The 227,613-nt window shown below is 75.1% G+C and carries 198 protein-coding genes, 2 pseudogenes and 1 riboswitch (1 of these 201 only partly in view); of the genes and pseudogenes, 78 read left to right on the forward strand and 122 right to left on the reverse strand.

Annotated elements, in window-relative coordinates; genetic code table 11:
• The first annotated feature begins 101 nt into the window (after positions 1-101).
• On the forward strand, positions 102-1,163 hold the full coding sequence (locus tag IE98_RS0105585) for a right-handed parallel beta-helix repeat-containing protein (RefSeq protein ID WP_030265067.1): 1,062 nt from the start codon (positions 102-104) through the stop codon (positions 1,161-1,163).
• Positions 1,164-1,243: 80 nt separating this feature from the next.
• The gene (locus IE98_RS0105590; RefSeq protein WP_030265070.1) at positions 1,244-2,281 is read left to right on the forward strand and encodes a methyltransferase; all 1,038 of its coding nucleotides are present in this window, start codon (positions 1,244-1,246) and stop codon (positions 2,279-2,281) included.
• Positions 2,282-2,462: 181 nt separating this feature from the next.
• On the opposite strand, the gene IE98_RS0105595 is transcribed toward IE98_RS0105590, so the two are convergent.
• The 7 genes from IE98_RS0105595 to IE98_RS0105625 form a co-directional block, all read right to left on the reverse strand.
• The gene (locus IE98_RS0105595; RefSeq protein WP_267882318.1) at positions 2,463-2,801 is read right to left on the reverse strand and encodes a TcmI family type II polyketide cyclase; all 339 of its coding nucleotides are present in this window, start codon (positions 2,799-2,801) and stop codon (positions 2,463-2,465) included.
• On the reverse strand, positions 2,798-3,253 hold the full coding sequence (locus tag IE98_RS0105600; protein WP_030265075.1) for an SRPBCC family protein: 456 nt from the start codon (positions 3,251-3,253) through the stop codon (positions 2,798-2,800). Before IE98_RS0105600 ends, IE98_RS0105595 begins: the two co-directional genes overlap by 4 nt.
• A 4-nt stretch (positions 3,254-3,257) precedes the next feature.
• Complete coding sequence (locus IE98_RS0105605; protein WP_030265077.1) at positions 3,258-3,512, reverse strand: acyl carrier protein; 255 nt, start codon at positions 3,510-3,512, stop codon at positions 3,258-3,260.
• Positions 3,513-3,549: 37 nt separating this feature from the next.
• Positions 3,550-4,791, reverse strand: coding sequence for a beta-ketoacyl synthase N-terminal-like domain-containing protein (locus tag IE98_RS0105610; protein ID WP_030265080.1), 1,242 nt, complete (start codon positions 4,789-4,791; stop codon positions 3,550-3,552).
• Positions 4,788-6,053 carry a beta-ketoacyl-[acyl-carrier-protein] synthase family protein gene (locus IE98_RS0105615; protein WP_030265083.1) on the reverse strand — a complete coding sequence of 422 codons (1,266 nt, stop codon included), beginning with the start codon at positions 6,051-6,053 and terminating at the stop codon, positions 4,788-4,790. Before IE98_RS0105615 ends, IE98_RS0105610 begins: the two co-directional genes overlap by 4 nt.
• Positions 6,050-6,469 carry a cupin domain-containing protein gene (locus IE98_RS0105620; protein WP_030265086.1) on the reverse strand — a complete coding sequence of 140 codons (420 nt, stop codon included), beginning with the start codon at positions 6,467-6,469 and terminating at the stop codon, positions 6,050-6,052. The genes IE98_RS0105615 and IE98_RS0105620 overlap by 4 nt, the downstream gene beginning before the upstream one ends.
• 73 nt (positions 6,470-6,542) lie before the next feature.
• The gene (locus IE98_RS0105625; RefSeq protein WP_030265089.1) at positions 6,543-7,640 is read right to left on the reverse strand and encodes a SchA/CurD-like domain-containing protein; all 1,098 of its coding nucleotides are present in this window, start codon (positions 7,638-7,640) and stop codon (positions 6,543-6,545) included.
• A 326-nt stretch (positions 7,641-7,966) separates the two neighbouring features.
• Here IE98_RS0105625 and IE98_RS0105630 point away from each other — a divergent pair, with 326 nt between their 5' ends.
• Complete coding sequence (locus tag IE98_RS0105630) at positions 7,967-9,592, forward strand: FAD-dependent oxidoreductase (protein WP_030265092.1); 1,626 nt, start codon at positions 7,967-7,969, stop codon at positions 9,590-9,592.
• A gap of 91 nt (positions 9,593-9,683) precedes the next feature.
• On the opposite strand, the gene IE98_RS0105635 is transcribed toward IE98_RS0105630, so the two are convergent.
• Positions 9,684-11,798, reverse strand: coding sequence for an MMPL family transporter (locus IE98_RS0105635; RefSeq protein ID WP_030265096.1), 2,115 nt, complete (start codon positions 11,796-11,798; stop codon positions 9,684-9,686).
• A gap of 167 nt (positions 11,799-11,965) precedes the next feature.
• Between IE98_RS0105635 and lpdA the strand changes: the two genes are divergently transcribed.
• A complete protein-coding gene (lpdA, locus tag IE98_RS0105640; protein WP_030265099.1) occupies positions 11,966-13,372 on the forward strand; it encodes a dihydrolipoyl dehydrogenase in 1,407 nt (468 codons plus the stop codon).
• Positions 13,373-13,503: 131 nt separating this feature from the next.
• Positions 13,504-15,009, forward strand: a complete 1,506-nt coding sequence (locus tag IE98_RS0105645; protein ID WP_106976528.1) for a carboxyl transferase domain-containing protein — start codon at positions 13,504-13,506, stop codon at positions 15,007-15,009.
• Positions 15,010-15,035: 26 nt separating this feature from the next.
• Here IE98_RS0105645 and IE98_RS0105650 read toward each other — a convergent pair whose 3' ends face one another.
• The 5 genes and pseudogenes from IE98_RS0105650 to IE98_RS0105675 form a co-directional block, all read right to left on the reverse strand.
• The gene (locus tag IE98_RS0105650; RefSeq protein ID WP_030265105.1) at positions 15,036-15,305 is read right to left on the reverse strand and encodes a hypothetical protein; all 270 of its coding nucleotides are present in this window, start codon (positions 15,303-15,305) and stop codon (positions 15,036-15,038) included.
• 43 nt (positions 15,306-15,348) lie between these two features.
• Positions 15,349-16,044 carry an ABC transporter ATP-binding protein gene (locus tag IE98_RS0105655; protein WP_324605753.1) on the reverse strand — a complete coding sequence of 232 codons (696 nt, stop codon included), beginning with the start codon at positions 16,042-16,044 and terminating at the stop codon, positions 15,349-15,351.
• Positions 16,014-16,808: an ABC transporter ATP-binding protein gene (locus IE98_RS50540; protein ID WP_052390168.1), complete on the reverse strand. Its 795-nt coding sequence runs from the start codon at positions 16,806-16,808 to the stop codon at positions 16,014-16,016. Before IE98_RS50540 ends, IE98_RS0105655 begins: the two co-directional genes overlap by 31 nt.
• Before the next feature lie 331 nt (positions 16,809-17,139).
• Positions 17,140-18,825, reverse strand: a pseudogene (locus IE98_RS46020) (ABC transporter permease subunit); the annotation flags it as partial.
• Positions 18,822-19,367 carry a hypothetical protein gene (locus IE98_RS0105675; RefSeq protein ID WP_052390169.1) on the reverse strand — a complete coding sequence of 182 codons (546 nt, stop codon included), beginning with the start codon at positions 19,365-19,367 and terminating at the stop codon, positions 18,822-18,824. The gene IE98_RS0105675 and the pseudogene IE98_RS46020, both read right to left, overlap by 4 nt.
• Positions 19,368-19,582: 215 nt before the next feature.
• Here IE98_RS0105675 and IE98_RS0105680 point away from each other — a divergent pair, with 215 nt between their 5' ends.
• The 4 genes from IE98_RS0105680 to cobM all read left to right on the forward strand — a co-directional run bounded on the left by IE98_RS0105680 (position 19,583) and on the right by cobM (position 23,735).
• Positions 19,583-20,221 carry a hypothetical protein gene (locus tag IE98_RS0105680; protein ID WP_234443418.1) on the forward strand — a complete coding sequence of 213 codons (639 nt, stop codon included), beginning with the start codon at positions 19,583-19,585 and terminating at the stop codon, positions 20,219-20,221.
• Positions 20,212-21,585 (forward strand): ABC transporter substrate-binding protein, encoded by a 1,374-nt coding sequence (locus IE98_RS0105685; RefSeq protein ID WP_078660793.1) that lies wholly within the window; start codon positions 20,212-20,214, stop codon positions 21,583-21,585. The genes IE98_RS0105680 and IE98_RS0105685 overlap by 10 nt, the downstream gene beginning before the upstream one ends.
• A gap of 141 nt (positions 21,586-21,726) precedes the next feature.
• Positions 21,727-22,977, forward strand: a complete 1,251-nt coding sequence (locus IE98_RS0105690) for a bifunctional cobalt-precorrin-7 (C(5))-methyltransferase/cobalt-precorrin-6B (C(15))-methyltransferase (protein WP_030265127.1) — start codon at positions 21,727-21,729, stop codon at positions 22,975-22,977.
• Positions 22,974-23,735 (forward strand): precorrin-4 C(11)-methyltransferase, encoded by a 762-nt coding sequence (cobM, locus tag IE98_RS0105695; RefSeq protein WP_030265130.1) that lies wholly within the window; start codon positions 22,974-22,976, stop codon positions 23,733-23,735. Before IE98_RS0105690 ends, cobM begins: the two co-directional genes overlap by 4 nt.
• A gap of 12 nt (positions 23,736-23,747) precedes the next feature.
• On the opposite strand, the gene IE98_RS47735 is transcribed toward cobM, so the two are convergent.
• Both IE98_RS47735 and IE98_RS47745 read right to left on the reverse strand, forming a co-directional pair.
• On the reverse strand, positions 23,748-24,437 hold the full coding sequence (locus IE98_RS47735; RefSeq protein WP_234443419.1) for a bifunctional 4-hydroxy-2-oxoglutarate aldolase/2-dehydro-3-deoxy-phosphogluconate aldolase: 690 nt from the start codon (positions 24,435-24,437) through the stop codon (positions 23,748-23,750).
• A 50-nt stretch (positions 24,438-24,487) separates the two neighbouring features.
• Complete coding sequence (locus tag IE98_RS47745) at positions 24,488-26,098, reverse strand: N-acyl-D-amino-acid deacylase family protein (protein ID WP_030265138.1); 1,611 nt, start codon at positions 26,096-26,098, stop codon at positions 24,488-24,490.
• 141 nt (positions 26,099-26,239) lie between these two features.
• On the opposite strand from IE98_RS47745, the gene IE98_RS0105710 reads away from it, so the two are divergent.
• The 3 genes from IE98_RS0105710 to IE98_RS0105720 are packed head-to-tail and all read left to right on the forward strand — an operon-like array spanning position 26,240 to position 28,517.
• Entirely contained in the window at positions 26,240-27,310 is a 1,071-nt protein-coding gene (locus IE98_RS0105710) for a sugar kinase (RefSeq protein WP_030265147.1), read from the forward strand.
• Positions 27,307-28,050 (forward strand): IclR family transcriptional regulator, encoded by a 744-nt coding sequence (locus IE98_RS0105715; protein ID WP_030265148.1) that lies wholly within the window; start codon positions 27,307-27,309, stop codon positions 28,048-28,050. The genes IE98_RS0105710 and IE98_RS0105715 overlap by 4 nt, the downstream gene beginning before the upstream one ends.
• A 59-nt stretch (positions 28,051-28,109) precedes the next feature.
• On the forward strand, positions 28,110-28,517 hold the full coding sequence (locus IE98_RS0105720) for a RidA family protein (protein ID WP_030265150.1): 408 nt from the start codon (positions 28,110-28,112) through the stop codon (positions 28,515-28,517).
• A gap of 10 nt (positions 28,518-28,527) precedes the next feature.
• On the opposite strand, the gene IE98_RS0105725 is transcribed toward IE98_RS0105720, so the two are convergent.
• The gene (locus tag IE98_RS0105725; protein WP_030265153.1) at positions 28,528-29,658 is read right to left on the reverse strand and encodes a cobalt-precorrin-5B (C(1))-methyltransferase; all 1,131 of its coding nucleotides are present in this window, start codon (positions 29,656-29,658) and stop codon (positions 28,528-28,530) included.
• Between the two features lie 20 nt (positions 29,659-29,678).
• Here IE98_RS0105725 and IE98_RS0105730 point away from each other — a divergent pair, with 20 nt between their 5' ends.
• A complete protein-coding gene (locus tag IE98_RS0105730) occupies positions 29,679-30,431 on the forward strand; it encodes a cobalt-precorrin-6A reductase (RefSeq protein WP_030265156.1) in 753 nt (250 codons plus the stop codon).
• Between the two features lie 9 nt (positions 30,432-30,440).
• Here the strand turns inward: IE98_RS0105730 and polX are convergent, their stop codons facing one another.
• Positions 30,441-32,165, reverse strand: coding sequence for a DNA polymerase/3'-5' exonuclease PolX (gene polX / locus IE98_RS0105735; protein ID WP_030265159.1), 1,725 nt, complete (start codon positions 32,163-32,165; stop codon positions 30,441-30,443).
• 57 nt (positions 32,166-32,222) lie between these two features.
• On the opposite strand from polX, the gene IE98_RS0105740 reads away from it, so the two are divergent.
• Both IE98_RS0105740 and IE98_RS0105745 read left to right on the forward strand, forming a co-directional pair.
• Positions 32,223-32,816: a TetR/AcrR family transcriptional regulator gene (locus tag IE98_RS0105740; protein WP_030265162.1), complete on the forward strand. Its 594-nt coding sequence runs from the start codon at positions 32,223-32,225 to the stop codon at positions 32,814-32,816.
• Between the two features lie 55 nt (positions 32,817-32,871).
• Complete coding sequence (locus tag IE98_RS0105745) at positions 32,872-33,711, forward strand: SDR family NAD(P)-dependent oxidoreductase (protein ID WP_030265165.1); 840 nt, start codon at positions 32,872-32,874, stop codon at positions 33,709-33,711.
• 301 nt (positions 33,712-34,012) lie between these two features.
• Here the strand turns inward: IE98_RS0105745 and IE98_RS0105750 are convergent, their stop codons facing one another.
• From IE98_RS0105750 to IE98_RS0105760, 3 genes are read right to left on the reverse strand one after another with little or no spacing between them, the layout of a single operon-like run.
• Positions 34,013-35,518: a precorrin-2 C(20)-methyltransferase gene (locus IE98_RS0105750; protein ID WP_030265167.1), complete on the reverse strand. Its 1,506-nt coding sequence runs from the start codon at positions 35,516-35,518 to the stop codon at positions 34,013-34,015.
• On the reverse strand, positions 35,515-36,141 hold the full coding sequence (locus tag IE98_RS0105755; RefSeq protein WP_030265169.1) for a precorrin-8X methylmutase: 627 nt from the start codon (positions 36,139-36,141) through the stop codon (positions 35,515-35,517). Before IE98_RS0105755 ends, IE98_RS0105750 begins: the two co-directional genes overlap by 4 nt.
• Entirely contained in the window at positions 36,138-37,364 is a 1,227-nt protein-coding gene (locus IE98_RS0105760; protein ID WP_234443420.1) for a cobalamin biosynthesis protein CobG, read from the reverse strand. Before IE98_RS0105760 ends, IE98_RS0105755 begins: the two co-directional genes overlap by 4 nt.
• Positions 37,365-37,448: 84 nt before the next feature.
• Positions 37,449-37,600, forward strand: a riboswitch (cobalamin riboswitch).
• A 27-nt stretch (positions 37,601-37,627) separates the two neighbouring features.
• Here IE98_RS0105760 and IE98_RS0105765 point away from each other — a divergent pair.
• From IE98_RS0105765 to lnt, 3 genes are all read left to right on the forward strand, one after another.
• Complete coding sequence (locus tag IE98_RS0105765; RefSeq protein WP_030265174.1) at positions 37,628-37,888, forward strand: hypothetical protein; 261 nt, start codon at positions 37,628-37,630, stop codon at positions 37,886-37,888.
• On the forward strand, positions 37,885-41,493 hold the full coding sequence (gene cobN / locus IE98_RS0105770; protein ID WP_030265177.1) for a cobaltochelatase subunit CobN: 3,609 nt from the start codon (positions 37,885-37,887) through the stop codon (positions 41,491-41,493). The genes IE98_RS0105765 and cobN overlap by 4 nt, the downstream gene beginning before the upstream one ends.
• 103 nt (positions 41,494-41,596) lie before the next feature.
• Complete coding sequence (lnt, locus tag IE98_RS0105775; RefSeq protein ID WP_063748868.1) at positions 41,597-43,165, forward strand: apolipoprotein N-acyltransferase; 1,569 nt, start codon at positions 41,597-41,599, stop codon at positions 43,163-43,165.
• A 34-nt stretch (positions 43,166-43,199) separates the two neighbouring features.
• Here the strand turns inward: lnt and IE98_RS0105780 are convergent, their stop codons facing one another.
• Complete coding sequence (locus tag IE98_RS0105780) at positions 43,200-43,970, reverse strand: VOC family protein (protein ID WP_030265180.1); 771 nt, start codon at positions 43,968-43,970, stop codon at positions 43,200-43,202.
• 1 nt (position 43,971) lies between these two features.
• Positions 43,972-44,880, reverse strand: coding sequence for an NADP-dependent oxidoreductase (locus IE98_RS0105785; protein ID WP_030265184.1), 909 nt, complete (start codon positions 44,878-44,880; stop codon positions 43,972-43,974).
• A 195-nt stretch (positions 44,881-45,075) separates the two neighbouring features.
• On the opposite strand from IE98_RS0105785, the gene IE98_RS0105790 reads away from it, so the two are divergent.
• From IE98_RS0105790 to IE98_RS0105805, 4 genes are all read left to right on the forward strand, one after another.
• Entirely contained in the window at positions 45,076-45,735 is a 660-nt protein-coding gene (locus IE98_RS0105790; protein WP_030265187.1) for a GTP cyclohydrolase II, read from the forward strand.
• A gap of 150 nt (positions 45,736-45,885) precedes the next feature.
• The gene (locus IE98_RS0105795) at positions 45,886-47,001 is read left to right on the forward strand and encodes a hypothetical protein (protein WP_030265190.1); all 1,116 of its coding nucleotides are present in this window, start codon (positions 45,886-45,888) and stop codon (positions 46,999-47,001) included.
• Positions 47,002-47,186: 185 nt separating this feature from the next.
• Positions 47,187-47,864 carry an FxLYD domain-containing protein gene (locus tag IE98_RS0105800; protein WP_030265192.1) on the forward strand — a complete coding sequence of 226 codons (678 nt, stop codon included), beginning with the start codon at positions 47,187-47,189 and terminating at the stop codon, positions 47,862-47,864.
• A 73-nt stretch (positions 47,865-47,937) separates the two neighbouring features.
• Entirely contained in the window at positions 47,938-49,158 is a 1,221-nt protein-coding gene (locus IE98_RS0105805) for an NAD(P)-binding domain-containing protein (protein WP_030265195.1), read from the forward strand.
• A 57-nt stretch (positions 49,159-49,215) separates the two neighbouring features.
• Here the strand turns inward: IE98_RS0105805 and IE98_RS0105810 are convergent, their stop codons facing one another.
• From IE98_RS0105810 to IE98_RS0105860, 11 genes are all read right to left on the reverse strand, one after another.
• Positions 49,216-50,436, reverse strand: coding sequence for a hypothetical protein (locus IE98_RS0105810; protein ID WP_030265199.1), 1,221 nt, complete (start codon positions 50,434-50,436; stop codon positions 49,216-49,218).
• Between the two features lie 23 nt (positions 50,437-50,459).
• Complete coding sequence (locus IE98_RS0105815) at positions 50,460-51,743, reverse strand: glycoside hydrolase family 16 protein (protein ID WP_030265201.1); 1,284 nt, start codon at positions 51,741-51,743, stop codon at positions 50,460-50,462.
• A complete protein-coding gene (locus IE98_RS0105820; RefSeq protein ID WP_052390171.1) occupies positions 51,740-53,650 on the reverse strand; it encodes a hypothetical protein in 1,911 nt (636 codons plus the stop codon). The genes IE98_RS0105815 and IE98_RS0105820 overlap by 4 nt, the downstream gene beginning before the upstream one ends.
• A gap of 56 nt (positions 53,651-53,706) precedes the next feature.
• Entirely contained in the window at positions 53,707-54,519 is an 813-nt protein-coding gene (locus IE98_RS0105825) for a polysaccharide deacetylase family protein (protein ID WP_052390172.1), read from the reverse strand.
• Positions 54,516-55,487 carry a glycosyltransferase family 2 protein gene (locus tag IE98_RS0105830; protein WP_052390173.1) on the reverse strand — a complete coding sequence of 324 codons (972 nt, stop codon included), beginning with the start codon at positions 55,485-55,487 and terminating at the stop codon, positions 54,516-54,518. Before IE98_RS0105830 ends, IE98_RS0105825 begins: the two co-directional genes overlap by 4 nt.
• Positions 55,484-56,860, reverse strand: a complete 1,377-nt coding sequence (locus IE98_RS0105835) for a lipopolysaccharide biosynthesis protein (protein WP_052390174.1) — start codon at positions 56,858-56,860, stop codon at positions 55,484-55,486. Before IE98_RS0105835 ends, IE98_RS0105830 begins: the two co-directional genes overlap by 4 nt.
• Positions 56,857-58,080 (reverse strand): glycosyltransferase family 2 protein, encoded by a 1,224-nt coding sequence (locus IE98_RS0105840; protein WP_030265210.1) that lies wholly within the window; start codon positions 58,078-58,080, stop codon positions 56,857-56,859. Before IE98_RS0105840 ends, IE98_RS0105835 begins: the two co-directional genes overlap by 4 nt.
• A 5-nt stretch (positions 58,081-58,085) precedes the next feature.
• Positions 58,086-59,396 carry a glycosyltransferase gene (locus IE98_RS0105845; RefSeq protein WP_052390175.1) on the reverse strand — a complete coding sequence of 437 codons (1,311 nt, stop codon included), beginning with the start codon at positions 59,394-59,396 and terminating at the stop codon, positions 58,086-58,088.
• Positions 59,396-60,226, reverse strand: coding sequence for a glycosyltransferase family 2 protein (locus tag IE98_RS0105850; protein ID WP_043173538.1), 831 nt, complete (start codon positions 60,224-60,226; stop codon positions 59,396-59,398). Before IE98_RS0105850 ends, IE98_RS0105845 begins: the two co-directional genes overlap by 1 nt.
• A 299-nt stretch (positions 60,227-60,525) precedes the next feature.
• Entirely contained in the window at positions 60,526-62,652 is a 2,127-nt protein-coding gene (locus IE98_RS0105855) for a putative bifunctional diguanylate cyclase/phosphodiesterase (protein ID WP_052390176.1), read from the reverse strand.
• A complete protein-coding gene (locus IE98_RS0105860) occupies positions 62,649-63,455 on the reverse strand; it encodes an SAM-dependent methyltransferase (protein ID WP_030265218.1) in 807 nt (268 codons plus the stop codon). Before IE98_RS0105860 ends, IE98_RS0105855 begins: the two co-directional genes overlap by 4 nt.
• A gap of 163 nt (positions 63,456-63,618) precedes the next feature.
• Here IE98_RS0105860 and IE98_RS0105865 point away from each other — a divergent pair, with 163 nt between their 5' ends.
• Positions 63,619-65,385, forward strand: coding sequence for a glycoside hydrolase family 15 protein (locus IE98_RS0105865; RefSeq protein WP_030265220.1), 1,767 nt, complete (start codon positions 63,619-63,621; stop codon positions 65,383-65,385).
• Between the two features lie 128 nt (positions 65,386-65,513).
• On the opposite strand, the gene IE98_RS50010 is transcribed toward IE98_RS0105865, so the two are convergent.
• Positions 65,514-65,930 carry a cellulose binding domain-containing protein gene (locus tag IE98_RS50010; protein ID WP_078660826.1) on the reverse strand — a complete coding sequence of 139 codons (417 nt, stop codon included), beginning with the start codon at positions 65,928-65,930 and terminating at the stop codon, positions 65,514-65,516.
• Positions 65,931-65,941: 11 nt separating this feature from the next.
• Positions 65,942-67,540 (reverse strand): annotated as a pseudogene (locus IE98_RS0105880) (glycoside hydrolase family 6 protein); the annotation flags it as partial.
• A gap of 368 nt (positions 67,541-67,908) precedes the next feature.
• On the opposite strand from IE98_RS0105880, the gene IE98_RS0105885 reads away from it, so the two are divergent.
• The 8 genes from IE98_RS0105885 (at position 67,909) to IE98_RS0105920 (ending at position 77,850) form a co-directional block, all read left to right on the forward strand.
• Complete coding sequence (locus IE98_RS0105885; RefSeq protein ID WP_030265229.1) at positions 67,909-69,039, forward strand: aminotransferase class I/II-fold pyridoxal phosphate-dependent enzyme; 1,131 nt, start codon at positions 67,909-67,911, stop codon at positions 69,037-69,039.
• A 143-nt stretch (positions 69,040-69,182) separates the two neighbouring features.
• The gene (gene egtA, locus IE98_RS0105890) at positions 69,183-70,457 is read left to right on the forward strand and encodes an ergothioneine biosynthesis glutamate--cysteine ligase EgtA (protein WP_063748869.1); all 1,275 of its coding nucleotides are present in this window, start codon (positions 69,183-69,185) and stop codon (positions 70,455-70,457) included.
• Positions 70,451-71,791 (forward strand): ergothioneine biosynthesis protein EgtB, encoded by a 1,341-nt coding sequence (gene egtB, locus IE98_RS0105895; RefSeq protein ID WP_030265236.1) that lies wholly within the window; start codon positions 70,451-70,453, stop codon positions 71,789-71,791. Before egtA ends, egtB begins: the two co-directional genes overlap by 7 nt.
• Positions 71,791-72,639, forward strand: coding sequence for an ergothioneine biosynthesis protein EgtC (gene egtC, locus IE98_RS0105900; protein WP_052390177.1), 849 nt, complete (start codon positions 71,791-71,793; stop codon positions 72,637-72,639). Before egtB ends, egtC begins: the two co-directional genes overlap by 1 nt.
• On the forward strand, positions 72,636-73,607 hold the full coding sequence (gene egtD / locus IE98_RS0105905; RefSeq protein WP_030265242.1) for an L-histidine N(alpha)-methyltransferase: 972 nt from the start codon (positions 72,636-72,638) through the stop codon (positions 73,605-73,607). The genes egtC and egtD overlap by 4 nt, the downstream gene beginning before the upstream one ends.
• A gap of 121 nt (positions 73,608-73,728) precedes the next feature.
• The gene (locus IE98_RS0105910) at positions 73,729-75,177 is read left to right on the forward strand and encodes a sugar porter family MFS transporter (protein ID WP_078660797.1); all 1,449 of its coding nucleotides are present in this window, start codon (positions 73,729-73,731) and stop codon (positions 75,175-75,177) included.
• A gap of 188 nt (positions 75,178-75,365) precedes the next feature.
• Positions 75,366-76,571 carry a nitric oxide synthase oxygenase gene (locus tag IE98_RS0105915; protein WP_106976522.1) on the forward strand — a complete coding sequence of 402 codons (1,206 nt, stop codon included), beginning with the start codon at positions 75,366-75,368 and terminating at the stop codon, positions 76,569-76,571.
• 52 nt (positions 76,572-76,623) lie between these two features.
• The gene (locus IE98_RS0105920) at positions 76,624-77,850 is read left to right on the forward strand and encodes an aminoglycoside phosphotransferase family protein (protein ID WP_234443422.1); all 1,227 of its coding nucleotides are present in this window, start codon (positions 76,624-76,626) and stop codon (positions 77,848-77,850) included.
• Here IE98_RS0105920 and IE98_RS0105925 read toward each other — a convergent pair.
• Together IE98_RS0105925 and IE98_RS0105930 are read right to left on the reverse strand one after the other, a co-directional pair.
• Positions 77,831-79,027, reverse strand: coding sequence for a serine hydrolase domain-containing protein (locus IE98_RS0105925; RefSeq protein ID WP_234443423.1), 1,197 nt, complete (start codon positions 79,025-79,027; stop codon positions 77,831-77,833). The genes IE98_RS0105920 and IE98_RS0105925 overlap by 20 nt on opposite strands.
• Positions 79,028-79,151: 124 nt before the next feature.
• Positions 79,152-79,790 (reverse strand): TetR/AcrR family transcriptional regulator, encoded by a 639-nt coding sequence (locus tag IE98_RS0105930; protein ID WP_030265258.1) that lies wholly within the window; start codon positions 79,788-79,790, stop codon positions 79,152-79,154.
• A gap of 124 nt (positions 79,791-79,914) precedes the next feature.
• Here IE98_RS0105930 and IE98_RS0105935 point away from each other — a divergent pair, with 124 nt between their 5' ends.
• The 4 genes from IE98_RS0105935 (at position 79,915) to IE98_RS0105950 (ending at position 84,631) form a co-directional block, all read left to right on the forward strand.
• Positions 79,915-81,063 carry an acyl-CoA dehydrogenase family protein gene (locus IE98_RS0105935; protein ID WP_030265260.1) on the forward strand — a complete coding sequence of 383 codons (1,149 nt, stop codon included), beginning with the start codon at positions 79,915-79,917 and terminating at the stop codon, positions 81,061-81,063.
• 27 nt (positions 81,064-81,090) lie between these two features.
• Entirely contained in the window at positions 81,091-82,278 is a 1,188-nt protein-coding gene (locus tag IE98_RS0105940; RefSeq protein ID WP_030265261.1) for a thiolase family protein, read from the forward strand.
• 11 nt (positions 82,279-82,289) lie between these two features.
• On the forward strand, positions 82,290-83,048 hold the full coding sequence (gene fabG / locus IE98_RS0105945) for a 3-oxoacyl-ACP reductase FabG (protein WP_030265263.1): 759 nt from the start codon (positions 82,290-82,292) through the stop codon (positions 83,046-83,048).
• Positions 83,049-83,254: 206 nt separating this feature from the next.
• Positions 83,255-84,631, forward strand: coding sequence for a S53 family peptidase (locus IE98_RS0105950; protein ID WP_030265266.1), 1,377 nt, complete (start codon positions 83,255-83,257; stop codon positions 84,629-84,631).
• A 113-nt stretch (positions 84,632-84,744) separates the two neighbouring features.
• Here IE98_RS0105950 and IE98_RS0105955 read toward each other — a convergent pair whose 3' ends face one another.
• From IE98_RS0105955 to IE98_RS0106040, 18 genes are all read right to left on the reverse strand, one after another.
• Positions 84,745-86,238: a hypothetical protein gene (locus IE98_RS0105955; RefSeq protein WP_159400838.1), complete on the reverse strand. Its 1,494-nt coding sequence runs from the start codon at positions 86,236-86,238 to the stop codon at positions 84,745-84,747.
• 620 nt (positions 86,239-86,858) lie between these two features.
• Positions 86,859-87,902, reverse strand: coding sequence for a S66 family peptidase (locus tag IE98_RS0105960; RefSeq protein ID WP_030265277.1), 1,044 nt, complete (start codon positions 87,900-87,902; stop codon positions 86,859-86,861).
• An 84-nt stretch (positions 87,903-87,986) separates the two neighbouring features.
• Positions 87,987-88,958 (reverse strand): zinc-binding dehydrogenase, encoded by a 972-nt coding sequence (locus tag IE98_RS0105965; protein ID WP_030265289.1) that lies wholly within the window; start codon positions 88,956-88,958, stop codon positions 87,987-87,989.
• A gap of 95 nt (positions 88,959-89,053) precedes the next feature.
• Positions 89,054-89,761 (reverse strand): hypothetical protein, encoded by a 708-nt coding sequence (locus tag IE98_RS0105970; protein WP_106976523.1) that lies wholly within the window; start codon positions 89,759-89,761, stop codon positions 89,054-89,056.
• A gap of 90 nt (positions 89,762-89,851) precedes the next feature.
• The gene (locus IE98_RS0105975) at positions 89,852-90,226 is read right to left on the reverse strand and encodes a GatB/YqeY domain-containing protein (RefSeq protein WP_030265293.1); all 375 of its coding nucleotides are present in this window, start codon (positions 90,224-90,226) and stop codon (positions 89,852-89,854) included.
• A 253-nt stretch (positions 90,227-90,479) separates the two neighbouring features.
• Positions 90,480-94,247, reverse strand: a complete 3,768-nt coding sequence (locus IE98_RS51865; RefSeq protein ID WP_052390179.1) for a LysM peptidoglycan-binding domain-containing protein — start codon at positions 94,245-94,247, stop codon at positions 90,480-90,482.
• Positions 94,247-94,705, reverse strand: coding sequence for a hypothetical protein (locus tag IE98_RS0105985; protein ID WP_052390180.1), 459 nt, complete (start codon positions 94,703-94,705; stop codon positions 94,247-94,249). The genes IE98_RS51865 and IE98_RS0105985 overlap by 1 nt, the downstream gene beginning before the upstream one ends.
• Positions 94,706-94,752: 47 nt before the next feature.
• Positions 94,753-95,199 (reverse strand): TadE family protein, encoded by a 447-nt coding sequence (locus tag IE98_RS0105990; RefSeq protein WP_030265302.1) that lies wholly within the window; start codon positions 95,197-95,199, stop codon positions 94,753-94,755.
• A complete protein-coding gene (locus tag IE98_RS0105995; protein ID WP_052390181.1) occupies positions 95,196-95,624 on the reverse strand; it encodes a TadE/TadG family type IV pilus assembly protein in 429 nt (142 codons plus the stop codon). Before IE98_RS0105995 ends, IE98_RS0105990 begins: the two co-directional genes overlap by 4 nt.
• Positions 95,621-95,896, reverse strand: coding sequence for a hypothetical protein (locus IE98_RS0106000; protein ID WP_030265308.1), 276 nt, complete (start codon positions 95,894-95,896; stop codon positions 95,621-95,623). Before IE98_RS0106000 ends, IE98_RS0105995 begins: the two co-directional genes overlap by 4 nt.
• 42 nt (positions 95,897-95,938) lie before the next feature.
• A complete protein-coding gene (locus IE98_RS0106005; protein WP_030265311.1) occupies positions 95,939-96,820 on the reverse strand; it encodes a type II secretion system F family protein in 882 nt (293 codons plus the stop codon).
• Positions 96,817-97,776, reverse strand: coding sequence for a type II secretion system F family protein (locus IE98_RS0106010; RefSeq protein ID WP_030265314.1), 960 nt, complete (start codon positions 97,774-97,776; stop codon positions 96,817-96,819). The genes IE98_RS0106005 and IE98_RS0106010 overlap by 4 nt, the downstream gene beginning before the upstream one ends.
• Positions 97,776-99,314, reverse strand: a complete 1,539-nt coding sequence (locus IE98_RS0106015; protein ID WP_078660798.1) for a CpaF family protein — start codon at positions 99,312-99,314, stop codon at positions 97,776-97,778. The genes IE98_RS0106010 and IE98_RS0106015 overlap by 1 nt, the downstream gene beginning before the upstream one ends.
• Complete coding sequence (locus IE98_RS51870; RefSeq protein ID WP_063748870.1) at positions 99,304-100,410, reverse strand: hypothetical protein; 1,107 nt, start codon at positions 100,408-100,410, stop codon at positions 99,304-99,306. Before IE98_RS51870 ends, IE98_RS0106015 begins: the two co-directional genes overlap by 11 nt.
• A complete protein-coding gene (locus IE98_RS0106025; protein ID WP_063748871.1) occupies positions 100,410-101,252 on the reverse strand; it encodes an SAF domain-containing protein in 843 nt (280 codons plus the stop codon). The genes IE98_RS51870 and IE98_RS0106025 overlap by 1 nt, the downstream gene beginning before the upstream one ends.
• Positions 101,253-101,311: 59 nt before the next feature.
• Positions 101,312-102,226 (reverse strand): hypothetical protein, encoded by a 915-nt coding sequence (locus tag IE98_RS44290; RefSeq protein WP_052390182.1) that lies wholly within the window; start codon positions 102,224-102,226, stop codon positions 101,312-101,314.
• 14 nt (positions 102,227-102,240) lie between these two features.
• The gene (locus IE98_RS48920) at positions 102,241-102,813 is read right to left on the reverse strand and encodes a hypothetical protein (RefSeq protein WP_159400839.1); all 573 of its coding nucleotides are present in this window, start codon (positions 102,811-102,813) and stop codon (positions 102,241-102,243) included.
• Between the two features lie 185 nt (positions 102,814-102,998).
• Entirely contained in the window at positions 102,999-103,841 is an 843-nt protein-coding gene (locus tag IE98_RS0106040) for a hypothetical protein (protein ID WP_030265331.1), read from the reverse strand.
• A 114-nt stretch (positions 103,842-103,955) separates the two neighbouring features.
• Between IE98_RS0106040 and IE98_RS0106045 the strand changes: the two genes are divergently transcribed.
• The 3 genes from IE98_RS0106045 to IE98_RS0106055 all read left to right on the forward strand — a co-directional run bounded on the left by IE98_RS0106045 (position 103,956) and on the right by IE98_RS0106055 (position 106,474).
• A complete protein-coding gene (locus tag IE98_RS0106045) occupies positions 103,956-104,402 on the forward strand; it encodes a pyridoxamine 5'-phosphate oxidase family protein (RefSeq protein WP_030265334.1) in 447 nt (148 codons plus the stop codon).
• An 82-nt stretch (positions 104,403-104,484) separates the two neighbouring features.
• Positions 104,485-104,940 carry a MaoC family dehydratase gene (locus IE98_RS0106050; protein WP_030265336.1) on the forward strand — a complete coding sequence of 152 codons (456 nt, stop codon included), beginning with the start codon at positions 104,485-104,487 and terminating at the stop codon, positions 104,938-104,940.
• Positions 104,941-105,283: 343 nt separating this feature from the next.
• Positions 105,284-106,474, forward strand: coding sequence for an MBL fold metallo-hydrolase (locus IE98_RS0106055; protein ID WP_052390240.1), 1,191 nt, complete (start codon positions 105,284-105,286; stop codon positions 106,472-106,474).
• 66 nt (positions 106,475-106,540) lie between these two features.
• Here IE98_RS0106055 and IE98_RS0106060 read toward each other — a convergent pair whose 3' ends face one another.
• The 4 genes from IE98_RS0106060 to IE98_RS0106075 all read right to left on the reverse strand — a co-directional run bounded on the left by IE98_RS0106060 (position 106,541) and on the right by IE98_RS0106075 (position 111,555).
• Positions 106,541-106,921, reverse strand: coding sequence for a hypothetical protein (locus IE98_RS0106060; protein ID WP_030265343.1), 381 nt, complete (start codon positions 106,919-106,921; stop codon positions 106,541-106,543).
• 52 nt (positions 106,922-106,973) lie between these two features.
• The gene (locus IE98_RS0106065; protein WP_030265346.1) at positions 106,974-107,507 is read right to left on the reverse strand and encodes a TetR/AcrR family transcriptional regulator; all 534 of its coding nucleotides are present in this window, start codon (positions 107,505-107,507) and stop codon (positions 106,974-106,976) included.
• 71 nt (positions 107,508-107,578) lie between these two features.
• The gene (locus tag IE98_RS0106070) at positions 107,579-110,182 is read right to left on the reverse strand and encodes a DUF6493 family protein (RefSeq protein ID WP_043173542.1); all 2,604 of its coding nucleotides are present in this window, start codon (positions 110,180-110,182) and stop codon (positions 107,579-107,581) included.
• On the reverse strand, positions 110,179-111,555 hold the full coding sequence (locus tag IE98_RS0106075) for an SWIM zinc finger family protein (protein WP_030265351.1): 1,377 nt from the start codon (positions 111,553-111,555) through the stop codon (positions 110,179-110,181). The genes IE98_RS0106070 and IE98_RS0106075 overlap by 4 nt, the downstream gene beginning before the upstream one ends.
• A gap of 135 nt (positions 111,556-111,690) precedes the next feature.
• On the opposite strand from IE98_RS0106075, the gene IE98_RS0106080 reads away from it, so the two are divergent.
• From IE98_RS0106080 to IE98_RS0106090, 3 genes are all read left to right on the forward strand, one after another.
• A complete protein-coding gene (locus tag IE98_RS0106080; protein ID WP_030265354.1) occupies positions 111,691-112,590 on the forward strand; it encodes an acyl-CoA thioesterase in 900 nt (299 codons plus the stop codon).
• Positions 112,591-112,638: 48 nt separating this feature from the next.
• Entirely contained in the window at positions 112,639-113,268 is a 630-nt protein-coding gene (locus IE98_RS0106085) for a TetR family transcriptional regulator (protein WP_030265356.1), read from the forward strand.
• Positions 113,269-113,410: 142 nt separating this feature from the next.
• Positions 113,411-114,598 carry a carbohydrate-binding protein gene (locus IE98_RS0106090; protein WP_063748873.1) on the forward strand — a complete coding sequence of 396 codons (1,188 nt, stop codon included), beginning with the start codon at positions 113,411-113,413 and terminating at the stop codon, positions 114,596-114,598.
• A gap of 11 nt (positions 114,599-114,609) precedes the next feature.
• On the opposite strand, the gene IE98_RS0106095 is transcribed toward IE98_RS0106090, so the two are convergent.
• Entirely contained in the window at positions 114,610-115,692 is a 1,083-nt protein-coding gene (locus IE98_RS0106095; protein WP_030265359.1) for a molybdopterin-dependent oxidoreductase, read from the reverse strand.
• A 45-nt stretch (positions 115,693-115,737) separates the two neighbouring features.
• Here IE98_RS0106095 and IE98_RS0106100 point away from each other — a divergent pair, with 45 nt between their 5' ends.
• Both IE98_RS0106100 and IE98_RS0106105 read left to right on the forward strand, forming a co-directional pair.
• On the forward strand, positions 115,738-115,923 hold the full coding sequence (locus IE98_RS0106100; RefSeq protein ID WP_030265362.1) for a hypothetical protein: 186 nt from the start codon (positions 115,738-115,740) through the stop codon (positions 115,921-115,923).
• A gap of 79 nt (positions 115,924-116,002) precedes the next feature.
• Positions 116,003-116,209: a cold-shock protein gene (locus tag IE98_RS0106105; protein ID WP_030265365.1), complete on the forward strand. Its 207-nt coding sequence runs from the start codon at positions 116,003-116,005 to the stop codon at positions 116,207-116,209.
• Between the two features lie 31 nt (positions 116,210-116,240).
• Here IE98_RS0106105 and IE98_RS0106110 read toward each other — a convergent pair whose 3' ends face one another.
• Complete coding sequence (locus IE98_RS0106110; protein WP_052390184.1) at positions 116,241-117,632, reverse strand: DUF2398 family protein; 1,392 nt, start codon at positions 117,630-117,632, stop codon at positions 116,241-116,243.
• 127 nt (positions 117,633-117,759) lie between these two features.
• Here IE98_RS0106110 and IE98_RS0106115 point away from each other — a divergent pair, with 127 nt between their 5' ends.
• Together IE98_RS0106115 and IE98_RS0106120 are read left to right on the forward strand one after the other, a co-directional pair.
• The gene (locus IE98_RS0106115) at positions 117,760-118,128 is read left to right on the forward strand and encodes a hypothetical protein (RefSeq protein ID WP_030265370.1); all 369 of its coding nucleotides are present in this window, start codon (positions 117,760-117,762) and stop codon (positions 118,126-118,128) included.
• Positions 118,125-118,832 (forward strand): lysoplasmalogenase, encoded by a 708-nt coding sequence (locus IE98_RS0106120; protein ID WP_043173543.1) that lies wholly within the window; start codon positions 118,125-118,127, stop codon positions 118,830-118,832. Before IE98_RS0106115 ends, IE98_RS0106120 begins: the two co-directional genes overlap by 4 nt.
• A 37-nt stretch (positions 118,833-118,869) precedes the next feature.
• Here the strand turns inward: IE98_RS0106120 and IE98_RS44295 are convergent, their stop codons facing one another.
• From IE98_RS44295 to ggt, 3 genes are all read right to left on the reverse strand, one after another.
• The gene (locus IE98_RS44295) at positions 118,870-119,445 is read right to left on the reverse strand and encodes a hypothetical protein (RefSeq protein WP_052390185.1); all 576 of its coding nucleotides are present in this window, start codon (positions 119,443-119,445) and stop codon (positions 118,870-118,872) included.
• Between the two features lie 158 nt (positions 119,446-119,603).
• The gene (locus IE98_RS0106130) at positions 119,604-120,458 is read right to left on the reverse strand and encodes an exodeoxyribonuclease III (protein ID WP_052390186.1); all 855 of its coding nucleotides are present in this window, start codon (positions 120,456-120,458) and stop codon (positions 119,604-119,606) included.
• A 98-nt stretch (positions 120,459-120,556) separates the two neighbouring features.
• Complete coding sequence (gene ggt / locus IE98_RS0106135) at positions 120,557-122,353, reverse strand: gamma-glutamyltransferase (RefSeq protein WP_030265393.1); 1,797 nt, start codon at positions 122,351-122,353, stop codon at positions 120,557-120,559.
• A gap of 216 nt (positions 122,354-122,569) precedes the next feature.
• Between ggt and IE98_RS0106140 the strand changes: the two genes are divergently transcribed.
• Positions 122,570-124,210, forward strand: a complete 1,641-nt coding sequence (locus IE98_RS0106140; protein WP_030265396.1) for a CocE/NonD family hydrolase — start codon at positions 122,570-122,572, stop codon at positions 124,208-124,210.
• A 168-nt stretch (positions 124,211-124,378) separates the two neighbouring features.
• On the opposite strand, the gene IE98_RS0106145 is transcribed toward IE98_RS0106140, so the two are convergent.
• Positions 124,379-125,479, reverse strand: a complete 1,101-nt coding sequence (locus IE98_RS0106145; RefSeq protein WP_030265399.1) for an ROK family glucokinase — start codon at positions 125,477-125,479, stop codon at positions 124,379-124,381.
• 345 nt (positions 125,480-125,824) lie between these two features.
• Here IE98_RS0106145 and IE98_RS0106150 point away from each other — a divergent pair, with 345 nt between their 5' ends.
• The gene (locus IE98_RS0106150) at positions 125,825-126,937 is read left to right on the forward strand and encodes an alpha/beta hydrolase (RefSeq protein WP_030265402.1); all 1,113 of its coding nucleotides are present in this window, start codon (positions 125,825-125,827) and stop codon (positions 126,935-126,937) included.
• 94 nt (positions 126,938-127,031) lie between these two features.
• Here the strand turns inward: IE98_RS0106150 and IE98_RS0106155 are convergent, their stop codons facing one another.
• Positions 127,032-128,615 (reverse strand): PucR family transcriptional regulator, encoded by a 1,584-nt coding sequence (locus IE98_RS0106155; RefSeq protein WP_030265404.1) that lies wholly within the window; start codon positions 128,613-128,615, stop codon positions 127,032-127,034.
• A 413-nt stretch (positions 128,616-129,028) separates the two neighbouring features.
• On the opposite strand from IE98_RS0106155, the gene IE98_RS0106160 reads away from it, so the two are divergent.
• From IE98_RS0106160 to IE98_RS0106185, 6 genes are all read left to right on the forward strand, one after another.
• Entirely contained in the window at positions 129,029-129,916 is an 888-nt protein-coding gene (locus tag IE98_RS0106160) for an FAD binding domain-containing protein (protein WP_030265406.1), read from the forward strand.
• A complete protein-coding gene (locus IE98_RS0106165; protein ID WP_030265408.1) occupies positions 129,913-130,398 on the forward strand; it encodes a (2Fe-2S)-binding protein in 486 nt (161 codons plus the stop codon). The genes IE98_RS0106160 and IE98_RS0106165 overlap by 4 nt, the downstream gene beginning before the upstream one ends.
• Positions 130,395-132,758 carry a xanthine dehydrogenase subunit D gene (gene pucD, locus IE98_RS0106170; RefSeq protein WP_052390187.1) on the forward strand — a complete coding sequence of 788 codons (2,364 nt, stop codon included), beginning with the start codon at positions 130,395-130,397 and terminating at the stop codon, positions 132,756-132,758. Before IE98_RS0106165 ends, pucD begins: the two co-directional genes overlap by 4 nt.
• Positions 132,759-133,018: 260 nt before the next feature.
• Entirely contained in the window at positions 133,019-134,497 is a 1,479-nt protein-coding gene (locus tag IE98_RS0106175) for an NCS2 family permease (RefSeq protein ID WP_030265414.1), read from the forward strand.
• Between the two features lie 86 nt (positions 134,498-134,583).
• On the forward strand, positions 134,584-135,795 hold the full coding sequence (locus IE98_RS0106180; protein ID WP_052390188.1) for an XdhC family protein: 1,212 nt from the start codon (positions 134,584-134,586) through the stop codon (positions 135,793-135,795).
• A gap of 146 nt (positions 135,796-135,941) precedes the next feature.
• Positions 135,942-136,241, forward strand: a complete 300-nt coding sequence (locus IE98_RS0106185; protein WP_030265419.1) for a DUF3303 family protein — start codon at positions 135,942-135,944, stop codon at positions 136,239-136,241.
• 18 nt (positions 136,242-136,259) lie between these two features.
• Here IE98_RS0106185 and IE98_RS0106190 read toward each other — a convergent pair whose 3' ends face one another.
• From IE98_RS0106190 to IE98_RS0106260, 15 genes are all read right to left on the reverse strand, one after another.
• Positions 136,260-136,676, reverse strand: a complete 417-nt coding sequence (locus IE98_RS0106190) for a PIN domain nuclease (RefSeq protein ID WP_030265421.1) — start codon at positions 136,674-136,676, stop codon at positions 136,260-136,262.
• On the reverse strand, positions 136,673-136,885 hold the full coding sequence (locus IE98_RS0106195; protein ID WP_030265425.1) for a type II toxin-antitoxin system VapB family antitoxin: 213 nt from the start codon (positions 136,883-136,885) through the stop codon (positions 136,673-136,675). Before IE98_RS0106195 ends, IE98_RS0106190 begins: the two co-directional genes overlap by 4 nt.
• 63 nt (positions 136,886-136,948) lie before the next feature.
• A complete protein-coding gene (locus tag IE98_RS0106200; RefSeq protein WP_030265427.1) occupies positions 136,949-138,667 on the reverse strand; it encodes an SDR family oxidoreductase in 1,719 nt (572 codons plus the stop codon).
• Positions 138,664-139,494, reverse strand: a complete 831-nt coding sequence (locus IE98_RS0106205; RefSeq protein ID WP_030265430.1) for a M24 family metallopeptidase — start codon at positions 139,492-139,494, stop codon at positions 138,664-138,666. Before IE98_RS0106205 ends, IE98_RS0106200 begins: the two co-directional genes overlap by 4 nt.
• 11 nt (positions 139,495-139,505) lie before the next feature.
• Positions 139,506-140,591, reverse strand: a complete 1,086-nt coding sequence (locus IE98_RS0106210; RefSeq protein WP_030265432.1) for a PDR/VanB family oxidoreductase — start codon at positions 140,589-140,591, stop codon at positions 139,506-139,508.
• Between the two features lie 122 nt (positions 140,592-140,713).
• Positions 140,714-141,607, reverse strand: coding sequence for a metal-dependent hydrolase (locus IE98_RS0106215; RefSeq protein ID WP_030265435.1), 894 nt, complete (start codon positions 141,605-141,607; stop codon positions 140,714-140,716).
• A gap of 147 nt (positions 141,608-141,754) precedes the next feature.
• On the reverse strand, positions 141,755-142,072 hold the full coding sequence (locus IE98_RS0106220; RefSeq protein WP_030265439.1) for a hypothetical protein: 318 nt from the start codon (positions 142,070-142,072) through the stop codon (positions 141,755-141,757).
• Positions 142,069-142,389 carry a hypothetical protein gene (locus IE98_RS0106225; protein ID WP_030265442.1) on the reverse strand — a complete coding sequence of 107 codons (321 nt, stop codon included), beginning with the start codon at positions 142,387-142,389 and terminating at the stop codon, positions 142,069-142,071. The genes IE98_RS0106220 and IE98_RS0106225 overlap by 4 nt, the downstream gene beginning before the upstream one ends.
• Before the next feature lie 70 nt (positions 142,390-142,459).
• Positions 142,460-143,245, reverse strand: coding sequence for an IclR family transcriptional regulator (locus tag IE98_RS0106230; RefSeq protein ID WP_052390189.1), 786 nt, complete (start codon positions 143,243-143,245; stop codon positions 142,460-142,462).
• 197 nt (positions 143,246-143,442) lie between these two features.
• The gene (locus IE98_RS0106235) at positions 143,443-144,903 is read right to left on the reverse strand and encodes a catalase (protein ID WP_030265448.1); all 1,461 of its coding nucleotides are present in this window, start codon (positions 144,901-144,903) and stop codon (positions 143,443-143,445) included.
• A 42-nt stretch (positions 144,904-144,945) separates the two neighbouring features.
• Positions 144,946-146,211 carry an allantoicase gene (gene alc / locus IE98_RS0106240; RefSeq protein WP_078660801.1) on the reverse strand — a complete coding sequence of 422 codons (1,266 nt, stop codon included), beginning with the start codon at positions 146,209-146,211 and terminating at the stop codon, positions 144,946-144,948.
• Positions 146,212-146,222: 11 nt separating this feature from the next.
• Complete coding sequence (gene allB, locus IE98_RS0106245; protein ID WP_030265454.1) at positions 146,223-147,590, reverse strand: allantoinase AllB; 1,368 nt, start codon at positions 147,588-147,590, stop codon at positions 146,223-146,225.
• Between the two features lie 150 nt (positions 147,591-147,740).
• Positions 147,741-148,883, reverse strand: coding sequence for a glycerate kinase (locus tag IE98_RS0106250; RefSeq protein WP_030265456.1), 1,143 nt, complete (start codon positions 148,881-148,883; stop codon positions 147,741-147,743).
• Positions 148,884-149,228: 345 nt separating this feature from the next.
• Positions 149,229-150,113, reverse strand: a complete 885-nt coding sequence (locus IE98_RS0106255) for a 2-hydroxy-3-oxopropionate reductase (protein WP_030265458.1) — start codon at positions 150,111-150,113, stop codon at positions 149,229-149,231.
• Positions 150,114-150,154: 41 nt separating this feature from the next.
• Positions 150,155-150,988: a TIM barrel protein gene (locus IE98_RS0106260; RefSeq protein WP_030265460.1), complete on the reverse strand. Its 834-nt coding sequence runs from the start codon at positions 150,986-150,988 to the stop codon at positions 150,155-150,157.
• A 228-nt stretch (positions 150,989-151,216) separates the two neighbouring features.
• Between IE98_RS0106260 and IE98_RS0106265 the strand changes: the two genes are divergently transcribed.
• From IE98_RS0106265 to IE98_RS0106290, 6 genes are all read left to right on the forward strand, one after another.
• Positions 151,217-151,486 (forward strand): thiamine-binding protein, encoded by a 270-nt coding sequence (locus tag IE98_RS0106265; RefSeq protein ID WP_199922872.1) that lies wholly within the window; start codon positions 151,217-151,219, stop codon positions 151,484-151,486.
• Complete coding sequence (locus tag IE98_RS0106270; protein ID WP_030265471.1) at positions 151,483-151,863, forward strand: helix-turn-helix domain-containing protein; 381 nt, start codon at positions 151,483-151,485, stop codon at positions 151,861-151,863. The genes IE98_RS0106265 and IE98_RS0106270 overlap by 4 nt, the downstream gene beginning before the upstream one ends.
• Positions 151,864-152,045: 182 nt before the next feature.
• Positions 152,046-152,570, forward strand: coding sequence for a 2-oxo-4-hydroxy-4-carboxy-5-ureidoimidazoline decarboxylase (uraD, locus tag IE98_RS0106275; RefSeq protein ID WP_234443425.1), 525 nt, complete (start codon positions 152,046-152,048; stop codon positions 152,568-152,570).
• A gap of 47 nt (positions 152,571-152,617) precedes the next feature.
• Complete coding sequence (gene uraH / locus IE98_RS0106280; RefSeq protein ID WP_030265477.1) at positions 152,618-152,953, forward strand: hydroxyisourate hydrolase; 336 nt, start codon at positions 152,618-152,620, stop codon at positions 152,951-152,953.
• Positions 152,954-152,984: 31 nt separating this feature from the next.
• Positions 152,985-153,905, forward strand: a complete 921-nt coding sequence (gene pucL / locus IE98_RS0106285) for a factor-independent urate hydroxylase (RefSeq protein ID WP_030265482.1) — start codon at positions 152,985-152,987, stop codon at positions 153,903-153,905.
• Positions 153,906-154,054: 149 nt separating this feature from the next.
• Positions 154,055-155,437: an 8-oxoguanine deaminase gene (locus IE98_RS0106290; protein ID WP_030265485.1), complete on the forward strand. Its 1,383-nt coding sequence runs from the start codon at positions 154,055-154,057 to the stop codon at positions 155,435-155,437.
• 219 nt (positions 155,438-155,656) lie between these two features.
• On the opposite strand, the gene IE98_RS0106295 is transcribed toward IE98_RS0106290, so the two are convergent.
• Positions 155,657-156,043: a gamma-glutamylcyclotransferase gene (locus IE98_RS0106295; RefSeq protein ID WP_030265488.1), complete on the reverse strand. Its 387-nt coding sequence runs from the start codon at positions 156,041-156,043 to the stop codon at positions 155,657-155,659.
• 142 nt (positions 156,044-156,185) lie between these two features.
• Positions 156,186-157,838, reverse strand: coding sequence for a malate synthase A (gene aceB, locus IE98_RS0106300; RefSeq protein WP_030265491.1), 1,653 nt, complete (start codon positions 157,836-157,838; stop codon positions 156,186-156,188).
• Between the two features lie 189 nt (positions 157,839-158,027).
• Here aceB and IE98_RS0106305 point away from each other — a divergent pair, with 189 nt between their 5' ends.
• Positions 158,028-158,819, forward strand: a complete 792-nt coding sequence (locus IE98_RS0106305; protein WP_030265494.1) for an IclR family transcriptional regulator — start codon at positions 158,028-158,030, stop codon at positions 158,817-158,819.
• Positions 158,820-158,852: 33 nt separating this feature from the next.
• On the opposite strand, the gene IE98_RS0106310 is transcribed toward IE98_RS0106305, so the two are convergent.
• Both IE98_RS0106310 and IE98_RS52210 read right to left on the reverse strand, forming a co-directional pair.
• On the reverse strand, positions 158,853-159,164 hold the full coding sequence (locus IE98_RS0106310; protein WP_030265498.1) for an antibiotic biosynthesis monooxygenase: 312 nt from the start codon (positions 159,162-159,164) through the stop codon (positions 158,853-158,855).
• A gap of 134 nt (positions 159,165-159,298) precedes the next feature.
• Entirely contained in the window at positions 159,299-160,447 is a 1,149-nt protein-coding gene (locus tag IE98_RS52210) for a hypothetical protein (protein WP_324605747.1), read from the reverse strand.
• A gap of 868 nt (positions 160,448-161,315) precedes the next feature.
• Between IE98_RS52210 and IE98_RS0106320 the strand changes: the two genes are divergently transcribed.
• Positions 161,316-161,645, forward strand: a complete 330-nt coding sequence (locus tag IE98_RS0106320; protein WP_030265504.1) for a MoaF-related domain-containing protein — start codon at positions 161,316-161,318, stop codon at positions 161,643-161,645.
• 54 nt (positions 161,646-161,699) lie between these two features.
• Here IE98_RS0106320 and IE98_RS0106325 read toward each other — a convergent pair whose 3' ends face one another.
• The 8 genes from IE98_RS0106325 to IE98_RS0106360 form a co-directional block, all read right to left on the reverse strand.
• Positions 161,700-162,839, reverse strand: coding sequence for an alpha/beta hydrolase (locus IE98_RS0106325; protein ID WP_030265506.1), 1,140 nt, complete (start codon positions 162,837-162,839; stop codon positions 161,700-161,702).
• A 302-nt stretch (positions 162,840-163,141) separates the two neighbouring features.
• Positions 163,142-164,008, reverse strand: a complete 867-nt coding sequence (locus IE98_RS0106330; protein WP_030265511.1) for a universal stress protein — start codon at positions 164,006-164,008, stop codon at positions 163,142-163,144.
• 114 nt (positions 164,009-164,122) lie between these two features.
• On the reverse strand, positions 164,123-164,992 hold the full coding sequence (locus tag IE98_RS0106335; RefSeq protein WP_030265514.1) for a phosphotriesterase family protein: 870 nt from the start codon (positions 164,990-164,992) through the stop codon (positions 164,123-164,125).
• Between the two features lie 3 nt (positions 164,993-164,995).
• Positions 164,996-165,574 carry a DUF4865 family protein gene (locus IE98_RS0106340; RefSeq protein ID WP_030265517.1) on the reverse strand — a complete coding sequence of 193 codons (579 nt, stop codon included), beginning with the start codon at positions 165,572-165,574 and terminating at the stop codon, positions 164,996-164,998.
• Between the two features lie 73 nt (positions 165,575-165,647).
• A complete protein-coding gene (locus IE98_RS0106345) occupies positions 165,648-166,220 on the reverse strand; it encodes a TetR/AcrR family transcriptional regulator (protein WP_030265520.1) in 573 nt (190 codons plus the stop codon).
• A gap of 94 nt (positions 166,221-166,314) precedes the next feature.
• Positions 166,315-168,441: an MMPL family transporter gene (locus IE98_RS0106350; protein ID WP_052390190.1), complete on the reverse strand. Its 2,127-nt coding sequence runs from the start codon at positions 168,439-168,441 to the stop codon at positions 166,315-166,317.
• 38 nt (positions 168,442-168,479) lie between these two features.
• The gene (locus IE98_RS0106355) at positions 168,480-171,899 is read right to left on the reverse strand and encodes an AfsR/SARP family transcriptional regulator (RefSeq protein WP_078660803.1); all 3,420 of its coding nucleotides are present in this window, start codon (positions 171,897-171,899) and stop codon (positions 168,480-168,482) included.
• A gap of 101 nt (positions 171,900-172,000) precedes the next feature.
• Positions 172,001-172,435, reverse strand: a complete 435-nt coding sequence (locus IE98_RS0106360) for a group III truncated hemoglobin (RefSeq protein WP_030265527.1) — start codon at positions 172,433-172,435, stop codon at positions 172,001-172,003.
• Positions 172,436-172,562: 127 nt separating this feature from the next.
• On the opposite strand from IE98_RS0106360, the gene IE98_RS0106365 reads away from it, so the two are divergent.
• A complete protein-coding gene (locus IE98_RS0106365) occupies positions 172,563-173,552 on the forward strand; it encodes an aldo/keto reductase (protein WP_030265529.1) in 990 nt (329 codons plus the stop codon).
• Positions 173,553-173,645: 93 nt separating this feature from the next.
• Here IE98_RS0106365 and IE98_RS0106370 read toward each other — a convergent pair whose 3' ends face one another.
• The 5 genes from IE98_RS0106370 to IE98_RS0106400 form a co-directional block, all read right to left on the reverse strand.
• On the reverse strand, positions 173,646-174,365 hold the full coding sequence (locus IE98_RS0106370) for a winged helix-turn-helix domain-containing protein (protein WP_078660804.1): 720 nt from the start codon (positions 174,363-174,365) through the stop codon (positions 173,646-173,648).
• 613 nt (positions 174,366-174,978) lie between these two features.
• A complete protein-coding gene (locus IE98_RS0106385) occupies positions 174,979-175,599 on the reverse strand; it encodes a GTP-binding protein (RefSeq protein ID WP_030265533.1) in 621 nt (206 codons plus the stop codon).
• Complete coding sequence (locus tag IE98_RS0106390) at positions 175,580-176,077, reverse strand: DUF742 domain-containing protein (RefSeq protein WP_234443426.1); 498 nt, start codon at positions 176,075-176,077, stop codon at positions 175,580-175,582. Before IE98_RS0106390 ends, IE98_RS0106385 begins: the two co-directional genes overlap by 20 nt.
• On the reverse strand, positions 176,074-176,493 hold the full coding sequence (locus IE98_RS0106395; RefSeq protein ID WP_030265537.1) for a roadblock/LC7 domain-containing protein: 420 nt from the start codon (positions 176,491-176,493) through the stop codon (positions 176,074-176,076). The genes IE98_RS0106390 and IE98_RS0106395 overlap by 4 nt, the downstream gene beginning before the upstream one ends.
• The gene (locus IE98_RS0106400; protein ID WP_052390191.1) at positions 176,490-179,192 is read right to left on the reverse strand and encodes a nitrate- and nitrite sensing domain-containing protein; all 2,703 of its coding nucleotides are present in this window, start codon (positions 179,190-179,192) and stop codon (positions 176,490-176,492) included. Before IE98_RS0106400 ends, IE98_RS0106395 begins: the two co-directional genes overlap by 4 nt.
• A 367-nt stretch (positions 179,193-179,559) precedes the next feature.
• Between IE98_RS0106400 and IE98_RS0106405 the strand changes: the two genes are divergently transcribed.
• On the forward strand, positions 179,560-181,380 hold the full coding sequence (locus IE98_RS0106405; RefSeq protein WP_030265540.1) for an AMP-dependent synthetase/ligase: 1,821 nt from the start codon (positions 179,560-179,562) through the stop codon (positions 181,378-181,380).
• Positions 181,381-181,428: 48 nt separating this feature from the next.
• On the opposite strand, the gene IE98_RS0106410 is transcribed toward IE98_RS0106405, so the two are convergent.
• On the reverse strand, positions 181,429-182,226 hold the full coding sequence (locus IE98_RS0106410; RefSeq protein ID WP_030265543.1) for an SGNH/GDSL hydrolase family protein: 798 nt from the start codon (positions 182,224-182,226) through the stop codon (positions 181,429-181,431).
• Positions 182,227-182,448: 222 nt separating this feature from the next.
• A complete protein-coding gene (locus tag IE98_RS42095) occupies positions 182,449-183,048 on the reverse strand; it encodes a hypothetical protein (RefSeq protein ID WP_199922873.1) in 600 nt (199 codons plus the stop codon).
• A 282-nt stretch (positions 183,049-183,330) separates the two neighbouring features.
• Between IE98_RS42095 and IE98_RS0106420 the strand changes: the two genes are divergently transcribed.
• Both IE98_RS0106420 and IE98_RS0106425 read left to right on the forward strand, forming a co-directional pair.
• Positions 183,331-184,503 carry a metallophosphoesterase family protein gene (locus tag IE98_RS0106420; RefSeq protein ID WP_030265548.1) on the forward strand — a complete coding sequence of 391 codons (1,173 nt, stop codon included), beginning with the start codon at positions 183,331-183,333 and terminating at the stop codon, positions 184,501-184,503.
• A complete protein-coding gene (locus IE98_RS0106425) occupies positions 184,500-187,637 on the forward strand; it encodes an AAA family ATPase (protein WP_030265552.1) in 3,138 nt (1,045 codons plus the stop codon). Before IE98_RS0106420 ends, IE98_RS0106425 begins: the two co-directional genes overlap by 4 nt.
• Positions 187,638-187,758: 121 nt before the next feature.
• On the opposite strand, the gene IE98_RS42100 is transcribed toward IE98_RS0106425, so the two are convergent.
• The 3 genes from IE98_RS42100 to IE98_RS0106440 all read right to left on the reverse strand — a co-directional run bounded on the left by IE98_RS42100 (position 187,759) and on the right by IE98_RS0106440 (position 188,945).
• On the reverse strand, positions 187,759-187,986 hold the full coding sequence (locus IE98_RS42100) for a hypothetical protein (RefSeq protein WP_043173548.1): 228 nt from the start codon (positions 187,984-187,986) through the stop codon (positions 187,759-187,761).
• A 100-nt stretch (positions 187,987-188,086) separates the two neighbouring features.
• Positions 188,087-188,509, reverse strand: coding sequence for a YjbQ family protein (locus IE98_RS0106435; protein WP_030265554.1), 423 nt, complete (start codon positions 188,507-188,509; stop codon positions 188,087-188,089).
• A 160-nt stretch (positions 188,510-188,669) separates the two neighbouring features.
• The gene (locus IE98_RS0106440) at positions 188,670-188,945 is read right to left on the reverse strand and encodes a hypothetical protein (RefSeq protein WP_030265557.1); all 276 of its coding nucleotides are present in this window, start codon (positions 188,943-188,945) and stop codon (positions 188,670-188,672) included.
• Positions 188,946-189,910: 965 nt separating this feature from the next.
• Between IE98_RS0106440 and IE98_RS51875 the strand changes: the two genes are divergently transcribed.
• Together IE98_RS51875 and IE98_RS0106450 are read left to right on the forward strand one after the other, a co-directional pair.
• Positions 189,911-192,133: a bifunctional glycosyltransferase/CDP-glycerol:glycerophosphate glycerophosphotransferase gene (locus IE98_RS51875; protein WP_052390192.1), complete on the forward strand. Its 2,223-nt coding sequence runs from the start codon at positions 189,911-189,913 to the stop codon at positions 192,131-192,133.
• Between the two features lie 197 nt (positions 192,134-192,330).
• Positions 192,331-193,002, forward strand: coding sequence for a lysophospholipid acyltransferase family protein (locus IE98_RS0106450; protein WP_030265561.1), 672 nt, complete (start codon positions 192,331-192,333; stop codon positions 193,000-193,002).
• Here the strand turns inward: IE98_RS0106450 and IE98_RS0106455 are convergent.
• Positions 192,975-193,856, reverse strand: coding sequence for an alpha/beta fold hydrolase (locus IE98_RS0106455; protein WP_030265562.1), 882 nt, complete (start codon positions 193,854-193,856; stop codon positions 192,975-192,977). The two genes, IE98_RS0106450 and IE98_RS0106455, sit on opposite strands and share 28 nt — an antisense overlap.
• A gap of 103 nt (positions 193,857-193,959) precedes the next feature.
• Between IE98_RS0106455 and IE98_RS0106460 the strand changes: the two genes are divergently transcribed.
• Positions 193,960-194,439, forward strand: coding sequence for a MarR family winged helix-turn-helix transcriptional regulator (locus tag IE98_RS0106460; protein WP_043173552.1), 480 nt, complete (start codon positions 193,960-193,962; stop codon positions 194,437-194,439).
• A 152-nt stretch (positions 194,440-194,591) separates the two neighbouring features.
• Here the strand turns inward: IE98_RS0106460 and IE98_RS0106465 are convergent, their stop codons facing one another.
• The 6 genes from IE98_RS0106465 to IE98_RS0106490 all read right to left on the reverse strand — a co-directional run bounded on the left by IE98_RS0106465 (position 194,592) and on the right by IE98_RS0106490 (position 202,076).
• The gene (locus IE98_RS0106465; RefSeq protein WP_030265565.1) at positions 194,592-196,391 is read right to left on the reverse strand and encodes an ABC transporter ATP-binding protein; all 1,800 of its coding nucleotides are present in this window, start codon (positions 196,389-196,391) and stop codon (positions 194,592-194,594) included.
• A 136-nt stretch (positions 196,392-196,527) separates the two neighbouring features.
• Entirely contained in the window at positions 196,528-197,301 is a 774-nt protein-coding gene (locus tag IE98_RS0106470; protein ID WP_030265569.1) for an SDR family NAD(P)-dependent oxidoreductase, read from the reverse strand.
• A gap of 93 nt (positions 197,302-197,394) precedes the next feature.
• Positions 197,395-198,399: a zinc metalloprotease gene (locus tag IE98_RS0106475; protein ID WP_052390193.1), complete on the reverse strand. Its 1,005-nt coding sequence runs from the start codon at positions 198,397-198,399 to the stop codon at positions 197,395-197,397.
• A gap of 253 nt (positions 198,400-198,652) precedes the next feature.
• Entirely contained in the window at positions 198,653-199,585 is a 933-nt protein-coding gene (locus IE98_RS0106480) for an SDR family oxidoreductase (RefSeq protein WP_052390194.1), read from the reverse strand.
• A complete protein-coding gene (locus IE98_RS0106485; RefSeq protein WP_052390195.1) occupies positions 199,582-200,526 on the reverse strand; it encodes an alpha/beta fold hydrolase in 945 nt (314 codons plus the stop codon). Before IE98_RS0106485 ends, IE98_RS0106480 begins: the two co-directional genes overlap by 4 nt.
• Complete coding sequence (locus IE98_RS0106490) at positions 200,523-202,076, reverse strand: flavin-containing monooxygenase (RefSeq protein ID WP_052390196.1); 1,554 nt, start codon at positions 202,074-202,076, stop codon at positions 200,523-200,525. The genes IE98_RS0106485 and IE98_RS0106490 overlap by 4 nt, the downstream gene beginning before the upstream one ends.
• Positions 202,077-202,271: 195 nt before the next feature.
• On the opposite strand from IE98_RS0106490, the gene IE98_RS0106495 reads away from it, so the two are divergent.
• Both IE98_RS0106495 and IE98_RS0106500 read left to right on the forward strand, forming a co-directional pair.
• Complete coding sequence (locus tag IE98_RS0106495; RefSeq protein ID WP_052390197.1) at positions 202,272-203,039, forward strand: MerR family transcriptional regulator; 768 nt, start codon at positions 202,272-202,274, stop codon at positions 203,037-203,039.
• Between the two features lie 73 nt (positions 203,040-203,112).
• Positions 203,113-204,003, forward strand: coding sequence for a DMT family transporter (locus IE98_RS0106500; protein ID WP_030265585.1), 891 nt, complete (start codon positions 203,113-203,115; stop codon positions 204,001-204,003).
• Positions 204,004-204,061: 58 nt separating this feature from the next.
• Here IE98_RS0106500 and IE98_RS0106505 read toward each other — a convergent pair whose 3' ends face one another.
• Positions 204,062-204,835: a (2Fe-2S)-binding protein gene (locus tag IE98_RS0106505; RefSeq protein ID WP_052390198.1), complete on the reverse strand. Its 774-nt coding sequence runs from the start codon at positions 204,833-204,835 to the stop codon at positions 204,062-204,064.
• 340 nt (positions 204,836-205,175) lie between these two features.
• Here IE98_RS0106505 and IE98_RS0106510 point away from each other — a divergent pair, with 340 nt between their 5' ends.
• From IE98_RS0106510 to IE98_RS0106530, 5 genes are all read left to right on the forward strand, one after another.
• On the forward strand, positions 205,176-206,372 hold the full coding sequence (locus IE98_RS0106510) for an ATP-grasp domain-containing protein (RefSeq protein ID WP_030265591.1): 1,197 nt from the start codon (positions 205,176-205,178) through the stop codon (positions 206,370-206,372).
• Positions 206,369-208,060 (forward strand): IucA/IucC family protein, encoded by a 1,692-nt coding sequence (locus IE98_RS0106515; protein ID WP_030265594.1) that lies wholly within the window; start codon positions 206,369-206,371, stop codon positions 208,058-208,060. The genes IE98_RS0106510 and IE98_RS0106515 overlap by 4 nt, the downstream gene beginning before the upstream one ends.
• A gap of 47 nt (positions 208,061-208,107) precedes the next feature.
• Positions 208,108-209,886: an IucA/IucC family protein gene (locus IE98_RS0106520; protein ID WP_030265597.1), complete on the forward strand. Its 1,779-nt coding sequence runs from the start codon at positions 208,108-208,110 to the stop codon at positions 209,884-209,886.
• On the forward strand, positions 209,883-211,055 hold the full coding sequence (locus IE98_RS0106525) for a type III PLP-dependent enzyme (RefSeq protein WP_052390199.1): 1,173 nt from the start codon (positions 209,883-209,885) through the stop codon (positions 211,053-211,055). Before IE98_RS0106520 ends, IE98_RS0106525 begins: the two co-directional genes overlap by 4 nt.
• Positions 211,056-211,152: 97 nt before the next feature.
• Complete coding sequence (locus tag IE98_RS0106530) at positions 211,153-211,959, forward strand: inositol monophosphatase family protein (RefSeq protein WP_030265602.1); 807 nt, start codon at positions 211,153-211,155, stop codon at positions 211,957-211,959.
• Positions 211,960-211,978: 19 nt separating this feature from the next.
• Here the strand turns inward: IE98_RS0106530 and IE98_RS0106535 are convergent, their stop codons facing one another.
• The 4 genes from IE98_RS0106535 to IE98_RS0106550 form a co-directional block, all read right to left on the reverse strand.
• Positions 211,979-213,181, reverse strand: coding sequence for a cytochrome P450 (locus IE98_RS0106535; RefSeq protein ID WP_030265605.1), 1,203 nt, complete (start codon positions 213,179-213,181; stop codon positions 211,979-211,981).
• A 50-nt stretch (positions 213,182-213,231) separates the two neighbouring features.
• The gene (locus tag IE98_RS0106540) at positions 213,232-213,951 is read right to left on the reverse strand and encodes a tRNA-dependent cyclodipeptide synthase (RefSeq protein WP_030265608.1); all 720 of its coding nucleotides are present in this window, start codon (positions 213,949-213,951) and stop codon (positions 213,232-213,234) included.
• Between the two features lie 425 nt (positions 213,952-214,376).
• Positions 214,377-215,852 carry a pyridoxal phosphate-dependent decarboxylase family protein gene (locus IE98_RS0106545; protein ID WP_030265612.1) on the reverse strand — a complete coding sequence of 492 codons (1,476 nt, stop codon included), beginning with the start codon at positions 215,850-215,852 and terminating at the stop codon, positions 214,377-214,379.
• On the reverse strand, positions 215,849-217,216 hold the full coding sequence (locus IE98_RS0106550) for a diaminobutyrate--2-oxoglutarate transaminase family protein (protein WP_030265615.1): 1,368 nt from the start codon (positions 217,214-217,216) through the stop codon (positions 215,849-215,851). The genes IE98_RS0106545 and IE98_RS0106550 overlap by 4 nt, the downstream gene beginning before the upstream one ends.
• Before the next feature lie 203 nt (positions 217,217-217,419).
• On the opposite strand from IE98_RS0106550, the gene IE98_RS0106555 reads away from it, so the two are divergent.
• Complete coding sequence (locus IE98_RS0106555; protein ID WP_030265618.1) at positions 217,420-218,022, forward strand: class I SAM-dependent DNA methyltransferase; 603 nt, start codon at positions 217,420-217,422, stop codon at positions 218,020-218,022.
• On the opposite strand, the gene IE98_RS0106560 is transcribed toward IE98_RS0106555, so the two are convergent.
• Both IE98_RS0106560 and IE98_RS0106565 read right to left on the reverse strand, forming a co-directional pair.
• Positions 218,023-218,721 carry a response regulator gene (locus IE98_RS0106560; protein ID WP_030265626.1) on the reverse strand — a complete coding sequence of 233 codons (699 nt, stop codon included), beginning with the start codon at positions 218,719-218,721 and terminating at the stop codon, positions 218,023-218,025.
• Positions 218,718-220,379 (reverse strand): sensor histidine kinase, encoded by a 1,662-nt coding sequence (locus IE98_RS0106565; protein WP_078660806.1) that lies wholly within the window; start codon positions 220,377-220,379, stop codon positions 218,718-218,720. The genes IE98_RS0106560 and IE98_RS0106565 overlap by 4 nt, the downstream gene beginning before the upstream one ends.
• A gap of 151 nt (positions 220,380-220,530) precedes the next feature.
• Here IE98_RS0106565 and IE98_RS0106570 point away from each other — a divergent pair, with 151 nt between their 5' ends.
• Positions 220,531-221,895 (forward strand): cation:dicarboxylate symporter family transporter, encoded by a 1,365-nt coding sequence (locus tag IE98_RS0106570; RefSeq protein ID WP_030265632.1) that lies wholly within the window; start codon positions 220,531-220,533, stop codon positions 221,893-221,895.
• Positions 221,896-221,975: 80 nt separating this feature from the next.
• On the opposite strand, the gene IE98_RS0106575 is transcribed toward IE98_RS0106570, so the two are convergent.
• The gene (locus IE98_RS0106575) at positions 221,976-222,902 is read right to left on the reverse strand and encodes a hypothetical protein (protein ID WP_030265634.1); all 927 of its coding nucleotides are present in this window, start codon (positions 222,900-222,902) and stop codon (positions 221,976-221,978) included.
• A gap of 226 nt (positions 222,903-223,128) precedes the next feature.
• Between IE98_RS0106575 and IE98_RS0106580 the strand changes: the two genes are divergently transcribed.
• Positions 223,129-223,572: a MarR family winged helix-turn-helix transcriptional regulator gene (locus tag IE98_RS0106580; protein WP_030265636.1), complete on the forward strand. Its 444-nt coding sequence runs from the start codon at positions 223,129-223,131 to the stop codon at positions 223,570-223,572.
• 53 nt (positions 223,573-223,625) lie between these two features.
• On the opposite strand, the gene IE98_RS0106585 is transcribed toward IE98_RS0106580, so the two are convergent.
• From IE98_RS0106585 to IE98_RS0106600, 4 genes are all read right to left on the reverse strand, one after another.
• The gene (locus IE98_RS0106585) at positions 223,626-224,540 is read right to left on the reverse strand and encodes a ScbA/BarX family gamma-butyrolactone biosynthesis protein (RefSeq protein WP_052390200.1); all 915 of its coding nucleotides are present in this window, start codon (positions 224,538-224,540) and stop codon (positions 223,626-223,628) included.
• Between the two features lie 329 nt (positions 224,541-224,869).
• On the reverse strand, positions 224,870-225,967 hold the full coding sequence (locus IE98_RS0106590; RefSeq protein WP_078660807.1) for a 3-oxoacyl-ACP synthase III family protein: 1,098 nt from the start codon (positions 225,965-225,967) through the stop codon (positions 224,870-224,872).
• A gap of 130 nt (positions 225,968-226,097) precedes the next feature.
• Positions 226,098-226,778 (reverse strand): HAD family hydrolase, encoded by a 681-nt coding sequence (locus IE98_RS0106595; RefSeq protein ID WP_030265645.1) that lies wholly within the window; start codon positions 226,776-226,778, stop codon positions 226,098-226,100.
• A gap of 90 nt (positions 226,779-226,868) precedes the next feature.
• A protein-coding gene (locus IE98_RS0106600) for a ScbA/BarX family gamma-butyrolactone biosynthesis protein (RefSeq protein WP_052390201.1) crosses the window boundary here: on the reverse strand, positions 226,869-227,613 show its 3' portion. Its footprint extends 365 nt past the window's final position; the window shows 745 of its 1,110 coding nt (coding positions 366-1,110); its start codon lies off the right edge, out of view; it ends in the stop codon at positions 226,869-226,871.

Below are 227,613 nucleotides of genomic sequence, written 5' to 3' on the forward strand. Positions count from 1 at the left end.
CCGCACAGACCCCCGCATCCCCGCCCCCACATCCCCGCACCGGGCGCGCCGATCCCGGCACCCGCCCGACCCTTGTACCCCGGAAAGCAGGCCCCAGTTCCATGCCCATGCGACGGACCCACTATCTCGCCGGCGGCCTCGCCGCCCTGGTCGCGAGCCTGGGGGCGGTCCCGCCCGCCCAGGCCGTGTCCTCGATGCGCACCGTCTTCCCCGGCGAGTCCATCCAGAAGGCGGTCGACGCGGCCGCCCCAGGCAGCACCGTCCAGCTGATGCCCGGCACGTACCACGAGAGCGTGCTGATCACCCGTTCGGACATCACCCTGCGCGGGGTCGGTCCGTCGACCGTCCTCGTCCCGGACCCGACGCAGACCGGGAACGCCTGCGCCACGGCGGGCCACGGCATCTGCGTGGACGGCACGGACGACCAGAAGGTGAACAACGTCCGGATCGGCTCGCTCACCGTCTCCGGCTACCGGATGAACGGCATCGACGCCTCCAACACCGACCACCTGCGGATCATGGACGTCGGCGCCTTCCACAACGGCAACCAGGGCATCAGCCAGGAGAAGTCGATCCGGGCCACGCTGACCGGCAACGAGGCCGCCGACAACGTCCAGGCGGGCATCTTCCTGGCCAACTCGGTGGCCCACGAGGGCGGTGCCATCGACACCCAGGGCACCGTGATCCGCGGCAACCGGCTGTCCGGCAACCGGATCGGCGTGGTCGTCCGGCGCGCCCGGACGCTGGCGGTGGACGCCAACGACATCAGCGGCAACTGCGGCGGCGTCTTCGTGGTCGGCGACGAGGGCTCGCCCAAGCCGGGCGCGATCAGCGTCAACCGCAACTACGTCCACGAGAACAACAAGTACTGCCCGCCGAACCCGCGGCTGGCCTTCATCCAGGGCACCGGCATCCTCTTCACCGGTGCCGAGGACTCCGTGGTGTCCGGCAACCAGATCGAGGGCAACCGCGGCGACTCGCCGATGTCCGGCGGCGTGGTGCTCTTCCCGAGCGTGACCGGCACGCCCAACAACCGGATCACCGTCACCGGGAACGTGCTGGCCGACAACGGCCCCGCGGACCTGGCCGACCGCGACACGGGCACCGGCAACACCTTCACCCGCAACACCTGCGGCGTCTCCGAGCCGGCCGGCCGCTGCTGAGCGCTCGTCCGAGCCCTCGCCGCACCGACCGCAGACCCTCCCTCCCCGGGCCGCCCGGCCCCCGTACGAAAGGCGGTTCCATGTCCGCCAGCACCCAGTCCCCGTCCCCGCCCGCGGTGATGCGCCTGCGCGAACTCGTCTTCGGCGCCGCGTGCGCCGCGGCGATCCGCGCGGCGGCGCAGCTCGGTGTCGCCGACGCGCTCGGCGAGAGCCCGACGGCCGTCCGCGACCTGGCCGCCGAGCTGAAGGTGGAGCCCAAGCCGCTGCGCCGGCTGATGCGGGCGCTCGCCAGCTACGGGATCTTCACGGAGACGGACGACGACTGCTTCGCGCACACCGACATGTCCCGGATGCTGCGCGAGGACGCCCCCAACAGCCTGCGCTACATCTCGCTGTGGTGCACCGAGCCCTGGACGTGGCAGGCCTGGCCCCGGCTGGACGAGGCCGTCCGCACCGGCCGCAACATCTTCCCCGAGATGTTCGGCAAGGAGTTCTTCCAGTACCTGCACGACGACGCGGGCGAGTCCGCGAAGGTCTTCGACAAGGCGATGAGCAGCTCCAGCCGGCAGTCCGCGGCGGACCTGGTGGCATTCCTGGACAACCTGGAGGACGTCTCCACGGTGGTGGACATCGGCGGCGGCCAGGGCCTCGCGCTGGCCGGGCTGCTGGAGAAGCACCCGCACCTGCACGGCACTCTGCTCGACCTGCCGCAGGTGGTCGCGGACGCCGATCCGCGGCTGCGGCCGGGCGGTGCGCTGGCCGACCGGGCCCGTCTGGTGCCCGGCGACTGCCGGGTGGCGATCCCGGTGCAGGCCGACCTCTACCTGATCAAGAACATCCTGGAGTGGGACGACGAGTCCACCCGCCGCACGCTGGCCAACGTGGTGGGTGCGGCCCGTCCCGGCGCCCGGGTGGTGGTGGTCGAGAACCTGGTCGACGACAGCCCCTCGATGCGCTTCACCACCGCGATGGACCTGCTGCTGCTGCTCAACGTCGGCGGCGCCAAGCACACGCGGGAGAGCATGCTGGGCCTGATGTCCGAGGCCGGCCTGCGGGTCGACGAGGTCCGCCCGGTCAACCCGTACCTGCACGCCTTCGAGAGCGTCGTCGAGGGCTGACGCGCTCCGCCCCTCCCCCGAGGCCCGCCTGCACCCCGCCGGCGGGCCTCGGCGTGCGCCCGCCCCGCCGGTCCTTGCACCCCGTACCGGGCACCCGGCGGCGGGCACCGGGCGGGGGACGCGGCAACGCCGGGGCGCCGGCCCGATGGTGGTCGGCCGGCGCCCCGGCGTTCGCGGTGGATCAGCCCGAGGGCCGCTCCCACCGGTAGAACTCGCGTGCCATCGCGTCCTTCGGCTCCCGCCAGGTCGCCGGGTCGTACGCCTGGACGTGCGCGGTGAGCCGGTCGCTGACGAGCTGGAACTCGGGGTGCTTCACGTGCCGGGCGACCGAGGGCCCGGGCGGCCGGTCCGCCTCGATGAGGTGCAGGTAGAGGTCCTCGAACTGGAACAGGCTGCGGCCGGTGACCCCGATCAGGTGCGGCAGTTCACCGCGGTCGGAGTCGGCGAAGATGCCCGCGATGTCGTCGCCGGAGCCGGGCCGCATCCGGGCGACGATGAGGGAGCGGTACGTCCCGCTCACCGCACGCCCGCCCGCAGCTCGACCTTCTCCTTGATGAGTTCCATCTGGATCCGCGAGTTGCGGTTGATGTGGTTGGTCATGCCGTGGTCGTCGACCGGCGCGGTGGGCTTCATCGCGAAGTCCTGGATCCAGCGCATCAGGGTGCCGCCGGGGTGCTCGGTGTACTCCCACCGGATGTTCATGAACTCGAACGGGCCGGGCTCGACGCGGCGGGCCCGGACGGTCAGCCCCTGCCGGTCGGTCTCCCGCTCGGAGACCCAGCTCCAGACGGTGCCGTTCTCGTCGGGGTGCATGGTCAGCCGGAAGGTCGTCTTCGGGCCCTCGCGGTCGATCACCTCGACGGAGGCGTACTCGCTGAACAGGTGGGGCCAGCCCTCCAGGTCGTTGGTGACGTCCCAGACGAGGTCGAGGGGGGCGTTGATGAGGATCTCGTTGTCCGTGTGGCCGGGCATGGGGTCAGGCTCCCGTCGTGGCAGAGGCGTTGACGGCGTCGAGGAAGTCCTGGGGGGTCTTGGACATCTCCGCGCCGGGGGTGATCGGGGTGGCGTAGGTGTTCTCCAGCTCGCCGACGATGCCGAGCAGCGCCAGCGAGTCGACGCCGAACTCCTCGAAGGTGGCGCCGGGGCGCTCCAGGTCGAGCGGGTCGACGCCGATGCCGGCCCGGCCCTTGATCAGGGCGGCCAGCTCGTCGTACGTGAGGACGTGGGTCATCGGGTTCTCCTGTGGGTCGGGGGCATCCGGCAGCCGGTCAGGACGGGCGGCCGGCACGCAGCACCAGGGCGGCGTTGGAGCCCATCAGTCCGCGGCTGAGCACCAGGGCGGTGCGCAACTGGGCGGTGCGGCCGTAGCCGCAGACCAGGTCGAGGTCGTACGCCGTGCCGGTGACGTTCGGCGTGGGCGGGACGAAGCCCTGCTCCATGGCGAGCACGGCCGCCGCGGCGTCCAGCAGCGGGGCGCCGCAGTAGGCGCGTCCGGTGCCGGCCTTGGGTGCCGTGACGGGCACCCGTGCGGCGTGCTCGCCGAGGGCGTCGGCGAGGGCCAGTGCCTCGGCGCGGTCGGCCTCCGGGACGCCGAGGGCGTCGGCGAAGACCACGTCGACCTCGTCGGGGGCGCAGCGGGCCTGTTCCAGGGCGGCACGGATCGCGTGCGCGAGGCCCTCGCGGGACTCGGCCCAGCGCGACGCCCCGGTGAAGGTGGCGGCGTGCCCGGCGAGTTCGGCCCGGATGCGGGCGCCGCGGCGGCGGGCGGCCCGTTCGTCCTCCAGGACGAACATGGCGCCGCCCTCGGCCGGGACGAACCCGCTCGCCTCCGGGCTGAACGGCAGGTAGGCGGTGGCGGGGTCGTCGCCGAGGCTGAGCTCGGGGTAGCCGAGCTGGCAGACCATCGAGTACGGCGCCAGCGGTGCCTCCGCACCGCCGACCACGACCGCGTCCGCACCCCTGGCTATGGTGCGCGCCGCGTGCGCCAGCGCGTCGAGGCCGCCGGCCTCGTCGCTGGCCACCACGGCGCAGGGCCCCTTGAAGCCGCCGCGGATGGAGATCTGGCCGGTGCTGGCGGCGTAGAACCAGGCGATCGACTGGTACGGGCCGACGAACCGGGGGCCCTGGCCCCACAGGTTCTGCAGCTCCCGCTGGCCGAACTCGCCGCCGCCGGAGCCGGCCGCGGTGACGACGCCGGTGGCGAAGGGCGAGTTCTCGTCGGGCCGCAGCCGCGCGTCCTCCAGGGCGAGGTCGGCGGCGGCCATCGCGTAGTGCGTGAACCGGTCGGTCTGGACGAGGTAGCGGCCCTCGACCGCGGCCTCGGCGTCGAAGCCGCCGACCTGTCCGGCGACGCGCAGCGGCATCTGCCCGCAGCCCTCGCGGGTGATCGGGCCGATCACGCTGGCGCCCTCGCGGGTGGCCTTCCAGAAGTCGTCGGCGCCGACACCGTTGGGTGCGATCACCCCGATGCCGGTCACCACCGTCCGCCGGTCGGGCGGGTCGGACGTCATGTCCGTGCCCCCTCTCTGCTGAGCACGACCGCGGACTGGAAGCCGCCGAAGCCGCTGCCGACCGAGAGCACGTGCCGCAGCGGCAGCTCCCGGGCCGTCTTCGGGACGTAGTCCAGGTCGCACTCCGGGTCCGGGGTCTCGTAGTTGGCGGTGGGCGGGACGACGCCGTGCTTCAACGCCAGGGCGCAGGCGACCAGTTCGATCGCGCCGATGGCGCCGAGCGAGTGCCCGACCATCGACTTGATGGAACTCATCGGCGTCTCGTACGCGTGGGCGCCGAGCGAGCGCTTGACGGCCGCGGTCTCGTGCCGGTCGTTCTGCTTGGTACCGGAGCCGTGCGCGTTGACGTAGTCGACGTCGGAGGCGTTCACCCGGGCGTGGTCGAGGGCCCGGTCGATGGCCTCCGACATCTCCCGGCCCTCCTGGGTGAGACCGGTCATGTGGTAGGCGTTGCCGAAGGTGGCGAATCCGCCGAGTTCGCAGATGATCCTGGCGCCGCGCCGCTTGGCGTGCTCGTACTCCTCCAGCAGCAGCACCGCGCCGCCCTCGCCGAGGACGAAGCCGTCCCGGCTGGCGTCGAACGGCCGGGAGGCGTGCTCCGGGTCGTCGTTGCGCGCCGAGGTCGCCTTGATCGCGTCGAAGCAGGCGACGGTGATCGGGGAGATCGGCGAGTCGGAGGCGCCGGCGATGCAGACGTCGACCCGTCCGTCCTCGACGGCCTGCAGGGCGTAGCCGACGGCGTCCAGCCCGGAGGTGCAGCCGGTGGAGACGGTCTGCACCGGGCCGTGCGCGCCGGTGCGCTCGGCGACCGCGGAGGCGAGCGTGGCGGGCGTGAAGGCCCGCTGCAGGTGCGGCCCGGCGCCGCGGTGGTCGACGTCCCACCGGGCGCCGTTCGCGCTGACGCCGACGTAGTCGTGCTCCAGCCGGGTGGTGCCGCCGACGGCGGTGCCGAGGGAGACGCCGATCCGCCAGGGGTCCTCGGCGCCGAGGTCGAGCCCGGCGTCGCGGACGGCCTCCGCGGCGGCGGCCAGCGCGAACTGGATGTACCGGTCCGAGCGGGCCACCTCCTCGGAGTCGAGGCCGGCCGCGTACGGGTCGAAGTCGCACTCGCCGGCGATCCGGGAGCGGAATCCGGCCGGGTCGAAGAAGGTGATCCCGCGGGTCGCGGTGCGGCCGGCGGTGAGGAGGTCCCAGAAGGCGGGGACCCCGACTCCGCCGGGCGCGACGACACCGAGGCCGGTGACCACCACCCGCCGGGTCATGAGACGGCCTCGGCCGGTTCCGGCGGCGCCGGGGTCTCCTCGGTGTCGACGTGGCCGAGCTCGGGCCGCGGTGCGAGCGGGCCGAGGTGGAAGACCAGGCGGGCCTCGGTGGAGCCGACGTTGCGGAACCGGTGGCGCACGTTCATCGGGATCAGCAGGCCGTGGTCGGGGCTGAGCCGGAACGGCTCGCCGTCGAGGTCGACCTCCAGCTCGCCCTTGACCACCAGCACGAACTCCTCGGAGTACGGGTGGTAGTGCTCGGCGATCCGGTCGCCGGCCTGCACGATCGCCATTCCCATGAAGCCGCTGGTGGCTCCCACCGTCGTCGGGGTGAGCATGGCGCGCAGGTCGCCGCCGCGTCGGGTGTTCGGCGGCGCGTCGTCGACGTGCACGATGCGTGGGAACTTGGTGGTCATGGTTGCTGCCTCCAGAGGGCTTTGCAGGGATGGGGCCGGGGGGCGGGCTGGCCGCCCCGGTACGTGACGCGGTTCAGGCGTCCTGGGAGGAGCGGTCGGTGACGGGCTGCATGGTGCAGTCGGCGAGGAAGCGGCCGATGCCCGAGGACGTCCGCAGGTCGTGGTGCTCGTCGAGGTCCAGCAGACGGGCGAGCACACCGGCGGCGCGCGGGCCGGCGATGCCGAGGGCGGTGGCGGGGTCGGCGTCGGCGGGGCCGGCGAAGTCGATGACGCGGACGACCACGTCGTCGCGGTGGAAGAGGGTGCTCGCGACGAGCGGCGAGCCCTCCTCGACCACCTGGCGGTCCTGACGGGCCAACAGGCCGACCACCGAGCTGCCGCATCCGGTCTTCACCGGGTAGCGCAGCGCGTACCTGCGGACGGGCGCGGTCGGCGCGTCGGGGGCGGCGACGCGGTGCACGGCGGGCAGCGCGGCGCGCATGAAGAAGGCGCGGGCGGACTCCGGGTTGCCGAGGTCGCGGGCCTCCTCCAGGTAGGGGTTGATGGCCTCCTCGACGGCCCGCACCTCGGGCTGCTGGGCGACGTGCCGCAGCGCCGCACCGAGGTCGCCGGCCACCTCGACCGCGCGGACGACCCGGTTGCCCTGCATGAAGAGCGAGGTGCGCAGCAGCCGGGTGCGCTCGTCCACCTGCGCCTTGGGCGAGGTGTAGCCGGCGAGGATCCCGGCGACCTTCTTCTCCGTGCCGGGCTTCACCGTGAAGGTGAGGGCGTGTCGGACGATGCCGTCCGAGACGGGCGCCGCGAAGTCGTAGGTGTGGTCGCCGGCGGTCTCCCGCATGATGCTGAACCGCAGCGAGCGGGTGTCGCGGACGCAGCCGTGCAGCGGCTTGACCATGTCGCGGTGCGCCTCGCTGTCGACCCAGGAGAGGAAGGGCTGGGCGCTCTCCCACTCGCTGGTGATCAGCCACTGGGAGGGGTCCTCGATGGACTGGCAGAGCTGGTCGCTGACGTGGCCGGGCACGGCGGCGACCTGGTGGCGCAGCTGCTCGTAGGCCGTCAGGAACTTCTCCTGGGCGCCGTCCATCACGTCGCACATGAGGACGACGCGCAGGCGGGGGACGGCGAGGGCGGCAGGGTGGGCGTCGGTCACGGGTTCGGTGAGAGTCGTCATCATCACTCGTCTGCTCGAAGGGAGGTGTCGTCGCGCGGCCGCGGTCGAGCGGCGGCCGGTGGCGGCGGGTGTGGGGGTCGGCCGCGGCCCGCGGGGCGGGGATCCGGCCGGTGCGGGCGCTCGCCCGGCCCGCCGTCGGTGACGGCGGGTCCGGACATGGTCCGGTCACGAGGACTGAGCTCGATCGTGGCGGTCCGTCACCGATCGTGCGAGGGCAGGAACCCATCCGAGCGAAAAGGCGCGGCCATGGGCGCAACCGGCCGCGCGCGCACGGAGGAATGACAGGGACATTGGAGGTCGGGCCCTTCGAACGACTGGAGCTACAGATGAACCCAACCGCCGACGGCCGGCTGCCCGTCCTGATCGTGGGCGGCTCCCTGGTGGGGCTGTCCACCTCGCTGTTCCTGGGAAGGCTGGGGGTGCCGCACCTCCTGGTGGAGAAGCACGCGGCCACCTCCCACCACCCGCGCGGACGCGGCAACAACGTGCGGACGATGGAGCTGTTCCGGGTGGCGGGCGTGGAGTCCGCCGTCAAGGAGGCGGCCTCGGTGCTGGCGGAGAACCACGGCATCCTGCAGGCCGACACCCTCTCCGGCGACGACCAGGAGTGGCTGTTCAAGGAGATCGACCCGGGCGGCGCACTGAAGCGGTTCAGCCCGACCGGGTGGTGCCTGTGCAGCCAGAACGACCTGGAGCCGGTGCTGCTGGAGTACGCGCGGCGGCTGACCGGTGACATCCGGTTCGGGACGCAGCTGGTCTCCTTCGAGCAGGACGCCGACGGGGTGACGGCGCTGATCCGCGACCGGGCGACGGGCGCGGAGGAGACCGTCCGGGCGCAGTACCTGGTGGCGGCGGACGGCCCGCGCAGCCCGATCCGGGAGGCGCTCGGCATCGGCCAGACCGGGCCCGGCGACCTCTTCCACAACGTCAGCATCACCTTCCGCTCGAAGGGGCTCGCGGAGGTGGTGGGCGATCGCCGGTTCATCGCCTGCTACCTGACGGACCCTCGGGGCGCGGGCGCGCTGCTGCCGGTCGACAACCGGGAGCACTGGGTCTTCCACGCGCCGTGGCACCCGGAGAACGGCGAGGCGCTGGAGGAGTTCACCGACGCCCGGTGCGCCGCGGCGATCCGCGCGGCGGCCGGGGTGCCGGACCTCGACGTGGAGGTCACCGGCCGGGCGCCGTGGCACGCGGCGCAGCGGGTGGCGGAGCGGTACTCGGTGGGCCGGGTCTTCCTGGCGGGCGACTCGGCGCACGAGATGTCGCCGACGGGTGCGTTCGGGTCCAACACCGGCATCCAGGACGCGCACAACCTGGCGTGGAAGCTCGCGGCGGTGCTGGGCGGCTGGGCCGGACCGCGGCTGCTGGAGTCGTACGGGCGGGAGCGCCGGCCGGTCGCGGAGTCGACCGCCGCCCGGGCGACGGCCCGCTCCGCGGAGCACAAGCACCCGGGCTACGACGTGTCGCCGGGCACCGGACGGCAGAACAACGTGCTGTCGGTGGTGCTGGGGTACCGGTACCCGCTGGGTGCGGTGGTCGGTGCCGACGCGGACGGCCCGGCGGTGCCGGAGAAGCTCTCGGCGGACGGTTCTCCGGGCGGCCGGGCGCCGCACGTGTGGGTGCGGCGGGCCGGGGTGCGGGTCTCCACGCTGGACCTGTTCGAGACGGTGCCGGTACTGCTCGCCGGACCGGCGGGGGACGCCTGGCACGAGGCGGGCGAACTGGCCGCGAAGCGGGTCGGCGTCCCGCTGACGGGCTACCGCGTCGGCACCGACCTGGAGTTGGAGCCCGAGGAGGGCACCGACTGGGCCGGCACGTACGGGGTCGGGGCCGACGGTGCGGTGCTCGTCCGCCCGGACGGCTTCGTGGCCTGGCGCTCGACCGGCCCCGTGGGTGACCCGGAGGCCGTCCTGGCCTCGGCCCTCCGCGAGGTGCTCGCCCTGGAGCAGTAGCAGGCGCCCGGGCACCACCGTCACAGGACAGCACACAGGGGCGCGGGAGGGCACCTCCCGCGCCCCTGTGGGTTCGCCGTTTCCTGCGGCGCTAGGGGTTCGTCGTTCCCTGTGCGCCTATGGGTTGGCCCGTTTCCGTGGGGGTGGGTCTGCGGCTGAGGGGGCTGGGCCACCACATGTGGCGGTCGAGGTCCATGGTGAGGGCGGTGACGAGGACGGAGCGGACGACGAGGGTGTCCAGCAGGACGCCGAGGGCGACCGCGAAGCCGATCTCGGCGAAGCCCACGATCGGCAGGGTGCCGAGGACGCCGAAGGTGGCGGCGAGGATCAGGCCGGCCGAGGTGATGACGCCGCCGGTGGCGGCCAGGCCGGCGACCGCGCCGGCTCTGGTGCCGCGGTGCAGCGACTCCTCGCGGACCCGGGTCATCAGGAAGATGTTGTAGTCGATGCCGAGCGCCACCAGGAAGACGAAGACGAACAGCGGGAAGGCGTTGTCCTCGCCCTCGAAGTGGAAGCCGTGGGTGAAGACGAAGGCGCTGATGCCGAGCGCGGCGGTGTAGGAGAGCACCACGGTGCCGATCAGCACCAGCGGGGCGATCACGGCCCGCAGCAGCAGCGCCAGCACGGCCAGGACCACCACCAGCACCAGTGGGATGATCACCCGGTTGTCGTTCCCGGCCGCGCGCCCGGCGTCGAGGACGACCGCGGTGTTGCCGCCGACCTGGGCGTCGGCCTCCGGCAGGGCGTGGACGTTGGCCCGGACCCGGTCGACGGTGTCCTTGGCGGCCTGGCTGTCCGGAGGGTCGGTGAGGGTGGCCTGGAAGAGCGCCTGGCCGTTCTTGGCGAGCACCGGGGTGGCTCCGGCGATGCCCTCGGTGGAGGTGGTGACGGCCCGGACGCGTTCGCCCGAGGCGGCGGTGCTCACAATGGTGAGCGGCGCTCCGGTGCCGCCGGGGAAGTGCTCGGCGAGGACCTGCTGGCCGACCACGGAGTCCGGTTCGCCGGTGAAGGTGCCGGCGGTGGAGAGCCCGGTGGCGTTCAGCGCGACCAGGCCGAGGCTGCAGACGGCGAGCGCCAGGGCGGTGCCCGTCCACACCTTGCGGGGGCGGCGGCCGATCCAGGCGCCGATGTGCGCCCAGCGGCCGGTCTTGGTGGGCTCGGGCGTGCCGTACGCGGGGCGGACCGGCCAGAACACCCAGCGGCCGACGATCACCAGGGCGGCGGGCAGCAGGGTGAGCATGGCGCAGAGCGCGACGAGCACGCCGATCGCGCAGACCGGGCCGAGGCCGCTGGTGGAGTTCATCTCGGCGACCAGCAGGCAGAGCATGGAGGCGACCACGGTGACCGAGCTGGCCAGGATGGCCGGGCCGGCCCGGTGCAGGGCGAACGCCATCGCCTCGTGGCGGTCCTCGTGGCGACGCAGCTCCTCCCGGTAACGGGCGGTGAGCAGCAGGGCGTAGTCGGTGCCCGCGCCGAGCACGAGGACGATCAGGATGCCGGCGCTCTGCGCGTTGACGGTGAGGCCGGCGTGCGCGGCCAGGACGTAGATGACGCCCTCGGCGACGACCAGGGCGGCGCCGGCGGACAGCAGCGGCAGCAGCCAGAGCACCGGGCTGCGGTAGGTGAGCAGCAGCAGCACGATCACCACGGTGATGGTGGCGAACAGCAGGGTGCTGTCGATGCCGGCGAAGGCCTCGGCCTGGTCGGCGCCGACGCCGGCCGGGCCGGTGACGTGCGTGGTCATGCCGTCGCTGTTCGCGGCGGCGGTGGCGCGCAGGCTGTCGACGGCGGGCTGCAGGTCCTTCCAGCCTCCGGTGCCGATGTCGACGGGCACCACGGTCTGCATGGCCTTGCCGTCGGCGGAGACCTGCGGTCCGACCACCGGCCCGCGGACGTGCGGTGCGTCGGCGAAGGCCGCGGCGTCCCGGACCGCCTCGGCCTTGTTGGCCGGAGTGATGCCGCCGTCGTTCTGGTAGACGACCACGGCCTGGGCGATGTCGACGGGGAAGAAGGCGCGCTGCTCGTTCAGCACCTGGGTGGACTCGGCGTTGCCGGGCAGCCAGCTGCTGGCCTCGTTGTCCTCGGCGTCGGTGAGCTTGCCGGCCAGCGGTACGGCGACGATCAGCAGCACCAGCCAGAACGCCAGCACCACCCACTTGGCGCGCCGGCCGCACGGCAGTGCGGCAAGCCTTGCGGACGGGCTCATCGGGTACCCCCTTGCGGGCCCTCGGCTGCTCCCTCGGCCGCTCCGGTGCCCCCGTCCGGCGGGGCGCACGGCCTCTCCCAGCATGCCACCGGAGGGCGCCGGGTGACGGATCGGGCGGTCGGCACCGTCCCGCCCGTGCGCCGCCGGCGAGGTCTATCGTGTGGCTCATGAGCTCACACTTCGACGTCGTGGTCCTGGGTGCCGGCCCGGGCGGCTACACCGCCGCGGTCCGGTCCGCGCAGCTCGGGCTTCGCACGGCGGTCATCGAGACCAAGTACTGGGGCGGCGTCTGCCTGAACGTCGGCTGCATCCCCTCGAAGGCGCTGCTGCGCAACGCCGAGCTGGCCCACATCTTCACCAAGGAGGCCAAGACCTTCGGCATCAAGGTCGAGGGCAGCGTCAGTTTCGACTACCGCGAGGCGTTCCTGCGCAGCCGCAAGGTCGCGGAGGGCCGGGTGGCCGGCATCCACTACCTGACGAAGAAGAACGGCATCACCGAGTTCGACGGCTGGGGCACCTTCGTCGACGACCACACCCTGCAGGTCTCGCTGACCGCGGGCGGCGTCGAGACGGTGACGTTCGACCACTGCATCATCGCGGCGGGCGCCACCACGCGGCTGCTGCCGGGCACCTCGCTGAGCGACCGGGTGGTGACCTACGAGGAGCAGATCCTCACCGACACCCTGCCGGAGAGCATCATCATCGCGGGCGCCGGCGCGATCGGCGTCGAGTTCGCGTACGTGCTGCACAACTACGGCGTGAAGGTGACGATCGTCGAGTTCCTGGACCGGATGGTGCCGCTGGAGGACGCGGACGTCTCGGCGGAGCTGGCGAAGCGGTACAAGCGGCTCGGCGTCGAGGTGCTGACGTCGACCCGGGTCGACGCGATCGACGACTCCGACCCGAACGCCAAGGTGCGGGTGACCGTCACCCAGAACGGCGCGCAGAAGGTGCTGGAGGCCGACAAGGTGCTCCAGGCGATCGGCTTCGCGCCGCGCACCCAGGGCTACGGCCTGGAGGTCACGGGTGTGAAGCTCACCGAGCGCGGCGCGATCGCCGTGGACGGCCGCAGCCGCACCAACGTGCCGCACATCTACGCGATCGGCGACGTCACCGCCAAGCTGATGCTGGCGCACGCGGCCGAGTCGATGGGCGTCATCGCGGCGGAGACCATCGCGGGCGCGGAGACCATGGAGCTCGACTTCGTGATGATCCCGCGCGCCACGTACTGCCAGCCGCAGATCGCCAGTTTCGGCTGGACGGAGGCGCAGGCCCGCGAGCAGGGCTACGACGTCAAGGTGGTGAAGTTCCCCTTCACGGCGAACGGCAAGGCGCACGGCCTCGGCGACGCGGCCGGCTTCGTCAAGCTGATCAGCGATGACAAGCACGGCGAGCTGCTCGGCGCCCACCTGATCGGCCCCGAGGTCACCGAGCTGCTGCCGGAGCTGACGCTGGCCCAGCAGTGGGACCTGACGGTCCACGAGGTCGCCCGCAACGTGCACGCCCACCCGACGCTGGGCGAGGCGGTCAAGGAGGCCGTGCACGGCCTCGCCGGGCACATGATCAACTTCTGATCGGCCGCCGCGGCACCCTCCGCGGCCGGCGGTGACGGCCCACCGGGTCGCCACCGCCGGCCGCCGTGTCTGCCCGTACCCTGGGCCCGGACGGGCGCCGGCGGCGCCCGCGGGACACGGGGGTGCGCGACGTGGTCGAGGAACGGGGTCCGAGCGCGGGCGAGCTGATCGGTCTGCTGGCCGACCCGGGCGGCTTCCACTGCTGGGACGAGCCGGTGGCCCACCCGGGCGCCGACGACGGGTACACCGCGTCCCTGGCGAAGGCGGCCGCCCGCACCAGCCTGGACGAGGCCGTCACCACCGGCCGGGCCCTGGTCGACGGTGTCCCGGTGGCGCTGATCGCCTCCGAGTTCGGCTTCCTCGGCGGCTCGATCGGCGTGGCCACCGCCGAGCGGATCACCCGCGCGGTGGAGCGGGCCACCGCAGAGCGCCTCCCGGTGCTCGCCCTGCCGGTCTCCGGCGGCACCCGGATGCAGGAGGGCTCGGCCGCGTTCCTCTGCATGGTCCGGGTCACCGCGGCCGTCCAGGCCCACCAGGCCGCCGGCCTGCCGTACCTCACCTACCTGCGCAACCCCACCATGGGCGGGGTGTTCGCCTCCTGGGGCACCCTCGGCCACGTCGTCGCGGCCGAGCCCGGCGCCCGGCTGGGCTTCCTCGGCCCTCGGGTCTACGAGGAGCTGCGCGGTGTCCGGCTGCCGCCCGGCGTGCAGCGCTCCGAGACGCTGGCCGCCCGCGGCCTGGTCGACGCCGTGCTGCCGCCGGAGGAACTCCGCGGCCACCTGCTGCGGGTGCTGTCCGTGCTCGGCGCCGCACCCGTCCCGCAGCCCCAGCCGCCGAGCGGCCCGCCCGCCGGCGACACCGCGGACGCCTGGGAGTCCGTCCGCCGCACCCGCCGCACCGACCGGCCCGGCGCCCGCGAACTGCTCGACGCCGCCGCCGACGAGTACGTCCTGCTGGGCGCGCCCGGCGGCGAGGGCGGCGCGCTGGTGCGGGCGCTCGCCGTGTTCGGCGGCAGCCCGGCCGTCGTGGTCGGACAGCAGCGCGGCGGGGACCGCCCGTTCACCGCCGCCGACCTGCGGGCCGTCCGGCGCACCGCGCGCACCGCCCAGCAGCTCGGACTGCCGCTGGTGACGGTCGTCGACACCGCGGGCGCGGAACTCTCCGTGCAGGCCGAACTCGACGGCATCGCTGTCGAGATCGCGCACTGCCTCAGCACCCTCACCGCGCTGCGCACGCCGGTGCTCGCGGTGCTGCTCGGTCAGGGCTCCGGCGGCGGGGCGCTCGCCCTGCTGCCCGCGGACCGGGTGATCGCCGCCGAACACGCCTGGCTCGCCCCGCTGCCGCCCGAGGGCGCCTCCGCGATCGTGCACCGGGACGGCGAGCACGCCGCGGACCTGGCCCGGACACAGGGGATCGGCGCCTACGACCTGGCCGCGGTCGGCCTGGTCGACGAGGTCGTCGCGGAGTTCCCGGACGCGGCCGACGAGCCCGTGCCCTTCGGTGCCCGGGTCGGCCGGGCCGTCGCGCTGGCCCTCGGATCGCTGCTCGCCCTGCCCGTCGAGCAGCGGCTCGCGGCACGCGCGGCGCGGAACCGGCGGCTGGGCGACCGGCGGGCGGACGCCCGTCCGGAGGGCTGAGGGCGGGCCCAGGGCTCAGACCCGCGTCAGAGCAGGCCGCCGAGGGTGGCGACGGCCTTGGAGGCGGAGGCCGCACCCTCGAGGTCGCCCACCACGCCGTGCAGGTCCTTGATGCGCTTCTCGGCGTGCGCCTGGAAGGCGTCCGCGGCGGCACCCGTCCAGTGCACCGAGTGGCGGGCGCGCTCCAGTTCCTGGGCGATCTCGTTCACCTCGTTGGCGAGCGCCTCCAGTTCGCCCGCCAGGTCGGCGAGCTCCGCGTCCGCCAGCAGCCGGCCTATGCCGTCCAGGATTCCCATCGTCAACCCCCGTCGTCGAGACACGTCCTGTCTCCGGATCAGCTTATCCGCCGATCGGACCGGACAGGAGCTCGCCCGGCTCGCCGCTGAACACCACCCGTCCCCGCCGCAGCACGTGCACCACGCCCGCCCCCGCCAGGGTCGGCGGCAGCGACCGGGCGGCCAGCACCACGGTGCCGCCGCCGGCTGCGGACTCCAGCAGCAGCCGGTGCAGCCGGGCCACCACCGCGGGGGCCAGGCCGCGGTCCGGCTCGTCCAGGAGCAGCAGCCGCGGACGGGCCAGCATCGCCCGGCCGAGCGCCACCATCTGCTGCTGCCCGCCCGAGAGCGTGCCCGCCCGCCGCGGTAGCAGCGGGCGCAGCTCGGGGAACCACTCCTCGACGGCCGCCGGGTCCTCGCCCGCGTGCTGCCGCAGGTTCTCCGCGACGGTGAGGGACGGGAAGACCGCCTGCTCGGCCGGGACCAGGGCGAGGCCCCGGCGGGCCCGGCGGAACACCGAGAGCGCGGTGACGTCCCGGCCCGCCCAGAGCACCCGCCCGGCGGCCGGCCGGACCACGCCGGCCAGGGCGTGCAGGGCCGTCGTCCGACCGGCGCCGTTGCGGCCCAGCAGCACCGTCACCCGGCCCGCCGGGCAGGGCAGGTCCACCCCGTGCAGGGCCTCCAGCAGCCCGTACCGGACGCGGACCCCGCGCAGCTCCGCCTCGACGGTCACGGCTCCGCCCCCGTCGCCTCGCCCCACGCCCCGGCCACCCTCGGGTCCGCCAGGACCTCGGCGGTCGGGCCGCTCAACAGGACCCGTCCCGCGGCCATCACGCAGACCGAGTCGGCGAGGCTGGCGACCAGTTCGACGTCGTGCTCCACCAGCAGCAGCGCCACCCCCTCGGCGGCGAGCGCCCGCAGCACCGAGCCGAGGCGGGCGGTCTGCGCCAGGTCGAGACCGGCCGCCGGCTCGTCCAGCAGCAGCACCCGCGGGGACGCGGCCAGCGCGCGGGCCAGCTCCAGCAGGCGCAGCGCACCGGTCGGCAGCCGGTCGGCGGGCCAGTCCCGGACGGCGTCCAGGCCGAACAGGCGCAGCGCACGGTCGGTGGCCTCGCGGGCGGCCGGGGCGCCGGGGGCGGGGAGGCCCAGCAGGCCGCGGACGGTGCCGCCGCGGCCCTGCTCGGCACCGAGGCGGGCGTTCTCGCCGACCGTCAGGCCGGGGAAGACGGCGATCTGCTGGAAGGTCCGGGCGAGGCCGAGGCGGGCCCTCGCGTGGTCCGGCAGCCGGGTGACGTCGCGGCCGGCCAGCAGGACGCGGCCGGCGTCCGGGCGGGCGACGCCGCTCAGGCAGTCGAAGAGGGTGCTCTTGCCGGCGCCGTTCGGGCCCACCAGGGCGGTGATCCGGCCGGGCGGCACCTCCAGGTCGACGCGGTCGACGGCGGCGATGCCGCCGAAGCGGCGGACGAGACCGCGGGCGGTGAGGCCGGGGGCCTCGGGGGCACGGGTTGCGGGGGCGGCGCTCATCGTCCGGTCCGGCGGTGCACGTGGCTGCGGGCAGGAGGGTGCGGGTCGCCGCCTGCCGCCTCGCGCGGTTGCCCGCGACCCTGGGGGTGCGACTGGCTGGAGGGGTCGGAGTGCGGGTGGCACCCTGCCGCCTCGCGCAGGTCCCCGCACCCCTGCGGGGTCGCCGTACTCGTGAGGGGCGGGCGGTGAGGCGGCGGGCGACGCCGGCCAGGCCGCCGGGCATCCGTCCGAGGGCGGTGGCGAGGCCGCCGACCACGACGGCGGAGATGCCGGGGACGGTGCCGGTGTCCAGGCCGACCAGGAGGGCGGTCGCGAGCACCGCGCCGACGGCACTGTCGGCCCCGGCCACCACCACGGTCGCGAACCAGAGCAGGCCCTGGATCGGGTCGAAGGCGGCGGCGGAGAAGGCCCGTCCGGCGAGGGTCATCAGGCCGCCGCCGAGGGCGGCGAGTCCGGCGCCGGCCATGAAGACCAGGAGCTTCAGCCGGGGCACGTCCACCCCGGCGGCCGAGGCCCCGGCCTGGTGGTCGCGCATCGCGGTGAGGGCCCGGCCGAGCCGGCCGCGGTGCAGGTTGCGGACGAGCAGCAGGCCGGCGCCGAGGAGCACCAGTTCGGCGGTGTAGAAGGCGCCGTCACCGGCGAGGAACTCCGGTCGGTCGACGACGAGTCCGGTGGTGGCGTACGGCTGGTTGAAGACGAGCCGGCTGAGCGCGGTGCCGACGGCGAAGGTGACCAGCGCGAGGGCGAGGCCGCGGCGGCGGATCGCGGGCCAGCCGGTCAGCAGGCCGAGCGGCACGGTGACGGCGACCGCCAGCAGCAGGGCGGGAACGGCGGGCATCGGCGGCAGTCCGGGGACCCGGCCGGACATCAGCAGGGCCGTCCCGAGCCCGCCGAGGCCCGCGTACCCGGCCTGGCCGAGCGAGACCTGTCCGCCGTAGCCGGTGACGACCACGACGGAGAGCAGCACCAGGGCGAGTGCGGGTACGGCGAGGGCGTGCCGCAGGTCGTCGCTGCGGAAGCCGAGCGGCAGCAGCAGGAGCACGGTGCAGACGGCCTTCACGGCGGCCGAGCCGCGTTCGGTCCGGGGGGCGCCCGCGGGGGCGAGCCCGGTGTCGTCCACCGCGCCGCGCCAGGGCAGCAGCGCGGCGACCAGCAGCGCGACGGTGAACAGGTTGGCCTGCACGGCCTGGGCGAGCGGCAGGAGTTGCCCGGCGGGGCGCAGCCGGGTGAGTTCGCTCTGGGCGACGCCCAGAGTGAGGCCGGTGACGACCGCCACGGGCAGGCTGCGCAGCCGGGCGGCGACGGCGACGGCCATGGTCTCCATGACGAGCAGCGGCAGGCCGTACGGGTCGAGCAGCAGGGAGGGGGCGAGCAGGATGCCGACCAGGCCGGCGGTGAAGGAGCCGAAGGCCCAGCCGGTGGCGGAGATCCGGTCGGCGTCGATCCCGGCGAGGCCGGCGAGGCCGCGGTTGTCGACGACGGCGCGCAGCCGGGTGCCGAAGGCGGTGTGGCGGGTGACGAGTCCGACGCCGCCGGCCACGGCGAACAGGACGGCCAGCTGGACGGCGGTGTCCAGGCGCAGGACGTGGCCGCCGAGGTCGGCGAGGTGCTCGGGTCGGACGAGTGCGGGGGCGTCGGCGAAGGGGGCGGTGCCCCAGATCAGGATGACGGTGCCGATCAGCAGCACGAACACGCCGATGCCGGCGACCATCGTCTCGCCGGCTCCGGCGCCGCGGCGCTGCAGCGGGCGGAAGACGGCGGCGTCGAGCAGCACGCCGAAGGCGGGGGCGGCGACCAGCAGGCAGAAGGCGGCCGCGGGGAAGAGCGGCCAGCCGCGGACGACGACGAGTTCGCGCAGCAGGTAGGCGGTGGCGACGGCCTGGGCGCCCTGGGCGAGGTTGAGCACGCCGGTGGCGCGGTGGGTGACGACCAGGCCGACGCCGCTGAGCGCGGCTGCGCTGCCGACCGAGAGCCCGGCGAGGGCGAGGTCGGTGGTGAGGCCGAGGCTGTCGCTCACCCGGTCGGGGGCCCGGGATCGGCGGCGGGCCCGGGTTCCGCGGCGGGCCCGGGTTCCGCGGCGGGGCCGGGGGGCTCGGGCGGTTCCGGGTCGCAGACCGGGCAGGGGCTGAGGCCGCGCTCCCGGACGGCCCGGACGTCCAGCGGTTCGGCGCCGGTCTTGCCGGCGACCAGCGGGCAGTCCCGGCGGTGGTAGAGGGTGCCGTCGGGGAGGCCGACCGGCGGGCCGGCGTCGCCCTCGTCGGCAGCGGCGGCCGGGGCCTCGGTGACCAGCAGGGCGTAGAGCTGGTCGAGCCTCCGGTCCGCGGGCTCGCCGGGCCCGCGGCGGGCGGCGACGAGGACCGCGCCCGCGACGATCAGGGCGGCACCGGGCGCGGTCGCCGAGGCGATGTAGGGCAGCTGACGGGCCGCGAGCTCCTCCCCGGAGACGCCGTACCAGCCGAGCACGCAGAGCACCGCGCCGGCCGCGAGCGTGAACCAGCCGGGCCATTCGCGCAGTGCCCGCAGCAGCCCGGCGGCGCTCGGCCGGGGAATCCGGTTCATCCAGATTTCTCCGTACTGTCCAGATTTCTCGGTACTCTACTGTTCTGTCAGCTCCTCTTGCGGTTCGTCCGCCGATCGGCCTTCATAGTGTCACTTGCGGCATCCGGTGCCGCAGCACGGACCGAGACACCGACCCAGAGCAGCCACGACACGAGCGACCGGGGCCACCGGCGGGAGGGCGGCCCGGCGGTCGGGAAGAACGCGGTGAGCAACCCATGCGCAACAACCCTGGCGAGTCGATCCACGAGGCCGGTCCCGGCCCCGCCGCCCACCCGGACGGCCGTACCCGCTCAGCCCGTCCGGACGGCCGTACCCGCTCAGCCCGTCCGGTCGGCGCGGCCGCCCGGCTCGCGGCGGCGGTCCTGGCCGTCCTGGCCCTGCTGTTCGCGGCGGCCTGCAGCAGCAGCAGTTCCTCCGGTTCCTCCTCGCCCTCCCCGTCGGCACCCGCCACGACCGCGGCGAGTCCCTCGCCGACGGGCGGCGGTTCGGCACCGGCCGACGCGGAGGCCGCCAAGACGCAGATCAAGACCAACTGGGAGAAGTTCTTCGACCCGGCCACGCCGATCGCCGACCGGGCCGCGCTGCTGCAGAACGGCGAGGCGCTCCAGCCCGCCCTGCAGGGCTTCGCCAACGACCCGCGGGTCGGCCAGGTCAAGGCCACCGTGACCGACGTCCAGTTCACCTCCGACTCGGCCGCGACCGTGACGTACACGCTGACGCTGCAGGGCCAGACCGTCGAACCGGCCGCGACCGGACAGGCCGTGCTGGACAACGGCACCTGGAAGGTGTCCACCAGCACCCTGTGCGGGCTGGTCGCCCAGGCCGGCGGCAGCGCGATCCCGGGATGCAGCTGACCGGGCTCCGACGGGCGGCCCGGCACGCCGCGGCCGCCCGCACCGGCCTGCTCGCGGCCTCGGCCGCACTGCTGCTGACCGTCGCCGGCTGCGGCAGCCGCCTGCCGGAGAGCGCCTTCGGCACACCTCCGGCGGGCGGCACCGTCGACCGGACCACCGACACCGGCGCCGACGCCCGCAGCGTCAAGATCGGCATCATCACCTCGCTCACCAGCCCCGTCGGCTCGGAGACCTTCGCCGGGCCGCGCTTCGGCGCCCTCGCCTTCTTCAAGGCCCTGAACGACGCCGGCGGGGTGCACGGCCGGACGGTGCAGGTCGTGACATGCGACGACGGCGGCAGCGGCATCGGCAACCAGGACTGCGTGCACCGGATGATCGACAAGGAGAAGGTCTTCGCCCTGGTCTCCGGCAGCGTCCTGGTCTACGCGGGCGCGCCGTACGTCAGCGCCAGGGGCGTGCCGGACGTCGGCGGGCAGCCCATCGGCACCGCCTACGACCAGTGGCCGCACCTGTACGGCATCTACGGCAGCAGCGCCCCGCGGGACGGCCGCTCGGTCGGCTGGGACGGCGTCCTCTACCAGAGCACCGAGGTCTACCGCTTCTTCAAGGAGAAGCTGGGCGCCCGCACGGCCGCCGTCGTCGCCTACGACCAGGCCGACTCGGCCCGCTACGCCCGGCAGTTGACCGAGGCGCTGAAGGCGGAGGGTTACCAGGTGCTCGACCAGACCGTCGACCTGGCGCTGCCCGGCTTCCAGGCGGTCGCCGCGGCGATGAAGGCCGCCGGCACCGAGCTGCTCTTCGACGCCATGGACACCCGTGGCAACGCCGGGCTCTGCCAGGCCCTGGACGCCGCCGGGGTGCACCTCAAGGCCAAGGTGACCAACGTACAGAACTGGACGGCCACCGTCGGCACCGACTACAAGGACTCCCCCGGCTGCCGGTCGGTGCTGTGGGCCACCTCGTCCAGCCAGAACTACGAGGACACCCGCCAACCGGCCGTGCGGGCCTTCCGCAACGCCATGGCCAAGTTCTACCCCGAGCGCGAGGGGCTGCTCTCCGCCTGGGAGTTGGAGGGCTGGGCCGGGGCGCAGTGGCTCACCGACGCGATGGACTCCTGCGGCGCCGACCTCACCCGCGGCTGCGTCGAGGACTTCATGAACCGCAGCACCCCGTACGACGCGCACGGCCTGCTGCTGCCGGCCGACTTCGTCCCGACCCCGCGGCCGACCGGGCTGCTCAGGGCCTGCCTCAACGCGGCCCGCTGGGAGGACTCCGCCCAGGACGGGCACGGCGGCTGGGTCACCCAGGTGCCCGACATGGACACCAACTGCTACGACGTCCCGCAGCTGCCGTACCGGCCCTGAGGGGTGGTGGGACGGCCGGCGCGGGCCGCGGTGTGGCGAACGTCGCAGGTGGTCGGGGGCGGGGTTCGGCCTTCGGCCGGCGACGGGGCGCGGAGCGGCCGGTAGGCTGCCGCTGCCCCGTCCGAGCTGCAAGGAGTCCCCTTGGCCACCGCCGTGCCCGCGTCCGTGATCACCGTCGTCGGGGTCGGTGCGGACGGCTGGGAGGGCCTCGCGCCCGCCGCCCGGGAGGCACTGCTCTGGGCGGCGACCGTGCTCGGCGGCCCGCGCCAGCTGGAGCTGCTGCCGCCGGAGGTCACCGCCGTACGGGTGCCGTGGCCGAGCCCGCTGCGCCCCGCCGTACCGGGGCTGCTCGCCGAGCACGGCGACCGGCGGCTGTGCGTCCTCGCCAGCGGCGACCCGATGTTCCACGGGATCGGCCGCGCCCTCGCCGAGACGGTCGGTGCCGGGCGGCTGCACGTGCTGCCGCACCCCTCCTCCGTCGCCTACGCCTGTGCGCGCCTCGGCTGGCCGCAGGAGGACACCGAGGTGGTCAGCACGGTCGGCCGGCCGCTGGCGAACCTCAACGCGGCGCTGTCCGACGGGCGGCGGCTGCTGGTGCTCAGCGCCGGCGCCGGCACCCCCGCCGAGGTCGCCGCGCTGCTCACCGGCCGCGGTTTCGGCGCCAGCCGGCTGCGGGTGCTCGAACAGCTCGGCGGCGGCCGCGAGCGCGTCCTCGACGGCACCGCCGCCGACTGGCCGCACCCGGCCGGCGACCCGCTGAACATCGTCGCCGTGGAGTGCGCCGGCCCGCGGGCGCAGCTCGTCCCCGGCCTGCCGGACGACGCGTACGAGCACGACGGCCAGCTGACCAAGCGCCACGTCCGGGCCGCGACGCTCGCCGCCCTCGCGCCCGCGGCCGGCGAACTGCTCTGGGACATCGGCGGCGGCTCCGGCTCGATCGCCGTGGAATGGCTGCGGGCGCACCGCAGCTGCCGGGCCGTCAGCGTGGAGCGGGACGCCGTCCGGGCCGACCGGATCCGGCGCAACGCCGACGCGCTCGGCGTGCCGCGGCTGGAGGTGGTCACCGGCCGGGCGCCCGACGCGCTGGCCGGACTGCCGGTGCCGGACGCCGTGTTCATCGGCGGCGGGCTGACCGCGCCCGGGCTGCTGCAGGCCTGCTGGGACGCGCTGCCCGCGGGCGGCCGGCTGGTCGCCAACACCGTCACGCTGGAGTCCGAGGCGCTGCTCACCGAGTGGTACCGCCGGCACGGCGGGGAGCTGGTGAAGCTGGCGGTCGCGCACGCCGTACCGGTCGGCGGGTTCACCGGCTGGCGGCAGGCCATGCCGGTCACCCAGTGGTCGGCCGTCAAGACGTCCGAGGCCGGCCCGGCCGGCGTGGAGGAGGAGCAGTGACCGTCTACTTCATCGGGGCCGGCCCCGGTGCCGCCGACCTGATCACCGTCCGCGGGCAGCGCACGCTGGCCGCCTGCGGGGTCTGCCTGTACGCGGGCAGCCTGGTGCCGCGCGAGCTGCTCGCCGAGTGCCCGCCGGACGCACGGCTGGTGGACACCGCCAACCTGGACCTCGACCGGATCGTCGCCGAGATCGCCCGCGCCCACGAGGAGGGGCAGGACGTGGCCCGGTTGCACTCCGGCGACCCCTCGGTGTTCAGCGCCGTCGCCGAGCAGATGCGGCGCCTCGACGCGCTCGGCATCCCGTACGAGGTGGTGCCCGGTGTGCCGGCCTTCGCCGCCGCGGCCGCCGCGCTCAAGCGCGAACTCACCGTGCCGACGGTCGGTCAGACCGTCATCCTCACCCGGGTCTCCCGGCAGGCCACCCCGATGCCCGAGGGCGAGGACCTCGCCACCCTCGGCCGCAGCGGCGCCCTGCTGGTGCTGCACCTCGCCGCCCGCTACGTCGACAGCGTCGTCGAGGAGCTGCTGCCGCACTACGGCGCCGACTGCCCGGCCGCCGTCGTCGCCATGGCCAGCCGCCCCGACGAGCTCGTGCTGCGCGGCACCCTCGGCGACATCGCCGAGCAGGTGAAGGCCGCCGGTGTGCTGCGGACGGCCGTCATCCTGGTCGGCCGGACCCTCGGCGCCGAGCAGTTCCGCGACAGCCACCTCTACTCCGCCGAGCGCGAGCGGCCGCACGAGCCCTGCGGCGCCTGACCTCCGGCGCCCTCACCCGGCGGGTGCCGCCAGCGCCGCCGTGAACGCGCGGGCCCGTCGGGTGATCTCCGGCCAGTCGGCGGCGGCGACGACGGCCGGGGGGACGACCCCGGAGCCCGCGCAGACGGCGAGGGCACCGTGGTCGAGGAAGGCGGCGGCGTTGCCCGTGTCGACGCCGCCGGAGGCGACCAGCGGGACGCCCGGGTAGGGGCCGCGCAGGTCGGCGAAGTAGCCGGGGCCGAAGGTGCGGGCCGGGAATATCTTGACCGCGGCCGCGCCCAGGTCGACGGCCTGCGCCACCTCGGTCGGGGTGAGCGCGCCGAGGACGACCGGGACGGCGGCCCGTGCCGCCGCGGCCGCGACCTCGGGCCGGCAGCCGGGGGTGACCAGGAAGCCGGCACCGGCGTCCACCGCCCGTTCGGCCTGCTCGGCGGTCAGCACCGTGCCGGCCCCGATCCGGTGCCCGGCCTCGGCCGCGCGCCGCAGGTGGGCGGTCACCTCGGGTGTGGTGAAGGTGAGTTCGACCCGATCGATGCCGCCGGCGGCCAGTGCCGCGCACAGCTCGGCGGCGTCCGGAATCCGCGGTGCACGGACCACGGCGATCACCCGCTCGGCGGCGAGCGCGGCCCGCAGGGCGGCGGACGCCGCGGCGGGGGTGGTGGCCGTGGCGGCGGCGGGGGTGGTGGCGATGGGTGCGGTCACGGAATCCGGGCTCCTCGATGCGGTCGGGCGGGTGTGCCGTGCGTGGCGGCTCACCGGGCGCGGGTGCCGTCGGCGGTGCGGCGCAGGGTGCGGCCGGGCAGCGCGCCGGTGGGACGGCCGTCGGCGAGGACGGCGGTGCCGTTGACCCAGACGTGGGCGATGCCGGCGGCGGGTCGGCGCGGATGGTCGAAGGTGGCGGTGTCGCGGACGGTCGCCGGGTCGAGCAGCACCAGGTCGGCGTGGTGGCCGGGCCGGACGACGCCGCGGCGGTGGAGCCGGAGGCGGCGGGCCGGGCGGCCCGTCATCCGGGCGATCGCCTCCTCCAGGGTGAGCACGCCCTCGTCCCGTCCGTAGTGGCCCAGGTAGCGGGCGAAGGTGCCCCAGGCCCGCGGGTGCGGGCGGTCCCCGACGAGCAGGCCGTCGCTGCCGACGGTGTGCGCGGGATGCCGCATCACGGCACGGACGTTGGCCTCGTCGCCGACGTGCTGGAGGATCGTGGTGGCCAGGCGGTCGCGGCGCAGCAGGTCGAGGAAGGCCTCGGTGCCGGTGGTGCCGTCCGCGGCGGCGACCTCGGCGACGGTGCGGCCGACCAGGGCGGCGAGGGCCGGGTCGCCGACGCCGGAGACCTGCACGGTGTGCCAGTCGGCGGTGACGCCGTGGCAGCCGTCGCTGCCGGTCTCCTCCAGGGCGGTGCGGATGCGTTCGCGGGCGGCCGGGTCGCCGAGCCGGGCGAGGGTGGCGTCCGGTCCGCCGGCGGCGGCCCAGCCGGGCAGCAGCGCGGCGAGGGTGGTGGAGCCGGGGAGGTAGGGGTAGCTGTCGAGGGTGACGTCGAGGCCCTCGGCGAGGGCGGCGTCGACCAGGGCGAGGAGTTCGCCGGCCCGGCCGCGGTTGACCTCGAAGTTCATGGTCGCGTGGGTGAGGTGCAGCGGGCAGCCGGAGGCGCGGGAGATCGCGATCATCTCGGCGTAGCCCTCCAGCGCGCCGGCGCCGTAGGAGCGCTGGTGCGGGGCGTGGAATCCGCCGGCGGCGGCCACCACCGCGCAGAGGGCGGCGAGTTCGGCCGTGCCGGCGTACATGCCGGGCGGGTAGCTGAGCCCGCTGGACAGGCCGACCGCGCCCTCGGCGAGGCCCTGGGCCACCAGGGTGCGCATCCGGTCGAGTTCGGCCTCGGTCGGCGGGCGGTCGTCCCAGCCCATGGCGAGCATCCGCACGCTGCCGTGCGGCACCAGGTAGCAGGTGTTGACGGCGGTGCCGGTGTCGAGCCGGTCGAGGTACTCGCCGACGGTGCGCCAGGTCCATTCGAAGCCGTCGGGGTCGCCGTTCCAGCCGGCGAGTTGGCGGCGCAGCGCGGGCAGGGTGGTGTCGTCGACGGGTGCGTAGGAGAGGCCGTCCTGGCCGAGGACCTCGCAGGTGACGCCCTGGGTGATCCGGGAGGGGTGGGCCGGTTCGACGAGCAGGCGCAGGTCGGAGTGGGTGTGCATGTCGATGAAGCCGGGGGCGAGGACGAGGCCGTCCGCGTCGATCGTGCGGCGGGCGCCGAGGTGCTCGCCGGGGCCGCCGACGGTGTCGATCAGGCCGTCCGTGACGGTGACGTCCGCGCGGCGGCGCGGGGCGCCGGTGCCGTCGACGACGACGGCGCCGCGGATCACCAGATCGGCCACCAGACCACTCCTCACCTGCAATGTTGCGTTATTCGCAACATGCGTTGCGGATAGTGCCACGACGGTTCTAACATTCACGCCGAAGCGCGGTCAACGAGACGGGCGCGTCCGAGGGGCGCGCGGGCGGAGGGAGTGCGGCGGATGGCGGAGCGGCCGGCCGGCCCGTGGGCCGTGTGCCTGGGCGAGTCGATGGCGGTGCTGCTGCCGGACGCCGCCGGTCCGCTGGAGGCCGCCGGCGGCTTCCGGCCGGCGGTGGGCGGTGCGGAGTCGAACACGGCGTGCGCGCTGGCCGCGCTGGGTGTGCCGACGGCCTGGATCGGCCGGGTCGGCGACGACGGGTTCGGGCGCATGGTCACCGCCGATCTGGCCGCCTGCGGGGTGGACGTCTCGGCCGTGGCGGTGGACCCGCACCGCCGCACCGGCCTCTACGTCAAGGAGACCGGCGGTTCGGCGCTGGCGCACGACCTCGGCCCGGGCCGCAGCCGGCTGCACTACTACCGGACGGGCTCCGCCGCCTCCGCCCTCTCCCCCGCGCTGCTGGCCGACCCGGCCGCCGCCCGGCTGCTGGCCGGCGCCCGGCTGCTGCACCTGACCGGCATCACCGCGGCGCTCTCCGACGACTGCCTGGCGCTCGTCCGTGCGCTGCTCGCCGACCGGCGGCCCGACCGGCTGGTCTCCCTCGACCTGAACTGGCGTCCGGCGCTCTGGCGGGGCCGCGACCCGGGGGTGCTGCCCGAACTGCTGGGCGCCGCCGACGTCCTGCTGCTGGGCGCGGACGAGGCGGCCGAGGCCCTCGGCACCGGGGACCCGGCCGCGCTGCGGGCCGCCTTCCCCGCCCCCGCGACCGTCGTCGTCAAGGACGCCGGCCACCGGGTCACCGCCCTGGACCGCTCGGGCGCCGCCGTCACCGAGCCGGCGCTCGCCGTCGAGGTGGTCGAGCCGACCGGAGCGGGCGACGCCTTCGCCGCCGGCTACCTGGCCGGCCTGCACCGCGGGCTGGACGGCCGCCGCCGGCTGCGGCTCGGCCACCTCGCCGCGGCCTGCGCCCTGACCGCCCCCGGCGACCGCGGCAGGCTGCCCGCGCCCGGCGTGGTCGCGGCGCTGCTCGACGCCCCGGACGGGGACTGGGCGGCGACCCGGGTGGCCGCTGATGGCATCGTGTCCCCGGTACTCACCCGGCCGGCCGCGCACCTCGGAGCACCCACCCCATGAGCCAGACCGTCACCCGCGCCCTGCGCCTGCTCGCCGAGCTCGGCGAGGGCGAACGCTCCCTCGACCAGCTGGCGGCGGTGCTCGGGGTGCACAAGACCACCGTGCTGCGGCTGCTGCAGAGCCTGGAGGAGGGCCGGTTCGTGCACCGCGACGCCGCCCACCGCTACCACCTCGGGGCCGGCCTGTTCGCGCTGTCGAGCCTGGCGCTGGAGCAGCGCGGCATCCGCCGCACCGCGGCACCGCACCTCGCCGAGCTGAACGCGGCGACCGGCCAGACGGTGCACCTGGCCGCGTACGAGGGCGGCGAGGTGGTCTACATCGACAAGTACGACTCCCGGCAGCCGGTGCGGATGTACTCCCGGATCGGGCTGCGGGCCTCGCTGCACTGCACCGCGGTGGCGAAGGTGCTGCTGGCCGACCTGCCGCCGGCCGAGCGCCGCAGGGTGGCCGCCGCGGTCGAGTACACCCCGCACACGGCGAACACGATCACCGGGCCGAAGCAGCTGCTCGCCGAGCTGGAGCAGGTCGCGGCCCGGGGCTGGGCGCAGGACCACGCCGAGCACGAGCCGTTCATCAACTGCGTGGCCGCGCCCGTCCGGGACGTCTCCGGGCGGGTCGTCGCCGCCGCGTCGGTCTCGGTGCCGGACGTGGTGCTGCCCTACGAGCAGGTGCTGGAGCTGCTGCCGCAGCTGCTGGCCACGGCCCGGGCGATCTCCGCCGACGCGGGCGCCCCCGCCTGATCCCTCCCGATCCCTCCTGATCATCGATGAGTCCGATCCCGCGAGAGGAAGCACACCGCATGACCGAGAAGACCGAGGTCCGCACGGACGGCGCCCCCGCCCCCGCCTGGATGTTCTCCCAGGGGGTGCGCAAGGGCCCGATCCTGCAGGTCTCCGGCCAGGGCCCGCAGGACCCGGCGACCGGGGAGTACCTGTACCCCGGCGACGTGCGGGCGCAGACCCGGCGGACGCTGGAGAACGTCAAGGCGATCGTCGAGGCGGGCGGCGGCACCGTCGAGGACGTGGTGATGTTCCGCGTCTACCTGACGAAGCGTTCGGACTTCGCGGAGATGAACGCGGCCTACGCGGCCTTCGTCGAGGAGAACATCGCCCCGGGCGGGGTGAAGCCGTGCCGGACGACCGTGATGGTCGAACTGCCGCAGGAGCCGATGCTGGTGGAGATCGACGCGCAGGCCGTCATCGGCTGAGCGGCGCCCGTCACCGGCGGGCGGCCGGACCCAGCGGCTCGGCCCGGCCGACGATCGTGCCGGCCCGGTCGATGCAGATCACGTCCACCGCGACCGGGGCCGGGGCGAGCACGCCGAGCGCGGTCGCCCGGGCCGCCTCGGCCACCAGGTCGCCCAGCGGCACCCCGGCCGCCGCGCACAACTGCACCGCCTCCAGGCCGGTGTTGGCGGCGGCGACCGCCGCGGCCAGCTCCGGGGAGGCGCCGCCGCGGCGGGCCAGCTCCGCCAGGTAGCCCTTGTCGACCTGCGAGCGGGCCGAGTGCAGGTCGAGGTGGCCGGCGGCCAGCTTGGACAGCTTCGCGAAGCCGCCGGCCACGGTCAGCCGGGGCACCGGGTGGCGCTTGAGGTACTTGAGCACCGCGCCCGCGAAGTCGCCCATGTCCAGCAGCGCGTCCTCCGGCAGGTCGTGCACCGCGACGGCGACCTTCTCCGAGGTCGAGCCGGTGCACCCGGCGACGTGGGTGCGGCCGGCCGCCCGGGCGACGTCCACCCCGCGGCGGATCGAGTCGATCCAGGCCGAGCAGGAGTAGGGCACCACGATGCCGGTGGTGCCGAGGATCGACAGGCCGCCGAGGATGCCGAGCCGGGGGTTCCAGGTGGAGCGGGCGATCTCCTCGCCGTGGTCGACGGAGATCTCCACCACCACGTCCCCGCTGCCGCCGTGCCGGGCGGCGACCTCGGCGACGGTGTCCCGGATCATCTGCCGCGGCACCGGGTTGATCGCCGGTTCGCCGACCGGCAGCGGCAGACCGGCCTTGGTGACGGTCCCGACGCCGGGACCGGCCCGGAAGACCACGCCGCTGCCCGGGGCGCCCGCGGTGACGGTGGAGCGGATCAGCGCGCCGTGGGTGACGTCCGGGTCGTCACCGGCGTCCTTCACCACCCCGGCCATCGCCCGTCCGGCCGTCAGCTCCTCCGCCGCCAGGGCGAACGCGGGCCGCTGGCCCTTCGGCAGGACGATCTCCACCGGGTCGGGGAACTCCCCGGTGAGCAGGGCGGTGTACGCGGCGGTGGTCGCCGCCGTGGCGCACGCGCCCGTCGTCCAGCCGTGCCGCAGCCCGCTACTCTTCAGCTGCGCCGCCCGGCCGCCCGCCTCAGCCACGTCCGCCTCCTGGAGTTCCGATGCACGTCCTGATCCTCGGCGGCACCACCGAGGCCCGCCGTCTCGCCGCCGTCCTCGCCGAGGACCCCGGGCTGCGGGTGACCAGCTCGCTGGCCGGCCGGGTCGCGGAGCCGCGGCTGCCGGCGGGCGAGGTGCGGATCGGCGGTTTCGGCGGCGCGGTCGGGCTGGCCGACTGGCTGCGGGCCGAGCAGGCGGACGCGGTCATCGACGCCACCCATCCCTTCGCCGAGAAGATCAGCCGGAGCGCGGCCGTCGCGGCCGCCGAGGTCCATGTTCCCCTGCTCGTCCTGCGGCGTCCCGGTTGGGTCCCGGTCGACGGCGACGACTGGCACCGGGTGGACTCGCTGGCCGAGGCGGCGGACGCCCTGCCGGGCCTCGGCCGCCGGGTGTTCCTCACCACCGGACGGCAGGGCATGGCCGCCTTCGCGCACCTGACGGACACCTTCTTCCTGGCCCGGTCGGTGGACCCGCCGGACCGGCCGCTGCCGCCCCGGCTGGAGGTGCTCCTCGACCGCGGCCCGTTCACCCTGGACGGGGAGCGCGGGGTGCTGCGCGAGTACGACATCGACGTCCTGGTCACCAAGGACAGCGGCGGCGCGGCCACCGCGCCCAAGCTGACCGCGGCCCGCGAGCTCGGCCTGCCCGTGGTGATCGTCCGCCGGCCCGAGACGCCCTCCGGCGTCCCCGTCACCGACGGCGTGCAGGGCGCCGTGGACTGGCTCACCGCCCTGGCGGCGGGTTCGTCCTCCTGAAGCACCGTCTCAACCCGAGGCCTTCCTGAGGTGGCGGCGGAGCTTCTGCAGCGGCCAGGTGTTGACGACCTCCTCGGCGGTCAGCCGGCCGCGCTGGGCGGTGGCGACGCCGAAGCGGAGGTTGTCGAGGTGGACGGTGGCGTGCGCGTCGGTGTTCACGGCGAAGCGGACGCCGTGGCGCCGGGCCGCGACGATCAGTTCGTCGCCGAGGTCGAGCCGCTCGGGTGAGGCGTTGACCTCCAGGACGGTGCCGGTGCGGGCCGCCGCGGCGAAGACCTCGTCGAAGTCGGCGTCGATCGGCGCGCGGCGGCCGAGCAGCCGGGTGGTGGGGTGCCCGATCACGTGGACGTGCGGGTTCTCGCAGGCCCGGACGAGCCGGCGGGTCTGCGCGGCCCGGTCCAGCCCGAAGGCGGAGTGGATCGAGGCGACGCACAGGTCGAAGCCGGCGAGGAACTCGGGCGGCCAGTCCACGCCGCCGTCCGGGTCGATGTTCAGCTCGGTGCCGTGCAGCAGCCGCATCCGCCCGAACGAGCCCTGCAACGACTGCAGTTGCTCGCGCTGGGCGAGCATCTTCGCGTCGGTCATCCGCTGCATGGCCAGGTTCGGCGCGTGGTCGGTGACGGCGACGTAGGACCAGCGGCGGCGGTACGCGGCGGCGAGCATCTCCTCCAGCGGGGCGAGGCCGTCGGTGAGGTCGGTGTGGGTGTGCAGGTCGCCGCGGACGTCCTGTTCGGTGACGGGGTCGCCGAGTTCGCCGTTCAGGGCGTCCTCGATCTCGCCGCGGTCCTCGCGCAGGGTGGGCGGGATCCACGGCAGGCCGAGCGCCTCGTAGACGTCCTCCTCGGTGCGGGAGGCGAGCCTGCGGCCGCCGTCCGCCTCGAACAGGCCGTACTCGGAGAGCTTGAGCCCGGCCTTGACGGCGCGGGCGCGCAGCTTGATGTTGTGGGCCTTGGAGCCGGTGAAGTAGACGAGGGCGGCACCCCAGTCCTCGGCCGGGACGACCCGCAGGTCGACCTGGAGGCCCCCGGTGGTGCGGACGGAGGTCTTGGTGCTGCCGCTGCCGAGCACCTCGGCGGTGAGCGGGTGGCCGGTGAGGGCGGCCGTCAGCGGGGCGGAGTCGTCCGCGGCGGCGAGCACGTCGACGTCGCCGATGGTCTCGCGCATCCGGCGCAGCGACCCGGCCCAGGTGCAGCGTTCGCAGCCGGGGGCCTCGCGGACGGCGGCGGCGATCTCCTCGGCGAGGGCGAGGGCGGTGGAGATCAGCACCCGGCCGCCGCCCTGCCGGAGGACCTCGATGCCGTGGACGATGTTCTCCGCGGTGCGGGCGCCGAGGCCGGGGAGGTCGTCGAGGCGGCCCGCCCGGGCGGCGTCGAGGAGTTCGTCGACGGTGGAGACGCCGAGTTCGCGGTGGACGAGCGCGGCCTTCTTGGGCCCGACGGTCGGGATCGCCATGATCTCGCGGACGCCCGGCGGCACCTTCGCGCGGAGCGCGTCGACGGCGGCGACCCGGCCGGTGCCCAGGTACTCGGTGATCTTCTCGGCGGTGGACTTCCCGACACCGGGGATGGCCTGCAGGCCCTTGGCGTCGAGCCGGGCGAGGTCCTCCGGGTGGCCGCCGACGGACCGGGCGGCCTTCTCGTAGGACCGTGCCCGGTAGGCGTCGCCGCCGGTGAGCAGCAGCAGGTCGGAGTACTCCTGGAGCAGTGCGCCGACCTCGTCGTTGAGCCGCGCCATGCCCCCAGTCTAGGGCGGCCTTGACAGCGGCACCCCCGCGGAATGAATATTCATTCCGTGACCCCGCGCAAGCCCGACCTCGCCGAGCGGCTCATCGACGCCGCTGTCGCCCTCTTCGCCGAGCGCACCTACGAGGGCACCCAGATGCCCGCCGTCGCCCAGCGCGCCGGAGTGGGCGTGGGCAGCATCTACCGGTACTTCCCGAGCAAGGAGGCACTCGGCAACGCGGCCTTCCAGCACGCCAAGCGGGCCCTGCTCGACGAGCTGGCCGCGGCGATGGCCGAGGGCGGCCCGGCCGGCACCGTCCGCGAGGAGTTCGGCCGCTTCTGGCGCGGCTTCACCCGGTACGCCGGGGCCCGCCCGGAGGCGTTCGTCTTCCTGGAGCACCAGCAGCACGACACCTTCCTGGCACCGGACAGCCTGGCGCTGGCCGCCGAGATCGACCGGATCGCCGCCGACTTCATCGAGCGCGGCCAGCGGGCGGGCGAGATCCGCGACGGGGACGCCGCCCAGCTGGTGGCGCTCGCCGTCGGCGCCTTCACCGGTCTGGTCAAGCTGCACCGCACGGACGGCCTCGGCGCGATGGCCCCCGCGGACCTCGCCGCCGCCGAGGAGTGCGTCTGGGCCCTGCTGCACCGCCCCGCCCCCTGACCGCAGCCCCGCTCCTCTCCCCGCACGCCACTCCCCCGGAAAGGCAGGTCCCCCGATGACCGCCCCGCAGACCGTCCTGATCACCGGGTGCTCCACCGGCATGGGCCGCGAGGCCGCCCTCGCCCTGCACCGGCTCGGCCACCGCGTGGTCGCCACCGCCCGCCGCCCCGAGACCCTCGCCGACCTGGCCGGCCTCGGCATCACCACACTCGCCCTGGACGTCACCGACGAACGGTCGATGACGGCCGCGGTGGCCCGCGTCGAGGAGCTGCACGGCCACGTCGACGTCCTGATCAACAACGCCGCCTACGGGCTGCACCAGCCGGTCGAACTGGCCTCCCCGGACGAGGTCCGCACCCAGTTCGACACCAACGTCTTCGGCCTCGTCCGGATGGCCCAGCTGGTGCTGCCCGGCATGCGGCGGGCAGGGCGCGGACGGATCGTCAACATCTCCTCGATGGGCGGCCGGTTCTCGCCGCCCGGCGGCGCCTTCTACCACGCCACCAAGCACGCGGTGGAGGCGATCAGCGACTCTCTGCGGCTGGAGGTCGCGCCCTTCGGCGTCGACGTGGTAGTCGTCCAGCCGGGCCCGACCATCACCGGTTTCGGCGGCACCGCCGTCGCCACCATGCCCGACGCCTCCGGCCCGTACGGCTCGTTCACCACCGCACTCGCCGACATGTACGCCAACAAGGCCTTCACCCGGCGCAGCGGCGCGGTCACGGCCGAGGCCGCCACCAAGGTGATCGTCCGGGCGGCGACGGTGCGCCGGCCGCGGGCCCGGTACGCGATCGGGGCGATGGCCCGCGGCACGATGATCGCCAAGCGGCTGCTGCCGGACGCGGCCTTCGACGCCGTCATGCGGGCCTCCTTCCCGCTGCCGAAGGCGGGCTGACGGCCCGACGGCCGCCCGCGCGGAAAACCGCGTGCCACCGTCCGTCCGCCGGGCTGGCCTCGGCGGTATGAAGCACCGGCGCGCTGCCGCGACCACGACGCCGGAGAGGGTCCCGCCCGGAGAGGTCGCCCTTCTCGTGGCCGTCGTCCGGACCGCCGTCGGATACGGCCTCCGCCGTGGCCCGGGGCTACGAGCCCCGGACGAGGGACGCGCGTGGCCGGGCACCGGACGGGTGCGGCCGGACGTCCGGTGCCACCGGGGCGGCGGGGAGGTGCCTCCCCGCGCCCCCGGTCGCCTCCGGTCAGTCCTCCGGGTAGCGGCGCGGGGTCCAGACGATCTCGGTGTCGTCGCCGCGGCGGACCACGCGGGTCTGGGAGGAGCCGATGAGCAGCAGGGTGCGCATGTCCACCTCGGCCGGGTCGAGGTCGGCCAGCCGGACGGTGCGGACGCGCTCGGTGGGGCCGCCCACGTCGCGGGCCATCACCACCGGGGTGTCGGCGGCGCGGTGCTCCAGCATCAGGTCGCGGGCCAGCCCGACCTGGGTGGTGCGGGACTTCGAGCCGGGGTTGTAGAGCGCCAGCACCAGGTCGGCCTCGGCGGCCGCGCGCAGGCGGCGGGCGATGACCTCCCACGGCTTGAGGCGGTCGGAGAGCGAGACCACCGCGTAGTCGTGGCCGAGCGGGGCGCCGGCCCGGGAGGCGGCGGCGTGGGCCGCGGTCATGCCGGGCAGCACCCGGACGGGCACCTCGCGGTACGGGTCCTCGCCGGCCGCCTCCAGGACGGCGGTGGCCATCGCGAAGACGCCCGGGTCGCCGGAGGAGACGACCGCGACGCGGCGGCCGCGGCGGGCCAGGTCGAGGGCGAACTCGGCGCGCACGGACTCGACCTTGTTGTCCGAGCCGTGCCGGACCTGGCCGGGCCGGACGGGCACCCGGTCCAGGTAGGTGGTGTAGCCGACCAGGTCCGTGGCGGCGGCGAGGGCGCCGCGGGCCTCCGGGGTGAGCCAGAGCGGTCCGGCCGGGCCGGTGCCGACGACCACGACCTCGCCGGGCCCGGCCGGCTCGGGCAGGTCGAGCGGGGCGACCTTGCTGGGCAGCACGGCGACCGAGAAGTACGGCACGGTGTCGGCCTCGACCTCGGCGAGCGGCAGGGTGCGCTCGCCGTCCATGAACGCCCGCTCGACGTACTGCGCGTCGTCGAGCCGGCCGGCCCGCTCCAGCGCGCGGCGGACGGCCGGGAAGGTCCGGCCGAGCTTCATGATCACGGCGGAGTCGGCGGAGGCGATCCGGGCTGCGAGCTCCTCCTCCGGCAGGGTGCCGGGGATGATCGTCAGGGTCTCCTCGGCCTCCACCAGTGCACTGCCGAGCCGGGCCGCGGCGGCGCTGACCGAGGTCACGCCGGGCACCACCTCGGTCGGGTAGCGGTGCGCGAGGCGCTTGTGCATGTGCTGGTAGGAGCCGTAGAACAGCGGGTCGCCCTCGGCGAGGACGACGACGTTCCGCCCGGCGTCCAGGTGGGCGGCGAGCCTGGCGGACGCCTCCTCGTAGAAGTCGTCCAGCGCGCCGCGGTAGCCGCCGGGGTGGTCGGTGGTCTCCACGGTGATCGGGTAGACCAGCTTCTCCTCGATCTGGCCTCCGGTCAGGTAGCGGTCGGCGATCGAGCGGGCGATCGAACGGCCGTGCCGGGCGCTGTGGTAGGCCACCACGTCGGCCTTGCCGATGAGTTCGGCGGCACGGACGGTGACCAGCGAGGGGTCGCCGGGGCCGAGGCCGACGCCGTACAGTCGGCCGGTCTGCTGCTCGGTCACTCTTCTTCACTCGCAATCGCGTTGACGGCGGCCGCGGCGATCGCACTGCCGCCGCGGCGGCCGCGGACCACCAGGTGCTCCAGGCCGGACGGGTGCTCGGCCAGGGCCTGCTTGGACTCGGCGGCGCCGATGAATCCGACCGGCACGCCGATCACCGCGGCCGGGCGGGGTGCGCCGGCCTCGATCATCTCCAGCAGCCGGAAGAGCGAGGTCGGCGCGTTGCCGACGGCCACCACCGCGCCCTCCAGCCGGGGCAGCCACAGCTCCATGGCGGCGGCGCTGCGGGTGTTGCCCATCTTCTGCGCGAGCTCCGGCACCGAGGGGTCGGTGAGGGTGCAGATCACCTCGTTGTCGGCGGGCAGCCGCTTGCGGGTGACACCGCTGGCGACCATGTTGACGTCGCAGAGGATCGGGGCGCCGGCGTGCAGCGCCGCGCGGGCCGAGGCGACCACGCCGGGCGAGTACAGCAGGTCCTCGACCAGGTCGGTCATGCCGCAGGCGTGGATCATCCGCACCGCGACCCGGGAGACGTCGGCGGGCAGGGCGGCGAGGTCGGCCTCGGCCCGGATGGTGGCAAAGGACTGCCGGTAGATGGCGGCGCCGTCCTTCTCGTACTCGATCACGTGGTCCTCCGGGCCTCGGCGACCGCCTCGGCCATCTCTTCCGTCGTCACATCCACTGGCGTCACATCGATGGGGCGGGCCGGTGTCCCGACCGGTGCCACCCGGTAGCCCTGCCCGGTGGCGAGCACGTCCACCCATCGCCCGGCTGGGTGACCGCAGCGCCGCTCGCAGCCCGACCAGTGCACCGGCAGGCCACCGCCGTCCGCCCCCTCCAGGGCGCGGGCGGCGTCGCCGCGCACGTCGGCGAGCGACTTGCCGCAGCCGGGCAGCCCGGTGCAGGCGGTGGCGCGGTCCCAGGCGGTGCCCGGTCCGGTCAGGAAGCCGGCCGCGGCGAGCCCGGCGAGGGCCTCGGGGCGGGCGCCGGGCAGGACGGCGCCGCGCCAGGGCGTCAGCCGGACCTCGCCGGCGGACGCTCCGGCGAGCAGCCGCCACTGTGCGGCGGTGGCCCGTCCGAAGCGCGTCCCGACCGAGAGGCCGCCGGGCAGCACGCCGAGCGGCGGGTGTCCGCCGGGCAGCTGCGGCAGCGGCAGGTCGCCGGGCGGCAGGAGTTCGGGGACCTCGCGCAGGTGCCAGGCCCGGGTGCCGGTGGCCCGCAGCGCGTCGAGGAAGGCCCGGGCGGCGTCCAAGGCGGCGTCCACGGCCCGTGCGGCCGGCACCGCGCGGACGGTCGCCTCGCGGCCGAGCCGCAGCAGGGCGGTGCCGCCGGGCGCTGCGATCAATGTCACATCGGCGTTCAGGGCGGCGACGTCGCCGCGGCCGTCGTCCAGGGCGAACAGGAACTTGCCGGAGAGCGCGGCCGCCCAGGGCGCCGCGCAGAGCTTCGCGTCCAGTTCGCGCACCCGGGCCGCGGTGTCGGCGTGCCCGTCGGCGTCCAGGCCGGCGGTCGGCGAGGCGACGATGTTGCGCACCCGCTCGTGGGTGTCGGAGGGCAGCAGTCCGACCGCGCGCAGCCGGTCGGCGAGTTCCGCGCTGCAGGACGAAGCCAGGCCGCGCAGCTGGACGTTGCCGCGGGAGGTGGTCTCCAGTGCGCCGTCGCCGAGCGCCTCCGCGGCCGCGGCCAGCGCCGTGACCTGACCGTCCGTCAGCAGTCCGCCGGGGACGCGGATGCGGGCGAGGGCGCCGTCGTCGGCCGTGTGCAGACGAAGGGCCCCCGGACAGGCGTCCGACCGGCCCCGGTCGGGCACGGCGGAGCCCGCCCCGGCGGGGTCGGGAGTGGGAGGCATGGCGGCGAGCATACAGATTGTCCGACGGGGCGCCCCGTCGTCTGGATCACAGTCCGCGTGCAGTCCCGCGGCCGTCCGCCACCCCGTACGATGCTGCCGGACGGTCCGTGCGGACCGTCCGACGCCAGCGACGGCAAGCGGAGGAAACCGGTGCAAATCCGGTGCGGTCCCGCCACTGTAACCACGGCTCAGCCGCCGTGGAGCCAGGAACTCCCGCCGTCCTCCACCAGCCCGGGGCGCGGACCCCGAGGAAGGCCCGACCTGTGCGCTGCCGCCTGCCCGGCTCCGCCGTCCCGCCCGGACGCGCCGAGCCGCCGCCCGCCGTCCCGGTGACCCCGGCGGCGCTCCGCCGCACCTCCCGCTCCGCACCCCGCACCGCCGTACGCCGCGCACTGCACCCCGCACTGCAGCCTGTACAGCGCCCCGCCCTGCACACCGATCCGCGCACCGGGCTGCCGTCCACCACCCCGGTGCGCCACCGCACGCCGTGGAACACCGACCAGGCCGGGAGGCCCTCCGCATGATCCTGCTGCTGTCGACCTCCGACACCGACCTGCTGAGCGCCCGCGCCTCGCAGGGCCCCGTCAGCTACCGGCTCGGCAACCCCGCCCGGCTGACCGCCGAGGACCTGCCCGCCCTCGTCGAGGGCACCGACCTGGTCGTCGTCCGGCTGCTCGGCGGCCGCCGCGCCTGGGAGGACGGCCTGGACGCGCTGCTCGCCGGCCCCCGCCCGGTCGTCGTGCTGACGGGCGAGCAGGCCCCGGACGCCCAGCTGATGGAGCTCTCCACCGTCCCGGCCGGCATCGCCGCCGAGGCCCACGCGTACCTCGCGCACGGCGGCCCGGCCAACCTGGCCGAGCTCGGCGCCTTCCTCTCCGACACCGTGCTGCTCACCGGCCACGGCTTCGCCCCGCCCGCGTCGGCCCCGGCCTGGGGCCCGCTGGAGCGTCAGGCCCGCACCGCCGAGGGCCCGCTGGTCGCCGTGCTCTACTACCGCGCCCACCACATGAGCGGGAACACCGCCTTCGTCGAGACGCTGTGCCGCGCGATCGAGGACCAGGGCGCCCGCGCGCTGCCGCTGTACTGCTCCTCGCTGCGCGGCGCCGAGCCGGAGCTGCTCGCCGAGCTCGGCCGGGCCGACGCCATCGTCACCACCGTGCTGGCCGCGGGCGGCACCCGGCCCGCCGACGCGCAGGCCGGCGGCGACGAGGACGCCTGGGACGCGGGCGCCCTCGCCGCCCTCGACCGGCCGATCCTGCAGGCGCTGTGCCTGACCTGGTCGCGCGAGCAGTGGGAGGCCAGCGACGACGGCCTCTCCCCGCTGGACACCGCCACGCAGGTCGCCGTCCCCGAGTTCGACGGCCGTCTGATCACCGTCCCGTTCTCCTTCAAGGAGCTGGACGAGGACGGTCTCACCGTCTACCGCGCCGACCCCGAGCGCTCCGCCCGGGTCGCCGGCATCGCCGTCCGGCACGCCCGGCTGCGCCACACCCCGGCGGCCGAGCGCCGCCTCGCCCTGGTGCTCTCGGCGTACCCGACCAAGCACGCCCGGGTCGGCAACGCGGTCGGCCTGGACACCCCGGCCAGCGCGGTGCGCCTGCTGCACCGCCTGCGCGAGGAGGGTATGGACCTCGGCACCGACCTGCCGGGCCTGGACACCGACAGCGCCTCGCACGAGGGCGACGAGCTGATCCACGCGCTGATCGCGGCCGGCGGCTACGACCAGGACTGGCTGACCGAGGACCAGCTCGCCCGCAACCCCGTCCGCATCCCGGCCGCCGACTACCGCCGCTGGTACGCGACGCTGCCGCAGGGCCTGCGCGAGCAGGTCGAGGAGCACTGGGGCCCGGCCCCCGGCGAGCTGTACGTCGACCGCTCGCAGAACCCGGACGGCGACATCGTGCTCGCCGGGATCCGCTCCGGGAACCTGCTCGTCCTCATCCAGCCGCCGCGCGGCTTCGGCGAGAACCCGGTCGCGATCTACCACGACCCGGACCTGCCGCCCAGCCACCACTACCTGGCCGCGTACCGCTGGATCGCCGCCGCGCAGGAGGACGGCGGCTTCGGCGCGCACGCCGTGATCCACCTCGGCAAGCACGGCAACCTGGAGTGGCTGCCCGGCAAGACCGCCGCGCTGTCGGCCGAGTGCGGCCCGGACGCCGTCCTCGGCGACCTGCCGCTGGTCTACCCCTTCCTGGTCAACGACCCCGGCGAGGGCACCCAGGCCAAGCGCCGCGCCCACGCCACCCTGGTCGACCACCTCGTCCCGCCGATGGCCCGCGCCGACTCGTACGGCGACATCGCGCGCCTGGAGCAGCTGCTCGACGAGTACTCCACGATCGCCGCGATGGACCCGGCGAAGCTGCCCGCGATCCGCGCCCAGATCTGGACGCTGATCCAGGCCGCCCGGCTCGACCACGACCTGGGCCTCGACGAGCGGCCCGAGGACGACGGCTTCGACGACTTCCTGCTGCACGTCGACGGCTGGCTGTGCGAGGTCAAGGACGCCCAGATCCGCGACGGCCTGCACGTCCTCGGCCAGGCCCCGGCCGGCACCGACCGGGTCAACATCGTGCTCGCCATCCTGCGCGCCCGGCAGATCTGGGGCGGTGTCAGCGCGCTGCCCGGCCTGCGCGAGGCGCTCGGTCTGGACGAGGCCGCGCTCACCCTCGGCGCCACCGACGCGGCCGAGGCGCAGGCCCGTGCCCTGGTCGAGGCGATGGAGGCCGAGGACTGGGCGCCCGAGGCGGTCGAGAAGGTCGCCGCCGGGCACCCGGACGCCGTCCGCGAGGTGCTCGACTTCGCCGCGACCCAGGTGGTGCCGCGGCTGACCGCGACCACCGACGAGCTGGACGCCGTGCTGCACGCGCTGAACGGCGGCTTCGTCCCGGCCGGCCCGTCCGGCTCGCCGCTGCGCGGCCTGGTCAACGTGCTGCCGACCGGCCGCAACTTCTACTCCGTCGACCCCAAGGCGATCCCGAGCCGGCTCGCCTGGGAGACCGGCCAGGCGCTCGCCGCCTCGCTGGTCGAGCGGTACCGCGCCGACAACGACGGCGCCTGCCCGCCCTCGGTCGGCCTCTCGCTGTGGGGCACCAGTGCGATGCGCACCGCCGGCGACGACATCGCCGAGGCCTTCGCCCTGCTCGGCGTCCGCCCGGTCTGGGACGACGCCTCGCGCCGGGTCACCGGCCTGGAGGCGATCGGGCTGGAGGAGCTCGGCCGCCCCCGGATCGACGTCACGCTGCGGATCTCCGGCTTCTTCCGGGACGCCTTCCCGCACGTGGTCGCCCTGCTCGACGACGCGGTGCGGCTCGCGGCCCGGCAGGAGGAGGCGGACGCCGACAACTTCGTCCGCGCCCACGTGCAGGCCGACCTCGCCGAGCACGGCGACGAGCGGCGGGCGACCGTCCGGGTCTTCGGCTCCCGCCCGGGTACCTACGGCGCCGGCCTGCTGCAGCTGATCGACAGCCGGGACTGGCGCACCGACGCCGACCTCGCCGAGGTCTACACGGTGTGGGGCGGCTACGCCTACGGCCGCGACCTCAACGGCCGCCCGGCGCGGGAGGAGATGGAGAGCGCCTACCGGCGGATCACCGTCGCCGCCAAGAACACCGACACCCGCGAGCACGACATCGCCGACTCGGACGACTACTTCCAGTACCACGGTGGCATGGTCGCCACCGTCCGGGCGCTGACCGGCAAGAACCCGGCGGCGTACATCGGCGACTCGACCCGCCCGGAGACCGTCCGCACCCGGACGCTCACCGAGGAGGCGGCCCGCGTCTTCCGCGCCCGGGTGGTCAACCCGCGCTGGATGGAGGCCATGCGGCGGCACGGCTACAAGGGCGCCTTCGAGATGGCCGCCACGGTCGACTACCTCTTCGGCTACGACGCCACCACCGGCGTGGTCGCGGACTGGATGTACGAGAAGCTGACCGAGGAGTACGTCCTCGACCCGGTCAACCGGGAGTTCCTCTCCGAGGCCAACCCGTGGGCGCTGCACGGCATCAGCGAGCGCCTGCTGGAGGCCGCCGACCGCGGCATGTGGGCGGAGCCCGACCAGCGGCTGCTCGACGAGCTCCGCGCCGCCTACCTGGAGACCGAGGGCGACCTGGAGGCCGAGAGCTGAGGCGCCCGGCAGGGGTGACCGGACCTGCGGACGCGATGCTGCGCGTCCGGTCGCCCCTGCGCGTTCGGGGTCGTGCGGGGCCCGTGGTGCATACGATCTCCGCATGACGTTGCGCACGGCGTTGTCGCAGCCCGCCCGTTGGTACTCCCTCGCGGCCGGCGGGTTCCCGGTGCTGGCGTTCCCCGGCGCCGGCCAGGCGTGGCTGGCCTGGGTGGCGCTGGTGCCCGGGATGCTGCTGATGCGGGCGGCCCCGGGCGGGCGCGAGGCCGCGGTGCGGGGCTGGTGGTTCGGCGCCGGGTTCATCCTGGTCGCCATGTACTGGCTGGTGCCGTCGATCGGGCCGGCGCTGCTGCCGCTGGCGGTGGTGTTCGGCGTGCTGCAGGCGGCGTTCGGCTTCGCGGTGCACCGGCTGCTGCACGGCCGGGTCGGGCCGCGGCGGGCGGCGGCCGCGCTGGTGGTGCTGCCGTCGGTCTGGGTGGCCTGCGAGTTCGCCCGGTCGTGGCACGCGCTGGGCGGCCCGTGGGCGCTGCTCGGGGCCAGCCAGTGGGAGCATCCGGCGGTGCTGGCCCTGGCCTCGGTGGGCGGGGTGTGGCTGGTCAGTGCGGTGGTGGTGGCCTGCAACACCGCGGTGGTGGTGCTGGTCGCGGGCCCGCTGAGGGTGCTGCCGGCGGCCACCGTCGCGGGCTGCCTGGCGGTCGGGCCGGTGCTGTTCTCGCTGCTGCCGCCGCCCCCGCCGGGCGGTTCCGCGACGGTGGCGCTGGTGCAGCCCGGCCAGACCCCCGACGACGCCGCGCGGCTGGCGGCGAGCACCCGGATCACCCGCGGCCTGGTGGGCCGGCCGGTGGACCTGGTGGTGTGGGGCGAGTCCAGCACCACCGCCGACCTGGACCGGGACACCGCCGTGCTGGCGGGCCTGCGGTCGCTGTCGACCGCGGCCGGCGCCCAGCTGCTGGTCGGCGAGGACGCGCGCAAGGCGGACGGCCGGATCTCCAAGGACGCGGTACTGGTGACCCCGGACGGCGTGGCCGCCCGCTACCGCAAGATCCGGCTGGTGCCGTTCGGCGAGTACATCCCGTTCCGCTCGGCGCTGGGCTGGATCGCGGGGGTGAGCAGGGCCGCGGGCGAGAACCGGGCGCCGGGTGCGGCGTTCCGCCTGCTGCCGGCGACCGACCGGACGGGTGCGCCGCTGCCGGTCGGCGCACTGATCTGCTTCGAGTCGGCCTTCCCCGACATGTCCCGGGCCGCGGCCCGGGACGGCGCGCCGCTGATCGTCTACCAGTCGGCCACCTCGACCTTCCAGCGGACCTGGGCGCCGGCGCAGCACGCCTCGCTGGGGGCGATCCGGGCGGCGGAGACCGGCCGTCCGGTGGTGCAGGCCGCGCTGACGGGCGAGTCGGTGGCGTACGACCGTCAGGGCCGGCGGCTGGCCCGCATGGGTACGGGCGGTTCGGGGGCGCTGGTCGTTCAGGTGCCGCTGGCGGAGCCGTCGGCGCTGACCTGGTACGACCGGCTCGGTGACTGGGTGCCGCTCGGGGCGGTGGCGGTGACGGCGCTGTCGGGGGCCGTGGTGCTGGTGCGCCGCGGCCGCGGCCCGGCGGGCGGGGCGGCCGGGGAGTCGGCCGACGGGACGCAGCAGGAGGCCGGTCGGCCGGCGGCCCGCGGCCGGGCCTGATCGGGCCCGGCCGGTCGGCCCGCCGGCCGCGGTGTCACTGCCCGGAGCCGCCGCCGGCGACGTGGATGCCGAAGAGCGCGCCCTGCGGGTCGTGCAGGACGGCCAGCCGGGGCCCGTCGGGCACGTCCGTGGGCGGCAGTGCGACGGTGGCCCCGAGGACGGCGGCGCGTTCGGTGGTGGTGTCCACGTCGGCGACCGCGAAGTACGGCATCCAGTAGGGGGCCACGTCGGCGGGGAACTGGTCGGCCATGTCGGCCATGCCGCCGAACTCCCGGCCGGGCAGGCCCCACTGGGTGTACATCTCGCCGACGGTGACGCTCCAGCCGAACACTCTCGGGTAGAACTCCTTGGACCCGGCGGTGTCCCGGGTGGCGAGTTCGACCCAGCCGAGCGCGCCCGGCTCGTCCATCAGCGGGGTGCCGTTGAAGCCGCGGGCCTGCCAGAGCGAGAACACCGCGCCGGAGGGGTCGGCGGCGACGGCGAAGCGGCCCAGGTCGAGGACGTCGGCCGGCTCCATCAGCACCTGGCCGCCGGCGCCGTGGACGGCGGTGGCGGCGGCGTCCGCGTCCGCCACGGCGAAGGAGATCGTCCAGCTGGTGGGCTGTCCGGGGCGCTGGACGGGGCTGAGGCCGGCGACCGGGTCGGTGCCGAGCATCATCAGCGTGTAGCCGCCGGCCTCCGGGTTCGGGTCGACCTCGGTGCGCCAGCCGAACGCCTCCCGGTAGAAGGCCTTGGAGCCCTCCGGGTCGGCGGTGGAGATCTCCACCCAGCAGGGGGCTCCGAGTGCGGGTCTGTCGATTCTCATGTCACTCCACCACCAGGACGAGTTTGCCGCGGGCGTGTCCGGACTCGACCTCGGCGAGTGCCTCGGGAGCCCGGTCGAGGGGGTAGGCCGCGGTGATCCGCGGGTCGAGGGCGCCGGCCGCGACGAGTCCGGCCAGCGCGGCGAGCGCCTCCCGGCCGGGGGCGCGGCGGACGGCGCTGCCGCCGAGCGCGGCGGCGGTTCCGGGATCGGCGGTGGACACCAGCCGGGTGCGGTCGGTGAGCACGGCGGCGGCCTCCCGCAGGTCCTCGCCGCCGATCAGGTCGAGCAGTCCGTCGACGCCGTCCGGGGCGGCGGCCCTGATCCGGTCGGCGACCCCCTCGCCGTAGCGGACCTGGGTGGCGCCGAAGGAGGCGACCCAGTCGCGGTTGCGGTCGGAAGCGGTGCCGACCACCTTGACGCCGCGGGCCCGGGCGATCTGGGCCGCCGCACCGCCGACCCCGCCGGCGATGCCGAGGACGAGCAGGGTCCGCCCCGGTTCCAGGGCCAGCTGTTCGACGGCGTCCCAGGCGGCAGCGGCGGCGACGGGCAGCGCGGCGGCCGCGGCGAAGGAGACCTCTGCGGGCTTGCGGGCGCTGACGGCGGCGTCCAGCAGGGTGTGCTCGGCGTAGCCGCCGGCCACCGCGACGCCGAAGACCTCGTCGCCGACGGCGAAGCCCTCGACGCCGGGTCCGACGGCCTCGACCACGCCGGCCGCCTCCACGCCCAGCACGGCGGGCAGCGGGCGGTCGGTGCCGAGCCAGCCGTTGCGGACCTTCCAGTCGATCGGGTTGACCCCGGCCGCGCGGACGGCGATCTGCAGCCGGTCCGGCCCGGGGACGGGCACGGGGCGGTCCAGGAACTCCTGGTGCTCCGGGCCTCCGAACGCCCGGTATCCGAACGCCTTGGACATGCTGCTCCCTCGGGGTCGGCGACTTCCTTCCGCCCAGCTTGCTGGGCGCACGGCCGGGACGGCCGGGAATGGTGGGCCGAACGGGAGCCGTTGTGCAGAGAGCGTCCCACAGTTGTTCAAATTGGAACCACGAGGTACGGTCAGACCCGGACCAGCCGGTTCGAATTTGAACCACCTGACCTCGGAGGCCCGGCCATGCCGCAGACCGACACCGCCCGGACGCCGCTGCCCGGCCCCGCCACCGTGCGCTCCCGGGTGCGCATCCCGCTGGCCTTCCCGGACGGCTTCCGGGTCGAGGCGGAGGTCTTCACCTTCCACGGGCTGGAGGACGGCGCCGAGCACCTCGCGCTGGCCCTCGGCGAGGTCGGCGACACCCCGCTGGTTCGGCTGCACTCCGAGTGCCTCACCGGCGACGTCTTCGGCTCCGCCCGCTGCGACTGCGGCCCGCAGCTGCGCGAGTCGGCGGAGCGGATCGCCGAGGCCGGCGGCTACCTGCTGTACCTGCGCCAGGAGGGCCGGGGCATCGGCCTCTACAACAAGCTCGACGCCTACGCGCTGCAGGACTCCGGGCTGGACACCTACCAGGCCAACACCGCGCTCGGGCTGCCCGAGGACGGCCGCGACTACACCGCCGCAGCCCAGATGCTCACCACGCTCGGCGCCACCGGCATCCGGCTGCTCAGCAACAACCCCGACAAGGCCGGCCAGCTGTCCCGGCTCGGCATCACGGTGGCCGAGCGGGTGCCGACCGGCGTCCACCTCTCCGAGAGCAACGTCCGGTACCTGCGCACCAAGGCGGACGGCACGGCGCGCACCCTCGGCCACGGCATCGACTTCCTGTCCCTGGGCGCCTGACCGGGGTTCACCCGATCGGCTCAGGACGCGCGCGGCCCGGGGGCGGGCGTGGAAGCGTCGGTCCGTGGGCCGCGCCATCCGTCGTTCCACCCCTCCCCCGCGGCCCCGCCGGGCTCGTCCCCGGTGCGGACCGACCCCGGGAGAGCGCCCGTGGAAACCGACTCCCTCACCGCCGACACCCTGCGCGAACTGCGCAGTCCCAGGCCGTATCCGGCCGTCTCGCTGACCATGCCGACGCACCGCCGCGAGCCGGACAACGCGCAGGACGCGGTGCGGCTGAGGAACCTCCTCGCCGAGGCCGAACGGCGGATCGACTCCGACCCGGACGCCTCCCGGCAGGACCGCATCGACCTGCACAAACAGCTGGAACGCGCGATCGCCGAGGTGGACCTGCGGCACTCGCTGGACGGGCTGGTGCTGTACGCGACCACCGACGAGCACCAGGTGTGGAGCCTGCCGCGCGAGGTGCCCGAACGGGTCGTGCTGAGCGACACCTTCCTGACCCGCAACCTGGTCGCCGCGAAGGCCCAGGAGCGCCCGTACTGGGTGATGGCCGTCGCCGCCGACCGGGCCACCCTGTGGGGCGGCAGCGGACTCGCCCTGCACGAGCACGAGGCGAACGGCTTCCCGATGGAGGCGGAGGGCGTGGACTGGGACGTCCAGCGCGAGGAGCGCACCGGCGGCCAGCCCAGCACCTTCAGCGACGAGGAGACCCGGCGCTTCCTGCGGTCGGTGGACGCCGCGCTCGGCACCGTGCTGGGCGCGGACCGCCGCCCGCTCTTCCTGATCGGCCTGCCGCAGGCGGTCTCCGCCCTGCAGGAGGTCGGCACCGCCGCGGGAGCGGCCGTCGCCACCGTGCTCAAGGGCGGCCTGACGGACGGACCCGACCGCGTCCTGCTGCAGGAACTCGCCCCCGCGATGGCCCAGTTCGCCGCGCACGAGTCCGACCGGGTGAGCACCGCGCTGGACGCGGCGCGCAGCCGCAAGGCCTTCGCCGCCGGCCTGGACGAGGTCTGGGAGGCGGTCTGCGAGGGGCGGGTCGAGATGGTCGCCGTCGAGGAGCACTTCCAGCGGACGATGCGGCTCTCCGACGGTCACCTCACACCGGCGGAGGACGGCCGGCCCGGCGGCTGGGAGGAGGGCGTCCGCGAGGACATCGTCGACGAACTCGTCGAGACCGCCCTGGACAGGGGCGCCGAGGTGGTCTTCCTGCCCGACGACCGGCTCACCGACCACGACCGGATCGCCGCGGTGCTGCGCTACTAGCACCTGCCGCGGGCAACCGGGTGGTTGATTCAGGGGCGCGTGGGAGGTACCCCACGCGCCCCTTTACGGGTACCCGCACGCCTGCGAGGACGCACCCGGGCGGCGCAGCCCTGCGCGCGGCGGGCCTCACCGCGGCGGAGGCTGGAGGAGTTGTGCACCCTCGGCCGAGCGATCCAGGAGCCGCCATGTCCCCGCACCCCCGCCTTCGCCCCCTCACCGGGCCGACCGCCCGGGCCGGCGCGATCCTCGCGGCGGCAGCCGCGCTGACGGCCCTGGCAGCGGCGTGCAGCAGCTCGGAGAAGACGGTGGGCGGGATCAGCCCGGCGGTCGTGTCGGCCGCGGCGGAGGCCTCCCGGCACGCCGCCTCGGCTGCGGCCGAGGCCTCGGAGCTGACCGGCGAGGACGCGTCGGCCGCCGCGTCCAGCGCCGCCGCGCTGATCAAGGAGGCCGCCCTCGCGCGGGCCGCGTCGGCCTCGGCCGCGGCGGCCTCGGTGGAGTCCCGGGCCGCCGCCTTCGAGTCCTCGGTGTCCGCGCAGGTCTCGATGGCCCGGCAGAGCGCCAGCGCCGCGCTGAGCGGGGTGTCGGGCACCGGCAACGCGATCGGCGACGTGGTGCTGACCGGGGTGCCCACTACCGCGACGGACGGCTTCCCGGCGGCCACCGTAACCATCACCAACTCGACCTCCCAGCAGGCGAACTACGCCGTCCAGGTGGACTTCCTGGACTCCTCGGGCGCCACCGTGGAGACCGTGGTGGTCGGCACCTCGAACGTCGCCCCGGGCGAGCGCCGCACCGTGCTGGCGCACGGCGACCAGAAGGTCGCCGCGGCCAGCGCCAAGGTGGCGCGGGCACAGCGGTTCTGACCCGCCGGGGTGCCGACCGGGTGACGCCGCCGCATGCTGGGACGGGGGCCGTTCCACACCGGAGGTGCCACTCATGCAGGGACTGGGAACGGTCGGTCCTGAGGCCGTCGTGATCGGTGCCGGCCCGTACGGGCTCGCGACAGCGGCGCACCTGCGGGGCGCCGGGGTGCCCTTCCGGGTGTTCGGCGAGCCGATGGCCGGCTGGCGCGAGGGCATGCCCGCGGGGATGTTCCTGAAGTCGACACCGCGGGCGTCCTGCATCTCCGATCCGTCCGGCCGTTACGGGTTCAACGACTACCGCCACCGCCACGGCAGGGGCACGGTCGGCGACATGTACCCGATCCCGCTGGACGAGTTCGTCGAGTACGGTGAGTGGTTCCAGCGCGAGCGGGTGCCCGAGCTGGAGCGGACGCAGGTCGCCCGGGTCGAGGGCGCGCCCGGCGGCTTCCGGGTGGTGCTGGAGGACGGCGAGGCGGTGACGGCCCGTTCGGTGGTCGTGTCGACGGGCCTGAAGCCCTTCGCGTACCTGCCGCCCGAGCTCGCCGCCCTGGCCGGGACGGGCCTGTGCTCGCACCCCAGTGAACACACCGACCTGGGGAAGTTCGCCGGGCAGCGGGTGGCCGTGGTCGGCGCGGGGCAGTCGGCCCTGGAGAGCGCCGCCCTGCTGCACGAGGCCGGGGCCTCCCCCACCGTCGTGGTGCGCGGCCCGCGGGTGGTCTTCGGCGAGCCGCCGGACGCCGACCTGCCGGCCAGCCGTCCACTCACCGCCCGGGTGACCCGGCCGTCCAGCGGGCTCGGCCCCGGCTGGGGCATGCGTGCCTACACGGACGTCCCGTGGGCGTTCCGGTTCCTGCCGGACGAGGCCCGGGCCGTCCGGGTCCGCCGGGTGCTCGGCCCGGCCGGCGCCTGGTGGCTGCAGGAGCGGGTGGACGGCCTGTTCCCGGTGCTGACCGGTCATCCGCTGGCGGCGGCCGAGGCGGTGGACGACACCGTCCGGCTGAGCCTGGAGGGGCCGACCGAACTGCTGGAGGCCGACCACGTGCTGGCCGCCACCGGCTACCGGGCGAACGTGGCGCGGCTCGCCGTCCTCGACGAGGGGCTGCGCCGGGCGATCCGCACCACGGCCGCCGGTGCGCCGCGGCTGGGCCCGGGTCTGGAGTCGTCCGTGCCGGGCCTGTACTTCACCGGGCTGGCGGCGGCGGACTCGTTCGGGCCGGTGATGCGGTTCGTCTGCGGGACGCACTTCGCCGCCCACCGGATCGGCCGGCACGTCGCCGCACGCGGAAGCCGGTAGGCGCGGCGACCACGGGTCGGGGTCCGGCGCACGTCGCCGGACCCCGACCCGATGTGCTCACCCGGCGAGCGCGGACCGCAGGAAGCGGTAGGGCGCGGGCAGGCCGAAGCGCAGCAGTGCGGCGACCGCCGGGACGGGGTCGTCGGCGGCGAACCAGGCGTGCTCGGTGTTCGGCTCCGGCCACAGGCCCCAGGGGCGGCAGCGGTCCTGCCAGGCGCCGGCCAGGGCCGAGAGGGTGTCGAGCCGGCCCGCCCGGAAGCGCCGCGGCCGCAGCGGCCCGGCCGGGACGGGGCGGCCGGTCAGCGAGAGGTGCAGCGCGCGGACGACGTCGACCCCGTCCACCGTCTCGAAGAGGCGGAACTGGGCGCCGTTGCGGGGGTTGAAGTCCAGCAGCTTGTAGCGGCCGTCCCGCCGGTCCAGGCGCCAGTCCAGGTCGGCGGTGCCGCAGTAGCCGATGGCCCCGCAGAAGTCGGCGGTGATCGACGCGAGTTCGGGGTTCGACCGGGTGTGGCCGCGGGTGGTGACGCCGCTCTCCGGGGGCCACGAGCGGTCCTTGATGCCGGTGAAGACGACGAGCGGCTTGCCGCCGGGACCGCAGCAGAGGTGGGTGATCCAGTCCTCGGCGCAGGACTGCGGGACGTACTCCTGGAGCAGCACCGAGAGCGGGCCGTCCGCGGGGCAGGCGGCCAGCAGGGCGGGCTCGTCGGGCACGATCGTGGTGTGGCCGACGGCGGGGTGCACCTGCCGGGTGAACGGGGCGAGGTTCTTGAGGACCACCGGGAAGCCCCAGTCCCGGGCCGTGGCGAGGAGTTCGGAGCGGTCGGCCGGGGTCGCGACCCGGGGGGTGGCCACGCCGTGCGCCCGGCAGAGGTCGTGCAGGGCGCCCTTGTCGGCGAGCCTGCGCGGCAGGTCCGCCGGGACGGGCGGCAGCAGGAAGTGCCCGGCCAGTTCGGCGCGGTGCTCGGCCAGCAGCACGGCGGCCTCGTCGTCGGTGGGCACGGCGACGGCGGGGCGGCCGATCGCCCGGCCGGCGGCCAGCAGGGCGGCGACCAGCGCCCCGGCGGGCTCCGCCGCACCGGTGGGCCGGACGAAGGCCCGCCGCACGTAACGGGAGAGCGCCGTGGGGGTCAGCGCGTCCTCCACCATCGCGTACACCGGCACCCCGGCCCGGCCCAGCGACCGGGCGGCGCCGGCGGCCCCGTAGGCGTCCGGGTAGCGGCCGACCTTGACCAGCAGCACGGGTACGCCGCGGTCCAGTCCAGGGCCCTCTGCCTGCATCGGGGTCCACCTCCTCGGGCGGGTCAGCGCTGCCAGACCGCGACCCAGCCGACGTCCAGTCGGGCGGAGTCGGTGCCGGGCGGCGGCGCGGTCTGGAAGCCGACCGCCAGGTTGATCACGAGTTCCATCGCCACGTGCGGGATCGCGGCCGGTTCGGTGACCTTGAACCGCTGGACGCCGTCGACGTACCAGGTGACCGAGTCGGGCTGCCAGTCGACCGCGAAGACGTGGTAGCCGCCCGAGAAGTCGGCCGGACCGTAGCGGTTGCCGATGTGGGTGTCGCTGCCGTCGGCGGCCCGCCAGTGCAGGTTGGCGTCGACGAGCGAGGCGCTGTTGATGAACTCGGCGATGTCGATCTCGGGCGGGGTGCCGCGGGTGTCGGCGGGGATCAGCCAGAACGCCGGGAACATCCCCTCGGCCGCGGCGGGCACCTTGACGGCCGCCGCGAACCAGCCGTAGGTGAAGGTGTGCCGCGGCGCGCCGTTCCAGTGGTCGCGGCCGGTGCTGACCATGCCGGAGGTCCACGGGTAGGTCTTGCCGTCGGCGCCGTGGGTCGTCCGGCGCTCGGCGGTGAGGGTGAGGTCGCCGTTGCCGACGGAGACCTGGCCCGGCAGGTACCACTGGAGCTCGTGGTTCCCGGCGTTGGTGCAGCCGCCGTCGTTCCAGTCGTAACAGGTCGCCCAGTCCGCGGTGTTCAGGTGGGAGCCGGTGAAGTCGTCGTGGAACACCTGGTGCCAGGGCCCGGGCGCGGTGGGCGGGTCGGTCGCCCCCGGGGTGGCCGGCCCCTCCGCCTTCGCGCGCGACGCCGGGGAGCTCAGGGCCGTCGGGTCGGCGCAGGCGGTGGCGCCGGCCAGCACACAGGCGGCGACCAGCGCTCCGGCCCGCAGGGACGAACGGTTGTGCCGGCCCGACGACGGGGGCGGCGGCCCCTCCCGGGCGGAGCGGGTGGCCGGGTCGGGCGGCGGCATGCGCCGCGGGTAGGGCAGCACCAGCAGGGTGGTGAGGACGGCTAGCTCCACCAGCACCCGGCGGGCCGTGAAGGTGTGGGTGAGCAGCAGCGGGGCGGCGGCCAGGGCGGAGAGCACGGCGCTGCAGGCGACGGCGGGCACCAGGGCGGCCGTCGGCGCGTACCGGGAGCGCGCGGGCCAGCGGCAGCGCAGCACCAGGGCGGTGCCCGGGACGGCCAGCAGGGCGATCGCGGCGAGGACGGTGCGGACCCGGCCCGCGGGCAGCACGGTGGCCGCGGCCCCGGCCCAGGCGAGGCCGGCGAGCACGCACCGCACCGCCGGCCCGGCGAAGGTGTTCACGGCTGCCTCCCGGTGGGGTTCTGCTGGTTGCTGCCGCCCCCGGTGCCCCACGGCGGCGCGACCTCGCCGACGACGCCGGCGGACGGCGCGGTGTACTGGTAGACCACCGCGTCGGGGCTGGTGTAGACGGCCCGGAACTCCGGCGATCCGGCGGCGAGTTCGGCCAGCCGCCGGACGGTGTCCTCGGGCAGCGCCCCGGTCAGCCGGAGGGCCTCGGCCTGGGCGCGGGTGAGCACCAGGTACGACGGGCCGGGCACCACGGGGACGGTCAGCTCGCGGCGCAGCAGCGGCAGCGGGTCGGCGAGCATGATGCGCTGCTCCTCCGCGGACAGCTGGCTGAGGATCACCCGGGTGCGGTCGTCGTAGTTGAACTCTCCGCCGGGGAGGTCGCCGGTGACGGAGACGATGCGGGTTCCCGACGGGGCGTCCGCGGTGACCTGCTTCAGGGCCGCGACCTCCTGCGGGCTGAAGTAGTTCATCGCCTCCTTGCTGTAGTAGTTGCCGAACATGCCGAGGGCGAGCGCGCCCGCCGCGACGGCGGCGAGGGCGCGGTGCAGGACGGGCCTCCGGCCGCTGCGCAGTACGACCGTGCCGGCCAGGAAGGCCGTCGCCGGCAGGACGAACAGGTAGGCGCGCAGGATCATCTCGCCGCCGTAGCTGTTGCCGAGCAGCAGCGGCAGCGGACCGAACAGCACGGCGATCAGGCCGGTGCGGCGGACCCAGCGCTGGGAGACGAGCGCGGCGACGGCTAGCAGGCCGAGCACCGCGCACATGCCGAGGGAGAGATGGGCGACCATCGCCTGGTCGGGTGCGATGGTGCCCAGCCTCAGCTGGCCCGGTGGGCGGACGTTGCTGTTGGTGGCGCTGAGGCCGGCGATCAGGCCGTTGGCGTTCTGCGCGAGGTAGGCGTGGGCGATCGTGTAGTCCCAGGCGAAGGTCATCGCGACGGCGGCGCCCAGCACCGGCAGGACCGTCCGCCGGTTGCGGCGCGGCAGGGCGAGCATGGCGAGGACGCTGATCGTCATGACGGGGGTCAGCGGGTGCGAGATCACGATGCCCGCGAGGACGACCACCGTCATGGCGTACCAGCCCAGCCAGGGGGTCCCGGCGGTGAGCGCGGTGGCCGTCGGCGGCCCCTCGGCGGCGGCCGCGGCGGCCCGCCGGAGGGCGGCGAGCCGGCCGAGCACCAGGGCGAGCAGCAGCACGAACAGCAGGAAGGCGAAGGCCTGCGGCGAGAAGTAGTCCTGGCCGACCCAGGAGACTGAGTAGAAGAGCCAGACCCCGCCCCAAACGAGTCGGCGGCTGTCGGTGAGCGCGCGGTAGAGCAGCAGCAGCGGGCCGAGCAGCAGCAGGTTGGCCAGCAGCGGGTACCAGGAGGCGTAGCCGAGCGCGGAGTGCAGGCCGGTGGCCCGCAGGAAGAGCACGTTCAGCTGGAAGAACCCGGGCCACTCGTTGTAGAGCTCCAGGCCGCCGGCGTCCGGCACGGTGCCGTTGTGCCGGAGCATGGCGTCGACCACCGCGATGTGCTTCCACGCCCAGGCGTAGCGCAGCGTGGGGTAGAGCACGCTCGGGGTGGCGTGGATCATCGTGATCAGCGCGACGACGTACGCGGCGCACCAGCCCTGCGGGATGCGCGGCTGGTACAGCACGGCGACGAAGCCGGCGAGCAGGACGGCGAAGCCGGCCCAGTAGGTCATCGGCAGGGCCTGGAGCAGCCCGAGGTCGCCCATCCGGTCGAGGCGGGTGCCGCGCAGCGCCAGCACCCACAGCGCGACGGCCAGCGGCAGCGCGCAGACGGTGAGCCGGGCGGCCGGGCCGCGTCCGCCGAACGCCCGGGCGAGCAGCGCCGCGGGCGGGCGTCGCCGCACCGGCGGGCGGCTCGCGTCGGCGATCTGCTGGTCGACCATTGGGGGGCCCTCTCCGGGCGGTTGGCGTTTCACGGGTGCGGGGCTCGGGTGCGGGGTCAGTCCTTGGGCGGACCCCCGACGGGTGCGCCGACGAACCGGGTGAACCGGCGGTAGGACCGCCAGCCGCGGGTGTAGAGGCTCTCCCGGATCGGGCCGACCCGGCTGCCGCGGCCGGCCGTCCAGTCGTCGAAGACGCTGTCCGGGGTGTCGCTGCGGACCATCAGCCGGCAGATCCGCATCGGGTCGTCGGTGGCGGAGCTGAACTTGTTCTCGACCGCGGTCGCCGAGGTCCAGCCCGCGGCGCGGACCTGGCGGCGGACGGCGGGGCTGGAGTAGCCGTGCGGGTAGGCGAAGGCGGTCGCGGGGTGGCCGATGGCGTCCTCCAGCCGCTTCTTGCTTCCGACGATCTCGTCGGTGCGGCGCTGGCCGTAGACGGTGTCGAGCTGGGCGTGCGTCTGGGAGTGGCCGCCGATCTCCACGCCGACCGCGTCGAGGGTGCCGACCTGCCGCCAGTTGAGCATGCGCGATTCGGGCAGCAGGCTGCCGGTGGGCTCGCCGCCGGGCGGGTGGATGGCGCCGACCGTCACGTAGAGGGTGGCGGGCAGGCCGCGCTCGGTGAGGATCGGGGCGACCGTCCAGTAGAAGTCGGCGAAGCCGTCGTCGAAGGTGAGCACCGCGGCGTTGGCCGGCAGGGCGGGCCCGCCGTGCAGCGCGGCGACCAGCCGGCGCAGCGGGACGACCGTCAGGCCGGCGTCGGCGATCCGGTCGAGCTGTTCCCGGAACGTCTTCGGGGAGACCGTGTAGGGCGCGATCCAGTCCGGCGGGTCCTCCGCGACGGAGTGGTACAGGAAGACGGGGACGGCTCTCATCGCGGGCTCCTCGCCGGCCGGAGGGTCGGCACGGACGGCCGGGACAGCAGGAGGGCTGCACGGCCCACGGTGTAGCCGAGCACGGTGATCCCGGCCCCGGCGCAGAGCGCGCCCGCGGAGCGCAGGTCGGCCCGGCGCAGGTGGCGCATCACGGCCGTCGGCAGGGTGTGCCGCAGGTAGCGGCGCTCGGAGGCCAGCGCGGGGCGCGGTCCGCTGTGCCGGGCGACGACGGCCTTGGAGCGGCCCTCGGCGTAGCAGCGGGCCCGGAAGTACGCCCAGGTGGCCCGGCCCGGCGGGACGTGGTGGTGGACGACGGCGGCCGGGTCGTAGCGCAGCTGCGCCTGCGGGTGGCGGGCGGCCAGCCGGAGGCAGAACTCGGTCTCCTCGCAGCCGACCGGGCGGGTGCCGACCCGGCCGAGGTCGAGCCGGAAGCCTCCGGCGGAGACGGCCTCGGCGCGCCGGAAGGACATGTTGGCGCCGGTGAAGTTGCGGATCGCCGCGGGCCGGTCCGGCAGGCCGCGGTAGGAGCAGCCGACCACCCAGTCGAACTCGCCGGGGAACCAGGCGGGCCGGCCGGTCTCCCAGCGCGGCCGGACGTACCCGCCGACGCCGAGCACCGCGGGGTCGCGGTAGCCGGCGAGCAGGCGGTCGGCCCAGTCGGGTGCGGCCACCGCGTCGTCGTCGAGGAAGGCGACCACGTCGCCGTGGACCGCGCGGACCCCGGTGTTCCGTGCGCCGGAAAGGCCGCGGCGCTGCTCGTTGGGGAGGACCCGGACGTCCGGCCAGTGCCGTCCGGCCCGACGGGCGAGCTCGGGGCAGTGGTCGACGACCAGGACGAGTTCCTCGGGCGGCCGGCGCTGGCCGCGGACGGAGTCCACGGCGGCGCACAGGTCGTCCCAGCGGTCCAGGGTGTAGGCGCAGATGACGACGGACAGGGTGGTCCGCGCTTCGGGCGGGGCGGTGCTCATGCCGTCCTCCTTTCGGGCGCCTTCATCCAGCGTGGCATTGTCAGCAGCAACGGCACGGCGACGGCGCAGCAGGCGAGCAGCCAGGCGAGGCCGACCCCGGTGAGTCCGTACACCGGGAGCAGCACGGCGGTGAGGCCGATGACCAGGACGCAGTGGGCGACCTGGAGGCCGATCAGCCGCCGCAGGTTGCGGCGGACCCGCGCGACGTCGATGGCGACGGTGATCAGGACGGTCGGCAGCGAGGCGACCGCCATCAGCCGGAGCACCGGGGTGCCGTGCGCGGCGTAGTCGGGGCCGAAGAGGCCGAGGATCCAGGGCGCGGCGGCGACCACGACGGCGGTCGCGGCGGCGACCAGCAGTCCGGCGTGGCGGAGCATCCGCCGGGCGAGCTCGGGCAGCCGGTCGGGCCGGTGGGCGCCCTCGACGACGAGGGAGGCGCCCATGCTGAAGACCGCGATGTCGAAGGTGTCGGCGATGATCCAGGCCAGCGAGTAGTAGGCGTTCTGGGCCGCGCCGAGCTGGGCGAGCACGATCAGCGGCAGCACGGCGTAGGTGGTGATGCTGGCGAGCTTGCCGAGGTAGTCGGCGGTGGCGTAGCGCATCACCCGGCGCGGCACGGGTGCGCCGGTGCGGTCGGCGCGCTGGTGGGCGGGGATGGCCCGGCGGAACAGCACGGAGTTGGTGACGACGATCGACAGCAGCAGGGCGACGGCCCAGGAGGTGAGGATGCCGGTGCCGACGGCGAGGGCCGCGCAGACCGCGAGGGCGGCGGCCTTGGCGGCGGCGAAGAGCATGTTCTCGCCGAGCACCCAGCCGGTGCGGCGCAGGCCGGTGAGCGCGCCGTCCTGCAGGTCGAAGATCGAGTAGCCGGCGGTGGCGACGACGAAGGCGGCGGCGAGCAGCGGCGAGCGCAGGAAGTCCAGGCTTGGGGCGACGACCGGGATCAGCAGCAGGAAGCCGCAGGCGGCGAGGGCGCTGAGCCCGCCGCTGATGGCGTAGCACCGCAGCACCAGCCGCCGGGTGTGCCGGCCGGCCCGGGGGACGAAGCGGACGAGGACGTCGCCGAGGTTGAACCGGCCGACGCCGGACATCAGGGCGGCCACCGACAGCGCCGCGTAGCTGGTTCCGACGGTCTCCGCGCTGTACCAGCGGGTCGCGAAGATCCAGAACAGTGAGCCCAGCGCGGCCGAGAGCACCGCGCTGGCGGCCAGGATGTGCCCGTTGCGCAGCAGCGGCTCGCCGGCCGTCCGGCGGGTGACGGCCCGGACGCGGGCGCGCAGCAGCGCGGCGTACGAGCACTCGCAGGGCAGCGGCAGCGGGCACGAGCACGGGCGGGCGGCCGTGGTGCGGCGGGAGACGAATTCGGTGATCACGGCCGGATCCCGGCGGGCAGGGTCCGCTGGCGCCCGCGGCTGTAGAGGTAGCTGAGCGGCCCGACCAGCAGCCCGCGGCGGTGCAGCCGGACGAGTTCGCGCGGGGACGGGGCGCCGGTGCGGCGGCGTCCGGGGGCCATCGGCAGCGCCTTCGGCAGGCCGCGGAGGAGGTCGGCGAGCAGCGCGGGGCGCTGGACGACGGCGGCGGCCAGGTAGGCGCCGTAGCCGACGCCGAAGCCGTACACCTGGGAGCGCAGCGCGGCCGGGGTGCGGCGGTGGCGGTGCCACACCAGCGCGTCGGGCGCGTAGGCGACCAGGCGGCCGGTGGTGAGTACCCGCAGGAAGGCGAGCAGGTCCTCGCCGCCGCGGGTCGGCGTGCCGGCGCCGGTGGCCCGGTCGAAGCCGCCGATGGCCCGCAGTGCGTCCGTCCGGAAGGCCATGTTGGCGCCCGTGCCGAAGCGGCTGACCGTGTACGGGACGGGCGGGTCGCCGCCCTGGTCGGCGAGCGACCAGGTGCGCGGGGCGAAGCCGCGGGAGAACCCGCAGTGGCGTTCGAAGGCCGCCTGGGAGGGGGTGTCCAGCTCGGCGGGCAGGACGAGGCCGGTGACGCAGCCGATCCTGCGGTCGCTGCGGAAGGTCGCCAGCAGGGCGTGCAGCCAGCCGGGGTCGGGCAGGGCGTCGTCGTCGGTGAAGGCGCACACCTCTCCGGTGGCGGCGGCGAGGCCGGTGTTGCGGGCCCGCGCCAGGCCGGGCACCGGTTCGCGCAGGTAGCGGATCCGGTCGCCGTAGCGGTCGCGGACCAGGTCGTGGGTGGTCAGGTCGGTGGGCGCGTTGTCGACCAGCAGCAGCTCGGCGCCGGCGGGTGCGGCCCGCAGCAGCGCGTCCAGGCAGCGCGGCAGCAGTTCGGTGCGGTCGCGGGTGCAGATGATCACGGTGAGCGTGGGCAGCGGGGCCGCCGCGGGCGGTGGCGCGTCGGGGGTGGCGCCGAGGGCGGTGCCGGCGGCGAGCAGGGCAGCCCGCAGACCGGGGCTGTCGCCGGGGGACGCGGTCGCGGTCACCAGGCCGAGCGGTCGGCCGTGGCGTCTGACCAGGGCAAGGACGGGGCCGCCGATCGGCGGTGGGGCTGCGGCACCGCCGGGGAGCCGCAGCTCCATCGGGTGCGCGAGGTCGAGGTCGACGATCGCGGCCGGCGGGTCGGGCAGCGCGGTGGCGGCGGTCATGGTGATCACTCTCCGGTTCGGGCGCCGCGCTGGTGCCAGACGGTGTAAAGGTAGGTGAAGGGGCCGTAGAGCAGGCCCTGGAACTCCCGCCGGCCGAGGCCCGGCACCGGCTCGGGCCCGCAGCCCTCGGTGGCGCGCCGGCGGTGGACGGCCTGCCAGCGCCACAGGCCCTGCGGCAGGCGGCGGATCAGGTCGGCGAGGACGTCGGGCCGGTGGGCGACCGCGGCGGTCAGGTAGGCCCCGAAGCCGACGCCGAAGTTGAAGATCTGCCGGGACAGCGCCTCGTCGGTGCGCGGGTGGCGGTGCCACACGATGGCGTCCGGCTGGTAGGCGATGTCGTGGCCGCCGTTGTAGACGGAGAAGAAGGCGTAGAGCTCCTCGCCGCCGCGGGCGGGGGTGCCGGCGCCGGTGGCCGGGTCGAAGCCGCCGACGGCGCGCAGCAGGTCGGTGCGGAAGGCCATGTTGGCGCCGGAGCCGAAGCGGCCGACGGAGTAGCGCAGCAGCGGGTCGGCGTCCTTCTCGCGCAGCGACCAGCTGCGGGCGGCGAAGCCGCGGGAGTATCCGCCGTAGCGCTCCAGGACGGCCTGGGCGGCGGTGTCGAGTTCGGCGGGCAGCACCAGGCCGGTGACGCAGCCGATCCGGTCGTCGGCCCGGAAGGGTTCGGCGAGCGCGGCGACCCAGCCCCGGTCGATCACGAGGTCGTCGTCGGCGAAGGCGCAGACGTCGCCGCGGGCTGCGGCGAGTCCGGCGTTCCGGGCCCGGGCGAGGCCCGGGAGCGGCTCGCAGACGTAGCGGACCTGGTCGGCGAAGCACGTGTCGATCAGGTCGCGGGTGGCGGTGCCGACCGGCGCGTTGTCGACCACGACCACCTCGACGTACGGGTAGTCGGTGCGCAGCAGGGAGTCGAGGCAGGTGCGGAGCGACTCCGGCCGGTTGCGGGTGCAGACCACCACGGTGACGGTCGGCGAGTCCGCGGGCACCCGCGGCGGCCCGGTCCGGCGGGGACGCGCCGCGGGTGTCGCGGTGGACAGGGCGGGAACGCGCAGTTCCCGGTGGGCGGCTTCGACCAGCGCCCGGCGCAGCGTGGCGGGATCGCCTGCCGTGCCGGTGGCGTGGACCAACCCGAGCGGGTGTCCGTGCAGCCGCACCAACGCCAACACGCGGCCGTCCGGGTCGACGGGGCCGAGACCGCCGGGCGCGTGCAGCCTCCCGGGCTCGTCCAGGTCCAGCTCGACCACCCGGACGGGGGTGTAGAGCGATTCGCGGGCGACTGGGCGCGGGCAGGCTGCCGGGGTGCGCCGGTCGTAGCCATCCATCACCGCTCCCCCACAGCAACGGGCGCCGCGGACCTGGCTCCGGGACGCTCGGCGATCAGCGTCCGCAGCACCCGTCGGCCGTCGGCGACGGCGTGGAGGTGCGAGCGACCGCTGCGGCGGGGAAGTTCGAGGCTCGGGACCTCTGCGATGCGCAGACCCGAGCGGAGGGCGTGCGCGATCATCTCGGCCTCGATCTCGAAGCCGGAGGAGCGCAGCCGGAGTTCGTCCAGGAAGCTGCGGCGGAACGCGCAGTAGCCGTAGCAGAGGTCGGTCAGCATCGTGTGGTAGAGCCGGTTGACCACTGTGAGCAGTGCGCGGTTGCCGAGTGAACGGATGCGGGTGAGGTCGAGGGAGCCGCCGCCGGCGATGCAGCGGGAGCCCTTCACGAAGTCGTACCCGTTGTCGAGGAAGTGCAGGTAGTGCGGGATCTCGCCGGGCCACATCGAGCCGTCGGCGTCCATCATGACGATGTAGTCGCCGGTGGCGGCGGCGAAGCCGGTGCGCAGGGCGTTGCCCTTGCCGGGGCCGGTCTGCTGGACGCTGCGCACGGTCGGCAGGCAGTGCCGGGCCATGGCGAGGGTGGCGTCGCTGGACGAGCCGTCCACCAGGATGACCTCGTCGACACAGCGGGGGATCTGCTCGAACACCCAGGGGATGTTGCGGGCCTCGTTGTGGGCCGGGACGACCAGGCTGACGGTGTGCCGGGCGGGGACGTCCCCGGCCCTGCGCATCGGCTTCGGCTGCTCCCGGCGGTCGCCGGAGCGCCGCATGGGTCGGCCGTTGGGCGTCGGGGACGGCTGTTGGGGGTCGGAAGGCGCGGTGGTGCTCATCGCGAGGCGGCCTCTCGGGAGGCGGCAGGGCACGAAGGTGCCCGCGGAAACGGGGTGGAGACGGATCAACGACGCTCGGGCTGCGTCCCCCGCGGCCTCGGTGAGCCCCCCGGGCCTGGCCCTCGGAATGCGTCGGTCGTCTCGGGCGCACGGAGCGCCGACGGTGACGGCCGGTACCTGGCATCCCGCCGTAGCGGTACCGGTTGGAGCCATCATCCTCACGGCAGTCACACCGAGTCAAGGATTTTGAGGGGGTTTATCCGAATTGCCGGATTTTTCACCGGACGGTGGGCGACCCCTCACTCGGCGAGGTCGACGGCCTCCGGCAGGTTGGCCTCGGCGATCCGGCGGGCGATCTCGCCGGGGCGGACGGGGCGCCCGAAGTGCCAGCCCTGCGCCCAGTCGCAGCCCATCAGCCGCAGCCGCTCGGCGTCGGCGCGGTTCTCCACGCCCTCCGCGGTGACGGTCAGCCCGAGGGTGTGCGCGAGCGAGACGAGTCCGCTGACGATCCGCCAGCCGAGGTGGGTGTCCTTGGCCGGGTCGTGCAGGTCTCCGACGAAGGAGCCGGCGATCTTCAGGCCGGAGACCGGCAGGTCGCGCAGGTAGGCGAGGTTCGACCAGCCGGTGCCGAAGTCGTCGACGGCCAGCGAGACGCCGAGGTCGACCAGGCCGTGCAGCGACTTGAGCGCCTCGTCCTCGGGGCCGACCACGGTGGACTCGGTGATCTCCAGTTGCAGCTTGCCGGGCTGCAGGCCGCTCGTGCGCAGGATACGGTCGAGGTCGGCGACCAGGCCGGCGTTGCGGGCCTGACGGACCGCCAGGTTGACGTTCAACTGCGGCGCCCGGTCGCCGAACCGGCGCACCCAGTCGGCCGCCTGGCCGCAGGCCTGCTCCAGCACCCACCGGCCGAGCGGCATGATCAGACCGGTCTCCTCGGCGGTGCCGACGAACTCCTCGGGCCCGAGCACGCCGAGCTGCGGGTGGCGCCAGCGCACCAGCGCCTCCACCGCGGCGAGCGACCCGTCCGCGAGGTTGACCAGCGGCTGGTAGTCGATGAAGAACTCTCCGCGGTCCAGCGCGGACGGCATCCGCACGGACACCGCGTACCGGCTGACCGCGCGGGCGTTCTCCTTCGGGTCGAACAGCGTCCAGCGGCCGCGGCCGGCCTCCTTGGCCCGATAGAGCGTCAGGTCCGCGGCCCGGACGGCGGCGCCCGGCGTGGTGGTGGCGACCCGGCGCTCCAGGACGCCGACGCTCGCGCCGACGGCGAGCTTGTGGTCGCCGACGATCACCGGCTTGGCCAGCGCGGCGAGCACCGTCTTGGCGGCGGCCACCGCCTCCTGCTCGCCCCGGCAGTTCTCCAGCAGCACCACGAACTCGTCGCCGCCGAGCCGGGCGACCATGTGGCCGAGCGGGGTGAGCGCGGCGTCCAGCCGGCTGGCGACCGCGGTGAGCAGCTGGTCGCCCATGTCGTGGCCGAGGCTGTCGTTGACCACCTTGAAGCCGTCGAGGTCGACGTAGCACAGGCCGAACCGGGCGCCCGGCTCCGGTTCCTCGAAGAGCCGCTCCAGCCGCTCGAAGAAGGCGGCCCGGTTGGGCAGGCCGGTGAGCGAGTCGTGGGTCGCCTGGTGGCGCAGCCGCTCCTGCAGGCGGTAGCGGTCGGTGATGTCCTCCAGCATGGCGACCTGGTACTTGGGCACGCCGTCCGCGTCGCGGATCAGCGAGACGGTCAGGTGGGTCCAGACCACCTCGCCGTCGCGCCGGTAGTACGGCTTGTCGACCTGGAAGTACTCGCGCTTGCCGCTGATGAGGTCGCCGTAGGCCTCCCAGACGCCCGGGGTGTCCTCGGGGTGGACGAGGTCGCCGACCCGGCGGCCGGACATGTCCTCCGGGCCCACGCCGAAGATGTCCCCGATGGCCTTGTTCACGGCCAGGATGTTGCCCTCGACGTCGCCGATGCCGATGCCGATCGCCGCGCTCTCGAAGAGCGCGCGGAAGCGGGCCTCGGACTCGCGCAGGGCGCGCTCCACGCCGTGCCGGGCGGTGTCCGCGGCCAGCCGGATCGCCTCCTGCTCGCGCAGCGTCCGCTCGCGCAGGGCCGCGGCCCAGCCGGCCGCGAAGGCGCCGGAGAGCATCGGGCCGACGCCGTCGGCGGTCGGCTGCCGGTGCAGGATCTCGACCGCCCGGGCCAGCACCTCCGGGTCGGTGAAGTGCGCGTCGACCAGCAGCGCGCCCGCCTGCCGGGCCGGCACGGGGTCGAACGGCCTGGCGCGGCGGGCGCGGTCCAGCAGGTCGGCGGTGCGCTCGACCAGGCTGTCGACGACCCGCGGGTGGACCGCTCCGCCGTGGTTGGCGCCGAGCAGGCGGGCCCACTCCCCGCGCATGCCCTCGGCGCTGCCGGCCCCCACCGGCAGCCCGCCGCTCACGGGAGTCGTCCGACGCCGGCCACGCCCGTCATCCGCTCCGGATGCGGGCCGACCGCCTCCGGATCGTCCGGGCGCCACTCGGGGAGGTAGACCACCCCGGGCTCGACCAGCCCGAAGCCGTCGAAGAAGGCCCCGATGGCCTCCCGGCCGCGCATGGTGAGCGGGGTCGGCGTCCGCCGGTACAGGTCCTGGTGGGCGCCGGCCTGGTCGGGGCGGCCCTCCAGGGAGGCGTGCGAGAGCACCAGCGCGCTGCCGGGCGGCAGCGCGTCGCGCAGCGCCGCGACCAGCTTGTGGGGGTCGTCGGACTCCGGCACGAAGTGCAGCACGGCGACCAGCAGCAGGGCGACCGGCTCGCCCTCCGTGAGCAGGCCGCGCACCTCGGGACGGGCGAGCAGGTCGTCGACGTCCCGCAGGTCGGCCTGGACGACGCTGCTCAGCGGGTCGTCCTGCAGCAGCAGGCGGCTGTGCGCCACGGCGACCGGGTCGTTGTCGACGTAGACCACGCGGGCGTCGGGGGCGACCCGCCGGGCGGCCTCGTGGACGGGCCCGAAGGTCGGGATCCCGGAGCCGATGTCCAGGAACCGGGTGATGCCCGACTCGGCGAGGTACTGGACGGCCCGCCGCAGGAAGGCCCGGTTGGCCCGCATGATCTGCGGCAGCTCCGGCCAGAGTTCGACGGCCTTGCGGGCCGTCCGCCGGTCCGCCTCGAAGTTGTGCGAGCCGCCGAGGTAGTAGTCGTACATGCGGGCCGCATTGGGCTTCTCGAGGTCTGTTCCGGCGGGCACCCAGTTCGGTTGCCGCATGACGGCACCCCCTCCGGTTCAGGAAAAAGCCAACAACTCGACATGATTTTCCTATGATCTGATCTTCATCGCAAGCGGAACGGGAGTTCCCGGCTCCACCCGTCCGCGCCCCGGATTCCTTATGCCGCGCGGTTCCTGACGCCTTCGGCGGAGAATGGTCGCGATGGCCGGACGCATCGAGGACTACGCCCTCATCGGTGACCTCCAGACCGCAGCCCTGGTGGGCAGGGACGGTTCGGTCGACTGGCTGTGCCTGCCGCGCTTCGACTCCCCCAGCTGCTTCGCCGGACTCCTCGGCGACCGCCGGCACGGCGCGTGGCGGCTCGCTCCGGCCGCCGGCGGCGAGTGCACCCGGCGGCGCTACCTCGGCGACAGCCTCGTCCTGGAGTCGCTCTGGGTCACCCCCGGGGGCACCGTGCGGGTGGTCGACTTCATGCCGCAGCGCGACCGCGTCCCGCAGCTGGTGCGGATCGTCGAGGGCGTCAGCGGCACCGTGCCCATGCGCGGCGAACTGCGGCTGCGGTTCAACTACGGCCGGGTCCACCCCTGGGTCCGCCGCACCGAGCACCACCGGGTCGCCGTCGCCGGGCCGGACTCCGCCTGGCTGCGGGTGCCCACCGGGGTGCACACCTACGGCGAGGACGGCACCACCGCCTCCGACTTCACCGTCTCCGCGGGCGAACAGGTGCCCTTCGTGCTCACCTGGCAGCCCTCCCACCTGCACGCCCCGCCGCGGGCCGACCCCGCGCAGGCGCTCGCCGGCACCCTGGACGGCTGGGAGCGGTGGGCGTCCGACTGCCACTACCGCGGCGAGTGGCACCGCGCCGTGCTCCGCTCGCTGATCACCCTCAAGGCCCTCGCCTACGAGCCGACCGGCGGGATCGTCGCCGCCCCGACCGCCTCGCTGCCGGAGGTGCTCGGCGGCGAGCGCAACTGGGACTACCGCTTCTGCTGGCTGCGCGACTCCAGCCTCACCCTCTCCGCCCTGCTGCGCGGCGGCTTCCGCGAGGAGGCGGCCGCCTGGCGCAAGTGGCTGCTGCGCGCGATCGCCGGCGACCCCGGCGACCTGCAGGCCGTCTACGGCGTGGCGGGCGAACGCGGACTGCCCGAGATCGAGGCCGACTGGCTGCCCGGCTACGACGGATCGACGCCGGTGCGGTTCGGCAACGTCGCCGTCCGCCAGCTCCAACTCGACGTCTACGGCGAGGTGGTGGACACCATGCACCTCGCGCTGCAGGCCGGGATCCCAATGGAGCGCCAGGTCTGGAGCCTGCTGCGGACGCTCATGGCCTACCTGGAGAAGCACTGGACGGAGCCCGACGAGGGCCTGTGGGAGGTGCGCGGCGCCCGCCGGCACTTCGTCCACTCCAAGGTGATGGCCTGGGTCGCCGCCGACCGCGCCCTGAAGATGGCCGAACTCACCGGCCTGCCCGCCCCGGTGGACCGCTGGCGGGAGATGCGCGACGCCGTGCACGCGGACGTCTGCGCGAACGGGGTCGACCGCCGCCGCGGCGTGTTCGTCCAGGACTACGGCGGGGAGGACCTGGACGCCGCCACGCTCTTCGTCGTGAAGAGCGGCTTCCTGCCGCCGGACGACCCGCGGGTGGTGCGCACGGTGGACGCCGTCCGCACCGGGCTGGACCACGGCGGGCTGATCCGGCGCTACTCGGCGGGCTCCCGCGCGGACGGCCTGCCCGGCGACGAAGGCGCCTTCCTCGCCTGCTCGTTCTGGCTCGCGGACGCCCTCGGCGCGATCGGCCGCACCGGCGAGGCCCGCGAGCTGTTCGTGCGACTGGTCTCGCTCGGCAACGACGTCGGCCTGCTGGCCGAGGAGTGGGACCCGCACTCGGGACGCCAACTCGGCAACATGCCACAGGCGTTCAGCCACGTCGCCCTGGTCAACTCCGCCTTCGAGCTGGCCTCGCGGTAGGCGAGGGCCTTCAGGGGTGCGTGGGGGTCGCCGTTGCCCCTGAGGGCGGCCCCCGCATGCGGGAGGGCGGCCGATCCCACCGCCGTGGGATCGGCCGCCCGGGGTCCGCGATCAGGTCGCGGCGCGGGTCACAGCGCGGTGCAGGTCAGCGTCGGGACGGCGTTGCTGCCGCCCGAGTTGGTCGCACCGAAGCCGAAGCTCGCGGAGCCGCCGGCGCCGACCGCGCCGTTGTAGGCCGCGTTGGTGACGGTCACCGCCTGGCCGGTCTGGGTGTAGCTGCCGTTCCAGAGGTTGGAGATCTTCTGCTGGCCGCCGTAGGTCCAGGTGACCTTCCAGCCGTTGATCGCCGTGGTGCCGTTGTTGGTGACGGTGACGTCGGCGTTGAAGCCGGCGCCCCAGTCGCTGCTCACCTTGTACGCGGCGGTGCAGCCGGAGCCGTTGCTCGTCCCGGAGGTGGTGACGGAGAGCGCCGAGGAGGCCGCCGAGACGTTGCCCGCCGCGTCCTTCGCCTTGACCGTGTAGCTGTACGCCGTCGAGGCGGTCAGACCGGCGCCTGGGTGTCGGTGGTGCCGCCGGCCGAGGTGGTGACGGAGAGCGCCGAGGAGGCCGCCGAGACGTTGCCCGCCGCGTCCTTCGCCTTGACCGTGTAGCTGTACGCCGTCGAGGCGGTCAGACCGAGACCGGTGTCGGTGAACGAGGTGGTCGCGGACGAGCCGACCAGCGTGGTGCCGCGGTACACGTCGTACCCGGTGACGCCGACGTTGTCGGTGGAGGCCGTCCAGGACAGCGAGACGCTGCTGGAGGTCTTCGCCGACGAGGTCAGACCCGGGTAGGCGTTGGCCAGCAGCTGCTGGAACTGCGCGGAGAACCAGGCACCGGCGAGCGGCGAGTTCGCCAGCGCGCCCGTCATGCTGTTGCCGTTGCGACCGTTGCCCGTGTAGGTCGGGTCGCACATCCGGTCGAAGCCCTTGCCCTCGTCGTTCGGGATCACCTGGCTCGCGCCGTCGGACTCACCCGGGGGCTTGGCCCACACGTAGGCGTCGATGCCCGTGGCGGGCGCGGTGGTCGGGCGCTCGCCGAGGCCGGCACCGCTCTGGTTGCACCAGTTGCCGGCGTGGATGCGGCGGTCGACCCGGCTGCCGTTGACGTAGTCGTCGACGGAGGTCAGCGGGCCCGCGCCGGCCGGACGGGCGGTGCCGCCCCAGCCGTTGCGGGAGGTGTCGATCAGCATGCCGATGCTGCTGTTGAAGCCCTCGCCGACCAGCTTGGTGCGCAGCGCCTGGGCGAAGGACAGCTCGTCGACGTAGTAGTTCCAGTCGACCCACTTGGACTGGCGCACGGTGGTGCCGTTCACCGAGTCGGTGACCTTGAAGTACGGCTCGGTCAGCGCGCTGTAGTTGGCGGTGTTGACGATGAAGCCGGCCACGTCGTTGACGGTGGCGCCGCCGGTGGTGGCGGCCTTCTTGAACTCGGTGGCGGCGGGGCCCATGTTGGAGTCCCAGCCGAGCCAGCCGTGGTGCGCGGCGTCGATGTAGTTGTAGACGTTCGGGATGGCGGCCAGGGTGTGCAGCGCGTAGCCGACGCCGGCCTCGTAGTTGCCGTTCGCCTTCATGGTGGCGCAGGCGTCGGTGGAACCGGCGGTGCCGCCGGCGTTGGTGACCAGGTTCGGCAGCGAGTCGGGCTCGATGACGTTGACGATCCGCAGGCCCGCGTACTTGGAGTCCGACATGATCGCGGCGATCGGGTCGATGTACTCGGTCTTGTAGCGGCCGATCTCGGTGGCGCCGAGTTCGCCGTTGGAGGCGAGGGCGGCGCAGTCACGGCCGGGCAGGTCGTAGATGACGATCTGGACCAGGTTGGCGCCCTGGGCGAGGGCGGTGTCCAGGTGGGCGCGCAGGCCCTTGGCGGAGGAGGAGCCGCTGATCGCGGCGATCCGGTCCATCCAGACGAAGGTCGGCTGGTTGGCGACCGCGGAACCGCCGGGCTCGGCGGCGGCCTTGGCGGACCAGTCCGGGTTCACGTAGACCTTGGCGCCGGCATACGGGTTGTCGAGCTTGGCCTCGGCCGCGGCTGCGGGCTGGACGGCCGTCGCGAGCGGCAGCACGGCTGCGACGCCCAGCGCCGCGGCCGCTGCCGACGTACGCAGACGCCGCATGATGGGGGAAGGCACTTACGGAGTCCTTTCGGGTGGGGGAGGGACCCTGACGTGCATCTGAGGGAGTCGCGGGTGGGAGCGCTCCCACTTACAGGGGATCGACGATACGTCGATGGAACAGTCGGAGCTCGGTCGACGAGTCGTCGGAGCAGCGGGCCTTCTCAACCCGCGCTTCAGGGGTAGGCCCTGAGCTCATGGGATATCAAGCCACGAAGGCCATGCCCCGTCAAGGCATCGGACGGAGTTGACGATGCGAAACCTGAACTCCCGTGGGAGCGCTCCCCTTTTGGGCATGCTGCACGGGCGTGCGCGGTGCCCGTAGCGTGGAGGGGCGGGCGTTGCCCGCCGAGCGGACGGAGGGAGCGGCGGTGACGGAGTCCTTCGACCGCAGCGGGACGGGCAGCAGCAAGTGGGCCCGCGCAGGCCGTGGCCGGATCGCCCTCGGCCTCGCCGACATGGACCTCCCGGGGCCCGCCGCGATCGGCGCCGCCCTGGCCGAGCGGGCCCGCCATCCGGCGTTCGGCTACACGGTGGCCGATCCGGACGGGCCGCGGCTGGTCTCGGACTGGTACCGCCGCCGGCACGGCGCGGAGGTCGACCCGGACTGGGTGCTCTGCCTGCCCTGCGGACCGCGGACCGCGATGCGGCTGCTGCTCGACGCCGCCGCCCCGCTGGTCCGCGGCCGCACCGCCGTCGCGGCGGCGCCGGAGTGGGGCGGCTTCGCCGGGCTCTGCGCCGCAGCCGGCCTGCCGTTCGCCGCCGTCCCGCCCGGCCCCGCCGACGGCCCGGACGGTCTGCCGGCCGACGGCTTCGCCGCCCGGCGGCCCGGGGTGCTGCTGGTCAGCAGCCCGCACAACCCCACCGGACGGCTGCGCACGGCCGCCGGGATCCGCGCGCTGGCCGGACTCGCCGCCGCCGAGGGCGGCCTGCTGGTCTCGGACGAGGTGCACGGCGACCTCGTCCACCCCGACCACGGCCTGCGCCACCCCGTCGCGGTGGCCGTCGCCGATCCTGCCGCGGCCCGGCACACGGTGACCGTGGGATCGGTCGGCAAGACCTTCAACACCTCCGGCATCCCCAGCTGTTGGCTGCTGGTGCCGGACGCCGGCCTGCGCGCCCGGGTCCGCGACCGGGCCGCCGCCCTCGGCGTCTGGGAGGGCGGGCTGCTGGAGCAGATCGTCCAGCGCGCCGCCCTGACCGGCGGCGCCGAGTGGCTGGACGGCCTGCTGCGGCACCTGGCCGCCGCCCGGGACCTCGCCCTGGCGGCGCTCGGCCCGGCCGTGCTCGCCCGCCCGCAGGCCTCGTACCTGCTGTGGCTGGACGGCGCCGTCCTCGGCCTGCCACCCGAACGGGCGAGTGAGGTCGCAATGACGGAGCGTGACGTCGAACTGGCGGACGGGGCCGACTTCGGAGCGCCCCGGCCGGGGCTGCTGCGCCTCAACTACGCCCTGCCGCTGCCGCTGCTGGAACGGGCACTGCACCGTCTGACCCGCCCCTGACCTGCGTTGAGCGGCGATGATGTTTGCCGCGTAGCAGACTGAGCAGGAAATACCGGGCCGCAACCGCGTACCGAGGGATGGTGAGTCCGGTGATACCCGTCCGTCCGCAGCGCAGCACCGATCGAATCGAACAGCCACCCAGCGTGACGCCGCTGACCGAGGCGTCCGCCGAGACCCATCTGGCCGGAATCTGCTTCAAGATCGGGCCGCCCGCTCTGGTCGGCGTCGAGGCCGAGTGGTTCGTCCACGACAGCCGATGTCCCGAGCGGCCGGTCGACCCCGGCCGCACCGCTGCGGCCCTCGCGGCCCTGCCGGAGGACCACGACGGCCCGCGCTTCCCGGCGGGCTCCCGCTTCACCCGCGAACCCGGCGGCCAGGTCGAGCTCAGCTCCCGGCCCGCCGACTCCCCCGCCGCCTGCGCCGCCGACCTGCTGCGCGACCAGGCCGCCCTGCGCACGGCACTGGCCGACCAGGGCCTGCGGCTGACCGGCAGCGGCACCGATCCGCTCGGCCGGACCCGCCGGATGCAGGCCGAACACCCCCGCTACCGCGCGATGCAGACCTTCTTCGACCGCGCCGGGCCCTGGGGCCGGATCATGATGACCGGCACCGCCTCCGTCCAGGTCTGCGTGGACGCCGGCACCGAGGCCGCCGTCGCCCGCCGCTGGCGGCTCGTCCACCGGCTCGGCCCGGTGCTGGTCGCCGCCTTCGCCAACTCCCCGCTGCTGGACGGCCGGCCGACCGGGTTCCGGTCCAGTCGGCAGGTGGTGTGGTCCCGGATGGACCCGACCCGCACCCTCGCCCCGCCGCCCGGCGGCGACCCGCGGGAGGCCTGGGCGCGGTACGTGCTGGACGCCGAGGTGCTGTGCGTCCGCCGGCCCGACGGCCGGCCCTGGACGGCGCCGCCCGGCCTGACCTTCCGGCAGTGGCTGCGCGGCGCCGGTGAGCGGCCCGCCACCCTCGCCGACCTCGAGTACCACCGCACCACGCTCTTCCCGCCCGTCCGGCCGCGCGGCCACCTGGAACTGCGCATGATCGACGCGCAGCCCGGGGACGGCTGGCTCGTCCCGCTCGCCCTGGTGACGGCGCTGCTCGACGACCCGGAGGCGACCGACGCCGCGCTCGCCGCGCTGGAACCGCTCGGCCACGACCGGGCGCTGCCGCCGCCGCGCTGCAGCCTCTGGCGGCGGGCCGCCGCTCTCGCCACCGCCGACCCCGAACTGCGGCAGGCCGCGCTCGCCTGCTTCGCCGCCGCCGAGCGGGCGCTCGCCCGCCGGCCCGAGACCGCCGGACTGCGCCGCGCCCTGGCGGAGTACGCCGACCGCTACCCCGCCCGGGGCCGCTGCCCGGCCGACGACCAGCTGGACGCCGTGCGCGCGGGCCGCCGTCCCGCCGTCGAGGAGGACGCACCGTGCTGAACGCCGACCGCACCGACCCGGCGACGCTCCGCGAGGCGATCGCCACCGAGCTGTTGGCCGCCCGCGACCGCACCGCCGGGCTCACCGGCTGCGTCGACGACCGCGACCTCACCGCCCAGCACTCCCCCCTGATGTCGCCGCTGGTCTGGGACCTCGCGCACATCGGCAACCAGGAGGAGCTGTGGCTGCTGCGCAACGTCGGCGGCCACGACCCGATGCGCCCCGAGATCGACCCGCTCTACGACGCCTTCGAGCACCCGCGGGCCGAGCGGCCCAGCCTGCCGCTGCTGCCGCCCGACGAGGCCCGGCGCTACGCGCACGAGGTCCGCGGCAGGGTCCTCGACCTGCTGGAGGCCAGCCCGCTGGAGGGCGCTCCGCTGCTGGACGCGGGCTTCGCCTTCGGCATGATCGCCCAGCACGAACAGCAGCACGACGAGACGATGCTGATCACCCATCAGCTGCGCCGGGGCGCCGCCGTGCTGGCCGCCCCTCACCCGCCGGCCGCGACGGACGGCCGGCTGCCCGCCGAAGTCCTCGTCCCCGCGGGCCCGTTCACCATGGGCACCGACACCGAACCCTGGGCGCTGGACAACGAGCGGCCCGCGCACCGGGTGGAGCTGCCCGCGTACTGGCTCGACACCGTGCCCGTCACCAACGCCGCCTACCTGGCCTTCGTCGAGGACGGCGGCTACCGGGAACCGCGCTGGTGGACACCGGCCGGCTGGGAGCACCGGACGCAGGCCGGCCTGGTCGCCCCGCTCTTCTGGAGCCGGGACGGCGGCCAGTGGCTGCGCCGCCGGTTCGGCACCGTCGAACCCGTGCCGCCGGACGAGCCGGTGCTGCACGTGAGCTGGTACGAGGCCGACGCGTACGCCCGCTGGGCCGGGCGGCGGCTGCCCACCGAGGCCGAGTGGGAGAAGGCCGCCCGCTTCGACCCGGCCACCGGCCGCTCCCGGCGCTACCCCTGGGGGGACGAGCCGCCCGCCGCCGAGCACGCCAACCTCGGCCAGCGCCATCTGCAGCCCGCCCCGGCCGGCAGCTACCCGGAGGGCACCGCCCCCTGCGGCGCCCGGCAGCTGATCGGCGACGTCTGGGAGTGGACGGCGAGCGACTTCCTGCCCTACCCCGGCTTCGCCCCGTGGCCGTACAAGGAGTACTCCGAGGTGTTCTTCGGCCCGGAGTACAAGGTGCTGCGCGGCGGTTCCTTCGCGGTGGCGCCGGTCGCCTGCCGCGGGACCTTCCGCAACTGGGACTACCCCGTCCGGCGGCAGATCTTCGCCGGGTTCCGCACCGCCCGCTCCGCCGACGCCGCCAGCGGCACGGAGGGCGCCTGATGTGCCGCCACCTCGCCTACCTGGGCGGTGAACTGCCGCTCGGCGCGCTGCTGTTCGACCCGCCGTTCGGGCTCGTCCGGCAGTCCTGGGCGCCCCGGCGGCAGCGGTACGGCACGGTGAACGCCGACGGCTTCGGGGTCGGCTGGTACGCGGCGGGCGACGAGCGGCCGGCCCGGTACCGCCGGGCCGGGCCGATCTGGGCGGACGAGAACCTCGCCGACCTCGCCCGGGTGGTGCGCACCCGGGCGCTGCTGGCCGCCGTCCGCTCGGCCACCGCCGGCTGCGCGCCCGGCGAGGCCGCCGCCGCGCCGTTCGCCGCCGGGCGGCTGCTGTTCAGCCACAACGGCGCCCTGCCGGGCTGGCCGGAGCGGTACGGCCCGCTCGCCGCCACCCTGCCGCCGGCCGACCTGATGGCGCTGGAGGCGCGCAGCGACTCGGCCCTGCTCTGGGCGCTGCTGCTGGCCCGGCTGCGCACCGGCGCCGAGCTCGGCGAGGCCGTGGCCGACACCGTGCGCGAGGCCGCCAAGTACGGCGACGCCAGGCTCAACCTGCTCGTCACCGACGGGACCTCGATCGCCGCGACGGCCTGGGGCGACACGCTCTTCCACCGCTCGGGCCCGGGTGTGGTGGTCGCCTCGGAGCCCTACGACGACGGGCCCGGCTGGATCGAGGTCCCCGACCGCACGCTGCTGCTCGCCGGACCGGCGGGCGTGGCGCTGCACCCGATCGACCGCGCCGAACAGGCGCCCGCTGCACCGGGGTCCGCCCGACCGGGGCGCACCGAGGAGGAGAGCGGCCGGCCCGTACCGGAGCCCGGCCGCCCGACGCGAGAGGACGACTCGCCGTGAGCACCTACGACCTGACCCGCCTGCTGCCCGCCGACCACTTCAGCCACGCGCTACGGCACGACGTGCAGCGGGGCCTGACGGCGAGTCCCAAGTGGCTGCCGCCGAAGTGGTTCTACGACGCGCGGGGCAGCGAGCTGTTCGAGGAGATCACCCGGCTGCCCGAGTACTACCCGACCCGGGCCGAGCGGGAGATCCTCACCGACCGGGCCGAGGAGATCGCCGCGCTCACCCGGGCCCGCACCCTGGTGGAGCTCGGGTCCGGCTCGTCCGAGAAGACCCGTCTGCTGCTGGACGCGCTGAACGGGATCGGCACCCTGCGCGGGTACGTGCCGGTGGACGTCAGCGAGAGCGCGCTGGAGGCCGCGGGCAAGGCGCTGATCGCCGACTACCCGGGCACCGACGTGCACGCGGTGCTCTCCGACTTCACCCAGGGGCTGGGCCTGCCGCCCGGTGGCGGGCCGAGACTGGTGGCCTTCCTCGGCGGCACGCTCGGCAACTTCGTGCCCGCCGAGCGGGCCGGCTTCCTGCGGACCCTGCGGCGGGCCATGGAGCCGGGCGACGCGCTGCTGCTCGGCACCGACCTGGTGAAGGACCCGGCGGTGCTGGTCGCGGCGTACGACGACGCGGCCGGGGTGACGGCGGAGTTCAACAAGAACGTGCTGAACGTGCTCGACCGGGAGCTGGACGCCGACTTCGACCCGGACGCCTTCGAGCACGTGGCGTTCTGGGACACCGAGCAGGAGTGGATCGAGATGCGGCTGCGCTCCGTCCGCGACCAGACGGTGAAGATCCCTGCGCTGGACCTGCCGGTGCACTTCGACGCGGGCGAGGAGCTGCGGACGGAGGTGTCCGCGAAGTTCCGCCGGGAGCGGGTGGCCCGGGAGCTGGCGGCGGCGGGCCTGCGGCTGACCCACTGGTGGACGGACACCGAGGGCCGGTTCGGGCTGTCGCTGGCGGAGCCCGTCTGATCCATCCGAATCCTCATACGATTCAGCTCTTGAACGCCCGACCGGAGTGGTTTGCCCCATTGACCGGATAGTGCGTACATGTGCTGAACGGACCGGGGGTACGATCCTGACGCCTCTCTCAATGTCGAGTACACAGGAGTCAGAGATCGTGAGCGTCACCCAACAGCCCGTAGCGGCCCGCGCGCAGTCGCCGGACCGACTCGGCTTCGTGGTCTTCATCACGGCGGCGGCCGCGCTCGGCGGCTTCCTGTTCGGCTACGACAGCTCGGTGATCAACGGCGCCGTCTCCGGCATCCAGGCCCGGTTCGGGATCGGGGACGGCGTCACCGGGCTGATCGTCTCCTCCGCGCTGCTCGGCTCCGCGGTGGGCGCCGCCCTGGCCGGCCGGTTCGCCGACCGCTACGGCCGGATCCGGGTGATGAAGGCCGCCGCCGTGCTGTTCGCGCTCAGCGCCGTCGGCTCGATGCTGCCCTTCTCCGCCTGGGACCTCGCCGCCTGGCGCGTCCTCGGCGGCGCCGCGATCGGCATCGCCTCGGTGATCGCCCCGACCTACATCGCCGAGGTCGCCCCGACCCGGTACCGCGGCCGGCTCGCCTCCTTCCAGCAGGCCGCCATCGTGCTCGGCATCGCCGTCTCCCAGCTGGTCAACTGGGTGCTCGCCGAGGCCGCGGACGGCGACACCCGCGGCAGCCTGCTCGGTCTGGAGGCCTGGCAGTGGATGCTCGGCATCTGCGTGCTGCCGGCGGTGCTCTACTTCGTGATGTCGGCGATGATCCCGGAGTCCCCGCGTTTCCTGATCTCCGCCGGACGGCTGGACGAGGCCCGCTCGGTGCTCCGCGACGTCGAGGGCGAGGGGACGGACACCGACGCCCGGATCGCCGAGATCCGCGGCCTGATCGCCTCCGACCACCGGCCGCGCTTCCGCGACCTGCTCGGCGGCCGGGCCGGCCTGCTGCCGATCGTCTGGGTCGGCATCGGCCTCTCGGTCTTCCAGCAGCTCGTCGGCATCAACGTGATCTTCTACTACTCGTCGATCCTCTGGCAGTCCGTCGGCATCGACCAGAGCAACTCGCTGATGATCAGCTTCATCGGCTCGGTGATCAACATCGCCGGTACCGCGATCGCCGTCCTGCTGGTCGACCGGATCGGGCGCAAGCCGCTCGCCCTGATCGGCTCGGCCGGCATGGCGGTCACCCTCGGCGCCGCCGCCTGGGCCTTCTCCTCCGCCACCGGCACCGGCGACGACGTGACCCTGCCCGACCTGCAGGGCACGGTGGCGCTCGTCTCGGCCAACCTGTTCGTACTGTTCTTCGCGCTCTCCTGGGGCGTCGTCGTCTGGGTCATGCTCGGCGAGATGTTCCCCAACCGGATCCGGGCCGCCGCGCTCTCCGTCGCGGCCTCCGCGCAGTGGCTGGCCAACTGGGCGATCACCGTGTCGTTCCCGGCGATGTCCCGCTGGAACCTCTCGGCGACCTACGCCCTGTACGCGGCGTTCGCGCTCGGCTCGGTCGTCTTCGTGGCGCGCTTCATGAAGGAGACCAAGGGGATCCGCCTGGAGGACATGGGCTGATCCGGCCGGCCCACCGGCCACCGAGGGGCGTCCGCGGGTGCGGGCGCCCTTCGCCGTGTCCGGCCGGCAGCACCTGCGACGGGGCTGGGGCACCTTAGCGCTCGCCGTGGCGGGCCGCGGCACAATCGCGCACTCTCCGCGCACGGTCCGGCACATCCGGTACCCATGACGCCAGGGAGGGAGCGTCCTTGATCTTCCGTCGGCTGAGCACCACCCGCAGACCCGCCGCGGCCTGCCCGTACGCCCACCAGCACGTGCCGCAGGCCCCGGCGGCACCCGTCCCCGCCGCGCCACCGCCACCGGTGGACGCGCTGGTGGGCGGGGCCGTCGCCTTCGTCCGCCAGTTCCACCGCGAGCAGCCGGGCACCGGCGACCCCGCCCCGCGGGTCCGCCAGGTGCTCGCCGAGATCGAACGGACCGGCAGCTACCGGCACACCGCCGAGGAGCTCGCCTTCGGCGCCCGGGTGGCCTGGCGCAACGCCGCCCGGTGCATCGGCCGTCTCTACTGGCGCAGCCTCGTCGTCCGCGACCTGCGGCACGTCGACACCCCGGACGCGATGGCCGAGGAGTGCTTCGAGCACTTGCGGACGGCCACCAACGGCGGCCGGATCCGGCCGGTGATCTCCGTCTTCGCCCCGGACCGCCCGGGGCGGCCCGCACCGCGCATCCTCAACCAGCAGCTGGTCCGCTATGCCGGCCACCCCGACGGGGCGGGCGGCTGGACCGGCGACCCGGCCGGTGCCGCGCTCGCCGGACGGGCCCGGGACCTCGGCTGGAAGTGCGGCGAGGACCGGTTCGACGTACTGCCGCTGATGATCCGGCAACGGCCGGACGAGGAGCCGCGCTGGTACGAGCTGCCGGACGACGCGGTACTGGAGGTTCCGCTGCGGCACCCCGAGCACGCGTGGTTCGCCGGACTCGGCCTGCGCTGGTACGCCGTACCGGCGATCAGCGACATGACCCTGGAGATCGGCGGCGTCCGGTACCCGGCGGCCCCGTTCAACGGCTGGTACATGGGGACGGAGATCGGCGCCCGGAACCTGGCCGACGCCGACCGGTACGACATGCTCGGCGAGGTGGCCCGGCGGCTCGGCCTCGACACCGGGTCGGAGCGGACGCTCTGGCGGGACCGGGCGCTCGTCGAACTGAACGTGGCCGTCCTGCACTCGTACGAGCGGGCGGGGGTCACCATGGCGGACCACCACACGGAGTCGGCCCGGTTCCTGGCGCACGTGGCCCGCGAGCAGCGGCACGGGCGGCCCGTACCGGCGGACTGGAGCTGGATCGTGCCGCCGGTCTCGGGCGGGCTGACGCCCGTGTACCACCGGTACTACGACCCGGTCGACCCGGACCTGCGGCCGGCCTTCCTGGCCAGGGACGAGGGGGCGCCCTGAGCGGCGCCGAAAATCGCTGGCCGGGAGGCTGACGGGTGGTCACAATGCGCGGGTGGATCAGAGCGTGCAGCGCAGCGTGACGGCAGTGGTGACCTTCGGCGGCGAACGGCTGGGGGAGGTCGGGCCGTTCCCGGTGGACCATCCGCGCTGGCAGGAGGTCGGGCCGGTCGCGCGGGGGCTGGAGCAGCGGCTCGGGGTGCCGGTGCTGGTGCTGCGCCTGGTGTCCGTGACCGGCGGGGAGGCCGGGCGGGGCGGGCACGTGGTGTACCACGCGGAGGCGCTGCGCCGGCCGGAGGCCGTGCTCGACGAGGGGTCCGTCCGGCTGGCGGAGGACCCGCAGCGGGCGGCCTGGGCCACCCCCGGGGGCCTGCGGGCCGCGCTGGACTGGGCCGAGGAGGCGCTCCGCGCCTGCGGCCGCCCGGCGATCGGCCCGGCCGAGCAGGTGAAGAGCTGGAACCTGTCGGGTCTGGTCCGGATCCCCACCGCGGGCGGGCCGGTCTGGCTGAAGACCACGCCGCCGTTCGGCACGGACGAGCACCGGCCGATCGCCCTGGTCGCCTCGGTGGACCCGGGGCTGGTACCGGGGGTGATCGCCGCGGCGCCCGGCCGGCTGCTGCTGGAGCACGTGCCGGGCGAGGACTGCTGGGGCCTGCCCGAGGACGCCATGCTGGACGCGGTCGGGCGGACGGTCGCCGTGCAGGCCGGGCTGGCCGCGGAGCTGGCCGCCGACCCCGCGGCGCACGGGCTGCGCGACCGCTCGCCGCGGCGGGTGCTGGAGCAGGCCGCGGAGCTGCTGCCCCGGCTGGACGACCTGTCGGCGCAGGAGCGGGAACGGGCCCGCGCACTGCTGGACGCCCTGCCCGCGGTGATCGACGCGCTGGACGCCTGCAGGCTGCCGCTCACCCTGGTGCACGGCGACTTCCACCCGGGCAACTACCGCTCGGACGGCCGCGCCACGGTGCTGGTCGACTTCTCGGACGCCTTCTTCGGGCATCCGGCCTTCGACGGGCTGCGGCCGCGGGACTTCCTCGGCGAGCAGCGCTGGGCGGACGTCCGGGGCCTGTGGGCGGCGGCCTGGTCGGCCGCCGCCCCGGGCTCGGACCCGCTGCACGCACTGGAGCTCGCGGCACCGCTGGTGCACCTGGGCTACGCCGTCCGCTACCAGGAGTTCCTGGACGGGATCGAGCACAGCGAGCGGATCTACCACGAGGGCGATCCGGCCTCCGAGGTGCGGGCCGCACTGGCGGCGGCCGACGCCCTCAGTGTCCCGGGCCGTTGAGCAGCCGGCAGACGAAGTCCTCCTCGACGGCCCGCAGTTGCGCGAGCAGGGCGGGCCGGGTGCGCTGACTGATCTGCTCGGTGACGGAGACCGTCACCGCGCGGCGGCCGTCCGGGGTGGCCGCCGCGAACTGGGTGTAGCCGGCGGTGTTGCCGGTGTGGCCGTACACGACGCCGCAGCGGGTGGTGTAGCGGAAGAGGGCGAGCCCGGCCGCGTTGGTGCCGGGCCCGGCGGGTTCGGACGCGCCGGGCACCCAGTCCGTCTGCTGCTGCCGGGTCGGGGGCGTCAGGAAGCCGTCGCCGCCGTAGGCCCGGATGAAGGCGGACAGGTCGGCCGGGGTGGAGACGATGCCGCCCGAGGCCCAGGCGCCGGAGGCGCCGAACAGGGTGGAGACGTCCTCCGGCGGGTCGGGCGGGACGACGTCGTAGCCGTGCAGGTACGGCTCGGGCAGTTCGTAGCCGCGCGGCAGGGTGGTCTCGGTCAGGCCGAGCGGGCGGGTCACCAGGCGGGCGAGGAGCCGCTCGTACGGGCGGCCGGTCGCGGCCTCGGCCATCAGGGCGGCCGCGGTGTTGTCCGAGTTGGAGTACCGGTACTGCGTGCCGGGGGCGAAGCCCAGCGGCTGGTCGAAGACGTAGTCCAGCAGGTGGTGCGGGTCGAAGACGTGGTGCGGGTCGGCGGTGATGACGGCCCGGAAGGCGGCCGACTCGCTGTAGTCGGGCAGGCCACTGGTGTGCTGGAGCAGCTGGCGCAGCGTCACCGCGTGCCAGGCGACGGGCAGGTCGGGCAGCCGTTCGCCGATGGTGTCGTCCAGACCGAGGACACCGCGGTCGACCAGCCGCAGGGTGACGGCGCCGCTGAAGGCCTTGGCGGCGCTGGCGATCCGCATGTGGTCGGTGGTGCGGGGCCGGCGGCCGGTGCCGATCTCGGCGGTGCCGGCCCGGTGGACCTCGGTGCGGTCGCCGTACCGCAGGACGGCGATGGCACCGGGCGGGCCGCCGGGGGCGGTGACCAGCTCGCGCAGTGCGCGGTCGGGCGACGGGCCGTCCTGGCCGCCTCCGTGGCCGCCGGCCAGCGCGGTGCCGGGCAGCAGGCCGGTCAGGGCGAGGGCCGCGGCCAGGACGGCGGCGGGGCGCAGGGGCCGGCGGCGGGTGCGGGCCGGGCGGGGCGGTGGCTGCACGGTGGGCTCCGGGTGGACGGACCGAGGGGACAGCAGCCAGTGATGACCGCCCGTCGGAGCGGGCAAACGCATGGGACGCGGGTGTGACCCGTTGGGGCGTGCGGGGCGCGCCGCCGAGGTCTCGCTACCCTTCCCGGCCGGTGGCGGGGTGGCGGAGGGCGAGGCCGTCGAGGAGGGCTGCGAGGCCGGTCTCGAAGGCGCCCTCGTCGATCGCGCGGCGGTGTTCGGCGAGCAGGTGGGCCTCGCCGAGGTGGGGGTAGTCGGCGGCGTAGACGGCGGCGTCCTCGGGGAAGCCGCCGGCGAAGGAGCCGAGGGCGGAGCCGGTGATGAAGTAGCGCATCAGGGCGCCGATCCGGGTGGCCTGGCCGCGCGGCCAGCCGGCGTCCACGAGGCAGCCGAAGACGGCGTCGGCGAGGCGCAGCGCGTTGGGGCGCCGGCCGGGGCCCTGGGCGAGCACGGGGACGACGTTGGGGTGGGCTGCGAGGGCGGCGCGGTAGCTGCGGGCCCAGTCGCGCAGGGCGGTGCTCCAGTCCTCCGGTGCGTCGAACATCGACAGGTCGACCTCGCCCATCACGCTGTCGACGACGGCGTCGAGGAGGTCGTCCTTGGTGGCGAAGTGGTTGTAGAGGGAGGGCCCGCTGACCGAGAGCTCGGTGGCGAGGCGGCGGGTGGAGAGCGCGTCCAGGCCGTCGGCGTCGACCAGGGAGAGCGCGGCGGCGACGATCCGCTCGCGGCTGAGCAGCGGGGTGCGCGGGCGGGCCATGCGGTCGCGGCCTCCGATCGGGTGGGGTGTCGCACATTCTTGCAGGCGGCCCTTCCGCGGGCGGCGCGGTGGGGCTACGCTCCCATTAAAACTTGCACTGCTAGTTTATGGAGCGTCCGCCGCCATGGATCTTGAGCTGTCCGAGGAGCAGGCCGCCGTCCGCGACCTCGCCGCGGCCTTCACCGACCGCGAGATCGTGCCGCACGCGGCCGCCTGGGACCGCGCCGAGTCCGTGGACCGCGGCATCGTCGGCGAGCTCGGCAAGATCGGCTTCCTCGGCCTGACGATCCCCGAGGAGTACGGCGGCAGCGGCGGCGACCACCTGGCGTACTGCCTGGTGCTGGAGGAGCTCGGCCGCGGCGACTCCGCGGTGCGCGGCATCGTCTCCGTCTCGCTCGGCCTGGTCGGCAAGTCGATCGCCGGGTACGGCACCGAGGAGCAGAAGCGGGCCTGGCTGCCCCGGCTCACCGCCGGCGAGGCGCTCGGCTGCTTCGCCCTCACCGAGCCCGGCACCGGCTCCGACGCCGCGAACCTGACCACCCGGGCCGTCCGCGACGGCGGCGACTGGCTGATCACCGGCGGCAAGACGTTCATCACCAACGGCACCTGGGCCGAGGTCGCCCTGGTCTTCGCCCGCACCGGCGAGCCGGGCCACCGGGGCATCACCGCCTTCCTGGTGGAGACCGGCCTGCCCGGCTTCGAGCGGCGCACGATCCACGGCAAGCTCGGGCTGCGCGGCCAGGCCACCGCCGAGCTCGTGCTCGACGGCGTCCGGGTGCCGGACAGCGCCCGGCTCGGCGCCGAGGGGCAGGGCTTCCGGGTCGCGATGTCCGCGCTCGCCAAGGGCCGGATGTCGGTCGCGGCCGGCTGCGTCGGCATCGCCCGGGCCTGCCTGGAGGCCGCCGTGAAGTACGCCGGCGAGCGCGAGCAGTTCGGCAAGCCGATCGCCTCCCACCAGCTGGTGCAGGAGCTGCTCGCCGACATCGCCGTCGACGTCGAGGCGTCCCGGCTGCTCACCTGGAGGGTCGCCGACCTGATCGAGCGCGGCCTGCCCTTCGCCACCGAGTCCTCCACCGCCAAGCTGTACGCCAGCGAGGCGGCGGTGCGCGCCGCCAACAACGCCCTGCAGGTGTTCGGCGGCTACGGCTTCATCGACGAGTACCCCGTCGGCAAGTACCTGCGCGACGCGCGGGTCATGACCCTCTACGAGGGCACCAGCCAGATCCACAAGCTGCTGATCGGGCGATCCCTGACCGGCATCAACGCGTTCTAGAACCCACGAGAACAGGAGCCCGACGAAGTGCGTCCCGTCTACTTCGCCGCCGCCCGCCGCACCCCGATCGGGCGGCTGCGCGGTGCGCTGTCCACCGTCCGGCCCGACGACCTGTCGGCCGCCGTCCTCGCCGGCCTGCTGGCCGACGTGCCGCAGCTCGACCCGGCCCTCATCGACGACGTCTACTGGGGCGCCGCCAACCAGGCCGGCGAGGACAACCGCAACGCCGCCCGGATGGCCGTGCTGCTCGCCGGACTGCCCGACAGCATCCCCGGCGCCACCGTCAACCGGCTGTGCGCGTCCGGCATGGAGGCCGTCACCAGCGCCGCCCGGACGATCGGCTCCGGCGAGGCCGAGGTCGTCGTCGCCGGCGGCTGCGAGTCGATGACCCGCGCCCCCTTCGTGCTGCCCCGCCCCGACGAGGCGATGCCGCACCGGATGGAGACCTTCGACACCCGGCTCGGCTGGCGGCTCACCAATCCGCGTATGAAGGAGCTGCACGGCGTCCTCTCCATGGGCGAGACCGCGGAGGAGGTCGCCGCGCGGTTCGGCGTCACCCGCGAGCAGCAGGACGCCTTCGCGCTGCGCAGCCACCAGCGGGCCGCCGCCGCCCGCAAGGACGGCCACTTCGACGCCGAACTGCTGCCGGTCGTCCGGCCGGACGGGGTCACCGTCTCCGAGGACGAGTCGATCCGCGAGGACACCACCCTGGAGAAGCTGGCCCGCCTCAAGCCGGTCTTCCGGGCCGGCGGCACCGTCACCGCCGGCAACGCCTCGCCGATGAACGACGGCGCCGCCGCCCTGCTGCTGGTCTCCGAGGAGGCGCTCGGCCGGCTCGGCCTGGAGCCGCTCGGCCGCTACGTGGCCGGCGCCTCGGCCGGTGTGCACCCGGACGTCATGGGCATCGGCCCCGTCCCCGCCACCCGCAAGGTGCTGGCCCGGGCCGGCTGGCAGGTCGGCGACGTCGAGGAGGCCGAGTTCAACGAGGCCTTCGCGGCCCAGGCGCTCGCCTGCGTCGACGAGCTCGGCTTCGACCACGACCTGGTCAACCCGAGCGGCGGAGCCATCGCGCTCGGCCACCCGCTGGGCGGCTCCGGCGCCCGCATCCTCACCACCCTGCTGCACCGGATGCGCCGGACCGGCGCCCGGCGCGGCCTGGCCACCATGTGCGTCGGTGTCGGACAGGGCACCGCCGTACTCGTCGAGAAGAACTGAGGGCAGATCAGATGACGCGATTCGCAGGCAAGGTCGCCGTGGTGACCGGCGCCGCCCAGGGCATCGGCGCGGCCACCGCCGCCCGGCTCGCCGAGGAGGGCGCGGCCGTGGCCGTCGTCGACCTCACCGCCGAGCGGGCGCAGGCCACCGTCGACGCCATCAACGCCAAGGGCGGCACCGCCCGCGCGTACGGCTGCGACGTGGCCGACTACGACGCGGTGGAGGCCGTCTTCGCGCAGGTCGTCGAGGACCTCGGGGCGCTGCACGTCCTGATCAACAACGCCGGCATCACCCGGGACAACCTGTTCTTCAAGATGGCGAAGAACGACTGGGACGCCGTCCTCACCGTCAACCTCACCAGCGCCTACAACTGCAGCCACGTGGCGCAGAAGTACATGGTGAAGCAGAAGTACGGCAAGATCGTCTCGCTGAGCTCGCGCTCGGCGCTCGGCAACCGCGGCCAGGCCAACTACGCCGCCGCCAAGGCCGGCATCCAGGGCCTCACCGCCACCCTGGCGATCGAGCTCGGCCCGTTCAACATCAACGTGAACGCGGTCGCCCCCGGCTACATCGCCACCGCGATGACCGCCTCCACCGCCGAGCGGGTCGGCGCCTCCGCCGAGGACCACCAGGCGATGGCGGCCGAGCGGACCCCGCTGCGGCGGGTCGGCCAGCCGGAGGAGGTCGCCTCGGTGGTCGCCTTCCTGGCCAGCGAGGACGCCTCGTACGTGAGCGGACAGACCCTCTACATCAACGGCGGCGCCCGCTGACGGGAGCCGTCGCCCGCCTCGGAACGGCCGCCCCCGCGGTCCCGGCCGCGGACGGAATTACCCAAATCGGGGACGGCCTTTACCCGATCCGGTGGCCCAGTGCGGTGGGGGCGACGGCCCCGGGGTGACTATGGATCAACGGGCCCGGGCCCGGTGGGATGTGGGGTGCCGACCGACCGGTCGGCACCCCTCCACCGAGGAGTCCCATGGGCACGCATCCCGTCACCGCGGGTTCCCGCTCCACCGTCCGGGCGCTCGCGCTGCTCGCCGTCGGGGCCACCGCCCTGGCCGGCGGCACCGCCGTCGCCCGGCCGGCCGCCGGGTCCGCCCTCAGCGGGCCGTCCGTCCACGTCCGGCCCGCGTCGACCGGCCACATCAGCGCGGCCGGCCGCACCGCCCCGATATCCACCGCCGAGTGCGTCGCACAGATCGGCATCCACTGCTACTCGCCGTTGCAGTACCGCACCGCCTACAACCTCGACCCGCTGTACCGGCAGGGCGTCACCGGCAAGGGCCGGACGATCGTCATCGTCGACTCCTTCGGCTCCCCGACGATCCAGCACGACCTGGAGGTGTTCGACAAGCAGTGGGGGCTGCCCGACACCAACGTCGAGGTGGTCAAGTGGGGCGACGTGCCGCCCTTCGACCCCACCAACGGGGACCACACCGGCTGGGCCGGCGAGACCACCCTCGACGTCGAGTACGCCCACGCGATCGCCCCCGACGCACACATCGTGCTGGTCGAGACCGGCGTCGCCGAGACCGAGGGCGTCACCGGCCTGCCGGAGATGATGGACGCCGAGAAGGCGATGATCCGCTCCGGCCGCGCCGACGTGATCTCGCAGAGCTTCGGCGCCACCGAGAACACCTTCCCCGGCTTCGACAAGCACGACTTCTCGTCGATCGAGAAGCTGCGGTACGCCTTCAAGGACGCCGCCGCCCGGAACGTCACCGTGCTCGCCGCCTCCGGCGACAACGGCGCGACCGACGCCATGGAGAACGGCTCCGACCTGTACCCGTACAAGGTCAACTCCTGGCCGTCCGCGGACCCGCTGGTCACCTCCGTCGGCGGCACCCAGCTCACCCTGGACGACAAGGGCGTCCGCACCGCACCCGACAAGGTCTGGCACGACGACTACGGCGCGGCCGGCGGCGGCGTCTCCGGCGTCTTCGAGCGCCCCTGGTACCAGGCCGGCGTCGCGAAGGTGACGGGCAACCACCGCGGCACCCCGGACATCTCGATGAGCGCCGCCGTCGACGGCGCGGCCTGGACGTACGAGTCGTACGACCCGACCCGGGTCGGCTGGCACCTCACCGGCGGCACCAGCGAGGCCACCCCGATCTTCTCGGGCGTCGTCGCGCTCGCCGACCAGCTCGCCGGGCACCGCCTCGGCCAGCTGAACTGGCGGATGTACGGCCTGGCGATGCTGCCCGCCAAGTGGAGCGGCATCAACGACGTCACCGCGGGCGACAACTCCTGGGACAAGGTGACGGGCTACCAGGCGGCCCCCGGCTACGACCTGGCCTCCGGCCTCGGCACGGTGGACGGCACCCGCTTCGTGCACGCGCTCGCCGGGCACTGACCCGTCCCGCACGACCCGCCGACACCTGCACGACCTGAACGACCTGCCCGACCGGGCCGTCCCGCCGCTGCCGGCGGGGCGGCCCCGCGGCGTCCGCGGGGTCCGGCCGTGCGTCAGCCCTCGGCGGCCGCCGCGGCCAGCTTGGCGAGGTAGCGCTCCGCCGCCCGCAGCTTGCGGCCGTCCGGGCCCGGCAGGTGGGCCCGCAGTTCGATGATCTCCGGGGCGATCCTGATCGCCTCGGCCGGGTCGGCCACCGCGCGCCAGCAGGCCTCGGCGTTGGTCGCCGCCCGCTGGGTCTCCGGGTCCTCCGCGCCGGCGGTGCCCAGCAGCGCCAGCGCCACCTCGCGGTACAGGTCGGCCGCCAGCACCGTACGGCCCGCCAGCCGGGAGACGTGCGCACGGACCTGACGGACCTGGAGCACCTCCGGCGCGGCCGTGCCGTGCGCGGCCACCGCCTCCTCCTCCAGGGCGAGGGCGAGTTCGGCGGCGGTGTCGTGCTCACCCGCGTCGGCGGCCCGGACGATCCGGCCCACCGCGTCCCGGTAGTCCGCCACCGGCTCCCGGGCCGGCTCCGCGGCCTGTTCAACGGCGTCGGCGACTGCTTCTGCGGCCGGGGCCGCCTCGGCGCCGGCCTGCTTGCCGAGTTCGACCCGGTCCGTCCGCTTGCCCAGCACGACCCGCGCCGGCGGTGTGCCGGGGGCGGTGCCGGACACCTCGGGCACCGCGAGCGCCTCGGCCGGCGCGGCCGTCTCCGGCGCGAGCGCGGGCGGGTCGCCGGGCAGCCGCTTGAGCAGCGACACCGGGCGGGCCGGACGCGGCGGCGTGGGCGGCACCCCCGGCTTCAGCAGCGAGACCGGGCCGCGCGGTACCGTCTCCTGCTGCGTCTTCGCCAGCGTGATCCGCGGCGCGGCGGCCGCCGGTGCCGCCGGGCGGGGCCGCCCGGGGCGGGCCCCCGGCCGCTTCGGCTGGACGGCCGACGGGCGGGGCGACTCGTTGAGCCGGGCCTCGGTGGAGGTGTCGCCGATCTGCCGGGAGGTGTTGCGGAAGACCGGTCGGTCCTGGGCGTGCGACTGGAGGACGGCGGCCTCCGGCCGGAGCACCGAGTGCACCTGCCGGCGCAGCTCCTCGGGGGCGAGTACCGGCCCGGCGCCCGGGACGCCGACGTGCAGCACCTCGATCAGGGCACGGGTGAACGTGCCGACCTGGTCCGGGTCCGGGTTGACCACGGCCCACAGCGGCACGCCGTCGGTGAGCGGCGAGATCGTGCTCTGCACCAGCGGCCAGGCGGTCTGGTCGGCGCTCAGGTCGCCGACGACGAGGGTGTCCCACTCCTGCGGGCGGTGCTGCAGCTCCGCGGCGACGGCGTGCCAGGGCAGGGTGTCGTGCGAGCGGGCGTCACGCAGCGTCAGGAAGAGCTGTTCGCCGCGGCGGTCGGTGACCAGGTGGCCGCCGATGTGGACGAGCAGCGGGCCCGGGTGCCGGGCGGCGGCACGCAGGTGGGCGAGGACGGTCTGCGGGTCGCCGGCACCGGGCAGGTGGACGGCGTCGACCGCGTCCGAGGCGAGCAGGACGTGCGGGGAGACCGCCGCCAGCATCGCGGAGAGCACCGGTGCCTGCGCACTGCCGCGGCCCCAGGGCCGGCGGCCGGTGCTGCCGTAACCCCCTCGACGACCAGGATCCGGCCGCGCAGGCCGGCGCCGAATCCGCGCAGCTGCGGGGCCGCCGGCAGGCCGGCGGGCGCCTGGCCGGGCGGGACGGCCGGGCCGGACGGGGCCGCGGGCACGGGCGGCGGCGCGGGTGCCGGGCCGGGCGGCTGCTGGGGCTGCTGGGGCTGCTGGGGCTGCTGGGGCTGCTGGGGCTGCTGGGGCTGCTGGGGCTGCTGGGGCTGCTGCGACGGTACGGGCGGCAGGGTGATGGCCGGCATGGTCGCCGTCCAGCCGGTGTGCGGCATGGGCGCGGGCGGCTCCGCCTGCTCCTCGCCGGGCCGGTACGCGGACGGCCGCGCGGGCGTGTCCGTGTCGAACGGTCTCCGCTCGCCACCGCCGGAGGCCGCTGTCACGTCCGCCACGCCCGGTCACCGCCCCGCCCCGCCGCCCGCCGCGGCCTCGCCCTTGCCAGCGCGATGCCCTCCACCGCGCACGATTTCGCCACCATACGGGGTGATCCCCGGCCGGTTCCAGGCCGGGTCGGGATCACCACCCGGGCGGGTGGCGGGGCCGTCGGTCCGTCAGTAGGTCACGGTGATCCGGCGGGCGGGGCCGTCCACCCGGACGGTGCCGCCGTAGGGGATCACCACCTGCGGGTCGGTGTGACCGAGGTCGACGTCGAACACGGCCATGGTGTCCGGTGCGTAGGCGGCCAGGGCGCGCAGGACCGCCTCGCGCTGTTCGGCCCGGTGCGCGGCACGCTGCCCGGCGTCGTTCGGCCGGTCGAAGGACCACGCCTTCGCCCGGCCCATCAGCAGCGCCGGGAAGCGGGCGAGCAGACCGCGCTCGCCCATGTTGCGCAGGATCCGGAACACCTCCTCGCCGGACGGGAGTTCCTCGGAGGTCTCCAGGAAGAGCACGCACCCCTCGTACGCCTCCGGGCTGCGGATCCCCCGGTCGGCCATCAGCAGCCAGCCGAGGATCTCCAGATTGCCGCCCCAGCTGATCCCCTCGACCACCCGCTCGGGCCGGTGCCAGGTCCAGCCCTCGGAGGGCTGCATCGGCGCCTCGGACTCGAAGGTCGCCGGCTCCTGCCAGGGCCGGTCGATGTCGTTGAACTCCGTGGGCTCGGCCAGTTCGTACGGGCCGGAGGTGAAGAGCGCGGCACGGGCCGAGGCCCCGGTGACGGGATGCAGGGCGCCCGGGCGGCCGAACTCGGTCATCACGCTCGCGCCGTGGTAGCCGACGATGCCGAGGTTCCACAGGTGGGTCAGCAGGTTGGTGTTGTCGCTGAACCCGAAGAACGGCTTCGGATTGGCGCGGATCAGCCCGTCGTCCAGGTGCGGCAGCACGGTGATCTGGTCGTCGCCGCCGATGCTGGCGATCACGGCCTTGATCTCCGGGTCGGCGAAGGCCGCGTGGATGTCGGCGGCCCGCTCCTGCGGCGAGCAGCCCATCCGCCGGGTGGTCGGGTACTCCACCGGCTTCAGGCCGAACTCCTCGGCCAGACGGCGCAGACCGAGGTCGAAGGGCAGCGGCAGGACGGCCGGCAGCCCGGAGGACGGCGAGAGGATCGCCACCCGGTCACCGGGCTTCGGCTTGGGCGGGTACGCAGGAACTGTCATGCCCCGATCGTAGGTTCGGCCGACCGCTCCGCCGAAGCACATTTCCGGCGGAGCGGATTGGGGGCGTCGATCGATGACGGCTCGTCAGCTCGGCTCCTCCCGGACGACCAGCAGGGTCTTGCCGATGGTCGCCCGGGACCCGATCGCGGCATGCGCCTCGGCGGCGCACTCCAACGGGAAGCGCTGCCCGATCAGCGGCCGCAACCGGCCGGCCGCGCCCTCGGCGAGCGCCTCGGCGGTGACGGTGCGCAGCACCGCCGGGTCCGGCCGGCCCGGGGCGACGAGTTCCACCCCCCGGGCGGCGGCCGTCTCCGGCGGGATCGCCGCCCAGCTTCCGCCGGCCAGGCCGTAGCTGACCATCCGTCCGCCGGGAACAAGCAGCTCGAAGGCGGCCCGGGCGGGAGCGCCGCCGACCCCGTCGAGGACGACGTCCACGCCGCCGGTGCCGGACCGCACCAGCTCCGGCCAGCCGGCCTCCCGGTAGTCCACGGCGAGTTCCGCGCCGAGGCCCGCCGCGACCGCCGCCTTGCGCTGGCCGCCCGCCGCACCGGCCACGGTCGCCCCCGCGGCCGCGGCCAGCTGCACCAGCAGGCTGCCCACCCCGCCGGCGGCCGCGAGGACCAGCACCCGGTCCCCCTCACCGACCCGGCCGGCCCGCAGCTGGAGCAGTGCGGTGCGGCCGTCGGCCAGCAGCGCGACGGCCTCGTCCAGGGGCAGCCCCTCCGGCACCGCGACCAGGTCGGCGGCGTTCGCGAGCGCCCGCTCGGCGTAGCCGCCGGAGCCGCCGGTCGAGGTCACCACCCGGCGGCCGAGCAGCACGGGGTCGACGCCCTCGCCGACCGCGGCCACCGTGCCGCCGACGCCGTTGCCGGGCACCAGCGGCGGCACCGCCGCGAACGGCCCGCGGCCGCCGGCCCGGAACTGCGTCTCGACGAAGGTGGTGTTGGCGTACGCGACGTCCACCACCACCTGCCCCGGACCCGGCACCGGATCGGGCGCCTCCCCCGCCACCAGCACCTCGGGCCCGCCGAACTCCGTCAACCACACCGCACGCACGACCGCTCCCCGGTTCGCTCCGACACCTGGCCCCAGCCTGCACGTTCAACCGGACTTCAGGTCAAGGGCGGACGCCGGACCGACGCGCGGCCCGGTCACACCACGGCCACCGGTCCGGTGCGCCGGTCGGTGTAGTGCGCCAGGTAGGCGGCGAACTCGGGCGCGGCGGGCACCTCCTCGTGCTGCAGGGCCTGCCAGAGCCGGTTCTCCACCCAGAAGCGGTGGGCGAACTCCTCGAAGCTCGCGGCGCACCGGGCGACCGCCGCGCTCAGGTCCGCCGGCCCCTCCGCCTCCTCCCACTCCGGCAGGCGGGCGAAGTCCAGCGGCGAACCCACCACGAAGGCCTTCCCCGCGGGCCGCAGGTAGAGGTACCAGAACACGCAGTCCTGCTGGTCCCGCAGGAAGCGCACCAGCCGGGCACCCGGCTCGAACGGGCTCGGCAGCGGCTGCGACACGTCCGTCCAGCAGGCCGTCACCGACACCTCGTCCAGCACGTCGTGACAGCGGGCCGAGGTCTGCAGGGCAACGAAGTCGGCGGGCAGCTCACAGCCGGTGCCGGCCAGCGCCGCCACGACCCCGTCCAGCAGTGCCACCCGCTCCGGATCCGCCGGACCCACCCCGCCCAGCCAGCCGAACCCCCCGTCGAACCGGTCGGCCGGGGCCGGCGGCAGGCTCTCGTACGGGTACCACTCGTAGGTGCCGCGGCACGGCCGGTGCACCCCCAGATCGGTGCCGCACCACGCCGGGACGAACTCCACCGGCCGGTCGGACCCCACGCTGCTCACGGCGCTCTCGGTGCTCACGGCTGTTCCTCCGGACGGGCTCGGCTGCTCCCTGCGCATCCTGCCGTCCGGCACTGACACTGATAGTCGTAACTGGGTCCTGGGCGGGGATCAGCCGAGGTGGGTGAGGAGGACGGCGGCCTCCGCGCGGAGCCGCTCGGCGCGGTCGGGGCGGCCGGCCCGGTCGTACGTCTCCGCGGCCTCCGCCCGCTCGGCGGCCTCCGCCCGGACGATCGCCACGATCTGCTCCTCCTTCAGCTCCCGGCGGGGCACCTCGGCGGCACCCGCACCGATCGGGATCAGCTCGACGGCGAGGTTCCGGCCGGCGTCCTCGGGGCGCTCCACCGCCTCGGCGTTGTCGAGCGCCGCGAGGGTGGGCCGCAGGGCGTCGACGGCGACCTTGTCGCGCGCCTTCATCGCCACCGTGAGGGCCGCCCGCAGGCGGGGCCGCAGGGGCAGGTCCGTGGTCGTCGGCTCACTCGTCATCCCCGGACGCTAACCGGCTGCCGCCTCCCCCGCGACCGAATTCCCGAGCGCACCTGGGCATGCGAAAACAGGGGCGCGGGGAACTGCGCAGCCCGGATGCGGCTCACCTCGTGGATCAGGGCTGTGCCCGGATCCCACAGGTGCCCGCTCTCGGATTGCACAGTTCCCCGCGCCCCTGATCTGCATCCACCCGAATTGCGGGTGACGCCGATCCCGAATTGCGCAGTTCCCCGTGCCCCTGAGGGGGTGACTGTCAGGCGGCGAGGAGGTCGCGGAGGAGGGCCACGGTGTCCGGGTCCAGGTCGCGGCCGGTGCGGCGGCTGAGGGCGTCGAGGCGGTTGACGGCGCGGACGAGTTGGTCGCGGGCGCCCGCGGAGGCGTACGCGTAGAACAGGTCGCGGTGCAGGAGTTCGACGTCCGGCGCGACGGCGAGGGCGCGGAAGATGGCGGCCTCGGCCGTCCGGTGGTCGCCGTACTGGAGGCGCCGGACGGCGAGTTCGTGCGCGGTGTCGACGATCGCGGCGAGCATGTCCTGCCGTTCCGGTTCGGCCCAGCCGTACGCGTCGGCCGGGGCCTCGGCGAACGGCGCGCCGCGGACGAGGGCGAGGGCGTGGGCGAGCGCCGCGTCCGCCGTGGAGCTGGTGGAGCGCATGCCCCGGCGGTAGAGCCCGCGGAACTCGTCCCAGTCGCAGCTGACGGTCGGGGCGAAGGCGTAGCCGTCCGGCTGGTCGGTCCGCAGGTGGGCGCGGCCGTCCGCGGAGGTGCCCAGCCAGGCGGCGAGGCGGGTGAGTTTGCCCGGCAGCGGGCTGGCGGCGAGGGAGGGGGCGAGTTCGGCGAGGTGGGCGGCGCCGGGGTGCAGTTCGCGGTCCAGGGTTGCGTGGTCGACGCCCGGGCGCAGGGTGATCAGGGCGGCGAGCTCGGTGAGTCGGGGGACGGCGGCGGGTTCGGTGGTGCCGGTGGCGCCGGTGACGTCGACCGGTCCGAGGACCCGCAGCCTCGGTGCGGAGCGGCCGGTGTGGGCCTCCGGCGAGCGGAGGATGGCGAGCAGTTCGGCGCTGTCGGTGCGGGCCGCGGCCGCGCGGGGCGTGCCGACGGCCGGGGAGGCGACGTCGGGTGCCGGGTCGTGGGTCGGTGTCGGTTCGGGGGCGGGTGCCTGGTCCGCGGAGCGGTCGGGCTGCTGGGGGACGGCGGGCTGCGGCGGGCGGCCCGGTCCGGAGGCGGCGTGCCGGCCGATGCCGTTGGCGGTGTGCCGGGGCGGCTGCGGCGTGTCGTCCCCGCCCCCGGCGGGCCGGTCGGTTGTCGGCCGGTCCGCGGGCGGTCCCTCCACGGCGGGCCGGTCCGCGGCCGACTGCGGCACGGGCGGCCGGTCGGCGGCGGCCGGGACGGGGGTGAGCGGCGGTGCGGCCGGGTTGACGGGCGTGATCGCCCGGACCGCGGACGGCCCCTGCTGCGGCGGGGTGACGGTCGGGGCGGTGCCGGCGAACGGGCTGGCGCCGGTGCCGATCACCCGGGCGACCAGCCGCGGCGCGGCGTCGTCGGCGTTGCCGGCCGGGCGCCCGTCCGCCGGGCTGCCGACGGCGGCCAGCACCGGCACGGGCACGGGCAGTTCGGCCGGTTCGAGGTCGTCGCCGGGGCCGTCCAGGGTCCACTCGGGCGCCGGGTGCTGGGTGGTGTCGCCGGAGGCGCGGACGAGTTCGGCGAGGTGCCCGTACTGGGTGTCGTCGAGGCGCTGCAGTTCGACCTGGAGGTGCAGGCCGGGCAGGGTGGCGGCGCCGGTGGTGGGCAGGGTCCAGCGGGCGACCGGTCCGCTGCCGCGTTCCGGGGCGCGGGTGATGACGGCGAGGCAGCTGCGCGGCTTGGCGTCGAGCAGCCGGCCGAGTTCGGCGGGCACCTGGCCGGCGGGCGGCTGCGCGGAGAGGACGATCTCGGGGACCCAGGCCTCGTCGGACCGGCCGCGGCTGCGGGCGTCCCGCGGGCTGGTGGCCTCGGCGGCGACCAGGGTGGCCCGGGCCCGGGCGGTGCGCGGGCCGAGTGCGCCGAGTGCCTGCTCCAGCGAGTCGTAGCGGTGGACGCGCTCGGCGGCGCGGCCGGCGATCGGCAGGTCCTCGGCGAAGCCGACGAGGTGCAGGTGGAGGCGGTCGGCGAGCGGGCTGTGGGCGAGTTCCAGGGCGAGGGTGCGCAGCACGTCGCGGGCGTCGTCCGGGTGGCCGGCGAGGTGCACCAGCCGGACGGTCTCCAGGTCGGCGAGGACGACCGAGCCGTCCGGCGAGGTGCCCAGGGTGACCAGCGCCGGGTACGGCGCCGAGGCCTTGGCGGCCTGGCCGGGCGACAGCAGTTCGTTGGAGTCCTCCGGGCACCACCACACGTTGGCGGCGTGCGCGGCGCGGAAGGGGGCGATCGGCACGGCCGGGCCGGACAGGTGGAGTTCGACGGTGCGGCCGGGGGTGATCCGGGCGGCGACCAGGGAGGGCAGCCGCTTGCCGGTGCGGACGGTGTTGCGGGCGAGCGTGCGCAGCGCCCGGTCCAGCAGTTCCAGGGCGGGCACGTTCTGCCGGGCCTTCAGCTCGGCCTCGAAGGCGGCGGCGGACGGCTCCGGCATGGTGATCCGGTGCCGGGGCCGGCGGGTGCGCTGCTGGTCGCCGCGGCGGCGGGCGACCGTACCGATCATGATCGCCGCCAGCAGCACGCCGACCGTGGAGGCGGCGAGCGCCGTGGTGTAGTCGCCGGAGGCGGCGTGCGTCTCGTGGCCGATGTCGGCGGGGACGGCCGACGGCGCCGGGGTGTGCTCGGCGGGTGCGCTCGGCGCGGGGCTGTGCGGTGCGGGTGTGCTCGGCGCCGACGACGCGGGGGCGGGCGTGCTCGGTGCGGGCGTGCTCGGTGCGGGTGTCGCGGGAGCGGGGGTCGCGGGAGCGGGGGTCGCGGGAGCGGGGGTGGACTGCGCGGGCGGCTGCGGGGTCTGCTGCTCGGGCTGCGGCTGCTGCGGGGCGGGTTGCCGGGCGCCGGGGACGGCCAGCACCGTGCCGGGCGCCAGCACGTCCGGGTCGGTGAGGCGTTCCCCGTCGGGGGCGCGGACGCCGCGGTTGACCTCGAAGAGTTCGGGCCACCTGTCCCCGTCGCCGAGTTCGCGCTGTGCGATGGCGGAGAGGCTGTCGCCGGGGGCGACGGTGACCGAGGAGTGCTGCGGGGCGGGCGCGGGGGCCTGCTGCGGGGCGGGGGTGCCGCCGGCGGCGTCGGGCCCGGCGTCGCCGGGCATCAGCAGCTTCCAGCCGGGGTGGATCGGCCGGTCGGCGTCGAAGCGCCGTCCGGAGTCGTCCATCACCCGGCCGTCGTTGAGCCGGGCGATCTCCTGCCACCGCTCCCCCGAGCCGAGTTGGCGCTCGGCGATGGACCAGAGGCTGTCGGCGGGCCGGGTGTCGCGGACGGTGTAGACGGGGTGGTCCTGGGCGGGTGCGGCCGGGGCGGCCGCCGGTGCCGCCGCGGGCAGCGCCGCGTACCGGGGTGCGGCGGGCAGTGCGGCCGCGACGGCCTGCGGGCCGCGTTCGGGGACGGCGGCGAAGGCCGATCCGGCCACCGGCAGCAGGGCGAGGACGGATCCGACCAGGCCGGCCGCGATCCGCTGGCTCCAGCCGAAGGCGGGGATCCGTCGGGCGACCCGGCCGCGCAGCTGGGCGGGGATCTCGACCAGGACGGCCAGCGCGAAGCAGAGCCAGGCGATCCAGCCGACGCCGACCAGCGCCCACAGGAAGAGCCGTCCGTCGTCGGGGCTGGTGAGGACCTCCACCGCGCCGCCGCCGGTGGCGGGTTCGCCCATCGAGGCGACCGCCAGGGTGCCGTAGCCGAGCAGCGCGGGCAGTCCTGCCAGCAGGGCGACCAGCGCGAGCAGCGCGCCGAGGGCGGCGGCCACCGAGCCGGCGGTGCGGCGGCGGCCCGGACGGAGGGGCACCGGGCGCCGGACGCCGGCGGCTGCCGGGGTGCCGGGGGCGGCGGTGCGGGCGGGGTCGTCGGCTCGTCGCGCGGCCATCAGCCGTTCTCCGCTTCCGTGATGCCGTGCACGAGGGTGGCCTTGCCGTACCCGTGCACCTCGAGGTGGGTGAAGTCGGGGAGCACCGCGCCGATCAGGGCGCTGGTGTAGGTGCCGGTGGTCCGCACCTCGACGGTGTGGTCGTCCACCAGCCGGGTCGTCCCGGTGAGGTTGTAGGCCTGCAGGTAGTCGTCGGCGGCCCGTTCGGCGGCCTCCTGGCTGACGATGCGGTAGCCGCGGCCCTGCAGCACGGCGTCGACGTCGAGCTGCTGGCTCGCGACGCGGGCGGCCTCCTGGGCGCGGGCGTCGGCGCGTTCGATGGCTCGCAGCCGCCCGCCGAGGTCGAGCACGATGCCGACCAGGACGACCAGCGCGGCCGCGCAGATCGCCACGTACACCGACAGTGCGCCGTCGTCCGGGCCGCGGCGGCGCCGCGGCGGTGTTCTCCGGTGTGCCACCGGCCCCCCCTCTCCTGCTCGGTCGCCGCCGTGGCGGCCGACCCTGCTCAGTCGCCGCGGTAGCGGTCGACGACCGAGGTGAACTCCCCCGTCATGGTCTTGTCCCCCTGGAGCGCGTCCACACCCAGCAGGTCGCGCAGCGGCACCGAGCAGCGCACCCGCACGGTGACGGTGCCGAGTTCGCCGCCGGGGGTCTGCAGGGTGCCGTAGGACACCGGGGTGACCGGGTCCTGCGAGCAGCGGACCTTGCGCCTGCCGAGGACGTCCTGCACGGCGTCGGCGGCGGCCTGCCGGGCGCCGTCCTCGGTGCGGGCGAGCGAGGCGGCGCGGGCGCCGGCCCGGGCCGCGGCGTCGACGACGGCGCCGGTGCTCTGCACCCGGCCGGCGGCGACCACGATCAGTACGAAGGCGAGCACCACGGGCAGCAGCAGCGCCGCCTCGACGGGGACGGCGCCGGTGTCGCGGCCGGCCGTCGGCCGCCTGCGGGCGGTCACGGCCGCCCGCCCTGCGGGACGAACCGCTCGCGGGGTGCGCTGAGCGTCTCGGTGATGGTCAGCCGGTCGAAGAACGGCACGACGGACTGCGGACGGACCGTCACCGTCATCTGCTGGGTCTCGGCGTCGGAACCGGCGTGGTCGACGCTCTCGAGTTCGGCGAGCCGGCCGAAGCGGGCGAGGAACTCCCGCACCCGCGCGTCCCCGTCCTCGGCGGTGGCACCGCGCACCCTGCCGGCGTCCACGCCCTCGCGCAGCGCGGTGAGGGCGACCTGGTCGGCGTACCACCAGAGCGAGGCCTGCACCACGAGCATGACGGCGGTCAGCACGACCGGGAAGACGATGGCCAGGCCGAGGACGACCGCCCCGCGGTCGCGCAGTGCGGCGGTGCGCGGGGCGGCGGGGACGCACGGGCGGTGGATCACTTCACCGCGTCCGGCACGTCGGTGGGGATCTTCTGCTCGGCCTTGCCGGCGAGCAGCTTGACGGCGGCCAGCACCGCACCGGCGATGGCGACCAGGACGATGATCGTGAGGGCGAGTTCGATGCTGATCGCGCCGCGGTCGCCGGAGGCGCGGGCGGCGCGCAGTCTGCCGAGGCGCACGTGCAGGTAGGGCATGCCGAGGTGCAGGGGCAGCAGGACGGGCAGCAGGAGGGCGGTGGCCAGGGGCTTGAGCCTGGCCGCGGTCTCGGTCATGGTGTGGTCTCCAGGACGGGCGGTCGGGTGGTCGTCGGCTGCTCAGCTGACGTCGAGCATCTGGTACAGCGCGGGAAAGACGATCAGCACCGTCATGAGCAGGGTGAGCGCCGAGCCCGGCGCGACCATCCGCTCGCTGTCGGTGTTGGCCTGCGCCAGTTCCTCGGCGAGCAGTTCGCCGCGGAGGCTCTTGGCGCGGGCACGCAGGGTGTCGTACACGGCGGCGCCGTCGGTGCCGGAGATCCGCATGATGTCGGCGAGGTCCTGGAGGGGGGTCAGACCGAGTTCGGCGGCAAGGGCGTCCAGGCCGTCCCAGGGCGGCAGGCGGTCGGTGGCGGCGCGTTCCAGGGCGTCCCGGATCCGCCGGAAGACGGTGCCGCGGCCGACCGCGGCGGCCCGCCGCAGGGCCTCCGCCGGTCCGCAGTCGGCGGCCCGTTCCAGGGCGACGAGTTCGAGGTAGGCGGCGACGCCGTGCAGGTACTCGGTGCGGGCCTCCTTGGCCTCGCCGGCGGCGATGCCGTCCGGGACGAGCCAGAGCACGGCGGCCAGCACCGGACCCGCGACCAGCGGGACGGCGACCGGCAGGCCGATCCCGGCGACCGCGGCCATCGCCACCAGGTAGCCGGGCAGGACGAGGCCGACCAGCGCGAACAGCAGTTTGTGCGCCATGAACCGGGCCGGGCTGCGGCCGATCAGGGCGAGCTGCTGGTGCGGGATCCGGGCGCCGGGCAGCCGCAGCGAGTCCGCGCCGATCCGGTCGTACCAGGCGGGGCGGGTCTCCTCGGCGGGGCGCGGGTCCGGGGTGCGGTGCAGCCGGCCGAGCGCCTGGCCGAGGTCCGGCGGCGCGGGCCGGAGTTCGGCGAGCAGCAGGGCGAGGCCGCCGGCCGCGGCGCCACCCGCGAGCACGGCCCAGGGCGAGATCATCGGGCCTCCTTGGCCGCGGTGGCGGCCTCCGGCGCCGGCTCGGCCTCGACCGGGTCGCCGGGCAGCCGGCCGGCCTTGCTGCGCCGGTCCGGCTCGATCAGGCGGGGCAGCGGGGTGTGGGCGGCGAGCGAGCGCATCCAGGCGATCACCCCGACGAACGCGGCGGCGACCACGGCGAGCACCACCTGGCCGGTGACGCTCGCGTACGGCGCGGTGTAGCGCGGGTTGAGGGCGCCGGCCGCGATCACCACGAGGATGATGCCGACCAGCCAGCGGACGGTGGTGCGGTGCTTGGCCCGGTCGGCCTCGATGGCGCGGCGTTGGCGGACCTCCTCGCGGACCGACTCGGCGATGTCGGCGAGCGCCCGGGCCAGGCCGGGTCCGCTGTCCCCGGACCGCAGCAGCAGGGCGGCGAGCACCTTGTCGGCGGTGGCGTCGGCGAGTTCGTCGCCGAAGGCGCGCAGTGCGTCCTCCGGCCGCCAGCGGGACTGCAGCCGGGCGGCGAGGTCGCCGATCTCGGTCTCCAGGGCGGGCGGTGCGGTGCGGCGGCTGGTGACGATGGCCTGGTTGAGGCCGACGCCGAGCAGCAGCACGTCGGCGAGGCGCTGCGTCCACTCGGCGAGCGCCTCCAGCCGTTCGATCCGCCGGGTGTCGGAGCGGGTGGCGTCGTACAGCCAGGGCAGGCCGAAGACGGCGAGCGGCAGCAGCAGGACGGTCAGCGGGATCCCGGTGAACAGCCAGGCGCCGGCGCCGCCGGCCACCGCGAGCACGGCCTGGACCCGCCGCGTCCGGGCGCGGCCCGGACTCGCCGTCCCGGGGGCGCCGTACCAGAAGGTGTGCAGCCGGCCGCTGCCCGGCCGGGCCTCGGGCTTCTCCTCCCGGGTGCCGACCAGGCCGGCCACCAGGGCGACCAGTCCGCCGGCGACGGCGAGGCCGCAGAGCACGAAGAGCAGCATCAGCGGGCACCGCCGATCCGCAGCGCCAGCGGGGCGCCCCAACTGCCGTACGGGGACTGCAGCAGTCCGGCGTCGAAGCCGGCCCGGCGCAGGTCGTCCAGGCACTGCGGCGGGGTGTGCGGGACGGCCCGCGGCTCGCCCTGTTCGGTGCGCGGGCCGAAGACCTGGTTCATCGCCGGGCGGCCGCTCTCGCCGAGGCCGGTGACCTCCAGGACGTGCGAGACGAAGCGGTGCCGGCGGCCGCCGACGGCGGTCTCGTCGACCATGGTGACGTGCACGACGAAGTCGACGGCGTTGGCGGTGAGCCGGTAGGCCAGGCTGTCGGTCATGTGGGCGCCGTACTCCAGGCAGAGTTCGGCGATGCGGTCGACCACCATGTGCGGGGCCCGGGCGTGCAGGGTGCACATCGAGCCGCCCTCGCCGTTGGTCATCACCCGCAGCATGGGCACCACCTCGGCGGAGCGGACCTCGCCGACGATGATCCGGGAGAGCGTCATCCGCAGCGCGGCGGGGATGAGCTCACCGATCGTCAGCTCGCCGGCGACCCGGCCGTCGACCCGCTCGCCGTTGCCCTCCCGGGCCTCCATCGGCACCACCTGGCGCAGGTGGCCGAGGGTGTGCAGCCACAGCTCGAACTCGGTCTCCAGGGTGCCGACCCGCTCGTCCGGCGGGATCTCGGCGGCCATCGCGCGCAGCAGGCTGGTCTTGCCGACGCCCTGGGTGCCGGTGACCATGACGTTCTTCTTGGCCCGGATCGCCGCCGCCAGGAAGGCCGCCAGCGTCGCGTCCAGGGTGCCGAGTCCGACCAGGTCGCCGAGGGTCGCCGAGGCGACCCGGTGCCGGCGGATCGCCACGTACGGGCGGGGGGTGACCTCGGTCAGCGCCTGCAGGCGCATGCCGCCCTCCAGCCGCAGCGCGAGCGTGGGGCTGGCGGTGGAGAGGCTGCGCTCGCCGCCGCCGTGCTGGCGGGCCAGGTCCTGCAGCAGCTCGACGAGTTCGGCGTCGCTGTCGGCGATCGGCGGCACCTGCCGCAGCGGTTCGTTCGCCCGCGACACCCAGACGTCGTCGCAGCCGTTGACCAGGATGTTCTCGATGTCCGGGTCGTCGAGGTACGGCTGCAGCCGGCCGGCCCGGAACAGCAGGTCGTAGACGGCCTCGGCGAGCGCGCGGTCCTGGTCGCGGGTCGGCGGGATCCCGTGGGTCTGCGCGTACGCGTCGGACCAGCGGGCGACGACCTCCTCGATCAGCGCCCGGCCGCGCTGGCGCCGGGTGGCCCGGTCGACCTCGCCGGCGCCCTCCAGTTTGGCGAGCTGCTGGTGGAGTTCGGCCGCGACCTGGCGCTTGAGCTCCCGGGCGACCTGCGGGTCGACGGCCGGACGGACGCCGACCGGCTGCAGCGCGGGAACCGCCGCGACCGGCGCCGCGGGCCCGGACGGCCGGACGGGACCGGGGACGAAGCCCGGGCCCGGCGCGGCGCCGGGGGTCGGCAGCTGCCAGGGCAGCGAGGACGGCCCCTGCTGGAGCGGACTACCGCGCACGGAGCACCTCCCCGTACCCGGTCTGCGGCTGCTGCCGGTCCGTCGGCGGGAAGGGCGCCGGGGCCGGCGGCTGCGGGACGGCCGGCGGTGCGATGTGCTGCGGGAAACCGACCGGCTGCGGATCGGGCGCCGGCGCCCACGGCTGCCGCGGCGCCACCGGACCGAGCACCGGGCCCGGCGCGGGGACGGCGCCCGCGGCGGACTGGGCCTGCGGGTACGGCTGCGGGTACGGCTGTGCCTGGGGCTGCGGCTGCGGGTACGGCTGGGCCTGGGGCTGCGGGTACGGCTGCGGGTACGGCTGCGCCTGCGGGGCGAGCCGCTGCCGCCGGTGGGCCGCGACCTCCTGGATCCGGTCGGCCGCGCTGCGCACCGTCCGCATCAGTTCGGAGCGGACGAACCGCCGGTCGGCGGTGTCCCCGCCGTCGGAGAGCACCTTGGCGGTGCGGGGGGCGAAGGGCAGCAGCCCCAGCGCGAGGACGCCGAGCTCGCGGGCGGCCTCGGCCAGCGGGTACGGGCCCTCGGCGACCGGCAGCAGCCCGAGCGCGTCGGCGCCGGAGCCGGCGCCCTCCAGGTCGTCGCGGAGCGCGGCGATCCGGGGCCGGGCGGCGGACAGGCCGCGCAGCGTGGTGCGGACGGTCGCCACCACCACGTCGGCCCGCCGGGCCAGCACCGCACCCGGTCCGGCCGCGCCGGAGCGGCCGAGGTCGACGATCACGTCGTAGCCCTGGGCGTCCAGCGCCTGGAAGGTCTCGGCGAGCGGCTCCCAGGTGTAGGCGAGGCCGGGGGCCTGGGCGGGGTCGGTGAGGCCCGGCAGCAGCAGCCGGTCGGCGGTGCCCTCCGGGGAGAGGTCGACGAGCTGCTCCCAGACGGTCTGGGCGAGCAGGCCGCGGCGGTCCGCCACCGCGAGGTTGCGCAGCCCGTAGACCGCCTCGATGCGGCCCTCCAGTGCGCCTGCCAGGACGGCGCCGCCGTCCGGGTCGCACTCGGCGAGCAGGACCTTGCGGCCCGGCGGCAGCGGCCAGCTGAGCAGCAGGGCGAGGGCGGTGGTGGTGGCCCCGGGGGCACCCGGGCCGCCGACCACGGCGACGACCGCCATCAGGTGCCACCTCCCGTACCGCTCTTCGGACTTCCGGTGGCCCTGCCGCTCGGGGTACCGGCGGGGGGCGGGACCGACCCGGTGCTCCCGTTCCCGGCCGCGGTGCCGCTCGCTGACGGCTCGGGCGCCGGGGCGGACGCGGCGGCGCCGGCCCGCGGCGCGAGGATCACCTGGAAGCGGCCGGAGGAGACCCAGAACGCCAGCCGCGGTCCGTCTGCCGAGGGGACGGCCACGTCCACCACCTGGCTGCCGTCGGTGTCGACCCGGCCGACGGTGACCACCACCGCGGCGATCGTCTCCGGTGCCCGCCCGGCCCCCGCCTGGTCGCCCTTGGCGTCCGGGGTGGACACCACCAGCACCTGCAGCCCCGGCTGCAGCCGCGTGGCGGGCAGCTGGGTGCGCTTGGCGGCGAGGCCCACGGTCTGCTGGTCGGGCTGGAGCACCGGGGCCGTGGTCACGTCCGCCTTGAGCAGCAGGGCGCCGCGCCGCAGGTCGGTGGTGGCGCGCATGCCGATCGTGCGGGTCCGGTCGCGGGCGTCCAGCGGGCGCAGCACCGGGTCCCCGGCGATGTGCGCGACCACCAGGTCGTCGGCGGTGACGATCTGTCCCATCGGGACGTCGCGGGCCAGGGCCAGCACCGCGATCCGCTGACCCGAGCTGGTGTACAGGGCGGCGCCGCCGAGGCCGCCCGCGGCGATCAGTGCGACCGCCATCGCCAGCACGGCGGGCCGGCGCCGCCGGGCCCGCAGGGTGCGCGGCGGCACGTGCGGGGCCGGGCGGTGCGGCTCGGGGGCGAAGGCGGCGGTGCCTGCGCTCGGCGTCGGGACGTTGCGGGTTTCCACCGGGCTTCGGCCTTTCCGGAACTGGTGGTTCGTCGTGGGGTCGGGGGCGTGGCCGGCGGTCAGTTGAGCGCCTGCACCTCGGCGACCTTCAGCGGCAGCGGCTGGTCCGTGGTGACCCGGTAGTCGACCGCGAACACCCGCGCGCCGGTGTCGGAACGCACCGCCTCGACCCGCCAGGTCAGCGTGGCGGTCAGGTAGAACGTCTGGTCCTGCTGGCCGCCGGACGCCTTCCGGTAGGTGTGGCCGCAGGGCGGTTCGGTGCCGGCGCCCGCGGTGTAGGCGGTGCCGGGGCCGGTGCAGTCGGCGCCGGCCGAGCCGTCGCCGGCGTCCCAGTGCACCTTCGTCAGCCGGGCGGTGGCGGTGACGCTCATCGTCCGGCCCTTGGCGGTGGCGCTCTGCGGTCCGGCCGTGGTCGGGCCCGGGGTGTACCAGAGCCAGACCGGCACACCGACGACGGCGGTGGCGGCCGGGGCCGCGTGCAGCGCCGGCGAGTCGAAGTGGATCATGCCGAGCGCCTTCATGCCCAGGTCGTACGGGCGGTCCGGCGGCGGCGCGCCGCCGGGCGGCTGGGCGAAGAACATCGGCGGCTTGGGCGACAACTGGCCTCCGACGCCGCGGCAGTTGACCTCGTACACCGCCCCGTCGGACGGGGCGTGGCCGTCCCAGGCCGGGTCGCTCGCGGGCGGCTGCGGCTCGGAGCGGTGGTAGTAGCAGCCGTCGGCGGTGGAGAACCAGCCGAGGTCGTCGTCCCAGCAGGGCCACTGCAGCCCGTTCCAGCTGCACATCTGCACCCCGCCGGCGGACCCGCCCGACGACCCGCCGCCCCCGCCCCCGGGCTCCGCGGTGCTCCCGGGCTCGGTGACGACCACGCAGATGTACCTGTTCCGGCACAGCCCCGCGTCACCGGTCGGCCCCTGGTCGGCGACCGCCGGCGTGGCGGCCGTCAGTGTCAGAAAGAGTGCGGCAACGAGCATGCGCCGCAAGGATTTCAGCATGTCCGCCCCACCTCACGGGTGACTTCCACAATGGTCCAGCTCGCGCCGTTCTTTCGCAGTCGCGTGGTGGAAACGTAGCGCCCGAGGCGCTGTTGGGGATCACGGATTGCCTTGGTCGCCGGGTCGGCCTGGTGCCACCCCGTGACGTCCAGGCAGTCCTCGATCTCCGCCGTCGGCGGATTGGCCGCGGCATCCAGTTTCCGGACCACCGGAGAAGTGCGGGGTGCTCCGATCATCACGAGCTTGGACTCGTGCAGTTGGTGGAGGCTGGCGAGCTCGTCGCTCAATGCCTGACCGGTCGAGTACGCCTGTAGTTGCGAACCGTCCGAATCCGGCCGGGCGAAAGCATCGACCTTGGCGTCCCACCAGGCCTGATAGGTGCTCAGGACCAGGCGGGCGACGGCTCCGTCGGAGCCTTCGGTCGGGGCGGTGCCGCCCGTACCCGAACCACTCGAAGGAGTTACTGCCGTCCCACCGGGAACAGCCGTCACAGGAGTACCCAGACGGTCCGCAGAACCCCCTGCACCGGCGGAGGAACAGGCACCGAGCGCCAACAGCAGTGCCACCCCACCGATCCCGACCGCCCCAGGGCGCAACACATTTCCGCGCTGCCGCATCGCCCCACCTCGTAGCGCCAGACCTCGTCCGCGGCCGTGGTCGCAAAAATCATCTGCCGTCCCTCGGAGCCGCCGCGGGGACATCGATTCTTCGCCACCCGCCCCGGCACAGCAACACCTCGGGCGTTCCGACCTTACGCGTTGGGCGGATCGGTTGGGGTGTTTTCTCGCCAGAGCACGGCCAACAGTTCGTCGGAAAGAGACAATCCGGCCAATGCGCCCCGCACCGCGGCCCGATTGCGCATCAGAAGCCTTCCCCCGTCGGCCGGAACGAGTTCGACGGCCTGCCCCGCCTCGGCGGCGCCGCCGTCCCGCAGCGCGAGTTCGTACGCGAGGGCGGGTGCCAGGTCCTGCGGGCCGAGGGCGGCGGGCGCCCCGGGGACGCCGCGGCCGAGGGTGTCCACCAGGATCCGGCTGAACGACCCGTCACCTCCCGGCCGTACGGCGTCCCGGCCGCGCCTCCCGGCCTGGTGACGGCCGATCCGCCCCCAGAGCGGGACGCGGGAGTGGCTGAGAAGCTCCCCCGCGGCGTCCTCCCGGGCGAGGGCGGCCCAGGTGTCGCGGTCGGCGACGGCGTCGACGAGCAGCAGGGTCTCCTCCTGGCCGCCGTGCACCATGGCACTGACCACCCAGTCCCAGGCGAGGCCCCGCCGGTAGGCGTTGTCGGGGGTGGAGCCGGCGGTGACCAGCGCGATCCGCCTGCCCCTGGGGTCCGCGGTGAGCTGGCCGAGCAGGCAGACCACCAGCCACCGCGCCGGTCTCGCGGCGGCCGCCCGCACCGCGGTGAGCATGGTGTTGGCGTCGGCGTCCGGGGGCAGCAGGTCGACCCGGCAGCCGCGGGCGCCGGCGTCGAAGGTCCGGCCGGGCAGTGCCGCGGCGAGGGCCCGGGCGCCGTCCGCGGCCCGTTCCGAGCCGGACCAGCTGCGGTCCGGCCCCCCGTCCGCGCCGATCACCACCAGTTCGATGCCGCCGCCCACCCCGCACCAGCCCCCTTCCGCCTACCTGCCTGGCGACAAGCTACCGCCGGAGGACCCTTCGGGCAGGGACCATCGGCCCTACCGGCTCCGCGGCCGCGGGCCGAGCATCGTGCCATGGAGTACGAGGACCCTGTGGAGGAGCTGAGCGAGGCCGAGTGCCGCCGCCTGCTCGGCACCGTGCCCGTCGGGCGCGTGGTGTACACCGAGCACGCGCTGCCCGCGGTGCTGCCGGTGGCGTTCGAGGTGGCGCACGACGGCCGGCTGGTGCTGGCGCTGCGGGCCGACAGCTCCACCGCGCGGGCCCTGGACGGCACGGTGGCCGCCTTCCAGGCCGACGTGCTGGACCCGGAGACGCGTTCCGGCTGGAGCGTGCTGGTGCACGGGCACGCCGAGGTGGTCCGCGACCACCTCACGCAGGACGGCCTGTACGACGCGGGGCTGCGCCCCTGGGTCGGCGGCCCGCGGCCGGTGTACGTGGCGCTGACCCCCGAGCTGGTCGGCGGGCGGCGGCTGCACGCCGTCGGCGCCACCGCGCCGCGCCCGGCCCCCGCTGACAAGTGACCGGTCGGTAGGCATACTCTCCGACTGTCCCCGCCGGACGCACCCGTGGGGACCGGAGCCCCGACCCCACCTGGAGCGCACCTTGACGACCTTCGCCTCGCTGGCCGACCTGAAAGCCGCGGTCGGCACCGAGCTCGGCACGAGTGAGTGGCACACCATCGGCCAGGAGCAGGTGAACCTGTTCGCCGAGGCCACCGGCGACCACCAGTGGATCCACGTCGACCCGGCGCGCGCCAAGGAGAGCCCGTTCGGCGGGACGATCGCGCACGGCTACCTCACGCTGTCGCTGATCCCGGTGCTCGCGAAGGAGTGCTACGGCGTCGAGGGCATCGCGATGGCGCTCAACTACGGCTCGGAGAAGGTCCGCTTCCCGTCGCCGGTGCCGGTCGGCACGGCGGTGCGGGCCACCGCCGAGCTGCTCTCCGCCGACGAGGTCGCGGGCGGGGTGCAGGCGCTGGTCCGGTTCACCATCCGCAGCGAGGGCAGCCCCAAACCGCACTGTGTCGCCGAGACGATCACCCGCTTCTACGCGGCCTGATCCTCCGCGCCCGGACGGGCCCGCCGCCCGGCGGGCCCGTCCGGGCGTGTCCGGGGCCGACGCGGCGGCTCCGCCGAACGGCACGCCCGATCATGTTTCGGCCGGGCCCGTACGGGCCAGGAGGGGTAGTGTCCGGTTTCGACGGTCGTCGTACGGCGAAGGAGCCCCAGCAGCCCCACCCGTGCGCGTCCGGCCTGCCGGCTTTCGCGACCGCGGACGCCGGACGGCCACCGCCGTACGGATGTCCCGACGTGGAGGTGCCGTGCCCAGCTCCGTCCCCTGGATCTCCCGCGCAGCCGCCCTCGCCGCACAGTTCGGCACCCCGCTCACCGACGGTGGAGGCATCGGACGACTGCCGCGCCGCACCTGGCACCGGATCCGCACGGACGCCTTCGGCGCCGATCCCACGGGCGAACGGCTGGAGCGCGTCCGGCGCTCGCCGCAGTTCCGCGACGGCGCCTTCCAGAACCCCGTTCCGACCAGGCGGCTCGCCGACGGTCATTCGCCGCTCTCGGTCAGCCGGGCGCAGCTCACCGGGGACCGGGCCCGCCGGCTGCCGGCCGCCCCCGTCCCTCTGCACCGGCTGCGCCCGATCGAGCTGGCCTCGCCGTCCGCCTCCGGGCTGCGGCTGACCTGGCTCTGCCACGCCACGGTGCTCGCCGAACTGGACGGCCGCCGGGTGCTCTTCGACCCGGTCTGGGGCGAGCGCTGCTCGCCGTTCTCCTGGACGGGCCCCAAGCGGCTGCACCCGATGCCGATCGGCCTCGCCGAACTCGGCCCGGTGGACGTGGTGGTGGTCTCGCACGACCACTACGACCACCTCGACATGCCGACGATCAAGGCGCTGGAGGCGAGCGGCGCGGTGTTCGCCGTCCCGCTCGGTGTGGGCGCGCACCTGGAGCACTGGGGCGTGCCCCAGGAGCGGATCGTGGAACTCGACTGGTGGGAGTCGGCGGAGGTCGCCGGGCTGACCCTGACCGCCACGCCCGCCCGGCACTACTGCAGCCGCGGGCCGCGCACCCATCCGTACGCGCTGTGGGCGTCCTGGGTGGTGGCCGGCCCGGAGCACCGGGTGTTCCACAGCGGGGACACCGGCTACTTCCCCGGTTTCGCCGAGGTCGGCGGCCGACTCGGCCCCTTCGACGCGACGATGGTGCAGATCGGCGCGTACAGCGACTTCTGGCCCGAGGTGCACATGACGCCCGAGGAGGGCGTCCGGGCCCACCTCGACCTGGGCGGCGGGCTGATGCTGCCGATCCACTGGTGCACCTTCAACCTGGCGCCGCACCCCTGGGAGGAGCCGGCCGAGCGGACGGTGGCGGAGGCGCAGGCGCTGGGCGTGCGGTTCGCCGTGCCGCGGCCGGGTGCGCCGTTCGAGCCGGCGGACCCGCCGGCGCCGACCCTGTGGTGGCGGGCGGTCGCCCGCGTCCCCGGGGACGGCGGCCCGACCGTGCCCACGGCCCCCGCCGCACCGGCGCCCGCGACGACCCGTCGTCCCGCGGCGACCGCGGACGACGACGGGATCACCGTCTGAGGCCCTCTGCCGGGCGTGCTGCCCTCAGGCCGGACCGGGCCGTTCCCCGGGGCCGGGCACGGGGCCTCAGGCCGGACCGGGGCGGGCGGCGGCGTGGGCGCGCATCGCGGCCTCGACCAGGGCGACCGCGGCGCGCGGGTCGGCGACCTCGACGACCAGTCGGCTGTAGCGTTCGTCGGCGAGTTCCACGACGACGGCCCCGGCCGGGTTGTGCACGTCCCAGAACACCCACTCGCCCTGGGAGCGGAAGGTGCCCGCGGTGATCACGCCGGGCAGGTGGGTGCCGCCCATCCTGAGGCCCTTGGACTCGTGGACGATACCGGGGTCGGCGGTGGCGCCGCGGACGTTGGCCAGCGGTATCTCCAGGCGGCTCCTCAGCGCCCAGAGCTTGTCGAGCCCTTCGACCTCGACGATCAGGGTGTCGTCCACGACGGACAGCTGTGCCATCTGATGGCTCCTCGGGTGGGGTGAGGCGTGCGGGTGCGGTGGGTGCGGGTGTTCAGCGGGTGAGGCGGTCGGCCAGCGCGAGGACGGCGGCCGCGCCCGGACGGCCGTCGGCTGCGCGGCCGCGCAGCCGTACGCCGAGGACGGTGGCGGCCAGCGCCTCGGCCAGCGGCGGTGCGGCGCCGTCGCCGAGCACCCCGGCGAAGGCGGTCTCCAGGGCGGCGAGCCCCTCCTCGACCAGGGCGGCCGTGTCCGGGTCGAGCGGGGCCCGCTCGGCGGCGGAGAGCAGCAGCAGCCCGGCCGCCGGCCCGCTGTCGTACGCGGCGGCGGCCTGCGCCAGGGCGGCGGGCAGGTCCGCGGCCTCGGCGACCGCCCGGGTGAGCGGCAGCACGTCCCGGTCGAGGTGGCGGCGGAGCGCGGCCAGGTAGAGGCCGCGCTTGCTGCCGAACACCTTGTACAGGCTGCCGCGGTGCACGCCGAGCGCGCCCACCAGGTCGTCAACCGACGTGCCCTCGAAGCCGTGCGCGGCGAACAGCCGGGCAGCGGCCTCGACGGCCTCGTCCTCGTCGAAGGCGCGTGGTCGTCCCATGCCCGGAACCGTAGCGAATTGAAGAACGGTCAGTCAAGAACGATCGTTCAACAACCGGGGCGACCACCGGATCAGCCCGCCAGCACCTCCCGCAGGGCGGCCGCCTCGCGGACGGCGCGGGAGGAGCCGCCGCGGCCGGCCAGGGCGGTGACCTCGGGGATCGGACCGCGGGCGGTGCAGCGGCGGGCGCAGTCGGCGGCCACCGCCAGCAGGTCGCCGGCGCCGCGCGGCGGCTCGCCCGCCAGCATCGGCGGCAGGGCTGCTGCGAGGACGGACCAGACAGTGCTGTGGGCGCCGGTGTCGGCGGCGGCGCGCAGCGATTCGGTGAGGCGGTTGGGCTTCACCGCGCCGAGGGCGACGAGTTCGGCGCTCTCCCGGCCGAGCAGGGCGCCGTCCAGGTCCCCGCGGGCGGCCAGCACCAGCAGGGCGTCGACGGCGGCGGTGCGGTCCTCCGGGTGCCGGGTGCCGAGGGCGTAGGCGAGGGCGAGGTGGATCGCGGGGCCGGCCGGGCCGCCGGCCTCGGCGAGGGCCGGGAGCAGGTCGGCGCCGCCCCGCACGTCGAGGTCGGCCGCGGAGGCGAAGCGCTCCATGAGGCGGGCGGCGGTCTCCTCCCGGTGGTGCGGCAGGATCGCCGCCCACGGCTCGCGGGCGGGCGGGGTCCACCAGACGTCGCGCCGTCGGAGGTGCCGGTCGGGGGCGTCGAGCAGCCGTTCGGCGTCCTCCGGCAGACCGGCGCCGGCGGCCTCCTGGTCGATCAGGCGGCGGGTGGTGGAGAGCCGTCGGCCGTCCGGTCCGCGCCCGCCGGAGGGCGCCCGCACCACGGTGGGGCGGCGCGGGAGGCCGCCCTCGCGCAGCCAGCCGGCGAGCCGGTCGCCGGCCGGGGTGCCGAGGGCCGCGGCGGCCGCGATCACGGCGGGGTCGGTGGTGGGCGCCACCCGCAGCAGGGCCTGCCCTAGGTCGACCGGCCCGGGGTCGGTGCCGAGTGCGGCGTACCCGGCGAGCCGTTCGACCAGGACGACGGGGTCGATCGACCCGGTGGTGTCGGTCGGGGTGGCCAGCAGGTGGGGCAGCGGGCGGGTGGCCAGCCGCAGCACGGCCTCCTCCAGCCGCGCGGCGGTCTGCTGGTCGAAGGGCGTGGACCAGGCGGTGCGGAAGCTGCCGTGCCGGTAGGAGCGGTCGGCGACCTGGCGGGCCCGGTCGACGGTCATCCGGCCGGCGGCGGCCTCGGCGATCAGCCCGAGGTCCCGCGCGTGGGGGTGGGCCCGGAGCACCGGCTCCAGGGCCTCGGCGAGGGCGGCGCGGTCGGTGTGCGCGTGCCGGACGAGCCCGTCCAGGACGCGCTCCCACGGGACGAGGCCGGTGTCCCCGGCGAGCACCGCGCCGAGCTCCTCGGCGAGTTCGGCCGGGGTGGCGATCGGGGCGGGCACCGGTCGGGGCTGCGGCGGGGGCGGCAGCAGTTCCCGGTACTCCTCGGCCGGCACCTCGGCGCCGAACAGCTCGGCGGCGCACCGGTGGTGGGCCGGGTCGAGCTGTGCGGCGGCGGCCCGCAGCCCGGGGAGGACGGCGGGCCCCGCGGCGGCCAGGTGCCGGGCGGCCACCTTGAGCGCCTGCTCCTGCAGGGTGCGGTCGGGGTGGCCGAAGGCGTCGGACGCGGCGAGCACCGCGGGTCCGGCCCGGTGCGGGGCGGTGCGGGCGGCCCGGTCGAGCCAGCCGAGCTGGGCGCGGACGAGCTTCTTCTCCGGCCGGAACAGCACGGTGGGACTCGCCTCGTCGAGCACCTCGGGGTCGAGCCGGCCGGCGGCGTCCAGGGAGGCGAGCACCTCCTGGGCCAGCGCGGCGGTGGTGGACGGGCCGGCGAGGAGTGCCAGCAGGGTGCGGGCCCGCTCGGCGTACTCGTCGGCGGTGGGCGCCAGCGCCCGCAGGATCGTCAGGAAGATCCGGTGCTCGTTGGGGCGGCCGCCGCCGCGCAGCAGCCGGGCGAGGCAGCGGTCGATCAGGTCGGTGCGGTCGAGGACGCCGTCGGCGGCCAGTCGGGCGAGGACGGCGGGCCAGCGTTCGGAGTCGTCCCGGGCGACCCAGGGGCCCTCCAGTTCGCCGGCGAGGTCGGGCACCTCGAAGACGCGCCGGGCGAGCACCGGGGTGAACGGGTCGACGGTGAGCCGGGCGTGCAGGTTCGGCCCGGGCGGCAGGGTGCCGAACGCGCGGTGGCGCGGCTCGGGCCGGGACCGCTCGCGCACCCACTGGGTGGTGAAGGAGTCCGTCGCGGGCACCGGGCTGCCGGTGGAGCGCACCAGGTACTCCAGCAGCGGGAAGTGCTCGGACCAGCCCCAGCCGGGTGCCCTGCGCTCGGCGAGCCGGGCGGTGACGACCAGCCGCCACTCGACGGGCTGACGTTCGATCACCTCGACGAGCAGCGGGTTGCGCCAGCCGGCGCGGTCCTCGAAGACCCGGCTGCCGATCCACTCGGCGGCGGCGGTGGGCGAGGTGAGGCAGCCGGCGCCGGCCACCAGCAGGGCCGTCCAGCGGTCCCGGGAGCCGGACCAGCTGTCCCGCAGCTCCTTGCGGAGTGCGCGGAGCTCGGCCACCTCGGCGCGGCGCTGCGCGGGGTCGAGGCCGGCGAGGGCGGCGGCGACGCCGGCGGTGTCGCCCGTGCGGGCGAGGTCGGAGAGGCTCATCGCGCGGCCTCCGGCTGCCCGGCGCGGACGAGGCCGACGGCGAGCACGTGCTTGCACGGCCCACGCCCGCCGCGGTACTTCGCCCACCAGAGGCAGGTGCAGCCGAGCCGGCCGTCGGCGCCGGTGCGCACCCGCTGCACGTGGTCGTCGACGGTGACCTCGGCGAGGCCGTCGCCGAGCCGGACGGCGCCGGCCGCGGCCAGGGCCCGGGCGGCCCGCAGCCGCGGGTTGTGCGCCTCGGCACGCCCGGCGTCGTAGGGCAGCACGCGGTGGAAGTGGGCGGCGTCGGCCGGGTCGTAGCCGATCTGGCCGGCGGTGCCGAGCCGGGTGAGGGCGGCGCGGACCCGCTCGACGGTGAGTCCGGACTGGGCGGCGAGTTCGGCCGGGTCGATCCTGGGCTCCCAGGCGAGCAGGGTGGCGATCAGCTCGGCATCCTCGGCGGAGCCCTCGGCGGCGAGGGCGGTGAGCACCCCGCCCTCGCCGGAGAAGCCGCGCGAGGCGTCGGGCGAGAGCGTGAGGGTGAGCCGCATGCCGGGCAGCACCACCTCCCAGGCGGAGGCGGTGGGCGCCCCGGGGACCGCCGCGGCGGCCGGGCCGTACACCCGCAGGGCGAGGGCGTGCCGCAGGACCCGCTGCAGGGCGACGAGCCGCTCGGGGCCGGGCAGGCAGACGGCGCCGGGCACCGGGCGGCCGGTCGGGCGCAGGGTGCGGCCGGCCGGCACGACCCAGCCGGTGGTGGAGCCGCGGCCGCCGGTGCGGGGCAGGGCGCGCAGGAAGCGGACGGCTTCGGCGGCGGGCAGTTCGGCGCGCAGGTCGAAGCCGGCGGTGAGCACCTGGGTCTCGGCGAAGCCGCGCACCCAGCGCTCGGGCAGCGGGACCTTCTTCTCGACCATCGGGCCGTCGAGGGTGGTGACCTCCAGCGCGTCGGGGCCGACGGCGAGGTGCAGCGGTTCGCCGGCGCCGATCCGGCTCAGGCCCTCGCGGAGCGGGTTGTTGACGTCGACGTTGGTGGTGCCGTGGCCGGGGTCGGCGCCGTCCAGGCCGTCGGGGAGGACGTCGAGGCGGGCGTGCACGCCGCAGCAGCCGGAGAAGGACTCGAAGCGCAGCCGGTCGCCGCCCGCGGTGACCACCGGGTCGAGGGAGGCGCGCAGCTGCGGCTGGCAGTAGCGGGCGGCGGCGACGTCGGCCACCGCGAGGAGGGCGGCCGCGGCGGCCGCGGGCGAGGTCAGGAAGCCGCTGAAGAACTGCGGGTTGGCGGTGGCCCCGAGCGGGCCGGCGCCGCCGGAGGTCTCCAGGGCGAGGGCGCGCCCGGCGGTGTTCTCGTGCACCGCGGAGGGGCGCAGGTAGGCGTACGTCTGCACGGCTTGCGTCATGGCGGGGACGCTAGGTGCGGGGACTGACAGGGCGTCGCTTCTGGAACGGGTTCTACCTGTGCGACGCACCACGGGTAACCCAGGTCACACCGTGCCGCGGGGGCGATCTGCCAGTATGGAGCCGTGAACGACGCCATGGACCAGGGGGTGCCGACCGACGAGCAGGTGGCCCCGTTCGTCGAACTGCTGCGGATCGAGGAACTGGACGAGAACCTGTTCCGCGGGCGCTGCCACGCGGGTGCGCCGATGCGCGCCTTCGGCGGGCAGGTCGCCGCGCAGGCGCTGACCGCGGCCGGGCGGACGATCGGCGCGGAGCGGTCGGTGCACTCGCTGCACGGGTACTTCCTGCGGCCCGGCGACCCGACCCGGCCGATCGTCTACCAGGTGGACCGGGTCCGGGACGGTTCCTCGTACGCGACCCGCCGGGTGACGGCGGTTCAGCGCGGCGAGGCGATCTTCACCATGTCGGCGTCGTTCAAGCGCCCGGAGTCGTCGGTGGAGCGGCAGCGCACGATGCCGCCGGTGCCCGGGCCGGAGGAGCTGCCGGACCCGTTCGTGGCCTGGGAGCGGGCGAACCCGGAGGACTTCGCCAAGGCGACCGGCTTCCGCGCCCTGGAGATGCGATTCCTGCCGGCCGACGCGCCCGGGATGCCGGCCGAGCTCGCGGGCGTCCCGCAGCAGTTCGTCTGGCTGCGGACGGGCACCCCGCTGCCCGACGACGACCCGCTGCTGCAGGTCTGTGCGCTCACCTACCTGTCCGACCTGACGCTGGCCTCGACCACCGCGCTGCACCTGGAACCGCACCGGTTCGGGCGGAAGGAGCCGCGGCGCACCCTGCTGGCCTCGCTGGACCACGCGATGTGGTTCCACCGGCCGTTCCGGGCCGACGAGTGGCTGCTGTTCGCGCAGCGCAGCCCCTCCGCCTCGGACGGGCGCGGGCTGGCGCTGGGCGAGTTCTACAACCGGGACGGCCTGCTGGTGGCCTCGGCGGTGCAGGAGACGCTGCTGCGGGAGGCACGCGCGACCCGTCCGTGACCGATCGCGTCATACCCGTGCGGGACCCCGGGCCCTATCATGGTGAAGGTGACCAAGGTTGACCTGTCACCCCGTCCGGTGGAGGCGATGTCGCCCCGTCAGCTAGAACGGCGCGGGAACCTGATCGCGGCCGCCCTCGCGCTGGTGACCGAGATCGGCGTCGAGCGGCTGCAGATGCGCCAGGTGTCCGAGCGCTCCGGGGTGGCCCTCGGGACGACCTACCGCTACTTCTCGTCCAAGGACCACCTGCTCGCGGCCGCGATCGCGGAGTGGCACCGCTCGCTGCTGACCGACCTGGTGGGCGAGGTGCGCGGCCGCCGGGCCGGGCTCACGGCCAGCGACCGGATGGTGCGCTTCGTCCGGCACGGCATGCGCGCCTACCAGCGGCAGCCCGAACTGGCCCGGCTGCGGGTGTCGGTCGCGGCCTCCACCGATCCGTTCGCCAGCGAGGCGCTGCAGGCGATGGCCAAGGCGGACGGTGCGGCGCTGCGCGCGGTGATGGCCGAGGTGCCGCCGAGCACCGGGGACGTCGTGCGGCACATCGTCGGCCACGCCTGGCAGGGCGAGCTGACGGCCTGGGTGACCGGCCGCACCACCCTGGACGACGCGCGCCGGCGGCTGGAGGACGTGGTGCGGCTGGTGCTGACGCCGTACGAGGCGGTCGATCCGGCGGCCTGACGCCGACTCTTAAATCGGGCGTAAGCGTTCCTGACGTTCCTTGACCGCGCCCGGACACGCCTCGACGCTGGACGGACTCCGCCTCCGGGCCCCGGCGGCCCCGGGCACCCTCGTCCCGCCCCCGACCACGAGGACATCTGTCATGAACACGCTCTCGCGCCGGCTGCTGCTCGGCGGCGCGCTCGGCGGCGCCGCCTCCACCGGGCTCCAGCTGGTCGCCCCCGGCGACACCCCGGTCGCCGCCCCCGCCGTATCCGGCTGGCAGCTGCGCTGGTCGCCCTCCCCCGCCTTCGACGGACTGCGCGCCTTCGGGACCGTCGAGGACGACCGCGCCGGCTCGCACCCCACCGCCCGGCCTCACGTCACCGCCGACGGCGACGCCTACCGCTGGACGATGCACGCCGTCGACCGCGGCCCCACCACCGACCGGCAGTGCCACGGGGTCACCGGTATGCGCAGCCCCGCCGGCGGCCCGCAGCTGGAGTGGCGGGCCGGGGAGACCTGGCGCACCACCTACGCGGTGTACGTCCCGTCCTCGCTCCGGGCGACCACCGGCTCCACCCACCTGATGCAGATCGGGCCGCCCGGCGACGGCACCGCACCGATCGTGGTGCAGTCGCTGCGCCGCGTCGGCGATCGGGAGACGGTGGAGCTCGCGCTGCCGCGGTCCGGCGTCGTGGTCGGCCGGACGGACCTGGCCGCGCTGCACGACCGCTGGGTCGACGTGGACTTCCGGATCCGGATCGGCGACGGCTCGACGGGCACGGTCCGCTGGATCCTGCGCAGCGGCGGGACGACCCTGGTCGACGCCGCGGAGGAGGGCGTGGACACCTCCCCCGCCGACCGGGTCCGGCCCGAGTGGGGCATCTGCCGTCCGCTCGGCGACACCTCCGGCCCGCTGCCGGACTGCCACCTGCTGATCCGGTCGATGCGGGGGTACCAGCTGGTCTCCGGGGCGTCCGGGACCTACCGGGCCGAGGAGGCCGTGCTGCGGCGGGGGCGGTTGGAGAGCGGCCCGGCCGGCACCTCGTGGGCCGTCTTCGACGACGGTGCCGGGGCCGGCGCCGAGTGGACGGTCGAGTCCGGCGCACCGGCCGCGGCCACGCTCACGCTGCGGTACGCCAACGGCGGCCCCGCCGACCGGCCGATGGACGTCGCGGTCAACGGCGGCCGGCTGGTCGCGGCGCGCGCCTTCCGGCCCACCGGCGGCTGGGACAGCTGGGCGACGGTCTCGCTGCCGGTCACCCTGCGGCCGGGCCGGAACACCGTCCGGGTCACCGCCGTCGGCACCGCCGGTGCTCCCCGGCTGGACCGGATCGCGCTCGCCTGACCCGTGCGGCCTCAGACCACCGTCACCGGGTGCACCACGACCGCGTCGAAGAGGTAGCCCTCGCGGTTGAACGGCGCATCGGCGCCCTGGGTACGGCCGAGTTGGTCGGTGGCCCGGGCGCGCAGCCCGTGGCCGCCCGGTGCCCCGGGCCGCCAGTCCAGCGCCCAGCGCCGCCAGCCGTAGCGGCTCGGCGCCAGCTCGAAGACGCTCTTGACGCTCTGCCGGGTGAGCGGCGGGCCGCCGCCCGCCGGCTGCCCCGGGCCGAAGAGCCGGTAGAACTCGGTGCTCCACGGCGACTCCAGCGGCCGGTCCGAGACCTCCAGGGACCCGAGCCACTTGATCGAGGCCACGCCCACCCAGCCGGGCACCACCAGCCGGGCCGGCGCCCCGTGGTCGGGCGGCAGCGGTTCCCCGTTCATCCCGTAGGCGACGAGCACGTCCTCCAGCGCCTTGGCGACCGGCAGCGGGCGGCGCACCCGGCCGAGGTTCCGACCGCCCGCCCGGTACTCGGGGTCGAGGCCCACCGCCAGCACGTCCACCGCCGCCGGGCCGAGGCCCGCCCGTTCCAGCAGCAGGCCGAGCGGGACGCCGTGCCAGGCCGCCATCCCGACGCCGCCCAGCCCCCAGGCGGTGCCCGGGGCCGGGGTGCCCTGCTGCTCGGCCCAGAACCGGCGGCCGTTGCCCGCGCACTCGAGCACCGCGTCCAGCGTCGTCGCGGGCAGGGCGTGCAGGTCGGCCAGCGAGAAGGCCGCGCCGGGGCCGCGCAGACCGCTGCCGTGCACCCGGAGCCGCCAGGTGTCCGGGTCGATCCGCGGGGTGCGGGTGTGGTTGCGGACGAAGAACCGCTCGTTCGGGGTGTGCGGGCCGGGGCCGGTGGGCGCGTCCCAGCGCATCTCGGCGTTGCCGTCGTGCGGCAGGAACCACTCCGGGGGCAGCGGCTTGACGATCCCGCGGCCCCCTCCGTCGGACGTTCCGGGGGTCACGGCACCACGGTAGTACGCCGACCGGGTGCCGGCAGCCGCCCGCCGCGCCCGCGCGGAACGCCCCTGACCTGCGGTGAAGGACTCGACGCAGATCTTCCGCCGGGACTTCACCCGCTCGTGGCCGGCCTTTCACGCCGGTCTGCCACGCTCCGGGGCATGATCGCACCATCCGCCCCGACCTCACCGCGGGACACCCGCTTCCCGCTCCCCCGCCGCCACCGGCGGTGGCTGGCCTGTGCGGCCGTCGCCGCCTCGGTCGCGCTCGGCAGCCTCGGCGTGGCCGCGACGGCGGAGACCGTCCGGCACCACCGGGGCAGCGAGGCGGTGCAGGCGGCCCGCTGAGCCGATCGAGTGGTGCGGGGCGGCGCGGCGGCCGATACTGCGGTCATCGGCACAGACCCCTGAGCGAGGGGGTGGTCCCATGGCCACCGGCACTGTCAGGACGTACTACCACGGCCACGGCTACGGCTACATCAAGCCCGACGACGGCGGGCCGGAACTGACCGTCTACTACGACTCCATCGTCGATGCACCCGAGCACGTGCTGGCCGACGGCCAGCGGGTGGAGTACGACGCCACCGTCCAGGAGTTCCGCGAGGTCGCCGAACACGTCCGCGCCGTGGAGTGAGCCGCCCGCCCGGCCGCCCCGGGGGCGGCGCTCAGTCGCTGCGGGAGTGCCGGCCGCCGCCGGGGGCGGGGTGGAGTTCGGCCTGCGGGGCGTAGCGGGCGGCGGGGGCGCGGAGCACCCAGTTGCGGCCGGCCGGGGCGATCAGCTGCATGTCGTGCAGCAGGCCGAGCACGTCGCGGCGCAGGGCCGTCCGGTCGGCGAGGTAGTCGCACTCGGGCTGCTCGGGCAGCCCGTAGTCGTCCGTGATGTCACCGAGGGTGCCGTCTATCAGCGCGTCGGGGACGAGGACGGCCGGCGGGGCGGCCTCCTCCGGCAGCGGGCGGAGCTCCTCCACCAGGCGCTCGGCGACCAGCAGCGCGGTGCGGGCGAGCGGCCCGTCGGCGAGGTCGGAGAGTTCGTCGGCGGGGTCGAGCAGCGCTATGCCCTCGGTTCGGATCTCCGCCTCCAGCCCGAGGAAGTCGGCGAACAGCTCGGCCTCCGCGGGCAGCCGGCCGAGCAGCCAGGCGCGTTCCGGTGCGGCCAGTTCGTCGGTGAGCACGACCGGGTTCTCGGCGAGCAGGCGGCGGACGGCCCGGGCCGGGGTGTCGGAGGAGACGGCGGACGACGGCGCGGGGGCGGCGAGCAGGGCGCGGGCGAGGTCGCGGTCGAGGGCGAGGCCGCCGTCCGGCTCGGCGGTGGCCACCTGCCAGTCCGTCAGCAGTGCGGGCACCTCGGGCCGTTCGAGGTCGGGCACCCGTCGGTCGGCGATCGCGCCGAGGGCGAGGACGAGGGCGGCGTACCCGTCGGGGCCGAAGCCGGGCAGGGTGCGGTCGGCCAGCGGGGCCTTGTGCAGGCGGGCGTGGGCGGGGCCGACGGTGAGCGGGTAGCCGAGGAGTTCGCCGAACCGTTCGGTCAGCCAGTCGGCGTGACGGTGTATCAGCGGGAATCCGGCGCCGTGCGGGCCGTCCGGGGTGACCAGCGGGTGGGCGAGCAGCAGCCGGGCGGCGGTGCGGCGCTCGCCCGCGGTGGCGCTCTGCCCGGTGGCCCGGCTGCGGTCGGGGCGCCGGTGGCGGCCGGGCGCGGCGGGCGCCGGGACGCGTCCGGGCGGGGTGTCGGGGCGGGCCCGGCGCAGGCCGCGGGGGCGGGCGGCGGCGGGCGTCCGGTGCACGGTCGGCCCGTGCCACCAGCTGGCGCCGGCGGCCTGACCGTGCGGGTCGGCCGGGCGGCCGCCGAGGTGCCGGGCCGGGTAGAGCCCGAAGACGGCGGTGAACAGCCGGTGCGCGTCGGCCTCGTCGGCGTCGGCGAACCGGCGGGCCAGCAGCTCGGCCTGCGGGTACGCGCCGGTGCGCGCGTGGGCCGTGAGCTGCCCCGCCCCGCCCATGCGCCCGTCCGCCACGCCGCCGGCCGCCCCGCGGGCGCCGGTCGCGTACTCGTGCTGGTCCATGTCGGTGCCCAGCCTAGACGGTGCCCGGGGCCGGACGGGACGCCTCCGCGGGTCGGCCCCGCAACCACTGCTACGCGCGGGTAACCCTCCCCTTCCGCCTGCGCCCGGCGTCCCCTAGGGTCCTCGCATGCCGAACCTGCCCGACGTCGTGCGGTGCTCCATACCCGCCTTCGTGCTGCTCACCGCCCTGGAGGCGGTTCCGTGCCGGCTCCGCCCGGACGGGCACGGACGGGGCCGCGCCGCGAAGGACACCGCGGCGGGCCGGTCGACGGGCCGCGGCAGCCTGCTGTTCGACGCGGGGTGGCGGACCCCGGTCGTCGCGGCCTGCGCGGCGCCGTACGAGGTGACCCCGCCGCGGGCGGCGACGCACGCGTACGCGGCGATCGCCCGTAACGCGGTCGCCGCCGACGGCCGGGGCCACCGCCTCCGCCGCCTCACCCAGGGGCCGGGCCGGCGGCCCGCCCGCACCGAGAGCCCGGAGGGCACCCCCGCATGACCGTCTCCGCACGACTGCGCACCGCGCGCGGTCTCGTCACCGCCTTCGCCGCCACCTCGGCGGCCCACCTGGGGGCGATCGCCACCGGCGCGACGGTGCTGCAGAACGTCACCAAGCCGGCCCTGATGCCGCTGCTGGCCGCGCACAGCCTGGCCTCCGCCGAGCGCGCGCCGAAGCTGCTGGCGCCGGCCCTGCTGGCGAGCGCCGCGGGCGACGTGCTGCTGCAGCTGGGCGGGAGCACCGCCTTCCTGGCCGGCATGGGCTCCTTCGCGGCGGCGCACGTCGCGTACGTGACGATGTTCGCCCGGCAGGGCGCCTTCACGGACCGCCGGCGGACCCTGCTGGTGGCCACGGGCTACGCGGCGGCCTGGGCGGCGATGATCTCCCAGCTCTGGCCGGACCTCGGCGCGCTGCAGATCCCGGTGGCGGCGTACAGCCTGCTGCTGGCGTCCACCGCCGTCTCCTCGGCCGGGCTGGGGCTCGCGACCGGCATCGGCGGCGGCCTGTTCCTGCTGTCGGACAGCCTGATCGCCGTCCGGCTGGCCGACTGGAAACTGCTGCCCGGCCACAACGTGCTGGTGATGGCGACCTACATCGCCGCGCAGTACCTGCTGGCGCGCGGCGCGCTGCGGGCCGAGGCGGCCCGGACGGAACCGCAGGCCGTGGACGGGGCCGCCCCGGCACGACTCGGCGCCCCGGCCTGAGCGGGCGGGGCGCCGGACGGACGAGCCGTGGCGGGCATCAGGACTGCGGGGCGCGGCGCCGCAGCAGCCAGAAGCCGCCGAGGCCGGCCGCGACCAGCGCACCGCCCGTGGCCAGCTCCCGGGTGCCGGTGCCGGTGACCGAGCCGCCGACGCCGGTGGCCACGCTGCCGTGCGGCTCGGGCGCGCCGCCGTGGCCGGAACCGGCCGGGGTCAGCGGGGCCAGCACGCCGACGGTGCCGGTGAACGCGTCGCCGTTGGGGCACTTGCCGTCGATGCCCCAGGACGCGGGCTTCTCGGTGACCTGCTCGGTGAGGGTGAGCTCGGTCGCCGAGAGCAGCGCGATACTGCCGGTGTAGGTGCCGTTCGGGCCCGAGGTCAGCGTGACGGTGCCGCCGGTGAACGCCTTCGACGTGGCGGTGATGGTCTTCGTCGTGCTGCCGGGGCAGACCACGTTGACGGTGACCTTCTCGCCGGGGGCGGCCTGGGCCGGGGTGACCTTGGCCGGTTCGGGCCCCTTCGCGGGGGCGGCGGGCACGGCGTGCGCGGCCGGCGCGGCGAGGGCGAGCAGGGCGGTCGTGCCGAGGACGGCGGCGGCGGTACGCGGGATGCGCATGCCGGACCTCCAGGTTCTCGAGTGCGGCCGGGGGCGGGGTCGCCCCGTGGTCGGTCGGCTGCACCCAGTCATGCCCGACGCTAGGCAGCACCGCCCCGCCCGGCCACCGCACGCGACCGTTCGGGTCCGCACCGTCACTGCCGGTGCGGACCGCCGCCTCAGACCTCCAGGTCGACCACGACCGGGGCGTGGTCCGAGGTGCCCTTGCCCTTGCGGGCCTCGCGGTCGACGTAGGTGTCGGTGACGGCGTCGGCGAAGGCCTTGTTGGCCAGCGTCAGGTCGATCCGCATGCCGCGGTTCTTCGGGAAGGCCAGCTGGCGGTAGTCCCAGTAGGTGTAGGGGCGGTCGTACTTGAGCGGGCGGGGCACGACGTCCTGCAGGCCGGCCTCGTGGAGGGCGGCGAGGGCGGCCCGCTCGGGCTCGGTGACGTGGGTGAGGCCGGCGAAGGCGGCCGGGTCGAAGACGTCCTCGTCGCTCGGGGCGATGTTGAAGTCGCCGAGCACGGCGAACGGGCGGTCGCCCGCCGCGTCCTCCAGGACGGACTGCCGCAGCGTCTCCAGCCAGGCCAGCTTGTAGCGGTAGTGCGCGTGGTCGACCTCGCGGCCGTTCGGCACGTACACCGACCAGACCCGCACGGGGCCGCAGGTGGCGCCGATCGCGCGCGGTTCGACGTCCGGCAGCAGCGCGTCGTCGGCCTGGTAGCCGGGCTGCTCGGGCAGGCCGCGGACGACGTCCTCCAGGCCCAGCTTGGACAGCACCGCGACGCCGTTCCAGCGGCCGTTGCCGTGCGCGGCGGTCTCGTAGCCGAGCGCCCGGACCTCCTCGTACGGGAAGGCGTCCGCGGCGCACTTCAGCTCCTGCAGGCAGAGCACGTCGGGGGCGGCGCTCTCCAGCCACTCCAGGAGCTTGGGCAGCCGTGCGGTGACGGAGTTGATGTTCCAGGTGGCGATGCGGACGGTCACGGCGGGCGGCCTCCCCGGTGGTACGGGCTGGTGCGGGCATGGTTCGGGCATGGTGCACGGCGCCGTTCGGGCGGGTGCGCGCGAACGGGGTGGGCACCCGGCAGGCACCCACCCCGAACATACCGCCCGGCGCCGACAACCCCGGGCGGTCAGCGGGCGGGCCGCACCACCGCCGCCGAGCCGCCGCCGCGGCGCACCGGCTCGGCGGCCGCCCGCCAGCGGCCGTCCGGCAGCCGTTCCACGCCGGTGGCGGCGCCGATCTCCGGGGAGGGCGCGAGCACCTGGCCGAGCGCCTCCAGCCCGGCCCGCTCGGGCAGCGCCAGGAAGCCGGCCTCGGCGGCGGTGGTGGCGGCGTTGCGCTGGCTGGCCCGCGGTGCGGCGATCGCCTGCTCCAGGGTCAGCCCGCGGTCGATCCGGCCGAGCAGCACCTGCAGCACGGTGGTGATGATGGTGGCCCCGCCGGGCGAGCCGGCGGCGAACAGCGGCCGGCCGTCGCGCAGCACGATCGTCGGCGAGATCGAGGAGCGCGGCCGCTTGCCGGGGCCCGGCAGGTTGGGGTCGGGCACGCCCGGGGTGACCGGGGAGAAGGAGAAGTCGGTCAGCTCGTTGTTGAGCAGGAAGCCGCGGCCGGGCACGGTGATCCCGCTGCCGCCGGTCTGCTCGATGGTGAGGGTGTAGGAGACCACGTTGCCCCACCGGTCGGCGACGGTCAGGTGGGTGGTGCTGGGGCCCTCGTACGCCTCGGTGACGGCGGGTCCGGCGGAGCCGCAGGCGGCCGGGTGGTACGGGTCGCCGGGGGCGAGCGGGCTGGCCAGCGCCCGGGTCGGGTCGAGCAGGCAGGCCCGGGCGGCGGTGAAGGCCGGCGAGAGCAGCCGGTCGGTGGGGACGGACTGCGCCGCCGGGTCGCCGACCCAGCGGTTGCGGTCGGCGAAGGCGATCCGGGAGGCCTCCAGGAAGCGGTGGTAGTACTGGGTGGCGTCGAGGTGGGCCAGGTCCGAGCGGGACAGGATGCCGAGCGCCTCGCCGACGGTGGTGCCGCCGCTGGAGGACGGGGCGATGGAGTACACCTCGGTGCCGCGGTAGGCCACCCTGGTCGGCTTCTGCTCCAGCACCCGGTAGGCGGCGAGGTCGGTGCGGTCGACCCTGCCGGGGCGGGCGGTGCGGCCGGAGGCCGGGTCGACCGGCGGGTGCTGCAGCGTGTCGACCACGTCGGCGCCGATCGGGCCGCGGTAGAGCGCCGCGGTGCCGTCCCGGCCGAGCTGCCGGTAGGTGGCGGCGAGGTCGGGGTTGCGGAGCGTCGAGCCGACCACCGGCAGCGCGCCGCCGGGCAGGAAGAGCGCCCGGGTGGCCGGGAAGTCCCGGAACCGGGCCTCGTTGGCGGCGGTCTGGTCGCGGAAGGTCTGGTCGACGGTGAATCCGCGGTCGGCGATCCGCTCGGCCGGGCGCAGCACCTCGGCGAGCGGGCGGGTGCCCCACAGCTTGAGGGCCTTCTCCCAGGTGGCCGCGGTGCCGGGCACGCCGACCGACAGGCCGCTGGTGACGGCGTCGGCGAAGGGCAGCGGTTTGCCGTCGGTGTCCAGGAAGAGCGAGGTGTCGGCGGTGCGGGAGGCGGTCTCCCGGCCGTCGAGGGTGGAGACCCGGCCGGTGCGGGCGTCGTAGGCGACGAAGTAGCCGCCTCCGCCGATGCCGGCCGAGTAGGGCTCGGTCACGCCGAGGGCGGCGGCGGTGGCGACCGCGGCGTCCACCGCGTTGCCGCCGCGGCGGAGCACCTCGATGCCGGCGGCGGTGGCGTCGGCGTCGACACTGGCGACGGCCCCGCCCCGACCGACGGCCTCCGGCGTCTTCGGCGGGGCCTGTGCGGGAGCCGCCCCGGCGGGTGCGACGGCGCCGAGGACCAGACAGCCGGCGAGGGCGATCGACGGGGCGATTCGGGCCAGAGCTCTCATGCGGGCCTCCTGAGGCAGCGTCAGCTATCCGTTCTGCCACAGGTGCAGTGGACAGGACAACAGCGCCTCAGGCCACTACCCGTCAGTAGTTTCGTTATCGCTCCGATACCGTCCGACCCGTTACTGACATCGAGTCCAACAAGCTACCGTCCGGTGAACCAGCTCGGTCCTGCACCCCCACCCCCACCCCGCAGACCGGTCCCTTGGAGTGCCCCCATGCCTGCACTGCCTGCACTGCCTGCGCGCGCACGCCGGAGAGCCGCCGCCCTCGCGCTGGCCACCGCCCTGCTGACCGCCGCCCCGATCGGCCTCGCGCCGCTCGCCTCCCCCGCCCTCGCCGCCGCGAGCGCCTCGCCGGTGCTCCGCTTCACCGACATCCCCGGCGAGGGCGGCACCGTCCTCAAGGGCAACGTCTACGAGCCCGGCGACGGCGCCGACCACCACCCGCTGCTCGTCCTGCCGTCCAGTTGGAGCCTCAACGACCTGGAGTACCTCGCCCAGGCGCGCGCGTTCGCCGCCCAGGGGTACGTCGTCGTCTCCTACACGCCGCGCGGCTTCTGGGGCTCCGGCGGCGAGATCGAGGTGGCCGGGCCGCCCGACGTCGCCGACGTCTCCCGGGTCGTCGACTGGGCACTCGCCCACACCACCGCGGATCCGCAGCGGATCGGCCTGGCCGGCATCTCCTACGGCGCCGGGATCAGCCTGCTCGGCGCCGCCTTCGACCCCCGGATCCGCACCGTCGCCGCCCTCAGCGGCTGGGCCGACCTCGCCGACTCGCTGTTCAGCGACGAGACCCAGCACCTGCAGTCCGCCGGGCTGCTCGCCGTCGCCGGGTACCTGACCGGCCGTCCGGGCGACGAACTGCGGACCACCCTCACCCGGTACTTCGGCAGCGACTGGGAGAACGAGCCGGCCATCCGCGCCTGGGCCGCGCAGCGGTCCGCGGCCACCTACGTCGACCGGCTCAACGGCAACGGCACCGCGGTGATGCTCGCCAACGCCTGGGGCGACTCGATCTTCCCGCCGAACCAGCTCACCGACTTCTACGAGCGGCTCACCGGCCCCAAGCGGCTCGAACTGCGGCCAGGCGACCACGCCACCGCGGAGGCCACCGGCCTGGCCGGCCTGCCCAACGACGTCTGGACGGACACCCGGGCCTGGCTCGACCACCACCTCAAGGGCGTCGACAACGGCATCGACCGGCAGCCGCCGGTGCACATCAGGCCCCAGCTCCAGGACGGCTACGAGGACTACCCCGACTGGCGGTCCGTCACCGGCTCGACCCGGACGCTGAACCTCGGCGGCCGCGACTGGCTCGGCACCGGAACGCTCTCCACCGGCGCCGCCCGCACCGGCTGGACCACCCCGACCTCCACCGCCCTCGACTCCGGCGCGGACGGCGGGGTGATCTTCCTGTCCAACCTGGCCGAGCAGTTCCTCAAGGTGCCGCCCACCGTCTCGGTGCCGCTGCTCCCCCGGCCGGTCGCCGCCGTCTGGCAGTCCGAGGCGTACGGCACCGCGCAGCGGGTCCGCGGGTCGGTGCGGCTGCACCTCGGGGTGACGCCCTCGGCCGGGCAGGGCAGCCTGGTCGCCTACCTGTACGACGTGGACGCCCTCGGCACCGGCCGCCTGGTCGCCCACGCGCCGTACACCTTCCTCGGCCGCACCCCCGGCGAGCGGTTCACCGCCGACGTCCGGATGCAGTCCACCGCCTACGACGTCCCGGCCGGCCACCGCCTCGCCCTGGTCGTGGACGGCGTCGACCCCCTCTACATCACCCACAACCCGGCCCTCGCCACCCTCACCTTCGGCTCCCCGGCCGACGACCCGTCCTGGGTCTCGGTGCCCTTGAAGTAGGGGGCGAATCCACAGGGGCGCGTGGGGCACCTCCCGGCCGAAGGCCGGGGGAGAACTGCGCAATGCGGATGGGGGCTCGCCGTACGGACCACGGCCTAGCCCGAATTCGTCACGATGCCCGATCCCGGACTGCGCGGTTCCCCGCGCCCCTGAGGTGCCCTTCCGGTGTCAGGAGAATCGCTTCCGCCGCTTGACGGTGCGGAAGCGGCGGGCCACCTGGCGGGCCAGGTCCGCGGCGCCGACCAGGCCGGCCTCGTTGCCGAGGGCCGCGTGCACGATGCCGGCCTCCGGCCGGAACCCGCGGCCGGTCAGGGTGCGCCTGAAGGCGTCCTGGGCCGGCCCGAGCAGCAGGTCGCCGGCCTCGGAGACGCCGCCGCCGACGACAAACCGTCCGGGGTCGAGGGCGGCGGCGAGGTTGGCGATGCCGACGCCCAGCCAGTGGCCGACCTCGTAGAGGAGTTCCACCGCGACGGCGTCGCCCTCCCGGGCGGCCTCGGTGACCAGCGGCCCGGTGATGCCCTCCGCGGTGCCGCCGGCCCGGGCGAGCAGCGGCTGGACGACCGGCGACTCCTCGGCGACCAGCCCGCGCGCCTCGCGGACCAGCGCGTTGCCGGAGGAGTACTGCTCCCAGCAGCCGCGGTTGCCGCACGGGCAGCGGTGCCCGCCGGGCACCACCTGCATGTGGCCGAACTCGCCCGCCAGGCCGTACTTCCCGCGGTCGACGAAGCCGTCCCGGACGACCGCACCGCCGATGCCGGTGCCCAGGGTGATCATCACCATGTGGTCCTCGCCGCGGCCGGCGCCGAACCGCCACTCGGCCCAGGCGGCCGCGTTGGCGTCGTTCTCCACCAGCACCGGGAAGCGCAGCCGCTCGCTGAGCGCCTCCTGCAACGGCTCGTCGCGCCAGTTGAGGTGGGGGGCGAAGAGCACCCTGGAGCGGTCGGCGTCCACCCAGCCGGCGGCGCCGACGCCGACGGCGTGCACGTCGTGCTTGTCGGCGAGCTGCAGCACCAGGTCGACGATGACGTCCTCCACCACGGTGGGGCTCTTGCTCTTGTGCGGGGTCTCGGTGCGGACGCGGTCCAGCACCCGGCCCTCGCCGTCGACCACGCCGGCCACCACCTTGGTGCCGCCGATGTCCACGCCGATGGTGGGCAGCCGCAGCACCCCGGCCGGCAGGGCGCGCCGGCGGCGGTCGGCGCTGCGCGGCCCGAGGCCGAACAGGGTGGGCAGGACGGCCGGCCGCTGGGTGCTGTGCGGGCTGGTCACGGGGGCGGTGGCTCCTTCGGGTCGGACGGCGGGGGCGCCGGGGCTCTCCCCGCCATCCTCCCGCGTCCGGCGGCGCCCGCGGGGCCCGCTCCGTGCGCGAGGACGACTGCCAGCGAATCCTCATCCGAATGACCGCAGGTGCTGCCCCGTTCGAGGGATTCGGTCAGGGGGCTGGCAAACTGGGCTGGGCCGCGCGGGGGATTCACATGGAAACGTGATGTTCCTCTCAGGTTCTGCCCAGTTTGGGTTGGAACCGAACTGCGGTTTCCATCTGTCTGATCACATCGGAACGTGCACGGGCGAGCGGGGGCCCGGGCTGCCAGCGACCCGGATACGAGAGCCTTAATGCAACTGACCGGAACACCCTTCCTGATCGTCACGATCGTGCTCGTGCCGCTCTCCGTCGCGGCGGTGCTGCTGCTGTGGGGCAGGGTGCGCGGGCCGAAGCCGGTCCAGGTGCTGTCCAGACTGGTGATGATCCTGTTCTGCCAGGTGACGGCCGTCACCATGGTGTTCGTCATGGTCAACAACGCCAACCTGATCTACGGCAACTGGGACGACCTGCTGGGCACCGGCAACCACGTCCGTTCGGTTCCGCAGGTGCAGGCCGAGGGTCCCGGGCACGACGCCAAGTCGGAGCCCAAGGTGCTGCAGCAGTTCAAGGGCGTGGACGACCCGATGGTGCCGAAGGACGTCCAGCGCACCGACCTGAAGGGCCAACTGTCCGGCGTGGACGGCGAGGTGCTGGTCTGGCTGCCGCCGCAGTACAACGAGCCGGCCTACAAGGACAGGACCTTCCCGGTGGTGGAGCTGATCCCGGGCTTCCCCGGCTCCTCCAGCACCTGGTACGGCACCCTCAAGGTGTCCGAGCAGCTGAAGCCGCTGATGAAGGAGGGCAAGGTCGCGCCCTTCATCCTGGTCTCGCCGCGCACGCTGCTGCTCGGCCGCAGCACCGACACCGGCTGCGCCGACGTGCCCGGCAAGGTGAACGCCGACACCTGGCTCTCCCGGGACGTGCCGAAGATGGTGCTCGACAACTTCCGCGCCGACACCTCGGCCGACCGCTGGGCGGTGGCCGGCTACTCGGCCGGCGGCCACTGCGCCGCCAAGCTGGCGCTGGAGCACCCGGACCGCTACCGCGCCGGCATCAGCCTCTCCGGCTACAACGACCCGGCCGCCGAGGCGGACTCGCTGACGGCCAAGAACCCGCAGCTGCGCGAGGCCTCGAACCCGCTGAACATCCTGCGCAAGGCGGCCCAGCCGCCGAAGACCTCGCTGTACGTCAGCGGCAACAGGGGCGACGGCTACGAGGGCGGCCTGGCCCTCCAGCAGGCGGCGAAGGCGCCGACCAACGTGACCGTGGTGGAGACCACCGGCCCGCACGCGGTCGACGTGTGGAAGCCGCTGCTGCCGAAGGCCTTCACCTGGCTGACCGGGATCATCCCGGCCCAGCACTGACGCACCGACGCCGACGGGCCGTCCCCTCCCCCTGCGGGAGCGGACGGCCCGTCGGCGTTCCGGGCGGCGGCCGGCAGTTGTCGGCGACGGTCCGTCAGGCGAGTTCCAGCGCCAGGTAGAAGTCCACCCGGTCCTCCAGCCGGGACAGGTCACGGCCGGTCAGCTCCTCGATCCGGCCGATCCGGTAGCGGAGCGTGTTGACGTGCACGTGCAGCTGGGCCGCGCAGCGCGTCCAGGAGCCGTCGGAGCGCAGGAAGGCCTCCAGGGTGCGCACCAGGTCGGCTTGGTGCTCCAGGTCGTAGGCGATGACCTTGTCGAGCAGGCGGCTGCGGAAGGCCCGGCGGACCTCGTCGGGGACGGCGGCGAGCAGCAGCACGTGCGAGGCGAGCTCCTCCGGCCCGGCCACGCAGACCCGGCCGACCCGGGCGGCGGCGATCCGGCGGGCGTGCCGGGCCTCCTCCAGGGCGCCGCGCAGGCCGTCGGCCTCGCTGGCGGGGGCGGAGACGCCCACGGTGATCCGTCCCTCGGAGCCGAGTCCGGCCTCCAGCGGGGCCAGCAGTTCGCGCAGCGCGTCCGCGGGGACGGCGGTGCCGGGGGCGGGCATCACCACCACCGCGCCACTGCCGGCGCCGGCGACCAGGGCCCGGTCGGTGGCGTCGGTGAGCGCCTCCTCCAGGACGGCGCGGACGGTGCCGTCGGGCAGGCCGGTGCCCTCGGCCGAGAGGATCAGCCAGGACTCGGCCGTCTCGGGGCGGCCGCCCTCGTACTTGGCGGCCATCGTGGCGGAGGCCTGCAGGGCGCGGGAGATCTCCAGCGGGTCGGCGTCCCGACGGAGCAGGGTGAGCACCTCGTCGGCGATCCGGCGGCGCAGCCGGCGGCCCTCGTCGCGGCGGGTGCGCTCGGCGGCCACCAGCCGGGCGAGGTTCTCGGCGAGCTGCTGACGCTTGGCCGTCCACTCGGTGACGTCGCCGGCGACCACGAGCAGCCAGTCGGCGAGCGGGGCCTCGGCACCCGGGTCGGCGGCGGCGGGCAGCAGCGAGTAGGAGCCGACCGCGAGGCGGGCGCGGTGCGGCGGGCGGCGGCGCTGGCGCTGGGCGGCGAGGTGGGCGCGGACGAGCTGGTCGCGGTCCTCGGCGGAGAGCCGGTCGGCCGGGCCGGCGACCACCCGGCCGGTGGGGGTGATCACCCAGCAGTCGAGGTCGAGGTCGCCGCCGAGCAGGTCGAGCACGGCGTCCAGGCCGCCGCCGCCGGCCGCGGAGACCAGCAGCCGGTGCCGGTCGACCAGGGCGGCGAGGTCGGCGGCCCGGTCGGCGGAGACCTGGCGGCCGATGTACTCGGCGACCGCGCCGAAGGCGACGTCGTCGGGCACCACGAGCAGCGGCATCCGGTGCCGGCGGCAGGCCTCGACCAGGTCCTCGGGGACGGGGCCGACCTCGGCCTCGCCGGCGGCCAGGGCGACCGCGCCGCCGGCCGCGATGGTGCGGACGAAGCGCTCGGAGTCGTCCGGGCCGGTGCGCCAGAGCATGCCGGTGAGCACGAGTTCGCCGCCGTGCAGGTAGCGGCCCGGGTCCTGGAGGTCGGTGGTCATCACACCGCTGACCTGCCGGTCGAGCTCTTCCTCGGCGGCGAGCAGCCGCAGCCGCGGGGCGCCGGGGGCGAGCAGGTCGCGGACACGCATCCGCAGACTCCTTCGTGCTGGAGGGTGGGGGTCGGGTGGGTGTGGGGCCTCACAGTGTGCACCAGGTCGGCGGCCCTCGGCGGAACGTCCCGCGCGCCCGGCCGGTCACGGGCCCGTCGCCTCGCCGTCACGGCCGGATTACGGTCGTAGGTGGCGGTAGGGAAACCGCTGGACTGGGCACTTGTCAGCCTTAGAGGAACGTACAGGATGCCGGGCGGGACCGGCGCGCGGGCTTCATGCCATCGGTGACTGCCAGTGGGCCCCGTCACAGCGGTTCACTGGCCACACGCCACCGGAACACCCCGGTGACCGGAGCTCAACGCCGAGGCAACGAAGCGGTAGCAAGGTCCGAACACCGAGTTCGGGGCACTGTGCCCACTGTCCGGTTGGCGACGACTTGAGGAGACACCCGCATGGAGTTCCTTCGGCCCGCTACGTGGGACGAGGCGCTCGCGGCGAAGGCTGAGTACCCGACCGCGCTGCCCATCTCCGGGGGCACGGACGTCATGGTCGAGATGAACTTCGACGTGCACCGGCCATCCGCGATTCTCGACCTGAACCGCATCGGCGACCTCGCCACCTGGTCGATCGACGGCGACACCGTGAGGCTGGGCGCCGCGGTTCCGTACAGCCGGATCATCGACGAGCTGTCCGGACCGCTGCCGGGCCTGGCGCTGGCGGCGCACACCGTCGGCTCGCCGCAGATCCGCAACCGGGGCTCCGTGGGCGGCAACCTGGGTGCCGCCTCGCCCGCCGGCGACTCGCACCCGGCGCTGCTGGCCGCCGGCCGGGACGTCCTCGTGGAGGCGGCCTCGGTGCGCGGCACCCGGCTGATCCCGATCGACGACTTCTACACCGGCGTCAAGCGCAACTGCCTGGAGGCGGACGAGCTGATCCGCGCCGTGCACATCCCGGCGGCGGACGGCCCGCAGCAGTTCTCCAAGATCGGCACCCGCAACGCGATGGTGATCGCGGTCTGCGCGTTCGGCTTCGCGCTGCACCCGAAGAGCCGCACGGTCGGCACCGGCATCGGCTCGGCCGCCCCCACTCCGCGCCGCGCGGTGGAGGCCGAGGAGTACCTGCGGGACGTGCTCGCCGAGCGCGGCCTGTGGGAGTCGGGCGACCTGCTCGGCACCGAGGTCATCCAGCGGTTCGGCGAGCTGGTCCGCGCCGCCGCGTCCCCGATCGACGACGTCCGCGGCACCGCGGACTACCGGAAGCACGCGCTGGCCGTGATGGCCCGCCGCACGCTGACCTGGACCTGGAACGACTACAGCAAGCAGATCAGGAGCGCGGCATGAGGGTCACGTTCACCGCCAACGGCAAGCCCGTCGAGGCCGACGACGTCTGGGAGGGCGAGAGCCTCCTGTACGTGCTGCGCGAGCGGGTCGGCCTGCCGGGTTCGAAGAACGCCTGCGAGCAGGGCGAGTGCGGTTCCTGCACCGTCTACCTGGACGGGGTGCCGGTCTGCTCCTGTCTGGTCGCGGCCGGCCAGGTGCAGGACCGCGAGGTCCGCACCGTCGAGGGCCTCACCGAGGAGAGCGGCGACCTGGGCGTCGTCCAGCAGGCCTTCGTGGACGCGGGCGCCGTGCAGTGCGGCTTCTGCACCCCCGGCCTGCTGGTGCAGACCGACGCGCTGCTCGCCAAGGACCCGCAGCCGAGCGACACCGACATCCGCGAGGCGCTGTCGGGCAACCTGTGCCGCTGCACCGGCTACGAGAAGATCATGGACGCGGTGCGGCTCGCCTCCGCCCGCACCTGCGCGAAGGCGGTCTCCGAATGAGCGGCACCCGCACCATCCAGGGCCAGAAGAACCTGCAGAACATCCACCAGGCGAGCAAGGACGGCATCGGCGGCTCCCCGCTGCGCCCGGACGGCACCCTGAAGGTCAAGGGCGAGTTCGCCTACTCCTCGGACATGTGGCACGAGGACATGCTCTGGGGCATGGCGCTGCGCTCGCCGCACCCGCGGGCCAACATCCTGTCGGTGGACGTCTCCGAGGCGCTCAAGGTGCCCGGCGTGCACGCGGTGCTGACCCACGACGACATCCCCGGCTCCAAGTACTACGGCCTGGAGATCCAGGACCAGCCGGCGCTCGCGATCGACAAGGTCCGCTACCACGGCGAGGCGATCGCCCTGGTCGCCGCGGACCACCCGGAGACGGCCCGCCGCGCGGTGAAGAAGATCAAGGTCGAGTACGAGGTGCTCACCCCGATCACCACCGAGGAGCAGTGCCTCGACCCGGAGACGTACGGCTACGTGCACGAGCCGCACGAGTACAAGTCGCACGGCTCCGGCAACATCTGCCACAGCCAGAAGCTGGTCTCCGGCGGCGGTGTGACCGACGAGATCCGCGCCACGGCGGACGTGATCGTCAAGGGCACCTACGAGGTCGGCATGCAGGACCAGGCCTTCCTCGGCCCGGAGTCCGGCCTCGCGGTGCCCGCCGAGGACGGCGGCGTCGACCTCTACATCGCCACCCAGTGGCTGCACGTGGACCGCCAGCAGATGGCGCCGGTGCTGGCCCTGCCGGAGGAGAAGGTCCGGCTCACGCTGGCCGGCGTCGGCGGCGCCTTCGGCGGACGCGAGGACCTGTCGATGCAGATCCACGCCTGCCTGCTGGCGCTGCACACCGGCAAGCCCGTCAAGATCGTGTACTCCCGCGACGAGTCCTTCTTCGGCCACGTGCACCGCCACCCGGCGAAGATGACCTACGAGCACGGCGCCACCCGGGACGGCAAGCTGGTCTTCGCCGACTGCCGGATCGTGCTGGACGGCGGCGCGTACGCCTCCGCCTCCCCCGCGGTGGTCGGCAACGCCGCCTCGCTGGGCCACGGCCCGTACGTGATCCCGAACGTGCGGATGGAGGCGATCGCCCTCTACTCCAACAACCCGAGCTGCGGCGCGATGCGCGGCTTCGGCGCGGTGCAGGCCTGCTTCGGCTACGAGTCGCAGATGGACAAGCTGGCCGTCGAACTGGGCATGGACCCGGTGGAGCTGCGCCAGATCAACGCCGTCACCCAGGGCGACTTCATGCCGACCGGCCAGGAGATCGACGCACCGGCCCCGGTGGCCGAACTGCTGCAGCGGGTCAAGGACATGCCGCTGCCGCCGCCGCTGGACCTGGAGGACCTGGACGTGCGCACCCTGCCCGGTGCACTGTCCAACACCTCGCACGGCGAGGGCATCGTCCGCGGCATCGGCTACTCGGTCGGCATCAAGAACGTCGGCTTCTCCGAGGGCTTCGACGACTACTCCACCGCCCGGGTCCGCCTGGAGGTGATCGGCGGCGAGCCGGTCGCCATGGTGCACACCGCGATGGCCGAGGTCGGCCAGGGCGGCGTCACCGTGCACGCCCAGATCGCCCGCACCGAGCTCGGCGTCGAGCAGGTCACCATCCACCCGGCCAACACCGAGGTCGGCTCGGCCGGCTCCACCTCCGCCTCCCGGCAGACGTACATGACCGGCGGCGCGGTGAAGCTGGCCGCCGAGGCGGTCAAGCAGGCGCTGATCGAGAAGGGCCGGCGCCGCTACGGCTGGGAGCACAAGGACATCACCCTGGTCGGCGGCAAGGTCGTCTCCGAGGCCGGCGGCGTGCTCGTCCCCATGGTCGACCTGCTCGGCGACGAGGCGATCGACCTGACCCGCGAGCACCACCACCGGCCGACCGTGCCGTTCGACAAGGAGACCGGCCAGGGCTTCGGCCACGTCCAGTACACCTTCTGTGCCAACCGCGCGGTGGTCGACGTGGACGTGGAGCTCGGCCTGGTCAAGGTGGTCGAGCTGACCGCGGCCCAGGACGTCGGCAAGGCGCTGAACCCGCTCTCGGTGATCGGCCAGATCCAGGGCGGCTGCACCCAGGCGCTCGGCCTCGCCGTGATGGAGGAGATCGTCGTCAAGGACGGCAAGGTGCGCAACGCCTCCTTCACCGACTACCTGATCCCCACCATCCTGGACACCCCGCCGATCCCGGTGGACATGCTGGAACTCCCCGACCCGAACGCCCCGTACGGGCTGCGCGGCGTCGGCGAGGCCCCCACCGTGTCGGCCACCCCGTCGATCGTCGCGGCGATCCGCAACGCCACCGGCCTCGCCCTCAACCGGGTGCCGGTCCGGCCGGAGCACCTCACCGGGACGCTCTAGCCACACCGCGCAGGACCTCCCCGGGGCGGCGACACGTCTTCCCCGCCGCCCCGGGGGCGCACCACAACTCCACACACCGGATGTGCTCCACCCGCTGCTCCACCCACGCCGGGGCCCGGCAGCGGCACGCACCACCCCCTCCGGTACGCGGACCCCCGCGTACCGCCGTGAGTCGAACAGTCCCCCTGTGCCTACCTCCCACAGCCTGGCATTCAGGTCGGCTCGCCCACCCCAATCCCCTTTGAACCTTGGGAGTGGACATGACCCGGATCCCCACAGAGCCCGGTACCACTGAAGACAGACCTGCCACCGGCGACGCCCTCACGCCGCCGGTCGTCACCCCGAAGAGCCCGCTGGACGCGTACTTCAAGATCTCGGCCCGGGGCTCGACCCTCGCGACCGAGCTCCGGGGCGGCGTCACCACCTTCATGGCGATGGCCTACATCGTCCTGCTCAACCCGATCATCCTGAGCGGGGCGGACGTCAACGGCGTCAAGCTCGACCATTCCGCGCTGACGACCGCGACCGCGCTCGCCGCCGCGGTGACCACGATCCTGATGGGCGTGGTCGGCAACGTCCCGCTGGCCCTCGCCGCCGGACTCAGCGTCTCCGGCGCCATCTCCGCACTCGTCGTGCCGCACACCACCTGGCCGCAGGCCTTCGGCCTGTGCGTGATCTACGGCCTGCTGATCGTCCTGCTGGTGGTCTCCGGACTCCGCGAGAAGATCATGAACGGCATTCCGCTGCCGCTCAAGCACGCCATCACCATCGGCATCGGCCTGTTCGTCGCCATCATCGGCCTCTACAAGGCCGGCTTCGTGCACACCGGCGGTCCCACCCCGCTCTCGCTCGGCCCCTTCGGCGAGCTGGCCGGCTGGCCCGTGCTGATCTTCTCGCTCACCCTGCTGACGATCTTCGTGCTGCTGGCCCGCAACGTCCGCGGCGCCATCCTGATCGGCATCGCCGGCGGCACCGCCCTCGCCGTGATCGTCAACGCGGTCGCCGACCTGCCGGCGAAGACCTGGGCCAACTCCGCCCCGGTGTGGCCGGGCAGCCCGGTCGCCGCCCCGGACTTCAGCCTGTTCGGCCACGTCGACCTGTTCGGTGCCTTCACCGGCAAGGGCATGGGCGCGATCAGTGCCTCGGTCGCCGTCTTCACCCTGGTGCTGGCCGGCTTCTTCGACGCGATGGCCACCATCATCGGCGTCGGCACCGAGGCCGGGCTGGCGGACAAGAAGGGCCGGATGCCCGGCCTGTCGAAGGCCCTGTTCATCGACGGTGCCGGCGGCGCGGTCGGCGGTGTGGTCGGCGCCTCCGGCCAGACCGTCTTCGTGGAGTCCGCCACCGGCGTCGGCGACGGCGCCCGGACGGGCCTCGCCTCCACCGTGACCGGTCTGTTCTTCGCCGCGATGCTGTTCTTCTCGCCGATCGCCGGCATCGTCCCGGTCGAGGTCGCCGCGGCGGCCCTGGTCGTCATCGGCTCGATGATGATGAGCCAGGCCCGGCACATCGACTGGTCCGACCGCGAGGTCGCCATCCCGGCCTTCCTCACCTGCGTCCTGATGCCGTTCACCTACAGCATCACCGCCGGTGTCGCGGCGGGCGTCATCTCCTACACCGTGATCAAGGCCGGCACCGGCAAGTGGCGCGAGCCCGGCCCGCTGATGTGGATCCTCACCGCGGTCTTCGTCGTCTACTTCGCGCTCACACCCGTCAAGGCGTGGCTAGGCGTGCACTGACCGCCCGGCCGCCGTGCGGGCGCCCCGCTCCCGCACGGCGGCCGACCCCGTTCCCCCGTTACCCTCGTGCTGAGGAGCACCCACCCATGCAGGACATCGCCGCGCAGCTCACCGCCTGGCACGCGTCCGGGCGTTCCTTCGCCGTGGCCACCGTCGTCGCCGTCTCCGGCAGCGCCCCGCGCGACCCGGGCGCGGCGCTCGCCGTCGACGAGACCGGCGAGGCGATCGGCTCGGTCTCCGGCGGCTGCGTCGAGAGCGCCGTCTACGACCTCTGCCAGGAGGCGATCCGCACCGGCGAACCCGTGCTGGAGCGCTTCGGCTACAGCGACGAGGACGCCTTCGCGGTCGGTCTGACCTGCGGCGGCATCCTCGACGTCTTCGTCCAGCCGGTCGTGCCCGGCACCGACCCGGCGATCGACACGGGCATCGCGTACATCGCCTCCGGCACCCCCGTCGCCCTCGCCCGCATCGTCGCCGGCCCGCAGGCCCTGCTCGGCACCGCCGTCGCCGTCACGGCCGACGCCCACCACGGCAGCCTCTCCCCCACGGCCTCCGCCACCCCCGGGCCGACCACGCGGTCGCTGGAGCGCTCGATCGTCGCCGAGGCCCGCGCCCTGCTCGACGCCGGCCGCACCGGCACCGTCGTCCTCGCCCTCGACGGCCGCCCCTGCGACCCCACCGACCAGGGCACCGTCACCGTCTTCGTCGAAACGTACGTCCCCGCCCCCCGCATGATCGTCTTCGGCGCCATCGACTTCGCCGCCGCCGTCGTCCGCATCGGCAAGTTCCTCGGCTACCACGTCACCGTCTGCGACGCCCGCCCCGTCTTCGCCACCACCCGCCGCTTCCCCGACGCCGACGAGATCGCCGTCGACTGGCCCCACCGTTACCTCGACACCCAGCACCACCGCATCGACGGCCGCACCGTCCTGTGCGTCCTCACCCACGACGCCAAGTTCGACATCCCCCTCCTTGAGCGCGCCCTGCGCCTGCCCGTCGGCTACATCGGCGCCATGGGATCCCGCCGCACCCACCACGACCGCAACACCCGCCTGCGCGAAACCGGCCTCACCGAGGCCGAGATCGCCCGCCTCCGCTCACCCATCGGCCTCGACCTCGGCGCCCGCACCCCCGAGGAGACCGCCGTCTCCGTCGCCGCCGAGATCGTCGCCCACCGCCGCGGCGGCTCCTGCCTGCCGCTGTCCGCCGGCGACGGCCCCATCCACCACGACCTCGGTGCGGTCGTACCCGAGCCGGAGCCGGAGCCGAAGCACCGGCCGCGGCCGCACGCGGCCTGAGCACGCAGTCCGAGCACGCGGTCCGAGCACGGGGCGGTCGGGGTGCGGGGCCCCGTCAGCAGCGCGACGCTGGAGACCTGAGGACCGACCCCACCCCGGCGAGGTCCGAGCGGCCGGTCGTCCTCCGCACCGAAGGGACCACCGCCATGCGCATGCTCGTTCAGGCCTCGATCGACACCGAACGCTCCAACGCCGTGGTCGCCGCGGGGAAGATGCCCGAGACGATGGAGCAGATGCTCGGGATCCTCAAGCCAGAGGCAGCCTACTTCTACCCGCTGCACGGCCGCCGCGGCTTCACCATGGTGGTGGACGTCGCCGACGAGGCCGCCCTGATCCCCCTCGTCGAACCGCTCTGGACGGAGATGGGCGCCGACGTCGAGGTGGTCCCCTGCCTCACCGCCCAGGAACTCCAGGCCGGCCTCGCCCGCCTCACCGCCCGGTCCTGACCCGGCCCGCCCCGGAGGTCAGTCGGCCTCACCAGCGGGCACGACCCACCGCGTCGGCTGGCCGGTGACCTGGGCGATCATGTCGTAGTCGCCGTCGTAGTGCAGGACGGTGACGCCGTGGCGCTCCGCCGTCGCGGCGATCACCAGGTCGGCCGTCGACACTGCTTGCCAGTTGCCCGCGCCGACGAGCAGTACCTGGACGTCCAGCGCCCGGTCCCAGACCTCGTCGGTCGTCGGCAGCCGGTCGAAGCCGCGCATCTCGTCACGGATCCGCTCGGCCTCGGCCTTCGACCTGGCGCTGCGCAGGACCTCCAGTTCCACGGCCGCACAGACGGCCAACAAGCCGGCGTTGTGGAGGGGTTCCACTGCCCTGCGGACGGCCTGTTCGGGGAATCGGGCCAGCGCCGAGGTGTCGATCAGGAAGCGTTCCGTCATGCCGCCCGGTGCTCCGAATCACTCTCCACCGGACCGGTCAGGTCCGGCAGACCGCCTTCGGCCAGCCAGTTCAGAAAGGATTCCCGCTTCCGTCGCTTGATCGCATCGGCGAGCGCGGCATTCACGGTGGCCACCTTCGTGGTGGTGCCGAAGATCTCCGCGGCCTCGGCCAGCAGCTCGTCGTCCACGTCTATCACCGTGCGCGTCATGCCAACCTCCCGAGGGTCGTGATATCGAATCCCATGCTATTCGATATCACGACCCTCGGGCCGTCAGCCGATGTCGAGGCGGGCGAGGCGGCGCAGCAGGGCGGGGCTGAGGCGGCCGAGGAGGCGGGCGGCCCTGGCCTCGAAGGTGACCGGGACGACCGGCTTGCCGGTGCGGACGGCGCGGAGGATCTCGGCGGCGACCTTCTCGGGCGGGAATCCCCGGCGGGCGTAGGCCTTGGTGGCCTTGGCCCGCTTGGCGGCCTGCTCGTCCGCGTCGGTGCCGGAGAAGGTGGTGGTGCTGGTGATGTTGGTCGCCACGATGCCGGGGCAGATCGCGGAGACGCCGATCCGGTGCGGGGCGAGTTCGGCCCGCAGGCAGTCGGAGAGCATCAGCACCCCGGCCTTGCTGGTGGCGTACGCGGCGAGCGACTTCGCCGGCAGGTAGGCCGCCGCGGAGGCCAGGTTGACGATGTGTCCGCCCCCGCCGCGGGCCACCATCAGCTCGCCGAAGGCGCGGCACCCGTGGATGACGCCCCAGAGGTTGACGTCCAGGACGCGCTGCCACTCCTTCGCGGTGGTCTGCAGGAAGGTCCCGGCATGGCCGATCCCGGCGTTGTTGACCACCACGTCGGGCACGCCGTGCTCGGCGGCGACCTGCCGGGCGAAGGCGTCCACGGCCTCGCCGTCGGAGACGTCCACCCGGTAGGCGTGCGCGCGCGGGCCGACCAGGCCGCAGAGGTCGGCGGTGCGCCCGGCGGCGGCGAGGTCGAGGTCGCAGACCACCACCCGGTCGCCCTGCTCGGCGAAGGCCAGCGCGGTGGCCCGGCCGATGCCGCTGCCGCCGCCGGTGACCACCGTGAGCCGGCCGCTCACCGGCGGGCCCTGGACGTGCCCGGCGGCGACCCGGGTGACGTGCTCGCGGACGAGCCGGGCCACCGCGCCGCCCTTCTCCAGCAGCGCCGACCAGTGGCCGGCGTCCAGGGTGCGGCGGGTCAGGTGCGGCACCCAGCGCTCCAGGCCCTCGGAGAGGAAGGTCGAGACGTACCGGTCCCGCTCCAGGGTGATCAGCTGGACGGGCACCTCGGTCGGCCGCTCCCGCGGACTGCGCAGCACCGGCCGGAAGTTGGCCCGGTACAGCTCGATCCCGCGGACGGCGTCCCGGCCGAGGGTGGGCTGCGGGTGGCCGGCCCGCGGGGTGACGGCCTCCATCCGGTGCAGCACGGTCGGCCAGGCGCGGGCCAGGAACAGCCGCCAGACGGCCGGTGCCAGGTAGGGCAGTTGGAAGGCCGTGATGTACCAGGAGTGCACGCCCTGGACGAGCAGCTGGCGCAGGTGCCGCGGGGTGGGGCGGCGCATCCGGTGCCTGATCCAGTGGCCGATGTGGTCCAGCGACGGCCCGGAGACGGTGGTGTAGGAGGCGATCCGCCGGTGCGCGCCGGGCTCGGTGACGGCCTCCCAGGACTGGATCGATCCCCAGTCGTGGGCGACCACGTGCACCGGTTCGTCCGGGCTGACGGCGTCGGCGACGGCGAACAGGTCGGCGCCGAGGTGCTCCAGCCGGTAGCCGTCCCGGGCGGCGGGCACACCGGAGCCGCCGGCGCCGCGGACGTCGTAGCGGACCACGTGGTGGTCGGTGGCGAGGTCGGCGGCGACGTCGTCCCAGACCGCGTGGGTGTCCGGGTAGCCGTGCACCAGCAGGACGGTCGGCCGGGCCGGGTCGCCCTGCTCGTACACGGCCAGCGGCAGCCCGCCGGAGTGGACGGTGCGGCGGCGGATGGTCATGCGGCCTCCTCCTGGAGCGTCCAGCGCCGCACGTGCGGCAGGTCGTCGTCGAGCCAGAACGCGTCGTCGTCCGTGACGACGAGCAGTTCCTCGAACTTGATGCCCACGTCCCGGAAGCCGATGTGCGGCTCGACCGCCCACAGGCCCGGGGTGGGGGCGTGCCGGGACGAGCGGCCGTCCGCCCACAGCGGGGAGCGGCCGTGCAGCCGCTCGCCGATCAGCTCCCGGCCGAGCGTCTGGAGTGTACGCACGCCGAAGCCGAGGAGGGTGACGCCGGCCGGGCCGCGGGCGGTCGTCCGGGTGACCCGGTGGCCGATCACCCGGCCGGGGTAGACCCGGTGCCGGTTGTCGTAGCCGTGCACGGCGAGCTGGGCGTCCACCGCCGCGTACACCTCGTTCAGCGGCTTGCGGGCCCTGACCTCGGCGAGGATCAGCTCCCGGTAGACCTTCAGGTCGGCGGCGAGGCGGTCCCAGACCGGGTTCTCGCCGACCTTGCCGCCGTAGCCGATGTCCGCGGTGTAGCCGTCCACCACCGGCGCGCAGTCCAGCACGTACGGCATGCCCTCCTCCAGCCGGCGGCTGCCGGCGAAGAACTGCAGCGGGGTGCGGAAGTGCCGGAAGGCCGTGCGGTCGCCGAACCAGGCGAACGGCACGTGGAAGTGGTCCTGCACCCCGGCCCGCTCCAGGCAGCGGCGCAGCTGCACGGTGGCCTGCCGCTCGGTGACGCCGGGTTCGATCCACGCGGCGACCTGTTCCGCACAGTGGTAGGCGAGTTGCTGGGTCTCGCGGAACCTCGCGAGGTCGCGGTCGTCGTAGGGGAAGGTCATGGGCGGGCTCCTCAGAGGTCCAGGACGAGGGTCTCGCCCTCGGCCGCGCGGGAGACGCAGGGCAGCAGGGCGCCGTCGGCGCGCTCGGCCGGGGTCAGCCGGCGGTCGCGGTGCTCGGGGGTGCCGTCCAGCACCCGCACCCGGCAGGTGCCGCAGAAGCCCTGCTTGCAGGAGTACGGCAGGTCGGGACGGAGCTCGCGGGCCACGTCCAGGGCGGAACGGTCGGCGGGGACGGCGAGTTCGGGACCGCCGGCGCCGAGCCGGACGGTGAACGGGTGCCCGCCGGTGACCGGGGCGGCACCGAACCGCTCGAAGTGCAGGGCCCGGGCGGGCGAGGCGTCGAACAGCCGCTGGACGGCGGCGAGCATCGGTGCCGGGCCGCAGCAGTAGACGGCCGCGCCGCGCGGGGCCCGGGCGAGCAGTTCGGCGGCGTCCGGGACGCCGTCGCGGTCGTCGGTGCGGATCTCCACCCGGGCCGGGTCGAGGGCCCGCAACTCCTCGGTGAAGGGCAGCGCGGCGGCCGTCCGGCCGGTGTGCACCAGCCGCCAGTCGAGGCCGAGCGCCCGCGCCTGACGGGCCATCGGCAGCAGCGGGGTGATGCCGATGCCGCCGGCCAGCAGCAGCACGGCGGGCTCCGCGCAGAAGGCGAAGCCGTTGCGCGGGCGGGCGGCGGTCAGTCGGCTGCCGACCTCGACCTCGTCGTGCAGTTCGACGGACCCGCCGCCGCCGTCCGCGACCCGGCGCACCGCGATCCGGTAGCGGTGCCGGTCGGCGGGGTCACCGCAGAGGGAGTAGTGCCGCCGCCGGCCCGAGGGCAGGGTGAGGAGCAGACGGGCGCCGGGCTGCCAGGCGGGCAGCGGGCCGCCGGAGGGCTCGGCGAGGTGGACGGCGACGACGTCCTCGGCGACCGTGCGCTGGCCGGTGACCACCAGGCGCAGCGGCGGGACGGGGGCGGGGGACGGCCTGCGGGGGCTGCGGCGCAGCCCGGGGCTGCCGAGCGCCGGGCTGTAGTGGTCGCCGAACGCGGTGAGCCACCGCATGAACCGGTCGTCCCGGGGACGGCCGTACAGGTCGGGCGGCGGAGTGACGAGGTCCATCGGTGACGGCTCCGTGGCAGGTCGAGATCGGACGGGAGGAGACGTCCCCCAGGGGCGTGTGGGGGGTGCACCAACAGCGTTCGGAACGGGGTGTCCCCTTGGGGGCGCGTGGGGGTACCGCCTCAGCGGGTGGCGGCTGCGCGGGCGGCCGGGGAGGTGGCGAGGTAGCCGAGGGCCTGGCTGGAGGAGCCCTCGTGGGTGGGGTGGTAGCCGGGCTTGAAGTAGCGGGCGGCGGAGCGGGCCATCGCCCCGGGGTCGGGCAGCAGGCCGCGCCGCGCCTGCACCTGCGCCTCCCGCCAGGTCGGCCGGATCCGGCCGCGGAGTTCGGGGTCGGCGGCGAGCAGGAACCGCACGCCCCGGACCCACAGGTGCACCAGCAGCGGCCCGGAGACGAGCATCCCCCGCATCCGCCGCAGGTAGCCCGGGTCGAGGTGGACCAGCAGGTCGTAGGCGACGCTGCGGTGCTCGACCTCCTCGGCGCCGTGCCAGCGCAGCAGGTCGAGCATGGTGGGGTCGGCCTGGGCCCGGTCGAGGCCGGGCGAGTTGAGGGCCCAGTTGCCGAGGAAGGCGGTGAAGTGCTCGATCGCGGCGACGAAGGCGACCCGTTCGATGATGTTCTCGCGGCGCCGGCGGCCCGTCAGTCCGGGCTTGTCGCCGAGGACGCGGTGGAAGAGCCAGCCGATCTGGCGGATGTAGGGGCGGGGGTCGAGGCCCTGGCCGAGCAGGTGGTCGAGGACCTCCTGGTGGGCTTCGGCGTGGATGGCCTCCTGGCCGATGAAGCCGAGGACCTCCTCGCGGAGCTGCTCGTCGGTGATCATCGGGAGCGCGTCCGAGAAGACCCGGACGAACCAGCGCTCGCCCTCCGGGAGCAGCAGGTGGAGCACGTTGATGGTGTGGGTGGCGAACGGCTCGTCGGGGATCCAGTGCAGCGGCAGGCTGGACCAGTCGAACTGCACGTCGCGGGGTTCCAGGACGAGGCTGTCGTGGACGCGCGGGGGCGGGGTGGTACCGGGCATGGGGGAGCCTCCTGGCCTGCGGTGGCGGCTTCGACCCTGGCAACGTACTCGCGGGTAGCAGGCCCGGCAAGGGCCTTATCGACATTGAGTCTAATAAGTTTCGCGCCCAGGACGGCCCTCGCCCGGCCGGGACGGAGGAGGTGCGGCTCAGTCCGGTACCGGCCCCGGCGGGCGGAGCGCCACGCGGAGCGCCGTCAGGAAGGACTCGACCGCCAGCCGGGCCGTCAGCAGTACGAGGGCGCCGGTGAAGAGGCCGAAGGCGGCCGCGGCGACGATGGTGAACAGGGCGTGGTCGTCCAGCGAGCCGTCGTCCGGATCCGTCCGGAGCCGGATCCGGTGGCCGGGGTGGTCGCCGGCGAGGCGCCGCTCGGTCAGCTGCCGGCCGTCGAAGGTCCAGGTGCGCAGGCAGCCGTAGAGGTCGTCGAACGGCCCGGTGGGCTCCCGGTACACCTGGCACTCGGTCACGGTGACGTCGACCGCCTGCGGGGTGCGGTACCGGTCCGGGTGCGTTCCGTTGCCCGCCCGGCCGGTTCGGCGCCGATGCCGGGCACCACCAGGAAGAACAGCGCCGCGAGGCAGCCGACGAACACGTCGGTCCTGGCCGGCAGGCCGCCGAGGAACGCCGGGGGCAGACCCCCGAGCAGCAGGTACGGCGCCGGACCGGTCAGGCGCACCTGCCGGTCGACCCCGGTGGAGCAGGCGAGCAGCGCGGCCGACGGGGCGGCGGCCGCGAAGCCGGCGGCGACGCAGAGCAGGCCGAAGGGCCGGACCTTGCCGGCCATGGCTCCCCCTCCGACGACACCGGGCCGCACCGGCATGCCGCCCGCGGCGGGGAGGCGCCGTGCGCCCCGGTCACACCGCCATCGCGAGCATCAGCGGGGCGGCGCGCAGCGAGAGGAGTTCGGCGGCGGCGCGCAGCCGGTGGGTCTCGGTGGCGGGCAGGGAGGTGGCCAGGCAGCCGACGGTGGCGCCGGCCGTGACGGGGACGGCCGCGCAGACCGTGCCCAGCGCGTACTCCTGGAGGTCGAGCACGGGGACGGTGGCGGGCTGCCGGTCCAGGCGGTGCAGCAGCTGCTCGGTGTCGGCGATGGTGCGGGAGGTGAGCCTGGCGACGGGGTGGCGGGCGAGGTGGTCGCGGCGGCCGTTGTGGTCGAGCTGGCCGAGCAGGCACTTGCCCATGGCGCTGGCGTGCGCCGTCGCCCTGAAGTCCACCCACTCCTGGACGGCGGGGGCGTGGTCGGTGGCGGAGACGGCCTCCACGCTCAGTTCGCCGTCGTGGTAGCGGCTGAAGTAGACGGCGGCGCCGAGCTCCTCGCGCAGGTCGGCGAGGCGGCGGTGCAGCCGGGCCCGGACGAGCTGCTCGCGGTTCTGCTGGCCGAGCACGGTGAGCGCGCCGCCGAGCAGCCAGACGCCGTCGTCGAAGAGCAGGTACCCCTCGCACTCCAGGGTCTCGGCCAGTTCGCGCACGGCCGCGGTCTGGATGCCGAGTTCGCGGGCCAGCCGGGCGGTGTCGACGCCGTGCGGGTGCCGGTCGACGGCCTCCAGCAGGCGCAGTGCGCGGTGCAGCGGCCCGAACGGGTTCGGGTTCGGGCGGCCGTGGGCGGGGCCGGTCCGGCGGCCCCGGCTCGGTGCCGGCATGGGCGTCCCCTTCCGCTCGCGCGAGTGCGCGGCGCGGCCGCGCCCCTCCAGCCTAGCCGCGGAGGGGCCGCCTTGACCGCCCGTACGACCGGATGCGGCACGGTTCGTGAGTGTCCGTCAGATTCCGGGGGTCCTTGTGGTGCGGCGAAGGGCCCCTCCCCCACTGCCCAGGGGGAGGGGCCCGGTCGGGGTGCCGGTCAGGCGTCGTCGCCGGCGCGGAGCTTCTTCACCGCGGCCTCCAGGCGGCTGCCGTACTCCTCGTCGGCCGCGTGGAAGTGGGCGAGGTTCTTCTCCACGACGTCCTCGCGGCTCACCTGGGCGAGGAAGCCGGCCAGGTTGGCGATCAGGCGGCCCTTCTCGCCCTCGGACATCAGCCGGTAGAGCTCGCCGGCCTGGAAGAAGTCGTCGTCCTTGGTGTGGGCCGGGGTGGTGTAGGTGCCGGTGTGGCCCTCCAGCCGGACGGGGGCGGCGAGCGCATCGCCGGTCTGCGCCGGGCCGTCGAAGGAGTTCGGCTCGTAGTTCTTGGCGCGGCCGGCCGTGTTGAGGGCGCCGAGGCCGTCGCGGCCGTAGTTGTTCGCCTCGGTGGCGCGCGGGGCGTTCACCGGCAGCTGGGTGTGGTTGACGCCGAGGCGGTAGCGCTGGGCGTCGGCGTAGGCGAACAGACGGCCCTGGAGCATCTTGTCCGGGGAGGGGCCGATGCCGGGCACGAAGTTGTTCGGCGAGAAGGCGGCCTGCTCGACCTCGGCGAACACGTTCTCCGGGTTCTTGTTGAGCACCAGCCGGCCGACCTTGACCAGCGGGTAGTCGGCGTGCGGCCACACCTTGGTGAGGTCGAAGGGGTTGAAGCGGTAGGTGGCGGCCTCGGCGACCGGCATCAGCTGGACGTACAGCGTCCAGGACGGGAAGACGCCGCGCTCGATGGCCTGGTGGAGGTCGCGCTGGTGGCTGTCCGCGTCGCCGCCGACCACCTCGGCGGCCTGCGAGCCGTCCAGCGAGCGGATGCCCTGGTTGGTCTTGAAGTGGTACTTCACCCAGTAGGCGTCGCCCTGCTCGTTGACCCACTGGTAGGTGTGCGAGCCGTAGCCGTTCATGTGGCGGTAGGAGGCGGGGATGCCGCGGTCGCCGAACAGCCAGGTGATCTGGTGGGTGGCCTCGGGGGCGTGCGCCCAGAAGTCCCAGACGTTCTCGGCCTCGGTGATGCCGGTGTAGGGGTCGCGCTTCTGCGAGTGGATGAAGTCGGGGAACTTGATCGGGTCCTTGATGAAGAACACCGGGGTGTTGTTGCCGACCAGGTCGTAGTTGCCGTCGGCGGTGTAGAACTTCAGCGCGAAGCCGCGGGGGTCGCGGACCGCGTCACTGGCGCCCAGGTTGCCGGCCACCGTGGAGAACCGCAGGAAGACGTCGGTCCGCCTGCCGACGGCCGACAGGAAGTCCGCCCGGGTGTACTGCGAGACCTCGTCGGTGACCTCGAAGTAGCCGTAGGCGCCCGAGCCTCGGGCGTGCACCACGCGCTCCGGGATGCGCTCGCGGTTGAACCGGGCGAGCTTCTCCAGCAGCTGCTGGTCCTGGATCAGCAGCGGGCCGTACTCGCCGGCCGAGGCGGAGTTCTGGTTGTCGGCGACGGGCGCGCCGGACTCGGTGGTCAAGGTCTTCGGCATGAGGGTCCTTCAGTAGCAGCGGTGCGGTGCAGGGGGCTGGGGTCAGACGCCGAGGAGGCGCCAGAGGGCGGCGCGGCGGCGGGAGGTGTGCTCGCCGTCCGGGCCGTCGGCCGGGGCGAGGGCGGCCGCGGCGGCACCGGCGGCGGCGGCGTCCCGGAGCGGCCGGGCGGCGGTCAGCACGGCGGCCTCGTCGGTGGTCAGGCCGGCCGCAGCGAGGGCGGACTCGGCCTCGGCGGCGGGCAGCGCGTCGAACCAGCGCAGGGCGAGGACGGCGCGGCCGGCCTCGGTGAGGCGGCCGGTGAGCCGGAGCCGGGCGAGGCCGCCGTCGGGGTAGACGTTGATCTTCACGTGGGTGGCGGGGCGTCCGGCGTCGAGCCGGAAGCGGTGCCGGGTGTCGGGCTGCAGCCGGGTGCGGGGCAGCAGCGGGAACCAGCCGGCCGTGTCGGTGGCGGGGTCGCCGCCGGCGGAGGCGTCGTAGCCCACCAGGTCGGCCCAGCCGGGGGCGTTGGCGACGAAGTGGGTGGTGTCCACCTCGGCGGCCAGGACCTCGCCGCCCCCGGCCAGGGCGATCCGGACCCAGTCGTTGGCCTTGTCGCGCCGACGCCGGGTCTCCCAGCCCTCGCCCATGACGGTGGCGCGGCCGGGAGCGTTCAGGTTGTGCGGGGAGGAGAAGTAGCGGTCCGAGGCGGCCTCGGCGACGCCGCCGGTCTCCTGGGCGGCGAGGTCGAAGGTGAGGCCGTCGAGTTCGCGCGGGTCGGGCAGCACCTCGCCGTGCACCCGCAGCCGGGCGACGCCGCCGTCCGGCCAGATGTTGAGGCGGACGTGCGTCCAGCGGGTGCCGTGGTCGACCGCGAACTCGTGCGCGGTGTCGCCCTTCAGGGGGGTGCGCGGCACCAGATCCGTCCACTCGGCGGCCTCGACCTCGGCGGGCGAGGGGTGGCCGGGTACGGACGCGGCCTGGACGGATGCGGTCTCCGGGTAGTTGCCGGTGAAGTGGGCGGTGTCGACGACCACGCCGCGGATCACGCCCGCCGCGCCGAGCCGGACGATCGCCCAGTCGTGGTCCTCGTCGGTCGGGTGCGGCTGGTCGGCCGAGGCGCCGCGGCGGCGGCGGGACTCCCAGCCGTCCATGATCTGGCCCTTGTGGCCGAAGGTGTGCGGCCGGAACTCGGCGGGCTCGGCGACCAGCATGTTCTCCGCATCGGCGAAGGTGTCCTCGTTGGTGGCGACGACGCCCGCGCCTAGCCGGCGGGAGGCCAGGTCGACCAGCTCGGTGAAGGGCGCAGCCGCGGTCTTCTCGGTGCTCAACTCGACTCTCCTCAAGGACGGGTGATCTGCCGGCCGAACGGCTCGCCGGCGGTGTCGACCGCCCGGCCGCGGAGCCAGGTGGTGCGCACCGCGCCGGTGAGGGTGCGGCCGGCGTACGGGGTGACGGGGTTGCGGTGGTGCAGCTGCTCGGCGTGCACCGCGAAGTCGGCGTCCGGGTCGAAGGCGACGAGGTCGGCGTCGTACCCGGGGGCGATGGCGCCCTTGGTGCCGGTGAGGCCGACCAGGGCGGCCGGGCCGGAGGCCATCCAGCGGACGACGTCCGCGAGGGTGTGGCCGCGGCGGCGGGCCTCCGTCCAGACGGCGGGCAGACCGACCTGCAGGGAGGCGATGCCGCCCCAGGCCGCGGCGAAGTCGCCGCTGCCGCCGTAGCGCCGGAGCAGCTTCAGGTCCGGGGTGGACGGCGAGTGGTCGGAGACGACGGCGGCGAACTCGCCGGCCGCGAGGGCCGCCCAGAGGGCGTCCCGGTTGGACTCGGAGCGGATCGGCGGACAGCACTTGAAGGCGGTGTCGCCGTCCGGCACCTCCTCCGCGGTGAGGGTGAGGTAGTGCGGGCAGGTCTCGGCGGTCACCTGCACGCCGTCCTCCCGGGCCTGCCGCAGCAGCGGCAGCACGGCGGCCGAGGAGACGTGCAGGATGTGCACCCGGGTGCCGGTGCGGCGGGCGGTGTCGAGCAGCCGGGCGACGGCGGCGGCCTCGGCGTCGTCGGGCCGGGAGGCCAGGAAGTCGCGGTAGTGCACGCCGGGCTGCTGCGGGGCGGCGTCGAGGACGGCCGGGTCCTCGGCGTGGATGATCGCGAGCGCGCCGAGCCGGGCCTGCTCGGCGAGCGCGGACTCCAGGTCCTCCCGGGTGGCCAGGTGCGGGAACTCGTCCACGCCGGACGGGGCGAGGAAGCTCTTGAAGCCGAAGACGCCGGCCTCGTGCAGCGCCGCCAGGTCGCCGGTGTTGCCGGGCACCGCGCCGCCCCAGAAGCCGAGGTCGACCCAGGCCTGACCCTCGGCGGTCTTGCGCTTGGCCTCCAGCCCGGCGGGCGTGGTGGTCGGCGGGACGGAGTTCAGCGGCATGTCGACGATCGTGGTGACACCGCCGGCGGCGGCCGCCCGGGTGGCCGTGGCGAAGCCCTCCCACTCGGTGCGGCCGGGCTCGTTGACGTGTACGTGGGTGTCGACCAGGCCGGGCAGCAGGGCGGTGTCGCCGAGGTCGGTGAGGTGGCGGTCCCCCGCGAGCAGCGAGCCGTGCGCGGCGACCTGGGCGATCCGCCCGTCCTGGACGAGGACGTCGGCCGGGCGCTCGCCGTCCGGCAGGACGACCCGGCGGGAGCGGATCACGGCCGGGGTGGACGGCGTGTCGCTGAAGTGCATCGGGACCTCCGAAACGAGGGTACGAGTGGGGAGTGCCGAAGGCGCGCAGGGGAGTTGGGCCGCCGTCGGGTGCCGGACGGCTGCGAGTGCTCGGAGCCTAGGCCCGCCTTCAACAAAACGTCAATGTAGGAACCCACAAGGGGCTGCGGACTACCGGCCGAGCAGTTCGGCGGCCAGCCGCTCCCCCGCGGTCTCGGCGAGTTCGCCGGCCCTGGTCATGCTCTCGCCCGGCTGCTCGGCCAGGTCGGTGAGCGCCACGGCCGCGGCGAAGCCCGCCGCCCGCCACTCCGGTTCCGACAGTTCCAGCCGTCCGGCCACGGCGGCCACCCGAACCCCCGCCCGAGTGGCCGCCGCGGCGACGCCGGCGGGGGCCTTGCCGTGGAGCGTCTGCGCGTCCAGGCATCCCTCACCGGTGACGACGAGGCGCGCCCCACGCACTGCCTCGTCGAAGCCCAGGAGATCGAGGAGGAGCTCGATCCCGGGCCGCATGGTGGCGCCGAGCAGGGCGAGGGCGGCGAAGCCGACCCCTCCTGCCGCCCCGGCGCCGGGGGCGTCGCGGACGTCCCGGCCGGTGACCGTCCGGACGGCGTCCGCCCAGACGGTCAGACCTTCCTCCAGGACGACCAGGTCGTCGCCGTCCGCGCCCTTCTGCGGGCCGTACACGGCGGTCGCGCCGCGCGGGCCGAGCAGCGGGTTGTCGACGTCGCAGGCGACCACCACGTCCACCCCGGAGAGCACGTCGGCCAGCGGTCCGAGGTCGATCCGGGCGAGCCGGCGCAGGGCCGCACCGCCCGGCGACAGCTCGCCGCCGTCCGCGTCGTACAGGCCCACGCCGAGCGCCTGGACCATGCCCGCGCCGCCGTCGGTGCAGGCGCTGCCGCCGAGGCCGAGCACGATCCGCGCGGCGCCGAGCGAGACGGCCCGGGCGACCAGCTGGCCGACCCCGTAGGAGCCGGCCGCCAGCGGGGCGGTCCGGCCGCCGGGGAGCCGGGCGAGGCCGGAGGCCTGCGCCAGCTCGACCACGGCGGTGTCGCCGCGGACGGCGATCGCCGCGTCCACCGGCAGGCCGGTCGGGCCCGCCACCTTGACCGCGACCCGGTCGAAGCCGGCCGCGAGGGCGGCCGCCAGGGTGCCCTCGCCGCCGTCGGCGACCGGGAGTTCGCGGACCTCGGTACCGGGGGCGGCGCGGCGGACGCCGGCGGCGATCCGTGCGGCGACCTCGGCGCCCTCCAGGGAGCCCTTGAACTTGTCGGGCGCGACGACCACATGACCCTGAGCGGGGGTGGCGGGCATGGGGGTGGCCTTTCTTCGGGAACGTCTACGTACTGGCACTACCCAGGTGGGCGGGGGTTGCGCAGGTGCCGCCCACCCGGGGGCGCGGTGGGCCCCCTCTCCGCCGTTCCTCTCGTCCCGCTTCCGACGTTCGAGAGGCTCCCCTCGGCAGGAGAGGGGGCCTGGGCGGCGCGCACGGGCACGACCGAAGTGCCTACCGGGAGGGTGGCGCGCCGCCGGTCTGGGACGACCGGCAGGGGCGGGCAGGGCCGCGGGCCCGCTGCCGGTCGGGTTGCTGCCTCCTGGCGGCGCGGGCACGACCGGACAGGTACACGCCGCCAGGAGGAGTCGGGGGGACGGACCGGGTCAGACCGTCCGGCCGGAGAGCCGCTCGACGCCGCGCAGCAGGGCGGAGTGGTCGAGCGAGCCGTCGCCGTTGGCGCGGGCGGAGGCGACCAGCTGGGCCACCACCGCACCGACCGGCAGGGCGGCGCCGACGGCGCGGGCGGCGTCGGTGACGATGCCCATGTCCTTGTGGTGCAGGTCGATCCGGAAGCCGGGGGCGAACTCGCGGTTCAGCATGTTCGCCCGCTTGCGGTTGAGCACGGTGGAGCCGGCCAGACCGCCGCCGAGCACCTCCAGCGCCGCCTGCAGGTCGACGCCGGCGTTCTCCAGGAAGACCACGGCCTCGGCGAGGGCCTGGATGTTGACGGCCACGATCAGCTGGTTGGCTGCCTTCACGGTCTGGCCGGCGCCGGCCGGGCCGACGTGGATCACCGTGGTGCCGAGGGCGTCGAGCAGCGGCTTCGCCTCGGCGAAGTCCTCCGCCGCACCGCCCACCATGATCGACAGGACGGCCTCGACCGCGCCCGCCTCGCCGCCGGAGACCGGGGCGTCCAGGGCGCGCACGCCCCGCTCCCTGGCCGCGGCCTCGACCTTGATCGAGGTCTGCGGGGTGATCGAGGACATGTCGATCACCAGGGTGCCCGGCTGCGCGTTCTCCAGCACACCGCCCTCGCCGAGGACGACCTGCTCGACCTGCGGGTCGGCGGGGACCATGGTGATGACGACCTCGGCGTCCTTCACCGCGTCGGCGATGCTGGTGGCGCCGTGGCCGCCTGCGGCGACCAGGGCGTCGATCTGCGGCTGGGTGAGGTTGTAGCCGGTGACGTGGTGGCCGGCCCGGACCAGGTTGGCGGCCATCGGGCTGCCCATGATGCCGAGGCCGATGAAGGCGATCTTGCGGCTCATCGCGTCGTGCTCCTTGCGTTGGGGAGGTGGTGGGAGGGGGCTCAGCCGGCGCGCAGTTCGCGCGGGAGCCAGACGAAGCCGTCGGCGCTGACGCCGGTGGAGGGCTTGTACTCCAGGCCGATCCGGCCCTGGTAGCCGACGGCGGTGAGCCGGGCGAAGAGGTCCTCGAAGTCGAGTCCGCCGGTGCCGGGCTCGTTGCGGGCCGGGACGTCGGCGATCTGCACGTGGCCGATCCGGTCGGCGTACTCCTCGATCACCGCCGCCGGGTCCTCGCCGTTCCTGGCCAGGTGGTAGAGGTCGCAGAGGAACTTGGCGTTGCCGAGGCCGGTGGCCGCGTTGACCTTGTCCACGACCTCGACCGCAGCCTCGGCGCTGAGCAGTGCGTAGTCCGGGGACTCGACCCCGTTGAGGGTCTCGATCAGCAGCACCGCGCCGACGGAGTGCGCGGCCCGGGCGGCGAGCGCGAGGTTCTCCAGTGCCAGGGCGTCCTGCTCGGCCGGGTCGACGCCCGCCACCCGGTTGCCGTAGAGGGCGTTGAGCGCCTTGGTGCCGAGCGAGCCGGCGAGGGCGGTGGCGACCGGGACGTTGGCCCGGAAGCGCTCGCTCTCGGCCGGCACCGAGGCGGTGCCGCGAGCGCCCTTGACCAGGTCGTCGAGGAAGTTGAGGCCGGTGAGCCGCACGCCGGCGTCGGTGAAGGCCTTGCGGAGCGCGTCCAGCTCGGCCTGCGACGGGTCGTGCTCCTCGCCGAAGGGCCACCAGAGCTCGGCGGCGGTGAAGCCGGCGGCGGCTGCGGCGGCGGGGCGCTCCAGCAGCGGGAGCTCGTTGAACAGGATCGACAGGTTGACCGTGTAGCTGTGCGCGGCGGCGGCAGTCACGTGCTCACCTTCCCTCTCTTCCGGTCCCGACTTCCACGATCCGGAAGGGGGATTCTGTCTGATGGAAGCTTCGCCGAGGAGCTTCCGGGCCGTCAAGGCTGCCGCAACAATTTGTTGAAGTGGCCGAACACCGCCGGTCGCACCGCCTCCGGCCTGTCCGATCACCCAGCCGCCCCGCGCACCCGTACGCCCCGGCCGACCCTTGCGCGGGCCGTCTAGAGTGAGCGCGTGCGATTGATGGTGGAGTTCACGACGGAACCGTTCGAGCTGGACAGCTTCCCGGACCACGCCAGGGCCGCCCGGCGGGTCGTGGACGAGGCCGGCCTCGACGTATCGGTCGGGCCCTTCGGCACCAGCGCCGAGGGCGACGCCGAACGGACCCTGGCCGCGGTGACGCGCCTGCTGCGCGAGACCCTGGAGGCCGGGGCCACCCGGATCTCCGTCCAGATCAGCGTGCTCGGCGACGAGCAGTCCCCGGAAGGAGTGGGTACGCCGTGAGCAACGCCCTGGAACACCCGCTCACCGCGGCGATAAAGCCACTGCTGGACGCGGTGGGTGCCACCGCGGTCGAGCCGGCCGAGGCGCGCCCGGACGACGTCGTCCTGGAGTGGGAGGGCCTGGCCGCGGTGGCCGTGCGGCTCCCGCACCTCAGCAGTGCGCTGGACCGGCTGCTCGCGGAGATGGTCCGCCAGTTCGACGGGCGCCCGCTCACCGAGCTCGACCGGGCCGAGAAGCAGCGCGTGGTCGCCCTCCTGGAGGAGCGCGGGGCGTTCACCGTCCGCCACGGGGTGGAGACGGTCGCCTCGGCGCTCGGCGTCAGCCGCTTCACGGTCTACAACTACCTGAACCGCCAGGAAGGCTCCCGGAAGGGCTGAAACCGCCCGCCCCGAGTCTTCCGCGCGGCAGGGCGCCCGGCCCATTGGCGGATCCCACACGAGATCCCCCGGCAACACGGCCCGCCGCGAAACGTAACCACCAACCGTTCAACAAAGTGTTGACGGCCTGCAGTGGTGGATCTAGCTTGTGCGAGTGGCACCACTCTTCAGGAGGTCCACCCGTGACCAACGATTCCACCGCTCCCGCCGCGGACACCGGGGTGCTCGAGACCCTGGCGGCGGCACCCGCCGCCGACCTGCGGGAGACGCTGCTGGAGATCTGCTCCAGCCCCCGCTGGGCCGAGGCGGTCGCGGCCGCCCGGCCGTGGCGGGACCGCGCGGCCCTGCTCGGCGCCAATGCCGACGCGATGGCCGCCCTCGACACCGGGGACCTCGCCGACGCGATGGCCGGCCACGCCCGGATCGGCACGCCGAAGGCCGGCGACGCCACCTCCGAGCGCGAGCAGGCCGGCATCCGGGGAGCCGACGGCGCGCTCCTCGACGACCTGCGCGAGGCCAACGCCGCCTACGAGGCGAAGTTCGGCCACGTGTTCCTGATCTGCGCGACCGGCCGCACGGCCGCGACCATGCTCGCCTCGCTGCGCGAGCGCCACCCCAACGACGCCGCCACCGAGCGCGAGATCGTCCGCGGCGAGCTGCGCAAGATCAACGACATCCGCATCAACCGGCTGCTCGACGGGTCCTAGACTCCGACGGTCAGTCAATTCCTGCCATCAGTAAGGTACTTCCACCCATGACTGGCATCTCCACGCACGTGCTCGACACCAGTCTCGGCCGTCCGGCCGAGGGCGTCCCGGTCGAGCTGGCACTGCACACCGAGGGTGGCTGGAAGGTGCTCGGCACCTCCGCCACGGACTCCGACGGCCGGGTCGCGGACCTGCCGGCCGCGGAGGCGGGCTCGGTCGTCCGGCTGCTCTTCGACACCACCGCGTACTACGCGGCCCGGTCCGAGGCGGCGCCGTTCTTCCCCGAGGTATCGATCGTCTTCACGGTCGCGCCCGCGCAGCACCACTACCACGTGCCGCTGCTGCTCAACCCGTTCGGCTACTCGGTCTACCGCGGAAGCTAGTGGACCGACCTGGAAGCTTAGGAGCCATGCCATGGCCCATGTGCTCGGTCAGAACCAGTACGGCAAGGCGGAGAACCGCATCGTGCGGGTCTACCGCGACTCCACCCGGCACGAGATCAAGGACCTGAACGTCTCGGTCTCCCTGCAGGGCGAGTTCGAGGACGTCCACCTCACCGGCTCCAACGCCAACTGCCTGCCCACCGACACGACGAAGAACACCGTCTACGCCTTCGCCAAGGAGTACGGCATCGAGTCGGCGGAGGCCTTCGGCATCACGCTGGCCCGCCACTTCGTCGAGGACACCGAGCGCGGCGTGGTGCACAGCGCCCGCATCCGCATCGAGGAGTACACCTGGGACCGCATCCGGACCCCGGACAGCTCCGCCCGCTTCATCGGCTCCGAGGAGGTCGGCCACTCCTTCGTCCGCAGCGGCCAGGAGGTGCGCACCTCCGAGATCGTGTTCGACGGCGAGTCCGTCCAGGTGATCTCCGGCCTCAAGGAGCTGGTCGTGATGAACACGACCAACTCCGAGTTCTGGGGCTACATCAAGGACAAGTACACCACCCTCCAGGAGGCCTACGACCGCATCCTGGCCACCCAGGTGACGGCCCGTTGGAAGTACGGCTACACCGGCCGCGACGGCGAGCCCCAGCCGAACTGGAACCGCTCGTACAACCACGTGAAGCGCCACATGCTGGAGGCCTTCGCCGAGACGTACTCCTACTCGCTGCAGCAGACCCTGCACGCGATGGGCACCCGGGTGCTGAACAACCGCGCCGAGGTGGACGAGGTACGCCTGGAGCTCCCCAACAAGCACCACTTCCTCGTCGACCTGGAGCCCTTCGGCCTCAAGAACGAGAACGAGGTGTACTACGCCGCCGACCGGATGTACGGCCTGATCGAGGGCACCGTCCACCGCGAGGGCGTCGTCCCGGTCATACCCGTCGCCTGACCGGCCCGCCCCCGCCCGCACGGGCCGGACGGTGCCGCCGCGGGGCCCCTGTGCTTCCCCGCGGCGGCGCCCGCACCCGTCCGGCCCGGCCCGCTCCGCCCGCCGCCCCGCGGCACACCCCCAGCCCTCGCCCCCTAGGAGTTCACGCCATGGCAGTCCAGCCCCCACCCGCCGACCAGCGCATCGTCATCGAGAACGTCGCCGTCGCGACGGTGGACGCGAACGACACCGAGCACGCCCGCGGCCACGTGGTGATCCTCGGCAACCGCATCGAGTCGGTCGGCGAAGGTCCCGCCCCGCAGTGGCTGGACAACGTGGTGCGCCGGATCAACGGCGAGGGCCACCTGGTCACCCCGGGCCTGGTCAACACCCACCACCACTTCTACCAGTGGATCACCCGCGGCCTCGCCCAGGACGACATCCTCTTCGACTGGCTGGTCGCGCTCTACCCGACCTGGGCCCGGATCGACGAGAAGCTGGTGCACGCCGCCACCCAGGGCTCGGCCGCCGCGCTGCTCAAGTCCGGCTGCACCACCGCCTCCGACCACCACTACGTCTTCCCGCAGGGCGGCGGCGACGTGCTCGGCGCCTCGATCGAGGGCGTGCAGGAGCTCGGCCTGCGCTTCACCGCGCTGCGCGGCTCGATGGACCGCAGCAAGAAGGACGGCGGCCTGCCACCGGACCACGCGGTGGAGCGGACCGAGGACATCCTGATCGCCTCCGAGGCGGCCGTCGACCGGTGGCACGACGCCTCCTTCGGTTCGATGCTGCACGTGGCCCTCGCGCCCTGCTCGCCCTTCTCGGTCTCGACCGAACTCCTCAGGGAGTCCGCCGTGCTGGCCCGCCGCAAGGGCGTCCGGCTGCACACCCACGGCTCGGAGACGGCCGAGGAGGAGCAGTTCTGCAAGGAGCTGTTCGGCATGGGCCCGACCGACTACTTCGAGTCCACCGGCTGGCTCGGCGAGGACGTGTGGATGGCGCACTGCGTCCACATGAACGACTCCGACATCGCCAAGTTCGCCGAGACCGGCACCGGTGTCGCGCACTGCCCGTCCTCCAACGCCCGCCTCGCCGCCGGCATCGCCCGTGTGCCGGACATGCTGAAGGCCGGCGTCCCGGTGGGCCTCGGCGTCGACGGCACCGCCTCCAACGAGTCCGGCGAACTCGGCACCGAGCTGCGCAACGCGCTGCTGATCAACCGCCTGCACGGCCGCCCGGACGCGCTCACCGCACGTCAGGCCCTGCGCCTGGGCACCATGGGCGGCGCCCGGGTGCTCGGCCGGCAGAACGAGATCGGCTCGATCGAGCCCGGCAAGCTCGCCGACCTGGCCCTGTGGAAGGTCGACGGCGTCATGCACTCCTCGATCGCCGACCCGGTGGCCGCGCTCACCATGGGCGCCCTGCCGCCGCTCGCGGTGCTGTTCGTCAACGGCAACGCCGTCGTCGAGAAGGGCGTGCTGACCACGGTCGACGAGGACCGGATCGCACTGGCCTGCGCCCGCGCCGCGAAGGACCTCGCCTCCCGCGCCTGACCCCCTGCACTCCGGGCCGTACCAGGGACGGTACGCCACCCGGACTCCGTGGCCCCCGGCCGGCCCACAGCGGGCCGGTGGCCGTACGGAGCACAGCCCCCGGCCCCACGGCGAGGGTCCGGGGGCTGCGGCGTGCCCGCGCACGACGACGCCGGGAACGGTCGAAGGCCCCGCAGGAACCTCCTGCGGGGCCTTCGGTCGTTCCGGCGGGGCCGCCGGTCAGGCGGTGCGGCCGAGGGTGTCCAGGTAGGCCCGCCAGCCGCCGTGCGCGGTGATCTCCCGGTGCACCCCGCGCTCGAGTTCACCCCGGCGCAGCACCATGGACAGGCACGGCGTGCCGTCCTCCAGGGCGATCACGCCGAGCTCCAACTCCGGCGGCTCGCCGGGCAGCACGGCGTCCCGGAGGTGCTCCAGCGGGAGGTCGTAGAGCTCCCCCTCGATCACCGCGCTGCCGTCCGGGTCGGGCAGCAGGCCGGGGCAGACGTCGCGGACGGAGAAGAAGCGGTGGCCGGGCGCGGTGCGGACCGGCCCGACCAGGTACTCGGCGACCAGCGGGTGGAACGGGCCGCCGGTCATCGCCTGGCCGTTGAAGAAGATGAGCGCCATGGGGGAAGTGCCTCCGAAAACGGGCGTTCCGTACGGCTCCCGCGGCCGGGGCGGCGGGAGCCGTACGGAACGGTGAAATGCGGCGGGCGAGTTCGACGACCTGGCGGGCGCCGGACCGTCCGGTGGGCGGATAGTTTGGGGGTCAGTCGAGCAGGGGCAGCGCGGGCAGGGTGAGGAAGTCGACGAACTCCTCGGCCAGGGCGACCTGTTCGAACAGCCGAGCGGCCTCCGTCCAGCGCCCGTCGGCGTAGGCGGCGTCGCCGAGCCCGGCGCGCAGGTCGGCGAGCTCCTCGGCCACCAGACGGCGGACGAGCTCGGCGGTGGCCTTCTCGCCGGTGTCGGCGAGGACGACGCCGTTGTTGATCCACTGCCAGATCTGCGAGCGGGAGATCTCGGCGGTGGCGGCGTCCTCCATCATGTTGAAGATGCCGACCGCGCCGAGGCCGCGCAGCCAGGCCTCGATGTAGCGGACGCCGACCTGGACGGCGTTGTGCAGGCCCGCGCGGGTGCAGCTGCCGCCGGCGCCCGCGATGTCGAGCAGCTGCTCGGCGGTGACGGGCTCGGGCGAGCCGGGCGAGGACTTCTGGTTCGGGCGGTCGCCGAACACGGCGTCGAAGCTGGCCCGGGCGACCGGGACGAGGTCCGGGTGGGCGACCCAGGAGCCGTCGAAGCCGCCGGCGGCCTCGCGGTCCTTGTCGGCCTTGACCTTCTCCAGGGCGGCCGCGTTGACCTCGGGGTCCTTGCGGGAGGGGATGAACGCGGCCATGCCGCCGATCGCGTGGGCGCCGCGGCGGTGGCAGGTCTGCACCAGCAGGCGGGTGTAGGCGGCCATGAACGGCGAGGCCATGGTGACGGTGTTGCGGTCCGGCAGGATGTAGTGCTCGCCGGCGTCGCGGAAGTTCTTCACGATCGAGAAGAGGTAGTCCCAGCGGCCGGCGTTGAGCCCGGCGGCGTGGTCGCGCAGCTCGAAGAGGATCTCCTCCATCTCGAAGGCCGCGGTGATGGTCTCGATCAGGACGGTGGCGCGGATCGTGCCGTGCGGGATGCCGAGTTCGGCCTGGGCACGGGTGAAGACGTCGTTCCACAGCCGGGCCTCGAGGTGGCTCTCGGTCTTCGGCAGGTAGAAGTAGGGCCCGGAGTTCGGGTCCTCGGCGCCGCGGGCGATCAGGCGGGCCGCGTTGTGGAAGAAGTACAGGCCGAAGTCGAAGAGGCCGCCGGAGACCGGCTCGCCGTCCACCAGCAGGTGGGTCTCGTCGAGGTGCCAGCCGCGCGGGCGGACGACGACGGTGGCGAGTTCGGCGGCGGGCTTCAGGGTGTACGCCTTGCCGGCCGGGGAGGTGAAGTCGATCCGGCCCTCGAAGGCGTCGATCAGGTTGACCTGGCCGGAGACCACGTTCTCCCAGGTGGGCGAGGTGGCGTCCTCGAAGTCGGCCAGCCAGACCTTCGCACCGGAGTTGAGGGCGTTGATCACCATCTTGCGGTCGGTCGGGCCGGTGATCTCGACCCGGCGGTCCAGGAGCGCGCGCGGCGCCTCGGCGACCTGCCAGTCCCCGGCGCGGACGTCGGCCGTCCCGGGCAGGAAGTCGAGGGTGCCGGCCGCGGCGATCTCGGCGCGGCGGGTCTTCCGTCGGGCGAGGAGCTCCTGGCGGCGGCCTTCGAAGGCGCGGTGGAGCCCGACGACGAAGGAGACGGCCTCCGGCGTGAGCACCTCCTCGGCGCGGGCGACGCGCGGACCGGCGACCGTGACGACCGGGGCGGCGGACGACGCGCCGACGGGTCCCTGATCTGCAGCCATGGGCAGGACACTCCTTGGACGGTTGAGCCAGCACTGGGAGTTCCGATGGGAACTCCCGAGATCCGGACCCCCCTGCGGGCGGGTTCCGTTCTGTACAGTGGAGCCTAGTTTCCGCGATACAGAATTTCAACGGTTTGTTGATGTGATCGGCGGGACTCTACTCCTCCCCCGAGAGCGAAGGGAACACCGGTGGCCAGCACCCCCGCCGCAGACCGGACAGGCACCGACCGCACCGGCGGCGTGCAGTCCGTCGAACGCGCCTTCCTCCTGCTGGAGGCACTGGCCGACGCGGGCGGCACGGCCGCGCTCAGCGAGCTGTCCGCCAGCTCCGGCCTGCCGATGCCGACGATCCACCGACTCATCCGTACCCTCGTGCAGCAGGGATATGTCCGGCAGGACACCGCCCGCCGGTACACGCTCGGCCCGCGGCTGATCCGGCTCGGTGAGACGGCCGGCCGGCTGCTGGGCAGTTGGGCCCGCCCCTACCTCGCGGAGCTCATGGAGGCCACCGGGGAGACGGCGAACCTCGCCGTCCTGGAGGGCGGCGAGGTGGTGTACGTGGGCCAGGTGCAGTCCCGGCGCTCGATGCGGATGTTCACCGAGGTCGGCCGCCGGGTGCAGCCGCACTGCACCGGCGTCGGCAAGGCCCTGCTGGCCCAGCTCCCGGAGGAGGAGGCCCGCGCGATCCTCGGCGGCCGGCCGCTGCAGGCGCACACCCCGTACACCCACACCGACCCGGCCGAGCTGCTGCAGCACCTGGCGGCGGCCCGGGAGGCGGGGTACGTGGTCGACGACCAGGAGCAGGAGATCGGCGTCCGCTGCATCGCGGTCGCCGTGCCCGGCGCGCCCGCGCCCACCGCACTCTCGGTGTCCGGCCCGGAGGCCCGGATCAGGGCGCTGGAGGCCCAGGACGGCGAGGCCGCGCTGGTGCCGGTGATGCGGCAGATCGCCGACCGGCTCGGCCGGGTGCTGGCGCCCTGACGGTACGCCAGCACCCGTGGCCGGAGGGGGATTTCACTGCAGACTGAGCTCCCCGTCCTGGGCGATCACCACCTCGTGCACGGTGAGCTCCGGCTCGGTGCCCACCGCCCGGAAGATCCGCGGCGCGGCCGGCCGCTCCGGCGCGTTGCGGACGGCCTCCAGGGCCGCCATGTCCCGCCACAGGCTCTGCACCCGCCAGTGACCGGCAGGTCCGCGGAGCAGTTCGGTGCGGACCAGGCCCTCGGGCAGCGGTCCCGACACCAGTTCGCGGTACAGGGCCACCAACTCGGCCTCGCGCTCCGGCGCGACGACCGCGCCGACCTCGCTCAGAACCTGTTCGGTCATGGCACTCACCTCCGGATCTCCAACGTACGCCGAGAGCGGCCCGTCCGCGCAGCCGCCGAACGGGGGCTCTCGGCCGCACACTTGGCGCGTCCGCACGATTACTCTGTGCGGTCGCGCGAGCCCGGGCGGTCGCCTCAGCGGTAGACCCGGACGTAGTCGGCGGCGGCGGTGATCGGCTCGGCGCCGTCGGGGCCGGGGTGGTACTTCCCGGCGACCACGGAGAGGTTGAGGATCAGGTAGGCCGACCAGCGCTGGCCGACGCCGCGGCCGTCCGACCAGACGCGCTCGCCGTTGACGTACCAGTCGACCGAGTTGGCGCCGTACCGGGTGCCGATGGTCACCCACTTCCCCGGCGCGACGGCGTCCGGGTCGGAGTAGTACTTGGCCCCGCGGCGGACGTGGTTGGTGAGCTCCAGCAGGTGCGGATTGTCCGGGTGGTACTCGAAGCTGTCCACCTCACTGCCGCCGTTGCGCCAGGTCCACAGCGCGGGCCAGGCCCCTGCGCCCTCGGGGAGTTGGACCTTCGTCTCGACGTAGTCGCCGGCGCGCACCCGGAAGCCCTCGTCGGAGCCCTCGGTGGTGAGCAGGCCCGTCGTCCAGGCCTGCCGGCCGCTCTCCAGCCGCTGGTCGGAGGGGGTGGCGGTGAAGCGGGCGACCCCGCCGGCGGTCTCGACCGCGCCCGGGTCCAGCAGGTCGAGCTTGTTGTCGTCCGGGTTGTGGTCGCCGTAGCGGTACGCGCTGCTGCGGTCGCCGATCCACTTCGAGCCCCAGGCTATCGAGCCGTCGAACTCCTCGGACCAGACCAACGAGCCGCCGGGCACCGGGATGCCGGGGTCCTCCGGGGTGGGCGTGGGGCCGGGCGGCGTCGGGCCGGTGGAGGACGGCGCGACGGTCAGGGACTGCGGGGCGAGGTCGTGCCAGGCGTTGGCGAAGTCCTGCCAGTAGCCGAAGGCGGTGTACGAGCCGGCCGGCAGGGTGCGGGCCCCGGTGGTGACGGTGACGCCGCCCGGGCAGATCCGGACGTTGGTCGCCGCACCGGGGAAGTCCAGGTTGCGACCGGCCTCGTCACGCACGGCGACGCCGACCGTCCTCGCGGTGATGCAGACCAGGGAGTGCACGGTGAGCCGCGCGCTGGCGGCGGTGCCCTCGGTCATCTCGGTGGGGGCGAGCCTGTCCTGGGTGACGAGCCGGACGGCCTCGGCGCGGCCGGCGAGCGGCAGCGCGAGCAGCATCGCCGCGGCCGCCGCCGCACCGAGGCGCGCAGGTCTGATGGCAAAACGCATGATGGTGTCCTCGAAGGCGCCGACGGGCGGGCCGAGTTCGGCTTTCGGGCAGGGCCGGACAGCCGCGTGGCACGGCAGGACCCCGGGTCGACGCACATTCGATGCAGGGCGCGTCGACACGCCGATTCGGTTTCCCCGTTCCCGTCCGTATTTCTGGGTCGAAGTACTCGCGGCAGGCCGGACGGGAATCGGCGTACCGGCCGCGAGGTCCGCAAGGGGCGGAACATCGCGAGAAGAGTAAGCACACGGTTCGGAGACGGACAACTGCTGATTGGTCACCATCTGTCGATGCGTGAAGGATTGCAGAAGACTTCACGGCGGCCGCCGACTCGCATGTGAATGAGGCGAGTTGAAGGATTTTGACGGCCATTCGGGTGCAATCCCCGACCATCCGGAATCGCCCCGGTCCGACACGCTCCGTGACCGATAGGTCCAGACCACGGAGCCGGTTGCGACACGCCGAACACCCCGGTCCGGCCGTCCGCGACCGAGTGTGCGTCAAGTATTGCTCCACCGAGGCGATTTGATCGGTCACGGCAGATCCCGCGGCGGACCGGACAATGACGAAGGCCGACGCTCGCGACGGAGATTCGACCACGGATCATCAGCCGGAGCGTCCAACTCGTCGATCCGGCACGGAGATCGACCCCGTTGCCGACAGCCCGGAAGGGCCGCGGCCGCAGGGGGAGGGATCGCCGGTCGTGTGCTCCCATCGGTGGAGCCGTCGGCGTGTCCGGGCGGGCCCGGGGCGTGTCCTCGATCGCAGTCCGCCGGACATGGTGGGGAACGCCGACGGCGTCCGCTAGGTTGAACGGGTGCGGCCGCCGGGGCCGCAGCCACCCGCCGAGATTCCGAGGAAACGCCCGAGATGACCGCGCCTCTGCCGGGTTTCGCCGGCCACACCTATCTGTTCCAGGTCGACAACGGCGCGGCCTTCCGCAACTCGTACTCCGCCGACGGCAAGCGGCTGCGCTGGGAGGGCCTGGGCGAGTCTGCCGGGCAGTTCGAGGACGTGTCGCTGCACGTGGCCCGGGTCGGCGAGCAGCTCTGGTTCGTGAGCTGGACGGAGCAGAGCGGCATCACCGTCAGCCACGTGATGGACCTCGCCGCGCTCACCGTCCGGGTCTTCTGGACGTACGAGGGCGAGGGCGGCCGGGTCGGCGAGCTGCACACCGGCACGCTGGAGCAGCTCAGCTGAGCGCCGCGGGCCGGCGCTGCGCCGCCGGCCCCGTCCGGGCGGGGCCGGGGCCGGTCAGGCCCCGGCGGTCAGGTGCTGGGAGAGCCACTCGAGCGAGGGCGGCAGCAGCTGCGACCAGGTGCGGAAGTTGTGGCCGCCCTGCGGGACCCAGGCCGTGTTGGCGGTCATCGGCGCCTTCACCGCCTTCTGGAACGCCTCGGTGCTCGGCTTGTAGCTGCCGTCGCCGGCCTGCGGCCCGGCCAGCAGCACCGAGATCTTGGGCTGCGGCAGGTTGTTGAGCCTCCACATCAGGTCGGCCTCGTCGCGCCGCCCCTGGCTGCCCTTGAAGAGGTCGCCGGTGGTCGCGTCCTCGGCGGCCTTGTAGTAGCCCGACAGGGCAACCGCGGTGGGGAAGACCTCCGGGTGCCGCATGGCCATTTTCAGAGCGCAGTACCCGCCGGTGGAGTTGCCGACCACGCCCCAGGCCGCCGGGGCACTGGCCACCCGGAAGCTCTCGGCGATCACCCGGGGGACGTCCTTGGTGAAGTACGTCTCGGACTGCGCGCCGCCGGGGATGTCCTCGCACTCGGTGTCGGCGGGCATCGCCGGCGAGGGCCGCATCAGCACCAGCACGGTCGGCTGCATCTTGCCGCTCCGCATCAACTGGAGGGCGGCCGACGGGTAGTTCAGCCGGGTGATGAGGTTCTTGGCGTCGCCGGGGAAGCCGGTCATCACCACGGCCGCCGGAAAGCGCTTGTGGGCCTCGGCCGACTGGAAGTACTGCGGTGGCAGGTAGACGTAGGCGTCGGTGCTCAGCCCGGAGTGCGAGCCGGTGATCCGCACGGACTGGATCTCGCCGCTCTGCTCGGGGCCGCCGCTGCCGCCCTCCACCGGCTCCTTGCCGAGCAGCTGTGCCTTGACCACCGGCGCCGCCGAGGCCGGCCGGCCCTCGACCGAGGCCTGGACGCTGACCGGGCCGGTGTCGCCGGTGCCGAGCAGGTCGTCCCAGCTGCTGTAGAAGGCGAAGTAGTTGTTGGCGGCCAGGCCGATCGCGCAGAGCACCGCGAACTGGGTGGTCAGCAGGGCGGCGATCCGGCCGAGCACCGCCTGCCAGGAGGTGCGGGCGAGCCGGGGCCACCACAGCACCGTCGCCGCCAGCAGCAGGACCGCGAGGACGATCGCGATCACCAGGACCGTACTGCTGGTCAGACCCATGCTTCCGCCACTCCCCGAGATTCCCGCGTGCGCCACGGCTCGGCCGCCCCGCGTCCGCGGGTGGGCCCCAGGTGAACGCACGCCGAACGGGGTGCTTCCGGTTCCACCGGGGATCGACCGGTTCCGGCGGGCCGTCCCGGGCCCGCTGCCGCCGACCGACAAGTATGCACGTCCCGGCGGCCCCTCCGGTCCACCGGGAGGGCCGGGCGGCGGTGGCCGGGGCCTGCGGGTGACGCAGCTCACCCGCTCGGGGCGTGCGCGGGCGCGGTGCTGACGGGTGGGCGGCTGCGTCCGGCGGTCCGTCAGCGCAGCGGCACGACCGCGACCGGGCAGTAGGCGTGGTGCAGCACCGCGTGCACGGCCGTGCCGAGGCGCAGCCCGAAGTGCGCGGCGGGCTGCCGGCGCGAGACCACGAGCACGGCGGCCTGCCGGGACGCCTCGACCAGGGTGCCGGCGGTGGCGCCGCCGACCTGGCGGGCCTCGAAGGCGACGTCCGGGAAGTCCTCGCGGACGGGGTCGCAGACGCGGTGCAGCAGCTGCTGGTGCAGCCGGGCCTCCTCCCCCAGCTCGTCGACCATGGGCGCCATGTGGCCGACGTCGGCGACCACCGGGGACCAGGTGTGCAGGGCGCGGACCGGCAGCCCGGTGAGTTCGCCGGTGCGCAGCGCGAACCGCAGGGTGGCGGCGTCCCGCTCGTCACGGACGGCGACCAGCACGTGGTTGCCGACGTACTCGGTGCCGCGGACGACGACGACCGGGCACGCGGAGTGGGCGGCGACCCGCAGGCTCACCGAGCCGAGCAGCAGGGAGGCGAATCCGCCGTGTCCGCGGGTGCCGACCACAGCGAGCTCGGCGTGCTCGGCGGCGGTGAGCACGGCCTCCGCGGCGTCCCGGGGGACGACGTCGCCGGTCAGGCGCAGCGCGGGGTGCGAGGCCCGGACCTTGCCGAGCGACTCCTCCAGGACGGTCTCGGCGTCGTGCAGGATGAGGTCGGTGACCGCCGGGCCGGTGCGCGGCGAGAGCGTCACCGTGCCGGTGTTGACCGCGTGCACCAGGTGGAGGGGGCAGTCGCGGCGGGCGGCCTCGCGGGCGGCCCAGTCGGCGGCGGCCGCGGCGTGCGCCGAGCCGTCGACGCCGACGACCACGCCTGCGGGGGATCTGCTGTTCATGGTCGGCTCCCGGGGTGGCGCCGACGCCCCGGACGGCCCGCGCGGGGCGGGTCCCCGGGACGGTCGGCCCTGTGGTTCCAGGATGCTCCTCCGCCGGGGCGGCGGCACGGCCCGCTACCAGGCGAAGGCCGCCGCCGGGTTCTCGGTGAGCACGAGGGCGGCCAGCTCGGGGCCGAGCCGGGGGCGCAGCCGGTGCAGCAGGTAGGGCATGCCGGGGTTGCCGCGGGCGGCGGCGGTGGTGGTGTCGCCGCCGAGCAGCAGCCGGTGGGCGTGGCCGGCGTCGGCGAGGGCGTGCAGGCAGTCCAGCAGGCGGTGGTCGGTGGCGTGGTTGGCGCGGGAGGGGCCGTCGAAGGCGAGGTAGGCGCCGGAGGCGGCGAGTTCGCGGTGCAGGCCGAGGTCGGGGAAGCGGTTGAGGTGGCCGAGGAGAACCCGGTGCGGCGGGACGCCGAGCCGGTCGCAGAGCAGTTCCAGGACGTCCTGGGCGCCGGTGCCGAGTTCGTGGTGGACGGCGATCGGGGCGCCGGTGGCGTGGTGGGCCTCGGCGGCGGCGGTCATCGTCCACCGGGCGTGGGCGTCGAGGCCGTGGTAGCCGCCGGCGACCTTGATCAGTCCGGCCCGGTCGCGGAGTTCGGCGGTGAACAGGGCGGCCGGGTCGAGCCGGCGCAGCGCGTCGGGGTCGTCGTAGTGGGCGGCCCGGTGCAGGCCGGTGGCGGCGACCAGGTGCAGGCCGGTGGCCTCGGAGAGGTCGACCAGGTCGTCGATGCGGCGGCCGAGCCCGTACGGCGTCCACTGGACGACGGCGCCGCCGCCGAGGGCGGCGAAGGCACGCAGTTCGTCCTCGGCGGCGGCCGGGTCGTCGAGTTCCTGCCCGGGCAGCAGGGCGCTGCGCAGGAAGAGGTGGTCGTGGCTGTTGGTGGTGCCGAGCCGTTCGGGCTGGACGGGGCCGAGCACGGTGTGCACGGCCGGGGAGCGGTCCGCGGTCATCTCTCAGTCCTTGCCCAGCAGGTGGAGTTCGGGTCGCGACAGGTGCAGCACACGGTAGGCGGTGCAGTGCCCCTCCGCGGGGTTTCCGGGCGGGGTGTCGGCCCAGAGGGCGAAGTGGACGAGTTCCCAGCGGGCCGGGTCGAGGGCGACGGCGGCGGTGTGCAGACCGGGGGCGTCGCCGAGCGCGGCGAGGACCCGGGCGGTCTCCTCGCCGGGGTCGGTGCCGGGCGGCAGTGCCCGGGTGGTGCGGGTGGCGGTGGCGGGCGGGGTGTCGGCGGCGGGACCGGTGTGGAGTCCGGCGCCGATCCAGTGCCGGACCTCGGGGCGGCCGAAGTCGGCGCTGAGGCCGCGGAAGCCGGGACCGGTGAGGAAGTCGGCCATGCCGGCGGCGGTGCGCCACAGGTAGAAGGGCGCGTAGGCGTTGACCGGGGAGCCGAGGGTGCCGATCTCGCGGACCAGGTAGGCCTTGAGGCCGAGGCCCGGGAAGGCGTCCGTCAGCTGCCCGCGGGTGGCGACCCGGTGGTGGACGATGCCCATGTCGTAGTCGGCGGGCAGGGTGATCTCGTACTGCATGGCCTGCACGGGTGCTCTCCCTCGGTGCGGTGCGTGCGGTGCGGCATGTGCGGTTGGGCGCGGGTGCCGGGCGGTGCGGGTGCTAGGCGGCGCGCAGCAGTGCGAGTGCGCCGCGGACGGCCCGGTGGAAGGCCTCGGGGTCGCCGGCGGCGCGGGCGAGGACGTAGCCGCCCTGGACGACGGCGACGATCGCGGCGGCGGTGTCGGCCGGGTCGGCGCCGGGGGCGAGTTCGCCGGCGGCGACGCCCTCGGCGACCACCTCGGCGATCCGGCCGGTCAGCCAGGCGAAGGTCTCCTCGACGGGGGCGTGCAGCCGCAGGTCGGCGACGACCTCCGGGTCCTGTGCCATCCGGCCGATCGGGCAGCCGCGCAGGACCTCGCGTTCGCGCAGCAGGTAGCCGGCGATCCGCTCGTACGCGGTGCCGGGGGCGGCGAGACGCTCCTCGGCGAGGGCCCGCAGCTCCTCGGCGCTGCGGGCGAGGGCGGCCGCGGCGAGGTCGGGCTTGCCCGCGAAGTGGTGGTACATGCTGCCCTGGCCCGCGCCGGCGTGCTGCTGGATGGCGCGGGGGCTGGTGCCGACGTAGCCCCGCTCCCGGAGGAGCTCCCGGGTGCTCTCGATCAGGCGGTCCTGGGTGCTCATGAGGAGACTGTACATACCAGTAGGTACAGACTCAAGCGACGAGCCCGGACGCGACCGGGCGCCGCTCCTCCCCACGTGGGAGCGGCGCCCGGTCGCAAGGCGTCCCCGGTCAGGCGGGGACGCGCTCCGGCTCGGCGGCGGCGGTGCCGGCCGCAGCGGCCACCGGCGCGGGCCAGCGGCGGGCGAGCGGGGCGGGCAGCCACCAGTTGAGCCGGCCGAGCAGGGTCATCGTCGCCGGGACGAGCACCAGCCGGACGACCGTGGCGTCGATGAGCACCGCGACGGCCATGCCGACGCCCATCATCTTCACGGTGATGTCCGGGTCGATCGCGAAGCCGGTGAAGACGGCGACCATGATCGCGGCCGCGCTGCTGATGACCCGCCCGGTCGCGGACAGGCCCCGGACCACCGAGCCCTTGGCGTCGCCGGTGGCGAGCCAGTCCTCCCGGACGCGGTCCAGCAGGAAGACCTCGTAGTCCATGGAGAGGCCGAACAGCACGGTGAACATCAGGATCGGCACCCAGCTGGAGACGGGCACCTCGTGCGGCAGGCCGAGCGCCCGGGCACCGGTGTCGGACTGGAAGACCGCCGTCATCACGCCGTAGGCGGCGGCCACCGAGAGCAGGTTCATCGCCGCGGCCTTGACCGCGATGACCGGCGCCCGGAACAGCACGGTGAGCAGGATCAGCGAGAGCGCGACCACCACCGGCACCACCACCCACAGCCGGTCGGAGAGCCGGTCGGAGATGTCGGAGAAGGCGGCGACCGTACCGGTCACCTCCGCGCCCTCGGGCAGCACGTCGGTGCGCAGCGACTTCAGCAGGTCGGCGGTGCGCTCGTCCTGCGGGCCGGTGGCGGGGGTGACGGTGACGACGGCGGCGTCCTGCGCCCGGTTGACCAGCGGCGGCCGCACGGCGGCGACGCCCGGTCGGCCCTTCAGGTCGGCCAGCAGCGCCGGCAGCTTCTGCTGCGGCACCTTCTTCAGGTCGACGGCGACGATCAGCGGCCCGTTGGCGCCGGGCCCGAACGCGTCGGCGGTGAGGTCGTACGCCTTGCGCGTGGTGCTGGACGACGCCTGGCTGCCGGCGTCCTGCGGCCAGGTGCGCATGTGCAGCATCGGGGCGGCCAGGGCGAGCAGCACCACCAGCGAGCCGAGCGCCGCGGCGACCGGCCGGCGGCCGATCAGCCGCGCCCAGCGCTCGGTGCGGGTGGGGCCGGCCTGGGTGCGGCGCTGCGGTTCGCGGCGCTCGGCCCTGCGCAGCAGCCGGTCCCCGGCGAGCGAGCAGAGCGCCGGCACGAGGGTCAGGGCGGCCAGCATCACGGCGCCGACCACGGCGAAGGTGGCGTAGCCGAACGAGGAGTAGGTGGGCAGGCCGGCCAGCTTCAGGCCGAACAGCGCGACCAGCACGGTCGATCCGGCCACCACCACGGACGCTCCGGCGGTGGCCGCCGCCTCGGCGGCGGCCTGCTGCTTCGTCAGGCCCTTGCGCAGGCCCTCGACGTGGCGGCTGACCAGCAGCAGGGCGTAGTCGATGCCGACGCCGAGGCCGACCATCGAGGCCACCGTCGGCGCGGTCGGGCTGATGTCGGTGACCGCGGAGAGCAGCGTGGTGAGCCCGGTGCCGAGGCCGAGGCCGGCCAGGGCGACGACCAGCGGCAGGCCGGCCGAGACCACCGTACCGAGCGCGATCACCAGGATCACCAGGGCGGCGCCCATGCCGATCATCTCGGCGGCGCCGTTCGGCGCGGTGAAGTTCTCCGGCAGCTGTCCGCCGAACTCGACCTGCAGCCCGGACCGCTCGGTGGGCTCCGCGGCCCCGCGCAGCGCGTCCAGGCCGGCCGGGCCCTTGAAGTCGGTGACCGGGACGGAGTAGTCGACGGTGATCAGGGCGGTGTCGCCGCGGGCGGACAGCACCGGCTGCGCCACCGAGGACACCTTGGGCAGCGCGGCGAGGCTGTCGCGCAGCGCCGCCAGCCGGTCGGCGGGCACCGGCCCGCCCCGGCGGTCGTGGACGACGACCCGGGCGTTCGCCCCGGACATCTCCGGGAAGCGCTCCTTCAGCAGGTCGGCGCCGGCGGTGGAGCGGGTGCCGGGGACGCGGTAGTCGTCGTGCGGGGTGCCGCCGAAGGCGGCGGCCAGGCCGAGGGCGAGGCCCAGCAGCAGCACCCATCCGAGGACGGTGCGCCAGGGCCGGGCGGCGGATGCGCCGCCGAGGCGGCCGAGCAGGGTAGACATCGTCGGGGCCTTTCGGCAGTCCGGTGGTCGATACCCGTTCAGCCTGCGGGGTGCCGCTTGGAGCCCACTTGGTGCCGGGCGACGGCCTCCTCGTCGGGGACGGCCGGCAGGCCGTGCAGCGCGGCCAGCGCCTCCGCCTCCCAGCGCGGGGACTCCCAGCGGCGGGCCACCTCCGCGGCCTGCGCGAAGTACCCGGCGGCCTCCTCGGTGCGGCCGAGCATCCGGGCCAGCTCGCCGAGCGACTGCGCGACCGGCCGCAGCGCGACGGAGGTCGACGCCGCGCCCGCCACCAGGCCGCGCAGCGGCCGCAGTTCGGCGATCAGCTCGGCGGCCTCGGCCCGCTCGTCCAGGGCGACCACCGCGGCGGCGCGCAGCGCGAGGAAGAACGAGCGGTAGTAGTCGGGCTGGACGGACAGCCGCACGGCTCGGGCGGCCCGGGCCTCCTCGGTGCGGCCGAGCGCGGCGAGGGCGAGCGCCTCCACGTCGGCGACCAGGCCTCCGTACAGCGCGGAGACGGCGCGCAGCCGGGGCAGTTCGCTGCCGATCCGGCCCTCCCGGACGGCGATGGTGAGGTCGGCGAGCGCCCCGAAGCCCTCGGCGTGCACCGAGGCCCGGGCGGTCAGCCCGGCGACGGCCCGCCGGTACAGCCCGGCGGCCTCCGCGGTCCGCCCGGCGGCGAGTTCGAGCATGCCGCGGTGGCAGAGGCCGACGTCGACCAGTTCGAGCAGCCCGTACCGTTCGGCGATCGCCGCGGCGGCCGCGATGTGGCGGCGCAGCGCGGGCAGGTCGCCGGCGACCGCGGCGGCCGTGGCGTACAGCTGCTCGGCCTGCCAGCGGTAGGCCGGCAGGTCGTGCCGGCGGGCCAGCGCGGCGAGCTCGTCGGCGATCTCGGCCCGCTGGGGGGCGCCGAGTTCGAAGTCGCAGATCCGGGCGGACGCGGCCAGGGCGAGCGCCAGCAGCCGGGGGTCGCCCTCGGCCCGGGCGATGGCGAGCGCCTCGTCGGCGGCGGCGGTGCCGATCGGCTCGCCCGCGCAGTTGCACTCGTGGGTGAGGGCGTCCAGCAGCCGGCAGCGGGTCGCGGGCGGCAGGTCGGTGCGGCGCAGCAGCCGCTGCAGGGTCTCCACGGCCCGCTCGTCGTAGCTGCCGTAGGGGTGGGCGACCCAGGGGGTGGGTTCGGTCCAGGCCGTCCAGGCCTCGATCTCCAGGTCCTCCCGGCCGGTCTCCTCGGCGAGGGCGACGGCCCGGCTGCGGGTGGCGGAGGCCGCGGCGATCGCCCCGGCCCGGACCTGGGCCCGCAGCAGCGCGCCGAGCAGGGCGATCCGGCGGGCCGGCCGGTCGTCGCCGTCCTCCGGCACCCGGTCGAGGTTGTCGAGCGCCTGCTGCAGCAGGTCGGCGCAGGTCTGGTGGGCGTAGCGGCGTTCGGCGGCCTCGGCGGCGCGCACACAGGCGTCGACGGCGCGCTGCGCGGTGGCGGAGGAGGCCGCGGCCGTCCAGTGGTGGGCCAGCGCGGCGAGCCGGTCCGGCCGCAGCGCGCACAGCGCCTCGGCGAAGCGGCCGTGCAGCCGGGCCCGGCGCAGCCCGCTGAGGTCGCCGTACAGGGTGTCGCGGACCAGCGCGTGCGCGAACCTGACGGCCCCGGGCCGGGGTTCGGTGAGCAGCCCGCCCGCGACGGCCGCCTCCAGCGCGTCCAGCAGGCCCTCCTCCTCGGCCCCGGAGGCGTGCACCAGCAGCTCGACCTCGGTCTCCCGGCCGGCGACCGAGGCCAGCCGCAGCGCCTCGACGGTGGCCGGCGGCAGCCGGTCGAACCGCCGTCGCAGCACGTCCCGGACGCCCTGCGGCACCTCCTGGACGGCCACCAGCGCGCCCTCCCCGGCCAGCAGGTGGGCGCTCTCCACCAGGTAGAACGGGTTGCCGCCGGTGCGTTCGGCGAGTGCGCGGACGGTGTCCGCGTCGACGGGGGTGTCGCAGACCGCGCCGATCAGGGTGCCTGCCTCGGCCTCGTCCAGCCCGCCGAGCGCGATCCGGTACGGCGAGCAGCGGGCGAAGGTGCCGAGCAGATCGGTGAGCCGGCCCTCGCCGGGGCGGTGCGCGCACACCAGCAGCAGCCGTTCGGGCCCCTGCGCGGCGGCCAGTTCGGCGGCCAGCGCACGGGTCTCCTGGTCCGCGGCGTGCAGGTCGTCGAGGATCACCGCGACGGGTGCCTGCTCGGTCGCGGCCTCCAGCCAGCGGACGACCGCCCGGTGCAGCCGGAAGCGGCCGGTCAGGGCGTCCCGCCGGCGGGTGGGGTCGTCCTCGCCGAGCAGCGGGGCGAGTTCCGCCGCGGTGGCCGGGCCCGGCGGGTGCTGCCGGGCCAGCTCGCGCAGCGCCTCCGTCCACGCCCAGGCGGGCGGGGCGCCCTCGGTCTCCGGACACCGCCCGGTGGCCACCAGCCAGCCGCTGCGCCGCAGTTCACCGCTCAGCCGGGCGAGCAGGGTGGACTTGCCGGCCCCGGCCTCGCCGGACACCAGCACCACCGACCGGCCGCCGGGGGCGGTCGCGGCCGTCGCCGCCTCACGCAGCGTGCGCTGCTCGGCCTCCCGGCCGACGAACGGCGGCTCGGGCGGGCCGCCGCCGCAGCCCTGCCCGGCGGTGCACCCCGGACCGGACGGACGGGCCGGCGGCAGGTCGGCGGCCGGGATCGGCACGGCGAGCAGGTCGGTGCGCTGCCGGAGGATCGCCGACTCCAGCTCGGCCAGCGCAGGCCCCGGGTCCAGGCCGAGTTCAGCGGTGAGCACGGTACGGGCGCGGCGCAGCGCCTCCAGCGCCTCGGCCTGCCGGCCGGCCCCCCACAGCGCCCGGGCCAGCAGCCGCCAGCCCTCCTCGCGCAGCGGGTGCTCCTCGGTCAGCGCCAGTGCGGCGGCCACCACCTCACCGGCCCGGCCCTCGTCCAGGGCCGCCACCACGGCGGACTCCCGTGCGGCCAGGCGCAGTTCGTCGAGGCGGGTGATCTCGGCCGCCGCCCAGGGCTCGTCGGCGAACTCGGCGAAGGCGGTACCGCGCCAGAGCGCCAGCGCCTCGTCGATCAGGCGGGAGGCGGGACGCCCGGACGCCTGCTCCGCGGCCTGCCCGGCGAACGGGCGGAGGTCGCGGGCGTGCCGCAGGCGCTGCTCGAAGTCCCAGGCGTCGACGCCGGACGCGGGCAGGGCGAGGGCGTAGCCGGGGGCGCGGCTGACCAGCAGCCGGGCGGGTTCGCGGGGTCCGCGCTCGGGTTCGAGCAGGCGCCGGAGATTGGAGACGTAGGCCTGCAGGGAAGCTGCGGCCTTGGCCGGAGGGCGGCCCTGCCACAGGTCGTCGATCAGCCGGTCCACCGGGACGACGGCACCGCGGGCCACCAGCAGCCGGGCGAGCACACCTCGCTGCCGCGGGCCGCCGAGGCCGACCGCCGCCCCCGCCACCTGCGCCGTCAAGGTACCCAGCACCGATATCCGCACCATCGTGCAGCGAGCCTATGCGATGGCTCCAAGTGGACTCCAAGGGCATCCCTCAGGGGCGCGTGGGGTGCTGCCCCGGAGGGAAGGCGTCAGCTGCGGAGCAGGACCGCGGAGAGGGGGACGAAGCCGCCCCCGGTGCCTTCGGTGTCGCCGCCGGCGGTGCGGCGGAGCATGGCGAGGGCGATGCGTTCGCCCTGGGCCTTGGCGCGGTCGGCGGTGGGGCCGGCGTGGAGGCCGTCGACGGAGGCCTGCCAGAGCTGGACCCAGCGGCCGAAGTGGGCCGCCGTGAGCGGGCGCTGCCGGTGCAGTCCCAGGTGCGGGGCGAAGGCGTTGCGCCGGTACTCGCCGCTCCGCAGCAGGGCGCTCGCCCAGAAGTCGGTGATGTGCGGGAGGTGGGTCTCCAGGTCGAGCCGGGCGACCTCGGTGAAGTGCGGGCCGATCAGCGGGTCGGCGAAGGCCGCGGTGTAGAAGCGCCGCAGCAGCGGTTCCAGGTCGGCGCGGTCGGTGATGTCGGGGCGCGGCACCGGCGGGCTCCTCTCCGTGCGGCCCGGCGGCCCGTCCGGCCGCCGCGGCCAGGCTACGCCCGGGGTGTCCGGTTCCGGCAGGGTCGTTGGTCCCTGCGACCCGGCCGCCACCTGGCAGGATGCCGGTATGACCTATCTCCCCTCGGACGACCGCTACGCGTCCATGACCTACCGGCGGGCCGGGCGCAGCGGTGTGCGGCTGCCCGCCGTGTCGCTCGGCCTGTGGCACAACTTCGGTGACTCGCAGCCGCTGGAGGTGCAGCGCGCGGTGCTGCGCCGCGCCTTCGACCGCGGTGTGACCCACTTCGACCTGGCGAACAACTACGGCCCGCCGTACGGCAGTGCCGAGCGCAACTTCGGCTACCTGTTCGCGCAGGACTTCAAGCCGTACCGGGACGAGCTGTTCATCGCGTCCAAGGCGGGCTACGACATGTGGCCGGGTCCGTACGGCGACGGCGGCTCGCGCAAGTACCTGCTGGCCAGCCTCGACCAGTCGCTGGGCCGGATGGGCCTGGACTACGTCGACGTCTTCTACTCGCACCGCTACGACCCGACGACTCCGCTGGAGGAGACGATGGGGGCGCTGGACCTGGCGGTGCGTTCGGGCAAGGCGCTGTACGCGGCGATCTCCAACTACCCGGCCGAGCAGCACCGTGAGGCGGTGGAGATCCTGCGCGGCATGGGCACGCCGGTGCTGATGAACCAGATCAGCTACTCGATCCTGAACCGCACGCCCGAGGACGGGCTGCTGGACGCGATCGGCGAGACGCAGACCAGCATGATCGCGTTCTCGCCGCTGGCGCAGGGCCTGCTGACCGACCGCTACCTGTCGGGCGAGGTGCCGGCCGGTTCGCGGATGTCGGTCGGCCACTTCCTGCGCGAGGAGGCGCTGACCGGGCCGAAGCTGGAGCAGCTGCGGGCGCTGAACAAGGTGGCCGAGCAGCGCGGCCAGACCCTCGCGCAGCTGGCGCTGTCGTGGGTGCTGCGGGACGAGCGGGTGGTCTCGGTGATCATCGGTGCGTCGAGCGTGGCCCAGCTCGACCAGAACCTCGACGCGCTGAAGGCCGGTCCGCTGACCGCCGAGGAGCTCGCCGAGATCGACCGGCTCAGCCGCTGAGTCCAAGGGCCCGACCGGCCTGCGCCGTCGGTCGTGCCACCGGCCGGGGTCGGACGCGCTGCGCGTCCGGCCCCGGCCGTCGCGTTCGTCCGCTCAGACGGCGGGCGCGTACTTGTAGCCGACCCGGCGGACGGTGACGATGCTGTCGCGGTGCGCCGCGCCGAGCTTGCGCCGCAGCCGGGCGACGTGGACGTCGACGGTGCGGCCGTCGCCCACGTGGCCGTAGCCCCAGACGGCGGTGACCAGGTGGTCGCGGGTGTGCACCCGGTGCGGGTGCGCGGTGAGGTGGGCGAGCAGCTCGAACTCCAGGTAGGTGAGGTCGAGCTGGACGCCGTCGACGTGGGCGGTGCGCCGGTCGGTGTCGACGTCGATGCCGTGTCCGGACGGCCGGGCGGCCGCGGGCCGCGGTTCCTCGGCGGGGGCCGGTCCGGCGGGCACGGCGGCGGCCGCGGGCGCCTGGTCGGCGGGGACGAGCAGCAGGTAGCCGACGAGCGGGTGCCCGGCGGAGGCGCCGAGCTCGGCGCCGTACTGGGCGAGCAGCCCCTGCGGCAGGGCGGACGGCGGCAGCGCGACCACGGTGGCGCCCTCCGGCAGGCCGGCGGGCAGCAGCGCGGCGGGCCGGCGCTCGGGCGCCGGCTGGGCGGGGTGCGGGGTCGCGATGGGGTGCGGGGTCGCGGTGGTGGTGTGCGGGGCGCCGGTGGTGCTCGGGTACCAGCGCTCGGCGCCGCCGGGGACGGCGGCCACGGAACGGACGGCCCGCAGGTGCGGGGTGGCGGCGGTGACGGTACGGGTGGCCGTGGAGGTCGAGGACATGGTGGGCTCTCTTCGCGCGGGACGGATTCGGGTGGTCGTCGTCTGCGCGTCGGGCCTTGCGCGGAAGTGGCGTTGACGGTCGGTCAGGCCACCGCAAGGGCGGGACGCGCGCTAGGCGGTCCGACAGGTCTGGTCGAAGAGGTGCGGCTGGCGGGACGGCCAGAACGGTTCGAGTTCGGGGCGGAACGGGTCCACGATCGGGTCTCCGGGTGGGCGCAGGGCGGAAGGCACCGGGCAGCCGTCGAGGACGCGGCCCGGGCGGGGATCTCGGGGACGGGGTCGGCGCCGGGCGGGCCCGGGCCGGTGGGGGTCCGTCAGTGACAGCAGGCGCTGCAGACCAGCGCCTGGTCGATGTGGCGGCGTACGGTGAGCGCCGGTACGGCGGGGGCGGGCGGGACCGTGTCGCGCAACGCGTCTGCGGTCATCTGGACTGCCTCCTCCCCCGGGGCACGGCGCGGGCTGCGCAGCGTGCAACGGGTACGAGCCTTCCACGCACGGACGGCCGCAGGCAACCCCGACGACCTCACTGTCCGTCATGCGGGACTCCCGCGTCCCGCCATTCGGACGGGCGGCCGGAACACCCTGCTGACGGGACGTCCGGCCGAACGTTCCGTCAGCCGCGGGCGGCGCCGGTCGGGTCGAGGCCGGCCTGCGCGGCGGCGTGCTCGACCAGTCGGATCAGCAGTTCCTTGCCGTCCTCGCGGCTGCGCGCGTCGCACAGCAGCACCGGGATGCCCGGGTCGAGGTCGAGGGCGGCGCGGACGTCGTCCGGCGCGTAGACCTCGGTGCCCTCGAAGCAGTTGACGGCGACCACGAAGGGGATGCGGCGCTGTTCGAAGAAGTCCACCGACGGGAAGGAGTCGGCGAGCCGCCGGGTGTCGGCGAGCACCACCGCGCCGAGCGCGCCCTGCGCCAGTTCGTCCCAGACGAACCAGAACCGGTCCTGGCCGGGGGTGCCGAAGAGGTAGAGCGCGAGGCCGGGCCGCAGGTCGATCCGGCCGAAGTCCATCGCGACGGTGGTGCTGCGCTTGGTCTCGACCCCGGCGGTGTCGTCGACCGGGCGGCCGCGCTCGCTGAGCAGCTCCTCGGTGCGCAGCGGGCGGATCTCGCTGACCGCCCCGACCAGGGTGGTCTTGCCGGCGCCGAAGCCGCCCGCGACGAGGATCTTCAGGGCCGTGGAGGACCAGAGGGGGGTGCGGGTGTCCGCAGGGGCGTCAGAGTGCACGGAGGCCATTGATCACGTCTCGCAGGAGTTGCTCGTCGGGTCGCTGGGCGAGCGGCACGGGCCGGGTCACGGTGATCAGCCCGGCGTCGTTGAGGTCGCCGAGCAGCACCCGGACGACGCTGACCGGCAGGTCGCAGTAGGAGCCGAGCTCGGCGACGCTCAGCGGTTCGTCGCGGCAGAGCGCCAGCAGGGCGTGGTGGGTGGCGTCGAGGGCGGGCTCGTGGTCGGCCCGGCCCCCGACGTCGGTGGCGCGCACCAGGGAGATGAGGTCGAACAGGCCGTCGTCGACCGGCCTGGCCGCCCGCCCCCTGGTCATCGAGAACAGCCGCACCACCGGCCCCGCGTCGTCGTCGAACCAGCGGTCGTCCGTGGCGCTGCGCGGCGTGAAGAGGTCGATCTCAGGCTCGGTGTCGTAGGGGTCGTCGTACGGGTCCTCGTACGGCCCGTCCTGCGGTGCGTCGTCCTCGGCGGCCATCCCGTCGCTCATCTCCCTTGCGGGGCGGACTCGGTGCGCGGCTCTGAGGCCAGGTGCTCGCCGACCCGCTTGACCAGCAGAGCCATCTCGTAGGCGATCTGGCCGACGTCGGACTCGGCGTCGCTGAGCACGGCCAGGCAGCTGCCGTCGCCGGCCGCGGTGATGAAGAGGAAGGCCTCGTCGAGCTCCACCATCGTCTGCCGGACCCCGCCGACCCGGAAGTGCCGGCCGGCGCCCTTGGCCAGGCTGTGGAAACCGGAGGCGACGGCCGCGAGGTGCTCGGCGTCCTCGCGGGCGAGGCCGCTGGAGACGCCGGTCGCCAGACCGTCGCTGGACAGGATCACCGCATGCCTCAGGGTCGCGACGCGGCCCACCAGGTCGTCCAGGAGCCAGTTCAGGTCTCCGGACGGCTGTGTCGTTGCGGTCATTTCTCGGTTCCTTCCGCTGGGGCGGGTGGTGCGGGTGGTACGGGGTTTCCTTGACGTACGGGGTACAGCTGGGGCCGCGGGCGCGCGGCCGGCAGAGCAGGTGGGACGGGTGCAGAGGGTAGCGCCACCCGGGGCGGTACGGGGACCCCGACCCGCGGTCGACCGGATTGCGGTGGTTCTGGGGCGTCGGGCAGGTCCGGCACCACGGTCAGCGAGGCGGGCTGCAGGCGGTCGCCGCGGCCGCGGGCGTAGCCGCGCTGGAAGGAGGCGAAGGCGGCCCGGGCCTCCTCCGGCGAGCGCTCGCGGACGGGCTCGGCGGCCTGCTGCCCGCCCTCGTGCCGCAGCTGGGGGGCGAGGCTGGCCTGCCGGACGCGCTTGGGCAGCAGTCCGCCGGCGACCGGCGCGGCGGGCTCCCCGGGCGCCGGGACGGCCACCGGGGCGGGCCCGATGGCGGGGGCCCCGGCCGGTGCAGCGGTCTCCGGAGTCCCGTCGGTGCCGTCCGTGCGGCGGTGGCGGCCGGTGCCGGCCTCCTGGTCCGGCACGAGTGCGGGGCCGCCGGCGCGGCGGCGCGGCAGGCCGCCGGGGGTGGCGGCCGGCTCGGCGCTGGAGGGCTTCGGGCCGCCGGTGATCCGCGGGGCGCTGCGCGCCCGGGCGGCGCGGCCGGTGCCGCCGGCGCCTGCCGCGGACCCGGCGCCTGCGCCTGTCCCTGCTCCGGCCCCGGCCCCGGCCCCGGAGGGGACGGCAGCGGCCGGACGGGCCGGCTCGGCCGCCGGGCGGCCGGAGAACTGGTCGGCCATCACCTCGTTGGCGTCGGCCAGCAGCTCGCGCGGGACGAGGACGACGGCGGTGGAGCCGCCGTACGGCGAGGGCCGCAGGTGCACCCGGATGCCGTGCCGGCGGGCGAGGCGGCTGACCACGAAGAGGCCGAGCCGGTCGGTGTCGGCGAGGTCGAACTCCTGCTCCACCGCGAGCCGCTGGTTGATCTCCTCCAGCGCGTGCTCGCTCAGGCCGAGGCCGCGGTCGTCGATCTCCAGGCAGAAGCCGTGCGCGACGACCTCGCCCTGGACGGTGACCTGGGCGTGCGGCGGGGAGAAGACCGTGGCGTTCTCGATGAGTTCGGCGACGAGGTGGGTGACGTCGGCGACCGCGCTGCCGAGCAGGCCGGTGCCGGGGAACGGCCGGACGATCACCCGGGCGTAGTCCTCGACCTCGCCGACCGCGGCCCGCACCACGTCGACCATCCGGACGGGCTTGCGCCAGGCGCGGCCGGGCGAGCCGCCGGAGAGGATGATCAGGCCCTCGGAGTGCCGCCGCATGCGGGTGGTGAGGTGGTCGAGCCGGAAGAGGTCCTCCAGCTCGGTCGGGTCCTCGGTGCGGCGTTCCATCGCGTCCAGCAGGGTGAGCTGGCGGTGCAGCAGCACCTGGCTGCGGCGGGCGAGGTTGACGAAGACGGCGGCGACGCCGCGACGCAGTTCGGCCTGCTCGACGAGGGCCTCCACGGCGACCACCTGCACGTCGTGGAAGGCCCGGCCGACCTGGCCGATCTCGGCGGGGCCGAACTCGAGGTCGGGCGTCTCGGCCGCGACGTCCACGCTCTCGCCGCGGCGCAGCCGTCCCATCATCTGCGGCAGCCGGGTGCCGGAGAGCTCCTGGGCGGCGTTGCGCAGCGCCACGAGCTCGCGGACGTGGCCGCGGCCGATCCGGTAGGAGATGAGGACGGAGAGGACGACCGCGAGCAGACCGATCAGGCCGGCGACGGCGCCGCGGACGATCTGGTTGATCGCGTAGGACTCGGCGCGCTCCCCGATCCGGTCGGCGAGCCGGGTGTTGAGGTCGGCGTAGGAGGTGAGCACCGGGGTCGCGGACTCGCGCCACGGGTCCTTGGGGTTGGCGTGGACGGCGGCGGCGCGCTGCACCGAGGAGTCGAAGTTGGCCTCGGCGGCGGCGAGCGCCATCCAGTTGTCGGAGCCGCGCAGGTCGGCGTAGTCGCGCTGGTCGGTGAGGTCGAGCTCGCCGGCGTAGACGCTGAACAGCGCCTGCTGGGAGTGCATGTTGTCCAGCGCGACCTGGATCATCTCGTCGCCGGGCTTGTCGGTGACCCGGAGCGCCTGCATCGCGGCGACCTCGCAGGAGAGGTACTCGCGGGCGCGGACGAGTTCGGTGAGCAGCATGGTCTGCCGGGGCAGCTGGCCGCTCTGCCGGCCGGCGAAGGAGGAGCGGAACGGGAAGACGGTCTCCACCAGGTCGCTGTAGGCGAGCAGCTCGTGGTCCCAGCTGACGACGTCGCGCAGGGCCTGGCCGCGTATCGCGGAGAGCTGGTCGGCGGCGGTGAGGACGTCCTGGTACTTCGTCCGCTGCTGGGCGTCGAGCCTGCCGAGCGCCTCGGTGTCGTTGAGGTAGCGCAGTTCGCGCAGGCTGTGGTCGGTGGCGGCCTGGGCGTGCTCGTAGGCGTCCTTGTTGGCCTGCGAGCCGGGGTCGGCGAGGCGGAGGACGGCGGCGCGGCGCTCTTCCTGGAGATCCAGGGTGTACTGGTCGACCGGCTTGACCAGTTCATGGAAAGATGAGCTCACGTCGAACTGGCTGCGGACGTCCCCGGTGGTGACCAGGGTCGCGTAGACCCACAGCCCGGTGAGCGCCACGATGGGCACCATGAGCAGCGCGATGATCTTCGCGCGGATCGAGCTGCTGCGCAGACGCATGGGGTCCTCGGTCGGGATGGAGCCAAGCGCGGACAGGGGTGCGGGTCGGGCGGGCGCTCGCGCCTCCCCGATCGGGCATGGGTGTCCCGGCAGGGGGCCGGGCCGTCGGATCTGCGTGACTCTACACCGCGCTGACCACCCGTTCGAAGGGTCACAGCCATCCCTGCCGGCGCCTGTCCGATTGATCCGGGATTGCTCCTTCGGCGACCGCTCTCCGCTGTCACCGGGGGGTGCACTCGGTGCCGATCGCGCCGGTGCGTCCCCGGGCCTCTGGGCAGCGCGGCCGGAGATCCGGTAGCTTCGCTGCCGATCCGTCCGCCGGCCGGGAAGGCCGACCGCGCGGGGGAAGACGGGGATCGGGGGCGGTGTGCGCGAGGTCAGCAGCCCCGCCCTGTCCGAGCCGGCCGCCGGCGGGCTCGCCGACTCGGTGTTCGACACCGCCGAGCAGAGTCCGGGGCTGATCCAGCTCTCCCGGCTCGTCGACGGGGTCTGGCAGCCGGTGACGGCGCTCCGCTTCCGCGACCAGGTGCTCGCCCTCGCCAAGGGGCTGCTCACCCGGGGCGTGCGCTACGGGGACCGGGTCGCCGTCATGTCCGGCACCTGCTACGAGTGGACGCTCTTCGACTACGCGCTCTGGGCGATCGGGGCGATCCCCGTCCCGGTGTACCCGACCTCGGCGCCCGAGCAGGTCCGCTGGATCCTCGCCGAGACGCAGGCGGTGGCCTGCGTGGTGGAGCACGAGGACCACGCGATGACGGTCGGCGCGGTCTGCGACGCACTGCCGGAGCTCACCGGCATCTGGCAGCTGGACCGGGACTGCGTCGGCACGCTGATCGAGGACGGCCGGGGCGTCCCGGACGCACTGGTGCACCGCCAGCGGCTCGGGGTCACCGCGGAGAGCATCGCCACCGTCATCTACACCTCGGGGACCACCGGCCGCCCGAAGGGCTGCCTGCTCACCCACGGCAACTTCACCACCGAGGCGGACGCCCTGCTGGAGGGCTGGGGCGAGATCTTCCGGGACACCGGCGGCGTGCCGCCGGCCACCCTGCTCTTCCTGCCGCTGGCGCACGTCTACGGCCGGATGGTGCAGGTCGCCGCCGTCCGCGGCGGCATCCGGATCGGCCACCACGGGCAGCTGACCACGGACAGCCTGCTGCCGGCGCTGGAGTCCTTCCGCCCGACCTTCCTGCACGCCGTGCCGTACGTCTTCGAGAAGATCTACCAGCGCGCCCGGGAGCGGGCGGAGGAGGCCGGCAAGGCCGAGCTGTTCGACCTGGCCGCGGAGACGGCGATCTCCTGGGCCGCCGCCCGCGAGCGGAAGGCGCTCGGCCACGGCCCGGGGCCGAGCCCGGCGCTGCGGGTGCGCCACGCCGCGTACGACCGGCTGGTGTACCAGCGGCTGCGGGGGGTGCTCGGCGGGCGGGTGCGCAACATCATGTCCGGCGGCTCGACGCTGGGCCGCGAGCTCGGCCTGTTCTTCGCCGGGGCCGGCATGACGGTGTACGAGGGGTACGGGCTGACCGAGACCACCGCCGCGGTGACGGCGAACCCGCCGGGGCGGCCGAAGTTCGGCACGGTGGGCCGACCGGTGCCCGGGGCGGCGGTGGCGATCGCCGACGACGGCGAGGTGTGGGTGACCGGCGGCACGGTGTTCTCCGGCTACCTCAACCACCCGCGGTGCACCGAGGCGGCGCTCGTCCGGGGCTGGCTGGCCACCGGCGACATCGGCCGGCTGGACGAGGACGGCTACCTCACCATCACCGGCCGCAAGAAGGAACTGATCGTCACCAGCAGCGGCAAGAACCTCGCGCCGGGCGCCCTGGAGGAGCGGGTGCGCTCGCACCCGCTGGTGGCCCAGTGCCTGGTGGTCGGCGACGACCGCCCGTACGTGGCGGCGCTGATCACCCTGGACCCGCAGGCCCTGGCGCACTGGCTGAAGCTGCGCGGCCGCGCGCAGCTGGACGTGTGGGGCGCGCTCGCCGACACCGAGCTGCACGGGGAGATCCAGCGGGCGGTCGCGGCGGCCAACACCGCCGTCTCGCGGGCCGAGTCGATCCGCGCCTTCCGGCTGCTGCCCAAGGAGTTCAGCGCCGAGGACGGCCTGCTGACGCCCTCGCTGAAGATGCGGCGCAGCGCGATCCAGGCCTACTACGCGGAGGACATCGAGGAGCTGTACGCGCCCTGACGGCCCGCCGCGCGCCGCGGTGCCGCGGGCACGGCGGGCCGGTGGGGGTCAGGCCGCGGCGCTGAACGACGGCAGGTAGCCGCCGGACTGCCCGGCCTTGTTCGGGTGGTAGCTCTCGTCGACGGGCAGCGTGGTGCTGTTGAGCCACTGGGTGGACGAGCCGCAGATCTCGTGCTCGGTGAAGATGCTCCGGACGTCCTTGAAGGTGAAGCCGGCGTCGGCCGCGCGCTTGGCGATGACCGAGTCCAGGGTGTCGGCGGCGCCGTTGATCGCGGTGCGCTTGGTGTCGCCGATGCCGAAGATGCAGTTGCCGCCGATCTTGTAGAGGTGCGGGTAGCCGAGCACCACGACGTGCGCGTTGGGGGCCTTGCTGCGGATCGCCGAGTACACCGCGTCGAGCTGGCCGGGCAGCGTGGTGGTGGCGTAGGACTTCGCGGTCGCCACCGCGCTCAGGCAGCTGCTCTCGGAGTTGAGCACGCAGGTCTGCATGGTGCTGGCGAAGCCGGCGTCGTTGCCGCCGATGGTGATACTGACCAGGGTGGTGCTCGAACTGAGGGCGGAGACCTGGTTGTTCAGCACGTCGCCGGTCTTCGCGCCGGAGCAGGCGACGAAGCTGAACGAGGTGGGGGCGTTCGCGTTCTTCCAGAGGTACGGGTAGGCATTGGTGCTTCGCTTGCAACTGCCGCTGTCACCGGTGTAGCTGCCCGCCCCGACGCCCGCGGAGTACGAGTCGCCCAGGGCGACGTAGCGTGCTCCGGCGGCCGAGGCGTCGGTGGCGGTGAACAGGGTGGCGAGGGAGAGCGCGAGCGCCGTGGCCGCGACGGGCAGGACTCTGGTGCGAGGCATGGGGGAACCTCCGGGTGGGGGGGTGAATGCAATCCGGAAGTGGGGGTGACCCGGATCACACTGTTGTGATACCAGGCAGTAGCCTCGCCGGATAGTGCCCATGCCAAAGTTGTTGACGGAGCGTCGGATGTGGCACCGTCACGTCACCGCGGTGCCATCCGGAATTCCGATGGACAGCTTTTCTGAAAGCGGGATTGACGGATCGTCAAAGGATCCCGGGGGTCACCCGAAGAGGGCGCAGCCGGCCGGCGGGAGCTCCTCGATCGTCTCGTTCGCGGCGGCGGGCACGCCGAGGTGCACCACCGCGGCGGCCACCGCCGCCCGCGCCTGGCGGACGCCCTGCGGCCCCCAGCCGAGCAGTTCGACCGCCAGTCCCGGCGCGACCAGCAGCCGCCGGTAGTGCCGGCCCGAGGCCGGGTCCGGCTGCGAGGTGCCCACCCGGCGCAGCGCCGCCGCCATCCGGACCCGGGCGCACTCGTGCCCGCCGTTCGCCGAGCCCACCCGGTCGTACAGGTAGCCGAGGTACCAGGGGCGGCCGATCACCGCCTGCGCCTCCTCGCCGGCCTCCCGGGCGAGCGCCGCGGCCGGGTCTCCCCCGTCCTCCGGCTCCAGCGAGCCGCCGGGCAGGCTGACGATGCCGTCCCTCGGGTTGACCAGGGTGAGCACCCGCCCGTCCGGGGCGAACAGCCAGCCCCAGGACTGCTTGACCGGCAGACCGGCCGGGACGTCCTCGCCGGGCCGCCACGGCCAGCCGGCGATCGGCCGGCGCCGGACCTTCCCGAGCAGGTCGGCGATCTCCGCGCTGTACTCGATGCGGTTCACGCGTGTCCCCTCCGGTCCCGGGCCGCCGGCGCGCCCGGTCGGCGGCCGGGGAGCGGATGCGGCGGGCCGCCGCCCGCTCCGACTGTTGATCTTCCCCGAACATCCGGTCGATGAACAGTCCTGGCCGCCGCCCGGGGCACACCCCGCGCCGCCGCCGGGCCGGCGCCGCGACCCTACCGCCCGTCACCGACCGTCCGCCCGGAGTCACGGACCGGCATCGGCCCCGGCGGCCGCCGCCCGACAGGGCCTGGTTGTCGGCATCGCCCGTTATGGTCGATGACCATGCGACTGCTGCATACCTCCGACTGGCACCTCGGCCGCTCCTTCCACCGGGAGAGCCTGCACGACGCCCAGCGCGCCTTCCTCGACCACCTGGTCGCCGTGGCCGCGGCGGAGCGGGTCGACGCGGTGCTGGTCGCGGGCGACGTGTACGACCGGGCGCTGCCCGGCCTGGAGGCGGTCGCGCTCTTCGACGACGTGCTCGTCCGGCTCGCCGCGCTCGGCGTGCCGACGGTCTTCATCAGCGGGAACCACGACTCCGCCCGGCGGCTCGGCGTCGCCGCCCGGCTGATCGACCGGGCCGGCATCCACCTGCGCACCGACCCGGACGGCTGCGCCGAGCCCGTGCTGCTCGCCGACGCGCACGGCCCGGTCGCCGTCTACGGCCTGCCGTACCTGGAGCCTGCCCTGGTCCGCGAGCGCTTCGGGCTGGACCGCGGCGGCCACGAGCAGGTGCTCGGCGCCGCGATGGACGCCGTCCGCGCCGACCTCGCCGAGCGCCCGGCCGGCACCCGCGCCGTCGTCCTCGCCCACGCCTTCGTGACCGGCGGCGCGCCCAGCGACAGCGAACGCGACATCACCGTCGGCGGGGTGGCGGGCGTGCCCGCCGCGGTCTTCGACGGCGTCCACTACGTCGCCCTCGGCCACCTGCACGGCAGCCAGCGGCTCGCCCCGCACCTGCGCTACAGCGGCTCCCCGCTGGCCTACTCGTTCTCCGAGGCGGACCACCGCAAGACCATGTGGCTGATCGACCTGGACGCCGACGGCTCGATCGCCGAGGAGCGCCGGATCGACTGCCCGCGGCCGCGCCGGCTCGCCCGGCTGCGTGGCCGCCTCGCCGACCTGCTCGCCGCCGAGGAGCACGCCTGGGCCGAGGAGTGCTGGTTGCAGGCCACCCTCACGGACGCCGCACGGCCCGCCGAGCCGATGGAGTCGCTGCGCCGCCGCTTCCCGCACACCCTGCAGCTGCTCTTCGAGCCCGAGCCGGCCGAGGGCGACCCGCACCCCTCGTACGCCGCCCGGGTCACCGGGCGCTCCGACCTGGAGATCGCCGAGGGCTTCGTCCGGCACGTCCGACCCGGCAGCACGCTCGGCGCGCACGAGCGGGAGTGGCTGGCCGAGGGCTTCGAGACCGTCCGCCGCGAGGCCGAGCTCGCCCGGGAGGCCGCCCGATGAGGCTGCACCGGCTCACCCTCACCGCCTTCGGCCCGTTCGCCGGCACCGAGGAGGTGGACTTCGACCGCCTCGCCTCGACCGGGCTCTTCCTGTTGCGCGGCGCCACCGGCGCCGGCAAGTCCAGCGTGCTCGACGCGGTCTGCTACGCCCTCTACGGCGAGGTGCCCGGCGCCCGCCGGGGCAATCCGCTGCGCAGCGACCATGCCGCCCCCGGCCTGCTCACCGAGGTCCGGCTCGACCTCACGCTCGGCAGCCGCCGGCTGGAGATCACCCGCAGCCCCGAGCAGCAGCGCCCCAAGCTGCGCGGTACCGGCACCACCACCGAGAAGGCGCAGACCCTGCTGCGCGAGTGGGCCGCCGACACCGGCGACGGCACCGCCGGCTGGCGGGCCGTCAGCCGCTCCCACCAGGAGGCGGGCGAGGAGATCCGCCGCCTGGTCGGCATGAGCCGCGAGCAGTTCTGCCAGGTCGTCCTGCTGCCGCAGGGCGACTTCGCACGCTTCCTGCGGGCCGACACCAAACAGCGCGCGGAACTGCTCGGCCGGCTCTTCGACACCCAGCGGTTCGGCCAGGTCGAGCGCTGGCTCGCCGACCGCCGGCTCCGCCAGGAGGCCGCAGTCCGCGACGGCCGGCAGCGGCTGCGCGACCTGGCCGCCCGCGCCGCCGAGGCGGCCGGTGCCGACGGCGAGCCGGCCGACGGCTGGGTGCCCGCCGAGGACGGCACCGCCGCGAGCGCCGCCGGCCTGGTCGACGGGGTGCTCGGCTGGGCGGCGATCCTGCGCAGCCAGGCCGCCGAACAGCACGCCGTGGCCGAGGCCGCACTCGCCGCGGCCCGCGCCGCCCGGGCCGATGCGGACGAGCGGCGGCGCGCCGCGGACACCCTCGCCGGGCAGCAGCTTCGGCACGCCGCGGCGGTGCGCACCGTCCGGCGGCTCGCCGAGGAGGGCGGGGCGCTCGGCCCCGAACGCCGCCGGCTCGCCGCGGCCCGGGCCGCACTCGGGGTGGAGTCCGCGCTGCGGCTGCGGGCCGCCGCCGAACGGGCGGACGCCACCGCGGCCGAGGCCGAGCAGCGGTGCCGGGCCGCCCTGCGGCGGCGCGGCGCGGCCGTCCCCGTCCGGACGGGCGGGGGCCCGGACGCCGGCGTCCCCGACGGCGGACCGGGGGTGCTGCTGCCGCACCAGGCCGGTCCGGCCGACGCGGTGCCGGTCGCCGAGGCGGACGCGGCCGCGCTGGCCGCGGCGGAGCGCCGGCTGCGCACCGCGGTCGGCGAGCTCACCGCCGCCCGGGCCGCCGAGCGGCGCCTGGAGGAGGCCGGCCGCGAGGAGTCCGACCTGGCGCACCGTCGGGACGCCGCCGAGCAGCTCGTCGAGGACGCCCGGGACTGGCTGGCCGGGGTCGACGCCCGGCTGAAGGCGCTGCAGGCCGAACAGAACGCCGCCGAGGCCGCCGCCGAGACGGTGCGCCGACTGGACGAGCGGCGCACCGAGCTGGCCGCCCGGCGGGACGCCGCCGGGCGGCGGGACGAGCTGCGGGCCGCGCTCGCCGGCGCCGAGCAGCAGGAGCGGGACGCCCACGACCTGGCGCTCACCGCCCGGGCGACCGCCCTCGACCTGCAGGAGCGCCGACTCGCCGGCATGGCGGCGGAACTCGCTGGCGCACTGCGCGCGGGCAGTCCCTGCCGGGTGTGCGGCGCGGCCGAGCACCCGGCCCCGGCCCGGCCCGGCGAGGGGCAGGTGACGGCCGGGGACCAGCGGCGCGCCGCCGCCGCGCAGGCCGACGCCGAGCAGCGGCTGGAGGACGTCCGGCGCAGGGTCGCCGGGCTGCGGGCCGACGAGTCCGCGGCCCGGGCCGTCGCCGGGGAGACGGCCCGTGGGGAACTCGACGCCCGGTCGGCGGCGGTCGAGGCGGAGCGGTCGGCCGCCGTCCGGCAGGCCGACGCGCTCGGCGCCGCCGTCCGGCGGATCGAGCAGCTCACCTCCGAGCAGCGCCGCCGCGAGGAGCAGTTGCGCTCCGGTGGTGCCGACGCCGCCGCGGCCGGCGCCAGGCTGCAGGACCTCGCCGCGGAGCGGATCCGGCTCGCCGGGCAGGTCGCCGAGGCCCGGGGCGACGCCCCCTCGGTGGCCGCCCGGGCCCGGCAGCTGGACGAGGACGCCCGGGCGGTGGCCGCGGCCCTGGACGCGGTGCACGCCGCCGCGGAGACGGCCGCCCGGCTGGCCGAGGCCGAGCAGGAGCTGCTGCGGGCCACCGCCGAGGCCGGGTTCGCCTCCCCCGACGGGGCGCGCGCCGCGCTGCTGCCCGCGGCGGACCGGACGGCGTTGGAGGCACGGCTGGCGGCGCACGACCGGGCGGCGGCCGCGGCCGAGGCCGAGCTGGTCCTCCCGGAGCTGGTGGCCGCCGCGGCGCTGCCGCCCGCCGACCCCGCGGCGGCGGCCGCCGGGCAGGAACGGACCGGCGACCGGCTGCAGCGGGCCGCCGCCGAGGCCGGCGCCGCGGAGCGGCGGTGCGCCGCGCTGGCCCGGATCGGTGCCGACCTGGCGGGGCTGGCCGCGGCGCTCGCGCCCGAGCTCGCCGAGTTCGGCCGGATCAGCCGGCTCGCCGCCCTGGTGGCCGGCGCCCCGGCGGAGAACGCGTTGCGGATGCGCCTGGAGTCGTACGTGCTGGCGGCCCGGCTGGAGCAGGTCGCCGAGGCGGCGAGCGCCCGGCTGGTACGGATGTCGGGCGGCCGTTACACGCTGGTGCACAGCGACGGCCCGGTGGCCGGCACCAAGCGCTCCGGTCTGTCGCTGCGGGTGGTCGACGCCTGGACGGGCCGGGACCGGGACACCGCGACGCTCTCCGGCGGCGAGAGCTTCTTCGCCTCGCTGGCCCTGGCCCTCGGCCTGGCCGACGTGGTGACGGACGAGGCGGGCGGCATGCCGCTGGACACGCTCTTCATCGACGAGGGCTTCGGCAGCCTCGACGAGCAGACCCTGGAGGAGGTCATGGACGTCCTCGACGGCCTGCGCGAGCGGGACCGCGCCGTCGGCATCGTCAGCCACGTCGCCGACCTGCGCAGCCGGATCCCCTCCCAGCTGCTGGTGCGCAAGCAGCGGCACGGTTCGACCCTGGCCGTCGCCGACCGCGAGGACGCCTGACGGCCGGGCCACTCCCCCGGGTCCCTCCGGCCGGCAGCCGGTCGGAGCCGGGCAGGCACCCTCGGTGTGACGGACGGTCAGCCGGCGCCGGGCGGAGCGGAACCGTCGGCGTGACGGACGGTCAGCCCGTGCAGGCGATCCGCTGGGCCTGCTGCCAGGTGCAGACGGCGCAGAGCGTCGAGCCGGTGTGGTCGGCCGGGTACTCGGTCGGCTCGCCGCACAGCACGCAGTCCGCGCGCGGGCCCGGGCCGGCCGCGGGGGTGAGTCCCTGCACGGCCTGATCGGCGGCGGGGGCGAGCTCGCAGACGGCGTCCGTCGGGGCTGCGGTGGAGGTGTCGGGCTCGGTCATGGTCGCCTTCCTCGGTGGTGGTGCGGTGCCCGGGGCCGCCCCGGGCGGGGGTGCGGTGCCGGCACCGTCGTCAACGCCGGGCTGCGGTCGGGCATGCCCGTCAGCCGAGGAAGCTGAGCCGGACCGTCCGCCGCGGGTTGTCGACGTTGGTGTCGACGAGGACGACGGACTGCCAGATGCCGAGCGCGAGCTTGCCGCCGATCACCGGCAGGGTGGCGTGCGGGGCGACCAGCCCGGGCAGCACGTGGTCGCGGCCGTGGCCCGGCGTGCCGTGCCGGTGCCGCCAGCGGCCGTCGGCGGGCAGCAGGTCGCGGAGCACGGCGAGCAGGTCGTCGTCGCTGCCGGCACCGGTCTCGATGACGGCGATGCCCGCGGTGGCGTGCGGGACGAAGACGTTGAGCAGCCCGTCGCGGCCGGCGGCCGCGGTGGTGAGGAAGGCCGCGCAGCGCTCGGTGATGTCGAGGGCGACCTCGCCGGTACCGGTGGTGGTCTCGAAGGTCAGCGTGTGGAAGGTGTCCGCCATGGGGCCATCCTGACGCATGGCCGCCGCGGACCGGCGGATGTCCCGGGGAGTGGGACGGAGGCACGACAAAGACCCGGCGGACGGTGACTGTCCGTCGGGTCGTCGGCCGGGCAGCGCCCGGCCGGTGCGCGGCGCCCGCTGCCGGGCCGCCGCCGCGCTGCTAGTGCCGGCTGCCGAACAGGCTGCGGCGCAGGCGGCGCAGCGGAGTGAGCAGCGACACCCGGGCGGTGCGCCGGGGCGCGGCCTGCGTGCCGGTCGCACCGGTACCGCGCGGCGTGAGCTCCCTTATCAGGCCGAGGGCCTCGGCCGTGTCGACCGTCGAGAGCGCGGGCGCGCCGAGCACGGCCAGGTGGCGTTCGATCCGGCGGCCGGTCGTGCCGACACCGCACTGGATCGCCGGCACTCGCGGCCGCGGTCGCACTTGCATCTGTTCCATCGTTTCCCACCCCTACGAGGCGCCAGGGCCGTGAGGCGAAGACTATCCGTGAGTGGCTCTCCGCGCGCAAGCGTCCTGGTGTTCTGCCACCGTATCGTGCGAACGGATCTGACACTTCACCAGACGGCCGTGGCCTCGGTCACGACTGGGCATCGATCATCTCCGACACAGCACCGCAGGTCGGGCATATCGGGCGCGCTTCAAACCTGCGGTCGGCAGCACGCCGAGTGCCGGAGCCGCGTACGGCGGCACGGGCCCGGCGCGCAGGGGGCGGGGAGAGCTCCGGGGGTGCGGCCCGCGGGCAGCCCGCGCGGGTGACGACCCGGCCGGACGGGTCACCGGTGCGGGTGAGAGTGCGGCCGGCCCGAACCGGGTGGTGCGGGCAGCCCGAACCGGCTGGTGCGGCATCGGCCGGGCCCCTCGGGCGGCACCCCGGAGGCCTGCCGTCACTGCATTCACAACTTGAACGCGTCTGAGGGATTGACGCGGCGGAAACCTACAAGCAATATTTCCTCAGACACGGAGTTCCCGAGCCACCCCTCGAGACTCCTGTCGAATGAGTTCGACAGATGAAGAAAACTTCCGACACCTGCTGAGTCACTGTCCGGCCGTCTCGACGCTGCGGCGGCCCGACTCAGGTGCGGTGACGGACCGGCGGTCGGTCGTTGAGGGTCGGCCGGACCGCCAAACCGGACTGCCGGTGCCGCCGCTCGCACGGCGCGGCACCGGCGGTCGCGTTTTCCGGCCGCCGTCCGGGGCCGCTGCCCAGTCCCCGGACGGCGGGCCGCGACGCCCGCGCCCCTCGGCGCCCGCCACCCGTTCACGGTCCGAAGCAATCATTCCGGGACACGCCCCGACACCCCGACGATCACTTTCCGTCAACCGATCGTCCACCTGTGCTGGCTACAGTGGTTTCACCGGGCGAGCAGCCGCCGACCCACTGTCCTGCGCGGAGTGACACGAGCGTGAGCCTCCTCCTCAGCATCGTCCTGCCGGTCCACGGAGTGGAGCGCTTCCTCCCCGAGTGCCTGGACTCCCTGCGCGCGGAGACCGCCGCACCGGGCGAGGTGGAGATCATCGCGGTGGACGACCGCTCCCCCGACGGCTGCGGGGCGCTCCTCGACCGGTACGCGGCCGTCGACCCCCGGCTGCACGTCCTCCACCTCACCGAGAACCGGGGCCTGGGCGGCGCCCGCGAGGCGGGCCTCGCCGAGGCCGGCGGCCGCTGGGTCTGGTTCGTCGACAGCGACGACCGGCTGCTCGACGGCGCCCTCGACGCCGTCCTCGCCGAGCTGCGCGCCGAGGAGGAGCGGGCCGCCGCCGGGCAGCCCCCCGCCGACGTGCTGCTCACCGACTTCGTGCACGTCTACGGCGACGGCGGCACCGAGCCCAACCCCTGGCACCACCACCTGACCGGGCCGGAGCTTGCCGCCGGCTGCACCGCGGCCGACCACCCCGACCTGCTGCGCGCCGTGATGGCGGTGTGGAACAAGGTGCTCCGCCGCGACTACCTGCTGGGCCTCGGCGTCTCCTTCGGCCGCGGCTACTACGAGGACATCTCCGTCACCTACCCCGCGCTGCTCGCCGCCGGCCGGCTGCGGTTCCTGGACCTCCCCTGCTACGCCTACCGCCGCGGCCGCCCGGGCGCGATCACCAGCACCCCGTCCGCGAAGCACGCCGACGCCTTCGCCCAGTACGAGGAGATCTTCGCCTTCCTGGACCGGCGGCCGAGCCCGCTGCGCGCGACCGTCTTCGAGCGCACCGTCCGGCAGTCCCTCACGGTGTACGACACGCCCGGCCTGGTGCCGTCGGCGATGCGACCGGAGTTCTTCCGCCGGATCAGCGCGCACATCGCGCGGCACCGCCCGCCCGGCCACGTCTTCCCGCGCGGGCCGCGCGGCCTGCCGCACCGGCTCGCCGCCCGCGGAGCCCGCCGCTCCTACGACGAGCTCCGCCGCACCCGGGCCCTGCCGGCCGCCGCCCGCCGCGGCACCCGGGCCCTGGGACCGGCCGTCCGACGGGCGGTGCGCGGCGGCGCCCGGTTCGCCGCCTACAACGCCTTCCGCCGGCTGCCGCTGGACGAGCACCTCGCCGTCTACGCCGCCTACTGGCACCGCGGCTACGCCTGCAACCCGGCCGCCATCTACGAGCGGGCCCGCGAACTGGCCCCGCAGATCCGCGGGGTGTGGGTGGTGGAGACCGACGCGCAGGCTGCCGCGCTGCCGCCGGGGGTGCCCCACGTCGTGCTGAACACCCCGGCCCACCTGCGCGCGATGGCGACCGCCAAGTACTTCGTCAACAACGTCAACTTCCCGCACGTCCCGGGCAAGCGGCCGGGCTCGGTGCACCTGCAGACCCAGCACGGCACCCCGCTCAAGAGCATGGGGATGGACCTGAGGGACCATCCGATCGCCGCGGACGGCATGGACTTCCACCGCCTCCAGGAGGCCGTCGACCGCTGGGACTACCTGGTCTCCCCCAATCCGCACACAAGCGAGCACTTCGCCCGGGCCTACCCCGGGCGGTACCGGATACTGGAGACCGGCTACCCGCGCAACGACCGGCTGGCGCTGGCGACCGCCGGCGAGTGCGCCGCCGCCCGCGAGGTGCTCGGCGTCCCGGCCGGGCAGCGCACGGTGCTGTACGCGCCGACCCACCGGGAGGCCCGCGGCGGCTACCTGCCGCTGCTCGACCTGCCCGAACTGGCCCGCCGGCTCGGCCCCGGCCACACCCTGCTGGTACGCACCCACTACTTCCACACCGGCGGCCCGGGCGACCTCTCCACCGGACCGGACGCGGCCCGGATCGTGGACGTCTCCGGCCACCCGGTGGTCGAGGAGCTGTACCTCGCCTCGGACGCGCTGGTCACCGACTACTCCTCGATGATGTTCGACTACGCCGTACTGGACCGGCCGATCGCCCTCTTCGCCCCGGACTGGGACGAGTACCGGTCCGTCCGCGGCGTCTACTTCGACCTGCTCGCCGAGCCGCCCGGTCCGGTCGCCACCACCACCGGGCAGGTGGCCGACGCCCTGCTGGCCGGCGACCCCGAGCCGCGGCTGCGGGCGCGCTTCCGCGAGCGGTTCTGCCCGTGGGACGACGGGCACGCCGCCGAACGCGTCGTCCGGGAGGTCTTCCCGACCACGGCGCCGGGCACCGCTGCGGACCGCCGGGTGCTCACCGCCTGACACCGCCCCGGCGCACCGGGTGACGGTCCGTCAGCCTACCGTGTCCGGCTGTGCGACCGCACAGCTGCACAGCGTGACGAGGATCTCGGTCGACCCGCCCCGGGAGGGAGTGGACGGGCGCCGGGGTGCATGTCGTAATGTGCGGACTGATCCCGCGCCGACCGGTCGGGACACCGTCGGCCGGCCAGGGAGGGCCCATGCTCAACCTCATCACGAAGCTCGTGCTCAAGCCGCTGGCGAAGACCGTCTACCGGCCGGTCGTCGAGGGCCTGGAGCACGTGCCTCGCAAGGGTGGGGTGATCCTGGCCAGCAACCACCTGTCCTTCATCGACAGCGTGGTGATCCCGCTGACGGCCCCGCGCCAGGTGTATTTCCTGGCCAAGGCCGAGTACTTCACCGGCACCGGGCTCAAGGGCGCGGTCTCCCGCGCGTTCTTCACCTCGGTGATCAACGCGGTGCCGGTCGAGCGCGGCGAGATCCGCGCCGCCGCCGCCTCGCTGGAGCAGGCGCTGGAGATCCTGAACGACGGCAAGGCCTTCGGCATCTACCCGGAGGGGACCCGCTCGCTGGACGGCCGGCTCTACAAGGGCAAGACGGGCGTGGCCTGGCTGGCGCTGACCGCCGGCGTCCCGGTCGTCCCGGTCGCCCTGGAGGGCCCGCAGGAGATCCTGCCGGTCGGCCGGCGGATCCCGCGGATCCGCCGGGTGACGGTCCGGTTCGGCAAGCCGCTGCACTTCCCCGAGCTGCACGGCCAGGCCCGTTCGGCCCGGGCCCGCCGCCAGGTCACCGACGAGGTGATGGCGGCGATCCACGAGCTGTCCGGCCAGGAGCTGGCCGAGGCCTACAACGAGGCGCCGAAGGCCGCCTGATCCCGGTCGCGGCCGAGGAAGGCCGCCAGGCGGGCGTTCAGCCCGTCCGCGCCCACCGCGGGCAGTCCGTGGTGGGTCGCCCCCTCCAGCACCGCCACCTCGCCGCCCGGCAGCGCCCCGCGCGCCGCCGCGGCGACCTTCCGCGCGTCGTGCGCCCCGCTGCGGTCGGCCACCAGCACCAGCACGGGGCCGTGCAGCGCGGCGGCGTCCGGCCGGGGCAGCCGCAGCGGCCGGGCCAGGCCGGGCAGCCCGGCGCCGCGGGCGTACACCTCGGCGCAGTCCGGGTCTGCGGTGCCCGCGGTCTCCCGGGCGAGGAGGGCGAGGGCGCTCGCCCGGGTGGGGCGGAGCAGCAGCGGCAGCGCGCGCAGCACGTAGCCCGGCCGGAAGCCGGCGAAGCACTGGGTGGGGTCGACCAGGGCGAGCCGGTCCACCCGCTGCGGCCTGCGCACCGCGTAGTCGAACGCGAGCAGGGCGCCGTAGGAGTGCCCGCACAGGTCGGCGCGCTCGGCGCCGAGGCCGTCCAGCAGCGCGTCCAGCCACGCGGCGAGGTCCTCGCCGGTGCGCAGCGGCCGTCCGCCGCGGGCGCTGCGTCCGGCGTCGCCGGGCAGGTCGGCCGCGAGCACCCGGTGCTGCGCGCCGAGAGCGGCGGCGGTGCCGGCCCAGACCGCGCCGGTGGCGCCGCCGCCGGGCAGCAGGACGAGCGGCGGCGCACCGGCCGGGCCGTGGGCGTGCACCCGGGTGGTGCCGTGCGGGGTGGGGACGTCGAGTTCGGCGGTGCCGGCCGGCCAGCGGGCCAGCAGGGCGTCGTAGGCGGCGTCGAAGTCCTGGAGCGGACGGGACTCGGTGGTGGACACGGTTGACCCCCGGTCGCCTCGGTGACGGTGTCTCGTTGACCAATTCTCTCGCTGAACGAGAGAATAACCCGGAAGGGGCGGTGGAGGAAGGACGGTGGGCGCAATGGCGGAGGCACGGCCCGAGGGCCCGGCGATGGAACTGGTGCACCTGCTGCGCGCGGTGACGGTGGAGTTCGACCTGCTCGGCGCGGAGTTCGCGGGCCGCAACGGCCTGCACCCGACGGACCTGCGGGCGCTGATCCACCTGCTGGACGCGGCCCGGGCCGGCGAGACCGTCACCCCGGGCCGCCTCGGCGCGGCGCTGCGGCTCAACTCGGCCGGCACCACCGGCCTGGTCGACCGGCTGGAGCGACTCGGCCTGGTGGCCCGCACCCGGGACGACCGGGACCGACGCCGGGTGCTGCTCACCGTGGACGAGAAGGCGGTCGGGCTCGGCCGGTCGTTCTTCGGCCCGCTGATCGGCGCCCTGGTGGGCGCGGCGGACGACTTCGACGCGTCCGAGCTCGCGACCGTCCGCCGCTACCTGACAGCCGCACTGGCGGCCGCCGCGGCGGCCCGCGAGTCCTCCGCCGGGGGCGCGTAAAGCACCTCCCCGCCGAAAGCCGGGGGAGAACTGCACAGTCCGGAAATGGCGCTGCTGACGAATCCGGCTCACCGCCGGTCCGTGCAGTGGCCCGCATCCGAATTGCGCAGTTCCCCGCGCCCCTCGGGGCACGCCCCCCGCGAGGACAGGTCCTAGGCGGCCGCCTCGCGGCGGAGGAGGGCGGCGTAGCGGCCGCCGTGGTCGAGCAGTTCGTCGTGGTTGCCGAGTTCCAGCACCTCGCCGGCGTCGAGCACGGCGATCTGGTCGGCGTGCCGGACGGTGGAGAGCCGGTGGGCGATGGTGATGGTGGTGCGGCCCACCGCGAGCGCGTCGATGGCCTGCTGGACGGCGGCCTCCGTCCGGTTGTCGAGGGCGCTGGTGGCCTCGTCCAGGATCAGCACGGGCGGGTTGCGCAGGATGGTGCGGGCGATCGCCAGGCGCTGCTTCTCGCCGCCGGAGAAGCGGTAGCCGCGCTCGCCGACCAGGGTGTCGTAGCCGTCCGGCAGGGCGGAGATCATGGGGTGGATCTGCGCGGCCTCGGCGGCCGCGACGAGTTCCTCGTCGGTCGCGTCGGGCTTGGCGAAGCGCAGGTTGTCGGCGACCGAGGCGTGGAAGAGGTACGTCTCCTGGGAGACCACGCCGACCGCCCGGGCCAGGGTGTCGAAGGAGAGTTCGCGGACGTCGGTGCCGTCGATGCAGACCCGGCCGCCGGTGACGTCGTACAGCCGCGGGACGAGGTAGCTGAGGGTGGTCTTGCCGGATCCGGTCTCGCCGACCACGGCGAGCGAGCTGCCGGCCGGGACCTTGAGGTCGACGCCGGCGAGGGTGGGGCGCTCCTGGTCGCCCTGGTAGCGGAACTCGACGCCCTCGAAGGTGACGTCGCCACGGACGTGGTCCAGGTGGACCGGCCGGGCCGGTTCGGCGATCTCCACCGGCAGGTCGAGGTACTCGAAGATCCGCTGGAAGAGCGCCAGCGAGACCTGCACCTGCACGCCGGTGGAGAGCAGGCTGACGGTGGGCCGGAAGAGGCCCTGCTGGAGCGAGACGAAGGCGACGAGGGTGCCGACCGAGACGATCGGGGCGCCGCCGGCCGAGGTCAGCCCGGCCGCCCAGTAGATCAGGGCGGGCATCGCGGCCATCACGACCTGGATGGTGGACATCCGCCAGCGGCCGGCCATGTTGACCCGGACCTCCAGGTCGGCGAGCTCGTCGGACTGCCGGGTGAAGTCCCGGGAGAGCGAGTCGGCGCGGCCCATGGTGCGCCCGAGCAGGATGCCGCTGACCGAGAGCGACTCCTGCACGGCGGAGCTCATCGCCGCGAGCTTGCGCTGCCGCTCGGTGGTGATCTTCTTCCGCTCGTTGCCGACCCGGCGGCTGATCCAGACGAAGACCGGGAGGAGGAGCAGCGAGACGACGGTGAGCCGCCAGTCCAGGGCGACCATGGCGACGACCGTGGCGAGGACGCCGGTGAGGTTGGAGACCAGCGAGGTGGCCGTCATGGTGACCGTGGACTGCATGCCGCCGATGTCGTTGGCGATCCGGGACTGCACCTCGCCGGTGCGGGTCCGGGTGAAGAAGGCCAGGGACATCCGCTGCAGGTGGGCGTAGACGGCGGTGCGCAGGTCGTGCATGACGCGCTGGCCGACCACGGTGGATATCAGGGTCTGCAGCACGTTGAAGATGCTGTTGACGACCGCGGTGGCGATCATGCCGAGGCACAGCAGGGTGAGCAGCCCGGTGCGGCCCTGCGGGATCGCGGTGTCCAGGGTGGCCCGCAGCAGGAACGGGGTGACGACCGAGACCACCGCGGAGGCCGCGACCAGCAGGCCGACCACGGCGAGCCGTCCGCGGTAGGGCCGGAACAGCGCGAGGATGCGGCGGAGCTGGGCGGGCGGCGCCGACTCGGCCCGGTCCGGGTCGGGCGGGGTCCAGTCGATCCGGTCGAGTTTCAAGGGCGACCTCCGGGTACGGGGGCGGGCGGGACCGCCGGCAGGGACTGCATCATCATTAGCCTAACTAATAATGAGCCTGGCCCTATTCCTGGTGGTCCGGCCGCGCCTCCCTCAGTCTGCCCCCGGGGTCCGGCGCTCAGTTCGGGCCGTAGCTGCGGCCGGCCTTCGAGGAGATCGCCCCTGCCCGGCCGCTCGGCACCAGCCGGGCCAGCGCCACCGCCAGCTTGTAGCGCTTGCCGGGCACCGAAACGGTCTTGCCCAGCACCAGGTCGCGCAGCGAGTCGTCGACCACCCGGTCGGCGTCCAGCCAGCCCCAGGAGGGGATGTTCGAGGTGCCCATACCGGCCCGCGCGTGGAACTCCGTCCGCGTGAAGCCGGGGCAGAGCGCCTGCATCCGCACCCCGCTGCCGGCGAGGTCGCGGGCGGCGCCCTGGGTGAAGCTGACCACCCAGGCCTTGCTGGCCCCGTAGGTGCCGCGGGGGAAGAAGGCGGCCACCGAGGCGACGTTGACCACCGCGCCGCGGCCGCGCTCGCGCATCCCGGGCACGGCAGCGCTCGTGATCCGCAGGACGGCCTCGATGTGGACCTTCAGCATGGTCAGCTCGGCGTCGAGGGGGACCTGGAGGAAGGTGCCCCTGTTCCCGAAGCCGGCGTTGTTGACCAGGATGTCGACCGGGCGCTCGCCGTCCCGAAGCCGCTCCTCGACCGCGGCGATGCCCGCGTCGGTGGCGAGGTCGGCGGTGAGCGTCTCGACCCGGACGCCGAAGCGCTTGCCGAGTTCCGCGGCGGTCTCCTCCAGCCGCGCGGTGTCGCGGGCGACCAGGACGAGGTCGCGACCGTCCCTGGCGAGGCGTCGGGCGAAGGCGGCACCGATCCCGGCGGTGGCGCCGGTGATGAGAGCAGTGGTCATGCGCCGACCGTACTGGGTCGAACCGCCGGGGCGCACGGGCGCCGCCCGCCCCGGGACGGCCCGGGGCGGGCGGCGCGGTCGGGCTGCGCCGGGTCAGGCCCGGTAGGCGGCCCAGGAGTTGGTCATCCGGGTCACCTGGCCCGGGGTGAACTGGTACATGCAGGAGTCGTACGTGTAGTCCATGAAGTTGTGGATCGGGTCGACGCCGGCCTTGCTCGTGCAGGTGTCGCGGCCGGTCGGGCAGGCGTACGCGGCGCTCTTCTCGGCCGGGGTGTCGGCCACGTAGTCGCCGTTTCCGTTGCAGCCGCCCTGGAAGGTGTGGTAGAGCCCGAGCCAGTGGCCGACCTCGTGGGTGGCGGTGTCGCCCTCGTTGTAGTTGGTGGCCGAGCCGCCGGGCACGGACGCGTCCAGGATCACCACGCCGTCGTCGGTCGGGTTGCCGGCGTAGGAGCTCGGGAAGGTCGCCCAGCCGAGCAGGCTCTGGCCGAGGCTCGCGGTGTAGAGGTTGAGCGCGTTGGCACCGCCCTTGCGCAGGGTGGACTTCATCTGCTTCTCGGCGCTGGAGCCGGGGGTGATGCCGCTGTACCAGACGGCCTTGTCCGTGTAGTCGGTGCCGGCCAGGGTGAACGTGAACGGCGACGCGGTGTTGCCGGTGCCCTGGCCGCCGTACGCGGCGTTGAGCACGGCGATCTGGTTGGCGACCGTCGCGGCCGACAGCTTGCCGGTGGTGCCGGAGTGGATGACGTGCACGTAGACCGGGATGCTCGTCGCCGCCAGGGCCGAGTCCGCGAGCAGCTGGGAGCCTTCGGAGGTCTTGGCCAGGTTGGCGACCCGGGCCTTCAGTTCGGCCTCCATCGCCTGGGCCTGCAGGTCGGTGACGGCGTTCGGCTCGTGCGCGGTGGAGCCGGCGGCACGGCGGGCGGCCGCGTCCTCTCCCCCGGTGCAGGCCGAGGCGCCCGGTGCGGCGAGCACGGGGGAGGAGGCCGGCAGGGCCAGCTGACCGACCGACAGGACGCCGGCGAGGGCGGTCGCGGCGAGCAGCCGGTTGCCGCGGAAGGCCGCGAGGGCAGGACGGATGACACGGGCAGAACGGCGCATCTGCTCTCCCGAGGAGGGTGTGGGGGAATGGCGGCATTGGGGGCCGCCGAGCAGAGGCTACGCATTCCCGCCGTGCACGTGTCAGATGCGTTCCGGCCGCGAATTGGTGCGGACAAATCACTCAAATGCCGGAGGTTTACCGGCCGTTGGGCTGTTCATGGGGAGCTTTTTCGCCAATCCGGAAGCACCCGGTTGGCCGAAAGCCGTCAGGGCCGGGGCGCCGGATTCCGCCACCCCGGCCCGAGACTGACGGTCAGTCCGCCGCGCCGTCCAGTCGACCCGCCGTCGGTTCACCCGAAAGTGCAGCGGTGGTCCGGACGGCGGTGTCGGCCTCGCCGCCCGCGCCGACCGGCCGCAGCCGCCGGTCCGCGGTGGCCCTCAACTCCGGCTCCAGCCGGGCCATGTCACGGCGGCCGCCGAGCGCCACCACCGAGGGCAGCAGCCAGCGGACCGGCTGCATGCCGCGCAGCCAGGCCTGCGCGTAGACGTGCACCGAGCGGCGGGCGATGCCGGCGATCAGCCGGTCCACGGCAGGTCCGAGCGGGTACGTCTTGTTGGCGGGCCAGGGCAGCCGGGCCCGCATCTGCTTCAGCACGGTGTCCTGGTCGGCGCCGCGCACCATGTCGGTGTCGGTCCAGCTGAGGTAGCCGACGCCGACCCTGACGCCCTGGTGCGCCACCTCGGCGCGCAGTGCGTGGGCGAAGGCCTCGACGCCCGCCTTGCTGGCGCAGTACGCGGACATCAGCGGCGCCGGGGTCAGCGCGGCCAGCGAGGCGATCTGCAGCAGGTAGCCGCGGCTCTCGGCCAGCGCGGGCAGGAACGCCCGGGCGGTGGCCACGCTGCCGAGCAGGTTGACCTCGATCACCCGGGTGAAGGCGCGGTGGTCGCTGTCCAGCAGCGGGCCGCCGATGGCGATGCCGGCGTTGGCGACCACGCTGTCGATCCGGCCGTAGCGGTCCTGGATCTGCCGGGCGACGGCGCTCAGCGCCTCCAGGTCGGTGACGTCGGCCTCCCAGGCGGAGGCGTGCGGGCCGCACTCGGCGGCGACCGCCTTCAGCTCGGCCGGCTCCAGGCCGACCAGCGCCACCTTGGCGCCCTGCGCGGAGAGCCGGCGGGCCATCAGGGCACCGATGCCGCGGGCGGCGCCGGTCACCACCACGACCTGGGAGGACAGGGGCGGGTTCATGCGGTGGCGCTCCTCTGCTTGTCGGCGCGGGTGCCGGCGCGGTTGTCGGCGGTGAGGGTGACGATCCGGCGGATCTCGGCGGCGACCTCGGCGGGCCGCTCCATCGGGGACATGTGTCCGACGCCCGGCAGCTCCAGCAGGCCCTGCGGGTCGGGCAGCGCGGCGGCCATCCGGCGGGCGTGCACCGGCGGGGTGAGCCGGTCCCTGCTGCCGACCACCACGGCGGTCGGCGCGGCCAGCCCCGCGAGACCCGCGGTGACGTCCAGCTCGCCCAGCACCTTGGCCCAGCCGTGCCGGACGGCCGTCGGGCAGGCGTGCACGATCCGGGCACAGGCGTCCACCCGGGCGGCCGGCGTGCCGGGGCCCATCGTGGCGTACTTGAGCAGGGCGCGGCTGATGCCGTTGACCGGGCCGAGCGGCAGCTTCGACTCCAGCACCGCCCGGTGCAGCGCCCGGCGCAGCCCGGTGCCGCGGACGGCGGCCGGGACGACCAGCAGTTCGGCGACCAGGTCGGCCGGGCCGGTGCTGATCAGCACGGCGCCGGCCGTCCGGGCGGCGACCCGGCCGCGGTCGGCCGCGGCCATGATCGTCATGCCGCCCATGCTGTGGCCGGCCAGCACCGCACGGCCGCCGTCCGGCAGCACGTCGGTCAGCACGGCCTCCAGGTCGTCGGCCAGCCGGGCCGTGCCGTACCCGGCGGGTCCGGACGGGACGTCGCTGCGGCCGTGGCCGCGCTGGTCGTAGGCGACCACCCGGTGGTCGGCGGCCAGCCGGTTGACCACCGGCGCCCAGAACGGGGTGGAGCAGGTCCAGCCGTGGGCGAGGACGACCACGGGGGCGCCGTCCGGGCCGTACAGCTCGACGTTGAGCCCGGTGCCGTCGGCGGAGCGGACCCGCCGGATCCCGGCCGGGTCGGGCAGCACGCAGTCCGCGTCGATCACGCCGGCACCTCCTCGGCGGGCGCGGCGGCGGTGACGGCCGCGGTGCGCTTGATCAGCTCGTACTCGGCGAGGTCGACCCGGCGGGTGGCGCGGCGGAAGGCCGAGGTCGACGCGGGCCACAGCACGGTGTTCTTCCCGCTGTCGTCGAGGTACCAGCTGACGCAGCCTCCGGTCGTCCAGACCGTGCGGTCCATCCGGTGCTGCAGTTCGAGGTTCCAGTGCTTCTGCGCGACGGCGGTGGGCTGCATCGCGGTCGCGCCGACCGAGTCCAGGGTGGTGAGCGCGTCGACCAGGTAGTTCAGCTGCGACTCGATCATGAGGATCATCGAGCTGTTGCCGAGCCCGGTGTTCGGGCCGATCACGAAGAACAGGTTGGGGAAGCCGCGCACGGTGGAGCCGCGCAGCGCCTCCATGCCGCCCTTCCACTCCTCGGCCAGGCTGCGCCCGCCGATGCCGAAGACCCGCTGGGCGATCGGCATGTCGGTGACGTGGAAGCCGGTGCCGAAGACGATCGCGTCCACCTCGTGCTCGCTGCCGTCCCCGGCCACCAGGGTCGAGCCGCGGACCTCCGCGAGCCGGGAGGAGACCAGCTCGGTGTTGGCCGCCGCCAGCGCCGGGTAGTACGTGTTGCTCAGCAGGATGCGCTTGCAGCCGATCCGGTAGTCCGGGGTCAGCCGGGCCCGCAGCGCCGGGTCGGCGACACCGCGGGCGATGTGCTTCTCGGCGATCTTCTGGACGAGCTTCAGCAGGCCGGGGCGGCGGACGAAGGCGTCCACCTGGAGTTCGCGCAGCGCGAAGAGCGCGCCGCGGCGCAGCGCGCCGGTCGGCGGGAGGGCGCCGTGCAGCCACTTCTCCAGGCCGGTGATCTCGCGGTCGCGACGCGGCATCACCCAGGCCGGGGTGCGCTGGAAGACGGTGAGCCGGCCGACCTGCGGCTGGATCGCCGGGACGATCTGGGCGGCGGAGGCGCCGGTGCCGACCATCGCGACCCGCTTGCCCGTCAGGTCGTAGTCGTGGTCCCAGCGGGAGGAGTGGAACACCTTGCCGGGGAAGTCGGCGAGGCCGGGGACGTCCGGGATCTGCGGGTCGGCGAGCGGCCCGGCGGCGGAGACCACGGCGTCGGCCGTCCAGGTGCCGGCGGACGTGGTGAGCCGCCAGCGGGCCGGGCCCTCCTCCCAGCGCGCCTCGGTGACCTCCGCGCCGAACCGCAGGTGCGGGCGGAGCCCGAAGGTGTCGGTGACCTTCTCCAGGTAGGCCCGGATGTCGGGCTGGCCCGAGAAGCTGCGCGGCCACTCCGGGTTCGGCGCGAAGGAGAAGGAGTAGAGGTGCGAGGGGACGTCGCAGGCGCAGCCCGGGTAGCTGTTGTCGCGCCAGGTGCCGCCGACGGCGGCGGCCCGCTCCAGGATGACGAAGTCCGTGATGCCCGCCTGGCGGAGCCGGACGCCGGCGCCGAGGCCGCCGAAGCCGGAGCCGATCACGGCGACCCGCACGTGCGGATGGTCGGACGCGCCCGCGGCGGGTGCGGCGGGCTGCTTGCTGCGCGATGCCATGCGGCGGCTCCAGGGCAGGTGGCGAGGGTGGGGGGTATGAGGTGCGGGGTGCGGGTGGGTCCGGGCGGAGCTGGTGGAACGGCGGGGACTGTCGAGCCTAACCATGCCAGTAATCACTGGCACGATTGGCAGAGTAGCCGCTGCCGCCCCGGTGCGGAAGAAGCCGGGCACGACGCCTCACGGCGCGCCCGCCCTATGCTGAGCGGCGTGGCGGAGATCACCAGCACCAGCGGGCAGCCCCGCGAGTACCGCGTCGAGGAGCTCGCCGCGGCCGCCGGCATCACCACCCGGACCCTGCGGTTCTACCGCGAGCGCAAACTCCTGCAGCCGCCCCGCAAGGAGGGCCGGATCGCCTGGTACGGCGAACAGCACCTCGCCCGGCTGAAGATGATCGGCGAACTGCTGGAGCGCGGCCACACCCTCGGCGGCATCACCGAACTCATCGGCGCCGGCGAGAGCGGCCGCGACGTCGCCGATCTGATCGGCCTGCGCGACGAGATCGCCGCCCCCTGGTCCGACGAGACCCCCGTCCGGCTCGGCTGGGAAGAACTCCTCGCCGCCTTCGGCGACCAGCTCACCCCCGAGAACACCGCCGAGTCCATCGCCCAGGGCTACATCACCGTCGAGGAGGACGGCATCACCCACATCAGCCGCCGGCTGATGGACGCCACCCTCGCCCTGGTCGCCGAAGGGGTCCCGCTGGCCGCCGTCCTCGACGTCAGCCGCCGGACCCAGGAGCACCTGGACGCCGTCGCCGAGGCCTTCACCGAACTCGCCCGCGACCACCTGCTCGGCGGCCTCACCCACGTCGCCGACCTCACTCCCGAGGAGGCCGCCGGGCTGACCGAGCGGATCCGCCGCGTCCGCCCGCTCGCCCGGGCCACCGCCGACGCCCAGTTCATGCTCGCCATGGACCGCACCGTCCGGGCCGCGTACGACAAACTGCTCTCCGAGGGCTGCTGACCGGCGGCCGGCGCTGTTACGGCCCGTGATATTTCGGTCGGCACCGAACCGTCCGGCCGGTACCGTGCGCGGCATGGAGCAGACACTCACCGACACCGCCGCGCCGTTCGACGGCCGCGCCTTCGGCTCGGCCGCCACCACCGTCGTGCTGTGGGCCTCCGCCTTCGTGGTCATCCGGGACGCCGGGGCCTCCTTCGGCCCCGGAGCGCTCGCCCTCGGCCGGCTCGCCGTCGGCGCCGTCGCCCTGGTCGTCCTGCTGGTCGCCCGCGGCGAGGGGCTGCCGCCGCGGGCCGCCTGGCCCGGCATCGCCGCCTCCGGGGTGCTCTGGTTCGGGTTCTACATGGTGGCGCTCAACTGGGGCGAGCAGCAGGTCGACGCGGGGACGGCCGCGATGGTGGTCAACATCGGTCCGCTGCTCATCGCCCTGCTCGGCGGCTGGCTGCTGAAGGAGGGCTTCCCGCGCGGACTGGTCGCCGGGATCGCGGTCTCCTTCACGGGCGCCGTGGTGACCGGGCTGTCGATGTCCGGCGGCGGCGGGCACGGCTCGCTGCTCGGCATCGTGCTCTGCCTGCTGTCGGCGGCGGCGTACGCGGCGGGGGTCGTCCTCCAGAAGCCCGCGCTGCGGCACGCCACTCCCCTGCAGACCACCACCTTCGGCTGCATGATCGGCGCGGTCGCCTGCCTGCCGTTCGCCCCCGGCCTGGTGCACGACCTCGGCCACGCACCCGCCTCGGCCGTCCTCGGCCTCGTCTACCTCGGACTCTTCCCGACCGCCCTCGCCTTCACCACCTGGGCCTACGCCCTCTCCCGCACCACCGCGGGCCGGATGGGTGCCACCACGTACGCCGTCCCCGCCCTGGTCGTGCTGATGGCCTGGCTCCTCCTCGGCGAACTCCCCGCCCCGCTCGCCCTCGCCGTCGGTGCCCTCTGCCTCACCGGCGTGGCCGTCTCCCGCAGAGCGTGAACCCCGCAGGGGCGGGAGAGCCCAATCAGGGGCGCGTGGGGTGCACCCACCCCGTTCCTCACTGTTCCAGGCGGCGGACGCGTTCGTCGTCGGGGGTGCGGGGGCAGGTGGTGCAGGCCTCGTCGGGGCGGACGGCGTAGTAGAGGCAGCAGCCCTGGCGGGTCCGGGTCCAGTGGCGGCGGCCCTCCGTGCCGGGGAGGCGGCGGAAGGCGGCGGCGCCGCTGAAGGGCGGCGTGCCGCCCGGCAGCAGGACGGAGGCGGCGGTGACCGCCCGCTCCTCCTCGCCGAGGACCCGCCCGAGGTACCAGAGGGCCGAGACCAGGTCGTCGGTGACCATGCCCCAGAGCGCGTGCGGCCCGCGCCGGACGTACGGCTGGAAGGCCCCGAGCACCGGCCCCGCGTGGGCGGCGACCGCCGCCCGCAGTCCGTCCGGCCCGCGCGGCCCGCCCTCGGGGAGGTCGGCGAGCAGGGCGAGGTCGCCCGTGGACTCCTCGATCCAGAGGGCGGAGGGGGCGATCCGGGCGGCCCGCCCGTCGAGGTACCAGGGCCCGGCGGTGAGCAGGCAGAGCGACCACAGGTAGTGGTGGAGCAGCCGGGAGGCGGCGACGTGGGGCCGCGGGGCGGTGCCGTGCGCGGCCTCGATCCGGGCGGCCTCGGCGGCGATCAGGGCCTCGGCGCGGGCGGCCAGGGCGTCTCCGGGGCACCAGCGCCCGCCGTCGGCCGGCGGTCCGTCGAGCAGGGTGACCGGCAGCGCCGGGCAGATGTCGACAAGACGCCGAATCGACGTGGGTGGTCCGGCAGCGGAAGCGTGCACGGCCGTCAGCTGGAGCATCGGAGGACTCCCGTGATCAACTAAGGTATGCCTCACCTTACATGGACTTGACGGGCCGTCGACACGCCGACACCCCGACAGATCGGCCGATTTGACGCAATTAGGTACGCCTAACCTAAGGTTCGGTTCCGTGTCCACCGCTGAGCGCCCCGTGGCCGAAGCCCGCGCCGCCGCCACCGGCCCCGGCCCGGCCGCGGTTTCCGGGCGTCGCCCCCGGGCACGATCGACCGCACCGGACCGGCCGCCCGACCGCCCGGCGGCGGCCGCCCCGCCGCCCGACGCCGACACGTGCCCGCACCCGCGCCCCGCGGGCCCCTGCCACCATCCGAGGACGACGCCCATGCGGCTGTACCTGCTCGCCCTGAACCCGACCGACTCGGTCACCGAGGGCTTCCTGCCCGCGGCCGAACGGCTCGGCCTCTCGGTCACCGTGCTCACCGACCGGCCGGACGCCCACCGCGAGGCCTACCGCGGGCTGGCCGCGCCGCCCGAGGTGCTGGGCTGCGAGGTCCGGGACTTCCGCGAGGTCGTCGGCGCGGTCTCCCGCCACCACGCGCCGGACGCGGTCTTCAGCAACAGCGACCACCTGCAGACCCAGACCGCCCTCGCCGCCGACTACTTCGGGCTGCCGGCCAAGGACTGGCGGGCCACCCTGCGGGCGAAGAACAAGGCCCAGTTCCGCCGCCACCTCTCCGCGGCCGGCCTGGACGCCGTCCGTGCCCTCGAACTCGCCCCCGGGCAGCCGGTGTCCGAGCTGGACCCGCCCTACCCGTGCGTGGTGAAGCCGCGCGAGGGGGTCGCCAGCGAGGACGTCGCGCTGGTCGCCGACGCCGCCGAACTGGCCGCCCACTGCGCCGCGGTGCGCCGCCGCCGGCCGCAGGACGCCCTGGTGGTCGAGGAGTTCCTGGAGGGCGAGCTGCACACCCTGGAGACGCTCGGCGACACCGCCCGCCGCCGGGTGCTCGGCGGGTTCCGCACCCGACTCTCGCCGCCGCCGCACTTCGTCGAGGAGGCACTCGAGTTCGTCGCCGAGCACCCCGCGCCGGTGGTCGACCAGGTGCTGGCGCAGCTGGACGCCCTCGGGGTCGGATTCGGCGCCTGCCACACCGAGTTCGTCGTCCAGCCGGACGGCCGGGCCCGCATCGTCGAGGTCAACTACCGGGCCATCGGCGACCAGTGCGACCTGATGCTGGCCGAGCTGCTGGACATCCCCTACTTCGAGCTCGTGCTCCGTGTCCACCTCGGCGAGGCGCTGCCGGACGACCTCGGCGCCCGCACCGGCACGCACGGCCACAACCGGCCGGTGCTCGCCGACCGGGCCGGCACCCTCACCGCCGCGCCGCCCGCGCAGGAGCACGAGGAGGACGGCGTCCGCCTGGTCTACCGGCCGTTCCGCCCGGTCGGCGAGCACCACGAGCACCACCGCACCAACCGGGACTACCTCGGCGTGGTCTGGGCGGTCGGCGCCGACCGCACGGCCGTGGACGGCGCCGTCGACCGCTTCCTCGCCGCCAACCGCTGGGAGATCACCCCGTGACCGCGGCCGTCCGGACCGACGGCCCGGAGGAGCTGCTGACCCGCCGCGTGCTGGGCGCCCTGCACCGCGAGGACGTGCTCGGGCTGCGTTCGGCCGCCGCGCTCGAACAGCGGCCGGACGGCGCCTGGCTGCGCGGCGGCCGGCTCGCCCTGCCGGTCACCGAGGACGGCTTCCAGAGCCGCTGGACGGCCCGCCGCCCGCTGCTGGAGGTCGACGGCCGCCCGCTGACCGGCCTCGACGAGATCCTCGCCGCGGTCGCCGGCCTCGCCGATCCGCGCGACCGGGACGGCCACACCGCCTTCGCCGAGGAGTGCCGGCAGGCGCTCGCCACCATGCGGCTGCACGAGCGGGCCCGGGCGGCCGTCCTCGACGGCCTCGCCGAGCGCCTCGGCCCGGACCCGGCCGACTGGACCGGCCCGGCCGCGTCCCTCGGCTTCGACACCCTCGCGGCCTACCTCGACCACCCGGTGCACCCCGCCGGGCGCGGCCGGTCCGGCCTCGACGACAACCAACTGCGGTGCCACGCACCCGAGTTCCACCCCACCTTCGAGCTTCGCTGGCTGATCCTGCCCGAGGCGGCCGTCACCCGGCACGGAGCCGGGCCGCTGCCGGGCTGGTGGCCCGCCCCGGCCGACCTCGGCGAACCCGGCCCGGGTCTCGCCCTGCCCGTCCACCCGCTCACGGCGACCCCCGAGCTGGCCGCCCTGGTGCCCGGCGCGCGGCTGGCCGAACGGCCGTACCTGACCGTCCGTCCGACGCTGTCCATGCGCACCGTCGCGGCCGTCGAGGACCCCTCCGTCCACCTCAAACTACCCGTCGCCACCGCCACCCTGGGCCTGCGCAACCGGCGCACCATCAAGCCCGGCAGCCTGGTCGACGGCGCCGCCGGACAGCGGCTGCTGGCGGCCGTCACCGCCCGCGAACCCCGGTTCGCCGGCACCGTGCTGCACGCCGACGAGCAGTGCTTCGCCCACGCCGGCCACGAGCTCCTCGCCGTGCTGCTGCGCCGCCAACCCGCCGGGCTGGAAGCGGCGGTGACCGTTCCGCTGGCCGCCCTGCTCGCCCCCGCCCCCGGCGGGCGCACCGTCCTCGACCACCTCGCCGACCGCTTCCACGGCGGCGACGTGCTGCGCCTCTACGACGAGCTGCTGCAGCTGCTGCTCGACTGGCACACCACCCTGTTCTCGTACGGCATCGCGCTGGAGGCGCACCAGCAGAACACCTCGCTGGTACTGGACCGGCCCGACGGGCGCACCCGGATGCGGCTGCTGCTCAAGGACGACGACGGCCCGCGCATCAACACCGCCCGGCTGGGCGAACTGGCGCCGTACGCCGACGCGTTCGACGACCCCCGGATCGCCGGCACGGACGACCGGCCGGTCACCGACCTGTTCACCACCATCACCGGCCACCTGTGCACCGGTGCCCTCGCCTTCGGGCTCGCCGCCCTCGGCCGCGCCCCGCTCGCACGGAGCCTCGGCCTGCTGCGCACCCGGCTCACCGAGGCCGTGGACCGGCTCGGCCCGGCCGGCGCCCCGCTGCGCACCGCCCTGCTCGACGCCCGGGAACTGCCGGTGAAGGCGATGGTCACCGCCGGGACCCTGCTCAGCAAGGAGCGCTCGGGCGCGGCCGACATCAACAAGCACTACACCACCGGGCCCAACTACCTGCTGGAGGCGCCCAGGTGAGCACTCCCGCAGGCGCCCGCCGCCCACACCCGCGAGGGAGCACCCGGATGACCCCACGGCTCGACGCCCGCCACACCTGCGCCCCCACCGGGCTGCCCAGCGCCGACCACGCCGTCGCGCACACCCTGCTCAACTGCCTGCTGCGCGAGGTCTCCGCGCCCGAGCACCAGACCGCCGTCCTGGACGGCCACCTGGTCGTCCGGCTGCCCCGCCGCGGCGCCCTGCTGCGGGTCGCGCTGCGCCGCACCTCGTTGTCCGGGGCTCACCGCTTCACCGGTCCCGTCCTCGCCCGCACCGCCGACGCCCCGCGGGCGAGCAGCCTGCGAGAGGGCGCCTGGCGGGAGCTGGGCTGGCGGGAGCTCGCCGAGCAGGTCGAGGCGGAACTCGGCCACCGCGGCGGCACCGCCAACGACGAGTTCCTCGCCCAACTCGCCTCCAGCCACGCCGGGGTGACCGCCGCACTGGCCGACCGCCCGGAGCCCGGACCGGACCGCTACCTGGAGTCCGAGCAAGCCTTGCTGTTCGGGCACCGCTTCCACCCCGCGCCCAAGGCCCGCTCCGCCGGCCGCACCGCCGACCCGGCCGCCTGGACGGCCTACGCCCCCGAGGCCCGGGCCGCCTTCCGGCTGCGCCACCTCGCCGTCCGCGCCGACCTGCTCGCCGAGGACGCCGCCGACCCCGCCGCGGCCGCCCTGCTGGACGGGCTGCGCGGCGCCGTCCCGGACGGCTACCGGCTGCTGCCCGCCCACCCGTGGCAGTACTCGCTGCTCCGCGAGCACCCGGCGCTCACCGCCGCGCTCGCCCGCGGCGACGTGCTCGACCTGGGCCCGGGCGGCGCGCCGTTCACCGCCACCGCCTCCGTCCGCACGCTGTACGGCGCCGGCGCCTTCCTCAAGTTCAGCCTCAACGTGCGGATCACCAACTGCCTGCGAAAGAACGCCGCGTACGAGCTGGCCGGTGCCGTGGCGCTCACCCGGCTGCTGGCCGGGCCGTTCGCCGACCTCGCCCGGCGCTTCCCGGACGCCGCCGTGCTGCGCGAACCCGCCTTCCGCACGCTCGCCCTGCCCGGCCCGGACGGCCGCCCCGACACCGCCCTGTACGAGGGCTTCGGCCTGATCGTCCGCGAGGGCCTGGCCGGTGCCGTCCGCCCCGGCCTCACCCCCCTGCTGGCCGCCGCCGTCGCCGACGAGTACCCGACCAGCTCGGCGCAGATCGCCGCGCTGCTGGACGGCGCCGGCCCGGCCGCGGCCCGCGACTGGTGGGCCCGCTACCTGCGGCTGGTCGTCCCGCCGGTGCTCGCCGCCTACTTCGACCACGGCGTGGTGCTGGAACCGCACCTGCAGAACGTGCTGGTCTGCGTGGACGCGGACGGGCGTCCCGGGCAGGTGCTCTTCCGCGACCTGGAGGGCACCAAGCTGCTGCCCGGCCACCACGCCGCGGCGCTCGCCGGCCTGCCGCCCGAGGTCGCCGGACCGATGACCTACGACGCCGACCGCGGCTGGGACCGGGTGGTCTACTGTCTGCTGGTCAACCACCTCTCCGAGCTGCTCGCCGCCCTCGCCGACCAGGCGCCGCCCGCCCGCTCCGGCCGGCTGGAGTCCGGCCTCTGGGCCGAACTGCGCGCGGTGCTGGACGAGCGCGCCGACGCCCACGGCCGCCCGTCCCGGCTCACCGCGCTGCTGGACGGCGCCCCGCTGCCCGCCAAGGCCAACCTGCTGACCCGCTGGGAACGCCTCCCCGACCGGCAGGCGGGATACGTGCGGCTGCCCTCTCCGCTCGCCCCCGAGGTGCTCGCCGAGGCCGCCCGCAGCGGGGCCGCGCGGTGAGCGCCGCCCCGGGCACCCTGGTCGCCCGCCGCGTCGAGGCGCTCGCCCCGGAGGAGCTGCCGGCCTACCTGTACGACCTGCCGGCGCTGCGCAGCCACGCGGCCGCCGTCCGGTCCGCGCTGCCCGCGCGGGTCGAGCTGTACTACGCCGCGAAGGCCAACCCGGAGCCGGCCCTGCTGACCGCCCTGCGGCCGTACGTGGACGGCTACGAGGTCTCCTCCGGCGGTGAGGCCGCCCACGTCGGGGCCGCGGTGCCGGGCGCACCGACCGCGTTCGGCGGCCCCGGGAAGACCCCGGCCGAGATCGCCGCCGTGCTCGCCGCGGGGGTGCACCGCTGGCACGTGGAGAGCGTCCACGAACTGCGCCTGCTCGCCGCCTCCGGCGAGGCCGTGGACGTCCTGCTGCGGGCCAACCTGCCGGTGGCCGAGGGCGGCCTCGACGGCGTCGCCCTCGCCATGGGCGGCCGGCCCAGCCCGTTCGGCATGGACGGGGCCGGCGTCGAGGAGTGCCTGCGGCTGCTGGACTCCCCCGGCTTCGGTCGGCTGCGGCTGCACGGCGTCCACGCCCACCTCGCCAGCGGTCTCGACGCCGCCGGCCAACTCGCCCTCGCCGAAAGGATCGTGGACTACACCGTCGGCCTCGGCCTGGCCGAGGCCAACGTCGGCGGCGGCATGGCCGTGGACTACGCCGACCCCGGCCACCGCTTCGACTGGACGGCCTACGGCACCGGCCTGGAGAAGCTGCTCGACCGGCACCCGGGGCTGCGGCTGCGGATCGAACCCGGCCGTTCGCTCACCGCCCACTGCGGCTGGTACGCGACCGAGGTGCTGGACCTCAAGCACAGCCACGGCGAGGACTTCGCGGTCGTCCGCGGCGGCACCCACCACCTGCGGACGCCGGCCACCCGCGGCCACGCCCAGCCCTTCGCCGTGCTGCCGTCCGAACACTGGCCGCACCCGTGGGAGCGGCCGGCCGCGACCGGCCCGCTGGTCACCCTCTCCGGCCAGCTCTGCACGCCGAAGGACGTGCTGGCCGGCCGGGTGCCCGCGGCGGGCCTGCGGGCCGGCGACCGGGTGGTGTTCGCGATGGCCGGCGCCTACGCCTGGAACATCTCCCACCACGCGTTCCTCATGCACCCCCACCCGGGCTTCCACTTCCTGGACGGGTAGCGGCCCCGGGTGCGCCCGGTGGTCCCGGGGCCGCCGCAGGTCGGGGACGGCCGGGCATGGGAGAGTGGTATCCGGCGAAGGGAGCGTTCGGGTGCTGATGGAGAAGGTGGCGGAGATCCTCGCCGAGGCGTCGGCGGAGGCGGTCGAGCCCCGGTTCCGGGCCCTCGCGGCGGGCGAGGTGCTGGAGAAGGCACCCGGTGAGATCGTCACCGTCGCCGACCGGGAGGCCGAGGTGATCATCGCCCGGCGGCTGCGCGAGCTGCTTCCGGTGCCGGTGGTCGGCGAGGAGGCGGTGGCCGCCGATCCGTCACTGGCCCTGGCGCTCTCCACCGAGCCCGCCTGCTGGCTGGTGGACCCGGTCGACGGAACGGCGAACTTCGTCGCGGGCCGCCCGGACTTCGCGGTGATGGCCTCGCTCGTCCGGGCCGGCCGTACGGTCGCCTCGTGGATCTACCAGCCCGTCGACGGCGTCTGTTACTCCGCCGAACTCGGGTCCGGCGCCTGGCGGGACGGGCAGCGGCTCGTCCGGCAGCCGGCCGCCCCGGAGCCGCAGAAGTGGCGCGGCTCGGTGAAGAGCCGCTTCCTCGACCCGGTGCTGCACCACCAACTGCAGACCAATGCCCGGGTGTTCGGCGAGGTGTCCGCCGGCCGGCGGTCGGCCGGCATGGAGTACCCGCAGCTCGCCGACGGCCGGCAGGAGTTCATCCTCTACTGGCGCACCCTGCCCTGGGACCACGCCCCCGGTTCGCTGCTGGTGACGGAGGCCGGCGGCGTCTCCGCGCGGCTCGACGGCAGCGAGTACCGCCCGGAGCCGCCGGGCGGTCTCGACGGGCTGCTGGTCGCCTGCGACCCGGCGGTGTGGGACCGCACCCAGGAGATCCTGCTCGGCGCCGCCGTGCACTGACCTCCCCGGGTCGCCTCGGCTACCAGAGCACCGGCAGGCGCTCGGGCAGCCGCTTGATGAAGCCGGGACGCCAGGCGAGCTGCTCCACCGGCAGGGCGAGCCTCAGCTCCGGCAGCCGTTCGACCAGCGCGGTCAGGGCGATCCCGGCGTGGGTGCGGCCGAGGGCCGAGGCGGGGCAGAAGTGCCGGCCGGCGCCGAAGGCGAGGTGCGGGTTCTCCGGGCGGTCGAAGTCGATCCGCTCGGGGTGCGGGAAGACCGCCGGGTCGTGGTTGGCCCCCTCGACCAGCACGAGCACCAGCTCGCCCTCCCGGACGAGCACCTCGCCCAGCTGCACGTCGGCCGTGGCCAGCCGGGGCAGCGCGTCGCCGATGGACAGGTTCCAGCGCAGCAGTTCCTCCACCGCGCGGTCGATCACGCCCGGCTCGGTGCGGATCCGCTCGGCCAGTTCCGGCTGCTGCATCAGCACGATCACGGCGTGCAGCAGGAAGGAGGAGGTGGAGACCGCGCCGGCGCCGAACAGCGAGAGCGCCACGGTGGCGAGCAGCTCGTCGGGGATCCGGTCGGCGGCGTCCGGAGAGCGGCGCAGTTCGGCGAAGCGGCCGAGCAGGCCCTCGGTGGGCTCCGGGTCGGCGTTGAGCCGGTCGACCATGTACCCGAGGTCCTTGTACCAGTTGGCGGTCGAGCCCTCGAACGGGGTGGGGCTGGTGAGGAAGGCGACGTCGATCCCGGCCATCAGCCGCCGCCGGTCGTCGGTAGGGATGCCGAGCAGCCGGCAGTGCAGGGCGGCCGAGTAGGGCTCGGTGAAGCCGTCGCGCAGTTCGCCGGGGGCGCCCTGCTCGACCAGCCGGTCGATCAGCCGGTGCGCCTCGGCGGCCAGCCAGGGCGCCAACTCCCTGTCGGCGCGCGGGTTGAGGGTCTTCATCACGGCCTGCCGCAGCCCGGCGCTGTTGATGTTGCCCATGTTGTTGACCACCTCGGGCGGGATGGTCAGCGCGTACTGGCGCGGGACGCCGGGGTTGGCGGTGTCCTTGAGGCTGAACCGCTCGTCCTCCAGGACCTGCCGGGCGAGGTCGAAGCTGCTGACCAGCCAGGCCGGATCGCCGGTCATCGTGCGGACCTTGGCCACCGGGTGCTTCTCGCGGAGGGCGGCCACCTCCTCGGGGACGAGGTCGCCCCGCCGGGAGAGCGGGAAGGTGAACTCGGGCTGTTCGGTGACGGTCATCGGGCTCCTCGCGAGGGCAGGGGTGAGGGTGGTGGTGCGGTGGCCGGGGTTCAGGCCGCGCGGCGGTCGGCCGCGGCGTCGGCGGGACGGACCACCGCGTAGGCCTGGCCGGGGGCCGCGCGCAGCCCGTCCGGCCGGCCGAACAGCACCGGGGTGAGCGGCAGTTCGACGTGGTAGCAGGCCACGGAGCTGGGCACGCCGAGCAGGGCCGGGGTGTCCAGGAAGAAGGGCAGCTCGGCCGCGATGTAGCGCAGGCCGGCGGCGAGTTGGTCGGCGGTCGGCGCGGCGCCGTCGAGCCGGGCACGGAGGAAGCCGAGGGCCATCCGCTCGGCGGCCTCGCGGAACGGGCGGTCGTCCGCCAGGGCGGCCAGCACCTCCGCGTGCAGCCGGCGGTACGTCTCACCGCCGGTGAAGTCGGAGAGGGCGTGGGTGCGGACGCCCGGGCGGCCGGCGTCGGCGGCGCCGCGCTCGACGCGTCGCCGGGTGGCCTTGACCTCCTTGGCGGCGCGCCGGGCGGCGGCCTCCGGCGGATAGCCCTGGGCGCCGAACTGGGCGTCCACGTGCAGGTCGGCGTGGACGATGTCCACCGTGGCGAAGAACTCCTTCCCCCAGTGCACGAGTTGGGTGATGCGGCGGGCGCTGAAATAGCTGTTGCCGGGGCTGACACCGATCAGCAGGTGGTCGCCGCGGGCGAAGACGCGGTGGCACCGCGCGGAGTACGGGAATGCCTGGAATTCGTCGATCGTGGTGCTCAGCAGTGTTTCGCTCATGCCGATTCCTCCGCCGGACGGGGACGGGTGCGGACGGCCGCGGATTCACCGGGCCGAAGGTGCGCGTGCAGGGCGGCCGCACGGGTCCGGCGCCGGGGTGGGGCGCTTCGGACGGGGCCGGGAGACGGGGGCGGGACGGGCTCGGATCGCCCGCGAGCAGGCCGAAGACGGCACGGCGGAGCCCCCTCGCGCCGCTGGTCCCGGGGAGCCGTGTGCTCCCGGTGTGGCGGCGACCACGAGAAGCTACCGCCGGTCTTCACCGGTCCGGCAAGCCCGCCCAAGGGATTGGCAGAATTCCCACCGGGCGCGGCTGAAAAGTGCTGGACAGGCGTCGCACGGTATGTCCACGGAACGAATCGGTGCCGATTAACAAATCACCGCAGGAATGACCAGTGTGCTTTTCTCCGAAAGGATCTGACCGGCCGTCACCCGAAGTTGTGCGATTCCTCCGCCCGGCGCCCGGCCGCGAGCACGGCGGCGAGGACGGCGTCCAGGTCCGCGGGTGCGGTGTGCGGGTTCAGCAGGGTGAGCTTCAGGCGGACGCGGCCGTCGCCGTCGCCGGGGAGTTCGGTGCGGCCGACGACCGCCCGGCCGGTGCGCAGCAGGTCGCGGCGGAGTTCGGCGTTGAGCCGGTCGAGCCGGGCGGGGGCGGCCGACCGGGGCCGGTAGCGGAAGACCACGGTGGTGAGCACCGGTGGGCAGTGGAGTTCCAGCTCGGGTTCGGCGGCGACGGCCTCGGCCGTGTACCGGGCCAGCCGGTGGCAGGCGTCGACCAGGGCGCCGAGCCCGTCCCGGCCGAGCACGGCGAGGGTGACGGCGAGTTTGAAGGTGTCCGGGCGGCGGGTGGTGCGCAGCGAGAGGCCGAGCAGGCTGGGGTAGCCCGCCTCCTCGTCGTCGGCGGGGTTGAGGTAGACGGCGCGCCGGGCGAGCGGGGCGTACGTCTCGGCACTGCGGACGAGGAAGACGCCCGCGGCGGCGGGCTGCCAGCCGAGCTTGTGCCAGTCGAGGGAGAGGGAGTCGGCGCGCCCGATGCCGTCGAGCAGCGGGGCGAGGCGGCCGGAGAGCAGGGCGCCGCCGCCGTACGCGGCGTCGACGTGCAGCCAGGCGCCGTACCGGGCGGCGAGGTCGGCGGCGCGGTGCAGCGGGTCGACGGCGCCGGTGTCCGTGGTGCCGGCGGTGGCGACCACGGCGATCGGGGTCTCGCCGCGGCGGACGGTGTCGGCGAGGGCGTCGGCCAGGGCGCGTCCGTCCATCCGCAGGGTGCGGTCGACGGGGACGGGCCGGACGGCCCGCTCGCCGAGGCCGAGGACGGCGGCGGCGCGCTGGACGGAGAAGTGCGCGGAGGCGGAGGCGAGGATCCGCGGCCGGGCGCCGGCGGGGAGGCCGTGCAGCTCGGCACCGGGGAGGGCACGGTCGCGGGCGAGCATCAGGCCCATCAGGTTGGACTCGCTGCCGCCGGAGGTGAGCACGCCCGCGGCCGTCGCCGGAAGGCCCGCCAGGGCGGCGAGTTCGGCGAGCAGGGCGGTCTCGAGAGCGGTGGCGGCGGGGGCCTGGTCCCAGGAGTCCTGGGAGGGGTTGAGGGCGCTGACCGCCAGGTCCGCGGCGGCGGCGACGGCCAGCGGCGGGCAGTGCAGGTGGGCGGCGCAGGCCGGGTCGGCCGGGTCGGCCGCGTACGCGGCGAGCAGCCGGGTGAGCCGGGCCAGCGCGTCCGGGCCGGGCGGCGCGGCGAGGGCGGCGCGGACGAGCCCGGCGATCTCCTCGGGCCGGCCGGCCGGGACGGGGCCGCCGCGGTCCTCGGCCCCGGCGGCGAGCGCGGCCAGCACCTCGTCCAGCAGCGGCCGCAGTGCGGCGGGGCCGGCCCTGCCGCCGGAGAGGGCGTCCGAGCCGGCCGGGGGTCTCACGGTTGCGCCCGGGAGGCGGCGTCGAGGGCGTCGGCGAGCCGGTCGAGGACGGCCTCGGCCTGCTCGTCGGTGATGGTGAGCGGTGGCAGCAGGCGGAGCACCGCGCCGTGGCGGCCGCCGAGTTCGACGATCAGGCCGCGCCGCAGGCAGGCCTCGCGGACCCGGACGGCGAGCGCCGGGTCCGGGGGCAGGGCGCCGCAGCTGTCGGGGGTGCCGGCCGGGTCGACGAGTTCGACGCCGAGCATCAGGCCGCGGCCGCGGACGTCGCCGATCACCGGGAGGCGGCCCTGCAGGCCCGCGAGCCGGGCGGCCATCCGTGCGCCGACCGTCCGGGAGCGCTCGACCAGACCCTGCGCGGCGACGTACCGCAGGGTGGCGGCGCCGGCCGCCATGGCGAGGGTGTTGCCGCGGAAGGTGCCGGTGTGCGCGCCGGGCCGCCAGCCGTCGTACTCCTCGCGGTAGACGACGGCGGCGAGCGGGAGGCTGCCGCCGATGGCCTTGGAGAGGACGATCGCGTCCGGTTCGATGCCGCTGTGCTCCACCGCCCACATGGCGCCGGTGCGGCCGACGCCGGTCTGCACCTCGTCGACGATCAGCGGGATGCCGCGGTCGGCGGTGATCCGGCGCATGGTGCGCAGCCAGTCGTCCGGCGCCGGGACGACCCCGCCCTCGCCCTGGACGGCCTCCAGGATCATCGCCGCGGGGGCGGTGACCCCGCCGGCCGGGTCGTCCAGCAGCCGTTCGGTGTAGGCGGCGGACAGCTCGGCGCCGCGCTCGCCGCCCACGCCGAAGGGGCAGCGGTACGGGTACGGGTAGGGCAGCCGGGTGACCTCGCCGCCGCCGGGCAGCGGGGCCTTGACGGCGACCGAGCCGGTGACGGCGAGCGCCCCGGCCGTCATGCCGTGGTAGGCGCCGGTGAAGGCGAGGGCGCCGCTGCGGCCGGTGGCGGTCTGCATGAGCTTGAGGGCGGCCTCGACGGCGTCGGTGCCGGCCGGGCCGCAGAAGTGCACCTTGGCGCGGGCGGCGAAGGCGGGCGGCAGCGCCTCGAAGAGGGCGGTGGTGAAGTCGTCCTTCTCGGCGGTGGCGATGTCGAGCAGGTGGAGCGGGGCGCCGCCGTCGAGGGTGCGGCGGATGGCCTCCAGCACGACGGGGTGGTTGTGGCCGAGCACGAGGGTGCCGGCCCCGCTGAGGCAGTCGAGGTAGCGCCGTCCGTCGGCCCCCTCCACGGTCATGCCGTTGGCCCGGACCGGCACGATCGGGAAGGACCGGGCGTAGGTGCGGGCGGCGGACTCGCGGATGCGCTGGCGGCGCAGGATGGCGTCACCGGCCGGGGCGGCGGTGTCGACGGTGGGGCTCACGGGCAGGCTCTCCTCGCAAAGTTAGGTAAGCCTAACTTTACCGGTTGGAGCCGGTCCGCCGCCGCAGGACCGGACATTTCACCCCGAAGTCGACCTGCCCAAGGCTCCGCCCTGCCCCAACGAGCCGACCGCCGAAAGGTCACGGCCCGAGCGGGTGCACCGGCCGCGGCCGCCCCCGGGCGCTCGGCCCGGCCCCTAGACTGCGGCGCATGAGCGAGGACGAGCGTGCGGAGCGCGCACGCACCCGGGAGTTCTTCGCGGTCCGGGCCGCGGGGTGGGACGCGAAGTTCCCCGACGACGGGCCGCGGTACGCCGCGGCGATCGCCGAACTGGCCCCCGGCGAGGGCGCGTTCGTGATCGACGCCGGCTGCGGCACCGGGCGGGCGCTGCCGCTGCTGCGGGACGCGGTCGGGCCCCGGGGCACGGTGCTCGGGGTGGACCTGACGCCGGAGATGCTGGCCGTGGCCTCGGCCCACCGCCCGGTCGCGGCCCTGGTGCAGGCCGACTGCGCCCGGCTGCCGCTGCCCGACGGGGTGGCCGACCTGGTGTTCGGCGCCGGTCTGATCGCCCATCTGCACGGGCCCGCCGAGGGATTGAGCGAACTCGCCCGGGTGACCGCGCCGGGCGGCCGTCTCGCGCTCTACCACCCGATCGGGCGGGCCGCCCTCGCCGCCCGGCACGGCCGCGCGCTCACCCCGGACGACCTGCGGGCCGAGCCCAACCTCCGTCCGCTGCTGGCCGCGAACGGCTGGCGGACGGTCTCGTACACCGACACCGACGAGCGCTTCCTCGCCGTCGCCGAGCGGGTCTGATCAACTGCGCCAGCGGTAGCAGAGCTCGGGCCGGCCGACCTGGCCGTACTGCGGCTCCCGGACGGCGAGCCCGGTGTCGACCAGGTGCTCCAGGTAGCGGCGGGCGGTGATCCGGGAGACCCCGGCGGCGGCGCCCGCCGCCGCGGCGGAGAGCCCGGCGTCGGCGGCCCGCAACACCCCGGCCACGGTCTCCAGCGTCGGGGCGCTCAACCCCTTGGGCAGCGCGGACCGTTCGGGGGTGCGGAGCAGGGCGAAGGCCTGGTCGACCTCGTCCTGGCCGACCGCCTCGCCGGGCCGGCCGAGGCTGGCCCGGTAGCGGGCGTAGCGGTCGAGCCGTTCGCGCAGCGCCGCGCTGCTGAACGGCTTCAGCAGGTACTGGACGACGCCCGCCGACACCGCCTGGCGGACCATCGCCAGGTCCCGGGCGGAGGTGACGGCGATGACGTCCGTGGTGTGGCCGGCCGCCCGCAGGGTGCGGCAGAGCTGCAGCCCGTGGCCGTCCGGCAGGTAGAGGTCGAGCAGGGCCAGGTCGACGGGGGTGCCGGCGGCCCGGGCCCGTTCCAGGGCGCGCAGCGCCCCGGCGCAGCTGTGCGCGGTGGCGGCCACCCGGAATCCGGGGGTACGGGCGACGTAGAGGCCGTGCGCGTCGGCGGCCACCGGGTCGTCCTCGACCACCAGCACGGAGATCTCCGCGGTCATCGGGCGGCCTCCCGCTGCAGCGGCAGCCGGACGGTGAGCACGGCGCCGCGGTCTCTGCCCACCTCGACGGTGCCGCCGTTGCGGCGGGCGGTCTGCGCGACGAGCGCGAGGCCGAGGCCGCGGCCGTGCTGCTTGGTCGTCCAGCCGCGCCGGAAGACCTCGCCGACGGCGGCGGCGGCGATGCCGGCGCCGGAGTCGGCCACCCGGATCAGCAGGTGGCCGTCGTCGACCCGGGCCACGACGGTGACCTCGGGCGGGCCGGGGTGCTCGGCGGCGTTCTCGATCGCCGCGTCGACGGCGTTGTCGATGAGGTTGCCGAGCACGGTGACCAGGTCGCGCGCGGCGAGGTCGGGCGGCAGCACGCCGTCGTCGATCCGGCTGTCCTCGGTGAGGACGAGGTCGACGCCGCGTTCGGCGGCCTGCGAGGCCTTGCCCAGCAGCAGTGCGGCGAGGACGGGTTCGCCGACCGCGCCGACCACCTTGTCGGTGAGGCGCTGGGCGAGTTCGAGTTCGGCGGTAGCGAAGTCCACCGCGTCCTGGTGGCGGCCGAGTTCGACCAGCGAGACGACGGCGTGCAGCCGGTTGGCGGCCTCGTGGGCCTGCGCGCCGAGGGCGTCGGCGAAGCCCCGGACGCTGTCCAGTTCGCCGGTGAGCGACTGGAGTTCGGTGTGGTCGCGGAGGGTGAGCACGCTGCCGAGGCCGGTGCCGATCGGCGAGGTGTTGAGCACCACGACCCGCTCCGCGGTCAGGTGCACCTCGTCGTGGGCCGGTTCCGGTGCGAGCACGGCCCTCACCAGCGACTCGGGCAGGCCGAGCGCGTCGAACGGCAGGCCCTCCACCTCGCCCTGCAGGCCGAGGAGTTCGCGGGCGGCGTCGTTGCAGAGCACCACCCGGTGCGCGCGGTCGAGCAGCACCAGGCCCTCGCGGACGGAGTGCAGGGTGGCCTGGTGGTAGTCGTACAGGTGGCTGAGTTCGGCGGCGCCCATGCCGTGGGTGTGGCGGCGGAGCCTGGCGTTGGCGAGGTAGGTGCCGGCGCCGCCGAGCGCGAGGGCGCCCGCCGCGACGCCGACCAGGGCGAGCAGCGGGCCGCGCAGCCGGGCGCTGATGGACTCCAGGGTGATGCCGGAGCTGACCAGGCCGACCACCCGGCCCCGCCCGTCGAGGATCGGGGTGACGACCCGGACGGACGGGCCGAGGGTGCCGGTGTAGGTCTCGCTGGTGGTGCGGCCGGCGAGCGCCCCGTCGATGTGGCCGAGGAAGGGGCGGCCGATCTGCGCCGGGTCGCGGTGCGCCCAGCGGATGCCGTGGGTGTCCATGACGGTGACGAAGTCCACGCCGGTGTCCCGGCGGACCCGCTCGGCGTAGGGCTGCAGCACGGCGGTCGGCTCCGGGCCGGTGGCGGCCTCGGCGACGGCCGGTGCGTCGGCGACGGCCCGGGCGGCGGCGGTGACCTGGCGGACCGCGGCGTCGTGGGTGCGGTGCTCGGTGAACAGGTAGGCGAGCACGGCGCCGCCGGCGACCACCGCGGCCACGATCACCACCTGCACGGCGAAGAGCTGCCCGGCGAGGCTGCGCAGCGGCCGGCGCACGGGACGGTCCCCCGTGGCCGGTCGGACCGGCGGGGCCGTGCGGGCCGGACGGCCTGGGCGGATGCGCATACCGGCCAGTGTGCACGGTCCGCCCCCGGCGGCGGCACCGCCCGGCGTGAACTCTATGAACGCAAACGTGACCCGCGTCACGGCGGCGCCCATAGTCTTCACCGGCCCTCCCCCGGGGCCGTCAGGGACAGCAGGGCGAAGGAGCCGTGGGATGTCGAGCGCAGGAGCAGTCCGCCGCAGAGCCGACCGTACGCACTACCTCTACCTGGCGGTGATCGCGGCGGTGGCCGCGGGCATCGTCCTCGGCCTCGCCGCGCCGGACGTGGCGGTGGAGCTGAAGCCGGTCGGCACGGGCTTCGTCAATCTGATCAAGATGATGATCAGCCCGGTGATCTTCTGCACCATCGTGCTCGGCATCGGGTCGGTCACCAAGGCCGCCAAGGTCGGCCGGGTCGGCGGACTGGCACTCGGCTACTTCCTGGTGATGTCGACCGTGGCGCTGGGCATCGGCCTGCTGGTGGGCAACCTGATCGAGCCCGGAGCCGGGCTGCACCTCACCAGCGCCCTCGCCAAGTCCGGGCACGCCCAGGCGGCCGCGGGCGAGGCCACCGGGACGGCCGACTTCCTGCTCGGCATCATCCCGACCACGCTCTTCTCCGCCCTCACCGAGGGCAAGGTGCTGCAGACCCTGCTGGTGGCCCTGCTGGCCGGCTTCGCCCTGCAGGCGATGGGCCCGGTCGGCGCGCCGGTGCTGCGCGGTGTCGAGCACCTGCAGCGGCTGGTCTTCCGCATCATGTCGATGATCATGTGGGTGGCCCCGATCGGCGCCTTCGGCGCGATCGCCGCGGTGGTCGGCGCCACCGGCACCGCCGCGCTGAAGAGCCTCGCGATGATCATGTTCGGCTTCTACCTGACCTGCGCGCTGTTCGTCGCCGTGGTGCTCGGCCTGCTTCTGCGGCTGATCACCGGGGTCAACGTGTTCTCGCTGCTGCGCTACCTCGGCCGCGAGTTCCTGCTGATCCTGTCGACCTCGTCCTCGGAGAGCGCACTGCCCCGGCTGATCGCCAAGATGGAGCACCTCGGGGTCAGCCGTCCGGTCGTCGGCATCACCGTGCCGACCGGCTACAGCTTCAACCTGGACGGCACCGCGATCTACCTCACCATGGCCTCCATCTTCATCTCGGAGGCGATGGACAAGCCGATGTCGCTGGGCCAGCAGCTCTCGCTGCTGCTCTTCATGGTGATCGCCAGCAAGGGCGCGGCCGGGGTCACCGGCGCCGGCCTGGCGACGCTGGCGGGCGGCCTGCAGTCGCACCGGCCGGAGCTGGTCGACGGCGTCGGCCTGATCGTCGGCATCGACCGCTTCATGTCGGAGGCCCGGGCGCTCACCAACTTCGCCGGCAACGCGGTGGCCACCGTGCTGATCGGCCACTGGACGGGCGAGCTCGACCGCGAGCGGCTCGACCTCGTCCTGGCGGGCGGGCTGCCGTTCGACGAGTCCGCCCTCGCCGACCCGCACACCGGCACCGTCCCGGCGCAGCCGCAGGCGCCGGAGGTGGAGACCAGCAAGGCCTGAGCCGACCCCCGGCCCCGACGGCGCCCCCGGATCCTCCGGGGGCGCCGTCGTGCGTTCCCGGGGCGGCCGGGCCGGCGGCGTCAGGCCTCGGCGGTGCCGCTGACCGCCCAGGCCAGGCCGGTGGCCGGGTCCTCCAGGGCGAGGTGCAGGTACCAGAGCTCGTCGCGGGGCTCCGACCAGGCGAGGCAGCGCAGCCGGGCGACCAGGGCGTTGACCTCGGCCGCGACCGGCCGGGCGGTGCCGGCCATGGCGGCGAGCAGGTGCCAGACGGCGAGGCGGCCGTGGGCGGTGCCGAGCCGGGGCGCACCCGAGGCTGCCTGGACGAGCGCCGGGTAGGCCGCGGCGAACGGCAGGTGGCCGGCCAGCACCCGCCGGCCGGGGGCGAGCTGGGCGGCCGCGTCGGGGGCGGTGCCCTGCACGCAGACGGTGGTGAGCCACGGCGCGAGCGAGGCCGACGGCCGGGCCGCGGCGGCGCCGGCGACGGGCCGTCCGGCGGCGGGGAGGTCGAGGCTGCCGAGGTCCTCGCGGGTGTCGGGCAGGGCGAACAGGGCGCGCCGGGCACCACCGGCCGGCAGGTAGTCGCGCACCCGGACGGCCTCCTCCCAGCCCGCCTGCTCCCAGGGCTCCAGTGCGAGGGGCACGCCCTCCGGGTCGGCCTCGGCGCACCCGGCGACCTGTTCGCCGAGCAGGGCCCGGGTGTGGGCGACCAGCCGCCGGACGGGTGCCGGCTCCAGCAGCGGGGCCAGCCGCCGCCAGGAGTGCCGGGTGGCGAGGACCTCCCAGAAGGGTCCCGCGTCGTGGTCGTGCTCGCCGGCGGCGTACGGGCCGCCGTCGTGGTCGAAGAGCCGGGCGGCGTGCTCCGGCGGCGCCGCGTACGCGATGAGGTGCCCGATCGGGCCGGCCGTGCGGGAGGCGGTCCCGCGCAGCCGCCGGAACAGTCCGAGCAGTTCCGGCCAGCGGCCTGCCGCCGCCAGCTCCCCCGCCTGCCGCTCCACGTACGTGATCATTCCGCCAATGTACGTCCGCACCCCGCCCGGGGACCGCCGGGTGACGGTGTGTCGGACCGGTCCCGCCCGGGCGGCCGGGAGGCCCAGGGCCCGCCGCGGGCCGCCCGGGCACGGGCACGGCGCAGCACCGCGCGGCGGCCCCGGAACGGACCGACCGCGCGGTACGGTACCGCCTCCGCGACACGCAGGCTTCATATAGGCCTAAGATGCCTGATATACAGGGGGCATGACGATGCCTATCGACCAGCGCCTCGGCCACCACATCAAGCGCGCCGAACAGGAGCTGATCGCGGCCAAGCATGCGGCGCTGCGCCCGTTCAAGCTCAGCACCCCGCAGTACACCGTGCTGCTGGTGCTGTCGGAGGAGCCCGGGCTGTCCGGGGCGGCCCTGGCCCGGCGCTGCCTGGTCACGCCGCAGACGATGTCCTCCGTGCTGGGCACCCTGGAGGGACGCGGGCTCGTCGAGCGCAAGCCGCACCCGATCCACCAGCACATCCTGGAGGCCCGGCTGACCAGGAGCGGCCGCACCCTGCTGGCCAAGGCCGACCAGGCGGCGATGGCGGTGGAGCAGGCACTCGACGCCGAGTTCGACGGCGAGGAGCGCGAACGGCTGCTGGCCCTGCTGGGCCGGGCCGCGGCGGCGCTGTCGAACGCGCCGACCGGGGCCTGAGCCCCCGAGGCACCCGCGCCGTCCCGTGGCGCGGGCCCGGACCGGACGGCGGCTCAGCCGGTCGGCAGGACCCGGAGGCTGCCCTGCGCCACGGTCTCGCCGCCCTGCTCCATGACGACCTCGACCGCCGTTCCGTGCACCGAGGCGGCGCCCGTTCGGGCCCGCACCAGGCAGGGTTCGCCGAACTCGACGTACCGGCGGAAGGACGCCGAGAGCCCGGTGACCAGCGGCGCGGGCCGGCCGGTGGCGAGGCAGGCGGCCTGCCGCATCGCCTCGACCAGCACCATGCCGGGCACGTGGTCGACCTCGTGGTCGAACAGCACCGGGTGGCTGCGCTCCGAGCGGACCTGCCAGACCTGCGGCTCCGCGGTGGGCGCGAGCACCACGTCGGCGGCGCGGTCGCGGCCGACCAGTGGCGGCGGCACGGGCAGCGGCGGCAGCGGCCGCTCCTGCGCGGCGGCCGTCCGGTCGCCGCGCAGTCTGCGGTAGGCGCCCGGGGTGGTGCAGCTGAGCGCGCCGGTGGCGGCGCCGAGGGCGCGGCCGTCGCGCAGCACGTGCATCCGGATCCGCATGCCGGCGAGGCCCGTGCCGCGGCGGCGGACGTCCTCGCAGGTGGCCATCAGCGAGAGGTTGGCGGGCGCACCGGTGAAGGCGAGCGCGGCCGGGTCCGCCTCGAAGGCGACGTCCCACATGAGGAAGTGCCGGTCGAGCGGGACGCCGAAGGCGGTGTGCGCGACGACCAGGCCCGCCTGGCGGACCGTCTCCGCCAGCAGGACGGGGTCGTACCAGCGGTCCGCCACCGGCAGGTGGAAGCCGTGGCCGCGGGGCCATTGGGCGCCGAGGACGAAGTCCAGGTCGCCGACCGGCCGGCAGTCCGTCAGGAGCACCTCCGACACCGCGGCCCGGTGCACGAGCGCACGGTCGACCGTGCGGGCGAACAGCACGTCCTCCGGACGCACATCCAGCATCTGGGACACCGTACAAATCCCCCTTCGGGCGTTCACCGGGTGTCCCCAATCCTACAGACCAACCGGTTTGTTTTCGAAGGGGTTTTCGGCTCGGCCCGACCGGTTTTGACATCCCTTTACTGAACACCGACGGAGCGTCAGACAACCGTCACCGGGCGCTCCTCCGTACGCCGCCCGGGCGGCACCCGGACGTGGTGCACCCGCCCCGGAGCGACCGGAGCGACCGGAGCGACCGGAGCGACCCGGAGCAACCGGACCGCGGAGGGCGCGGACAGGCCGCGGGGCCCGGCCGGCCGTCCGGTCCGGGTCCCGCGGCCCGCCGGGCCCGCTCAGCGCAGGGCGGCCCCGGAGAGCAGCCCCCAGGAGGCGAGCCGGTCGGCCGCCTCGTCCTCGGCCCGGTACACCGGCTCGCCGAGCGGGCCGACCGGCTGGTCCACGGCCCAGCGCAGCAGGGCGGCACCGATGTTCATCCCGCCGCCGAAGCCGGCCAGCAGCACCAGGTCGCCGCGCTCCAGGCCGCCGCGGCGGTGCACGGTGTCGAGGGTGACGGCCACCGAGGCGGCGCCGGTGTTGGCGTGCCGGTCGACCGTCAGGTGCATGGTGGCGCCGGGCAGTCCGAGCTCGGGCCACACCTGGTTCAGCATCACCCCGTTGGCCTGGTGCGGCACGAAGTGCCGGACCTCCCGGGCGGGCACCCCGGCCCGCCGGAGCAGCGTGGAGACCGCGCCGGGCAGCGCCTCGTGGACGAAGCCGCGCACCGCCCGTCCGTCCATCCGGAACCAGTGCCCGCCGTCGGCGACCGTCTCCGCCGAGGCCGGCCGGCGGCTGCCGCCGGCCGCGACCCCGATCAGCCGGTGCTGGTCGCCGCGGCCCTGCAGCAGGGTCTGCACCACGCCGAGCCCGGCCGGGACGGGTCCGAGCACCGCGGCGCCCGCGCCGTCGCCGAACAGCACGGCGGTCTTCCGGTCCTCCCGGTCGAGGATCCGGGAGTAGATGTCCGCGCCGATCACCAGTCCGTACGGGGCCGCCGGGTCGGTGCCGCCGCGGAGCATCTGGGTGCCGACGGCCAGCCCGTAGACGAAGCCGCTGCACACGGCGTTGACGTCGAAGGCGGCGGCCCGGCGGGCGCCGATCAGGTGCTGCACGATGCTGGCGGTGGCGGGCTGCGGATGGTCCGGGGTGGACGTCGCGACCACCACGAAGGCCAGCCGGTCGGCCGTCACCCCGGCCTGCCGGAGCGCTCTGCGGGCCGCCTCGGCGGCGAGGTCGGAGGTGGCCTCGTGCGGGGCGGCGCGGTGCCGCCGGCCGATGCCCGTCCGCTCCTCGATCCACTCGGCGGTCACGCCCGCCCCGGCCGCGACCTCCTCGTTGCTGACGACCTCCGCGGGCACGTACGAGCCGGTGCCCACGATGCCGATCGGTGTCATGGTCCCCTCCTGTCGTCGGTGCGGGCCTACCGCCGCGCGGTACGGCCCCGGCCGGGTGCCGTCCGCGCCGCTCCCCCGGGCCCGCCGGGCGGGGGTGCGCGGGCGCGGGGGTGTCTCGGCACCCCCTGGGTCAGACCGCCGCCCGCACCGGCTCGGCCGGCACCAGCCGCTGCCAGCCGGCGAGTTCGGCGTGCGCGGTGAGCACCGGGTCGTCGCCGACCGCCACCGGCCGGCCCACCGCGGCGAGCAGCGGGATGTCGCTGGAGTGGTCCCCGTACGCCGCGCAGCGGGCGAGGTCCAGGCCGCGCACGCCGGCGACCGCCGAGGCGACCCGGCCCTTGACCGCGCCGATCACCGGGACGACCACCTCGCCGGTGAGCCGGCCGCCGCGGACCACCGGCCGGGTGCCGACCGTCCAGTCCGCCCGCAGCTGGGCGGCGATCGGGTCGAGGCAGGCGAAGAAGGAGCCTGAGACCAGGACGAGGGCGTCGCCCGCGGCCCGGTGCCGCTCCGCGGCGTCGACCGTCTCCGGCACGAACAGGTCGTCCTCGACGGCCCGTTCGAACCAGGCCTCGCCGGCCGCGGCCAGCCGCTCGGCGCTCTCCCCGGCGTACAGCCGGTAGTAGGCGCGGTTGACGACCTGCCGGGGCGTGCCGGCCGCGGCGGCGGCCCTGAGGTCGGCGGTGAGCCGGGCGAAGGTGCCCTCCGGCTCACCGCGGCGGCGCAGGTAGAACTCCAGGAAGTGGAACATGCTCTTGACCCGGACGAGGGTCTCGTCCACGTCGAAGAAGGCGGCGGCGGTGCTGGACATCGGTCTCCCCCTGCTGTGCTGTCGGTCGGTCACGGGACCGGGCCGCACCCGGCCGGTGCGCCCGGGCCCGCCGGGTACGCGTACAGCCTGCTAGCCGCGGATGCGCGCCAGCGAGAGGACGAAACGGGCGATCGACTCGCCGTTCTGGCGGGCGTCCACCACGACCGGCAGCTGGGTGACCGCGGCGCCCGGCTCCGCCTCGTCCAGGTCGAGCGGGCCGCCCTGGGTGTAGTACGTGTGCTCGCCGGCCTCCGCGCCGAGCGGCTTCTCGTCGCCGAGGGTCGCCGTCAGCACCGTCCGCGGCTCCAGTTCGCCGAACCGGGCGAAGGTGACCGCCAGGTCGACCGGGAAGGTCTTGGCGGCGGACAGCCCGCGGGTGTCCAGCGCGGTGAACAGGGCGAGCTGGCGGGCGGCCTCGGCGAGCACCATGCCCGGCAGGTGGTCCTGCGGGTGGTCGAACATGCTCGGGTTGCCGGCCGGTATCCGCAGCAGCGCGGTGGCGCCGCCGTCGGCGAGCCGCGGGTCCAGCAGCACCACGTTGCGCGGGTCGGCGCGGCCGACCAGGTCCGGGGCGGCCGGCAGGCCGGGGCCGTCCGTGCCGCCGGTCTGCGGCGGCAGCACCGCGGTGCTGGGCAGCTCGGCGCCGTCGCGGTTGCGCAGGCGCATCTCGCGGTAGCCGGCCGGGTCGCGGAAGCGCAGACCGACGCCGGCCCAGCCGATCACGGTGCCGTCCACGGTGAGGTCGACACGGTGGTCGAGGCCGGTCACCCGGCCCTCGCGGACCCGGCGGTCCGTCACCGTCACCTTGAGCACCAGGTCGAGCGGGCTGTCGCCG

It is taken from the genome of Streptomyces sp. NRRL B-24484 (genome assembly GCF_000717715.1).
Lineage (GTDB): Bacteria > Actinomycetota > Actinomycetes > Streptomycetales > Streptomycetaceae > Kitasatospora.

Coding starts and splice junctions, on each gene's coding strand:
- IE98_RS0106120 (WP_043173543.1), top strand. CDS start 118,125: ATGACCGTCTCCGCACGACTGCGCACCGCGCGCGGTCTCGTCACCGCC.
- IE98_RS0105820 (WP_052390171.1), bottom strand. CDS start 53,650: ATGGTCGACCAGCAGATCGCCGACGCGAGCCGCCCGCCGGTGCGGCGA.
- lpdA (WP_030265099.1), top strand. CDS start 11,966: ATGAGCTCACACTTCGACGTCGTGGTCCTGGGTGCCGGCCCGGGCGGC.
- IE98_RS0106500 (WP_030265585.1), top strand. CDS start 203,113: ATGGAGCAGACACTCACCGACACCGCCGCGCCGTTCGACGGCCGCGCC.
- IE98_RS0106495 (WP_052390197.1), top strand. CDS start 202,272: ATGCTGAGCGGCGTGGCGGAGATCACCAGCACCAGCGGGCAGCCCCGC.
- IE98_RS0105860 (WP_030265218.1), bottom strand. CDS start 63,455: ATGCGGCAACCGAACTGGGTGCCCGCCGGAACAGACCTCGAGAAGCCC.
- IE98_RS0105785 (WP_030265184.1), bottom strand. CDS start 44,880: ATGTCCAAGGCGTTCGGATACCGGGCGTTCGGAGGCCCGGAGCACCAG.
- IE98_RS0106440 (WP_030265557.1), bottom strand. CDS start 188,945: ATGGAACAGATGCAAGTGCGACCGCGGCCGCGAGTGCCGGCGATCCAG.
- IE98_RS52210 (WP_324605747.1), bottom strand. CDS start 160,447: ATGCGTTTTGCCATCAGACCTGCGCGCCTCGGTGCGGCGGCGGCCGCG.
- IE98_RS0106140 (WP_030265396.1), top strand. CDS start 122,570: ATGCCTGCACTGCCTGCACTGCCTGCGCGCGCACGCCGGAGAGCCGCC.
- IE98_RS0105840 (WP_030265210.1), bottom strand. CDS start 58,080: ATGACCGCCGCCACCGCGCTGCCCGACCCGCCGGCCGCGATCGTCGAC.
- IE98_RS0105720 (WP_030265150.1), top strand. CDS start 28,110: ATGACCGAGAAGACCGAGGTCCGCACGGACGGCGCCCCCGCCCCCGCC.
- IE98_RS0106065 (WP_030265346.1), bottom strand. CDS start 107,507: ATGGGACGACCACGCGCCTTCGACGAGGACGAGGCCGTCGAGGCCGCT.
- IE98_RS0105950 (WP_030265266.1), top strand. CDS start 83,255: ATGGGCACGCATCCCGTCACCGCGGGTTCCCGCTCCACCGTCCGGGCG.
- IE98_RS0106350 (WP_052390190.1), bottom strand. CDS start 168,441: ATGTCTACCCTGCTCGGCCGCCTCGGCGGCGCATCCGCCGCCCGGCCC.
- IE98_RS0106235 (WP_030265448.1), bottom strand. CDS start 144,903: ATGCCGAAGACCTTGACCACCGAGTCCGGCGCGCCCGTCGCCGACAAC.
- IE98_RS0106130 (WP_052390186.1), bottom strand. CDS start 120,458: ATGCCCGAACCATGCCCGCACCAGCCCGTACCACCGGGGAGGCCGCCC.
- IE98_RS0106190 (WP_030265421.1), bottom strand. CDS start 136,676: ATGACGGAACGCTTCCTGATCGACACCTCGGCGCTGGCCCGATTCCCC.
- IE98_RS0106475 (WP_052390193.1), bottom strand. CDS start 198,399: ATGCGCCGTTCTGCCCGTGTCATCCGTCCTGCCCTCGCGGCCTTCCGC.
- IE98_RS0106060 (WP_030265343.1), bottom strand. CDS start 106,921: ATGGCACAGCTGTCCGTCGTGGACGACACCCTGATCGTCGAGGTCGAA.
- fabG (WP_030265263.1), top strand. CDS start 82,290: ATGACGCGATTCGCAGGCAAGGTCGCCGTGGTGACCGGCGCCGCCCAG.
- IE98_RS0106215 (WP_030265435.1), bottom strand. CDS start 141,607: ATGCCCGGTACCACCCCGCCCCCGCGCGTCCACGACAGCCTCGTCCTG.
- IE98_RS0106435 (WP_030265554.1), bottom strand. CDS start 188,509: ATGGCGGACACCTTCCACACGCTGACCTTCGAGACCACCACCGGTACC.
- IE98_RS51870 (WP_063748870.1), bottom strand. CDS start 100,410: ATGGCGGTCGTCGCCGTGGTCGGCGGCCCGGGTGCCCCCGGGGCCACC.
- IE98_RS0106530 (WP_030265602.1), top strand. CDS start 211,153: ATGGAGAAGGTGGCGGAGATCCTCGCCGAGGCGTCGGCGGAGGCGGTC.
- IE98_RS0105585 (WP_030265067.1), top strand. CDS start 102: ATGCCCATGCGACGGACCCACTATCTCGCCGGCGGCCTCGCCGCCCTG.
- IE98_RS0105800 (WP_030265192.1), top strand. CDS start 47,187: ATGTCCCCGCACCCCCGCCTTCGCCCCCTCACCGGGCCGACCGCCCGG.
- IE98_RS0105625 (WP_030265089.1), bottom strand. CDS start 7,640: ATGACGACTCTCACCGAACCCGTGACCGACGCCCACCCTGCCGCCCTC.
- IE98_RS0105730 (WP_030265156.1), top strand. CDS start 29,679: ATGCACGTCCTGATCCTCGGCGGCACCACCGAGGCCCGCCGTCTCGCC.
- IE98_RS0105850 (WP_043173538.1), bottom strand. CDS start 60,226: ATGAGCACCACCGCGCCTTCCGACCCCCAACAGCCGTCCCCGACGCCC.
- ggt (WP_030265393.1), bottom strand. CDS start 122,353: ATGAGAGCTCTGGCCCGAATCGCCCCGTCGATCGCCCTCGCCGGCTGT.
- IE98_RS0106470 (WP_030265569.1), bottom strand. CDS start 197,301: ATGACCACTGCTCTCATCACCGGCGCCACCGCCGGGATCGGTGCCGCC.
- IE98_RS0106150 (WP_030265402.1), top strand. CDS start 125,825: ATGCAACTGACCGGAACACCCTTCCTGATCGTCACGATCGTGCTCGTG.
- IE98_RS0106250 (WP_030265456.1), bottom strand. CDS start 148,883: ATGCCCGCCACCCCCGCTCAGGGTCATGTGGTCGTCGCGCCCGACAAG.
- IE98_RS0106585 (WP_052390200.1), bottom strand. CDS start 224,540: ATGCTGGATGTGCGTCCGGAGGACGTGCTGTTCGCCCGCACGGTCGAC.
- IE98_RS0105805 (WP_030265195.1), top strand. CDS start 47,938: ATGCAGGGACTGGGAACGGTCGGTCCTGAGGCCGTCGTGATCGGTGCC.
- IE98_RS0106210 (WP_030265432.1), bottom strand. CDS start 140,591: ATGGACCTCGTCACTCCGCCGCCCGACCTGTACGGCCGTCCCCGGGAC.
- IE98_RS0105710 (WP_030265147.1), top strand. CDS start 26,240: ATGGCGGAGCGGCCGGCCGGCCCGTGGGCCGTGTGCCTGGGCGAGTCG.
- uraH (WP_030265477.1), top strand. CDS start 152,618: ATGACTGGCATCTCCACGCACGTGCTCGACACCAGTCTCGGCCGTCCG.
- IE98_RS0106045 (WP_030265334.1), top strand. CDS start 103,956: ATGGAGTACGAGGACCCTGTGGAGGAGCTGAGCGAGGCCGAGTGCCGC.
- IE98_RS0106290 (WP_030265485.1), top strand. CDS start 154,055: ATGGCAGTCCAGCCCCCACCCGCCGACCAGCGCATCGTCATCGAGAAC.
- IE98_RS0106480 (WP_052390194.1), bottom strand. CDS start 199,585: ATGAACCCGCCCCTGTCCTCCCAGGTCGTGGTGGTGACCGGCGCCGCC.
- IE98_RS0106295 (WP_030265488.1), bottom strand. CDS start 156,043: ATGGCGCTCATCTTCTTCAACGGCCAGGCGATGACCGGCGGCCCGTTC.
- egtC (WP_052390177.1), top strand. CDS start 71,791: ATGTGCCGCCACCTCGCCTACCTGGGCGGTGAACTGCCGCTCGGCGCG.
- IE98_RS0106370 (WP_078660804.1), bottom strand. CDS start 174,365: ATGTCCTCGACCTCCACGGCCACCCGTACCGTCACCGCCGCCACCCCG.
- IE98_RS0106420 (WP_030265548.1), top strand. CDS start 183,331: ATGCGACTGCTGCATACCTCCGACTGGCACCTCGGCCGCTCCTTCCAC.
- IE98_RS0106570 (WP_030265632.1), top strand. CDS start 220,531: ATGTCGAGCGCAGGAGCAGTCCGCCGCAGAGCCGACCGTACGCACTAC.
- IE98_RS0106540 (WP_030265608.1), bottom strand. CDS start 213,951: ATGAGCGAAACACTGCTGAGCACCACGATCGACGAATTCCAGGCATTC.
- IE98_RS0106205 (WP_030265430.1), bottom strand. CDS start 139,494: ATGACCTTCCCCTACGACGACCGCGACCTCGCGAGGTTCCGCGAGACC.
- IE98_RS0106580 (WP_030265636.1), top strand. CDS start 223,129: ATGACGATGCCTATCGACCAGCGCCTCGGCCACCACATCAAGCGCGCC.
- IE98_RS0106175 (WP_030265414.1), top strand. CDS start 133,019: ATGACCCGGATCCCCACAGAGCCCGGTACCACTGAAGACAGACCTGCC.
- IE98_RS0106005 (WP_030265311.1), bottom strand. CDS start 96,820: ATGATCTCGCCCTGGGCCGTGCTCGCGGGTGGCGCCGCGGCCGGCGGC.
- IE98_RS0106565 (WP_078660806.1), bottom strand. CDS start 220,379: ATGCGCATCCGCCCAGGCCGTCCGGCCCGCACGGCCCCGCCGGTCCGA.
- IE98_RS0106225 (WP_030265442.1), bottom strand. CDS start 142,389: ATGGCCGGCAAGGTCCGGCCCTTCGGCCTGCTCTGCGTCGCCGCCGGC.
- IE98_RS0106335 (WP_030265514.1), bottom strand. CDS start 164,992: ATGACCGCGGACCGCTCCCCGGCCGTGCACACCGTGCTCGGCCCCGTC.
- IE98_RS0105865 (WP_030265220.1), top strand. CDS start 63,619: ATGGCCGGACGCATCGAGGACTACGCCCTCATCGGTGACCTCCAGACC.
- pucD (WP_052390187.1), top strand. CDS start 130,395: ATGAGCGGCACCCGCACCATCCAGGGCCAGAAGAACCTGCAGAACATC.
- IE98_RS0106000 (WP_030265308.1), bottom strand. CDS start 95,896: ATGACCGAGACCGCGGCCAGGCTCAAGCCCCTGGCCACCGCCCTCCTG.
- IE98_RS0105825 (WP_052390172.1), bottom strand. CDS start 54,519: ATGAGAGCCGTCCCCGTCTTCCTGTACCACTCCGTCGCGGAGGACCCG.
- lnt (WP_063748868.1), top strand. CDS start 41,597: ATGACGTTGCGCACGGCGTTGTCGCAGCCCGCCCGTTGGTACTCCCTC.
- IE98_RS0106255 (WP_030265458.1), bottom strand. CDS start 150,113: ATGAGCCGCAAGATCGCCTTCATCGGCCTCGGCATCATGGGCAGCCCG.
- IE98_RS0105620 (WP_030265086.1), bottom strand. CDS start 6,469: ATGACCACCAAGTTCCCACGCATCGTGCACGTCGACGACGCGCCGCCG.
- IE98_RS0105600 (WP_030265075.1), bottom strand. CDS start 3,253: ATGCCCGGCCACACGGACAACGAGATCCTCATCAACGCCCCCCTCGAC.
- IE98_RS0105635 (WP_030265096.1), bottom strand. CDS start 11,798: ATGAGCCCGTCCGCAAGGCTTGCCGCACTGCCGTGCGGCCGGCGCGCC.
- IE98_RS0106230 (WP_052390189.1), bottom strand. CDS start 143,245: ATGCCGGCACCGAGCCGGGGCCGCCGGACCGGCCCCGCCCACGGCCGC.
- IE98_RS0105615 (WP_030265083.1), bottom strand. CDS start 6,053: ATGACCCGGCGGGTGGTGGTCACCGGCCTCGGTGTCGTCGCGCCCGGC.
- IE98_RS0106080 (WP_030265354.1), top strand. CDS start 111,691: ATGGACCAGGGGGTGCCGACCGACGAGCAGGTGGCCCCGTTCGTCGAA.
- IE98_RS0105960 (WP_030265277.1), bottom strand. CDS start 87,902: ATGACAGTTCCTGCGTACCCGCCCAAGCCGAAGCCCGGTGACCGGGTG.
- IE98_RS44295 (WP_052390185.1), bottom strand. CDS start 119,445: ATGCGCATCCCGCGTACCGCCGCCGCCGTCCTCGGCACGACCGCCCTG.
- IE98_RS50540 (WP_052390168.1), bottom strand. CDS start 16,808: ATGAGCGCCGCCCCCGCAACCCGTGCCCCCGAGGCCCCCGGCCTCACC.
- IE98_RS0106165 (WP_030265408.1), top strand. CDS start 129,913: ATGAGGGTCACGTTCACCGCCAACGGCAAGCCCGTCGAGGCCGACGAC.
- IE98_RS0106390 (WP_234443426.1), bottom strand. CDS start 176,077: ATGAGCGACGGGATGGCCGCCGAGGACGACGCACCGCAGGACGGGCCG.
- IE98_RS0106155 (WP_030265404.1), bottom strand. CDS start 128,615: ATGCGTGTCCGCGACCTGCTCGCCCCCGGCGCCCCGCGGCTGCGGCTG.
- IE98_RS0105685 (WP_078660793.1), top strand. CDS start 20,212: ATGCAGCTGACCGGGCTCCGACGGGCGGCCCGGCACGCCGCGGCCGCC.
- IE98_RS0105745 (WP_030265165.1), top strand. CDS start 32,872: ATGACCGCCCCGCAGACCGTCCTGATCACCGGGTGCTCCACCGGCATG.
- IE98_RS0106410 (WP_030265543.1), bottom strand. CDS start 182,226: ATGCCTCGCACCAGAGTCCTGCCCGTCGCGGCCACGGCGCTCGCGCTC.
- IE98_RS0106490 (WP_052390196.1), bottom strand. CDS start 202,076: ATGGCATCGCGCAGCAAGCAGCCCGCCGCACCCGCCGCGGGCGCGTCC.
- IE98_RS0105675 (WP_052390169.1), bottom strand. CDS start 19,367: ATGAACCGGATTCCCCGGCCGAGCGCCGCCGGGCTGCTGCGGGCACTG.
- IE98_RS0106595 (WP_030265645.1), bottom strand. CDS start 226,778: ATGTCCAGCACCGCCGCCGCCTTCTTCGACGTGGACGAGACCCTCGTC.
- IE98_RS0105630 (WP_030265092.1), top strand. CDS start 7,967: ATGAACCCAACCGCCGACGGCCGGCTGCCCGTCCTGATCGTGGGCGGC.
- IE98_RS0106520 (WP_030265597.1), top strand. CDS start 208,108: ATGACCCCACGGCTCGACGCCCGCCACACCTGCGCCCCCACCGGGCTG.
- IE98_RS0106325 (WP_030265506.1), bottom strand. CDS start 162,839: ATGGGTCTGACCAGCAGTACGGTCCTGGTGATCGCGATCGTCCTCGCG.
- IE98_RS0106400 (WP_052390191.1), bottom strand. CDS start 179,192: ATGCGTCTGCGCAGCAGCTCGATCCGCGCGAAGATCATCGCGCTGCTC.
- IE98_RS0105590 (WP_030265070.1), top strand. CDS start 1,244: ATGTCCGCCAGCACCCAGTCCCCGTCCCCGCCCGCGGTGATGCGCCTG.
- IE98_RS0106310 (WP_030265498.1), bottom strand. CDS start 159,164: ATGACCGAACAGGTTCTGAGCGAGGTCGGCGCGGTCGTCGCGCCGGAG.
- IE98_RS0105930 (WP_030265258.1), bottom strand. CDS start 79,790: ATGGCCCGCCCGCGCACCCCGCTGCTCAGCCGCGAGCGGATCGTCGCC.
- IE98_RS0106505 (WP_052390198.1), bottom strand. CDS start 204,835: ATGCTCCAGCTGACGGCCGTGCACGCTTCCGCTGCCGGACCACCCACG.
- cobN (WP_030265177.1), top strand. CDS start 37,885: ATGATCCTGCTGCTGTCGACCTCCGACACCGACCTGCTGAGCGCCCGC.
- IE98_RS0105790 (WP_030265187.1), top strand. CDS start 45,076: ATGCCGCAGACCGACACCGCCCGGACGCCGCTGCCCGGCCCCGCCACC.
- IE98_RS0105680 (WP_234443418.1), top strand. CDS start 19,583: ATGCGCAACAACCCTGGCGAGTCGATCCACGAGGCCGGTCCCGGCCCC.
- IE98_RS0106160 (WP_030265406.1), top strand. CDS start 129,029: ATGGAGTTCCTTCGGCCCGCTACGTGGGACGAGGCGCTCGCGGCGAAG.
- IE98_RS0106180 (WP_052390188.1), top strand. CDS start 134,584: ATGCAGGACATCGCCGCGCAGCTCACCGCCTGGCACGCGTCCGGGCGT.
- IE98_RS0105650 (WP_030265105.1), bottom strand. CDS start 15,305: ATGGGAATCCTGGACGGCATAGGCCGGCTGCTGGCGGACGCGGAGCTC.
- IE98_RS0106105 (WP_030265365.1), top strand. CDS start 116,003: ATGGCCACCGGCACTGTCAGGACGTACTACCACGGCCACGGCTACGGC.
- pucL (WP_030265482.1), top strand. CDS start 152,985: ATGGCCCATGTGCTCGGTCAGAACCAGTACGGCAAGGCGGAGAACCGC.
- IE98_RS0105780 (WP_030265180.1), bottom strand. CDS start 43,970: ATGAGAATCGACAGACCCGCACTCGGAGCCCCCTGCTGGGTGGAGATC.
- IE98_RS0106425 (WP_030265552.1), top strand. CDS start 184,500: ATGAGGCTGCACCGGCTCACCCTCACCGCCTTCGGCCCGTTCGCCGGC.
- IE98_RS0105715 (WP_030265148.1), top strand. CDS start 27,307: ATGAGCCAGACCGTCACCCGCGCCCTGCGCCTGCTCGCCGAGCTCGGC.
- IE98_RS0106090 (WP_063748873.1), top strand. CDS start 113,411: ATGAACACGCTCTCGCGCCGGCTGCTGCTCGGCGGCGCGCTCGGCGGC.
- IE98_RS0106365 (WP_030265529.1), top strand. CDS start 172,563: ATGACCTATCTCCCCTCGGACGACCGCTACGCGTCCATGACCTACCGG.
- IE98_RS0106320 (WP_030265504.1), top strand. CDS start 161,316: ATGACCGCGCCTCTGCCGGGTTTCGCCGGCCACACCTATCTGTTCCAG.
- IE98_RS0106345 (WP_030265520.1), bottom strand. CDS start 166,220: ATGTACAGTCTCCTCATGAGCACCCAGGACCGCCTGATCGAGAGCACC.
- IE98_RS42100 (WP_043173548.1), bottom strand. CDS start 187,986: ATGACCGAGCCCGACACCTCCACCGCAGCCCCGACGGACGCCGTCTGC.
- IE98_RS0106395 (WP_030265537.1), bottom strand. CDS start 176,493: ATGACCGCAACGACACAGCCGTCCGGAGACCTGAACTGGCTCCTGGAC.
- IE98_RS0106385 (WP_030265533.1), bottom strand. CDS start 175,599: ATGGCCTCCGTGCACTCTGACGCCCCTGCGGACACCCGCACCCCCCTC.
- aceB (WP_030265491.1), bottom strand. CDS start 157,838: ATGGCTGCAGATCAGGGACCCGTCGGCGCGTCGTCCGCCGCCCCGGTC.
- IE98_RS44290 (WP_052390182.1), bottom strand. CDS start 102,226: ATGCTCGTTGCCGCACTCTTTCTGACACTGACGGCCGCCACGCCGGCG.
- IE98_RS0105935 (WP_030265260.1), top strand. CDS start 79,915: ATGGATCTTGAGCTGTCCGAGGAGCAGGCCGCCGTCCGCGACCTCGCC.
- IE98_RS0106070 (WP_043173542.1), bottom strand. CDS start 110,182: ATGAGCCTCTCCGACCTCGCCCGCACGGGCGACACCGCCGGCGTCGCC.
- IE98_RS0105830 (WP_052390173.1), bottom strand. CDS start 55,487: ATGAGCACCGCCCCGCCCGAAGCGCGGACCACCCTGTCCGTCGTCATC.
- IE98_RS51865 (WP_052390179.1), bottom strand. CDS start 94,247: ATGGCCGCGCGACGAGCCGACGACCCCGCCCGCACCGCCGCCCCCGGC.
- IE98_RS0105975 (WP_030265293.1), bottom strand. CDS start 90,226: ATGACGAGTGAGCCGACGACCACGGACCTGCCCCTGCGGCCCCGCCTG.
- IE98_RS0106330 (WP_030265511.1), bottom strand. CDS start 164,008: ATGAACAGCAGATCCCCCGCAGGCGTGGTCGTCGGCGTCGACGGCTCG.
- IE98_RS0105845 (WP_052390175.1), bottom strand. CDS start 59,396: ATGGATGGCTACGACCGGCGCACCCCGGCAGCCTGCCCGCGCCCAGTC.
- IE98_RS0106075 (WP_030265351.1), bottom strand. CDS start 111,555: ATGACGCAAGCCGTGCAGACGTACGCCTACCTGCGCCCCTCCGCGGTG.
- IE98_RS0106510 (WP_030265591.1), top strand. CDS start 205,176: ATGCGGCTGTACCTGCTCGCCCTGAACCCGACCGACTCGGTCACCGAG.
- IE98_RS0105810 (WP_030265199.1), bottom strand. CDS start 50,436: ATGCAGGCAGAGGGCCCTGGACTGGACCGCGGCGTACCCGTGCTGCTG.
- IE98_RS0106460 (WP_043173552.1), top strand. CDS start 193,960: ATGGCGGAGGCACGGCCCGAGGGCCCGGCGATGGAACTGGTGCACCTG.
- IE98_RS0106115 (WP_030265370.1), top strand. CDS start 117,760: ATGCCGAACCTGCCCGACGTCGTGCGGTGCTCCATACCCGCCTTCGTG.
- IE98_RS0106110 (WP_052390184.1), bottom strand. CDS start 117,632: ATGGACCAGCACGAGTACGCGACCGGCGCCCGCGGGGCGGCCGGCGGC.
- polX (WP_030265159.1), bottom strand. CDS start 32,165: ATGGCGCGGCTCAACGACGAGGTCGGCGCACTGCTCCAGGAGTACTCC.
- IE98_RS0105605 (WP_030265077.1), bottom strand. CDS start 3,512: ATGACCCACGTCCTCACGTACGACGAGCTGGCCGCCCTGATCAAGGGC.
- IE98_RS0106200 (WP_030265427.1), bottom strand. CDS start 138,667: ATGACCATCCGCCGCCGCACCGTCCACTCCGGCGGGCTGCCGCTGGCC.
- IE98_RS0105610 (WP_030265080.1), bottom strand. CDS start 4,791: ATGACGTCCGACCCGCCCGACCGGCGGACGGTGGTGACCGGCATCGGG.
- IE98_RS0106575 (WP_030265634.1), bottom strand. CDS start 222,902: ATGATCACGTACGTGGAGCGGCAGGCGGGGGAGCTGGCGGCGGCAGGC.
- IE98_RS0105760 (WP_234443420.1), bottom strand. CDS start 37,364: ATGCCTCCCACTCCCGACCCCGCCGGGGCGGGCTCCGCCGTGCCCGAC.
- IE98_RS0106450 (WP_030265561.1), top strand. CDS start 192,331: ATGCTCAACCTCATCACGAAGCTCGTGCTCAAGCCGCTGGCGAAGACC.
- IE98_RS0106010 (WP_030265314.1), bottom strand. CDS start 97,776: ATGCTGCTCTTCGTGCTCTGCGGCCTCGCCGTCGCCGGCGGACTGGTC.
- allB (WP_030265454.1), bottom strand. CDS start 147,590: ATGCACTTCAGCGACACGCCGTCCACCCCGGCCGTGATCCGCTCCCGC.
- IE98_RS0106185 (WP_030265419.1), top strand. CDS start 135,942: ATGCGCATGCTCGTTCAGGCCTCGATCGACACCGAACGCTCCAACGCC.
- IE98_RS0105910 (WP_078660797.1), top strand. CDS start 73,729: ATGTCGAGTACACAGGAGTCAGAGATCGTGAGCGTCACCCAACAGCCC.
- IE98_RS0106535 (WP_030265605.1), bottom strand. CDS start 213,181: ATGACCGTCACCGAACAGCCCGAGTTCACCTTCCCGCTCTCCCGGCGG.
- IE98_RS0106555 (WP_030265618.1), top strand. CDS start 217,420: ATGAGCGAGGACGAGCGTGCGGAGCGCGCACGCACCCGGGAGTTCTTC.
- IE98_RS0106560 (WP_030265626.1), bottom strand. CDS start 218,721: ATGACCGCGGAGATCTCCGTGCTGGTGGTCGAGGACGACCCGGTGGCC.
- IE98_RS0106195 (WP_030265425.1), bottom strand. CDS start 136,885: ATGACGCGCACGGTGATAGACGTGGACGACGAGCTGCTGGCCGAGGCC.
- IE98_RS0106100 (WP_030265362.1), top strand. CDS start 115,738: ATGATCGCACCATCCGCCCCGACCTCACCGCGGGACACCCGCTTCCCG.
- IE98_RS0106590 (WP_078660807.1), bottom strand. CDS start 225,967: ATGACACCGATCGGCATCGTGGGCACCGGCTCGTACGTGCCCGCGGAG.